The sequence below is a fragment of the Dyadobacter sp. CY327 genome (assembly GCF_021390415.1).
GTDB classification, from domain to species: Bacteria; Bacteroidota; Bacteroidia; order Cytophagales; family Spirosomataceae; genus Dyadobacter; species Dyadobacter chenhuakuii.
In genome coordinates this window covers 115,344-312,275 of record NZ_JAJUXJ010000002.1, presented here as the reverse complement: position 1 = coordinate 312,275, position 196,932 = coordinate 115,344, and the positions used below count along the sequence as shown (strand labels likewise).

The following is a 196,932-nucleotide window of genomic DNA, read 5'->3' as shown; positions in this document are numbered from 1 at the left end:
AGGATAGAAGCTTGCCGGGAATCGCTGGAAGAACTTGCGGTCTACTGCTGGAAAAAGTCGCCTCGCTCAACATCGAATGCCTTCCGCGCACATGTCTTGGCAACACCAGCAAGGAGATCCTGCAAATACTCGACGGCATTGATAACATCGGGATTTGTTTTGACTCGAATCAGCTGTTGAAAGAATCACCGAAGGATTTTGTCAAGGCTGTGAACAAGCGTATCCGTATGCTTCACATTTCTGACTGTGATAATGTAAATGAGCGGCACTGGCTGCCTGGCAAGGGGATCATTACTGGAACAAGGTGATCTCGGCGCTTGTCGAGGTCGGGTACAAAGGTTCTTTCATGTACGAGGCTGTCAAGAAGGCTGACAACGATTACAGCTATAAAGATTTAAAGCCAAATTATGAATCTTTGAAAAGAGCATGGATAAATCAAGAATACGCTCAATCCATTCCGCCAAAATCATTTCTGGTTTGCGGTGACAGCAAAATCTTGTTCGTGGATTACAGCAAATCGCGCGACAGCATTCCCGAGGTTATATGGAGCTGGGATGCGCACGAGGCGAAAGACCTGCCGGACGAGTTCAGAAACAGAAAATTCAATTCAACCGACGATTGCAAAGCCATTAACAATGGAAAGCAAATACTGATTTCTTCGTCGTCGGGCGCGATTGCAATCCTGAATGTGGCTGATAAAAAAGTGGTTTTTCATGCCGCAGTACCTAATGCACATTCCGTTGCATTGCTCCCTGGCAACAAAATAGCAGCTGCGGCATCGACGCACGCAAACGGAAACAAGATCATGCTTTTTGACATTGAAAAACTCAACGAGCCGCTCTTCACAGACAGCCTGTACTCAGCGCACGGTGTTGTCTGGGATGCTAAAAGAAAGAGTTCGTTTGCTTTGGGATTTGATGTTTTAAGGGAATATAAAATAGTAGACGGGAAAAGTCTCAGCTTGAAAGCCAGGTTACGTTCAGCAGACGCAATGCCTGTGTGTTATTCACTTTCGAAGAAATACATGAAATTTCTGCCGAGGTAAACTCACGATAATTACTAGTGGATAATCTTGGACATGACAGTAGGGACTATCTATGAGGGTCTGCCAACACCTTCTGACATATCTGTTGAGTTATAATGGTTTCACTTTAATCAATTTCCGCCTAAAGGTAGCAGGTCCAATTGCCCATACGATAAATTTCTCAAACACTATGCAGGATTGGTTTCTTCACTAAAAAACTTGCCTGTGGGACCTTCATTGTCAATTAGGGCGTATTTAGCAACGCGTTTTCCTGCTTCTTCTACTGTTTATCTGTTTAGTCTGTTTTGGTATAACCTGGACAGACCCCATGGACCTTAAATGCAGTACTCAAACGACACTACTAAATACAAAGGTCAACAGCAGAAATATTCCGATAGCGTTTTTACTCTCTGAATTAGAGGTTCGACTTGTCTAAGTTCGTTTTTATGGACATGATATATGCTGGTAAAATAAGAGCGCGGCATAGCACCAAACTCTGCATTTCGTTTAAATTAAGTGCTTGATTGTAACACACTAAATTGTCCAATGTCTCTTTTTATATCCGCAGTGGGGGCGTTGAACTTGTGTTTGTAAAATTCTTCCAGTGATTCTGTTGCTCTTGCCATGACAGTTGTTATCTGCTAACTCCGCAGAACCATTTAAACAAATTGCTGATAACCTCTCCACCTTTTGATAAAGATAGCACTTCGTTTTTAGCATAGGAGAAGAAAAATACTAATGTAAGTTCTATTAATTGATAACCCTGATATAAGTATTGTAGTGGCTGGTGATGGGGTCGGGTAGCAGGACAACTGATTTCATGAGAGACCAGTACCTGATAAACCTTTGCGCTGATTGTCTCAGTAATTAACCGCTGAATATCTGGGATATTGTTTCCTTTCTCAACGGTTTCGAGTAATAGCCCTGTACGAGCGGGTGGTTTTCTGCCTTCTCTTTGTCTTCCGGGTCGATGGATGAAGAAAGGATAAATATGTTGTATTGTGCCTGGAGACCGGGGAAGAACGAACTGAATTCATCTAGAAATTCCCAGCCATTCATCACCGGCATGTTGATATCAAGGAAGAGGGCCGTGCGTAGGTCTTCTGCTCTATTGCTAAAGTCTTCCTTGATCCATTTAAGTGCTTTTTCGGGCTCAGTAAAGAGTTGAATGCGGGCATTGGGTGCGATAGAAGCAATGGCATATTTGCAGATAAGGTTGTTGCCGCGATCGTCATCGACGACAATAAATAGAGAGGGTAATGTCATAAAGTAGGGGTTCTGAAAGCGTTAGAACTAAATTCAACCTTAAATTCGGTGCCTTGATTAACTGCACTGTTAACGGCAATTTTCCCCCCGAGCATTTCAACCTGGGTCTTGACCATAAACAATCCCATCCCTTTTCCTTCCACATGGTAGTGGAAGCGCTTGTAAAGACCAAAGAGTTGCGCACCTTTGCCGGTAAGGTCAATTCCCATACCATTGTCCCGAAGGGAAAGGCCAACCTGATCCTGGTCCAGGCTGCTTTTTATCGTGATCAATGGGTCAATGTCCTTCCGGCGGTATTTAATACTGTTCATGATCAGGTTTGAAAGGATGCTGTGTAAATAACTTTTCAGGGTGAACAATTCGCCTACAGTGCTAAAATCGGTTTCTATCCGCACATTTTCTTTTTCAATGATGTTTTGAATACTCGAGCTGATTTCATCTATCACTTCCTGCAAAGAAACCCGCTCCCTTTTTTCGCTTACTCCCCGTTTAACTTGTAAAATCGAGTTAAGGTCTGAAACGACATCGTCGAGACGTTTGACATTCACCAATATCTCGTTCACAAACTGGTCCTTTACTTCTATTGGGTAGGTATCTTGGTTTACCAGCTCGGCTAAGCCTATAATATTTGCTACCGGGGCTCGCAGGTTGTGTGATACAATGTAGGAGAACTGTTCAAGGCCCTTATTGGATGCGATGAGCTCATCCGTATATTTTTGAAGATTTTTGTTAAGTTCCTTAAGTTCCAGTTCCGAATGCTTGCGTTCACTAATATCCCTGAAATACACCGATAATCCATTGGCGGATGGGTATGCTGTTACTTCGAACCACGCCTGGTCCCTTTCGTAAAAGGATTCAAAATGCTGGATCGCATTTTGCTTGACAGCTTTATGGTAGTTATGATGGAAGTCGGTGCCGACAATGTCGGAAAATACATCCCATACAACCCGGCCTAATATTGTATCCTTGGGACAGTTTAGCATGTTCTCTGCTTCCTTATTCCAGTAGGTTACAATCCAGTTCTTATCCAGTGCATAAAACCCGTCCCCTATACTTTCCAGGATGATATTCTTTTCCTCAAGCGCTTTAAGCACTTCTTGTTCAGCCTGTTTTTCCCTGGTAATATCATTGGCAAAACATGACAGGCCGACAAGCATATTGTTTTCTCTTATCGGATGAATGGAAAATCTAAAATGATTGCACGGGCCGTTAAAATGAATTTCCTTTTCAAATTTCAAGATTTCCCCGCCTAACGCCCTGGCATTGATTTGCTCCCAGTCTGACTCAGAGCCCGGATCAAACTTGCCCAGAGATTCCAGGATGCTGTAGCCGGGACGTAAGACTATGCCATACCTTTCTTTCATCATATTTTTAAGCGCATCGTTGTAGGTGATGAAGTTCAGGTCTGTGTCGAGTGAATAGATTAATGCATCCGTATTGTTGATGATCGCGTTCAGGTTCGACTCTGAGCGCTGGAGTAGCTCTTGTGCCAGCTTGCGATCGGTAATATCCCTCATGGTCAGGCTGAGCCCCGTGATTTCACCATTTTCATACACTGGGACGAACATAACGCTTAGCCATTTCCTCTCCGCGTCGATAATCTCATATATATGATCATACTGCCGCGTCTTGCCGGATAGTATACTGGTGATCACCTTTTTGTAATCAGCGGTTTTGTCCTTGCTTACGGCATCAAATAAGCTGCCGCCGACTTTAATTTTCCCTCCTGTGCTTATCTTATAGAAATTGCTGGCCCTGCTATTGAAGTACTTGACTACCGCCTGGGTATCGGCCAGGATAAAACCTTCCATGGAATTTTCAAAGATTGCCCGCAGGTTGGACTCCGAATTTCGCAGGGCTTGCTGAGTTTTTTTTATTTCCGTCACATCGTGCATCACGCCGTATAAACTGACGGGCTGCCGCTGGCTATCTAGCTCAATATGGGTTTGTGCATGCAGGTGCCTGACCTGCCCGTCCCTTCTGAGGATCCGGTAGTAGTAGTCCGCCACCTGCAGGGAGTCCAGTGAATCCTGGTTCTTTTTGAGTACGTATTCAACATCATCAGGATGTACGAAGGATATCCAGGAAGCCGTACTTTGGATATTGTCTGTTAGGGACAAACCATAGATCCGGCATGCTTCATCGGAGAACATACTAATTTGTGTCTCCATATCTAGTTCCCAGCTGCCCAGATGGGCAACGGCCTGGGCTTGGTTCAGGCGTCTTTCCCTGTGTTTGCGTTGCTGGTCGGCCAGGACCGATTCGGTTACGTCCCTGAAATTGTCAACAATCCCGTTGATAGCCGGATCATGCAACATGTTGGTTACTGTAGCGTCAATCCAGCGCCAGGCGCCATCTTTGTGCAGCATCCGCCCCGTATGCCCCTGGATGGGTACCCCCGGGCTGGCAAGTACTTTTATCATGACCTTCGAGAGTTCTTCCACGTCGTCAGGATGTGCCAAAGTAAAAAGGTCCATGTCAAGGACCTCCTGTGGGGTGTATCCCAATACATTTTTAGCGGCCGGCGAAACGTAGGTTGGCCTGGCCTGCGCATCGAGCACGACGACGGCGTCCGTGCTGTTTTCGACCAGCGCTCGGAAACGCTTTTCGCTGTTGGTTAACTGTTCGAGCATGTCCTGCTGCTCTTTTATAAGCTTGTATTTTCCAAGGCTCTGCTGTATTGCCAACGGCAGGCGGCCGGGCTGGTCCTTGATAATGTAATCGTCCACCCCCAGCAGCAGAAGCTCTTCCGCCATTTCATCAGACACTGCATTGGAAACGATGATAAATGGGATTTTCATCCCGCTCTGCCGTAGACATTCGACTGCCTCTGAGCTATGTATGCCAGCCAGAGTATATTCGGAGAGGATAATATCTGGCGCAGAACCCGATAATGCCGCTATATACTGATGCCTGTTGCAGACAACACAAAACTCGGCATTTATCCTTGCTTTGTCTAAGGCTTGTTTCGCCACAAGTGCCCCGGCCTCTGAACCTTCCAGGTACAGTATTTTCAGATTGCCCTTCACTTTTGTTGTATTTATGTATGCAAAATCTGTCAGGATCTTTGTTCTTCTATGGGATTAAATATCCACTATCCCCTGAATCTAAAACAATTTCGCTAGTAAATACATATATATTTTGATACATAAGTAGAATGTAGGCTACTGGGAGCCATACTTTTTAAAGGATAAGTTCACAAACCTGCGTTTCGGCAATAGCATTAACCGCAGGGCCCGCATCAATTACACCCAAGTGCGGTTACTAAGCTTTAGATTAAGTAAAAGTGCTTTTTATCGCGCATAGGGCCTGCTTGAAATTAACTATCCATTAGAGGTGTTTTAACGTGTGAAGACACGGAGGTATTTTTTTCGTGCCAAAAATCATGGCATATCCGCTACCGGGAAGATAAATCAGTGGTCATGAAATAAGCAGCATCAAAAACGAAAGCCGCCGGAGCCACTTTCAGCCTGAGTTATTGAAGAGCCCCAGCTTCTGAGCTTTCACAATGTTAATGGACACTTGACGAGGCTCGGTTTGTCTCAGTGAGCCAGCTGTGTGATTCGGAGTGTTGCAATTCACCCATCCTTCCATAAATCATTTAGACTGTTCAAGCTGGTGCTTACACTCATTCGGCATTAATGTTAATGGTTTATACTACTTACCAGTATTGTTTGGCAAATGGGCAGCTGCGATGTTATGTCTGATAAGTATTCGCAATTCTATCTTAATACTACTGATAATCAGCTCGTTGTGGAGGCGCCCGTCGAAACCACTCTCCGGGTTGAATCTTCGATTTGGTTATCATTACGCCCGGTTAGCGCAATGATGCGCACCTGTTTTCCCTAGACCTACTTGCGGATGTGCCCGCATACTTGAAAACCATCCCTCACTGGCATATTGATATCCAGCAAGTTCACATGAGGCCGAATATTTCCGTTAACTTAATCCAATCACTTCCACTGTTACAAACCTAGACCTAAAACCCTATGGCGACCTGTACTTGGGCATTTGGCATGTGTACGTCCAAAGTATCCGTCCCAGGTCTTTTTAAGTTCGTGTCCGGCGGGGGCAATGCAGTTCGAGCCTAACTGCCGGATAATGATCGACCTGACTGTTTCAATTATAGGTATCATTGCTTCTTACTGGTCATTTAATTGCAAACCCATTCTCACTTTTTGAGGAAAGTAGCAAGAATTGTAATGTAAGCAACACCATGATGCCCGGCCAAAGTTGTAACGGCTCAGAGTCCGTTAGCCAATCAGTTACATACATGTCCAAAGCCAACCGAAAAAATAACGAGTAGCAGTGTAATAGAAAATGCGGTTTGGTACGGTCCTGATTATTAATGTAAAGCAGATCGCTGCTCAGAAAGTCGTTGGCCACCCTGAGAGCGACCGGCCTGGGCGGGGCAACCGAAACGCACAAAGCCGCCAAGACCCGCATCATCGCAGAACAGACCGTTACCGGAATTATTTCCGACGAAAGTAACGCCGCAATCTCGGGTTTGAACGTGCTGGAAAAAGGAACGACAAATGGTGTCGTGTCTAACGAAAATGGAAAGTATTTGCTCACTGTGAAAGATGCGAACAGTATCCTCGTATTTTCATATATAGGGTACATTACCAAAGAGGTGAAAGCGGGTTCAATCTCCGTTGGATGTGAAGCTGGATGTTTCTGCCCAGGACCTGAAAGATGTCGTGGTGGTCGGTTATGGTACGCAAAAACGGTCTGAGCTGACAATGCGGTTGTGCAGCCAACTGGTGTAGAGATTAAAAATCCAGTGCGGCATCGCTATCCGATTCGCTTGCAGGACGGATGGCCGGGTTTAAATCATAAGTTTTTAGCAAATTGTCCCAAACAATTGTCTGCTAATTATTGCTTTACGATTTGAAACACTTTAATTTTAATTAAGATTTGCAGTTAAAAAATCTTGGTGAGCAATTCGGTGAGCAGAGTTTATATTTGTTTCTAAGATGTTGATTTTAAGGTAGTTGTAGGATGGTTTCGAATCCCTCTCTCATAGATTCCCACCACTAATCCCGCTTCATCTTAGCTTCATCAAGCTCAGCCTCTAATTTGCTATTCTCCTCCATAAGAACCAGATTCTCCTTTTGCAGCGCACTCATTTTCGCTTTCACAGAAACCAACGTCGTATCGCCCGCCTTACTCTTCACAATCTCATTAAACAGATCCACATAACTAGTGATGATACTTTGATAGAATGGTTGTCGATAGTTGCTTTGCAGATCATTTGTCCATTTGAAAAGCGGCGCCAGGGTTTCTGCTTTGACATCGGCGGCTTTTTGGATTTGGATGACGAGGGTGTCTGCGTCGTTGGTGTGATGTATTAGCTTTTCGACTTGCTCGTTCGTTACGGCAGTGAGGTCGCTTTGTTTTTTGGGTATTTCAATTATTGAGAAATAGAGCAAAAAAGCGACGAGTAGGATCATTAGAATATAACACAGCGAGAAGCGGAGGATTGTGGCATTTCGCTGTGCAGCATTGATTGGCTTCATAAAGGGTCGGTTAAGGCAAGCCCAGCAGGACTTGTTTGATCATTTGATTTTGAGATTTTAGCTCTGCATTTTGTTCTTCCAATTTGGAAACCAGCGTGCTGACGCGTTTTACTTCACCTGCCTGTTCTTTGCGTTTGCTCAACAAATGCTTATTCAGCAGAACTCTCACCTGGTAATTCCGGATAAGTTTGGAAGCAAGCAGGGCGGGGGAGGTTTGGCCCGCATATTCCTTTTTCATTGAAGCAAATTGCCTTTCCAGCACGGCGTCGCTGCTGGCAATGGCGATCTGGTCATTGGAAGCGAGTGCAGCAATGTGTTGTTTATATAAACTGTCCAAAACAACAACTTCCTTTCTGAACTCACTTTCCTTGTCCTGGCTGATCAACTTTGTTTGGTTGCTCTTCCGAAACTTGGGCGTGGCATAATAAAAGGCGATGCTCCCGAGGAGCAGTAAAGTCACGTTGATCAGTATATACCATTGCGATCGGTTCATATCTTTTTTGGTTAGGCAATGTCCCATTTTCCGGCGTCGACATAGGGGAGTGCCAGCAGGTTTTGAAGGACAAAATCAATGAAATCTAGATAGCCTTTTACATTATCGAGCAATAGGCTGCAATCATTATGATTGTAAGGGCTTGTTAATACGGAATCGATCATGGAGTCCATCACCGACTTGGTTACTTCCGCATAATGCGTGTTGAATTTGGTTGTCCCGGCAACATTATTCCGCAGATATTGGTAAAACCGACTGGCGCTGCTTTCTGACAGACAGTCAATGGCGGTACGCATGGTGCGAGCGTAGCGGACCAGTTCCTGAATGAAATGTACAGGGGGCAGATCTTTTGAAATGAGCCGGTAATGGTCGATAATTTCAAGGCCGGCGAAAACCAGTTTTTCGGAGATCTGGTAAATGTCCCTGGCAACGGGCGACTGGTTTTGCATGCCATTAATTTTCCTCTGGACTAATATTGCGGTCTGGTGAATGCTGTTGATCTGTTTGCCGCATGTTTCGTAATACCAAAGCAGATTTTCCCCGAAAACACCAGCCGAGGGAGGAATGTAATCGTAGTCGGGAGAAAACATCTGCCCTTCGAACCGGATCCGGAAAATTGGCATGCTATGGGCATCCGAAAGCTTTTCATGAACAGAAAGCAGTTCCAGCATGGGTTTTAGCGTCACAAATGGCTTCCGAAGCGGCTGCTCTTCCATATCATATTCCCCCGTTTCTGTCAGCCCCGACAATGAAATGCGCAGGACAACATAAAAAATACCAACATTGCCGAGCCGGTTCTTGTAATCCATCAACGAGAGGCTTACGCTGTCAGGGTCCGTTCCCGCGTCCCAATCCACGCGTATGCCGCCTGGTGTAACGGCACGGCAGGAGATCATTTGGATGGTGTCGCCCAGGACCCGGAGCTGAATGCCTGCGCCAGAATTATCGGCGGATGGCAGCAGGCCGTAATTATGTGTATTTAGAAAGATAGCAGTAGCATCACGCAAAGCGTCGCGGATCGCGTGGTCGTGTGCGACGAGATGCCGCTGGGTGATTTTCATACCATCCCGCCAGTTCAGAAACGGATAAGTAATTTCTGGAAGTGTCATGACCGGATTGGATTAGTGCTGATGGCGTAAATAATATCATTTCCCTTTACTTCATTCTCAAAAAGGGTTTTCTCTGTGTCCAGAATGATCTTTTTCCTTTGAGGAGAATATTTGAACAACATCCATTCAAGCGGGAGCTGGCTATCGGACAGGAACTGGATTGGTTTCTTGCGATATTCCCGGTGTTTGTTATGAAAAGATATGAAGTAATGGAAAAGCTGTCCTAATGTTGTGTTTCCCGGATATTCCACCTCATATCCTTCAAACGGCTCGTTTTTTCCTGGTACCGGCGTAAAATTCATCATTACACGGACCGTTTCAACAGGCACCAACCTGGGCACAGGCTCGTTTACGGGGTAAGTCCAGGTCTTGTATCGCAACGCCGGGATCTTCATCCAGAGCTCATAGGAAACGAAAATCAGCGCAGGTAGGAGGAAAGCAGGAGAAGCGGAGAGCAGAAGATATTGAAAAGGATTGTCGTGGTTCAGCAGGCTATAAGTAATCATATATCCTGCAATGCCAACAAAATACAGTGAAAGACCGCCGATGAAAACATCCAGCAGGGAATCGTTGCTCCACCACAACAGAGTCATTGGCGCCAATACTAGACACAGGATACCCATTAGAAAGGACATGGCGAGCAATACAATAAAACCTGTGATAATCGAGTCTGTTTTTGAATTGACAAACCCTAAAACAGCAAAAAGGAGAAATACCCAGATCAGCCAGATCGCCCATCTTAAAACGGACATTGCGCTGCCTTTTTCATACATTAAAATACCAGTAAATGCCAGCCCTGATAACAGTGCCAGCAGTGCCGGTAATATCTTGTAAAACAACTCCATAGATGTTAAAAGTCACAAAATTGTTGAATAGCCCAGAACACCCGTTACCCTGGTTTTATTAATGGTAAAAAACCCTTTTTCTGCGATCAGTAACATGTCCCACGAAATTTCGGCTGGCAACAACAAGCCGCATAGAAATGTCAAAATTCGGTAATGTTTTCCAGCCGGTTCATGGCTTCGGAAATGGTGCAGGTCGGTGTCGGCAAGCGGGCCAATCCGGATGCTGATGTGATCTGGATCATAATACTTTCCATGCAGGATCCAGTCCACCCCCAATGTGCCTTTTCCCAGCGGTTGCAAAAAGTCAAGGTCAGTGCTGTGGCTGGATTTCGATTCTTTTTTATCAAATGCCACTTGCTGTCCAAGCACTTTTTCAAAATACATCTGGCAAGCCGGCATGTTACCGACGATCAGATGTGCGTGAATGGTCAGCTCCAAAATGGCTTCCTTCTGCTCAGGAGATAATTGCAGATCCAGATCCGGCCACAGATAATCGAAAAGCGTATCGTGGTAATAAGCAAATGGATTTACCACGGAATGGTGCTCATGCATTTCCATGGCTACCCGCTGCCTGCCAAATTCAATATCGAATGGCGAAAAGAATGTTCTGGCTTGATTTATGCCTGATTCGTAATAATCAATGTCTTCCAGCACAACTTCCGTGGAACGTTCGCTCCGGCTGATCGTTGGCTGAAATATCATCCCCGGTGGCAGCATATCGGAAATGCCCTCCCGTGCCATACGCACTTTGGCATAAGGCGTTTGAAAATCGGAATCCCGGTGCTCGTCCGTTATGCCTGTAACATCCCTGAACCCGGAGCGGTTGAAGGCGCCGATGGGTGTTAGTAGTATATTTTCAGATGGATGAATAGCGACTTCTGCGATTTCCCGTACAACGGTTTCTGCACGTAAGTCGGTCTTTAATGTGAGCAACGTTTCGGCCACTTCATATATCTCCATCACATTTTCCAGTTAAATCCGTGAACAGAAATATATAAGGGGACCATTCCGACCGACTTTTGTAGCAGGCTGTTTTTAACCAATCTGGCTTGCCTCATCCAATATTCATCATTCTGATCTTCTTTGTCAGGAAATATCAATATATCCAGCGCCAGGCGAAGGCCTTCTTTCTGCCCTTCACCGATGCCCAGTCCTTTTTTTACTTCAACTTTTAATGCTGTATCACCCAAAAAATTCATTGCAATGGTGCGGTAATCTTCAATCGTTACCGCCCGTCCGCGCGTGAGCAATGTTTCTTTCAGAGCCTTTTGCATTTGAACATCGTCCATAGGAGCGCGGCCGCCATTGGTGGGAAGCATCAAGTACGCCGCTTCGGCTTTGAACTGGTTTGTCGGAGCAGCATTCAATTTTGTCAGTGCGCGTAGTCCATTGGCTTTTTCTCCATCGGAAGTCCAAAAATACACGTCCAGTATGGTCCCTGTTGACCGCGTTTTTACCATTAAGTAAACCTGGGGTAATGCGAAATCAAATGTGTCCAAATGCTCCCTTAACTTGCTTACATGCTGATTGATCTTATCCAGGTGATTGGAAACAATGGAAATATCGAGGGCATTGAACGCAGCGAGGTCGTCGCGCATTTTTGCCGTAACATCGTTCAGGCTTTGGAATGCATCGCGCTTATCAAAACGGGCCACGGCACGGTTGCGCAGCGCGTATACATTTTGGCCGCTGGCAAACTTATTTCTTTCAGTTGGCAAAAGTATCTCCCCGTCACCATTGACCACTTTTTCAATCGCCATAAAACCATCATCATCTTTCAAACCATATACATTAAAAAGCGGCTGTAGTCGGCCTCGCTGGTGGATCAGCTTACGGTTCAAAACCGGGATGCAGTTTGTGAAGACTTCCATTTTATCCAGTGCGGCGGGCGTAATGGAAGCTGGGCAGTGCATTTTTATCCAGAGCAATTTGTTCGAAAAGAGCGTTTTAGCATTGGCTTCGGGAATCATTCCAACCCATTTTTTGGGGTAGTTTTCAAGCTGAAATCCTGCTTTCAACCCCGTAATGGTCATAAAGTGCGCATTGTATGATTCTCGCACGCTCTCTTCAGTGGGTTTGAAAAAATCGCTTTTGCTTTCCGCATTCTCCCCGGCCATAATCCCATCCGCTGATCCGTAATGTTGGACGGGATCAGTAAAGGTACCTGATGCACTGTTTGAAAACTTGATCAGCGGAATGTAAGGAAGGTTTTTGGATTGATCAGCGACAGCGCCCCAGTTGAAAAATAATGTCAGTTGCTCGGGCGCTTCTTCTTCCGGTAGTTCAATGCCGACCCAACATATCTGCTGCTCAATGGGCTTGTCTGGAATTGGGAATGCAGTTTCTCGCTGAAAAGTAGCGCCGATCTTGTCGATCCGCGCGCCGGTTGCAATGAAACGGACATTTGCGCCCGAAAGACGGAAAGATCCGGCCGGGCTCATAGTGACTGCCGAATTTCCCTGGGTTGCAAACTGATCCGAAGGAATGACCTCAACGGGTCCGGAAGTGGTTTTTATCAATAATACAGCGTGTGCAGGAACAATGCCCGTGATCGTCTCAGGTAACACAGCCTCTGCCATGCGCTTCACGGTATGGGACTGCGAAGACTCTATCTCCTGCCAGATCTTCTCTGTTTCTGTGGCAAAGGCACCAAATAGCAGATCCACCAGCGGATCAAACGAACCATTTTTCAGGTCGATTTCATCCACGCCCCATTGCCGGGCCGCTTCCTTATGCAAGCGGGTTTTTATCGACTCTTTGGTTTCTAAAATCGGCATAATGTTGGATTTCGACATATGTTGTTCAGACCACAGTGATGGGGCCGAAGAACATTAAGAATAGTTCGTCAAAGTTTTCGCCGGACTGGATCACAGTTCCTTTCACCCGTATATTGAGACGGTTTCTGATTCTGGTAACCTTGTTTTCCCTGCTCAATTCCTGCAATTCATCCCTTTGCACATCCACGTCGTGAATTTTGATACGGGTCTCGTATTTATGGACAGAAACCCTGATATCGTCCCGCACCTGATCCAGCCAGATATTCAGGTTATCGGTTTGTTCAAAATCTTTTTCCCACAGCAAACACTGGAATCCGTTATCATAGCGCCATTCCCCACGCTGGGTCAGGAGCAGGAGATAAATGTATTCCCGCACCGAAGCCTTGACCGTCACTTGCGGCAGCGGCTTTTTTTTGAGCAGCTCGCCAAAATCGACAGGAATACGGTAGTGTTTAGCCATTGTCCTAATTTATCATCACCATAGCCGCTTTCAGACTAGCCTGCACGCCGCCTTCAAGGGCGAGTTGTGCATTGCCTTTAATGCTGGTTTGCGACTTGCCTTCAACATTCACAGTAGCACCTGTAATCTGCATTTTGGCCTTGGCTTCAATGCTTCCTTTGTTGGTCTCAACCGTCCAGTCCTGCTGGGCATTCATACTGATCTTCTCGGCTTTTAATTCAATTTCTTTGGCTTCGATCTTGATTTTTCCATCGCTTTTGATTTCGATATGGGGTTCATTGTCCATAGAAAGAAGCACTTCATTTCTGGACTCCGGATTATAAATACGTATCTGCTCCCTTCCGCTCGAATCATCGATCAGAATGGAATTGCCGCTTCTGGTGATAATGCCTTTGAAATTGTTCTCTGACTGAAACAGCTCGCTTCCAGGCAAAGCCCTTCCGGTGAACATCGAGCCACGCACGAAAGGCATATCAGGGTTACCCATTTCAAAATCGACAAAAACTACTTCATCCACCTCAGGAATAAAATAGACGCCACGTTCATCACCGCTCATGAGGTTTGCGACCCTGGCCCAAGGCGTCGACTCACCATTTTTTTGCCAGTAAAACTGCACTTTCACCCGGCCCATTTGTTCAGGGTCGTTGGTGTCAACCACCTTTGCAGGCTGTGTTTCGGCTTTGGGTTGGAAAACCGGGTAGGCTACGGGCGGGTAATCAATGTCTTGCGGGATCGCTTCGAAAGTGTTCTGGTAGAAGCCCCGGGAATCGACGTAATGTCTGATGTTTGTAATGATGAATGACCCATAATCGTCGGTGCGGATGATTTTACCATTTTCCTTAATGTCATCTTTAACTTTAATCGGGCTTCCGATATTGATTTCCAGGCTGGTCGAGGAGCCTTTGAGAATTGCCAGGCTGTTGGACAATTTGCCCTTATTGTTTTTAATAGATTTCCGGATTGTTGATTCATCATCGTGACCGGAAAACACAATATCGGTGACCTCTTCGCTAAACATGCTCTCTGACTTAGATAATGCGAGCTGAGCAAAATCCTGCAAGTCTACCTGCTCGTCTTTCGAGGAAACCTCAAATTTTTCATCTTTTAAATAGCTGTAAGACTGCCCTTTGAAGGTTAGTGGAGTCAGTTTTAATTCATATTCCATTTGCGTGAGGTTCACGCGGTATTCAAGATTTGCAACATTCGTTTTACTGCGTGCGGATTTTCCGAACAGCAATTCCTCTCCATCATAGTAAAACCACTCACCATAAGTTTCGGCCAGGCGTTGCAAGAATTGATAATTGTCTTCCTGATATTGCGTGATATAGGGAATTGTTTGGCCAAATTCAGGTGAGATTTTAGCTTTCAGCAACCCCTTAAACGGATTTACTATCTCCTCCACAATATCTGCCAGGGTCTTTTCCGAGAAAGCCCTGGTATTGCTCCCTGTTTTGAACAAGACAGTTGGGCAAACACCGTAAATGACAAGTGTGTTGTCGATGGCATCATTCATCTGGATTTGCACACCCTTAACAATTCCAATAAATGTGTGCTTGGTCTTTTCTTTCAGATTGTTGGACGTGTCTGCTTCGCCCTGCATAATGGTCGCTGTCACTTTTTCACCGGCCCATTTCTGGGTAAGTTCTTTCAGGCTTACCTGGCTTTCAATGCTTTTGCCCAGCAAGTCATTGATATCCTCGAAAGTAACGTGGATTTCTAAACTATGCAGGGAATCAAAAGGTTGAGACAGGCTCAAAAAGCTAAACTTCTTGAGCGTCAGCCCGCCAAGGTTTACATCTATCCGGTTTATCATTGACATGTTGTTTTCTGGAATAGATTAGTTCACCAGTTTTAATGAAGGGCCAGCTGGATCAACTTCTGGTGGTTTTTCGCGTGATTTTTGACCAAAGGTGTCTATAAGCCTTCGTTTCCAAATGCGATATTGCTCTCTCAACTTCGGTGCTGACCATTGTTCAAATACTCCAGTAGGTGAGAAAACATATACGTTTTCGAATTTTCTCTCAAATAGCGCTGCATTGGAATGTTGAATCATATCGACACCCATTGCTGTATTGATGTACTCCATTACTTTGTAATGATGAATGCCATTTACAGATAGTCCACCATCTGTTTCAACAATTAAACCCATGTTGCGGCGCTCATCACCAAGACGGATTACATCATAAAGGTCATAATCGCCAAACAAATATTTCCCGTCCAAAGTAATGCATCCGTATCGGGGCGAAGTTTTGTCAAGATCAAGCCCGAATCCATAGCTAGGTTTGTTAAGCGGCATTTGCCTGAGGGTCAAAAAATACTTCGAAGCATACTTCATCCACTGTTTCTTAGCGCTTTCAGGATTTGCATACGCGTTTGGATGCAGTTCATAACTAACAACCAGCCCCGCAGTTTGTTTATTATTGCTATTGCGACTGGCTGTTTTGAATTTGCAAATCATAGGTTTTGGCGTGCAATCATTTCGACCTATAAATTGCAGCGAATGAACATTCGTCTGTCTCAACAAAATCCACGATTTTGTATGTATAGCAGCTTGTTGAAACAGATGAATGTCTTCTTCGCGCATTTAATTTAAAGTTGTATTTTCTATTGCTCAGACTGTATATTCTGCAACAGTGGCTTTTCCGATAGCCAGTAGCTAAGGGCGCTACGAACTTCCGAGCAATGACGCGAGTTTTTAAGTGTCATTGCAGCCTTTACGCTCGTTGCTGCCGTCACGATTCCTATTGCAGTAGCGCCTCCTATTCCTGGTGCGGGAATATTCATCAAAGCAGCAATGGCGACACCTGCATAAAAACCTTTCTCTGCATTTTCAGTAATTGCGTTAACGCAGTTATTAATAGCCACTTCTGACTCGGATCTGGTCAACCCACTGTTCTGAACAAACGTAACCAATTCCTGGCGCGCCTTTTCTTTGAACTCACTCATATTACTTTAATTGAAGTCAAGAATATTATAAACCTATCACCACTTCTTCTCAAAAGCCACCCCATCAACAGTCAGTTTCTTACAAGAAATCGTAATGTTCTCAGTCATAGTCCCCGCAGTACCAGCGTCCATGGATTCGCTGTAACCTACAACTGCTCCATCTTCAAATTCTACGGTTTTAAAATCTTTGTCGATATCGGAAGGATCTTTGAAAACCACTTTCCCCTTGCTGCGCTTGGTTGGGTGGATAGCAAGTTTCCAAAATTCAGATTCTTTCACACCTTCTACAACAAGGGAAACATTTCCTGCGAAAACCTCAGAAGTAGTTTTTCCGGTAACATAGTCAGCACTTTGCGATACTGAATAAGAGCAATGGTGTAGTTTGCGGGCGGTGCCGCCGTCAATGGATACTGTTGCTTCGAAAGCCATGGTTGAAAAGAATTTTAAGGTAGAAAATAGTTGCAAAATGATTATTTACTTGATCTCAGTATTCCACTCATCACCGCCATCCATGCCGGACAAGCTTACCAAAAAGCTCCTGGCCGAAAAATGCGGGGTGATGGAAATGTCGAGGATAATGTTCTTAATGTCGTTCGGATCGCGGCGGATGTCTTTGACCGTGTAATCTTTGATCAATTTTTTGGATCCGGTAATGCTGTTCAGGAATTTGGAGATCTGCTTGCGGAGATTATCGTCTGTATCATAAGTCCAGTTCTGGAACGCGTAACGGTCCAGAAAGTCGACTAGCACCTTATTAATCCAGTCAAAAACACGGACAACAGAATACGTTTGCAGTCCTACGTTATCGCCGTTGAACATGGTCCGGTCCGAGAATGCCTGCACTTTTCCGTATGCCGACAGCATCGGGATCAGGCCCATTCGGTTCATATCCCCGGCCTGGTTCCTGTCAATGTTGAAACGGGTCCCTTCTGCGCCCATCAGCATGCCATACGTGGCGCCCGCAACCGGTTGTGACATGAGTACCGAGTGCATTCTGCCGGCCAGCGCCGTCGAGGGTGGAATGTGCAATGCTTCTTCCTCGCCCAGGTCATTGTAAGCTTTTCTTCCTACCAGCCAATTGCAGGCCATCAGCAAGTTAGCCTTGTGATTGCTGGCGTCGGCCAGTTTGGTTTTTTCAAAAGAAGAAATGGCCTCTTTTACGTCCACAAAATCTTCATAATCAGTGATCATCATTACTTTATGCTTGCTGGCAACGCGCGCAAATGAATCGATAACCGTATTTTTACCCATATAGCCCGGAATAACCATCAGCGAATAATTATCGCTCAGATCGTACACCTGATAATTATTATGCAGCTCTTCGTCAATAGTTTGCAACACTTCCCCATCCTTAATATCCGCCACCTGGTCCATGGAAGCATTCACTATGGTAAGCTTTGGAATAGAACGTTGCTCCGTATTGAGCATGAATGTGGAAAGTCCCTGGTAGGCAACTTCGAGGTCCCGTGAAGCTTCGAGAATGGAGGACTGATTTTTCTTGAGTAACGACTCATTTAACTCTTGTCCCGCCCTGGCTTTGGACTGCATTTCATCCACAGAAGCACTTTCGCTGATCAGCTCGGCCCATAGTTCGAGGCGTTGCAGCAGATCTTTGCGTTCCTGCTCGGTGTCCTCATCGGAAAGATAATTGGCTTTTGCTCCTGCCTTTTGGGGGTTAAGATCGCGGACTCCCTCGACGGTGGTTTCAATGAATTTGAATCCGCCCAACGATTTCAGCAGTTCCAGACTATCATTCAGTGACAGCTGTTGAGAGGCAGTTTGCGCAGCTGACGGCTCTTTAAATGCAGCTTCTGATCCTAATGATTGGGTTTCTTCCTGTTGTTTTGCCATGTCGGTATGACTGGTTAAAGTAGGTTTTTAAGATAGATAACAGGGATTACAAGCTTTCTTTCAGCTCGCCGATCAATGTCTGCAATGCACTCAGATACGTGGCGCGGGTGGCGGGATCGCTCAATGCTTTCTGTAACTGGCGGTTGTTTTTCAGGTTCTTGTAAAAACGGTCGTAATTATATTCCTTACCTGAAAGCTCTTTCAAAAACGGACTTTGTTCCAGCATTCCCTCTGGCGAGAAATCCTTCATCTTGGTGAAAGACATGGTTTCAAAAACCGGCGCACCATTCTCATCCTCGAATTCTGCTTCCACTTCGGGTTTGAAATGTTCAAATACGGCTTCCATCGTTTCCAGTCCGGTTACCTTTTCCTTTTCAGGGTTACTATTGAAAGCCGAAACATATAACGTCCTGGAAGGAGGCAGGGCCTCTATTTTTTCATAACCTTTGTTAGCGTCGGGATCCACATTTCCGCCGGGGCGAATGAAGTCAAATTGGCCAGCCATAAGCTTATTGTTTTAAATTTTTTTTTTAAAAATTCCTAAATCAGTAAAATAACGTCTATTTGTATACGTAGAAGAAATTAGTGCTCCCAGACGTGAGCATTGTCTTGGTCCAGGCTCAATTTAACCTCGCTTCCTTTTCCTATTTCTCCCGAGATAATCATTTGGGAAAGCGGTTGTCGGAGCCGGTTGCTGATGACCGCGCGAACCGGCCGAGCGCCAAACTGCGGATTGTAACCTTCCAGAGCCAATGTTTTTTCCGCTTCTTCGGTGATGTTCAATGTTATGCCCAATTTATCCAGGCTCTTGCGCAGCGGACGCAGCTGAAAATTGAAAATCTTGCGAATCGTGTCTTCGGTGATCGGCCTGAAAGGAGTGAGTCCGGTAAGCCGCCCGAGGAATTCGGGACGAAAGTAACCTTCCATATTCTGGATCAGGTCAGTCTGTGACGGCACACGTCCTTCGTTAAATTCCTTTACTATAAACTGAGACCCAATGTTGGAAGTGAATAGCAGGATCGCATTCGTAAAGTCGCCTTCCCGGTCCAAAGTGTCGTGCAACCGTCCTTCATCCAGAATTTGAAGAAAGATGTCATACACTTTCGGATGTGCTTTTTCCACTTCGTCAAAAAGTAAAACAGCAAAAGGCTGTTGCCGGATACGGGTAACCAGTAAACCGCCTTCTTCGTAGCCTACATATCCGGGAGGCGAGCCTTTCAGCAGCGAAACCGTGTGTTCCTCTGCATACTCCGACATATCGAAGCGGATCAATGCTTTTTCATCATTAAACAACAACTCAGAAACCGCTTTTGCCAGCTCCGTCTTGCCTGTTCCTGTCGGTCCCAGTAAGAAGAATGAGGCAGGTTTTCCCGTTTCGCCTACACCGGAACGACTTTGTCTGATTGCATTGGAAATGATCTCGATGGCAGTGTCCTGTCCCACAACCCGCTTTCTTAAATGATCTTCCAGCTGCATAAGCTTCTCTTGCTCGTTCACCTGGATTTTACCCAGCGGAATTCCCGTTTTATAAGCGACTACGGCGGCAATATCCGTTTTATCAACCAATTCTTTATGCTGCTGTCCTTGCAATGCTACTTTTTCGAGCAGTAATGTGAGTGTATCAATGGCCGTTTGCGGCTCTTCAATGCTTTTGATGTCATTAAGTTCCTCGATTTGCCCCAGCAACACTGGACTTAGCCGGTCATGCAGTTGTTGTTCAAACCACCGCAGCTCTTCCAGGAACAAAGCCGGTTCGGCTTCAGTGTATTCGCCTTTCAGCCTTTCAAACTCCTTGTTCAGATACTCAATTTCTCCCGGTGTGGTTTCGGTCATCAGCTTGCGGGCGGCCATGGTGCGGTCAATGAGGTCCAATGCCGCATCGGGCAGGCGACGGTCTTTGATATATCGCCTGGATAAAGTCACTGCTTCTTTTACTGCATCTTTATCCAGATTTAGACCATGGTGTTTTTCAAATTGCGGAACAACCTTTTCAATCATTCTGCGGGCCCGCACATCGTCCGGCTCGTCAACTTTTACAATTTCGAAACGTCTGCTGAAAGCCTCGTCCCGTTCCATGTATTTGCGGTATTCGTCCAGCGTTGTCGCGCCGATCACCGTCAGTTCGCCTCTGGCGAGTTCTGGTTTAAGGAGGTTTGCCAGTCCCGGAACGCCGGCCTGGGGATCCATCAAAACGTGTATTTCATCGATAAAGAGCAATGCTCTTTCGTATTGTTTTATTTCTGCAATGATATTTTTCAAACGGTCTTCCACTTCCCCTTTGTAGGACGCGCCGGCAATCAACGATCCCATATCCAGCTGAAAAAGGTGGGAATTAAGCAAATGACCAGGAACATTTCCGTTGATTATCAAATGGGTTAATCCTTCTACCAATGCCGTTTTGCCCACGCCCGGTTCGCCTACAATGATCACATTTGGTTTTGTTCTTCTTCCCAATGTTTCCACCATCATGCGGGTTTCCTTTTCCCGGCCTACGATCGGGTCCAGTTTGCCTGCTTTTGCCATCGCGATCTTGTCTATACAAAACTTAGCGATCGCCTTGGCTTGCGGGTTCGACGGCGGCGCAATGGTGGCTGCCTGCGCAGATCCGGTAGGTAACAATCCTGCATCATTGCCCGAATCCATAGACTGAACATCTTCCAGCGTCTTGGTCAGCAGGAAGGATTCGGTTAGCGGGAAGGCTTTCAGTTCATTCTTGTTAAAAGCAACCTCCGGGCGGGTAAGCGCGATGAGAACGGCAAAGGGCGAAACTTCCTGTTCACCCAGTTTAAGCCGGATCACATCCGCGACTTCCATGGTTTTCATCACCTTCTCGTCGCCAGCCGGTTCGTCAACGGCGCGCGCCGATTTCGGATATTTTTCAATCTTGTATTCGGCCCAGTCACGGATAAACTGAATGTCTGTTCCCCAAGCCACAAGTGTGCTGCCTATGCCTACATCGTTGTGCAAAAGACCGACCAATAAATGCGACGGCGAGAATGTTGCATGCCGGTATTCCCTGGCAGTTGCCTGAGCAACCTGCAATGCGCGAATCAATTCGTCAGTGAGATTTGAAGTCAGCATGAAAACCGGCTTAGAAGGTGTAATAAATTACCGATGCAATGTTATTAAAGATATAGGCCGGGCGAAATACGTCATTTGACGTATTTTTTAGCACTACCACTTTTTGCTACTTGCATTGGTCTTGAAACCGGCTTTTGAACTTCATGAATCCATCTGCAAAGCGCATTACGATTGGCCGTAAACCAGGCAACACCATTGTCCTGAACACCCATGATGTAAGCGGCACACATGCTTCGCTCACACTTGTGACGCCCGTAACAAATACATGGGAGATTCAGGATCTTGGGTCTGCAAACGGGACTTTTGTGGATGGAATGCGCGTGTACAGAAAGGAAATTACACCCGCTAATCAGATCAAGCTAGGTCAGACTCTGCTGTCGTGGGAGCTTATACTGGATCCCCGACCGCTGGCTCCGGTTGTACCAGTCATGCAGACAGCCAAAGTCCTGGAAGTTGAAGAGCCCTCAGCAGCGCAGGAGGAAATACGGGAAATTGCCTGGAACCTTAAAAATGTGAGTGATGACTTCCGGGAAAAGCGGAACCGGATCGCGGAAATTCAGGCGCAGGAATCCATTAATTCCAGGATTCAGGGTTTGGGTTTTCCGATGGGCGCAGTGATTGGTTCGCTTGCCCAGGCACTGCCACCGGATTATAAAATATTCGGGTACGCAGGTGGCGTCATTTCGCTTGGGTTTGCAGTGAGCGCTCTGATCAGTTCTAAGAAATTAAGTAAGGAAAAAAAGAAATATACGGGACTTGATGACTGGTACAAGATCCATTATGTGTGCCCGCATTGCCACACATTTATCCAGCAACCTTTTGAACTGCTTGAAAAAACGAAGAATTGCAGGGCGTGCAAAAAGCCGCTGATTCCCTAATATCATACGGATATCTTATGAACAATCTAGATTTTGAAAAAACCCAGATCTGGGCGAAAAACCTGGCTGCCAACCCTGTTCCTCCTGCGGCCTCCATTCCAAAACCATCATTGAATTTTCAGAAACAGGCTTTCAGTATCAAGAAACCTGTGCTCCGGCCTTTGACAAAAGAAGAAAAAATCACGCTGGCAGCGGGCGGCGCACTGGCAATAGGCCTGGGAGCGATTGTCATCACGAGTTTGTCGGACGAAGATGTGGATGTGTCTCCCGTTGCTCCGTCCATTGCAAATCTGAATGCACCAAAACTGGATCTGGGCTCGCCGGAGCCTGTTGCAAAACCGCAAACTCCGGAACCTGTACATCATACGCCACCGCCACCAAAACCGCCGTCCAGGCCACATGAACCAGCCAAAGAACATTTCAAAACCGATGGCCTTCATGCGTTGATCGACATTCCCGAGACGCCCGAAGTTGCCATAACGCCCAAGGACGAGCAGACTTTCATAGATGCATTTAATGCTGCCAGAAAGGAAGTAGGACCTGCCGGACTTTTCGCCTGGCGGGACACTTATTACAGTACATTCACCGACAAGGAGTGGGAGTCTGTTGCGGAGGACAAAAAAGCGTTATGGCTTGACGGCGCCCAGCCCATCATTGATCCGCATGTCGAAAACATAGTGCCTGTGGCAGAGCCGGTTGCCGAGCAGGAGCAGCAGCATGTGATCGTGGCCGAAAGAGGGGCGGTTACCTGGACAGGAATCGATAAAGACGAAGACGGACAGGCTGAAATCCTGATGGCACGTATCAATGGTCAGTCTCCTATGGTGCTCATGGATACCGATGGCGATGGGCTGCTGGACACGCGATATGATTATGAAGCGTCCAGCGGGCGAACCTATGCGTCCGTCATAGAGCCGATTTCAATGAGCGCAGCTGAGATAGCACAGCTTGAAATTGTGCCTGTCGGGCCGGATATGGGCTTTTTTAATCAATCCACAAGTGGCGATTCCTCTGATGCATTACCGGTTTCTATTGTTGAATTCGGTGATAGCTATGTGGTCAGCCTGGACAGTAATCGTGACAACACAGTTGATGCAATAAGTTACTTGACAGACCATCACGGGCCGATCGTCGGGCTGGATCATGATAACGACGGGCAGATCGAGACGGGTTATATCTACGATTCGGAAAGCGGAACGATTAGTTTCCAGGAAACTGCGCCGATGGAGGAAATGACGGTTGGGCCACCCGAGTATCAAATGTTTTCCGAAGCATCAGGACAGGATGGACTCGATATGCCGGAGCTTTCTGATAATGAAGAGCTGTCGATGAATGAAGACAATGACACTACCGACGATTTTGATTCCTATTTTAAGAATGACCAGGGTCAGTCGGACGAATATCAAAATGCTTGAATAAAAGTTTTACCGTGGCAATACAATGGAAATAGCATGCAGAAAATGCGGCGCCGTGCTATCCGTAGCCAGCACCGCTATACCAATTGTCAAATGTACAAACTGTGGTTATCCCAACCCTGTGATTGCGGGCGCGCAACCGCCACCTGCGAGGCCGCAAATGCCAGCCCCGGTTGCACCATCGCAACAAATGGGTGCACCATCGCAGCCAATAGCCGCGCCGCCACCGCCTTCCATGTCCCAGCCGCAGAGGCCAGTGGCAAGCAGGCCACAAGCCAGCGCGCCGGAATTGGGATGGCTGGTCGTCCACGACGAAAATGCGGATCAGCAAACGCATCCGTTACGGATTGGGAAACAGGTTATCGGCAGGAAAAGCGTGAGCAGGCCCTGTGATATTATGATTGAGACGGATGATCCTTATATGGGCCGTAACCATTGCATTCTTGAAGTAAAACCCAGCAGAACCGGCAGTTACGAGTTTTTTTTGTCGGATGTAAAGATGACCAATGGTATGCCCGAACAAATGAGCACCAACGGAACATTCGTGAATGCACAACCTGCTCCGCTGAGGCCGAAGGATATGGTATATCTCAAAGATGGGGATACCATTCAAATGGGCAAAACCAAAGTGGTGATCAAAACACTGATCACCGTGGCCAGCGCGCAGGATGCATCCCGAATCGTACAGGATATGGACTATGCACCGACCGTGATCATTAAATAGCACAGATAAGTCAGGATTTTAAGCCTCTTACGGAATGAAAATATCGATTCATCAGCCAGCCGGTTTTAATGAAACAGGCGGACGCTCCAACAATGAGGATAGCATTTATCCCATTCCCGGAACCGCCACCGTTTCGGATCGGCTTTTTATGGTTTGTGATGGTGTTGGGGGCGAACATAAGGGAGAGGTGGCAAGCTTCCTGGCTTGTAAGCATATCAGTAAATGCTTTTCCCATATTGGAGAAGCAGAAGCTTCCAAAGCATTTGTTCAGAAAGCGATCGATTCAGCAAGGGAAGCATTTATTGAAACTGAAAAAAGCGATCCCGAAACGACGGGAATGGCCACAACCCTCACATTGCTTTATTTTGATGACAGGGGTGCCGTGCTGGCGCATCTGGGTGATAGCAGGATTTACCAGATCCGAAACGGGAAGGTTATTTTTCAGACCAAAGACCATAAATGGGTGAATGAGCTCGTGGAAAGCGGCGTGATCACAGAAGAGCAGGCCATGCAGCATCCGCAGCGAAATGTGATTACCAAAGTGATAACCGCTTCCCGCCCGGATGAAGCGGACTATACGAGAATAACCGATCTCAGGGCAGATGACTTTTTTTTCCTTTGTTCGGATGGTGTGCTTGAACAGCTTTACGATGACCTTTTGGAATATCATTTACGGGACAACGCCGACAACCATCCTGAACCGATTGAAATACTGGAAGCAATAAAAAATGAATGTGCGCACAAGACCAATGATAATTTTTCTGCCTACCTCATTAAAATAGAATCAGTTGAGCAACAGGCAACCACGGAAGAGAGGGTGAAAGAAAAAGTGGTGCATATGGTGATGCCCGAGCCGGTAATTACGCAGTCAACGGCCCGGAAACCACGCGGTGTCTTGTTTGGCCTGATCACATTTGCAGTCATTTTTTGCAGTGGATTGATATTTCATTTTGTCAGGTCGGAAAAGCAGACTGAAAAAGCACTTTCGGAATCAAAAGTAAGTGTAAATGAGCGGGATACGGTTCGGCTGGAAGTGCCTGTACAAACGATGGACGAGCCGGAGATTGCCGATTAAGTTTAATAAGAAGTGAATTAAGTATCGATCAATATGGATGCTACCGATTTCAATGACCGCTTCGACTACGATCCCGACAACGATTTGCTCGGTGAGGGTGGTTTTGGGAAAATTTTCAAAGCCTGGGATAACGTGCGGAATGAGTTCATTGCCCTCAAAATGTCGAAGGTCGTGCCGGGTATGGAGGAATTTAGTCTGCTGAGTGAATATGAAAGGGTTAAGCAACTGGAACATCCCAACATTGCCAGATATATGGACTGCCGCCGGATCAAATTGCCGGGCATAGGGACGCATGATATTGCATTGATGAAATATTATGAGCACGGAAATCTTGCACAACTATTAAAAAATCACACCCTTACCACAGGCCAGAAAAACAAGCTCATTGAGGGATTGCTGGATGGCATTTCCTACCTGCATAAGCTCAAACCCCTGATCATTCACAGCGACCTGAAACCGTCGAACATTCTGGTCGTCGAAAGACGCGGGTTTTTTATTCCGTTAATCACCGATTTTGGGATCAGCCGCAGGGCAACCGTGGATGATAAATCCTACGTTACCAATCTCACCGGTGCCGGCACATACGCATATGCGGCCCCGGAGCAATGGGAGGCGAAAGAACTGAGGCCCAATGCAGACTTATGGAGCTTCGGGATTCTGGCCATTTATGTCTGGTTCAATGGTAAAAAACTCCCCTTCCGTTCCGACGACATCAGCATCGCCACAGAATCCGGAAGAATTGAGTACATGAAAAGGGTAATGGCCCTGGACTTTATCCCTGATCTGAAAGGGCTGCCGGAAATATATCAGAAGATGATCGATGCGTGCCTGGTTATCAGTCCGCAAAACAGGGTGAAAACCGTGGACCAGCTTTACACGATTCTCCGCGGCGGCGAGCCTGTTGTAGTGGATGAGCAAACGAAGGTTATGCCCAAGCCGGAAGCGGTTAAAACCAAGCCGGTGGTCATTGACGAAAAAACCAAAATTCTTTCACAAATCCCCGAACTTGTAATAGAAGTAAAAAAAGAGGAGCCAAAACCGCTGCCGGAACCCATCCCGGAAAAAAAGAAGAGCTATGTCATGCCTATTGCACTTGCTTCTGCGGCGGTTATTGGCGGGCTTTCGTGGATGCTTATTACGGCAGATCCAAAACCGGCAGCCGTGAAATCAACACCATCCGCACCGGTTGTTGCAGCCAAGCCTGTTGTTAAAGAAGCGCCTGCGCGAGCTGTCGTTAAGCCCGCTGAAAAGCCCAGGAAAAAACTCCCTGTTAAGAACGCCGCCGCTGTAGCAGCCAAGCCTAAAACAGACAGTAAGGCCATATACCATGTGGTAGAAGAAAGTCCGAGATTTCCCGGAGGAACATTGGCTATGGAAAGCTGGGTTTCCAGTAATATGCAAATGCCCGAAGCGGCGTCACGCTCCTTTATTTCCGGTGCTGTACGTGTTTCGTTTGTGGTAAATGCCGATGGGACCCGGGAAGACATACAGGTGGTGAGAGGCCTGGGTTATGGTTGTGACGAGGAGGCGGTCCGGCTCGTAAAAGCGATGCCCCGCTGGATCCCGGGCAGAACAGCCGGAAGAAGCGTAAGGGTGAGGACAATTGCCGCTGTAACGTTTGATTAATACGTCCTTCCAATCACTTTGGCAACAGCCTCGCGGCTTCCCTTTACCTGCAATTTCTGGTAAATGTGTTCCAGGTGTTTGCGGATAGTTTTATCAGAAACAAAGAGTTTTTCACTGATCTGGCGCACATTAAGCCCTCGGACAATCCATTCCAGTATTTCATTCTCCCTTAGAGTTAGTTCCGCCGATTTTGAAACCGACTGGATTTGAATGTCGTTGGATCCTTGTCTAAGCAAGTCCAGCGTTTTGGCAGCCATCAACGGCGACATAGGGGCGCCTCCTTCCAGCACTTCGGATATGGCATTGATGATCTTGTGGGGTTTTTCATCTTTCAGGAGATAGCCGGAGGCACCTGCTTTGATGGCTTCGAAAAGTTTGGCATCATCATCAAACATGGTCAGTATCAGAATCTTTACCGAAGGATATTTCTCTTTCAGAAGGCGGGTGGTAGCGATCCCGTCCATTTCGGCCATTTCAATGTCCATCAGGAAAACTTCCGGTAGGGCGACGCTGGCTAATTTCTTAAAAAGGTCTTTCCCGTTTATTGCCTTAAGTATGAGTTCAATGTCTTCGCTAAGAGACAATTTTTCCCATAAGTCAGAGGCAATGGTGGGATTGTCTTCCACTAGTCCAATACTAATTTTAGGCATAGAATGGGAGGTTAACTTTGTAGAGAAAGATAAAGATGCCGTCATGCGGCAATCGCCTTTTCACAAAGTAACGAATCAGAAATCGCGCAAAAAATACGTCAAATGACGTATTTTGTTTATCAAAGCGGGAACTCTACCAGCACTTTTGTGCCTTCACCGGAAGATTCCAGTTCCAGCTTTCCATTCAGTTCTTCCGCCCTTTTTTTGATATTTTCCAAACCATATCCCGGACAGATTTCCTCTCGGCAAAAACCCTTGCCATTATCATTAATTAGCACGGTAAAGCTCGTTTCATCAATGGCGAGACACACCGAAACGCTGGTTGCGTTGGCATACTTCATGGCATTATTCACGGACTCCTGAACGATCCTGAAAATGGACGAAGCAACCGGAGGGGAAAGCAGCACTTCGCTGTCTCCGTAAGCTACAACGTTCAGCTTGGGATATTCCGATTCGCAGGAAATGCGGGTAAGCAGTCCGCGTACGCGCTCTGTCAACTGGCCATACGGAATCTCAGGCTGATTGAGAACCCAGATCGTCTCTCTCAATTGCTGAAAGGTTTCGCTGGTAAAATCCCGGAGGTCTGCCAGCTGCGTCTGGTTCGCCTGGTTATTGAAAGCCATAATGTCGAGCCGTGAGATAATGTGAGTCAGCTGCGATCCGATCCCGTCATGTAAGTCACGCGCGATGCGTTCGCGCTGATTTTTTAATTGAGAATGCAGCAGCGCGCTTTCCTGCGAGAGGAATTTGACGGCTCTTTTCCTGGTGTTCCTCTCAGGGTCGCCGAGCTTTTCGTTAGCCGAAGAGCTGGTTTTGGAGACGGTAAGCACGGGATAATCATTGAATGAGGAAACGTTAGTCATGAGTAGGGGTGGAATAATTACGGTTATCAAATTTCTTTTAACTAATTAATAGCTACAATACTGATCATTCAGTAATTTGGAAAAAAACCCTCACTAGATGCGATGAACTCTACTCAGCCAAGCGCTTTTGATTTAACTACGATCAGGAAGATATGGAAATCTGACATACTCAAATCGGAAGCCAAGGAAATTGAAGAATACCTTCGGGAAAATTCCCTTTTAATTGAAACACTGAATTCAAATAACACCTCGGTGGCCATCATTGACATTCAGTCAATGCGCTATCTGTGCTGCCTGGGTGATGCTGTGCAAGTTATTGGATGGAGCAACGACATTCTGATGCAGGAAGGAGTGCAGTTTTTTCTCTCCAAAATTTTCCCTTCCGACTATAAAGGATTTGAAATAATGTCGGCTATGACAACTGACTATGTGTGTAAATTGGATGATCATAAAGTTATTTCATTTAAATCACTTTTTGATTTCAGAATGGTTCGGCCGGATGGAAGTTTCACGAGGATAATGCATCACGGAGTTGCGTTGAAGCGCGATTCCTCGGGTAATATATCTTTTCTACTCGCATTGATCTCGGATATTACACATTTAAAGCGTGATGGAAGGCAGCACGTGCACCTCACAAATGGCTCCGAAAGTTTAATTTATGAGGTAAACAACGAAACAGGTTTTTGCAGAAAACTGGAAAGCCTAAGTGATCGTGAACTGGAAATTGCCCGGCTAACAGGGAAAAAATTAACAAGCGAAGACATTGCAAAAAAGCTGTTTATTAGTACCCATACCGTAAATACACACAGACAAAATATGCTCAAAAAGCTGGACATGGCCGACACAATGGAATTGATTAATTTTTTGACCGTGTATCACCTCATCTAGCGCCTGATTCAAGCTGTTCTAAATGTGTTGTTCATACCATTCGTCGGAATCTTTCGACTGCACGTCATCGGCGTTTTCAGCAATCTCGTCGTTTGAGTACAATTCATCTATTTGCTGATCAAGCAGCTGGTTCTCTGCAACCGCCAAATCATTAGTATTCTCGACTTCCTCATCCTCATGAACATACGCAGGATCAAGAAATTCACGGTAAAACATTTCATTTCTGTAAACCAGCGGCTGATCATCTGAGAAGCGTTCGTAATGAAGCGAAACCGTTTCCCAATCTTCATTTAATACAGCCGTGGTAAGCTCCGGGAACCGGGACAACGATCCGGTATTGTATACATAATCGAAAAGAATCTGCTTCTGCCTCCCTGTCAGGCTTTCCCAATCCACGTTTTCCGGGACGGAACCGGCATGCGCGGCAGCGAAGTTCTCGATCTGGTCAATCGTGCGCTGTTCGTATTCGGGCACCAGCACATTTTCAAATAAATTTCGCTGTTGTTGTTCTGTAATAAAGATCCCTCCTCGCTCTGCAACCCAGCTTGCAGCTTCTGGGCCCGTTTTTTCGGCGGCGTCAATGAATGCATAGGCAGTCTCAGGATCGATGCCGGCATTGGTAAGGTCTGTATAAATTTCCTGAGGCGTGCGATGCCCCATATCGTAGCCAGGTCCGATGGTAACGCCTGACCTGCCTCCTGGAAAGTGGGGAACCAGGCTTTGCCCCTGGTGGCCTATTTCCTGGTGATAAGTAAAGGTATATTTTGTCATATGAAATAGTATTTTGTACTGCTGCGATACGACTTTGGGACTTGAATATTGTTTAAAAATACGATTTTGTTTTTCAATATCTGCTTAGAAATTTTAAACTTATTTTACGGTTGCTGCCTCCAAAATATACGTCAATTGACGTATTGATTGCCAGTTTTGACCAACCTATTTTTGGCTTGTTAAAAGTGCAAAGTTCCCTTCTACCTAAACTTTACGCAGCCATGCACAATCGTTTACCACGGCATATCATCCTGTTATTGTCAATATTAATCTGTGGTAACTCCATTGCGCAAACACCCGTACGCAAACCTGACAAGATCTTTAAAATTGATCAAACCAGCCTGGAAGTGCTGATCGAGGAGGTAAACAAAACCGACATTGCCTATAAAAAATTAAACGACCCGAAAGGGCCTTTGTACGCCATTCCAAAGAAGGAAGTTTGGAAAATAGTTTGGAATAATGGGGATGTAGAAGAAGTTAACCCACCCGTTACTGCGACTGCAAAGGCAAGAAAACCCACCGATCTGATCGTTACCAAAAAGAAGGAAGCGGATGAAAAGTTCTGGGATAAAAGCGGCCTGTACGCAGGACCCAAAGTCGGTGTAGGGCTATCCTTCATGCCCAAATCAGGCGGGCTAATAGAGGGGACAGAACCGGCATATAGTGGCGGTATTGCCATTGGTTTACACAAAAAAGCATTGGGAGTTCAAATTCAGGCACTATACACACAAGTAGGATATGGCGTGTCGGTGCCGATTGGAACAGCGGGTGAAGTAACCAGTATCAAAGGCACCCAATCGCAGCTCCTTTTACCATTGACCATTATGACATCGCAAAAGGCGCGCCCCCTCAGGATTGGTGTTTCAGTGGGTGCATTCGGACTGATGCAGATAGGCAACGGTGGTTTGAAAGTCAGCGATGCAAATGGCAGCTCAACTGTCAAGAATTGTGACACTTGCTCGGATAAGGGATTAGGATTTGGCCTGACCGGCGGGATCGGTGTTACGATATCGGAAGGTCCGCGCCACGCTGTTTTTATTAATGCAGACTGGTATTACAATCTCGGAGAAAACAAAGATTATAAACCTGGGGAAACCAGTGTTAATACGCATTTAGGTTTGTTAAGCGCAGGCGTGCTGTTCCATTTTCCCGGCGGGCACTGATCAAAGATCTGATATGAAAATTAATTCTGGAACGATCGTTCTATTTTTGGCTCTGCTTATTGGTCCCCATGCATTATTTGCTCAGGAGCGCTTCTACTTTCGAAACGGTAACACTTTCCCGCACAGAATCGTAGAAGCAAATGATAAGGAGATTAAGTTTCTGGAGCCAAAAGGAGACGCTACGATCAGGCGTGGTATTGACCGGGAGAATGTGGTGGTTGCTTTCAATGCGCACGGCTTGTTTATTGTTATAAAAGATCTCAGCCCTGATCCGGAGGTTTCCAGGAAGTCGCTCGAAAAGTTTTATAATGCCACCGGCCCCTCAACCGATTTGCTCATCAAGTCGACGCCGATTGAGGTGATCCCGGCAACAATCAGGATGGAGAATGATGCGATCAATTATCTTACAGAAGACAACAAACCTGCATCCATCAATAAAAATGACCTGGTAGCTATCATTTACCGGGACGGCAGGCACCTCTTGCTGAAAGATCCTGAGGAAGCCGAAAATTTACTCAGTGCAGCCGCTGATAAGGTGCTTAGATACAGTAAGCCTGCGGCCAAACGGAACAATGCGCCACCCGCAAAAGTGGTTACCGCTCCGCAGCCGGTAGCTGAAAAAGCCAAGCAGCCCGTGTTGTCGGAACAGGAATATAAGGAGTACAGACAAAAGTCAATTACCAAAGTGGAGCAGTTCAGCGACTACTTGCAGGTGATCGTGGACAGGAGCTTTTCAATGAATGAAAGGGATCTGGCGATTAAAAACGCATTGCAGCTTTTCCTGCCAGAAACACAAATCGAGGTGTCATCTAAAAATAGGAAAGGAGTGACCAAGCTGCCATTGGAAATGTATCTCAAACGGTTGAAAATGCTTCCCTATGGCAATGTGCAGATCAAGTGGAGCCAGATTGAGTATGTAAGCGAGCTGAAACAAGAGCAGGATGGCAATTACTATGGGACCATTGTCGGAAACCAGACGTTCACGGGCTACGGAGAAAAAAACCAGAATATCCTTTACAGCGACATCACAAAAAAGAGCGTTCGCGTGAAGCTCGAAGCATATCAAAAAGAGATTGACGGGCAAAGCAAAACCAATTGGACGGTGCTGCTCGGGAATATTGGCGTTGTGGCTGACGAATAGTAATTCTATTATTTCAATGAAAAAGGTTTTGCTGCTGTTGTTGCTATTTATAGTGGTTTGGGAGATGAAGGCGTCGCCTCAAGCCCTGCGTATTATTGGCCAGGCCAGTGATGTGCGCTCCGGGGCAAGCGTGTCGGGTGTATCCTTTTACATTGAGAAAGATAACCGGCGCACATTGCTGTCGTCCACAGATGAGCAAGGACATTTCAAGCTCGATCTGCTTTCGGACGCGGCAAAGATCACGATAGAAAAAAAGGGTTATCGGCTGATCAGCACAGGTATAACAACCTATAAGAACGCGGGAAAAAGGATTGATTTTTTTGTGAAAATACCATTAATACCACTGGATGCACAGGCAAACGATACGCCCTACATGCAGAGCCAGCAAACGCAGTACACGGTTGAAAATGAGCAAAAGAAGAAGACTACCATCGTGCGAAAATTTTTTGTGTCCGACGCCGTAAATGGCTCTGCGGTTAGGAATGGAACATTGTGTTTCGAGTTTACAAGAAATGCCAGGAAGGAATGCAAAGAACTTCATGAGGAGATGACTATGTCCTTTGGCGAATCCGACATTGTGGGATTTACGGTTTCTGCCGAAGGATACCAGGAATATACGGGTAACCTTATCCTCGATAAGATGGATGAAAAACCAGGCAAATACGACATTAAGCTTACGCCGGAAATCACCATGCTTTCCCTGAACGTCAGCGGAAACCCATCGGTGGCATCGTGTAAACTCACAGCGGATTCGGGCGGTGAGATCGTACTGCCTGCTTTGGATAAAATGGCCTATGCTGCCTTGGTGCGGGCGGGAAACTATCGCCTTACGGTATTTGACAGGAAAATGGCACTGATACATTCTGAGAAAGTTTTCGTGACAAAAGGACTGAATTTCATGGGCTTAGTCGTGGGGAATAAGCCAATCCCTGTTCGGGAAATGCCGGTAGCAAAAGCAGAAACCGGACCTGTAAAAGCAGAAGGGCTGGATTCTCTGGAAACGCTTACGATATATTTTAATCAAAGCGATTATACATTCAAACCGGATGAAAAGGCAAAGCTCGATGCACTCGCAGAATGGCTGAAAAAAAATAATGACAAGAAAGTGCGGGTGGTGGGACATACCGATAATGTCGGCAGCACTAAGCTAAACATTACGCTTTCGGAGTTCCGGGCCAAAGTAATCCGGCATTACCTGTTGTCCAGGAAGGTGAGTGAGAAGCAAATTTTGTGGGCAGGGGTGGGAGGGAAATATCCAGCCAGAAAAAATGATACGGAAGAAAACAAACGATTGAATAGGAGAGTGGAAGTTTCCATGCTCCCATAACCCAAGACCAGCATCATTAAATGATACAGCTTATGCGATTGATTTTTACCACCTGTTTTTGTTTCGCCATCCAAGCTCTGATATTCGCTCAGACCCCTGAGCTTACACCGGCCGATATCAAAGAGATCCGGGCAGAGGCCAGAAAAGTCGTAGAAGTGCAGCTTAACGATCTGCTGAACACCGTTGCCTTGGACAACATTACGGAGAGTAACAAACAGCTTTTGATATACGACAGCTATCTGCCCAGTCAGAACCAGGTTTTTTATGGGGATAAGGCCATGGTGGAAGATGATGTAAATCCGGACAACACGGTCAAGAAATCGGGTCCGGACCTGCCGATCCGTAAGTATCTTGACGATCTTAAATTGTACTATAACAAAAGCCCTAAATACAGTATCAAAATTTCGGAGGTTTCGGTAGGGCAGGTGCAGCAAAAAGAATACCCCTATGTTCAGGTAACTTTTAAAACACACTTCACCAACACACACCGGCAAAAAACAACCAAATATGAAAACGTATATAGAGTAGCGGAGCTGCGGGCAGACAAGCCGGACAAACAATGGATCGTACTGATAACCCGCATCGGTTATTATCAGCCCTCTGCAAATACAACAGCGGCCGTACCGGCTGCGACAGCCCCTGCGCCCGTTGTTGCCTCAGCACCTATCGCAGTAAAAAAGCCGGAGGAAATAAAGAAACCGGAGGAAACCAAGAAACCGGAGGAAACCGCAAAGCCCGAGGAACCTAAAAGGACAGTTTCTGCTGTCCCGGACAAGACACCGGTTACGGCAGTTGCAAACAAAGAACCGGACACTACACCCAAAAAAGAAGCACCGGCAAAAAGCACGTTAAAGGAAGAGATTCCCGTAGCAGAATTGAAAAAACCGGAGGTTTCGGAGAAGAAAGAAGCGCCAAAAGCAGCGCCTAAAAAGGAAGCTCCGGCGACTGTAAAACCGGCCGAAAAATCTCCCGAAATGGTTCCTGCTACGCCCAAGGACAGGCGAACCGCGACTTTGAATGCAGAGCTGGTTTCTTTGCAGAAAAAAGCCGCGCAATATAGAACGAAAAGTACGCTGATCAGGGCAGGTGCAGGCATTGCAGTAGTTGCATCCATAGCAACCGGCGTCATCTTGTATGGTGCTTACAATGATTATAAGTCCGAGATAGACAAAAATAACGCCGCTTTTGATAAGTGGTATGATACCGAGGTCGGGGGCGTTAGAAATGGCGACAGATTTAATTCTCGTGCAAGCTATCACGCCAAACCCAACAGCCTTATTTCTTTTGCCAGTCCGGGGGTTTTTGTGGCGGGTGCCGGCATCATTGCAGGTGGCGTGCTCTGGTTTGTCGGCAGCAAAAGTGCCAAGGAAGCCAGGCGTTACAATAAATTACTCGAACAAAAAAGAAAGCAGATCGTCGTCTCCCCTCAGTGGAATGGTGCCCAACGATATGCCGGGGTTCATTTGAAATACCAGTTCTGATTGACTTTCTAAACCCGACGGAAAATGATTTCCAAAATAGCATTCATAATCATGGCATTCGTAGCGGTTGCCTGCTCCATGCAGGAGCCCGGAGCCCCGCAGGCCGATTTCGAAACGTTAATCGCAGACTGCCAAGCACCGTGTAGTGTCGAATTCAAGGATTTGTCAACTAATAAAGGTGTTTACAATTGGAAGTACGACTGGTCTTTCAAGGATAGCACAAGTTTTTCCTTGGAGCAGAATCCCGTCCTTAATTTTTCCAAAGCAGGTAAATACCAGGTTGTTCTGACGATCAGTAATGCAAAATATGGCAGCGACACCGCAGAGAAGACAATTACGATTACGGCACCCATTGCTCCGGAAGCAGAATTTCTTGTTACCGGCAACAATTGTCAGGCACCGTGCGAGGTTGGTTTCACCAATCTTTCTAAGAATGCAAAAACTTTCAAGTGGGAGTTCGGCGATAGCAGCGCTGTGAAGACAGAACAATCTCCCAAGCACACATTCAACAAAGCAGGCACATTTAAAGTCATATTAACCGCTTTCATTGAAACGGTAAGTGACACCGCTGCGAAAGTCGTGACCATTATCACAGCATCCAAAGTACTCGAAGCCGATTTCGATATTGTTGCAAAAGATACAACCCGCCCCGATTCAGCTGTTTACTCATTCGTCAACAAATCCAAGAATGCAACCAGCTATTTGTGGGATTTCGGAGATAAGAGCCAGGTCAAGGCCGACTCACCGACACACGCATTTCCACGCACCGCCAAAGATGTTACGTATAACATCTCTCTTTCCGCCATTTCGGGAAGTGAAATGAAGAAAAAAACAAGAGCCCTCATCATCAAAAAGAAATAGCAAGCCGAACCTATGAGAAGAATTTTAATTCAGTTGTTGTTACTGGCAATCGTTTTCGGCTGTCATCAGGAGCTGCCCCCACAGCCGGTTGCTAAGTTTACTTTTACTCCGGCAACCTGCGTTGCGCCGTGTACGGTCACATTTACAAGCAAATCGGAAAATGCAAATAGCCTTGAATGGGACTTTAACGATCGTTCAGAAATTCAAAGTGGTGGAACCGTTACACATGAATTTGTTGATGGAAAAAATTACTATGTTAAGCTTATCGCAAAAAATTCGGATGGAGGAAGTCATGGTGAAACACAGACGGTAGTGATAGAGGCAAAGCCAGCTGCGCTCCCCGTTGCAGACTTTGACATGACCCCTAAAAATGGAGGTGTGGCACCACTTAAAGTTAGTTTTGATAATCAGTCTAAGAATGCAGCAACCTATAAATGGCGATTTGGCGATAAGTATGCCTCACCAGCAGATCCGGATTCCAGCACTACTCAAAATCCTACCCATACCTATTCTGTTCCAGGTACTTACACAGTAACATTGACTGCATATAATGTGGAAGGCAAGCCTCACCAAAAAACAAAAACGTTCGAAGTAAAAGTGGAAGGCCCGACGGCGAGTTTTACTGTGGACAAAAAGGAGTGCGAGGCGCCATGCGAAGTGAGTTTTACGAATACTTCGACGGGGGGTAATGAATATTCCTGGGATTTCGGTGGGGAAGGACAAAGCTCGGAAAAGTCTCCAAAATTCACTTTTTCAAAACCAGGTACTTACAAGGTATCACTGACTGTGAAAGGAGAAGGAGGAGAAAAAACCACACAAGAAAGCGTGACAATCAAGCCTAAGTCGCTAAGCGTAAGTGCAATCCAAATTAAGAGTGAATATAATATTTCATCAGATATTATATCCGACGCGAGCGGCAACATTTATGTGTGCGGGTCGACAATAGGCACGACGGTTTTTGGTAATGGCATCACTGGTTCAGCCGGATATATCAGTTCGCGAAATACAGATTTTTATGTTGCGAAATATAGCCCATCAGGTGAATGCCTTTGGGGTAATGTATATGGAAGTGCAGGTGATGATCATGCTAATGGGCTTGCTTTGGACAATGCAAATAATGTTTATGTCACAGGTCATATTGGAGGCACGCCTCGCATTAGTGGTTTCAATTTTCGAGGAGATCGCGATGGGTTTGTCATGAAACTAAACTCGAACGGAATTTCAGGCTGGTTTAAAAACTTTGGAGGTCCGGGGAATGATCAAGGGAGAAGCATTGGTTTTTACCAAACGGCTCAAGGGCCCCGCGTTTACATGGCGGGTATAGTGACAGGTTCGTCCTCAAAGAGTGATATATTCTTCGGTAATGAAACATATTCCGCGAATGGTCAGGACATTTGTTTGGTGCTTTATGACACCGAAGATGGTGAGGTCGGGCGACCTTCTATTGGTGGCGGGGTTGGGTTGCAATCTGTCGCGTCAATGGCAATTGACGATGAGGGAAGTGCATATCTTGTAGGCTCTTTTGAAGGATCTCTATCAATATATGGTACTCGAAATAGTTGGGGCAAATCTGATATGTTCGTAGCAAAATGGGACGCTTCATGGAGCTCTTGGAGTGCGTCAAGCAACTTCGGTTTTGAAACTGATGATTTTGGCTATGATATAGCCCTGGATAAAAGCAAAAATATCTATATAATAGGAATTGAAAGTTCTAATTCAACTCAGGCGCCCATTCTATCTGTCCGTGCGTGTCGAATCAGTTCCAGTCTGTCATTTGAAACGTTATGGTATAAATTTGGCACAGGTAAAAGTTATGCAGGAGGTATTGATGTAACTGGTGAAGGTGATGTAATTTTTACTGGATCATATAGCGACAGCTACAATTACCCCGGAGCAGCCGAGGCATTTGAAGCAAATGGTTCGACTGATGCTATTATTTGTGAAGTCAAGAAGGAAAATGGCGAATTAACAGGAAAATTTCAGGTCAGCGTGGGTGGTAAAAGTGAGGACCGTGCAACAAGTGTTTGCGTTGCTCCGGACGGAACTGTATATAGTACTGGCTGGTTCCAGGGAACTGCTTCGTTCACCGGGGTCGAACTGGTTAATTATGGTATAATGCCGAACACTTACATCGCCAAATACAAATACTAATCTCATATTATGGGAAAACCAGCTGCAAGAATTGGCGATATGCATGTCTGCCCAATGGTGACCGGGCTCGTGCCCCACGTAGGCGGCCCAGTTGTCGGCCCCGGCGTTCCAACGGTTCTGATCGGTGGAATGCCGGCGGCGGTTTCGGGTGATATGTGTGTGTGTACCGGTCCGCCGGATACGATTGTGCTTGGTTCGACCGGTGTTTTTATTGGTGGAAAACCTGCGGCAAGAATGGGTGATATGTGCGCGCATGGCGGGGCTATTGTGGTGGGTTTGCCTACGGTTTTGATTGGGGAGACGTTTGTTGGAAGTGGTTTGGCGGGGGTGCCACCCGCTGCTTTGTCTGCAGCGATAAAGAGTATGTCGGATGAATCTAAAAAAGCAATATCTCGGGCAATAACTAGAAAGCAGGCAGCAATGAATGGCTCTGTGTTCATCCACGATGAGGGAAAGTGCCCATGCTGCAATAAAAAACATTAACTCCTATGTTAATTCGAAATACACAACTTCTTATGCTTGGAATTTCTGCCTCAGAACAATTTCAATCGGACGTTGAAAGGGAAATCAAATTGAAGTATCCTGAATTGATTTTGATGCTGTCAGATACGCAGATAAATTTGAATATAGAAAAGATTTTAGCTCTCGGAATGGAAAACATGGTATATGAGAGAATAAACCTTTTTAAGCTAGTCGAATGCCTGATATTTAGAAGTACATCCAGCCCAGACCAGCAGAGCTTAGATCTGCTAGAAAATTTGCATGATTCCGAATCTATTAGGGTAGAGAACTTTTACATATCCTTGCTTTGTGAAAGGTCTTCTTTGAAAGTAATTCACCTTTAATATCGTTATCATTATGTTGAAGGGATCTATTTCATGTGTAGCAGACGGACCTGATTCACATAAAGTAAAAAAGGAGCGGGAGAGGGTTAAGGTTCGCGTCTCTATATTTTTCGATGGAACACTAAATAATATGTCAAACGTATCGTACTCAAAGTCTAAAAAAAGTCCTTATTCTGAAGACATTATTTTGAAGGATATTCAAGAAAAATTTAATGATCCCGACCAGTATTCGAGCAAATATTCGAGTCCCAGTTCTTACGAGAATGATTATTCAAATATAGCACTTTTGGTCCGTGTGGTTGACACTAGCAAGTTTGAATACCATCACTGTTTTGAGCCAATATATAGAGAAGGGATTGGAACTGAGAATTCTGAGGAAGATTCAATGTTGGGATATGCATTGGGACAGAGCACCACTGGCGTCCGCGCAAAAGTTGAAAAATCAATAGTCGAAATAATGGAAGTGGTAAAAAACCGGACAGATTTAGCTAGTAAAAAGGTAATTATTGATGAGTTCAGATTCGATGTGTTCGGTTTTAGCCGTGGAGCGGCGGCTGCTAGGCATTTTATAAATCAAATTCTTAATACAACTTATTTTGTAACTGGTGGTCTCGCGATGATCATTAAGCCTTTGAAGGAGCGACTAAATGAGCAAGGATTCGATATTCAACAAGTGAAGGTTCATTTTGCTGGGCTTTTTGACACAGTGTCTTCGGTCGGAATTTCTGGAACGGCGCTGCGATTGAGCAACGTAAAGGATTTAAGTCTTAATGCCATAGGACAAGCAACGTCCGTATTGCATCTTGTGGCAGCTGACGAGCATCGTAAAAATTTTGCATCAACTAACATTAAAAGTGCGCCAACAGGAAAAGAGTTACACCTTCCTGGCGTGCATAGTGATATTGGTGGCGGGTACAGTAGTCCCAGCTTTGAGCATATTAAAATATATGATACAGATGATTTTTTCATTTCTGAGGGAGACTTGGAGATTATTGAGGCGGATATAGAGCAGTTGATATCGGAGGGTTGGTTTGACTATTCCGATCTTTTGCATAAAGATGGAAGAAGATGTCTGCTAAACTTTGAAAAAATTAGGGAGGCAGTTAACTGGCATGGAGAAGTTTTTGTCAAGCGCGCTGGACGAGAGTATAAAGGAATTAGTAATTATTATAGCCGGATCCCCTTGCATTTAATGAAGCTGGAAGCGGAAAGAAATGGAATGCATTTTGTTAAGGAAAAAATCAATAATGCTCCTGAAATGCGACTTATTTCTGATGACCCCACTCTTTCTCAGACGTATAATTTGTTAGAAAAGTATCTCGATAATCCTTCCAATCAAGAGATATGGAGAAGCGCTCCCGTACTACTTGAATTAAGAAGAAATTATTTGCATTTTTCTGCCTGCTGTAAAAAGATGCTTAACAGCTATGCCCCAGATGGACCGGAGTACGAGGGAAACATAAGAAAAAGAAGAGTTCATGAAGGTTGATATCAAACTTATCTACATTTTATTCCAAATACTACTTTTTGGATGTGTTCCAAATCAAAGAGATACAGGTATGAAAACATACACTTGGCTGGTAACAAGTTGTGCTCCGGAGGATTTTCCGGTTGAAGTCATGGACGGTTTTTTTTTGTTGCCGGATGGACGCAAAATGCAAATCCAGATAAGAAGCGTTGTGAAAAATGGGTGGGGCAAAATCGGCGCCTTAATACTCTCAGATGAAGACAAACAAGCCTTGCCTTTGAAAATGTATATCAAGTGGTTTTCACTTAGAGAAAGGAAATTTTATCAGGGAATGTTCGATCTTGAATCAAATGATTTGGAACAAGCTATTGCGGAGAAAAAAATAAGTCCCGTTGATGGTACAGAAGGTGCGTTTAAATACTTTGTCGTCGGGACAGCGCCTGAGGGTGGAGTAAGTCTGTGGTTAACAGGAAGCGGAGTTTGCAAAGAAATAGGTTTTTTTCGAGCTGACGAAATTCAAGTAGATACTACAAGATTTATAGGTGCCTCCCGTTCACTTGAATTCTATGCAGATGCGCTTTTAAACAATGCTTTTACTGAGGCCGATAATAAGAACGTACGATTAGGCAATTATCCGTTGGGCAAGTGGTCGAGGGAGTATCGAAAAATATTTGACTGGGGATTTTCCTTCGTTTCCTCTCCTAAAGGCCAGTCGGCTCTTATATCACTTTTCAATGGAGAGGTAATATTTTTGCCTAACACTCTGGAAATTGAAAAGTTTCAAAATCACCCTATACCTGAACGGATAGAGATCAATTGGCTCGATAAAGATGGTGAAGAAAATATATTAGATATCCATTTTGATGAAAGCGAGATTTTGACTGTATTTGAACATTTTGCAGGCTATAAATCAGGTATTAAGGTTCAGATCGAATTCAACTCAATTGATGCAAATACAAGAATTTTCGTAAAAAATAATGAATATGTTGCTGAGTTAAAGAAATGTGTTATTCAAAACTTTTAGGTAGTCCTTGACGAAGCATTGTAGGACTATGATAATTTTAAACGGTTGGGTTTATATTGTAAGTATTTGAAATGAACGATTAAGCTTGAATTCTATCTGCAAGAAATAGTGACGAGTTAATTGCGAAAGACTACTACTCATGCCTTAAATGCAAAAGTAAGCGATATTTTAGAATCAAAGCTAGACGGAGAGAATTAATAGTTTAGAGGAAAATGAATTTGGAATCTGGCCTGTATCGGAAAATCTCAATTAGTTGTTTAAAGTTTGAGCGTTGCGAAAGGGTGGTATTATTCAAAGGTCAACCTAATGGTATCTGTAAAATGGAAATTAACCTGTATACTACCTTTTGCAGATTTTAACTTGCATCCTTTCTCTGTTAGCAATAAGGGAACACCATCAAGGTGCATTAAGTATTCAAATGACTATGCGGAAACACTGACTTTCAAGAGTGGATACGCACAAATAAAAATGCATCATAAGCGAGTTCTTTAGAAAATAATGTTCACAACTCTCCTGCTAGACGCTGCTCGAATGGAAAATTCCATGGATCGGGCGCGGGAACTTAACCCGTTTCACACCTCGCTTTACCCGGGCAAGGGTGCTCAAGATGAGACTCTTCTTTCTGTGGCACCATTTTTATTTAAATATCCTTACACAGCTGATTTTGAAGAGTTCCTGTTGAGTGACGGTTGGGGTCATTCTTGGGGTCTGTGGGTGCAAAGCAATACTGAATTTGAAGAATTGTATCAACACTTCATGCGATTCTTGATAGTGCAGACCGAAGAAGGCCAGGAGCTATACTTCCGGTTTTATGATCCACGGGTTCTCCGCATTTTCCTGCCTACCTGCGATCAGGATCAGCTAGCAGAATTCTTTGGGCCGGTCAGCCAGTTCATTATGGAAGATGAAGATCCGGCTTTTTGCGTCCTTTTTTCACTCTGGCAAGGGCAATTGTTTGTGGATCGCCAGGACGCTTCTTTATTGAAATATATTCTCAATGATGAGGTGAGCGGCTAAACCGTGCTCGCTCTTCTAACGATTGCAATAGTAAGTGTAGATGTTGTCGCCTGCAAACAGGTTGGATCTTGTCGGCAAACCTTCGGTGTTATACTCGCTGAAGGCGGTTGTTTCGTTTACCTGCGTTTCATCTAACAAACCTGCGCGATATATCGCCTTGGTGTAACTCGTGATATTATGAAGGATGACACCTTCCGGCGCCAGGTAGGACGGATGGCCCAGATGTACACGCGTGAGCAAATTGATATTTTTCTGATTGTCGTATTTCCATTCCTCTACGCAACTTGTTTCTGAGGGCAAAGCCGGATCACGGAACGTTTTTCTGATCAGCTGCCCCTCTTGGTCATATTCCAGTTTTTGCTTTGCATTGTCTGTAAATTCGATCTCTGAAATTCGGTTATCCGCAATGATATATTTGGTGACCCGGTATGTTTTGGTAAAATTCTGGTGTTTAAGGGTGTACACTTCCCCCGAATTATCGCTGCTTGGGATAACGGATAAGAGCAAGCCGGTTTCAGAATAATTATAAACAGTGCCGTCAACTATGACTTTTGAAACATTGTAATTTGTATGATATTCATACTGTAAGGCCAACTTACTGATCGTACTTCCCCCGGCCGGGTTATTTCTGTCCTTAACAGTTGTTCGCAATATTTCGGTGGACGAGAGCAGCCCGTCACTGTTGTATTTATAAGAAAATATTCCGGAGCTGATCTCCACAACTGACTGGCTGTTGTTTCTCACGGCGAGGCTATAATTTTGTCGGGTTAATTGGCCGTCTGCATAAGTGTAATCATTGACGATACGGGAGACCGGCGCGCCCGACATTTCGTTTTCTATTTCCGTGCTTCGAAGGGGGAAATCATTTGCGTCATAAGTGAAAAGAGCTTCGTACTTTCCGGTGATCGGGTGCTGCCTTGTGTGTTTGGCAAGTCTGCATTTAGCGTAGATTTGTACGGTTTTCTTTTTCATGCTGGTCAAATTTCCATTTCTGGTGACGAGGATGACGTTATATGCGCCTGCGCGCTTATAAGTGTGCTTTGGAGAAAGATCCGTGGACAAACTTCCATCTCCGAAGTTCCATAAATACGTGACTCCACTAGCGGATTTGTTTGTAAATGTGACGTCGCAATTATAGGTACAGTTCTCTTCTGAAATATCAAATTCTGCGGTAGGCTGCACCGACTGTGGTGCGGTTACCTTTAACGTTTTTATTAATGTGTCGTTTGGGAGTCCGCTGGCTTTTGCAACTAACGTGATTGCGTAGCTACGTGGTTCAGAAAAGGTGCGGGATAATTTCTCATCACGCTGACGTGTTTCAAAGGGCGTATTATCCCCGAAAAACCATGTGTATGAGGTGGAATTAATGGATTTATTGGTAATAGACACCGTGCATGGGGCTGGGCATTCAAGGGCTGGATCAAGATCAAAAATGGCTTTGGGAAGTGGCCTGTCTGGCGCGTCGACTTTTATACTTTTAGAAATCCCATTGGATCCGCCACCATTTTTAGCAATAAGTCTCACATTGAAATTGCCACCAATCTTGAAATTATGCGTGATTTCGGCATCACCGCTGGTCACAATGGTAGAGGAGTCCCCAAAATCCCATTCATAGGCACTGGCATTCCGCGAAGTATTTTTAAAAGTCACAGGCACGCCAGCCTTCATCGTACCCGTTGGCACTTCGAAATCTGCTTCCGGGAACTCGATTTCTTTGTGACAAGAGAAAACAAGTGTTAAAAAAACCAATGAAATAAGTGCCTTTACCATTTGAGTAATTTTTTCCTTACGCACAAAGTGTCTTCGAAAACCAGACTTTTGCTAATAAAGATAAAATTGCCTGCATGGAGCAGCAATACGTCATTTGACGTATTTTAGGTAGTGGATATTCCCATAAAATTTCGGAAATGCCTTTTGAGGCGTAGTTCGGCAGAGAAATAGAGTGGCTACTGATCACTGCCAACAATGATCAGTAGCCTGCCAACTAGTAAGAACCCAGATAGCTCGATCCTGACTGACCGGTTAATGCAGCTCCCTTGATGACTTCTTTGGTTTTCCAGTTGATCACGTGCAACTTGCCCGCTTCGCCGGTTGGTGTCAGTGGAACATATACGAAATCTCCGCTCACCGCAATATTCTGATACTGGCCAAAATCCAACCCAGCTTCGTATTCGTTGCTGATTTTGGTTGCCGTTTTGGCATTCAGGTCAATTAACGCGATGTAACCGCCTTCTCCGGCAATGTTATATAAAACAATGCCGATTCCGTCCTTGATGTATCTCCAAGCCTGGATACGCGTGTCTTTAAGGCTCAAAGCAGCATCCAGGTCAAAATGATAGCCATTATCATAATCACTGTTGCTTTTATTAATGCGTAAAATGTCTTTTCCGCCCGTTGCTGTGGCCTGATAAATATTGCCATCATTGCCTACATACTGCGTCATGGTGCGGTAGGAGTGGTTGTTGGTTTTAGAAAGGGTGGAATAGATCAGTTTTGGGTTTTGCAAAGAAGGATAATCCACCACCAGCGTCGTTGTTCCAAGTGTGCGGTTAGCAGCATCGTTGGCCCATACCGGCTCCCCGGCAGTGTTGTAAGACAATTTTTTCGGGTCAATTTTGCTTACGTTACAGCCGATGAATATCTTGGTTTTGTCATCATTCAAAACGGGAACATCAATGCGTCCCACTGCGTAGCCCTGTGCTTCTAGCTCAGCCGGGAAAGGGAAATCGAATTCGGTGGAGTTGGGTACTCTGGCTTCTTTCAGGTCAATGACAGCGATCCTTACTTTTCCCCGGGTGTATTTGAAAACGTGGTTTGGCGCAGCGCCTTCCGTTACGGTCTTGCTTCCGGTTAAATGTACGCCGATTCCGATATCCTCAGCCGCTTTTGTCCAGCGGGGAGAAGTGCCTACGATATCCGACAAGTCCAGTTCGTTGCCTGTATCCTGATAATCTTTGGCGCCCTTTACCAAATATTTGTTGAATACACCGCCATCTTCACCCGTATACTGAATGTTATAGAGCTCCGTTCCATCCTCAGAAGCTTGCACGCGGGCTGTGCGCGCAGAGCGGAGGCCAAAGCCGTTTTTGTATATATCAACTGAAAAGTTTGGGTCGATAGCCTGCGCATGCGTGATGGCGTAAGCCATTGTGCCGCCGTTGCCTGCCGTTCCCTCAGCATCAGGGATCGATGCAGTCAATGAGATAAATTCCCTTTCGCTCACAGGCGTTTGGCCACCACCGTCAGGATCGGTCACATCATCTTTGCAACCGGCAAACGTCATTGCCAAACCTAGGATCACCGCGCTTATCAGATTTTTTTTCATCTTAAATTAATTATTATAAAAATTTACTAATTGTGTAATTCAACTTAACTGAGATACTCCTGCCAGGCTTTTGCACACCGAAGTTGTCATACATCTCTGCATTCAGCATGTTTTTGAAATCGAAGCTGGCGACCATCTTACCATTCGGGAACCGGTAGCTGGCTCCGAAATCGTGATAGAACTGGGTAGGCGTGGTAAACCATTCAGATTCCATCCAAACGGTCCCGAAAGCGCCGACAAAGCCTGTATTGTAATAAAAATTGAGAATCGAATTTTTCTGGAACTTGTCATTAAGCCGGTACTGAACGCTGCCGTTCATGGTAAAAAACGGCTCGTTGGGAAGCTGCAAGTTGTACAGATCGTGCGGATTGCCCTTTTGGTCAAATTTCTGTTTGAATAAAGTGTTGAATTTAGAGAAGTTGAAGAGTGCATTCAGGCGGTTGTCATATACATAAATCACCTCTCCTTCAAAGCCCCTGGATTGCGTGCGTCCCAGGTTGATATATTTAGTAACCTGAATATCCGCATCGCTTTCTCGTCCCGGCACAATCGCATTTTCGACGGCCTGCTGGGTAATTTTATCAAAGCCATTCCGCCAGAATGCGCTCGCATAGAGCGTCAGTTTGTGTTTGCCGGCCTGGATAGGGCCATGGCGGAAACCCAGATTGTAATTCACATTCTTTTCAGGGATCAGACCCGGGTTTTCCAGAATGTTGTTTTCGGGATCGCCGTAAAGCTGGTTTTCGGTGGCTGTAACGTAGGCGTTTTGAGTTGAGCCGATGATGTACATTTTGGAAAATACATTGTAGGAAACCGTAGCGCCATATCCTTTGTTGTGGTTCACCGTTTTGTTGCGCACCCTGTTGATGACGTTTGCGCCGTCTTGTTCGATCAGTTCAGGCCGCGTTTGAATCGTCCGGTTGGAGGTGTATTTTCCCAGCAGGTTTGTTTTGAGCTTGTCGTTGAAGAACTGCGCTTCATAGTTTAAGGCAAGAATGTTGTTGACTACACTGCTTATGGTCACCATTTCTTTCCGCTCCGGATTCAGCAGGTCATTGTCATCCCTGTCGGTGGTTTCCAGCTTGTGATTAAGGGAAATTCTGTGACCCGGAAAAACAGTGTATCCCAGATTAGAGCGCATATTGGTGATCTGCCGGTTTACTTCCACAATGCTCTTGGCACCTTGCTGGCCCATTCCCGGAGTGGGCGGCACGGGCACAACTTCCCCGTTCCGGATGAGCATTCTGGGTTTTCCGTCCCAGTTGTAAACCTGGCCAACTGTATCCTGAACATATGTGCTCCTGTAACTGCGGACCGCATTTACATTCAGCGCCAATCCTTTGGCCAGGAAATTGTTCTTATTATAATTCAGGCTGACCACATGCGCCTGATACTCACCAAACCTGCCCACATAAGGCCTTGCCATGGTGGTGCCGTGCGGGATTTCGCTGTAAGTGTCTGAAATATTGTAACCTATGAAAAACTGGTCCGCCCATTTCACATTCGTAAATCCGACTTCAAACCTGCCGCCGATTGACTTATAAGCATTATTGAATCTTTTGGCCCTGTAATACCGCTCCAATGTTCGGTCGGGATGCACAAATTTTGAAAACTTGCCCCAGGTGGTGTAGCTGTTGTCGGTGTAGGTGTAAAAGCCTGATGCCCTGGTGGTAAAACCTGTTTGCTTGTTACGGTAGATTCCGGAAAGATCAGCCTGAAATGTGTTGAAAGATCCGTAGGCAACCGCAGCTGTAATGTTGTTTTGGGAAGCGTCTTTTTTCAAAACCACATTGATGGCCCCGCCCACGTAATCGCCTGTCAAATGCGAGGGCAACACACCCTTGTAAACCTCAATGCGTTCGATCATTGCAGGTGGAATGTTGTTCAGATTGAAGGAGGACCCATAAGTTGAAATCTCAATGCCATCCAGGAAAATCCCAACCGCACTGCCGGACATGCCATTCAGGTTATACTCCACGCGTGATCCGATTCCACCGTTTTGACGAACGCGGACGCCTACGGCCCGGTCCAGCAGTTCATTGGTGGTTAAGTTGCGGAGCGAAGCTTCTTTTGTTTCAATGATTGCGACTGCAAATCCCTGCGTTTCAAGCTGTTTCTTTTCCGTTTTCTGAACAATCTGCACTTCGTTGAGATCCTGGGCGGTTTTAGCTACAACCGCGTTAAACTCGTGCGTGGGTTTGTGAACGTGGATCCTGGAAGTTTTGGATTTGATTTCGACAGACGTAATCATAATTTCCTGATGGCCGTAAGGCACATCTTTCAATGTGTAGGTGCCATCGGTTTCAGAGAAAGTGGCGATGCTGGTCCCGTTAACCCTTATGGTTACAAAGCTGACCACCGAACCCTTGTCGTCGCTGATTTTTCCTTTGACTACTGCCGTTTTCAGGGCAGATGTCTGTGCAAAAGTATGAAGATGAAAAAGGCTAACAATTGCTGTAATGAGTAGAGAAGGCTTCAATAACATTCGATGATTTTTCTTAATTAATTGCCCTTACAGTTGCCACTGCCGGGTTTTCAGAAATAGGTGTGAAGCAAGTCTTATTTAGACTAAGTCTAGTGAGTGCAAATATAGGCCCCGATATTTTGAATAGCAAGACAAAAAAGACAAATGTTACCTGGGGTAACAACAATTACTCATCAATGTAAAACGCGTTAATCCAACAGGGCGCTTCTCAACTTCCATCATCCGTAGAATTTTATCTGTTAGCACCGACATTTTAATGTTGAAAAAGATAGAAATGCAGTGTTTTTGACTATTGAATAGTGATAATATCTAAAAATATGGCAATGTGTAGAGATTAAATGCTTCTTACATAGCTTTGCGTAGATATTTAATCCTTTGCCGGATACAAAATATCGCGAATCGTTCTTTACCATAACAACTGGAAACAGGTTTTCGACGAAGGTCGGATTAATAGGGAATCGTGTGGAATTCACGAGCTGTCGCGCAACTGTGAGTAACCGCCTTAGAGGGCAGGTTACAAGTCAGGTTACTGCCTGTTACCAATGTTAAGCAAAGCGCTTGTAACAATTTTTATTTAAACAAACGACAAAATGCTAACACAAAACCTTGGCTACCCGCGGATTGGTGGACAAAGACAACTCAAAAAAGCCTGTGAACAATTCTGGGCAGGTAAGATCGATCTGACTGAGCTTTACAATGTGGCTCAAAAGATCAAAGAAGAGAACTGGCAGACTCAGCTGGAAGCGGGCATCGACCTGATCCCATGCAATGATTTCAGTTTCTATGACCAGACATTGGATACAAGCCTCTTACTGGGCGTCGTTCCGCAGCGTTATGAAGCAGTGCGCTCGCAGGCAACGGACAATGAAGAGCTGGATTTGTATTTTGCGATGGCGCGCGGATACCAAAAGAATGGTCTGGATATCACAGCCATGGAAATGACCAAATGGCTGGACACGAACTACCATTACATTGTGCCCGAATTCAAAGCCGATCAGCAATTCCGCATCAACAACGAAAATATTTTCAACGAATATAACCAAGCCAAAGCGCTGCTGGGAGCAAAAGCCAAGCCGGTGATCATCGGGCCGGTAAGCTATCTTTTGTTGGGTAAAGAAAAAGAGTCAGGATTCGAGCGCATTGAGCTTATCAGCAGCCTGGTTCCGGTTTACATTGAGATCATTAACCGTCTGGGCCAATCGGGTGCAACATGGATTCAGCTCGACGAGCCTTGCCTGGCACTTGATCTTACCAAAAAGGAAAAGGAAGCATTTGAATTTGCCTACAAAACCTTCGCACAGCAGGTTAGCGGCGTGAAAATCTTGGTGGCTACCTATTTTGAAGCATTACTGGATAATACGACCCTGGCCGTTGGCCTGCCGGTTGATGCATTGCATGTGGATCTGGTAAGGGCTCCGGAGCAGTTGGACGAAGTGCTTTCGCTTATTCCGGACCGCTTGATTTTATCCGTGGGCGTAGTGGACGGCCGTAACGTCTGGAAAAATGACTATGAAAAATCTTTGCATCTGATCAATCTGGCCGTCGGTAAGTTAGGAGCAGATCGTGTTATCATTGCACCGTCCTGCTCACTGCTGCACAGCCCGATCGATCTGGAACTGGAAACGGCCATTGATCCGGAAATCAAAAACTGGATGGCTTTCGCCAGGCAAAAACTGGTTGAGATTAATGCGCTAAGCCAGATTGCTGATGGGAATACTGAACTGTTAGCAGAAAATAAGGCAGCGATCGCAAGCAGAAGATCGTCACAAAAAGTGCATAAGCAAGCCGTGAAGGACCGGGTGGCCGCTATCACGGATGCAGATGCAACGCGCAGCACGGCTTTTCCGGTGCGCCAGCAAATCCAGCGCGAGCGCTTCAACCTGCCTGCATTCCCGACAACGACCATTGGCTCATTCCCACAAACAGACGATATCCGCCAGCTGCGCGCCAGGTTCAAAAAAGGCGATCTGACGCTCGAAGCATATGAAAATGCAATTGAACAGGCTACGATAGAAGCAATCCGCTGGCAGGAAGAAATCGGGTTAGATGTGCTGGTGCACGGTGAATTTGAGCGCAACGACATGGTCGAATACTTCGGCGAGCAGCTTGATGGGTTTTTATTTACAAAAAATGGTTGGGTTCAAAGCTATGGAAGCCGGTGTGTAAAGCCGCCGGTTATCTATGGCGACATCAGCCGTCCTGCTGATATGACGGTGCGGTGGAGCACATTTGCCGCTGCCCAAACCGACAAACCCATGAAAGGCATGTTGACCGGCCCGGTTACCATTTTGCAATGGTCGTTTGTACGCGATGACCAACCGCGTGAGCAGACCAGCAACCAAATTGCGCTGGCGATTCACGATGAAGTGCTGGCACTGGAAAAAGCCGGAATCGGCATTATCCAGATCGACGAGGCAGCCATCCGCGAGGGTTTGCCGCTCCGCAAAGCCAAGCGCCCGCATTATCTGGCATGGGCTGTGCGTGGCTTCCGCATCACCGCCAGCGGCGTTCAGGACCGGACGCAGATCCATACGCACATGTGTTACAGTGAATTTAATGATATCATCGAACACATTGCCGCGATGGATGCCGATGTGATCACCATTGAAACATCCCGCTCGCAGATGGAGTTGTTGCAGGCATTCGCGCATTTCGAATATCCAAACGAAATCGGGCCGGGCGTTTACGACATTCATTCTCCGCGCGTGCCAACCACAGAGGAAATGAGCTCGCTGTTGGCCAAAGCGGCAGATCTGTTGCCCGCACAAAATCTTTGGGTTAACCCGGATTGCGGTTTAAAAACCCGTAAATGGCCTGAAACAAAAGCTGCTCTGGAAAATATGGTAGCTGCTGCCAGACAGGCGCGGGAGCAAATTGCAACAGAAGTGTAAATCAAAATCAGGAAGTGCGGGCATTCCATTACGGGCATTCCATCATATATTTGAACAAAAAAATTAAAAAGCAGCAAGGAGCCGTATTCAAACTACCATTTATGTTTTTAGAAAAGATCAAATCCAGACAGTCCGGTGTAATGCTTTACGGCATCACTCCTCCAAAGGCAGGCACAACCCCTGAGCGGGTTGCAGAAATCGCAGATAAAACAATTGCCCGCCTTTCGTCCCTGGATATCGATGCACTCGTCGTATATGACGTACAAGATGAATCTGCCAGGACGAATCAGGAAAGGCCGTTCCCATTTATCAACGCGATGGATCCCCTTGATTTTGCCTCTGAACATCTGGGTAGTTTGAATGTCCCTAAAATCATTTACCGGCCCGCAGGTAAATTTACCCCCGCCGAGCTTACCGATTGGCTGGAAAAATTGCATCAACAGACGTTTTATCCCGTTTTTGTAGGCGTTCCTGCGCCGGATTTTCAGGTGAAGACCAGTCTTTCGGAAGCCTACAAAATTTGGGAAAAGCACAAGGTTACATCCGTTATCGGGGCAGTGACCATTCCGGAAAGACATCATGTATTAAAGGATGAGGATGTAAGGATACTCGACAAAATGAGCAGCGGCGTTTCTTATTTCATATCCCAATGTGTTTTTGATCTGGATTATGCAAAGCAGCTTATCGCGGACCTTTCGGCCAGCTGCAAAAGCAAGCAGACAGACCCGCCAACGATCATCTTTACAATCACAGCCTGCGGATCTGCCAAAACGCTCGATTTTATGGAGTGGCTGGGCATTCACTTGCCTGCCCAGGTAAAGGAAGATCTCCGTCAGGCAGACGATATGCTTGAAAGGTCCGTGGAAATATGCCTTGAAATCGCCTCAGAGCTTACCACGTTTTGCATGGAACATGCAATTCCCTTTGGCTTCAATATAGAAAGTGTTGCAATCCGTAAAGCGGAGATCGAAGCTTCTATTGATATGGCATCTGCAATAAATCAATTGCTTAGGGATGCAGGATTAAGGAATTGAAAACGGTAAACACTTTTGCCGTTTTCATTCACCTGCTAAGAAGTTTTCGGTAGAGTAACCGTGCCCCACCATAAGCTGCATACGTCTCTTATGCTGGAAAATGATTGGAAAGCTTTTCCCGTTTTTACAAGATAGGCACTGGCAAGCCCCGCGTAACTTTCGCTTATGTCTCTGGGATGATCCGAATGGCTCAGGATAATGACAGGCACGGGGGGAAGGTTGCGGCTGGCAATGAAATTCCGGATTTGGGCCAAAAGGCTCAGGCCCTGATCGCGGTTAGGCAGGTATAAATCCAGCAGTATCATCTCAACGGGCGGATTCAAAGCTGCATATTCGTTTTCCAGAAAATCGATGGTGCTGTCCTGGCTGCTTCGGTGAATCACTTTGATATCGGGCATGCCTGTCTTTAAGGCAGCCCGCATCATTTGCCAGTGATCCTGGTTATCCTCAATGACCAAAATGGTTTTGTTACTGAAATTTTTACCCACCACTTGTCCTTCAAATTCGGGATAACTGTCCAGAAAACAAATGCTGACGGACTGGGCTATTTCAATATATCCCTGAAATACAACCGGTTTTACAATGTAAGCATTCACTCCCTGATCGTAGCAATGCCTGATCAGCTCCGCATTGGAGCTGGTGGAGACGATGATCACCGGGATGTGCCTGCATAATGGGTCGCTCTTTATCCTTTTCAAAGCTTCCAGCCCCGTGAGCCGCGGCATATTCATGTCCATTAATATCAATGCGGGCTGTTCGGGCAAGTTGTTGGCAAGTGCATCCAGCAGCAACTGGCCGTCAACGAACTCTTGTACTTCTATGTCTTGGATTACGTTTTCCAGCGCTTCCCGAAGAAGCATCCGGTCATCGGAGTCATCGTCGACAATATATACGGTTTTCTTAGCCAGCATCATCTTAATACGTTATCGATCTCCTGCAATCCCCTTGGCAGAAGATATCGTCAGGACCCTCAATTTGCCTTTTAGAGGTGTAATTTGGGCCAAATTACGCACTAATATGGCAACAACAAACCAAAACCGGTCTGACAGGGCTTTCCCAATACAGACCGGTCTCATTACATGCCACTTGCGAAAACAAAGAAACGATCCGCCTGCGGCCGGTTATTTTCAAATCACCTGCTTTTGCCGAAGAACTTTTGCTTGGGACTATCTTTTTTGATGAAGCCTTTTACCGCCTCGGCCAGCTCGATCGGATAGTCAGATTCTATGATCGAGGCGCCATCTTTTGCAATGGAAATGTAAGCGGCTTTGCGCTCCTCGGCGGTTTTAAGTTTGTCGTAGGAAGAGGCTGCTGAAATCATCGCCATCGCGCCAGCTTTGTTGAGCAAACTGTAAAGCTCCTGGTTGTCGGGCTTGACGGTTGGGCCAATGTAGGCGATCAGTTGGGTGAAGGGGATGCCAGCTTTCTGATAACTTTCAAATTCCGCTTTGGTTTTGATAAAGGCTGAAAATGTACTGTTAGGGTTGTTTTTCAGATAAAACGCAGCCTCTTCGGGCTTATGGACGGTCATCATGACGAATGCATCAGCTTTGTGTTTGCGGATCAGTGCAGCAGTCATTTCCAGGGGCACATCCTTGTGGTCCAGGTTCAGGATTGTTTTTCCGCGGCCCCATTCAATCACTTCACTTAATGTCGGGATCGGAAAATCGGTCACATTACCTTCGGCATCTTTCAGTCTGAATTGTTTGAGCTCGGCGTAAGTGTAATCTGAGAGTTTGCCTTTCCCCGTCGTAGTCCGGTCCAGGGTGGCGTCGTGCATGAGCACCATGACGCTGTCTTTGGTAAGCCGCGGATCGATCTCAAAAAATGCAGGCGTATGTTTTAATGTATTTTCAAAAGTCGCAATCGAATTTTCGGGAAAACCTTTCACCATTCCGCCGCGATGGCCCGCAATAAGCAGCACATCATTTCCGGTGTATTTAAAAAACGCGTGCAGGTCTTTGGCACTTTTCAATTTAAGCACATTCATTTGATCCTGACCATTCACCGCACTTATGGCTCCGAGAAGAAGCAAGCCGGTTACAGCGGAAAATAAAGAAGACTTTTTCATAAAAATGGGTTTGGTAAATTATCGGGTAAAACAACGTCGTGAATGTAATGCCGTTTCCTGAGTTCCTATATTAAATTTTGGTAACCTATCCTTTCAGGCACGGTAAATGGTTATCCGCAGAAGGGTTTTGGAACCGATTGGCAAAGTTTTAATACAGAAATCCGTATTAAGAATTGATTTATTCATTACAAAACTTCATTAACATGTCTGAAACAACCAAAGCATCGCTTCAAAATCCACTCACAAAATACCCCAAGCCACCCTTTAACAAACAGCCCCAGCAAGTGCCGGGCCTGGCTTCCAAAATGGACCCCAAGCCTGACCACGGCGAAAAAAGCTATAAAGGATCCGGACGCCTCGCGGGCAGAAAGGCCCTGATCACAGGAGGCGATTCGGGGATCGGGCGTGCAGCAGCGATCGCTTACGCGCGTGAAGGAGCCGACGTGGCCATTAATTATCTGCCACAGGAGCAATCTGATGCAGACGAAGTGATCGCACTCATTGAAGCCGAGGGCAGGAAAGGATATGCCATTCCGGGTGATATCACCCAAGAATCCTTTTGCAAGGAGCTTGTAGCGCAGGCGGTTCAAAAACTGGGGGGCCTTGATATCCTGGTAAATAATGCCGGCCATCAGCAGGCTGTGGATTCTTTGCTGGACATTACATCAGAAGGGTTTGATGCGACGATCAAAACGAACATTTATGCGCCATTCTGGATTACGAAGGCTGCATTGCCGCATCTGGCAGAAGGTTCCGTGATAATTGCTACTTCATCTGTGCAGGCTTATGATCCGTCTGAAAATCTGTTTGATTATGCCCAGACCAAGGCAGCCAATGTGGCTTATGTAAAGTCGCTGGCCAAGCAGCTCGGGCCTAAGGGAATCCGGGTAAATGGTGTTGCGCCGGGACCCGTATGGACTCCGTTGCAGGTGAGCGGCGGGCAGCCACAGGATAAGATCGTGGAATTTGGGGAAGCTACACCCCTGGGAAGACCAGGCCAGCCAGCCGAGCTCGCATCCATTTTCGTACAGCTCGCAGATTCAGAAGCCAGCTATGCAACCGGACAAATTTACGGAGCCGCAGGTGGTGGCGGGCATCCATAATGCGTAGCTTTGCGCAGAGTGTAGAAAAACCGCAATAAAAAACGAATGGAAACGAATAAGGACTTTAAGTCGATTGAGAATATTGAATTGGTTTTTCTAAAACCGGAAGATTACGAAGAGATCAAAGAAATGATGATAGAAACCTATTCCAGTATGCCTAACGCATACTGGAAAGAACATCACATTAAAACGTTGATCACCATTTTCCACGAAGGCCAGGTAGGCATCAGGGTAGATAACGAGCTGGCCGGATGTGCATTATCGATCATTGTAGACTATGATAAAGTTGACTCTAAACATACGTATAGGGAAATAACAGGAAATTATAGTTTCAAGACGCATACCAATAAAGGCGATGTTTTGTACGGGATCGATGTGTTCATCCGCCCCAAGTATCGTGGCCTGCGGCTGGGAAGGCGCTTGTATGATTACAGGAAAGAACTTTGCGAGAAATTAAACCTGAAAGGGATCGTATTCGGCGGCCGTATCCCAAACTACCACCAATATTCCGACACAGTCTCTCCCAAAGAATACATTGAAAAGGTAAGAAACAAGGACATTCACGATCCTGTTTTGAATTTCCAGCTGTCCAACGACTTTCACCCGGCCAGGATATTACAAGGATATCTGGAAGGCGACAAGGATTCCAATGAGTACGCCGTGCTGCTCGAATGGGATAATGTCTATTATGAAAAAAGCTCCGACCAGGCTGCATTTACAAAGTCGATTATCCGGTTAGGATTGATACAATGGCAAATGCGCTTGTATAGCGACTTTGATGAGCTGATGCAGCAGGTTGAATATTTCGTGGATGCAGTATCGGGTTACCGATGTGATTTTGCGCTGTTCCCTGAGTTCTTCAATGCGCCTTTGATGTCTGATTACAATCACCTTTCAGAACCGGACGCAATCAGGAAGCTGGCCGAATACACCGAGAAAATCGTTTCCCGGTTCTCTGAGCTGGCCATTTCCTATAACATCAACATCATAACCGGAAGCATGCCGGAAGTCGTTGACAACAGCCTTTATAATGTGGGTTATTTATGCAAAAGGGATGGCGGCATCGAGCGCTTCGAAAAGTTGCATGTCACCCCGGATGAAGCCAAGGTATGGGGAATGCAAGGTGGAAACACTATCAAAACATTCAATACCGACTGTGGAAAGATCGGGATCCTGATTTGCTATGACGTCGAATTCCCGGAATTGAGCCGCATCCTGGCTGATGAAGGAATGAACATTTTGTTTGTGCCATTCCTGACCGATACCCAAAACGGATATTCCAGGGTAAGAAACTGTGCGCAGGCCAGGGCCATCGAAAATGAGTGCTATGTCGCTATTGCAGGCAGCGTGGGCAACTTGCCCAAAGTCCATAACATGGACATTCAATATGCCCAATCCATGGTCTTTACGCCCTGCGATTTTTCTTTTCCTACCAACGGCATCAAAGCCGAAGCAACGCCCAATACCGAAATGATCCTTATCGCCGATGTCGATATCGATATGTTGAGGGAATTAAATCAATTCGGAAGTGTGCGGAATTTGAAGGACAGAAGATCAGATATTTATACGCTCGTTCGGAACCACGAAAGCCAGAAAAATAGTCTGGCCGCAGGAAATCCCACAGAACACATTTGACGCTATTGTAATTAATTGCCGCATGAAAACTGAGAAACAGAAAATGCTCGATGGCGAGCTCTACGTCGCTTTGGACCCGGAACTGACCCAGGAGCGCACCCGGACACGCTTGTTGCTGCTGGAATTGAATGCCGGTCGGGAAGATGAGCCGGAGAAAAGGGCTGCTATTTTAAAGCAATTAATTCCGAACGCCGGCGCTAATCTGTGGCTGCAACCGCCGTTTTATTGCGACTATGGAAGCAACATTATCGTTGGAGACAGTGTTTTCTTCAACTTCAATTGTGTCGTGCTCGATGTTACTTACGTGCGCATTGGAAGCCGTACGCTGTTTGGGCCTAATGTTCAGATTTACACCGCGACGCATCCCATTGATCATGTTACCAGGGCATCCGGGGTCGAATCGGCCAAGCCTATTACGATTGGAGAGGATGTATGGATAGGGGGCAGCGCTGTTATCAATCCTGGTGTAACGATTGGCGACCGCACCATTATCGGTGCCGGCAGCGTGGTGACCAAGGACATTCCCGCCGACGTATTTGCGGCCGGTAATCCCTGCCGCGTTATCCGGTCGCTTGCCGTAAACGACTCCCGGGACACGGATTAGAATGGCGACTTCCTGAATGATACAGCCCCGTTTTGATCCTTTGTATAAACCGCATAACAGTTGTCATTATACTGAGGATCAAAACCAGGGTTAGTTGCGGCGAGGGCTTTGGGAAATGGTTTGGATGCATCAAAAAAGTAGACCGTAGTCGTGCCATATTTCGTGTAAGGCATCATATCGCCATATTTTTGCATTTCATCAAAGACGGGCCCTTCTACCGATGCAGCATAAATCCTGATAATAGGACCCTGGTTGTTTTCATTCCGGAATGTGGCCACTTCCTTAAAATTCCCTTTGAGATCATCCACAGTCGGCTGTGAGGTCGAATCGTAGATAATGTAACCGATCACAGCAATGATCAATATGAGAAAAATGTATTTTTTGTTTTGAATCATGATCGGTTGCTAGATAATAAAAGCCTGCAAATTACGAGAAACGGTTGCGCGCGTCGTAGGCAAGGCCAAGTCCTACACTGGAAAGCTTGTTTTCCTCAGACCATTCCGCTGCCGGAAAAAGCTGCCTGAAATGTTGCTGGATCAGCGGGATTTCGGTTGAGCCGCCCGTCATAATGACAAGCCCGATACTTTCCGGTGTAACCCCGGCAGCTTGCAGGCATTCCCTGGCCGACTGCACAATGCGCTCCGTTTTTGTAATGATAGCAGCGTCAAAATCCTTTCTGGCAACGTCAATGCGCAAGTCCTGATCAATAAAACTCAGCGTAGCAGCAAAGCTTTCACTGCTGGCCAGGCCAATCTTAATCTTTTCCGTTTCAGCCAGTACGGCGTGTCCCGTTTCTTGTTCGAGCACATTGATGAGCCTTCCGTAACGCACCGGATCGTGTGTCTCGCGCAGCAGCTGTTTAGCCTGAAATAAAATTCTGTTGGTATATAAAAAATTCACTTTGCTCCATTCAGACAGGTCAAAGTAATGATAGGAAGGCACTTCGAGATTCTTGGTGCCATACTTAGAGCGGAAACCCAGCTCGGGCATCATTTCGGCCAGGCTTAGGTCGCGGTCAAAATCATTTCCGCCAAGGCGCACGCCTGTGTTGGCCAGAATGTCCTCGTTTCTGTCATGCTTGGTGGCATTTTTCCGGGAAAGCCTGATAATGGTAAAATCCGATGTTCCACCGCCCAGATCGACCACCATAGCCAGTTTTTCTCCGCTAACCCTGGCTTCATGGGCAAATGCAGCCGCGATGGGCTCAAACTGGAACCCTACATGCTCAAAACCCAGGTTTTTAGCGATCTGTTTCAGCTCATTCTCTGCCCGCTGATCGGCAGCAGCATCATTATCGACGAAATGAACCGGCCGGCCCATCACCACATGCCGCAGTTCCGTTCCGCAATCAGCTTCGGCTTTGCGCTTCATCTGGTCGAGGAACGCAGCAATAATCTGATCAAATTTCATCAGTTCGCCGTTGACCATCGTGCCCTGGCGCATGGCTGAACTGCCCAGAACGCGTTTGAGGCTGCGCATTAACCTGCCCGGCTGGCGGGTTAGGAATCGCTCGGTTGCTTCCCGGCCGAAGTACGCGTGATTGTCTTTTCTGGCAAAAAACATGGCGCTGGGAATGGTCTGGTTATCATTTTCAACCGGAACCAGAAAAACATCGTTTTGATTTGCCACTGCCAGGCTGGAATTGGAAGTGCCGAAATCAATACCGCAAAAAACAGAAGTAGTCATCATTTGAAAAATTGGGCGCGCAATTTCCCATTATTTACCCGGCAATCCAAACGAAAACTCAGCTTTATGCAGGCTTTGATTAGTCGCCGAGCATCTTACGAAGATATCTGGCAGCCTTGGTAAGTGATCCCAGCTTATCAGATAATGTGCCGATCAATGCGCCGTCGGCTTGCTCGATGTCGTTCATGTTAATGCCCGATTCGAGTTGTTTTGGATAAATCAGCAGCAGGCTTTGCTCCTGAAAATAATTGGAGAAATAACCGGGAAGTTTTTCCAATTGTGAAAGATAGGACGCAGACCCTTTTCTTGCCGAGACGATCACAAAGAAGTCGTCTATTTTCAGCTCCCGCGAAAAAATCAGGAAGTCGTCCCAGGCGCTAAAAAGGCTAAATTCCACCTCGACGGTCGTCGTCTTGCGGGCCAGAACGCTTTTAATTGCCTTAATAGTTTGTCCTGAGGCATAGAAATGAATCGGCATCGCATTGATCTTTGCCAGCGTAAGCAGCTTACCAAGCCAATGTAAAAATCCAGGCTCATTACTGCCTGCAGGCGGCACAGCAACCACAATCCGCGTGAGTGTATTAAAAGGCTGGGCCGGCTTGTAAATATAGATCGTTTCAAAAACCCGCTTGACAATGTTTTCGACCTTGGGCCCAAGGAATGTTTTGTGATCCGTATTCTGATGTAGGCCAATGACCACATCCGTAATGTTCTGTTCCTTAATAGAGTAGGTGATCCCATTACTGATGTTGGCATCATATCGGGTCAGCGGAACGAGCATGTTTTCCGAAGAGCTGGCATGCTGAACTGCTTTATTGAGAATTCTCTTGCCGTGGGACGCCGAATCGTTTTTCTGATCTTCATCCGTAACAATGTGCAAGCCATAGAGTGGGATCGCAATGCGATTTGCTTTCAGCATAATCCCAAAATCAACCAGGTCGGCGATCATATCGGGATAGGAAAGCGAAACCAGGATTTTTTCGTTGCTTACAGCGTCGGCTTCTCCGGGGCTTTCTTCATCCTGCGTGAGCGCGAGCCTTTTCGAAGCTCTTTCTACTACAAATGAACTGACCGCGCAGCTAACCAGAATAAGCACAATGGTGCCGTTCAGCACATCTTCGTCCAAAAGCCTGATGGGTTCGCCCAGTGCTGTTTCCCCGATGATAATGTTGTAACCTACCAAAATAATCGCCAGCGTAGCAGCCGCATGCGAGGCACTCAGGCCAAAGATCATCAGCCCTTCATCCGCAGACAGCCGGAACACTTTCTGTGTGATCCATGCTGCCAGATATTTACTCGACAATGCAATCAACAGGATAACCCCCGCCACTCTTAATGCACCCCAGCCGTGTGTTAATACGCCGATATTGACAAGCATTCCCACGCTGATCAGAAAAAAGGGAATGAACAGCGCATTGCCCACAAAGTCGATGCGGTTCATCAGCGGGGAGGAATGCGGGACAAATTTATTTAAAACCAAACCTGAAAAGAATGCCCCGATTATGGCCTCTACACCAGCGATCTCAGCTAAGAAAGAGGCCAGAAACACCATTGCCAGCACGAATATGTACTGCGAAATGCTATCGTCGAAACGCTTGAAAAACCAGCGGCAGATTATTGGGAAAACAAACAGCACCACCGCCACAAAAACAACGAAAGAAAAGCCGAGCCGAAACCAGAATGCCGGTGAAACATCGCCCTTCGAAGATCCTGCAACCCCCGCCAGGATAAGGAGCGCGAGAATGTCGGTGATCATTGTCCCGCCCACCGTCATATTAATGGCCCGGTTTCGGGCTACACCGTATTTGCTGGCAATGGGGTAGGAAACCAATGTGTGCGTGGAAAACATGCTGGCCAGCAGCAGCGAGGACAATAACCCGTAACCCAAAATATAATAACTGGCCAGCGTACCGCTGATCAGCGGCAATAAAAATGTGGTTAACCCAAATACAATGATCTTGTTACGGTTCTTTTTGAATTCGGCCAGATCAATTTCCAGGCCGGCGAGGAACATAATGTAAAGCAGACCAACCGTTCCAAAAAGCACAATGCTGCTATCCCGGCTGAGCAGGTTCAATCCATACGGCCCGACGATCATTCCTGAAATAATCAGCCCGATAATGTGAGGGACTTTGATCCGGTTGAAAAGGATAGGTGCAAATAGGATAATAAAGAGCACCACCGAAAAAATAATAACGGGGTTTTTAAGGGGTAAGGAGAGATCCAGTAAGAGCAACGAATTCATACGCACAAGTTTAGGGTTATTTCTGCCGTTCGGCAGTCAGGGTGTAGCGGATTTTGCAATCGGTGCGCTCCACTTCCCGCGTCCCTTCCATTTTGCCTTCTTTAAGTTCCAGCATAATCCGCATCACCGACTCGGAGCCGGGCTGACCATTGGTCGCTTCAAGCCGGGTTTGCATGAAAGAACCGTTGTAAATCCTGGACAGTTCGTTTCCCGTGAAAGTATTTACAACGATCCCCTTGTTCTGATAGGCGATTTCCCAGGTTTCTGTTTTCGAATCCCCGATGGCCGATCCGCTGCAATTCGTTTCCGTACAGCGCATTTTGACGATCCATTTGCCCGTAACGGGTTGCGCCTGTAACGAGTCCGTGACGGCGGTCGAATCTTCCAGCTGCTTTTTCTTTTTTTCCTGCAACTCCTTTTCCAGCAGCGTCAGTCGCTGTTCCCATTGCATTAATGTCTGCTCCTTTTCTGCGACCTGCTGTTCCCTTTTGGTCAGCTGCGCTTCCTTTTCTTTATATCCGCAGCCCTGCAATGCAGCAGCGAAAAACAGAAAAACTAATGTCCATCTCATCATGCACGTCCTATTTTAGAGCCTGTAAGGTGGGTAATTAAAGTCAGGATTTCAAACTGTTTAAACCAAAATTACCGATTTATTGACAGGCTCCGTGCCTTTGCCAAGCGCATCAATGCTGCTGAGCGTGACCTGGGCAATTTCCGAAAGGGCTTCATCCGTAAAAAAGCCCTGGTGCGCAGTTACCAAGACATTGGGAAAGCTCATCAGGCGTTGAATAGTGTCATCCTCAATTATACTCTCCGAAAGATCTTTGAAAAACAACTTTTCCTCCTGCTCGTAAACGTCAATGCCAAAGTGCGCCACGTGTTTGCTTTTCAATGCATCAATCACATCCGGCGTATTAATCAATCCGCCGCGGCTGGTGTTGATCAGCATAACACCTTGCTTCATTTGCTGCAATGTCCGGGCGTTAATCAGGTGATGCGTATGCTCGTTGAGCGGGCAATGTAGTGAAATGATGTCCGAATTGCTTAGTACAGTTTCCAGATCCTGATACTCAATGCCCTGCGCCTGCAAATCGGCATTCATCGCAATGTCATAAGCAATTACCCGGCATCCGAAACCTTTCATGATTTTGCAAAATGCAGCGCCTATTTTCCCGGTTCCGATTACGCCGACTGTCTTGCCATATACATTAAAACCCATCAGACCATTCAAGGAAAAATTCTGCTCCCTTACCCGGTTATAGGCCTTATGCGTTTTCCGGTTAAGCGTCAGCAGCATCGCAACTGTATGTTCGGCAACGGCCTGGGGTGAATATTCGGGCACGCGGCAAACCCTTATGCCCTGCTGGCGGGCTGCTTCCAGGTCAACATTATTAAAGCCCGCACAGCGGAGTGCGATGATCTTAACGCCTTTCGCTGCCAGGACCGCTATGACATCTGCATTCACCTTATCGTTTACAAAAACACAAACGGCGGTTTGCCCTTGAACTGCTTCTACAATGTGAGGGCCAAGATGGGTTTCCAGATATTCCAGCTCAAATCCGTAACGTTCATTGTGCAGATCGAAAAAGGTGCGGTCGTAAGGTTTTGCGGAAAAGAATAAGATTTTCATAAATGCGGTGATTGGTAAAAGGGAAATTCTGCAAGCTCCCCCGCAAGGAACGGCTTTCCAATGACATTTATCATTTAAGGCGGCAATCCGCATCAACTTTTCTTCGGGAATGCTCGCCTAGTTTTGGCCAATTATTATCCAACTGCGCAAACCATGCACCATACATTTCATATTCCGGTCTTAGGCCTCGGATATTCTGTTGATACCCCAATCAAAGTTGCCCATTTCGGTATTTCGTCGGTGATGTCCATTGTCGATGATGTGATGATTGAGCGAATGAGAAAGCATCATACCATAGCCAGCGGCGAGGTTTTTGTTCCGATCCATCCCGCTGAGGACGATTTCCGGGCCCGTCGCATTACGGCTTATCTGAACCTGGTCCATCGCATCGTTGACAAAAACTTTGAAGACCTTAAAATGCAGTCTTTTGAAGATGGGGCCGCACTGAACAAATATTTCCAGCTTCTACCCGAGCATTCAGCGCTTAAAAAACAATATGTGGAAATGTGCCAGACACCTTCCGCGCAGGAAAAGCAGCTTATGCAGGCAACATTGAAATCGCAGCTTACCAAGGGCGCTATCGACGTAAACATTATGTCGAAGGTGGATAAGCTTAACAAGGATGTTTATGGAGAAAACCTGGCAGATGATTTTTCAGACGCTTCGGCGGCATTGCGCGGATTTGCCCAAAGCACATTATCCTCGTCGCTGGTACTTTCGGCTGGTATGAATCCGCGGCTTTATAATTATCTGGAAAGCTTCGCCGATTTCTACCCTGAGGAGAACGGACATTTTAAAAAGCACATCATTTTAAAAGTAAGCGACTTCCGGTCCGCATTTATTCAGGCTAAATATCTGGCAAAAAAAGGGATCTGGGTTTCCGAGTTCAGGATCGAATCGGGCCTTAACTGCGGAGGCCACGCTTTTGCAACGGATGGATTTTTACTGGGGCCGATTTTGGAAGAGTTTAAAACAAAAAAGGATGAAATGCTTTCAGAGCTTTTTGCTTTGTACCAGGCTGCGCTGATGACAAAAAACATGGATATTACTACAATTCCTGCATTGCGTATCACGGTTCAGGGCGGCATAGGCACTGCGCAGGAAGATGAATTTTTATTGAAACATTATCAAGTGGACGCAACAGGGTGGGGAAGCCCGTTCCTGCTCGTGCCCGAGGTTACCAATGTAGACGAGCAGACGCTGCAAGAACTGACCCATGCCGACGAAAGTGATTACTATGTTTCCAATTCATCCCCGCTGGGCGTTTTATTCAATAATTTCAAAAGGAGCAGCGCCGAAAAGCAACGTTTGGAAAGGATCGCAAAAGGAAGACCAGGAAGTCCATGCAAGAAAAAATATCTGGTCTCCAATACGGAATTCACCGCAGAACCGATCTGTACAGCTTCCCGCCAATATCAGAATTTGAAAATAAAACAGATTCAATCCCTGGGTTTAACCGCGACTGAACGCGAGGAACAAATCAATGCTGTTACAGAAAAACTCTGCCTCTGCGAAGGCCTGAGCACTTCCACATTGATCAAACACAAGCTGCTGACACCAAGAGAAAATCACGCCGTCTCTATTTGCCCGGGACCCAATCTTGCCTGGTTTTCAAAAGTTTACAGTCTCCAAGAAATGGTCGATCACATCTATGGAATGGCTGATCTCCTGACCGACGTACCCCGCCCAAACATGTTTATCAACGAGATCGCCTTATATGTAGCACATTATCAGAAGGATATGGCATTGAACATATCGCGGATGGACACCAAAAAGCAAAAATATCTCGAAAAGTTCAGAGCCCAGTTGCTGCAAGGGATTGACTATTACAAAACATTAGTCCCACAGCTCGCCCATGAAACGGAGTCGTATAGGGAAACAATGATGCAGCAATTACAAGCATTCGAGCAAAAATTGCACGAAGTGAAACAAGCCTACATTTATGCATAATAATCCCGGAGGGATAAAAGGTTAGAAGAAAAACGACCGGCACCGAATAAGAATCCCGGAGGGATGTAGCAACATGCACGCTGTTACATCCCTCCGGGATTTCGACGATGACTTGGATGATGTCTTTGCTACCAATATTGTATCCCTCTGGGATTTGCTGTTGCTTGCGACGATGTCTTTGCTACCGATATTTCATCCCTCCGGGATTGTCATCGTCACCCTAATTCTAGCGAACGTTTAGTTTCGCATTCGGACTAGCTTTTCGTATTCGAAAACGGTGATCAGGCTTCCTTTCATGTCGATCAGGCGTTCCTCTTTGAAATCGGACAGCGTGCGGATCACGGTTTCGGTTGCGGTGCCGACCATGGATGCGATGTCTTCACGCGTGATGGACATGGAAAATGGCTTGGCTTTATCCTCCTGGTAGCGCTGTACCAATGTTACCAGTGCCTGCGCTACTCTTTTTCTGACAGAGTTATACGCTAAATGCAGCAGGCGCTCCTCGCGGTCCTTGATTTCGTTGGAAAGCATGCGGATGAATTTGGAGGACACTTCGCGGTTTCCCTGCAACAGATTGAAAAAATCATCTTTCGGGATCATCGAAACCTCCGCTTCTTCCAGTGCAATGGCACTTTCCTGGTAAGGCTCGCCTTGTAAGAGGTCGATGTAGCCAAAAAAATCGCCTTCCTTATATAGTTCTGTAATGTATTCCTTTCCGCTTCCGTTTGATTTATAGGCTTTTACTTTTCCTTTTTGTAAGAAAAACACATTGGAAGGAAAGCTCCCTTCGGTGTAGACGGTTTCTTTTTTACGCAATGTTTTTACTTTCTTGTCCTCTGCCAGCTTGGCGATCAGATCAAAAGATTTGGCTTCTTCAATAAACTGGTCCAAACCCTTTGCCGAGCGCTCGAATTGCCTTTTGAACCTTTCGCTTTTTTTTAGCCGCATTTCCACAATGTTGAGCAGCTCAACGTCGTCATAGGGCTTCGTCAGGTAATCGTCGGCGCCCATGGTCATGCCTTTGCGGTAGTCCTCTTTCTCTGCTTTTGCAGTTAGGAAAATGAATGGAATGTTGGCCGTGTGCTCGTCCTTGCTCAACAAGTGCAGGACGCCGTAACCGTCCAGCTCGGGCATCATTATGTCACAAATGATCAGGTCGGGATTGAATTCGTTGGTGAGGCGGACGCCTTCCTTGCCATGCGAGGCGGTCATTACTTTATAGCTGGCCAGTTCCAGGATTTCAGCCGTATTTTCCCGCATCTCGGGGTTGTCCTCTATCAGCAGTATCTTTTTAAGTTCCACAGTCAGGTGTTGGGTTAGTGCTTAATCAATTTTGGCCTGTGCAGGCACTACATTGGGCAGTTTTACAAAGAATGTTGTCCCTTTTCCGGCTTCACTTGAAAAAGTAACCTGGCCGCCCATCAAGCTCACATAATTATTGACAATGTTCAGGCCCAGGCCGGTTCCCTGTGTTGCGCCTGCATTATGTGCACGGAAAAACCGGTCGAAAATGTTGGGCTGGTCCTTTACAGGAATGCCAATTCCTTCATCGTGTACTTCAATATCGACCTGAACGTCGTTTGAATTAATTTTCAGTAAGATAATTTTACCGGGATCGGAATATTTGATGCCATTTGAAAGGAGGTTGAAAAGGATGTTGCGCAGCAACTGCTTGTCGAGCCAAACCTCCGTATTGCCATTATATTCAAACCGGATCTGCTGTCTTTCCTTGCAAAGACCGTGGATCTCGTCTATCAGGTTTCTACAATAGGCATCCAGGTCTACCTGAACGGGAATGCTGTGTACGCGGCCTTCTTCCAGCTTGCCGATGGACAAGAAATCGTTCAGGATCTCGGTCAGGTTGGTTACAGCCGATTTGATCCGTTTCACGTGCTTCTGACGCTTTTTTTCCTCTTCGCTAGTGCCGTAACGGCCTATGAGCGAGGCGGATGACAGAATAGTAGCCAGTGGCGTCCGGAATTCGTGAGATGCAATGGTGACGAACTGGCTTTTCATATTATTGAGCTCCTTTTCTTTTTTCAGGGCCCGTATCACCTCTTCTTGTGATTCCTCCACTTTTTTCACGGCTTCTGCCAGTTCTCTTGTGCGTTGTTCCACCCTTTCTTCCAGCTCTGCATTCAGTTTTTGTATTTCAAGATTAGCCTCCCTGATGCGGTTTTCCTGCTTTTTTCGCTCTGTTATATCAATTACAAAACTCACAACAAACTCTCCATCACTTGTTTTAAAGGGGCTGAGGCTAACTTCCACGGGAAATTCGCTGCCGTCGGATCTTCTGGCAAACAAGTCCATCAAATGTCCCATCCCGCGCGCGCGCGGCGCTTCCAGGTAATGGTCGCGGTAATGCACATGGTTGCCGGCATATCTCTGCGGGATCAGCGCTTCTATTTTCTTACCGATCAGATCAGGGTCCGTATAGCCGAAAAGTTCTTTGGCTTTGGGGTTTAGCATTACAATTGCTCCTGATTTATCCACTACTACAATCCCCTCTGTGGCATGCTTAAAGAGGGCATCTAGCATTTCAATATGCCGTGTCATCACTTTCGTATGAATTAATATATCACTATCAAACATCAGAAAGGTACACTACAATGGTGAAAGGGACAAGATTTTAACTGGATCAGACGGTTTGGCTGAATAACTGCGCCTCGGGTTGGGATTCCCATAAACGCGCATCGAAAGCCATGCAGATGTTACGGATGAACGGCTTTCCTTTCTCGGTAACATGGAGGCTGAAGGGTTGTAATTCAACAAGTTCATCAAATTCCATTTCGTCCAGGCGCTCAATCGATTGGAACACTTCTTCACAATATTCATTGGTTTTGGACCATGAGGTTTCAAACTGTGTCATTAACCTTAAAATATGCCGGCGCAGGATCAGATCTTCGCGTGTCAGCTCGTGACCGCGGGCTATGGGGAGCATGTCAACCGCGATGCGCTGGTAATAATCTTCCACCTTTTTTTCGTTCTGTACATAACCCGTCCAGCTGTCGCTGATCGCAGAAGCGCCCAGTCCGATCAGCAGTTGGGTATGGGTGTCGGTGTAGCCCATGAAGTTGCGGTGCAGGCGTTGTTCCTGCTGTGCTTTGTAAAGCGTATCGCCCGGCAAAGCAAAATGGTCCATGCCAATGTCCTGGTAACCAGCCAGCTCCAGCGCACCTCTGCCCGTTTCATAGATGGCCATTTTTTTATCGGCATCAGGCAGGTCTTTTTCTGTAAAATTTCTTTGTCCGGGTTTAATCCAGGGGACGTGTGCGTAGCTGTAAAAGGCAATGCGGTCTGGTTTGAGCTGGATCACGCGCTGCATGGTTTCCATCATGTAACATGCTTTTTGGAATGGTAACCCATATACAATGTCATAATTCACGGATGTGTAGCCGATTTCCCTGGCCTTTAACGTCAGGTGCTTTACCTGCTCATAAGTCTGCACGCGGTTGATAATGGCCAGCACGATCGGGTTAAAATCCTGAACGCCAATGCTGATCCGCCGGAAACCCACTTCAAAAAGTGTTTGCAGGTGCTCGTCGGTCGTATTACCAGGGTGCGCTTCGAATCCGAATTGCGCCTGGGGATGGACAATGGAGTCTTTTAACAAACCAAGAATGAGCATTTTCAGGTTTTCGGGACTAAAAAATGTTGGGGTTCCGCCGCCCAGGTGAATTTCCCGGATTACAGGTTTGGTTTCGCCGAAACCTGATAGGTACATCTGCCACTCTTTGAGCACAGCCCGAATGTATTTCAGTTCGACGAGATGATTGACGGTAATGCGTGTATTGCAGCCGCAGTAAGTGCACAAACTTTCGCAGAACGGCAGGTGAACGTAAAGGCTTATGCCTTCTTTCTCGTTAGAAACTTCAAAAGCATTCATGACCAGTTCCTTCCATTTTTGCTGGGTAGGAGGCGTTTTATGCCAGTATGGAACGGTTGGATAGCTCGTGTAACGTGGTCCGGGTGTATTGTATTTGAACAGCAGGTCCTTATCCATGGTAATCGTATTTTGATTGGTTACTATGAATCAAAACTAGGCTTATGGCGTGCCGAAAAACATGACTTTAATCAGGATTAAAACTAACCTTTGTCTGATCCGGGGCCGTGCATCATTATTTGCCGTGACATTCCGTGATGGGGTTGGCCGTAGGCTGGGCTGCGTGGGGATATTCAAATAAGGTGCTGCGATAAAGCAGCCATATTCCGGCAATAGCTATAAAAACAGGTGTTGCCTGATGAAATCTGCTCCGGACGGCGGGCGTTACCCAATTTTTAAAGAATCCGACAGCCATCATCGCCGGCCATGTTCCCATACCGAAAACAAACATGAAAATGCTCGCCGCGCCGCTGCTTCCTGTTGCTAATGAGCTCATTAATGCCAGATAGACGAGCCCGCATGGAAGCAGCCCGTTCAGCGAGCCGAGCAAAAACCACCCGTGCAGCTTGCGGCTGTGCAGCAATGCGGCCATTCGTTTTTTAATGAGATTAACAGGCCTGCGCAAAAATCCCGGTGCGATCAGCAATCCTGCAAATGCTTTTGGCCAAAGCACATAAGCAAGCATAAATAGCCCCGCCAGCACAGAAACGTATTTGAGATAGCCCATCAATGCCAGCGCACTGCCAAAAATGCCGGTGGCCGCTCCCAGCATGGCATAGGAGCAAGCCCTGCCGAAATTATAGACAAACAAACCCGAAGTGCGCTGCCAGGCGTTGCCTTTTTGCACGGGAAGCGCCAGCGCAATAGGCCCGCACATGCCCATGCAATGGAAACTGCTAAGCAGTCCCATCGTCAGGGCAAGATATGGGAGGGCATGGTTCAATGTTTTGTTATTGGTGATTGATTACGATGACATCCTCAGTCCAGTATGTCTGTTCTTTATTTTTCCAATCGATTTGCAGGTGATAGGTGCCTTCGGGAATGTTGCCGACAGGAATAATCTGCGTGTGCTCGTGAGGGGCGATCTTGAATTTCCGGTCATTTTTATCATTTGACGGGCAGTATAACTTGATCTCACCTGTCAAATCGGCTTGCTGCACATTACCGGGAAAAACAATGCTGATATTCTTGGCGGTCACTTCCCATTTCACGGGCTCAGTAAGCGCAGCGGACCGTTCTTTTTTGTCGATCTTATCCTGAAAACCAACTTCTTCTTCGTAATAATGCTCGGTTACCAGATCGATTTTCTGGCCGATGCTCATACTGACCAGCAACAATATCATGGCTACAAAGCCCAGATACAGCGCTGTTATGCCGACTCCCCAGTTGATTTTCATGATCGTTATTTTAATTAATTTTCTGGTGCTATGAATGTTGTTTCAAATGCTTCGAGCTTTTCATTGCCTTGATATACAGACAGTTTTAATGCTGTTTTGCGACTTTTCAATTCATTGCCCGGCACAATAATAAACACAGTGCCTTCAACCATTCCGGCAGGTTCAAGTGACAGATCAGGTGCTTTCGAGCCAGATTTTCCGGTGGTGGATGCCCCGGCGAAAATCAGCTTACCCTGAATGCCTTCCAGCCTGATCTCCGGCGCAATCGCATGGTTGGTTTTGTTGAAAATCTTGAAAGTATAAAGGTTTGTAATAGTCTTATCCTTGTTTTCAATGTACTGGCTGCCTGGCGCGCGCAGCAGCATGGTTTGGGTATCGGTTCGCGACACAACCATAAATCCCAGCACCGACCATAGTAGAACCAGCATCACCATTGCACTCACGACACGAGGCGTAATGAGTTTATTGGTTTTGCTGACAATTGCATTTTCGGAAGTGTAGCGGATCAGTCCTTTTTCAAATCCTACTTTTTCCATAATGTTGTCGCAGGCATCAATGCAGGCTGTGCAGTTCACACATTCCATTTGCAGGCCGTTTCTGATGTCAATGCCCGTCGGGCATACGGCCACGCATTGATGGCAGTTGACGCAATCACCTTCGGTGCGTTCCTGGTTTTTATGGATTTTTCCGCGAGGCTCGCCACGCTCATAATCATAGGCAACATTAATGGTGTTACGGTCCATTAGAACGCCCTGCAAGCGGCCATAGGGACACACCACCGTGCAAGCCTGGTCGCGCAGCCATGCAAAATTGAAGTAGAAAATGGCTGTGAAAGCAATGATCCCGCCAAAAAGGGGCAGGTGGTCTGCAATGGGTTCACGGATAATTTTAGAAAGCTCATCCACACCCAGCACATACGACAGCAGCAGGTTAGCAATCAGGAATGACACGATCATAAAGGCCATGTATTTAGCCGTTTTTTTCAGGATCTTGTCTGTGTTCCAGGGCGCTTTGTTGAGCAGTTTCTGCTTGGTTGCATTGCCTTCAATGGCGTATTCGATCTTGCGAAAAACCATTTCCATAAACACTGTTTGCGGACATGCCCAGCCGCACCATAACCGTCCGAAAACGGTTGTAAAAAGCACAATGAAAACCATAAACGACAGCATTGTAAGGCCGAAAAGCCAGTAATCCTGCGGGCCTATGAAGATGCCGAAAATGATGAATTTGCGTTCCAGCACATTGAACAGCAGCAAAGGCTGGCCATTGAATTTGATAAATGGTGTCGCAAATAAAAGCGTCAGTATCAGCACTGTGAACCAAACCCTTCGCGTATGCCATTTGCCGGTTGGTTTTTGGGGGTAAAACCAATTTCGTTTTCCATCCTCATTTACCGCATTGAAATGGTCGCGGAATGATTCGTCGGAATCGTTGATGACATGCTGGGTCGTATTCATGTTCGTAGTGTGAAAATTGACTTTACTTAGTTTTCTGCGACCTGATTACTGCTTACGAGCTCACCCTGAGGCTCTTTCGGGCTGGCAGGTTTGGTGCCTTGCAAAGAATGTACATAGCTGGCCACTTTTTGAATGTCGGTAGGTGAGAGCTGTTTTTCCCAGGAGATCATCCCTTTTTCAGGAACGCCGTATTTGATGACTTTGAAAAGATTTTTGATCCCGGCCCCATGCAGCCAGTACGCATCTGTCAGGTTGGGGCCCACACTTCCTCCGCCGTCCGCTCCGTGGCAAGCCGTGCATTTTTCCTGGAAAATAGCTTTTCCCTGTCCGATTGCCGCTTCTTCGCCGATCAGCGTCACCGTATTTTCATCCATGGATGCGCCTACTTTTGCCATATAAGCCTTTTTATCAATTTCCGCTTGCGCCACCTCTTTTTCGAGTTCGGCAAGCTGGTAATCGCCTATGCCGCTGAAATAATAAGCCCCGTAACCAACCCCGATCACAACAGTGGCCAGGAAAAGCGATTGCAGCCACGGCGGCATGCGGTTGTCGAGCTCCTGGATGCCATCATAATCATGGCCCTGGATGATCAGCTGATGTTCCTGGCTGGGCAGAATGCTCATGCCCGCGAATTTTTTCCACCAGGAAATAACCGGAGCATCTTGCGTTTCCGCCTTGGCTGGCGCCGAGATTTTACGAAGTAATGTTACAGTGTTGACCAAAGCGATCACCACCAGCAGCGCTGCAAAAAACAGGATGGCCAGCAGCACGAGCAGGATAAGCTCGTTGCCGCTGATCGCACGGATAGGTTCTGCCGTTTCCTGGGCAAAGGCCGAGCCGCCCATCGTGAAAAAGAAAAGTAAGGAAAGCAATGCCTTTTTGATCACACCATCATTCAATGGCATACTTTCCATTTTTTGCAGCGATTTTTTATCAATCCCAATCACAAAAACGATCAGCGACACGAAGAAGACAAAAAATATAATAAGCGAGATCAGCGGGTAAATGCCTATGCCGGCAATGGTTTCAAGATATGTTCGGAATTTCATAATTCAATCATTTTTTAATATCAGTTCCTAATCTTTGCAGGTAAGCAATGAGTGCAATGATCTCCTTATCCTCATTAGCCTTAATGCCGCTTTGTTTTAGCCGGGCCTGGATTTCTTTGGCTTGTTTGCTCAGATCGGTGTTGGCCATTTTATCATAACCTTCTTCATAAGGCACGCCCAATGTCTGCATGGCACGGATCTTGGCAGCTGTTGTGCTCGTATCCAGATCATCTTCCAGCAGCCAGCCATATCTTGGCATAATGGAGCCGGGCGACATCGTGGTAGGATCTTCCATGTGGTTGTAGTGCCATGAATCGGGATATTTTCCGCCTAGTCGGTGCAGATCCGGGCCTGTTCGTTTTGAGCCCCACTGGTGCGGGTAATCGTAAACAAATTCGCCCGATTTGGAATATTCTCCATAGCGTTCGATCTCGGAGCGGAACGGACGGATCATCTGCGTGTGGCATACGTAGCAGCCTTCGCGGACATAAATATCGCGTCCCTGCAATTCCAGCGGCGTGTAAGGTTTCACTGATGCAATGGTAGGCACATTAGATTTTATCATGAAGGTTGGGATCATTTCGATCATCCCGCCAATGGCTACGGCGATCAGCGCAAAAACAGTCAGCGCCAGCGGTTTGCGTTCAAACAACCTGCGGTGCCAGTATTCGCTTTTCTCAGCATGCCAGATCGCGCTCAAAGGCATTGCTTTTGCCGTTTCGGTGGCGATGAGCTTGCCTTTCAGCGCCGTCATCCACAAGTTATAGATCATCACAATGAAGCCAACAATATATAATGTGCCGCCTACGCTGCGCAGAAAATACAGCGGTTTGAGCTGTGTTACGGTTTCCAGGAAGTTGGGGTATTTTAAAAGTCCTTCCTGCGTGAATTCCTTCCACATAGAACTTTGCACCCAGCCAGCCCAGTACATGGGAATGGTGTAAAACAAGATGCCGAGCGTTCCGATCCAGAAGTGGAAGTTGGCAGCCTTCTGAGAATATAACGGACGTCCGTATATGCGTGGGAATAGCCAGTATAAAATTCCGAAAGTCAGAAAGCCGTTCCAGCCCAGCGCGCCTACGTGAACGTGTGCAACGATCCAGTCGGTATAATGTGCAATCGCGTTTACATTTTTGAAAGAAAGCATCGGGCCTTCGAATGTGGCCATACCATAAGCGGTGATGGCTACAACCATAAATTTCAATACAACGTCTTCACGGACTTTATCCCAGGCACCGCGCAAGGTCATTAACCCGTTGATCATACCGCCCCAGGAAGGCGCAAGGAGCATGACCGAAAACACGGTCCCCAGCGTTTGTGCCCATTCGGGTAGAGAAGTGTAAAGCAAGTGGTGCGGCCCGGCCCAGATATACAGGAATATCAGCGCCCAGAAATGGACGATCGAAAGCCGGTAGGAATAGATAGGACGGTTAGCCGCTTTGGGAAGAAAATAATACATCAGTCCCAGATAAGGAGTCGTAAGAAAGAACGCCACGGCATTATGTCCATACCACCATTGTACGAGTGCATCCTGCACACCTGCGTACACTGAATAGCTTTTGAATAAAGAAATCGGTAGCGCCATACTGTTGACCACGTGCAGCATGGCAACGGTCACAAATGAAGCAATGTAAAACCAGATCGCAGCGTAAATGTGCTCCGTACGGCGCTTAATGGTGGTCATTACCAGGTTAATGAGCGCTGCGACCCATACAACGGCAATGGCAATGTCAAGCGGCCATTCCAGCTCTGCGTATTCTTTGGAGCTGGTAAGGCCCATAGGCAATGTGATGGCCGCCGCCAGAATGATGAACTGCCACGCCCAGAAATGCATCCGGCTCAGCAATGGGCTCCACATCGGCGTTCTCAGCACACGCGGTGCAGAATAATACAAGCCGGTAAAAAAACCATTGCCGACAAATGCAAAAATAACCGCATTGGTATGCAGCGGCCGGATACGGCTGAAAGTAAGATATGGCAGATCCATATTCAGATCAGGAAAAACCAGCTGTAATGCAGCCAGCAGCCCGACGAGCATACCGATAAGACCGAAAAGTATTGTTGCAATCGCGAAATCCCGCACAATGCGGTTATCGTATTGGAACTCATCCAGTTCAACGGTTGCCAGAGCAGGATGGGGAACGTTTGACATAACTCAGGTAAAATTTAGTGAATATCTTTGGTGTTGTTTTTGGATGCATCGCTGCTGGTATCATCGAAAAGTATACGGACCGAAGGCGTATAGTCATCATCGTAATGCCCTTTGCGCACCGACCAGATGAAGGCACCTAAGAATCCCAGGGCGATGGAAAGACTGGCGATAATCATGACGAACATTGCACTCATTTTGAAAGAATCTTTTGCTGTTTGTATGGTTCAAAACTACCGGATCGCCCCGAGCAGAAAGATGATGACAGCATGGTCCACAACTGACCTTCGTCAGTTTTTCAGAATACGTTCCGCGGCCAGGTTGCTGGCGATGGTGGTGAAGCCCACAATGGAAATCAAACTTACGGGCATCAGAATGGCGGCAAGCACGGGCGAGAGTTGCCCGCCTATGGCAAAGAAAAGTCCTCCGATGTTGTATATCAGCGATATACCAAAGCTGGCCTTAATGATATGCTGGCCTCGGCGCGCCAGGTTGATGAAAGCGGGTAAGCGCGAAAGCTGTGTGCCGTCAATGATCATGTCGCAGGATGGTGTGAAATTGTTAATGTCGTCGGAAACGGCTACGCCCACATTACTTTGCTGCAAAGCGCCGGCATCATTCAGCCCGTCGCCCACCATGAGCACATTCTGATACATTTTTTGCTGCAATGCTGCGATGAATGCCAGCTTGTCTTCGGGTTTTTGTTTGAAATACAAATGGGCAGGGCTTCCGAAAATATGCGCCAGGTAATCCTGATCCGTGGGTTTGTCGCCCGAGAGCAGATATGTGTTAAAGCCGTGATCGTGCAGCTTATCTATGGTTTGGGACAGATTCTCCCGGTATTTTATTTTAACCAAAAAATAACCCTTGCAAACGCCATCAATGCTGACATAAACCCTGGAAAAGCGATGGTCATTTTCGATCATTTGCTCTCCGACCCACGCCGCCGAGCCCAGCTTAATGGTGTGGTCTCCGAATGATCCTTTAATGCCTGAGCCGCTGACCTCTATATAATGTAAGAGCTTTTGCGTTTCTGTATGGACACTGGCCAGATTTTTCACAACCAATCTGCTCAGCGGATGGGAGGATTGCGTGGCTATTTTTTTCACCATAGCCATTTGCTGGCCGCTCATCTGCGTACCGATATATGTCACTTCCGCGTCATCGGAGCGGGTTATGGTGCCTGTTTTATCAAATACGACGGTGTCGATCTTCGAGAGGCGTTCGATGGCATCCGCATTTTTGGGATAGCATTGGTTTTTACCAAAGAGCGCCATCAGGTTGCCGTTTGTAAAGGTGGAGGAGAATAGCAACCCGCAGGGGCATGCTACCAAAAGGCAAGTTGTAAATGCACGGAAGGCCGTTTCAGGGTTTTTGAAAATAAAATACCAGCCAGCAAAAGTGACCGTGGCAATGATGAGCACGATCACAGAAAAATACCTGTTGATCCGGGCGGCCAGCATTTGATTCTGATCCTCTTTCTGTTTCGTAAAACTCTCATTGTTCCAAAGCTGCGTGAGGTAACTTTGCGAAACTTTCCGCATGATTTCGAGCTCAATAGCAGGTCCGGTTTGCTTGCCGCCTGCGTAAATCGTATCGCCTTTTTTCCGCCTAACCGGCTCGGCTTCGCCGGATACAAAACTGTAATCGATCAACGCCTCCGGGCTTAGCAAAACGGAATCGGCCGGGATAAGCTCTGCGTTTCTGACCAGTATAATGTCTCCGGCATTCAGGTCAGTGACAGGCGTTCGGACCTCAGCTTTGCCGGTCAATATGGAAACGGCAACAGGGAAATAGGATCTGTAATCGCGATCGAAGGAAATGCCGGCGTAGGTTTTGTCCTGAAAAAAGCGGCCGGTAAGCATAAAGAATACTGCGCCGGTGAGGGAATCAAAATAGCCCGGGCCGGTGCCGGATACGATCTGGTAAAGGCTGAGACTGAAAATAGAAACCAGCGCAATAACGATCGGGGCATCAATGTTCAGGTATTTTCCTTTGAGAGCTGCCCAGGCCGATTTGAAAAAATCACTGCCGCAGTAAAGCAGCACAGGAATGGCCAAAGCCAGGTTCAGCCAGCCAAATGTAGCCCGGAGGCTTTCATCAAATGCATCTTTGCCCAAATGAAAATATTCGGGAAAGCTGAGCATCATTACATTACCAAAGCAAAAGCCGGCAACGCCGATCTTGTACAGCCTTTTGCGGTTCCACTTCTTAACTTGCTCACCTGCAATGTCGTTGAGGCTGATGTAAGGTTCATAGCCGATGCTCGATATCAATGTGGCCAGCTCGCTAAGCTTTACATTCCCGGCTTCAAAGGTAATCCTGAGTTTCTTTTCAGGGAAATTTACGACCGAGCTTCGGATACCCGGATTGAATTTGTAAAGCTGTTCCAACAGCCAGATACACGAGCTGCAATGCATTTTTGGAATGTACCAGCTTACCTGCGAAAGGTGGCCGTCGGTAAATTCCAGCATTTTGGCATGAACATCGGGCAGGTCCAGGTAGTCGAATTTTCCTTTGAAAAAGGATTTGTCGGGTGAAATTCCGGCCGAGCCGTCGATGTTATAATAATCGCACAATTCGGTGACTTTTAAGAGGTCGTAGACATGATAGCAGCCCTCGCAGCAAAACGAATGCTGATCGGCGTTGATCGTTTCCTCACGGCAGGTTTCGCCGCAATGGTAACAGGTGTTTTCGGTCGTTTTTGCTGCTGCCGGTCCGATTGTAATGGTTTCTTGCTCCATGCTATTGACTTCTTAATGCTTCTTCAAAATTGAAGAAAGATTATGTCGCCAAATTTGACGGAAGTTGGCAGGTAAAATGACTTTGGTCAGGTTTGTAAAAAAATTAGCAAGCCCTATTTTTCCGAATTTGTACGGCTGGCATTATATTGGTAGGTCACAGCACCAATCGACTTGAACTTTGTAAATATGGGATCAACAAGTTACGCCTACGATCTGCCGGGAACCGTTTCGGCTGTTTTTTTTACCAAACAACATGCTGAAAGTGCGTACCAGGCCCTGCTGAAGATGGGACATACGGAAGATGACATTTCTATACTGATGTCTGATGAGACATTGAACAAGCATGCCAATCCTACGAATGAGAAAGCGGGTTATGGTGCCGACGAGCAGATTGCGCTGGAAGATGAGGAGTCCAAGACGGGAGCAAAACATTTGCTTGCAGATGCGATTATTTCAATTACTTCTATGATCTCTCTGCCGGAGCTGGGCATTTCCATTTCCCGAAGGCTGATCGGAAAAGTGGCAGAGAAACCGGAAACCAAAACCATAAGCGGAGTGATCGCAACGCATATCCCCGAAGAACATTGCGATACTTACGAAACGGGCGTCAGGGAGGGCGGGATTATCATTAGTGTGGATCCCAAAAACCGCGCAGAACGGGACGCCATTGTCAGGGAATTCCGAAACAATGACGGCCATGATATTCTGGGGGACGATGGCTATACGGAGTTGGATTAAGCTTCAAAAACATTCTGTATAGATGACAAGGGCACGGTGCTGCCAGTAAAATTCCGTAGCTTTTATTATTTGTTTTTGACTTCTTCGGGATCGCTTTTATTGCCCGCCTTGACAAATTCCGCTGCGGTGGCTTCATTAAAACCGTTCATGACCAAAAGATCGGGAAATTGCTTTCCAACCTGACTCACGGCGCTATCTGTTACGGCCGATTGCCACACATAAATCGAGCGAAGTGCTTTCATGCCCGCAACTGCTTTCAATCCGGCATCTCCTACCTTGGTATCGACAACATTGATATAGCCCAGATAGGGAAGGGGTTTCAACATTGCGATGCCCTTATCTGTAATGGCGGTGTGTTCTACATGCAGCTTGCTGAGGTTGGGGAACTTTGCAATTTGCTCAAATGCAGCGTCGGTTATGGCCGTGCCGCCCAGTTTGAGCCAGGTAATTTGCTGGGCAACGGGCTTTAAGAGCTCCATTTGCTTATCATTGAAACCGGGCAGATTCACTGCACTGATTTCAAGCAGGTTTTGATCCTGAGATAATGTGTTGACAATAAGCCCTGTTTTTCTTAAATCCTCAATAACCCGATCATCCGCCTTTGGCACTTTCAGGCTAAGCACGCCGGGTTCGGAGATCTTGTCGGAGCCGGCCGGAGCGCCCTTTGTCAGCGAAGCCAGTGCAGGTTTAACGGCTTCCGAAACCGTCAGCTGGGAAACTTTCTTATCAGCCGGAGCACCCTGATCGATCCACCACGAAAGCAGCGCGATCTGGTCTGTTGTTAATTGCGGCTTGCCTTTTGGCGGCATATGCTCGTCATCATTTTCGGGCAAAAGGCATCTTTTGATCATATCGCTTTCTGCACTTTTTCCAGCAATGAATGCAGGGCCATTTTCGCCGCCTTTTGCCAATAACCCCAGTTGGTCCATGCGCAGGTCGCCTTTGCTTTTACTGGCGCTGTGGCATTGCGTGCATTTGGTTTGCAGGATAGGCTGCACAATGTCGGTATAAACTACGGCCTGCTGCACATCTGCAAGGGGCTTAATTTCAGTTGGTTCTGCTTTTAAAGGCGGGAGGCCGGCCAGGCTGCGGAAAGGTTCGGGTGTGTACTGCGTTAGGTAACCCTCGCCATGCGTAAGCGAGCCGCCGTCGTGGCCGGCGCTTAATGTAAGCGCGGTGGCGACCAGGACGGCGGGGAGGTAAATCAGCTTACCTGCCGGCAAGGCCTTTTGCAGTTTATCAGATTTGACAAGCCAGGCTGCCCAGGCGAAAACGGCTACGCCAATTCCCTTCCACATGTGATTATCAAGCAGGTTAACATCATATCCACCGCTTAATGAGAGCAGGTAACCCGCCCCGCAGGCAAATGTTGCGCTGATGGCAGACCATAGCAGAATAAAAACAACGACGTTTTCGCTTACAGCAATTTTCCCCCAGCGCCTTCCCAGTTCGAGCAAGGCTGCTATCAACAAAAAGCCAATAGGGAAATGCACGATAGCCGGGTGAAACCTGCCAATGAATGTTGCCCAGGACGAGTCCTGCAATAGAATAGAATACATGTTGAAGGGTTTAGTACTAGGCAATAATTTCTTTTACAACCTTTCCTTCTGTGTCGGTAAGCCGGAAATTGCGCCCCTGGAAAGGATAAGTGAATTTTTCATGGTCAAAGCCCATTAAATGCAGGATAGTTGCCTGTAAATCATGCACATGTGTTCTGCCTTTGGTGCCATAGTAACCCAGCTCGTCGGTTTCTCCGTGTGAAAATCCTTGTTTAACGCCGCCTCCGGCCATCCACATTGTGAATGCATCCAGATGGTGGTCGCGGCCCATGAATGGCATCACCAATCCGTTACGGTTCTCCTGCATGGGCGTCCTTCCAAATTCTGCACCCCAGATCACGAGCGTTTCTTCCAGTAACCCGCGCATTTTCAAATCCTTGATCAATGCTGCAACGGGCTGATCAGATTCGCGGCATTTCTGTCGAAGCCCGCCTTCCACATTATGGTCTTTGGATGTGCCGTGGCCGTCCCAGCCCCAGTCAAAAAGCTGCACAAACCGCACGTCGTTTTCAACCAGTTTACGCGCCAGCAGGCAATTCATCGCAAATGTGCCTTCCCCCGGCTTAACGCCGTACATATCCAGGATAAATTGTGGCTCCTTGGAAACGTCCATCACCTCTGGAACGGACATTTGCATGCGGAAAGCCATTTCGTACTGACTGATGCGCGTCAGGATTTCGGGATCCTTTACGTCCTCATAAGTTTGTTTATTGATCTCATTAATGGCTTCAATGGTCTGCTTGCGCATATCGCGGTTCATGCCGCTAGGATCACCCACATATAAAACCGGATCGCCGCCCGTTCTGCATTGCACGCCTTGGTAAACCGACGGCAGGAACCCGCTGCCGAAAACGCTTTTACCGGCATCGGGCTGCTGTCCGCCGGAAGCAAGCACGATAAATCCCGGTAGATTCTGATTTTCCGAACCCAATCCATAAACCGACCAGGCGCCCAGACTAGGCCTGCCCAGCCGCGGGCTTCCCGTATGCATAAGCAATTGTGCAGGCGCGTGGTTAAACTGATCCGTATGCATGGCTTTCAGAAAGGTGATCTCATCCGCAACCGTTTGCAGGTAAGGCACATAATCCGACATCCACGCACCGGATTGCCCATATTGGGCGAAATGTCCCTGAGGTCCCAGCATTTTGGGCACGCCTTGTATAAATGCGAATTTTTTGCCCTCCAAAAATTCCGCCGGGCAGTCCCTGCCGTGATATTTCAGCAATTCAGGCTTGTAATCGAACAGTTCGAGCTGCGACGGCGCGCCGGCCATGTGAATGTAAATGACGCGCTTGGCTTTGGGCGCAAACTGCGGAATCCGCGATTTGGCAACTTCACCGCCCGCATTGTCGGCAGCCGTCGAAGGCCCGCAGGAATCCAGCATTGTCCCGAGTCCCAGGGCACCCAGCCCAAAACCCACCGACTGCAAAAAGTGCCGCCGGGTCTGATGAAGCAATGCTGTATGTTGGAGTTCTTTTTTGAGGTTATCCATGATTTCGATCTTTGGTAATCCCCGGGATAAATCCCGGGGTAAAATATCTGGCGCCCCTGATGGGGGCTTCTTTTGCTTGTTGATCCGTTTTTTTAACCCGGGATGAATCCCGGACATGGGCTTTTGCTTGTTGACCCATTTTTAACCCGGGATGAATCCCGAGTCTTGAATATCGTTCGCCCCTGACGGGGCTTTTGGTGCTTAACTATCTTGTTCCAGCCAATGCGTGGTTTTTATCAAAAAGAGCCATCGGCTCGAACATTCTCTTGCCCAGGGTTTCAACCCTGGGCTTTGATGAAAAGTGCTTAGCTGACTCGTTCCAGCCAATGCCTTGTTATTTATCAAAAAGAGCCATCGGCTCGAACATCCCTGGCCCAGGGTTTCAACCCTGGACTTAGAAGAAAAGCTATTCCTTTGTAATGACATTATCCAGGTTCAGCATCACATTGGCTGAGATGGTGAGCGCGGCCAATTCGGGGGTGCGCTCTTTTCCGTAGGCCAGGATGCTGTCTGCTTCTACTGGTTTTTTCTTGTAGGCGTCCAGGGCCTGTTTGTACACTTTTACGAGCACATTCAGGTTTTTTTGTTCAATGTTCTGGAATGTGAGCATGCGGTAACCTTCTTTTAATTGCTGTTCAGGCGTTTTCCCACGCTGCTGCATCCGGGTTGCCAGCTTTTCGGCTGCTTCCAGATAAACCGGATCATTCAATGTAACCAGTGCCTGCAAAGGTGTATTGGTCAAAATCCTCCTCGACTGACAGAATTCCCGGCTCGGCGCATCGAATGTGACCATCGAAGGGTAGGGGGCCGTCCGCTTCCAGTAAGTGTAAACACCCCGGCGGTAACGATCTTCTCCTTCGCTCAAAACCCACTTTTCACCACTGTAAGGCGATTGCCAGATCTTATCCGGCTGGGGTGGCATGACACCCGGGCCATACATTTTATCCGAGATCAAACCGCTGCATGCCAGCGCCTGGTCGCGAACCTGCTCGGCGCTAAGCCTAACGCGCGGGCCACGCGATATCCAGATGTTGTACGGGTCTTTTTCGAGTTTGTTCTCGTCCGTTTTGGAGCTCTGGCGGTAAGTGGATGACATTACAATCGTTTTCAGCATCTTTTTAATGCTCCATTTGTCTTCCTCCATAAACTTGACAGCCAGCCAATCCAGCAGCTCGGGATGTGTAGGCTCGGCCCCCTGGGAACCGAAGTCTTCCACTGTTTCCACAATTCCTTTTCCAAACAACTGCTCCCAGAACCGGTTTACGATCACGCGGGAGGTCAATGCGTTATCGCGGCTTACGATCCATTTGGCCAGGCCTACGCGGTCTCTTTGTGCGTCTTTGGGCATAGGGGCCAGGAGCTTGGGCACGTCAGGTTTTACTTCTGCGCCTTTTACCATCCAGTTCCCTCTTACAAAGACATTTGTTTTTCGTGCAAAATCACCCTTTCCTTCCCAGATTACAGGCATACTCTCGGTTTGGCGCGTCAGCACGGTGGCATAGTCGGCTACAATGTTGTTGTATTCAGGTTTATCGGAGCCGGGTAGGGCTTTCTGGAACGACATCCAGGTGATCCGAACCCATTCGTCAGGATTCTCAGGGCTTTTCAGGGATAAATAAATGTCATGCTTGCCGGCCGTTTTTGTCAGCGGCGCAATGATCACCGAGTCCCTGGCGGGCACCGTGATCTGTGAGATTACGGGTCCGTCCAGCTTGTCCAGATGCAGGGAAAGAACGGCGTTCTGGGCTTTGGTTGACACGTTCATAACCACATTGTCGGCCTCGGAAAGATCCACTTGGGCAATCCTTGCATTCCCGTTGTTTTTTACACCATAATAGGAAATCAGCAGGACCGTGGACTGGTCACCTTTCACGAAATTATGTGCATTGATTTTTGGCTCCATCACTTTCATAAACTGCGTAACCTGAGGCAGCTGCTCCGGTTTATTTTGCCTGATCCAGCTTTTGACACGCTCCACGCGGACAGAATCTTCGCCTTTATAAAAACGCATCTTAGGCCATTCGTCCCACACATCTTCGTCGCGGGTATTATTGAAAAACGCCATGTATTTGTAATAATCCTCATGCGGAATGGGGTCATAAGGGTGGCTGTGACATTGTATACAGGCAAATGTGGTTCCCTGCCACACCTCCCAAGTTGTGTTCACGCGGTCGATCTGGGCGGCGGTCCGGAACTCTTCATCGTCGGTGCCGCCTTCATTGTTCGTCATAGTGTTGCGGTGATAGCCCGTTGCGATCATGTTCTCTTCCAGCGGAAAGCCGTCTTTGTCTTTTTGTAACAGATCACCCGCCAGCTGCTCAATGGTGAACTGGTCAAATGGCTTGTCCTTATTAAAAGATTTGACCACATAATCGCGGTAACGCCACATGGTCCTGCCGCCATCACTTTCATAGCCTTTTGTATCCGCATAGCGCGCCAGATCCATCCACATAGACGTCCAGCGCTCTCCATATGCTGGTGATTTGAGCAGTCGATCGACCACTTTCCCGTAGGCGTTTTCAGATTTATCATTGATAAAATCAGCGACTTGCTTCTCAGTAGGCGGCAGCCCTGTCAGGTCCAGACTGACACGGCGGATCAAAGTTGCCCGGTCGGCTTCGGCAGACACATGGAGTCCCTTATCCTTTAATTTATCCAGAACAAAATGGTCAATTTCGTTCGTAGCCCACTTTTTCTCTTCATTATCAAACAAGCCAAACAGGTTACTGAAACCATTCAGCGAAGGCACATCGGGTTTTTTAATTTTTTTATAAGACCAATGTGTTTCCCACCTGGCTCCCTGGTTGATCCATTTTTTCAGAATATCAATTTCTTCTTCCTTTAATGGCGTGCCGTTTTTGGGCATTTTTTCATCGGGATCATCGCTTAATATACGGCGTATCATTTCACTGGCGTCCGCGTCGCCGCGCACCACGGGGATCTTGCCCGATTTGCCCGGTTCGAGCATTTCGTGTTCAAACAGGAAGCTTACGTCGCCCGCTTTTTTCACGCCCCCGTGGCAGCCCATGCAATGTTTATTTAAAATAGGCTTCACCTCGGTGTTGTAGTCCACCGAGGAAGGGCCTAGCGAGCCTGAAAGCCAGAAAAAGGAAGATACGGCAATGATGAGAATCCCCGCGCCGATAAATATTCTGTTACTCAGCATCCTTCAATCTTTTTGTTAAAAAAAATCAATTGCCTATGACTACTGTCAGGTCGCGTTCTGCTTCCCATTTGGGTTGCCCAGCAACTCTTTCGCAGGCAGAGGTAAAACATAGTCTTTTGCCTTAGTTACCCGGTTGACATGGTATTTTTTGGGCAAAATGTTTTATTTAATTACCAAGATAATCAATTGGACCGCCGAATTTACTCTTCCGGCGGAGTTCCGGATGCATAACTTGCTCAAAACAAATCCCTGCATGCGTTCGTGTATGATCGCATTGCGCAAGTTATGATGTAAGATATCTTTATGAGGGCAGCTTTGGTAAAGTCTGGATGTTAAGTGAGTTGGTAAACAACCTCAGTTTTCATCCGCCTCTAAGATCTGTTTGAGCTTCAAAACATTGTCAATTCCCAACTTTTGGAAAATAGCGCTTTTGAATGTGCTGATGGTGGAGATATGCAGTCCGGTTTTCTTGGCTATGAAGCTGGTGGAAAGGCCCTGGATCAGATATCGGGCAATTTCGTTTTGCCGGGGCATGAGCAGGTCGCGCTTTTTGGAAGTTTTATAGTTGTCTATCAAATAGCCGAAAACGAGTTTAACTTCATCATCAATGAATCATCCTGAAAAAATCAGATTTGCTGCGCTTGACAAAAGCCTGTTCTTTCCGACCCTGAAGAAACGGGTTGATCAATATTTTGAGCAAAACCACAAGTCGCGTTATGCTAATAAAACAATGGTTGTCAAAACTGTTGTGCTGCTGGCGTGTACATCCTTCCTTTTATTGCGCCTATTGCAGTCAACCCTCCGGTTTGGGTCGCGATGCTGCTATGGCTTGTCATGGGCATGGGCATTTCCGGAATCGGCATGAGTGTCATGCATGATGCGAACCATGGCGCTTTTTCCAAGAACGCAGCAATTAACAAGTGGATGAGTTACACCACTAATCTTGCAGGAGCGGGCGTGCTGAACTGGAAATTGCAACATAATATTCTGCACCATACATACACCAATGTTCATAATGTCGACGAAACAACAGTTAATTTCTCACCGAGGAACAAGCTGCTGAGCTGGTATATCTGCGGGCTGAACTTTCAGATCGAACACCATTTGTTTCCAAAAGTTTGCCATGTGCATTATCCAAAACTTGCACCCATCGTTAAACAAACGGCCAGCGAATTTGGACTCACTTATCTCGAAAACAAGTCCTTTTTTACAGCCGTAAGCTCACACATTGAAAGCTTGAAGCGCTTCGGCGCGCCTAAGTTTGATGAGGCGATCGTTTAAAGCAAGTATTGGAAAACAAAGCCAAACCTGTCTACATCTTTACAATTTTCCGGTCGGCACCATTCACCCGGATCACGTAAATGCCGGGCGTCCAGTTGCTAATATCCAATTCGAAAGTCAGCGTGTCTGGTTTATACGACTGCATTTTTCGACCGGCAGAATCAATAATTTTAACCTCCCATATTCTACTTTCAGACTCGATGCGCATCGACGAAGCAGTAGGATTTGGAAATATACGGATCGTTTCCCGGCTTGTAATCTCGGAAGTGACAATGCTGCTGAATGCGTAAGTGCCATCGCGGTCCGTCATTTTTAGGCGGTAGTAATAGCGTCCGGCCGATAAATTCGGGTCCTGGAACTGGTAATCCGTGTTTTTGGCCGCATCGCCCTGCGCATTCACGCGGCCGGCTTCGCGGAAATTTTTAGCATCCGCACTTCTTTGTATTTCAAAATAAGCACTGTTCGATTCCTGGGAAGTCTGCCATTTGAGATTGGTAAGGTTCCCTTCTGCATTTGCGCTCAGACTGATCAATGTTACGGGCAGCGGGCTGCCGGCACTTGTAGTTAACGCATTGGGATACAGCGGAACGGACAGGCTGTTGGTGGCTTTTCCGGCCAGCACTTTCTTAGTATAGCCGCCCAGCGCCATAAACCAGTCGGGCGTAAGGTCATAACCGTCCGCGTCCAGTGAAAGGAACCAAGTCGCGCCTCCCTTGGGTGTGTGGTCCGAAAATTTTTCCATTTTAAAGAAGGAAGTTGCTTCATCCACTTCGTCAAACATGGCCAGATAAACCATGCTGGCGCCTTCATTGATTACATTCTGCGACTGCTGCCATAGGAAACTGCCGCCATTGCGGGGAATAGAATTCTTCACGGCTCCGGCGGGATTATTGCGGAAAGTTTGCAGATTGAACCACGAGAATCCAGGGAATATCACGGGCATATAATCAATGCTCTTAGGCGCCAGATAGGCCATGTCCGGCCGTATTGTGTTGTTAGCGAATTCATTGGCACCACTTTCGCTGCTGTATCTTCCCACCGACCACGGACTGATCACATCCAGCTTGTCATACACAGCAAGCCAGGCCGCCGAATGCTCTCGCCAGTTGTTATTGAGCCCGCCCATGATATTTGCGCGGTATTTTGGGTCGTCGGTCGGGTCGGTCGGGTCGCCTTCTTTGAACCATTTCACGAGTTTTTCCGAGCGTTCGGCGGTTGCTTCGGGGTTGGACGCCAGGCCTATCCCCCATAATGCAACGAGCGGTCTGCCCTTATGCCAGAGATAGTTGCTTTCGGAGGTTACGCCCATTTCATCCACCAGTCGTTTCCAGTCTGCTATAACCTGCTCTGTAGAAGTAGCGTCACCTCCGGACAAATCGTACATGATCGCATAAACGCGTCCGTATTTGTTGCTGGCAGTCTGCACATTTTCCAGCACTTTGTCAAAATGCCTGTGTACGCGCGTATCACTCGTGCGGAAGTAGTCCAGGAAGCGCTGCTGAAACACGCCATCGATCTCATGTTCCTGCATCCATTTGAAATGCTCGTCGACCGTATTGTAGTTATAGCTTGTAAACAGCTTGGCCGGAGAGCCGTTGGCATAAACCATATTTGTTGCTACCAGCTCATTTTGCGGATAATCACCCATGTATGGCCACATATCCACCGTAGCATTTGCATGCTCCGGCGCTCCGCCAAACCAGTGCAGCCACCAGTTATGCGTTGGCGATCCGTCGGTAGGCACACCAAACCAGCCCTGATAGCCAAACATTACCTTACCATTCAGCGTATTGTCTGCCGGGTCAGCGGTGGTTGCCGAAGCAGGTTCGTAAAACTCGATTTCATCGATCTTTGCCGTGATGCTGCCTGTTAAGGGTTGGTTAATGCGGAAATAATTAATGGCAGCCAGGTTCGGATTTCCCTGCTTCGCGGCGTCGGCCAGGTGCAAAATAATGTGGTTCCAGCCATTCTGGATCTTCTGGGCAGCGAGGTTCCAGCGGTATGCGTCGCCGGACGCCTGCCCTGAAGAGGAGAAGACAATGTCGCCGGCCCCGCTGAGCGGGCTTACATCCGAGACGTAGAGCCAGAATTTAACAATCCCGCCGGTTTCGCTTACGGCCGTATTGAATGGTGAATCATGGAAAATAAACCAGTCCGGGCCCGATCCGGTGCGGGTGAGAGAGCCACTTCCCAGGATTTTGTTCGCATTGTCGACCGTGACGGAATTGGTGCCCGACCACCCGGCCTGGTTGTCGGCAGCGCTGAAAATCTTTGCACCGATCAGCTCACTGCCTTCGTAGCCCTTAGTAAAACGAATGTTATCGATCTTGATGACGACAGACTCTCCGGCATTGATAAATTTGTAATACCTGAAAAAATTAATTGCCGATAGATCCGGATTGCCCGATTTCCCTGCCGCGCTTAACCGCAGCACGACATTGTTCCAGCCATTTCGCAGGTTTACGCCGCCCGTTCCCCAGCTGTATTCGTCCGTGTCGGGATTGCCTGAGCTGGTGATCTCGAACTGTCCTTCGGAGGGGCTGAATTTGGTAATGTCAGACACGAAAAGTGAGAATTGCAGATAAGCAATGTTCAGGTCGCTGGCTGCGATGCCGGTGTTGATAGGCGTTGCAAAATTTTTCCTGAAACGTTCGGTGTTGCCGCCTTCGGATTTAACGGAAAAGTTGCCTTGAACAGGGGCATCATTATCCAGGCTGAGCGCATTGCCGCCACCGCCCCAGCCGGTGAGCGCCTCGCAATCATCCACAGGCGTAACCTGCGCATAGCCGGGAATAACATAAAGGCTCAGCAGTAACAGCAGTAAATAGTGCTTTTTCATAGTAAGGATTTATAAGTGAAAAATCCAAATCTAGATCCCGACCTATAATTTTTGCTTAACTATGAATTAATAAAGAATTAATTGGAGAATTTTTTTCGAAAAAATCAATGACAAAAAGCGAATCTTAGATGCTTAGCGAGACGTTATTATAAGCGAAAAGGGCCAATCCCGAAGAACTGACCCGTTTTCTTAACGTTGAGTATATACATCCAATTATAAGCATTGTTTATAAACAGGATGTTTCGTCCTAAGCAGACGTCAATCTTTTCTTATTATAACAATATCCAATTTATTTTGCGGTAAAGGAGCAGTTACAAAACAAGAGAAATCAGGTTTGGATCAGTTGGGAACGAACTTCGTAACCATGTTATTTTTTGGTTCGAGGGTCCTCAGATAGGCATACATCGCCCTCAAATCTTTTTCTTCAATGCCCGAATACATTGCCCAGGGCATCACGGTGTTCATATCTTTCGGGCCTACTTTGGGGGTTACGTAATTCGAGTCCTTGTAAATTTTGAAGCGCTTCACAAAGGCTTCCTCACTCCACGAACCGATCCCGGTTTTAACGTCTGGTGAGATATTTTGAGAAGTGACGGTTCCGGATGGCAGTTTAAATTCCTGTCCTCCTCCAAATTCACTGCCTGGCACAATGTTGCCTTTTTCCCGCTTGCTATGGCAATCCACGCAGGATGCGGATGTTACCAGATATTCGCCTGTTGCCAGAATATTATCTTCGGAAGGCCGTTTGCCCGGCGCTGCTTTTGCTGGCATTGTATTGATTAAAATTGAAACCGGAAAGTCGGGCTCGGAGGCCGGAATGTCCTTTTTTACGGGGCTCAACGTCCGCAAATATGCGATAATGCTATGTACATCTTCGGGGTCCATTTTGCCATAAGCGTGGTAAGGCATAACCGGAAACAATGCTTTCCCATCTTTATTAACGCCCGTTGTAATTGCACGGAAAAGTTCGCCGTCAGTCCAGTTTCCTATGCCGTAGGGTGTGATGTTTTTCGAAATAAATTTGCCGGGGAAACCCAGTTTCTGGTCGAAGATCTCGCCGCCGCTACCCATATCCACACCTGTAATCGGACCAGCAAACAGGTTCCAATCGCGGGTGCTATGGCAGTCCATGCAGACAGTGACATGATTGGCGAGATACTTGCCGCGTTCCACTCTGGCAGGCGTTCTTTCAACTGTAAGTTCCGGCGCATCGCCGACATTGGGAAGTGCTAATGTAACATAGGAAGCAGCCGCAACAGCCACTACAACAAAAAGAAGAATGATGATTCCGATAACTTTGAAAAGTTTTTTCATAGGGTCCGATTAGGGTTTTACAAATTGCAAAAGTAAAAAAACCGGGCACTTTACTACCGGCTAAGCGGTTCACCCTGAGTTCTTTTTGGCGGAACTTATTAAACGGTCGGCGTGTGGGGGATGGGAGAGGTGGACAGGCCACGGATGCACGAATGGACACTAATCGCATTCGTGCCCATTCGTGCATCCGTGGCACTACAAAGAAGTTAATTACTTGATAATCTGATCAATAAGTAGCTGATAATGTGCTTGTTGGCCGGAGGTGGAAAGCCAGTCGCGGACAATGAATTTGAAAAACAGCATCGGCGGCTCATGATGGTCAATAGCAGCCTGAAAATAAACCAGGGCCTCGCTCACATTGCCAATGGAAGCATTTACAATGCCCATATCATAATTGGAAACCACCTGTGTTTTGCTCAGCGAGGTCATTTGGGTGAGGATATCGCGGGCACTTTCCGTTTCATTAGACAATCCGAACAACACACCGCATGCACTGAGCGTAATGCCATTATAATTGATTTCCAAAGCCGTTTCCAGCGCTTCCTGTGCTTCAGGATAGTTTCTGAGCGTGATCAGGTTGAGGCCAATGATCAGGTGGCCGCCCCAGAATGAAGGTTCCAGAGCCACCAGCTTCTGTCCCTGTTCAACGGCTTTTTCGAAATTTCCTGCAATCCAATAAACATACGCTGCGTAAAAATTATTGATCAGTGAAAAGGGTTCGAGGGATAATGCCAGCGCCGTTTTTTCCAGCGCCTCCTCATAACGATCGCTCAGTGCGAGATAGAGCGCGTACTGCCCGATAAGGTCGGCTGCGTTCCAGTTCAGTTCCAATGCTTTGGCAAAAGAGGCGGATGCGCTTTTGAAATCCCACTCATGCAGCATTTGCATCCTCGCTATGGCAAGATAACTTTCCGCAATGCCGTCGTCGAGTGCAAGGGCCTGCTCGGCTGCATGCTTCATCAGCGGCAGCGCCTTAGCCGCAGGAAGGTGCCGGTAAAACCACATATTAAGATAACACGACGCAATGCCGGAGTAAGCGATCGAGTAGGTGGGGTCCAGTTCAATGGCTGACTCAAAATAGCCGATGGCTTTCTGATATGTGTCCGGCCCGGCAAACTTGTTGTGGTAAAAACGGCCGCGCAGATAGAGCTGGTAAGCCGCTTTATTGTTGGTGTATCGTTTGAATGTGCTAATGGGTTCATCACCCAGAAGCTGGACTTTGATTGCATTCATGATGGCCAGTGTGATTTCGTCCTGAACCTCGAAAATGTCGTCCAAGTCACGGTCATAATGCTCAGACCAAATGCTGGCCCCGTCTGCAGCACGGATAAGCTGCACATTGATCAGCAATTTTTCGCCCGAATTCCGGATGCTTCCTTCCAGAATGTGCTCCACGTTGAGCTGCTCGCCAATGTGTTTCAGATCCTGGTTCTGGCCCTTAAAAATGAAAGACGAAGTCCTTCCCGCAACCTGTAAGCCCGGAACGCGGCTTAATACATTGATGATCTCTTCGGTAACCCCGTCGCTGAAATACTCCTCTTCGGGATCGTAGCTCAGGTTTGCAAACGGTAATACGGCAATGGTTGGTTTCATGGCTTGATAAGTTTGAATATTCAGTATTTTACTTGCAACTATCTTATGCAACATTGTGTCTGAAAGAAAAACGGCAAAACCCAATGGCTGCACTATGAAAAATCTTTTACGTCTATGCCTGCTTGTTATCATCGTCGCCTCGTGCATCACAGATAGCAATGATCCTTCCGAGCGATTTCCTTTCGACGGCACAGGTTACCGGCCCATGTACAGCTCCGCCGAAGATGCGGCCAGGGTAGAGGTTGTCGCAGCACAGCCTTTGTCAAAACCAGGGAAGATATATGTGCTCGACGATTATCTGTTCATTAATGAATCCGGCCATGGCATTCACGTTGTCGATAATTCGGATCCTAAAAAACCGAAAAACATCTCCTTCATTTCCATTGCCGGAAATTACGACATGGCAGCGAAAGGGACGTTTCTATATGCGGATAATCTAACAAATCTGGTCGTTTTCGACATTAGCAATCCAAAATCACCCAAGCTTACCAAGACAATTCCCAACGCTGTTCCGGGGACTGACTATCCGCCTGTCAGCAATGCATATTTTGAATGCGTAGAAAGTAAAAAAGGCATTGTGACAGGTTGGGAAAAAGTGCCGATGGCAAAGCGGCCTAATTGCTTCCGGTAAGCAACATTGAAATATCCGAATATTCAAGTGAAAGGCAGAAAACGAAAGTTAACCATGAAAAAAATTGCTCCATTTATATTTGCAGGACTCGCTATTCTTGGATTAGTGCTGATCCTGACCGGCTGCGAGGATGGCGGGAACGATTCAGCATTGAACCCGCAAACAGGCTCCGGCGGTTCGATGGCGCGGTTTGCGATAACAGGCAATACGTTGTACATCGTTACTAAGCAATCGCTCGAAGTGTATGACATTGAAAACGGAGCGAATCCGGTCAAAGCGGTAAAAAAGGATATGGGCGTTGGGATAGAAACCATATTTCCCTACCGCGACAACCTTTATATAGGAGCCATGGACGGCATGTATATTTTCAACAACACCGATCCGCGGAACCCAGTATTAGAGAGCAAATTTCAGCATATCCAATCATGCGATCCGGTGGTGGTGCAGGGAAAATACGCGTATGTAACATTGCGCAGCGGTGTTACTTGCCGGGCACAAAATTCAGTCAGCTCGCTTGACGTCGTGGATGTGAGTGACCCGGCCGCGCCGAAAATGGTCCACACACAGCGAATGACCTCGCCTTACGGCCTGGGTGTCTCGGGAAACAGATTGTTTGTGTGCGAGGGAAGCGTCGGGCTTACCGTGCTGGATATCACCGATCCTACCAAGCCTGTTTTTAAAGAGACAATGGGAGATCTGCCCGCTTACGATGTCATTGTCAGGGATAAACATCTGATTGTTACTGGCGAAAAAGGCCTTTTTCAATACAAGCACGACAACGCGGACAATATTGAATTTTTAAGTAAAATCCCTGTTCTATGAGGTTATTTCTAGCTGTTTTTGTGGGTTGCTGCTTGTCAGGACTCGCTTCTTTTGGTCAGATAGATGCTGAAACGGCCCAAAAGCATGTGATCGTAAAATTTGCGCCCTTATCACTTGTTGATTTTGATAATGCAGTTCAATTCGGCGTCGAAGTTCCGTTGGGCACCACAGGGATGTCTTTGCAGCAGGATTTGGGCTATGGCCCTGCCGCTATGAACACGTGGTACAGCCAGGGAGTTGACCGGCCCAATAAGGAAATCTTCAAAAGCAGGACACAGCTGCGTTACTATTACCTGACAAGACGCCGCATGAAACCCTACATAGCTGGTGAATTGCTATTGAAAAAAGTGATTTACAGGGATAATAAATGGGTTGGAATGGAATGTGAACAACCGTGGGGCAATTGTGATTATCTTGAAAATACGCTTATCAAAACCAGGCGCATGGTGCATGCCGGTCATGCCAAAGCCGGCATGCAGTTCTATTTCAGCAGCCGGATAGCGCTTGATCTTTTCGCAGGATTAGGCTTCCGCAACATCCGCGTGCGAACCATCACCGACATCCCCGCCAACACCAGAATCCCCCGCTCCGACCGCTGGTTCGAATACGACACACCCAACGAAAGTGAGTTCCTGCCCAGCCTGGCCATGGGCTTTCATTTCGGGATCATTCTGGGGAAGTTTGAGGATTAATTAAACGCATTTCGCTTTAATAAATGACTTTATCTCTTCCCAATCCTTGGTATATGGGGTAAATCCGACAATGTCAACATCATCCTCTGCGTCCTCAAAGTAAGCAATGCTACGCCAAAGAAAATAATACTGAGACTCGCCATACTTCGAGGCGAACCATTTTAACATATCTTGCCAGCCATAATTTTCGAGCAGCACATATATATCAAAAAAATCCTTTTTCTTTCCTCTGCCGCAAACCGTATGCATTTTCATGGCAGCAATGTCTTCAAAATGAAAATAATTTACGTCGTCTTCTGATAAAAAGGGATTCAGCAGTGTTGACGGCTCATTTACGAAGTCACATTTAACATTGTTGATATAACTGAATAGCATTCGCTCTGTGCGATTAATCATCTCAAATTTCAAACAGGGAGTTGATGAAAGAGTCAGTTCGAGATCGCGTGTATCGAAAACTTCGGGCGAAAAAATGTCCAGATCAATGGAATGCCGGTGACCCAGTTGCAATGAAAGTGACGTGCCACCTGCAAGTGCAAAACGGTTTTTAATTAAATCAATTGAGAATATTTTCTTTAAGATTTCGTAGGTCTCGAAATCAACGGTAGAATAATGAAGCATTCAGATCGGATTTAGGAATATTAAAATAGAGGCTACAAAAATTGATTGTTTTCGGATCAAGTTCCCGACTCTTTTTCAATGCTTCTATGATCTGTTCGCGATTATAAATCTGGGTTAGCATGTAAAAATCTTCCAAAAATCCCCTGGTAACAACCCGCTCTACCACATATTTTCGGTTTTTTTCGATATCGATCGCCTCAATCGGTGCGTCCCAAAACAGATATTTACTGAAAGGAAAACCACCTTTCGATATTTTTTCCTGTAACGATTTGGTGTCGATTAATTGGAAGTAATTAAACATCGTATCCTGTGTTAGCTAAAACAAATTTACTAATCCGTAAACGCAATGCAACCTCTTTACATTTCACATTAACCATCAAATTAAATCTTAACCTGCAATGTCACATAATAACCTCTTCCGTCTGAGGGGAGGATGCCGGGGCCGGGGTAGCCGGTGGCGCGGCGGGTGAAGTACATTTCATTGGTGAGGTTGTTGATGCTGGTTTCTAGTTTCAGGCGCTTCCACTCGTAGGAGAGGCTGAGATCCATGATCTTGTATGCTGGAATAATGCCTACCACGGACGAAACGCCTCCGTCAACGGCATTGGTCGCTTCCGAAAACTGGTCGGTCAGATGTGTTAGCTGGAAGGAACCTTTCAGCTTTTTGTATCCAACTCTCAGACCGGTTTTTAAATTTACTTTTGGAACAAATTCAACTTCATTGCCCTGAACACCAGGAATTTCGCTGTTTTTATATTTCGATTTTATGAAAGCAATGTTGGCAAAGAGCACAGTGCTCCAATCCTTTTCTTCCGGGTTTGCTAGTTTGAAAAAATCAGCTTCTGCATACGATTCAACACCCGTAATAATGGCCTGGCCCACATTGCTGCGCAGCCTCAGAACCCGGTTGCTTTCGTCGTAAAACTGCACTTCTCCGATCCGGTTGTTATAGTTGAGGTAAAAAAGGCTGACGTCGTAATTGAAAAATGCAGTCTGGTGGCTTCGGAAACCGAGGTCGATGCTGTAACCTTTTTCGTCTTTCATGTTCGGATCGATCACGGAGGAAGGATTTGAAATGCGCATGTCGCTGAATGTGATCGAGCGGTAGTTTTGCGAAATATTTCCGTAAACCTCCACATTTGAATGTGGCTTATAGCTGACACCGACACCTGCCAGCACAAACTGACGCCCGTTTTTACGATTTTCCTCCGTGCGCGTAATGTTGATAATGTTGCCCGCCAGATCGCGTGAGATGTTGCCATAAAAGCCATCTGCGGTTGTTTTTATATACTCAAATCTTACGCCCGGGGTAATGGAGAGCCGGTCGGAAAGATAAAAAATGTTCTCTGCAAATAGCGATACGTTTCTGTTTGGAAAGCGGTAATCGTAAGTAATGAAGCGCTCTGGCTCGACGAAATTGAAATCAGCATCCTTAGCACTGGTCCCTACGCCCTGCAAACTGTGATTATAGCCATGATAGAAACGCCCGCCCACGAGCAGTACAGACAGTTTTTTGGCTACAAAATACCTTTTCAGATAACGCGCCTCAGCGCCCCAGTTCGTAAAATTACCCTTGATCAAATCGCGCTCGCTATTGTCATCAATCGTCGCAACACGGTTTGGCCTGAAACCCAGTGAATAGCGGTGTGCCGAAAGTCCGAAGAGCCTTACATTGAAATCACTGGTTTCACTTAATTTCTGGTCAAAATGCAGGGCGAGCATGTTCCAGCCAACCTGGAACCAGTTTCTTTCACGGTTGGTCTGCCTTGGATCTTGCAGAAACATCGCATCAGAAAGGCCGCCCGGCTGCTTTGCAAGATAATCCATGTGCGTGACATCAATACCAATGCTCGTTTTATCCGAAATTTTATAGTCGATATCTGCGTATGCTGTTTTATTCTTAAAATGCGAATTCTCCCGCCAGCCGTCGCCTTTTTTGTATTGAAAAAAAGTGTAGTAACTCAGCTTTCCGACCGTGCCGCTGGCGCTGGTGAATGTGTTATAGAAGCCAAAAGACCCGACGCTTTGCCGGGCAGTAATTTCCAGTTTTTTGTCTGCTACGGGCTTGCGCATCACAAAATTGATCAGCCCGCCGAATTGTGTGCCATATTGCAGCGATGCCGCTCCACGGACAATTTGAATGCGGCCCACGGCCTCAATAGGAGGGGTGTAGTAAGTTTCAGGATAACCTAATGCGTCCGCGCTGATGTCGTGGCCATTCTGGCGAACATTGAAATTGGAGGTCCGGTTGGGATCCAGGCCGCGACCACCAATGCTCAGCTGTAATCCGCCGCCGTCATTTTCCCAGATATTAAGACCTGCAACCCGTGAATAAACTTGCCGCGCATTGTTTGTAGAAAGGTTGGCAACGAGCTGATCGGGCGTAATGACTTCGGATTTTTTGCCTTCATAAATGCCCATATTTTCAACCCCGCGAAGGCGCGAGAAACCGAAATCCGTTGCTTTTTCGGTGACGGTCAGTTCCTTTAAATTCTGGTCGCTGGAAATGCCGGAAGTGGCGGCAGCACTGTCCGGTTTTGGCGTTTTTTTGTCGGAAGTGCGCGATTGCGCATGGGCGACACATGAAAGGGCCAGTAAAAAAATGATAATGTTAAAGCCCTTTGATCTCATCATTGAAAGGAATAATCCAGGATTTGTGTTGGAAAGAATCTGTTTGTTTGGCCAGGTCCACCGCCGGATCGATCATCGGCTTGCCTAATCTGCCATTAAGCGCCACATAGGAATCCACATAGACCTGTGGCGTTTGGAAACCCGCCGCGGCGTAATGGTCGCGGAGCATGTGTGCGTATTGCAGGATCATATCGGGCTGGGTGGACATCATTTTTTCCTGCAAACGCGTCAGGAAGTCGTTATTATTGACGATTTGTTTCTTGCCTGAGGCGTCTATAACCGTGAATTGCGTGTAACCGGCTTTTTCCATCAGCATAACCCGCCAGGAAAACCGGTAACCTTCCTCCGTCCAGAAAAGCTCATCGGAATACATCAGATAGCGGAACGGAAAGGTGATTTGGAATATAAAAAACAGTGCAAAAACGGTCAGTAATAAGGGTTTGGCAATGCCTAAAACAATGTACGAGCGCTTTGGCCTGATAAATCGGATCGGCAGATTTAAAGCAAAACTAATAGCGTCGATGATTTTCTGGTGCATTTCTCCCGGAAAAAAAACGAACGCAGTCACGATCATAATGTATGGAAACATGCCGATCGGAAACAGAATGGCCGTTAATAAATGAAAAATGATCACGGAAATGAATGCATAGGGACGCGTTTTTTTGTTCCAAAGCAAAAATCCAATACTCAGATCATAAACGCAGCCAGCCCAGCTGAACAGGTAGGGCGTCCATTTGTAATTAAATAAACCACCGATCACGGGCAGATCATTCTGCGCAGGAAGCCAGATTTTCAATGGTAATGCGTGTAAAAGCCAGTCGCTGTTGAGCTTTGCCAGTCCTGCGTAAAAATAAATGATGCACACCAGTAGCCGGATGCTGTCTATGCACCAGCTGGGCAGCTGGTCGGCCAGTAACTTTTTGTTTCGGTAAGCGTCAAAAGAGAATGATGCGTGTGCAGGCAGGAAAATCAGCATAAAACTTACCATACTCACAAAATAGTAGTGGTTCAGGTAAGTGCTTTTGTCCATCAGCTCAATGTAAGTGAAAGATAGGAAGAGCATAATGGCCGATAACCTGTAAAACAGCCCGGCAGCAACCAGCAGGGAAGCCACGGCGCAAACCCCGAACAAAACATAAGTCCATTCTCCCAACGGCCGGATGAATTCGAAGCCGAAAAAGGGAAAATGGAATTTTGGTAAAATATACAAGTCGCTGATCCAGCCTTTTGCCCAAAAACGGCAAATGCTCAAAAAGAGCATAATGCCGAAAATGACCCGGAATAAGGCCAGCGTTGCAGCCGGAGAATATCGGTTGAAATATGCCCGCATGACTGATGCGTTTAGTCGCCGTCGTTATCGGTGTAGGTGATGGTAATGCTCATGGCCGAGGTCATGTCCACTTTCAGCATACGAACTGCCTTTTGCATTTCGGTATAAGTGTCCTTCATTACCTGATTATTGGTTTTTACCTCTTCGTATAAGTTCGGTTTCAAAGCATTGAGCTTGGATTTGCTTGCATCAAATTGTGCATTAAGCAGCTCGGTAAGGGGTTTGCCTGTGCCGCTGTCTTTGGCACCTAATGCATCCAGATAAGTTTTTAAAGACGGCCCGGTTCCGTCCGCTTTTACACTTTTTCCATTGAAAAAATCGACATAAGCCTGGTGCGCTGTTTTGGCTAGTGCCAGGGAAATATCTTTTTTATAGAATGCTTCCACTTTTTCAGGCGCGGCAATGCCATTGAGCATGGCTCCCGAAGGAATTCCAAACTTCCCGGAACGAATATAACGCTCGTAATGAAGTACATAACCATTGACCAGCAAGGAAGTTGAAGAGCCGATATCGAGTCCTGTTTTGGTAACGAATGTTTCTTTATACGCACCTTTCCATTCACTGGTAACTTTATCTAGAATGCTGTCCATGCGATCGGTAACGCGCTTGATGTAAGCGAGTTTAGCGGCGGCACCTGGCGCTGTTGTGTATTGGGCAACAATGGCTGCGTCGGTTGCACCGATGCCGTTGATCAGATAATCAAGCGCAGGAAATCCCTGGCGGGGGTAGGAATCCGGTGTTTCCAGGCTGGCAGCCGGATTTGCGATGTTTGCGACGATGCCTTGTTCGCTGGCTGGGTAAATGTTAAAGAAATTACGGATCGTATGCTTTTCTCCCGGTCCGAAATCAAACAGCTCGACCTTTTGCCATTCTGTGTAGGCGTCGGCCCAGGCTGCGCGGAAATCTGTAAGCGTGGAGGCGTCCGGTTTGGCGATGAATGCATTGGACTTGGTTACCATGGCATCAAACTTACCCTGGAAATTGTCGTATGAAGGAATGATAATGTTGTCGGCAAGATGCGTCAGCATGGCTTTGCGGTCCTTCCCATCCTCAACTGGTTCCGGCTCGGTTTTTTCCTTTGAATCGGAACAGCCCAGGAAGAACACGGTCAGCAAAATGGGCAGATATTTTTTCATTGTCATGAGTAGTCAGGTTTTAAACAACAAATGGTGGATCGACAGCAAAGCCGTCAATCCACCCTGAAACAGGTCAAGACCTGAATTTTATAACTTGAACTTTGCCGTTATCGCATCCGAAGCAGCATTGATCTTGTCGTTAGTAAGGTCCCAAAATCCATTCGGAGAGCCCATCAAGCCTAGCAACAATGCGTCAGAAAAAGCAGCGTCCGCACCATTGATCTTGCAGTAACGAAGGGAGTAAATGAAACCAAGTCCTTCGCCGATGGCATGTGCACGGGCAGCGTCCGTTGTTCCGCTTTTCCATTTGCCCAGGTAACCCAGTGCAGCAGAAGCGATCGCTTTTTCCATTTCCGTTCTGATAAATGTTGCCTGCGTTTTCACCTCGGCGTTATCCATGTTCACGATTGCCGCACGTCCTTTCACAAACGCGGGATGGATTTTAGCATAACTTGCTTTATTGTATTCCCAAATATACGAACCGATAAAAGACTCATTGGAAGTTCTTGCAGCGTCTGTTGCTCCGGCCAGATATACCGGGTTCAAAGTAAGCAGTCCATATGCCTCGTCCCAGTTATGCTCCAAAGCAGTATATTTTTTACCCGAAACCAATGAAATATTGTCGACCTCCAAACCTTTGTCCAACAGCACATTACCAATGTAATCCATTTGCAAAGCACCGATCAGGCCTTTTTGAATGATTTGTCCGTGCTCAATTCCTTTTGAATCAACAAGATATGTTCCAAGTTTCCCTGCAACACCTTTCGCCGCAGGCACCTTTACCGATTTGCTTGCTGCTTCCAGTGCGGCAAAACTGGTTTCCAGGTGCGCACGCGCAGCATCTGCTTCTGCGGCAGTTTTTGAAGAAGCTGTAACATCGCGCAACTGCACACCCGAAGCATTCAGGTCCGCGCCTTTAATATTAATGGTTGATGTGCTGATATCCGTGAACGGGTTACCTGTATTCGCATACATATTTTTCATCACAGCCGCAGTTACCTGTGTGCTGTCCCGCACTGCCGAGCCCAGGTAATAATTTAGCGCCTGGAACATTTTGTAACGTGCATTCCCGGACGTCAGATCGACGGTAGTATCGCCTTTGGTGTCAACAAACAGGCTTTTGTAAGGTGTTGTAGGGGTGATTTTTGCGTAATCGATCTTGGTGCGAAGCTCCGGGCCCGGGCTTGGATCGACAGGTCTTTCTTCATCGTCTGAACAGGAGGATAACCCCGCGACCAGCATGGACGCAAACAATACATTGCGTAAGTTGAAATGTTGTAGCATTCTTTTCAAATAGTTGTTTTGTCAGGAAATGTGAGAGGTTGCTTATTTAGACTAATCATAAGCGGGGGCAAACATATGCATTATTTAGAATCAGAACAAATTACTTAAAGGAGATTATAGATTAAGTCTGCTATGGATCAACGAAAAAAGACACTTACCGCTGACTTCAAGTTCGTTAGCCTGAAATCCGGGTAAGTGTCTTAATCAAATTTTAATGTCCGTAGTGAGTCAGTGCTAACTCAACTTCCGCTTTCTGCTTTCTTTTTGCTGTTGAATTTCTTCTCGGCGGTTTTGGCTTTTTCAAAATCCAGCACCACGCCGTTGATACAATAACGAAGTCCGGTAGGAGGCGGGCCATCCTCGAAAACGTGTCCCAAATGCGATTTGCATTTGCCGCACATTACCTCCGTGCGACGCATGCCGTGGGAGTTGTCTGCCGCTTCCAAAATGGAGGTTTTGCTGATCGGTTCAAAGAAGCTCGGCCAGCCGCATCCGCTTTCGTATTTGGCATTACTTTTAAAAAGTGCATTGCCGCAAACGGCGCAATAGAATGTGCCTACCTCTTTGGAATGTTCGTATTCACTGGTAAATGGTCGCTCGGTTCCTTTCAGGCGCGCTACTTCGTAAACTTCCGGCGAAAGGACCTTTTTCCACTCTTCGTTGCTTTTATTAACCGCAACGGAATCCTTCCTGGAATATGCGGGTGTTTTTTTCTGCTCTTTCTGTGCCGGGGAAGATTGTCCGTAACAGCTTTGCAGCATTAATGCGAACATGCCTGCAAGCAGGAATGCGATTGGCTTCTTCATGCTGTTTATCATTTTGATGTTTTCTTAATATACGATATGCCGGCGCAAATAGTTGGACGCGGGACTATTTTAACTAACAATATCGGGCAAGAAAAGATTTAAATAAACGCCGACAGATCCCGCACGCCAAGCTTTCTGGAAGTCGTAAACCCTTCTCCGAAAGTCACACCGATCGCGTGGCCCATTTCCCGGGCGCGGGCGATTACAAATTCGAGGAAATCAGGGGAGGAAATGTAGCTCTGCGGCTCGTCGCTGTTGTAGGAAGGCACGAAAAACTGGCTTTCGAATGCACGGATCGCTTCTACTTTTTTGTCATGGACATGGGTTATGTCAACGATAAAATCGGGCGTAATGTAGCGGTCCTGTACGGTGTGGAAAACCTGCCTGGGCCGCCATGCTTCCTGCTCATTGCCTTGTTCATCAAACGTCTTCACCATCCGCAAACCGGAGTAAAAGCAACTGTCCGAAACGAGCTGTCCGGCACGGCCGTGATCCGGATGCCTGTCCGTAACCGCATTCGTAATAACGATATCCGGCTGATATTTACGGATGTATGGGATGATTGCTTTCTGATGTGCTTCGTTATTAGCAAAAAATCCATCGGCTAAACCTACATTATCACGTACAGCAATGTTCATGATAGCCGCTGCATTTTTAGCTTCCTGAATCCTGCCTTCGGGCGTCCCGCGCGTGCCGAGCTCGCCGCGTGTGAGGTCTACAATCCCGACTTTTTTTCCCAATGCAATCTGCGACAGCAATGTTCCGGCACAACAAAGTTCGACATCGTCAGGGTGAGCTGTGATGGCAAGGATATCTAGTTTCATAATATGGATGTTATTTGATGCGAAGTTTCTGCCCGATTCTCAAAGTAGAGCGGGTAGAAATGCGGTTTTTTCTGGCAACGGATGAAATGCTGACACCATACCGACCTGCTATGGAAGACAATGTCTCACCCGAGCGCACTTTATGCAAAATAGAGCGGGTGTAGGCTACGGGAGCATCGCCCGATGCAAACTCGCTTTTGTTCGATTTACCCCTTAAATGGCTCCATACATTGCTCGTCAGCAAGAAATGGTCAGACTTGATGGCTTTGTTTTCCCAGTCAAAGATATTTCTCGGGTCGAATGGATTCCCTTCGTAGCGGTTTTCGTAATGTAAATGAGATCCCGTACTGCGGCCGGTATTTCCTCCCAAGCCGATCACTTCGCCAGCCTTTACGATTTGCCCCGATTCAACAAGTTGTTTGGATAAATGCCCGTAAAGCGTTTCGAGACCATTATAATGTCTTACAACAACAAAACGACCGTATCCGCTGCCGTCGAAGGCAACAATGCGGACCATTCCGTCATAGGTCGAGCGCACTGTATCGCCCGTTTCCAGGTCCAGATCGCTTCCGTTATGCCATCTTCCCCAGCGGTAGCCGAAGTTGGAAGTAGGCTTGGTGTCGATCATGGGTGTGGCCCACATTCTGTTTACTGCGGGATCGTATAATGTAATGTCAACGGGTTCGTCGAATTCCAGCGGGCTGAGTCCGTAGGGGTTAATGGTGCGTGCATCCCAGATTACGTAATATTCAGCGGATTTTACCCATTCATCTGCAACTAGCAGGGAATCAACAACCTCTACGACTTCGGTTTCGCCCTCGTCCAGGGTGGCTGTGTCCTCGCTTACCACGGGGTTGAGCGGTTTTACCGGCTCGAACTGGCTTTGGAATCTGAGATTGGAGGTTTCTACCTGGTATTCGTCTTCGGGCTGCGGTGTGCTTATCCTAGTAGGTCCTTCGTTGGCATTGTTTCCGGACTGATTGATTTTGGGATTTCTTTTGAATTTTCCTCGCTCTTGCGCTTGCGTGTTCCAGGAGATCAAACACACGGTCATTAGCAAACTTACAATAAGCTTTACTTTCATAGGTATAAAAAAATCAGATCAGACTACATTGCTTGCTAAAACATGACAATGCAGCCTGATTCAAATTAGGGGTTGGGCAAATTATTTATGCTGTTTCCTCAATGATGGTTTCTACTTCAAGTTCCATTAGAAATCTCTCGGCGTCCAACGCGGCCATACATCCGGTTCCGGCAGCAGTGATGGCTTGTCTGTAAACATTATCCTGCGCATCACCACAAGCGAATACACCTTTAATGTTGGTGCAAGCACTTCCTTTTATAGTCTGAATGTAGCCGGTTTCGTCCATGTTCAGATATCCTTTGAAAATATCCGTGTTAGGCTTATGTCCGATCGCTACAAAGAAACCGGTTGCCTGCAATAGTTGCTCCTCGCCCGTTTTATTATTTTTTACCAAAACAGATTCAAGTCCTTCTTCTCCGTTCAGCTTTACCGTTTCCGTATTCCAGAGAATTTCAATGTTCGGCAACATTTCTACGCGTTTCTGCATGATCTTGGAAGCACGCATTTCATCGCGACGAACCAGCAGATACACTTTACGGGCCAATTTGGCAAGGTAACTTGCTTCCTCAGCCGCTGTATCACCAGCGCCCACGACTACCACATCCTGTCCTCGGAAAAAGAAACCATCACAAACCGCACAGGCAGAAACGCCGCGGCCGTTCAGGCGCTCTTCGTCAGGAAGCCCCAGCCATTTGGCAGAAGCACCGGTTGAAACAATCACTGAATCGGCTTCGATCTCGTGCTTGTTGTCAATAGTCACTTTGAGCGGATGTGTTGTAAAATCAACTGCCGTAGCCAATCCGTAACGGATATCTGTTCCGAAGCGTTTGGCTTGTTTTTCGAAATTGACCATCATTTCAGGACCGGTAATCCCATCCGGATAGCCTGGATAGTTATCAACTTCCGTGGTAATGGTCAGCTGGCCGCCTGGTTGCGCGCCTTGGTAAAGTACAGGATTCAACCCTGCTCTGGATGCATATATAGCGGCTGTATATCCGGCAGGACCGGAGCCAATGATTAAGCAGGATACTTTCTCGGGTGTCATATTTTATGGATACTAAATGTTAACGACGAATGTTTACGAACTAAGTTGTACTCGTCTATTACAACATTGGCAGATCGACAAAAGTGCAAAATTTCGATTCTTTATGCAAATTCAATTAGAGGATCCTCCACTCGATTCTGCGGTTCTTCTGGCGGTTTTCCTGGGAGTCATTTGCGGCAACAGGCTGCGTCTCCCCATAACCTTTGAATGTGATCCGGTCGGCAACAACCCCCGACTGTTGCAGATATTGTTGCACGGATTGCGCCCTTCGCCTTGATAATTCCATATTTTCCGTGTCGGAACCTACATCGTCGGTATGACCGGAAATTTCAATTTTTACAGTTTTGTTTTTATTCAAAAAGTCAACCATTTTCCCAAGCTCGACTTTCGATTTTTCATCGAGGCTGTATTCACCTGTTTTGAAAAATATATTATTAAGCACTTCTGCCCGGTCTTTTTCGATGGCCTCCAAAGGAATGTCCAGGTCAACAAAGGATGTGGAATCATTCACTGTAAATGACAGGCTTTTAAAAAGATAACCTTGTTTGGATACATAAAAAGCATATTCACCTCCGCTGTTGAGCACGGCCAGGAAAGAACCCGTTTTGCCATCCGACGAGAATTCGCCGACTTTTTGTTGTGTTTTCAGATCAAAAAGGTCGATAGCAGAAGCCAGCGGCGTGTTTGTCTTTTTATCAAACACCTTTCCCTTCGCATAGCGTGTAGGCACGATCATATCCTTCACCTCTTGGGGCAAATTGAATGTATAAAGCAGCGAGCGGCCTTTTCCTTCCGAACCGTCGTCTGTATAATAAGCTTTCTGCCCGTCCGAAGCTATAAAAAGTCCCACCTGATCGGCTATGGTGTTAATAGGATAACCAATGTTCCTGGATTGCGACCATAGAGTGTCCGTGCGCTGTGAGATAAAGATGTCAAAACCGCCCATGCCGGGAAAGCCGTTTGAGGCATAAAAAAGCGTTCTGCCGTTGGCGTGAATGAATGGTGCATTTTCTTCATCGGGCGTATTAATGTGTGACCCAAGGTTTTTTGGCGCCGCCCATTTGCCTTTATCATCAAGTTTGGTAACCCAGATATCGCGCTTGCCCTGTCCGCCCTTACGGTCCGAAGCAAAGTACAACAGGTGGCCGTCGGCCGATAAAGATGGCTGCGATTCCCAGTCGCGTGTATTGATTTCCTGACCCAGATTTAGCGGCGCACTCCAATCCTTGCCTTCTTTGCGTGAAATATATAGATCGCAGCTTCCATAACCATCCGGCCGGTTGCAGGCCGTGAAAACCAATGTTCGTCCGTCCGCCGACACAGTGCAAGTGCCTTCGTTATTGGTTGTGTTAATGGACTTGGAAATTTCCTCCGGCACGTCCCAGCGGTCCGCCGCGCGGTTACCATTGATACGATGCGTGGTATAAATGTTCTCGTCGCGGTTCTCGGTCAGGCCGGTGAAAATCAACGTTTCATCATCCGCCGTCATAACAGGGAAATACTGCGTGTTCAGGAAGTTGACCGTGTCGCCCAGGGACTGTTTCTGAATGCTTAAAGGATTTTTGATCGCCTCCCGGGCAAATTTGGAAGATGCTATTGATTTTTCCGCAAGCCGGGCGAGGCTCGACTTCGCGGGAAACAATGGCAATGCTCTCTCGTAGTAGACCTGCGCGGAATCATAGTGCTGCGCTTCAAAATGATGGCGTCCAAACCATTGCAGTGCTGCCGCCGTCTGCGGCGCCGTTGGTCTGAGCTGAATGGCTTTTGCGTAGTATTTTTTGGTGAGATCCGGGTTGCGTTGCAGCTCGTAGATCTGCGCAAGCCTCAGGTTGGTGTCATAACTGTTGGGTTCCTGTTCCAGGACTTTTTCAAAAAGCGCAATGGCATCGGGCAGCTTTCTTGCCTGCCAGGCTTGCTGCGCTTTTTCATAAGTTTCCCGGGCTTTGCGGGACAATGTTGCATCCTGTGCATGCGTGTAATTTGAAATAAACAGACAGGAGAAGAGCAAAAATATAGCGGCGCGGTGCATTAAGGAATGTTCATATACTTGTGGGTTTGTAACGACATTTTCCATTTGGGATTGTCTTTGATATAGTCAATTATCAAAGGCAGCATCACCTCATGCTTACTCCATTCGGGTTGTAAGAGCAGCGTGCATTCGTCGGAGACGAGTGCAGCATGTGACTCCGCAAATTCAAAATCACTTTTGTTGTAAATGATCGCTTTGAGCTCGTTGGCGTTTTTATAAATGTCGGGATGCGGTGTTTTAAATTTTTTGGGAGAAAAGCACACCCAATCCCAATGTCCTGTGAACGGATATACGCCGGATGTTTCGATGTTGGTTTTAAAACCTGCGTCTTGCAGCTGGCCCGTCAGCTCGTCGAGGTTATACATTAAAGGTTCGCCGCCCGTTATCACAGCCAGACGGCCGGGATACTGCAGCGCGCCGTCGACAATGTTGTTAATGTTATATTTCGGATGCAGGTCCGCATTCCATGATTCTTTCACGTCGCACCAGTGACAGCCCACTTCGCAGCCGCCGAGGCGGATAAAGTAAGCAGCCCGACCGCTATGCTGGCCTTCACCCTGCAAGGTGTAAAAGGCCTCCATAACCGGAAGCTGGTGGGTAACGATGGGCAATGTTTCAGTCAGCACAATTCAAAAAAGGGAGATGTTCAAAAAAATGTAACAACCAATCCGGTCGAAAAATGCCCAAAGGTACGAAATTCAAAGTGCTAATAGTCTATCAAACCAGATCAATTAGTCGCATATTTGCAGTATGAATGCAATGCCAATCCACCAGCAAGAAGTTATTTGTGCGCTCGCAACTCCCTCAGGCGTAGGCGCTATTGCCGTGGTCCGCGTCTCCGGACTTGGGTCCATTTCCATGGTAAAATCCATTTTTAAGGGAAAAAACCTGGAAGAAGCCGAAACCCACACCGTACATTTCGGAACAATCCAGGCAGCCGGTGAAATCATCGACGAAGTCCTGGTAACCGTTTTCAAAACGCCCAGATCTTTTACCAAAGAAGATTCGATAGAGATTTCCTGTCACGGCTCGGACTATATTATCAGGCAGATATTAAAGCTGCTCATCACAAAAGGCGCAAGGATCGCCAAGCCCGGCGAGTTCACACAGCGCGCATTTTTAAATGGCCAATTTGACCTAGTCCAAGCCGAAGCCGTAGCCGATCTCATCGCCGCAGATTCCCAGGCCAGCCACAAAACTGCGCTGAACCAGCTAAGAGGCGGCTTTTCCAAAAAACTAGCCTCGTTACGCACCGAACTCATCCATTTCGCATCCTTAATCGAGCTCGAACTTGATTTCGGCGAAGAGGATGTTGAATTCGCTCAACGCGACGATCTCCGAAGACTGATCGAAGCATTACTAAGCACTATTGCGCCGCTGATCGAATCCTTTGACTTTGGCAATGCATTAAAAGAAGGTGTTCCTGTTGCCATCATCGGCTCACCGAATGTTGGCAAATCCACCTTGCTGAATGCGCTGCTAAACGAAGAAAAAGCAATCGTCACCAGCATTGCAGGCACAACCCGCGACGTAATCGAAGACACCATCGTCCTCGAAGGCCTGAAATTCCGCTTCATCGACACCGCCGGCATCCGGGAAACGACCGACCTTGTGGAATCCATCGGCATTGAAAGATCGAAAAATGCAATGGAGAAGGCAGACATTGTGATTTTTCTGTTTGATAGCTTGGAGACATTGCAGGAAAACCAGCAACTGGCAGCATTGTTGCCCGCTGGAAAACAGGTTTTATATGTGTTGAACAAGATTGATATTGGAGAAATAGCGGCTGAAAGTTTAGGCGCGCTGCAAGAGAATGTTATTTCAATTTCTGCAAAATCCCAAACCGGATTATCTCAGCTGACCAATAAATTGGTTTCAATGGTTTACGGGCAATCGGCCAGCGATACTGTTGTAACGAATTTGCGTCACTACGAGCATTTGGTGAAAACACATGATGCTTTAAGTGATGTTTTGAATGGGTTGGAAACGGGGGTTACGGGGGATTTTTTGGCGCAGGATATTCGGTTGTCGCTGTTTCATCTTGGGGAGATTACTGGGACTATTGTTACGGATGACCTATTAGAAAACATCTTTTCCCGCTTCTGTATTGGCAAGTAGGTAGGCTAAATAAAGTAAGCAATCTTCTATCAAACAACAAGATATGGACGAGCAGGATATTCGTTGGAAACAACGCTTTGAGAATTATAAAAAGGCACTTGCAAAGTTAGGTGAAGCTGTTCATCTGGATACGCAACGTGCGTTAAGTGAACTTGAAAGGCAAGGCGTTATACAGGCGTTTGAATTTACGCATGAATTGGCCTGGAAGGTGATGCAGGATTTTTTTATTTATCAGGGCAACTCGGAGATAAAAGGTTCGAGGGATGCAACACGCCAGGCATTTAGTGTTGATCTGATCATGGACGGCGATAACTGGATGGAAATGATCAAGAATAGAAATCTTACCAGCCATACTTATAACGAAGAAATATCCGAACAGATTTATAAAAACATTGTCCGTGATTTTTATCCTCTGTTCTTAGCATTTCAAGAAAAAATGGAATCCATAATAGCCAAAAAAGAATAATGTACGGCCTGTCAGAAAAAACAATTATCGCAGTTCAAAATGTTTTTCGAAAGTATCCGAACGTAGAAAAAGCAATCCTCTACGGATCGCGCGTAAAAGGAAACTTCCGCAACGGCTCCGACATTGATTTAGTGCTAGTAGGAGACAAACTCACTTTGTCAGATCAATTCAGAATTGAAACAGAACTGGATGATTTACTGCTTCCTTACAGGATAGATTTGGCACTTTACCATCAAATTGAAAATGAGGATCTTGTCGGTCACATTGATAGAATGGGGATGGTTTTTTTTGAAAATGTGACCGTCAAGGGAGCTTAAATTTGATTCCGCCGGTTCGGTGATTCAGCCCGGTACAACAATGACCGCCGGATGGCTCGCAAATACTTCCATGACCAGATCAAAATAAGTCTTTCCTTCCGAGGTTTCCAGCGCTTTTAATTTTTCTGAAAACAGCGCTTTGTTGAAAGGTGAGCCGGGGCGTAGTTTTTCCAGGTAATACCGCCTGGTTTCTTCATAGCCCAAAGAAAGCCGACTAGTTTCCATATCCAGCCAGATGAGCTCTAATGCTGTGGCGCCCTTGGCAGCTCCAAATCCTCCGTATAGAAGATCGTCCAGGGCATCCAGGCTTTCTGCAATTTGCCATTCTTCATCGGCCATAAAAAGCCGGTTGATCTCCGTATAAAAGGATGCAATCCCCTGAATTGAGCTGCCCTGAATTGTTAATTGCATTTTTATCTGTTATTGATAAGGCGAACATTGCAAATTTGTAGCGTAGGGCGCAGTTTACAATGTGCCTTGATTGTATTTTGTTATGAGAACGATGAGCATTACCGAATCAACAATATCTGGTTCAATAATTTGTTAACAAAAACCGGCAGCAAGGACGCTGCTGGTCTTTTCCACTTTACAAATGAGCAAGTACATTTCAACAATCGGACTTTTAGTTCTTTCTAATGTCTTCATGACACTAGCCTGGTATGGGCACCTCAAATTCTTCAATAAGGACGGTGGTCATAGCTCCACACCATTGTGGACGATCATACTTCTGAGCTGGGGCCTGGCATTTTTTGAATACTGCTTTCAGGTTCCGGCGAATCGCATCGGCTCTTCCGAAACCGGAGGCCCGTTTACATTGGTGCAGCTGAAAATTATTCAGGAGGTGATTACCCTGATCGTTTTTATGATATTCTCGGTAACGTTTTTTAAAAATACGCGATTCACCTACAACCACCTGATCGGCTTCGCATTACTGGTTGGAGCGGTCTATTTTATTTTCAAGGCGTGAGAGGTTTTCATAGCATGGCTAATCAGCAGCGTTAGAGAGGTTAAGCCACGCAGGAAAATTCTCCAACATTGAAACTTAATTTCTTTACCGATCGTTCGGTATAATATAGAGTAGACAATGGCACATTCAAAAGTTAAGGCTGATATTGTTGTTGAAAAGCTGATGCAAGTATTCCGGTCGATAGGCTTTGATGGGGCGAGCTTGGCCGAGTTGGCTTCTGCAACGGGGCTGAAAAAAGCAAGCTTATACCATCGGTTTCCGGACGGCAAGGTGGGTATGGCGAATGCTGTGCTTGATTATGGGTCCGAGTGGACGGATGAACATATATTCAGCGTCCTTCATGCATCCGAACCGGCCACGGAACGTCTGAATGCTGTGTTGGATGCTATTTCACGGCTTTATGATGGTGGTCAGTCGGCGTGCATTCTCAGGGCAATGTCACAGGGAACCGCCGTAGATATTTTTAAGGATCGGGTGGCTGGTATGATGCAGCAATGGATAGATGCATTTGCGCACCTTGCGTCGAACCTGGGGCATGACTCCAATGCTGCTGAAAAGCTAGGCAAGTCAGCCCTCATTAAAATACAGGGCTCGCTCATTGTAGCTCAGACTTTACAGCAACCAGCGTATTTCCAGGAAGCACTTAATGACATTAGAAGAGATTTTATCAGATAGCGTTAGGGCCGACAAGTTAGACTGCCATTTGATATCCCTTCCTCCGGTAATATCGTCAGCAGTTTTAAAATAAAATTACTTTAAACTTTTACTACAATGGAAACAACAGATGTCTTTGAATATACCCCATTCGTGAATGAAGAATGTGGCGACACGATGTGGAATGAAGAAAATTTGAACCCACCAAAAAGCGGCGCTAAAAAGGATGTTTCTGTGGAAAATATAAAAACAGAAAACAAAGATATTCAGCGTCCCTCTGAGGATAAATCCATTAAGTGACTTTGATAGGATTGGGGTTAAATTAAAACAAATCAGATATGGCAAGGAACTATGCATCAGTGGCTTTCACTCCGGAAGTGAAAGCCCTGCAGGAACGCTACGGAAGCCGTCAGGCTTATGCGCACATGGAACAAAAAGCGACCGGGACCCGGCTTTTCGACAGCGAGAGCAACTTTATTCAGGAAAGGGACAGTTTCTACATAGCGAGCATTGGCGAAAATGGGTTTCCTTACATCCAGCACCGTGGAGGCACGAAAGGATTTCTTCACACAATTGATCCGCAAACACTAGCCTATGCCGACTTACGTGGTAACAGGCAGTTCATTACAGTAGGCAATACTGCCACTAATCCCAAAGTTTCCCTGATATTAATGGATTACGCACGGCGGGCGCGATTGAAGGTATATGCCGAAGTCGAAACCGTAGCTATTAACGACCGCCCCGATCTGGCCGACCTGGTTATTCCGGAAGGCTATGAAAACATTGCCGAGCGGATTGTGCTGCTGCATATCATAGCCTTTGATTGGAACTGTCCAAAGTATATTACTCCCCGTTATGCTATGGAAGAAATTAATCAGATGGTAGCGCCGATGCAGGAACGTATCAAGGAACTGGAATCGGAAGTCCTGCGGCTGAATAAGGAAAATGAGCTAGCTACTGCAAAGAATATTCCCGACACCCAAAATTGACTATCAAAATAAAAACCTAAATTGGCTGGATCGCAAACCGAACCTGAATGGGTTAGGGGAACCAAAAAACGAGTTTCCGGATATGTGTTTGTCTCCGCGGAATCTTTGGGATATGAAGCGTTTTTATGAGCGATATTACGAGGCTGATACAAAACTGCTACAGGCCGTAGCAGTTTTGCCATGGGGACATAATTTGCTGTTGATTAACAAGGTAAAGGATAATTCTCATATCGAATTCTATGCTAGCGAAACCCTCGCAAAAGGTTGGTCAAGAGACTTATTGCTTAACGCCATCAAAATGGACAGTTACGGGCAGGCACAAAAGCAGATAAAGACGCACAATTTTAACCAGACGCTTCCTGAGGCGCATGCGGACTATGGCAATGAAGTCTTCAAAAGCACGTATAATCTCGGATTTTGGGGGTAACAGAGCCTGTTAAGGAGTTGGAACTAGAAAACAGGCTGATTTTCAAAATAAGGGCGTTTATACTGGAATTGGGCAGAGGGTTCAGTTTCATCGGCAACCAATACCGGCTGGAATACAATGACAAGGAATATTTTGTAGACATGCTTTTCTTTCACCGCGGCCTGCGCTCCCTGGTGGCCATCGAATTAAAAATTGGCAGTTTCAAAGCCGAATATGTGGGCAAACTGAATCTTTACCTCTCCTTGCTCGATCGTCTCGAAAAAAGCGAGGATGAAAACCCTTCCGTTGGTATTATTCTCTGTGCTGACAAAGATCACCTGGATGTTGAAATAGCTTTGCAAGACATTAATAAGCCCATTGGCGTGGCTGAGTATCAGCTTTTGCTACCGCAGGCTGAATTGCAGAAGTTGGTTTTGAATGAGTTGAATGTGGACATTGAACCCACACGATTTACCGATCGGTAACTTTAACCGTTAGTTCATTCCTCCGCCACCCATTCAAATTTTCCCCTATATTTGCCTTGCGAACTTTATTAAAATTTTTTATGCTTCTTTTGTTAAAACTTGGGTTTGAACATTGCTCTTGGAGAGGCATACGGGTGAAAGTCCCGAGACCTGTCATTGCACCGCCTTTGATGAAGTTCGCAGTGACCTCTCCATATCTTTTCATCACAACCCATTTAGGAAATGCGAACTTCAAATGGTCCAGGTATCGACTCGAACCAAAACCCAGTCAACCCAACGATTCATGCACGTCACGCATCGAATGCCGGTGCTCCGCTGACGCAGTCACAAGCCGAATTTTGGTATCTTCTAGAATGTCAGGGGTTTTCAGAGCTGGCGCGATCTCTCAAAATGATCCACGACCTCGCGCTTTATCATTCGGATGTTCCGTTTGATAAGACTGAAAAGTCTGCTCTTTTTGACATGAAAGTACTTTGGGAAGGGCTCGAAGAAATGGGTAAGACCGCGTAGGAATGCGGGGACTGTTGGTGACAGTCCTTTTTTGTTGCTTCGTCGACATTTCAATGCTTTCTGTCGACGGTTAGAACAAAAAGGCCATTGACCGGATTATCATCCCAAAATGGTTCATAATCACAATAGCAAAATGCCGGGCAAGACGATCATTAGCAGCGACTGGTACGCTGACGAACAGCTTATTATCACACAAATCAGCGGTGATATAGACAAACAGGATGTCATACACTGGGAGCAAACCTTACATGCGGCGCTGGATCGGGTGGGGGATTCGGGTCTTTTCAAGATCTTCATAAACCTGCACGGCTTTAATGCGGTGAACGTGGATGTGCACAAACATTTTCGCAACATTGTTCCACTTACGCTCGCATGCTATGGCTGGAAAGTCGGCTACGTGGCAATGTTTCCGGATGAAGCTGAAAAAATAGTCATCACCAGGAACAGGAATATCCAATGCGTCGCAGCAGCACATTGCCACCAGGATGCTACAAAAATGGAGAAATACGAATTGCTGTTCAGCAGCAACAACGAACACTTTTTCACTGACGCGGAAGCCGCAAATGCATGGATAAGAGGCTTTAATAAACCTTCATAGAATCACTTTCCTAAGCCCCTCTAATCCAACTCATACAAGCGCCGCTCGCTTCTTAATTTTTCTTGCAGCTCTGCGATGGCTTGCTTTTTACTTTGCTTGATCCGGTCGAGTAATGGTTTTGGGCCGCCGTCGGGGTTGTGACGGGATCCCCAGGCGAGGAATTCTACCATGATCGGTACGAGCTCGATTCCTTTGTCGGTGATCAGGTAAAGGAATTTGGACGCGTTTTTGGGTGAGGTTACTTTGGAAACTATTCCTTCTTCCAATAGCAGGTTCAACTTTTCGGTAAGTACGGCCGAAGATATTTTCTCAGCCGATGCCCGGAATTCCAGGAAAGAATTTTTGCCGTTGAACATGATGTCCCTCAGGATTAGGAGCATCCATTTATCACCAAAGATTTCCACCGAATAATTGATGGGGCAGCTTGATCTTCTCTCTGTGCTTTTCATAATATTATCATCAAAAGTAGTTTGTTTTTAAAACTGCTTTTATCTAAATTTGCAGTTCGTAAAACAGACTACAAATTTAGCAAAATTTAATTATGGACTTCACAAGTAAAAACGTCATTATCACTGGCGGAACAACAGGAATCGGACTGGCAACAGCAAAAGCATTCATCAGCGCAGGTGCAAACGTGTGGATCACGGGAAGAAGTGCCGGTAATCTGCAAAAAGCCAGCGCAGAAATACAGAGCCCAAAACTGGCCACTGTTGTAGCGGATACATCGAATCTCGACGGCATTTCGGTTTTGGAACGAACATTTGCGGAGACCGGCAGCAAGCTGGATGTCCTCTTCCTGAATGCGGGAATCGGAACATTCGAGCCGATTGCAGAGGTTAGCGAAGCGAATTTCGATGCACAGTTCAACACGAATGTGAAAGGGCATTTTTTTACATTACAAAAATTACTTCCCCATCTGGCTGACGGAGCGTCGGTATTGTTCACATCTTCGTCGGCAGCATCTGCTGCAAATATTGGAAGCAGCGTATATGCTGCCACCAAGGGGGCGCTAAACAAAATTGCCCAAACCGCGGCTAATGAACTGGCAGGGAGGAAAATACGCGTAAATATCGTTAGTCCGGGACCTATTGCAACCCCGGGGCTAACCAGCGTTGTGCCGGAAGAAGCACAGGGTTTTTTGGCTGGTGCTACCGCATTGCAAAGGCTCGGCACGCCTAATGAGATCGCCCGCACAGTGCTGTTTCTGGCTTCTGATGCAGCAAGTTTCATTACGGGAACGGAAATCAACGTGGATGGCGGTTATCATAGCTATGCATTGAAATAAGTTGGCTATATCTTTCATTATGAGTTAAAAAAGCGGCTATCAGCCGCTTTTTTAAGTTCCTGATAACTTCCTCACCATTCAGTGATTCAAAGACAAACGCCAGTTTTATTTTTAATTAGTATAAATAATTTTACTTTTGCGGAAATTAAACGTTCGCTTGATGAAAGTAAGATTACACTCCATACTATTCTTTTTCGCCTCTGTTTGTTCTTTTCACCTCGCTTACGCCCAATCTGATTCGGGAGTGATCCGGGGGACCGTGATGGATAATAATAACCAGCCTATCCCGTTCGCTTCCGTCGTTGTGAAAGGGACTAACATTGGCACCACTGCAAATGGTGACGGAAGTTACCGGCTTGGAAATTTGCCCAAAGGAAACGTTTCGATCAGGGCTTCTTTTATCGGATATACGATTCAGGATAAAGATATTACACTTGACCCGGGCTCGGACCAAAGCCTCGATTTTGAGCTAAAAGAAAGTTCTTCCCTGCTTGATGAAGTCATTGTATCCGCAGGACGCAGGGTGGAGTCGCTGGCAGAAACGCCGTCATCTGTAACGGTTGTGAACGCAAAGGAGATAGGAGCACTTTCTACCATAAGCCCCAACATTGCCAACATTCTGGCATTTTCGGTTCCGGGTTTAGGAGCTTCTACCAATCAGACTGGTAACTCGGGACAAACATTGCGCGGTCGTAACCTGCTGGTGCTTATCGATGGCATACCGCAATCAACTCCTCTCAGGGCCGGAGGAAGGGATATCCGCTCCATTGACCCTTCGGTGATCGAGCGGGTAGAAGTGATTAAAGGCGCCACGGCAATTTACGGAAACGGTGCTGATGGCGGGCTGATGAACTACATTACGAAAACGCCAAAAACAGACCGGAAAATCGGTGGATACAGCCAGTTGAGCCTTACCGGAAACACCCGTGGAGACAGCACGCTGGGATTCCGGGCTTCACAGCAATTGTACGGACGGGTGGCCAAGTTCGATTACGTCGTAAGCGGAATGTACGAAAAAACCGGCGTTTACCGGGATCCGAAAGGATTAGTGATATCTCCTGATTATGGACTCGGCGAAACCAAAATATACAATGCATTTGCGAAGGTTGGTTACAATTTTAATGCTTCCCAGCGCATTGAGGCGATGTATAATTATTACAGCTCCAATCAGCATTCGGCTTATGTTGCCAAAGCCGGTGTTTACGGAGAGTCTCCCGCGATCGGCGTGTGGGGAACGCGGAAAGGAATTGACGAGGGAACCCGCTACAACCACAATGCCAATATTCAGTATACCAACAAAAATATAATTGGCCGGACTTCTCTGACTGCCAATGTGTATTTGCAGGATTTCTGGACGGTTTATTCCAATTCAGAATCATTTTTTGGCAGCGGACAATCTGCCATCATTTCCACGAAAAAAGGTTTCAGGCTTAACCTGAACACGCCTTTCACCGTTTCGTCCAAACTGTCGGGAGACGTCACTTATGGTGTGGATATATTGAATGATAAAACTGAGCAAAATCTGGTTGACGGCCGCTCCTGGGTGCCGCGCATTAATATGAACAACCTGGCGCCCTACGCCCAGCTCACGACGCAATGGTTTGATTACCTGAACTTGAAAACAGGCTTGCGTGCTGAAAACATCAAAATGGACATTGCCGATTACGCCACGCTGGCCACAGGTCCCAATGGTGCCGGAAGCATTAATGTAACAGGTGGAAAGCTGGATTACAATGCGTTTGTATTTAATGCAGGGCTTCGGTATTCAAAGTATAAGCGCTTCAACCCATTCGTGAGCTATTCACAATCGTTCTCGATTTTTGATCTGGGAAGAATATTAAGGGCTGCGAACGAAAATACGGTGGCCGGTCTGCAAACGGAGCCGATCATAGTGAACAATTACGAAGTCGGTTTCAGCAGTGCACTGGGGCCATTGAATGTGTCTGCTGCCTATTATTACAGCACATCGAAACTGGGGTCCAATTTATTGCTGGTAGATGGTAAATACGTAGCGGAACGATTGCCCGAGCGCGTTTGGGGTTACGAATTCCAGTTGGATTATCAGGTGACCAACAACTTCGTTCTGGGAGGTAACTACGCCTTCGTGGAGGGCAAAGGGGATAAGGACGGCGACGGCAATTTCAACGGCCCGACTGATAAATATCTGAACTCGAACCGCATTACACCCGTGAAAATTGCGGCTTACGCCAGGTACAACAAAGCCCGTTTCAATGCAGATCTGAACTGGTTGTATGTAGGTAAGCGGGACCGCTTTGCTCCCAACGAAAAAGGCGTTTATCCAATAGGCGAGGGGCCTATCGAATCTTATAATACATTTAATTTGTCTTTGGGATACAAAATTACGGAAAACCTGAAAGCTGATTTGGGTATTGAAAACTTGCTTAATACCGTTTATTACCCGGCTATTGCCCAGTTTTACGGCACAGCCATTGATTACCGGCGAGGAAACGGACGCAGATTTAACCTTACAGTAGGATACCGGTTTTAGCGAATATGAAATTTAAAAAAGTGGTCAGCTTTTTACACCTTTGGCTCGGACTTTTGTCCGGGCTTTTTGTGTTTTTGATTGCTGTCAGCGGCTGCCTCTATGTTTTTGCCGACGAGCTCAAACCCATCGTTTACCGGGAGCGTCTTTTTATTACCCCGGAAAATAAGGAAAAGCTCCCTTTGACCCAACTGCTGAGCATTGCCCAAAATACGCTCGGGAAGGACAAAGTCATCACGCGGATCGAAATGGCCAACGCGCCCGACCGGTCGGTGACATTCCGGTCACAAAAGAATAACCACGAAGGATTGACGCACTGGGACTATTTTGAATATTATTACCGGGTATATATCAACCCTTATTCAGGGAAAGTTATTTATGTGGAAGACTCAAAAAACGAATTTTTTCAGCTCGTACTGGCATTGCACATGCGAATGTTATTTGGTGAAAAAGTAGGGCATTACGTGGTCGGATATTCGGTGTTGAGCTTTGTAATTATATTGATTTCCGGCTTTATTCTCTGGTTTCCCAAGAAATGGACAGTCAAAAGCATCAAGAACCATTTCACTGTTAAATGGAGCGCAAAATGGAAAAGACTAAATTACGACCTGCACCAGATCCTTGGACTTTATGCATTCATTATTCTGTTACTAACGTCCCTGACAGGCCTCGTCTGGGCATTTGACTGGATGCAGGATTCTGTGCGTTTCGTAGCGAATGGCGGGAAAAATATAGAAAAGCCCGCCCTTCTGGTTTCAGATACATTGCAGCCGCAAGCTGTTTCCGGGTTGGATAAGGCATTCACAGTGACCGCCGCTGGCTACCCGGATGCATATGCTTATCTGGTATTATTACCTGCCAAAGCCACGTCTACGATTAATACACTGGTCTATAAAAAAGACTGGAACCGCTTCGACCGCCTGCTGATCGTATATGACCGTTATTCTGGCAGAATGCTTTCCAACACCTCCTTTCAGGATCTGAATAACGGCGACAAGGCCTATCAGCTAAATTTCGACTTGCACACCGGCGCATACATGGGTTTGTTTGGTAAAATCCTCTCATTTCTCGCCGCCCTGGCCTGCGCCACATTGCCCGTCACCGGCTTTTACATCTGGTGGAACAAAAAGAAAAAGAAGAAGTCACCACCGCAAGTACAATTGGCGGATCGGCCGTAGCAGGGCAAACACCTGAAAACCCACCGCTTTTTTCTCTCCCTACTCTTAAAATGCCTCACTCCATCATGTGTCCTTTCAAGTGCATGATGTAACTTTGATGCTACTCTGTAATGCTTATCCTTTTTGATTATCAAATGAAACAAATTCTTATCATCGTTCTGCTTTGCTTTTCTTGCCTGACTTGCCCTGCTCAACTTTTAGACCGTATCAAAAACAGAGTGGAGCAAAAGGCTGTCGACCAGATTGACCAGTCGATTGATAAGGCTTTGCAAAAAAAGAAAAATAAGGATAATACCACTGCTCCGGACACTGCAGCTTCACCTGCCTCAGTGCCCGCCAGCCAGCCAGCGGACGCGGCATCACCGGCTGTGAAAGCAGATGCGTCCCGGCCTGCTGCCGCTGCCGTACAAACAACTCAGGATATCACAGCCTATTCCCGCTTTGATTTTGTGCCCGGTGATAAGATCATTATGTATGAGGATTTTACCCAGGATGCAGTAGGGGACTTTCCTGCAAATTGGAATACGCGGTCGGGCGCGGACCTGGTCAACATTGCAGGCCGTGAGGGCAAATGGCTTCGACTAAATCAGGACGGGGTTTTTTATCCTGAAAACCTCACCAGCAATTTGCCCGATAACTTCACGCTGCAATTGGACCTGATCGCAAACAAGGACGTCGCCAATATCGGCGAATTCATGATCAGCCTGATGCAGACCAGCGACACGGATCAAAAGTTTGCATGGGGCGAGTCGAATCAAGTCTCGGCGCCCAGTTTTAAGATTATTTTTCAACCCAATTCCTCTGAAAAAGGCAGCCTTGACTATTCAACGAATCTGATCGGCAATCAGCATAAGTATGGTGTGCCCGAATTCAATACGGTGAAAAATGCGACAAAGGTTTCTATTTGGAGGCAAAAGCAGCGCATCCGCGTTTACCTGGACAGTACAAAGGTGTTGGACCTGCCGCGAGCCCTCAACGCTGCTGAGCCATTGAATTCATTGGTTTTTGCGGCAGATAATCCTGATTTCAACCAAAAAGGCGGCGCATTTTTCCTGGGAAATATTCAGTTGGCTGTCGGTGCTGCTGATACGCGTAACAAATTGCTGAGTGAAGGTAAATTCGTCACCCGCGGCATCCGCTTTGCTGTCAATAGCGACCAAGTTCTTCCGCAATCTTACGGCAGTCTGAAAGAAATCGCACAGGTTTTACAGGAAAACGCCTCGCTCCGTGTCCGCATTATAGGCCACACAGATTCGGATGGCGATGAAAACACCAATGAGAGCCTTTCCAAAAAACGAGCAGATGCTGTTAAAGAGGCGCTTGTCAAAAATTTCAGTATCGATGTTTCAAGACTGGAAACCGATGGAAAAGGAAAAGCCCAGCCTGTCGACTCCAACGACACAGCTGTCGGGAAGGCCAACAATCGCCGGGTTGAGTTTATAATGCTGTAAATCTTGTTGGCTGCTCGCAAACTGGGTGGGTACGGGTTGCTGGCGCAGCTGCGCATCAGCCTACTTTCCGGGCGGTCAGCCTGTATTGCTCGGGGCTTTGGCCCATGTTTTTTTTGAATACCCTTGAAAAATAGAAGGGGTCGTCGTAGCCCAGGTGCAAAGCAATTTCTTTGATCTTTGCTTCATTGGCATAGATCAGCTGACAGGCTTTCTGCATTTTCAAATGAATAAAATAATCCACCGGCGCCATGCCTGTGCCCTTGCGAAAGAGCATTGAAAAATGAGAGCAGGAGAGCTGGTGCTTGTTTGCCATATCTTCTACCGACAGTTTTTTATCCAGATGCAGGCGCATATGGGTGATCGTGTCCGTGATCATGTCCGCCTTTTCGGTATGCTCGGCAGCGAGGTGTTTTTCGGGAAAGAGGAACATGGCCATAAAATATTGCAGGCACATGGTGGCATTGGCCAGGTTTTCCAGGCTGTAACCCATTTCCAGGCTCTGATAGATCCGGTGCCAGGTGTCGGGCACTTTTTCATTGAAGATCAGGTTAACAGGTCCTTTTTGAGGCAGGATCTGTAAGGTTTCGTTAAAATGATCAATGGCGCTGCCGGTAAAATGTATCCAGTAAATCGTCCACGGGTCCTCGTGGTCGGCCCAGTAACGTATATATTGATCAGTCGCCGGCAGCATAATGTATTGATTGGCCGTGACCTCAAATTTCTTGTCGGCGATCACATAATGTCCCTTTCCCTGAACGCAGTAGATCAGGATATTATCCTCGCAGCCTTTGCGCCGCTCGCGGTAATGAAAAAGGGCTTTGGGAAAATAGCCGATATGCGTAATGTACAGGTGAAAAAGGGCAGGGTTCTTGTGGACCACATCGCGCAGAATTCCCGGTGGCAGGCTGATCAGCTTTTCCCCGTCAAATCCATCCCGCCTTCTGAAACTGCTGCTCATAACTTCTGTTGATTTGTAATCGTATTTTCCATTATACATGAAGACAAAGTGCGATAATAGGCAATTTTATATCATTATTAAAAACAAATCGGGATTGGATTGTAATTAATGATGGAAAACCAAATTACGCGATCATAGCATTGTCCATGAAAATAAACGGATGCTCTATATGTAACACCTGAATGCTCAACTACTTTTGGCACATCAAACGGCGACCTAAATGCGCTGCAAATTTTTGATCCTATGCATTTACATTCTATAAATTATGTTGCTATTAGCCGATAAAGTCGTTTTTTTAACGGGAGGGACCGAAGGGATAGGGTTTGAATGTGCCAAAGCATACCAGCAGGCAGGCGCCCGCTTATGCATCATCAGCAACGATTCAGAAAGCTTTCACCGTGCAAAAATGCAGTTGGAAAGCATTGCAACCGTGTTTTTCCTGGCAGATGTTGCCAATGCTGCACAGGTGCAGAAAGCCATCGCGCACTGCCTTGCAGTGTTTGGTAAAATAGATGTTATTCACAATAATGCAGGCATTTCGAGTCCTTCCAAAGCATTGCATGAGACTACTGAGCAGGAGTGGAAAAAGCTGTTTGAGGTGAATGTAGGCGGCATTCATCATACCACATTACATGGCATCGAAGCCCTGAAAAAATCCGGTGGGAGCATCCTGAATACGGGGAGCCTTGTGGGAGAAATAGGGCAGGAGATCCATGCGGCATACACGGCTACGAAGGGCGCGGTAAATGCGCTTACAAAGTCCATGGCGCTGGACTATGCACCTTTCGGTATCCGCGTCAATGCAGTTGCGCCTGCGGGTGTCATCACGCCACTTTTGCGGAGTTGGAGCCAGCAGCAGCCCGATCCTGATTTGGCAGAGGAATATCTCAACAACATTCACGCGCTGGGCTATTGTCCTGAGGGCGACGTGATTGCAGACGCCTGCCTGTTCCTGATCTCGGATATGGCCAGGTTTATCACAGGTTGCATTCTGCCCGTAAGCGGCGGTGCCGAACTGGGTTATAAGAAGCTTTCCAGCAAACAGAACCATTTTCATGATCTATAAAATAGCAGTAAAAGACGCCCGTTACCCGCTCGACGGCAGCGCAGGAAGCGACGCCATTCACCGCGATCCTATATATTCCTATGCCGTTACCGAGCTTGTCGACGACAGCGGCGTTACAGGGACTGGCTTTGCATTCACATTAGGCGAAGGCAACCAGCTTGTTTGCCAGGCCGCGCAGTATTATGCGCAGAAGCTGGTTGGGAAGGACATTGAAGAATTAATGGCCGACTTCGGCGTTTTGTTCAGGCAATTGTCTGACGATCAGCAGTTTCGATGGCTTGGGCCGCATAAAGGCGTCGTGCACCTGGCGCTGGCTTCTGTTACCAATGCTTGTTACGATCTTTGGGCAAAAAGACGCGGTGTGCCGCTATGGAAACTGCTCACCAGTCTTTCGCCCGAAGCCATCGTAAACACGCTGGACTTTTCGTATCTGGAAGACGAGCTCAACAGGGAGCAGGCAATCAGCCTTTTAACAATGGAGCAGGCAAGCAAAGCAGACCGGGAAAGCATTCTGAAAACAGGATATCCCGGTTACGACACTTCGATTGGCTGGTTCAACTATTCCGATGAAAGGGTGCGTGAAAACTGCAAAAAGGCCTTAGCCGATGGTTTTACAGCCATGAAGCTGAAAGTAGGATCCGCCGATCCCGCGCGCGACATCCGGCGCGCCCACATTGTACGTGAAGTTGCCGGAGATTATGTGAAAGTGATGCTGGACGCCAACCAGCAATGGAACCTGCCCGACGCGATCGCGATTTCCAAGGACCTGGCAACAATGAATCCTTACTGGATCGAGGAACCCACGCACCCCGACGACATTCTGGCGCACCGGACGCTGGCGAAGGAAATTGCGCCTGTGAAGCTTGCCCTGGGCGAGCACGTTCCTAATAAGGTGATTTTTAAAAACTATCTGCAAGCGCAAGCAGCCGCATTTGTCCAGGTGGATGCCGTGCGCGTCGGAGGTGTCAGCGAGTTTCTGACGATCAGTTTGTTATGTAAGAAATTTGGCATTCCTGTCGTGCCGCATGTGGGTGATATGGGGCAGCTGCACCAGCATTTGGTGTTGTATAATCACATTGCGATGGGACATGAAGCATTATTTTTGGAGCATATTCCGCATTTGCAAAAACACTTTGTGCATCCCGCCCGCATTCAAAACGGCGTTTATGAAACACCGCAGGAACCTGGCAGCAGCTGCGACCTGATCGCTTTGCGTAACTAGTCCATTTATTTCCGATGATCCACTCCCTCGATATCACAATCAGCGCGCTGTACATTACGGCGATATTTGTCATTGGTCTGTGGGCTGGATTAAAACATAACAAATCGAAAAACGGCTCTGGTGAAGCCGGGGCGTATTTCCTCGCAGGCAAAACTTTGCGCTGGCCCACGATAGGCCTTGCATTGTTTGCTACCAACATTTCCTGCGTTCACCTGGTAAGCCTCGCGCAAAGCGGTTTCGACACCGGGCTTCTCAACGGGAATTTCGAGTGGATGGCCGCTTTCATCCTGATCCTGCTCGCACTCTTTTTCGCTCCGTTCTACATCCGGTCCGGCGTTTCCACGTTGCCCGATTTTTTGGAGAAACGCTACGACCGCGCAAGCCGCGACTGGCTGGCTGTGATATCGGTGGTGTCGGCAGTAATAGTGCACATTTCCTTTTCCTTACTGGCCGGCGGCATTGTTTTGCAGACATTGTTTGGCGTGGATATGTACACGAGCATCATCGTCATTTCCATCATTACGGCCATTTACACCATTGTAGGCGGGTTAACCGCCGTTGTCATCACCGAGTCGATCCAGACGATTGTGCTGCTTTTCGGCGCGGTGATCATCAGCATTGCCTCATATAACAAAATGGGCGGTTGGGAGCCGATGATGGACGTTCTCAAAACGACCGGCCAGCTTGAAAAGCTCTCCATGATGCGTCCTCATGGCGATAGCAGCGGAATGCCGTGGTATGCCGTGTTCTTAGGTTATCCCGTGCTCGGGATCTGGTATTGGTGTGCCGACCAGACAATTGTCCAGCGGGTATTGGGTGCAAAAGATGAGAACCATGCGCGCATAGGGCCGCTGTTTTGTGGTTTTATCAAAATCCTGCCCGTTTTCATTTTCGTGCTTCCCGGACTTTTCGCCTATACATTATCTCAGTCGGGCGGGCTGGATATTTCAGCTTTGCAAACTGTTTCAGATGGCAAAACGGTAGTTAATAGCAAAGGAATCTACACATTAATGATCACCCAGCTTTTGCCCAAAGGACTGGTTGGAATATTGGTCGCTGCATTACTTTCGGGGCTGATGAGCCAGATTTCCGGTGCGCTTAATTCCATATCTACATTGGTCAGCTATGATTTATACCAACGGCGCAAACCGGGAGCATCGGACCAGCAACTGATCCGTGTTGGCAAAATCGCTGCGGGCATTGCACTGGTCGTCTCGCTGGCCACATTGCCGCTGCTGAACAGTTATGAAAGTATATTCAATGGCCTCAACGACATTATCGCACACATTGCACCGCCGATCACCTGCGTGTTTTTATTAGGGATCTTCTGGAAAAAGGCTTCTGCGGAATCTGCGAAATTCACCTTGTGGATCGGATCCGCGGTTGGTGTCATTGTTTTTAGTGTCAATAAATTATATCCCGAAACGCTGGTCGGACAAGTGCCGTTTATGATGATGGCGTTTTACCTGTTTTGTTTTTGCGTTTTAGTCCAGGTTGTCTTCTCTGTTTTCTTCCCGGTCCGCCACACGGCTGCAAGCCTGCAACTTTTCTGGAAATCGCCCCTCGAATCGCTCCAGACACCCGGCTGGCCAGGCCTGGGCAATTACAAAGTGCTATCCGTCCTGCTTGCCGGGATCATGTGCTTTCTCTTCTGGTTTTTCAGGTAAGTAGTTGCATTTTAAAATAATTGGATTTTAATAATTGTTGTTGTTCACATTTTAGCCGAATGTGTTTTAAGCCTCTTTATACACAAAATTCAAGCATTACCAGCGTATTCTAATAATCGTATTATCCATGTTTTTATCAGGTTAATCCATTTCAATGTGATTTTTGCCTATCTAATTTTACCCCATCAAATAGTATAAATTAATGAAAGAATATGGAAAAATCTACTTCAAACCGATGGCAGCTTCCTGGGCTGCTTCTGGCGTTTTTGCTGTGTGCCGTCAGTGTTTTTTCAGCATCGGCCCAGACCGTCGACATTACCGGAACAGTCACTTCCGCAGGCGATAACACAGGCTTGCCGGGCGTATCCATTACCGTAAAAGGGACAACCTCGGGCACGGTAACCGATCTGAATGGCAAGTATGTGGTAAATGTAGCGGATCAAAATGCCGTGCTTGTGTTTTCCTTTATAGGTTATGAAGCTGTGGAGCAGCCGGTTGGAAGCCGCAATGTCATCGATGTGGTGATGAAAGAAGATCTGAAACAGCTCAGTGAAGTGGTTGTGGTCGGATATGGAACACAGAAGAAAGTGAACCTCACGGGCGCAGTGGCAACAGTGAGCGGCGATGAAATGATCAAACGGAACGTGACCAATCCAACGGCCATGCTGCAAGGCACGATGCCCGGGGTGCAGGTCACGCAGGGCAGGGGAGAACCTGGTAATGAAGGCGTTTCGGTGCGTATCCGGGGCTCGGGAACTTTCAGCGCTGCCGGTTCGGAACCGCTCGTGCTTATCGACGGTGTACAAGGCAATATGTCCGACCTCAATCCCAATAACATTGAAAGTGTGTCGGTTCTGAAAGATGCTGCATCGGCGTCCATTTACGGTGCGCGCGCCGCAAACGGGGTGATCCTGGTCACAACCAAAAAAGGAAGTGAAGGCAAACTGAGCGTGCAGTACAGCGGAAATTACAGCATTAACAAGCCCACCAAGCTGTTTGACCTGATCACAAACTCAGCGGAATATATGGAGTTGTATAATGAAGCACGCATGAATTCCGGGCTAACCTCGGGATTGTACTCTCAGCAGCAGATCGACGATTACCGCAATGCAACGGACCGCAACCTGTATCCTAACACAGACTGGCTGGGCCTCATTTTTCAAACCGCCCCCACCCACATGCACAACCTGACCTTCGACGGCGGGCGCGGCGGAACGCATTTCAACGCTTCTATCGGTTATGTAAACCAAAAAGGCGTGATGAAAGGATTTGATTTTGAAAAATACAATGCGCGGCTGAACATTGCCTCGCAGATCAACAAGAAGATCAAATTCGGTGCGAACATTGCCCTGAAATCCGGCAACACGCAATCGCCCGTTTTCGGATCGGAAGATATGTTTTTGTCGGCCATGTCACAGGCTCCTACTTACGGACCGAAACTGGCGGACGGCAGCGGGCGCTTTACTTACAAGGCTTATGATTTGGAATACAATAACAAAAACCCGATTGCGCTCCTCGACGGGCACATTAACCGTGACAAACTGGATTACTCGGCCAATACGCAGGGCTGGTTTGAGGTGAATTTGTTAAAAGGCCTAACGTGGTACGCGAAGGGCGCAGTTAATGCGGATTTTTACAAAACGAAATCTTTCAAACCGCCCTTGCAGCTTTATAATTTCCGTACAAACGAATTCATGGCCACATTGGATCTCGGTGGCGGACTGGAAGTGAAGGATGAGCAGAATGTGTATACCAATTTGTTCTCCTACCTCGATTACGAGCACACCTTCGGACAAAATCATGCATTCAAAGCGCAGGTAGGTTACAGTACTGAGAAAAGTTCTTTCCAGGATCTTGAAGGGATCAGAAGAAACTTCCCGACGGATGTTTTGCGCGAGATCAATGCGGGTAGTCCGTCTATCCAGTATGCCAATGGTTCGCAAAATCAATGGGCGATCCGGTCGTTTTTCGGAAGACTGAATTACAATTTCAAGGAGCGTTACCTGCTGGAAGCCAACATGCGCTATGACGGAACCTCGCGGCTTGCGGCCGATTCGCGCTGGGGCGTTTTCCCTTCATTCTCTGCGGGCTGGCGGGTGACGGAAGAGGATTTTATCAAAAATCTGAACCTCAACTGGCTTAACAGCATGAAGTTTCGCGGATCGTGGGGCCAGCTTGGCAACCAGAACATTGGAAATTATCCTTACCAGGCGATCCTGAGCTTTACCGGAAATTATTCCTTTGATGATTCCAATCTGTCTTCGGGTGTGGCGCAGACCAACCTTTCCAATGCGGCCATCAAATGGGAAACCACAACCATCGCCGACTTCGGCCTTGACATGACAGTCTTCCGCGGCCTGAACCTGAGTGCAGACTGGTATCGCAAAACCACAACGGATATTTTGAGAAGTTCGCAAGTGACTGGCGTGGTGGGTCTTGGCGCTCCTACGATAAATAACGGGACTATGGAGAACACAGGTGTTGAACTTGGGATTTCATACAATCACCAGGTTAACAGCGGCGTGTTTTCTGGATTGAATTACAATTTGGGTGTGAATCTGGAACATTACAAAAACAAGCTTGTGAAGTTTGGGCAGCGTGAAATTGACGGCTATCGGATCCGTGAAGAAGGAAAGGAATACAACACTTATTACATGCTTCAGATGGATGGCATTTTCCAGTCGGCCGATGAAATTGCTGCCGCGCCCAAACAATACAATGATGCAACTGTGCCGGGAGATATCCGCTTCCGCGATGCAAATGGTGATGGCAAGATCAACGACGACGATCGCGTAGTCATGACGGGTAATTATCCGGGGTTAAATTATTCATTCAATGGATCAGTCAACTTTAAAGGTTTTGACTTGTCTGTTCTGTTTCAGGGCGTTAACAATGTTAAATTTTTTGTAGACAATTGGGGAACGGTTCCTTTTGTACAAGGTTCACCGCCTACAACGGACTGGCGTAACCGCTGGACGCCTGAAAATCCTTCTGCCACAATGCCACGCATTTACTGGGGCTGGGGCGCACCCGACCGAATCCGCAGATCGTCTTCCTACTTCCTGCAGGATGCTTCCTACCTGCGTTTGAAAAACCTCACATTCGGTTATACACTGCCGCAAACATTGGTGAAAAAGATCGGCATTGATAACCTGCGGGTGTTTTTCTCGGGTGACAACCTGCTGACGGCTACCAAATATCCGGGCCTTGACCCAGAGCGCGGCGGCAGTGGAAGCTTTGTGCAATATCCTCAAAACAAGATTTTATCATTCGGATTAAATATCAGATTATAATGAAAAGTCAGAAACTAAAACTGTTCGTACTGCTGACTCTGGCGTTTAGTGCGTGCAATGATTCACTGGACCTCAATCCCCTCGACCAGATTTCAGCATCCACATTCTGGAAAACAAAGGGTGATTTTGACAAAGCATTGACGGCCAATTACGCTTCCATGCAGGCCGATCCCTGGGCGGTTGAGCTGCCCGTCTGGAACTGCCTGACGGACGATGGCTTTGCGCAGCATAATTCAGGAAGTGCAAAAGAAATCACTTCCGGCAGCATCAGTCCTTCCACAGGTGGTTATGTTTCAGGGGTTTATAGCGAAAGTTACAAGGCCATTGCCCGCGTAAATATTTTCCTGGCTCAATTGAAAGCGTACACCAATGCCGACATAACCGACACCAACCGAAAGCTCTACGAGGCCGAATCGCGGTTTTTGCGAGCATTTTATTATTTCCAGCTTTACCATTTGTATGGCGATGTGCCGCTGGTTCTGGAACCGCTTACATTGGAAACGCAGAACCAGCCCAAAGTGCCGGCTGCGCAAATCCTGGTGCAGATCCTCGCTGACCTGGACTTCGCCATCGCAAACCTCAATGCAAATGCTTATCCGCAAAACGGTGGCCACGCTGCCGTAACTTCCGCGCAGGCATTCAAAGCGCGTGTGCTCATTTTTGCTGCATATGGAGAGAACGGAACGCCTGATCCGGCCTTGTTGGCACAGGTGAAAACGCTGACCAGCGCAGTGATTCCGAAATACAGCCTGAGCCCAAAGTTCGAAGATATATTCCGTGACGCCGGTCAGAAAAACAACCCGGAAATCATTTATTCGACCAACTTTCTGGCCCCTAACAACACCCGTCCCTGGGATATGTATTATGGTGACTGGCTGGTAGCGAGCCCGTTACAGAACTTCGTGGATGCATTTGAATGCACCGATGGGCTGCCCTACGGCGTGTCGCCGCTGACAGATAAAAAGGAGCCTTTCAAAAACCGGGACTCACGCCTGGCTAAGACCGTCTTCGTTGACCATCCCGATTTTGGCGGAGGCCGGGTTCATATCCCGTCCAACAGCCGGCCGTCGGGTTATGGCGTAATGAAATTCCTGGCGCCTGAGAACATTCCGTTCGGATTTTCGACATTAAGCCAGCAAAATGCAGTAGTGCTGCGCCTGGCGGAGGTTTTACTGATGTATGCCGAAGCACAAAATGAAATAGCAGGCCCGGATGCAACCGTTTACAAAGCCATCAACGACATTCGCCTGCGTTCCCAAATGCCAGCCTTACCAGCCGGTTTGACCAAAGCCCAGATGCGCGAAAAAATCCGTCAAGAACGCCGCATCGAGCTGGGTTTCGAAGGTCTCCGCTATTACGATTTAAAGCGGTGGCACATCGCAGAGCAGGTTTTGAACAATGTAAAAGACAGCTTCGTGCCTTACAAGTTTGAAAAGAAATTCTACAAATGGCCAATCCCACAGCCGGAGATTGATAAGAGCGGCGGATTGCTGGTGCAGAATGGGGATTACTTGTAGGAGGCTATTGACAGGGGGCGTTACTCTCCCAGGTGAACGCCCCTTCGGCTCCGCTCAGGGTGACAGGGGGGATTAATACTAATTATAAAATCAAACAACATTAACATGACTTTTAAGCTCATACTTACCTCCATACTAACTATCTCAATAACAACATCTTCCTTCGCTCAGGTTAAACCTCTTCGTCTTTGGTTTAATAAGCCGGCGGCTCAGTGGGAAGAGACTATTCCTGTGGGGAACGGGCGGTTGGGGATGATGAGTGATGGGGGAGTGTTGCGGGAGAATGTTGTGCTCAATGACATTACGCTCTGGTCGGGAGGGCCGCAGGATGCCAATAATTACGAGGCGCACAAAAGTCTTCCCGAGATCCGCAGGCTGCTTTTGGAAGGTAAAAATGATGAGGCGCAGCAATTGGTAAACCGGAATTTTGTAGCGAAAGGTGCGGGTTCCGGGCATGGTGATGGGGCCAATGTGCCATTTGGCTGCTACCAGGTCTTGGGTAACCTGCGGATGCAGTTTGCCTACAAGGGCGCCGATTCTTCGAACATGCAGTATCAGAATTACAAAAGGGAATTAGCCCTGAATGATGCGGTTGCGAGCCTCGTTTACCAGGTGAAGGGTGTGACTTACCGCCGGGAATACTTTACAAGTTTTGGTGACGATGTGGGCCTTATCAGGATTTCTGCCGACAAACCGGGCCAACTGAATTTGCGCCTGGGACTTGATCGTCCCGAGCGGTTTCAGACTGTGGTTAAAAACAATGTGCTGGAAATGTCCGGGCAGTTGAACAATGGAACGGACGGGAATGGGATGAAATACCTGACTAAGATCAAGCCGCAGGTAAAGGGTGGAAAACTGACCGTTTCGGGTAAAGAAATCGTTATTACGGATGCCGATGAGATCATTCTCTACTTCTCTGCAATGACCGATTTCAAAACCATGAACTTCGAATCCGAGACGCAGAGGCTTATTGATGTCGCAGTGAAAAAATCTTACACTGTTCAGAAACGGGCTCACATTGCAAATTATCAGAAACTTTATAACAGAGCGACCTTGCATCTGGGCGGATCAAGGGGCGACGATTTACCAACGGATCAGCGGCTTTCTGCCTTCCAGAAAAACCCTGCTTTGGACAATGAACTGCCCGTTCTGTTTTTTCAATATGGACGTTACCTGAGTATCAGCAGCACACGGGTAGGACTATTGCCGCCAAATTTGCAGGGACTTTGGGCCAATCAAATCCAGACACCCTGGAATGGTGACTATCACCTGGATGTGAACATTCAGATGAACCAGTGGCCCGTGGAGGTTGTAAATCTTTCGGAGCTGAACCTGCCGCTGGCCGATCTGGTGAAAGGGATGGTGAAGCCGGGTGAAAAAACCGCGAAAGCTTACTACAATGCAGACGGCTGGGTAGCGCACGTGATCACCAATGTCTGGGGTTTTACAGAGCCGGGTGAGGAGGCGTCGTGGGGCGCGAGCAATGCGGGTTCGGGTTGGATCTGCAACAACCTCTGGGAACATTATGCTTTTACCAAAGACAAAAATTATCTCAAAGAAATCTATCCGATATTGAAAGGCGCCGCGGAGTTTTACAACAGCGCATTGGTAAAAGATCCGAAAACGGGGTGGCTTGTGACTGCGCCGTCCATCTCGCCGGAAAACTCATTTTATCTGCCCAACGGTAAAACGGCTGCCATTTGCATGGGCCCGACTATTGATAACCAAATGACGCGCGAGCTTTTCACCAATGTAATTACAGCCTGCGAGGAACTGGGCGTTGATGCAGCATTAAAAACGTCTTTGGAAAATAAACTAAAAAACCTGCCTCCTCCCGGTGTGGTAGGAAGCGATGGCAGGCTGATGGAATGGCTGGAAGAATACAAAGAAGTGGAGCCCAAGCACCGGCACGTCGCGCATTTGTATGGACTCTTCCCGGCTCCGCTCATCACGCCATCGAAAACGCCTGGTCTTGCCGCTGCGGCTGCCAAAACGCTGGAAGCCCGCGGAGACGATAGTCCGGGCTGGTCGAAAGCATATAAACTGCTTTTCTGGGCCAGATTGCACGATGGTAACCGCGCTAATAAATTATTACAAGAACTGCTCGTGCCCACATTGGACACCAATATGAACTACGGTGCTGGCGGAGGCGTCTACCCTAACTTGCTCGTTGCAGGGCCGCCGTTCCAGATTGACGGCAACTTCGGAGGCACGGCCGGGATCGCTGAAATGCTGATTCAGAGCCACGACGGTTATATCGACATTTTGCCCGCCATTCCCGACGCCTGGAAAGGTTCGGGAGAAGTGAAGGGTTTGAAAGCGAGAGGCAATTTTACAGTCGATTTCAAATGGATGGATGGTAAAGTGACGGATTACCGGATCGTTTCCCAATCGCCCCAGAAGGTGACTGTGAAGGTCAACGGAGAGAAAAAAGAAATAACATCAACGCGCTGACTTAATGGAAATAAGCAGCGGATGCGGTTTGTGAAGGATTGAAATTTATTATTGATTTCTGTTCAGTACGCTGATGATAAGCTTTTTAACCGTCTCCATCTCTTCCGGCTTACTGGCGGCAGCAAAAAGTGTAAGGCTCGCAAGTGCCTCATTACTAATCAATAATTTCCCGTCGCTTGTTGTCAGCAATCCGTTCACTTCTAACAAAAGCAAGAAACAAGCGGCGGCAATTCGTTTGTTGCCGTCAATAAATGAATGATTCTTGATGACTAAATAAAGGAGGACAGCGGCTTTTTCCTCGATAGAGGGATAAAAATCAAAGTCACCGAAGCCCTTGCCGATCTGTGCAATAGAACTTTGGAAAGTTTCATCTTTTTCCTTTCCGAAGATGGCGGATTGGAAATCGCCTTTCATGATATTTATAATCTTTTGATAGTCTGATAATTCAGGATATGTTGCGCTGCGGACATTAATGCCTCTTTGATCCAACTGATCATGGTCGTAATCATCCAGCAATTCTAAACCGGTTGCAAATTGTTCCAGCCAGCTATTTTGTGCATCTCCGATTTTACTCTCAATAGCCCTGCTTAGGATCCGGATGCCGTCCTTTAATGTTTGTACCTGCTGGTTTTTCTGTGCAAGCCGTTTCTCGTTAATCGCGAATCCCTCAATCAGGTAATTTTTTAGACGCTGGGTAGCCCAAATCCTGAATTGCGTAGCCTTGCCGGAATTTACCCTGTAACCGACAGACAAGATCATATCCAGGTTGAAAATGTCTACTTGTCTGACTACATGGCGTTTGCCTTCCTTTTGAACTATTTCCATTTTGGAAATAGTTAACTCCCTTGTTAGCTCTCCTTCATGCAAAATATTCCGGATATGCTTATTGATGGCTGGAACCTCGGTGCCAAACAATGCAGCAATCTGCTTCTGACTTAACCAGATATTTTCCGCCTGGAGTGTCACTTCTATCTGGCTGTTGCGGTCCGCACCTACGTATATCTCTATCTGATTTTCCATTCCGACTTCATTTATTCCAAAGATTAGAAAAATCGAACTATGAGAAACGCAAGATCCAACGAACGGTAGGCGGGATTATATCGAAAGCATTTCATACTAGGGCAATGGTCGCCTCTACTCACCCCAAACCGTCACCACAACCCCGCGTGGGCCGCCGTGGTCTCTGTGTTCGCAGAGATAGATGCCTTGCCAGGTTCCGAGGGCTAGGCGACCGTTTTTGATGGGGATCATGACGGAGCTGCCTAGTATGGAGGCTTTCAGGTGGGCTGGCATGTCGTCGGAACCTTCGTAGTCGTGCTCGTAATCGGGGTCGTTTTCTTTGACGGTTTTATTAAAATACATTTCGAAATCCTTTCGCACGGTGGGGTCGGCGTTTTCGTTGATCGTGAGCGAGGCGGAGGTGTGCTGGATGAAAACCTGGCACATGCCTGTGGTGAGCTGCGAAATTTGTGGCATCGCATTGATGATGTCGCCGGTGATGAGGTGAAAGCCCCGGCGTTTTTCACGGAATGTTAGACTTTGCTGAAATATTTTCATCCGGTAAATGTATTACTCTGCGTTCAAATTTGATGATACTTTTGCATCTTCAAGCGAATGATGAGTTAATCAAAACAATTGATGAAAAAAGCGCTGATCCTTATCCTTACTACGGGAATGACCATCGGTTCCATTTACGCACTGATCCACTATATTGGAATGCAAAGTTTTTCATTTGCGTGGATCCTTAATTTCTTACTGATGGCGAGTGTGCTAACATTTACGGAAACGATTAAAAGCCCTTTGACTTCTCCCTATTTTGATACAAAACCCTGGGAACGGAAAGGGGAAATCTACGAGTCTTTCGGGATCAACTTTTATAGAAAAATACTGGTATTGACGGGTTGGGAGAAATTGAATAAAAAAGCCAATCCAATAGCCAAGAATATCAACGATTTAACGCATTTATATTATAAGACAAAACAGTCTGAACTGGGTCATATAATTATTTTATTCGTCGTTTTCAGTTTCAATATTTTTGTGGCATTTCAGTATGGCATTGTCAAATCGTTGTGGTTATTTATTCTCAATATCCTGCTGAATCTATATCCTGTGTTACTTCAACGATACAACCGGCCGCGAATAGCACGAGCCATAAGTTTAAGCAAATTTTAGTCGATGAGCATTATACCCATTTCCGTCCTCACCATAGTGAAATCCAGGCAGGAGGCGCTTCGCAACCTCGTTCTGGGCCTTGACAATGCTGAATCTTATCCGGCCGAGCTGATCATAGTCAATATGAATGAGCCAGCAAGTGAGCTGGTTTCTGATAATTTCCCGATCCGCTCCGTTCGGTTTGATGATGCCGAAAGGCTGCCTCTTGCTGCGGCGCGGAACTTTGCGGCGAAACAAGCGGCGCATCCTGTCATGATTTTTCTGGATGTCGACTGCATTCCTTCGCCGGATTTGGTAGAAAAATATTTCAATGCGTGCCAAGCCGGTGCACATTTGTGGATAGGGCCGGTCCGGTATCTTCGTCAGGGAGCCACAGCGGAAAATGGTTTTCTTTCAAAAATGTGGGAATTAAGCACGCCGGATCCCGTTAGGGCCGATTTGCGGGAGGTGAATCATGCGCTTTTCTGGTCGCTTAACTTTGCTTGCAGCCAGGAAACGTATGAGCGCATCGGTGGTTTTGATACCCGATTTACCGGTTATGGTGCAGAAGATACCGATTTCGGTTTTGCAGCCCGTAAGCAAGGCGTGGAGCTGAGTGTTGCAGATGCCGTGGCATTTCATCAATATCATCCCAGCTACAACCCGCCGCTCAATCATTTTGAAGACATTCTTATCAATGCCAGGACATTTTTTAACAAATGGCAGATCTGGCCTATGGAAGGCTGGCTGCGAAAATTTGAAAATGCAGGGTTGATCAAATGGGAAGATGATGAGATCACGATTTTGCGCAGACCGACAGAAACCGAGGTTAATCAAGCGTTGAAGTCAGGATAATCCGGCGTTGAATCAAGCCAATCTTTCAGGAAAATTAGCGTCCCAAAGTTCATGCAGCCGCAGCGCAACATCAGCCAGCGCTGAGTCTTTGATCACGCCTTTCCAGCAGTCATCAGGCAGGTTCTCCGCCTTCTGAATGATTGTCTTCCAGTCGGTATGATCCAGCTCTTCTGGCTGGACAAGCACAGCCATTCCATTTTGGTCCAGTAATCCAGCTTTGCGCAATTGTTCCTGAAACGGACGGTCCTCAGGTATGCAGACGAACTTTTTCCCCAGATCGGCCATTTCCATGACCGTGTTATGCCCGGCATTGCCTATTACAACACGGCATTGGGCCAATACAGATGCGGGATCATTAATTTGCCCGTGAAAAATTACATTGTGTGCAGCAATGTGTTCATGATCAGCAACATTACCAATCACCAGGATAGATCTTTCCGAACATTGCGCTGCCAAAGCATTGATCACCTTTCCATTAATAGAGGTCCCTCCGGAGCCTACTAGGACGCCAATTGCCGGATTTTCAGTTTTCTCCGCATATTTTTCTTTCCCTGAATATTTTGAAAATCCCCCCGAAAAGAAGGTTTTTTGATTTACCCAATCCTGCGGTGAAGGGTTCATCAACTCTTCCGGCGATGGTGCGATCAGCAGCTGGGCACTTTCATATGCATGTAAATGCGCCAGATCATCGCGGTCCCCGTTTTGACGGATCACTACCGTTGGTATCCCGCATAGAGTTGCCAGTAAGGTAACTTCCACAGACACATCGACCATCAGTATCACCGGAAATAATGCATGCAGCGCCGCCGAGATTACGGCGGCGCGTTTGGCAACTTTTTCAACATTGACAGGTGCATAATGCAGAAAACCCAAATGCATGCGCGAAGCAAAAGGGTCTTCCGGACCTGGAACATCATGCGGCAGGTGTATACATTGAATTGTAGCCGGAATAATGGCTGCAAAACGCGTGAGATCACTTCCCAGAAATGTCACCCGTGCATCTTTAAGCTGTGATGCAATCGACAACGCGCGCATAAAATGTCCCGAGCCGTGGTGGTGAATATAGAAGGCGAAATTAGCGGACATTGGTCTTCATCTTCGTGACTGCAGTTTCAAGCGCTATCGATTCGAACAATGTTTCGTAGGCATCCACCATTCTTTCCACATCAAACAGATCTTCGGCGCGCTGCCTGCAAGCCGGGCGGTCCAGCTGCTCTGCTGCCAGGATGCAATCCGCCAGTTCCTGAACATTATCCCCGCTGCATAATCTGCCCGTTTGCTCGTCAAGTAATTTTGGTAAGGCCCCTTTTGCAATGCCTGCAACCGGTGTTCCGCAAGCAAGCGACTCAGCAACCACCAGTCCGAACGGTTCATCCCAGCACGGCGTGATCAGTGATACGGTTGCGTTTCCGATCAGCTCATTGAGCTGTTGATGATTGCAAGACCCGAGTAATTCTATCGAATCGTCCAGACGTGGCATGATCTCAGTTTCGTAATAATGCTGATCGCTGATGGCCCCGGCAACTTTCATTTTCCTGCCGGCAAGCTTGGCCGCATCTATGGCCAGGTGCAAGCCCTTATCCGGATGTATCCGCCCAAACCACATAATATACCCGCGATCATTTTCAGGATAAAATGCCCAGGTTGTCAAATCTATGCCATTGTGAATGATGTCGCATTCAGGTGCGTACGCTTTCCAATTCTCAGCATTGGTCTCAGAAACAGACACATATTTGACCCGGCCGTAATTCTGTTCGCGGCGGATCGCGTTTTTCAGCTCAAAGATCGGAGGCGTATGCAGCACAGTTACCATCGGCGCTTTAACCAGCACCGACATCATAATAGGAACATAGTTCAAGCTGTTGTTAAAAATTACGTCCAGCTCATCTTTGTCTATCTCCTGCATCATTTCAACATAGGCGTGATGTGTAGAAATATATTCAGTGCTTAGCTGGCGGGAGGTAAACTGCGAGGATGTAATCGGACGGTAATCCTCCTCGCAAAGGATCGGCCTGACATTCAGAATAGGATCCGAGCCGGCGCATGCGTACAATAATACGTCGTGACCGCGCGCGAGCAATCTCTGGCAAATATCATAGGTAAACGCTTCCAGCCCTCCCATGAAGGGTTTAGTGATCGGATATTTGAGGTGTGCAATGATCCCTATTTTCATGTCTGTTATGGTAAAGTTTGTTGATGAAGATTTTTGATAAAGTGCATTTTTGATACTAGTACAGCGGAGGCTGCGTTGTACCGTCATAGAAAACCGTGCCGGTGCAGGAGACATTGCTTTTGCGGCTGGTATGGATTTAAGGACTGCACCAGCGTTATCAAACTTGAAGCATTGTGATCTTTACACCAAAAGAAACACTGACCGAGGAAGAAGTGAAGAACGGATTGAACACCGTTCTCAAAGAAGGGATGACCACCGAAGCCATGGTAACCCTTGCCGGGGGGACATTTATGGTAGCCTTCGCCATTTTGCTTGGCGCCAGCAATTTTCAGATCGGGTTACTTGCGTCCTTGCCTACATTCACCAATATTTTCCAGCTGGTGTCCGTGTTTCTGATCCGCAGATATAACAACCGGAGGGCCGTTTCGGTTATTTGCTGCATTCTGGCCCGTATCCCGATGGTTTTATTGGGTGCGATGCCATTTTTTCTGGGAGCAGATGCACCGGTCAGCCTGTTGCTCTTTTTCTTGTTCTTCTATTATCTGTTTGGCTCCATTGCCGGTCCAAGCTGGAATGCGTGGATGAAAGACCTGGTGCCGGGTGATATGCTGGGCACTTTTTTCTCGAAGCGAAGCCGCTATGCGCAGACGCTCAATGTTGTACTCAGCATCATTCTGGCCATTTCGATCGATTACCTGCGCCGGCATGCGCCGCAGTACGAGCTGTATGTGTATGCAACCATGTTTATGATGGCGGGGATTGCCGGTCTGGCGGCAGTGGCATTGCTGGCCAGGGTGCCCGAGCCACGGTCGTATTTACCCAACGAGAATATCCTGAAAATGTTCATTAAGCCGCTGCGGGACAATAACTTTCAGCGATTACTTGTCTTCAACTCACTCTGGCTTTTTGCCGTTAACATTGCCACACCGTTTTTTACAGTTTATATGCTGAAAACGCTTGGGCTTACCCTGGCGTACATTATTCCACTCACCATTTTAAGCCAGTTGTCGAGTATTTTGACGATTGGATACTGGGGCAAATTCGCAGACCGGTACAGTAACAAAACGATCATCTCCATATGCGCGCCGCTGTATGTGGCATGCGTGATTGCGTGGTGTTTTGTAGGGATTTATACCAATTTGATATCCAACCTTGCCCTGCTGGCCGTGATCCATATCGTCAGCGGATCGAGCAATGCCGGCACCAACCTTGCGTTGACGAACATAGGCTTGAAGCTCGCTCCGTCCCGTGAAGCGATTGTTTATTTATCCGTCAAAAATATCGTAACGTCCGTTTTCTCATCCCTGGCACCGTTGATAGGTGGTTATCTGGCTGATTATTATACATTAAGACAACTGCGCGTCATTGCCGAGTGGAGCGGGCCAACGTTGCAAAAATCGTTTCGGTTGCTGTTGCTGCATGAATGGAATTTCCTTTTCCTGATAGGCGCGGCGCTGACCGTGGTGGCATTGCAATTCCTGCCGCGTGTGCGTGAGGCAGGGGAGGTGCATAAGAGCGTGGTGAAAAGGATCATGCGTACGAGCCTGAAAAGTAACCTGCGGGATTATTTTGTGATTGATGTGCTGATCAACTGGCATTCTTCCTTGAATAATATGCTTAAAATCAATCGTGTAGGCTCCGATGACGCACGAAGAGACGAATAAAGCGAAGCCGGTTGTCATCAAATTTCATGGTAATGTCTTTGGAAAAGTAACTCCGTGGTTATATTTGCCCCATCATACGATGCGAGTTGCGCTGCTTTACATATGGCTCTTTGTAACGATCCTACCGACTTTCAGTCAGTGGGGAACGATCGCTTATTACCATATCAACAAGGATTATATAGCGCGCGTCCTTTGCGAAAACCGCGATAGGCCACAGCTGCATTGCGACGGACAGTGCTATCTGGCCAAAAAACTAAAAGCCCAGGAAGAGAAAAAAGACCAGCAAACCAGTGAGCAGGTGCGTAATCTGCCTACGCTGCATCTATTTTCATCCCCGCTGGTCGCGTTTGAATTTCTGGCATCTCCATTTCTGATTCATTCCCAAGCCGCTTTCCAGTATCAGCTGGCAGCTTATCTGGCTCCGCTTACCATCGTTTCTCCACCACCCTGCGCTTAGTTGTCGTTTTTGTCAATTTTTGGGCTAAAATGAAAGGGTAACATGGTTTATCCCCGGCGCGCGACTGCGTTGCCCTGCTCCTTTATTCAAATTCAACAGCTAACCTGACAGCATCCATTCTGCTTTTTAAAAGTGGATGAGTTTATCCTTGTATATCCGAATGAAATTTCAATATCTGTTTCTATTGCTGGCCATGTTCAGCAATGTTACCCGTTCCTACGCTCAAAGCGAGCAAGGAACACTTCACGGGCGTATCGTCAACGCCGAAGACAAGCCTGTCTCAGGCGCGTCCATCGCATTTCAAAACACAACATTAGGCACGATTACAGATGAAAAAGGCCAATTCAGCCTCACCGGCATTACACCAGGCTCTTACATTCTGACCGTTTCCAATGTCGGTTATACTGCATACACCCAAAGTATGCGCATTTCGAAAGGGAGAAACGCGTTTCTTAATCTTCAACTGTCCGAAAGCAACCAGGAGCTGAAAGAGGTCATTGTTAGTGCCGCCAAAAACAGTTACCAGGTTTCATCGTCCAATAGTTCCACGCGCCTGGACGTGCCTTTGCTGGAAACGCCTCAATCGGTGCAGGTCGTTTCTTCCGCCGTTCTGCGCGACCGGCAGGCATTTACCCTCAACGAGATCGCGGGTACATTCACGGGCATGAAAGCCAATAATGGCAATGGTTCATTTCAAATACGCGGCTTCACAGCTTACTCTCCGAATGATGCCAGTTTTTTGCTTTTTAACGGCATCCGGGGCAACCTGTATTTGTGGAGCCAGCAGCCGCTGCTTTACAACATTGAATCCGTAGAGTTGCTGCGCGGGCCTTCGGGAGCTTTGTTCAGTGAGGGTTCTCCGGGTGGTGTTGTCAATTTTATTACAAAAAAACCATTGTCGGAAAAGCGCGCAAGTGTGGACCTTTCGCTGGGCAGCTGGGGATTCGGAAGAGCTTCCGCCGACTTTACGGGGCCGGTTTCGGGTAACAAAAAACTGCTGTACCGCGCTATAATCGGTTATGATCGCTCCGAAAGTTTCAGGGATTACCAAAAGAAGCAAAACCTGCTCATCGCCCCGTCGCTGACCTACCTTGCCAGTGACCGGACTTCGCTTAACCTTGAACTCAATTATACTTACTCCAAAGCCGTTCAGCAGTATGACAATGGAAGTTATGTTTACTCCCGCCCGGATGGAACCTTTGATTTCAACCATTATCCCAACAACCTGACAATCCAGAGCCCGACCGATTATGGGAAAACGCACAATGCATCGGCTACGCTGAGTTTCAACCATCAAATCAGCCAGAATCTTAAACTCACCGTTGTGGAACGAGCAGTGCGGAATGTACTGGATTATACAGACCATATTCCGGTAGGAAGGATCCGTAATGATTCCATCAGCCGGGGATTTCAGGATTGGGAAACGGACAGGTTCAGCCTGCAAACCACTGCTTTTGCAACCTATACCACCAACACAGGACCGCTGGGGCACCAGATTATCGCAGGCTCGGATTACAATCGCTACGGCTGGACGCAAAACGACTATCAGTACAAGCCTTCGACCCGCATTTCTATCCTGCACCCGGATTATGCGGGCAGTATTCCCGATGCCTCCGTTCCGGCCGACGAATCGGATGATAACAAGCGCATTACCAACCTGATAGGAGCTTACATTCAGGATCAGATCAGTGTGGGCGACAAATTGAAAGTGTTGCTCTCGCTTCGTTACGACAACTACAATGGTAAGGAAACGCCATTGTCGGATCGTGACAACAAGCAGGGCGACGAGCTGAAAACCTCAGGCTGGATCCCGCGGGTGGCCCTGGTATATCTGCCGGTAAAGAACGTATCTATTTACGGAACCTATCTCAAATCGTTCAATCCGCAAACCTCCAACAATGTGCTCTCAGGCGGACCATTCCCGACCCGGCAGGCGACGCAATATGAAGTAGGTTCCAAAGCGGACCTGATAGGCAACCGGTTGTCGGCTACATTATCCCTTTACCAGATCAATTATGCCAATATCCTGACGGCGGCCCCCACGGAAGAAAACTCGCACCGGCAAGCTGCCATTGATGGCACGCGCAGCCGAGGCGGAGAATTTTCAGTTGTCGGAAACCTGAACAGATTGAGCCTGATCGCCGGATATGCTTTCAATGAGCACGAGCTGATAAGCACGACGAGCTATGGTAAAAAAGGGGACCGTTTTGCCAATGCGCCTAAGCATCAGATCAACTTCTGGGGCAAATATGCGCTTCCATCCCAGGCGCTCAAAGGGCTGGGAATTGCTGCGGGCGTGCGTTATGTGAGTGATCAGGTGGGCTTGCTAAGCAATCAGAACTTCGTTTTTCCGTCCTACACGATGCTGGATGCTGCCATTTCGTATTCGCGCAACCGATATCAGGTTCAGGTTAATGCTTATAATCTGACTAACAAGCATTACTTCACAGGAAGCAGGTCGGGCGTAACATTGGCAGGCCTGGGCGATCCCTTTAATGTACGGGTCGGCATTAGTTATCAGCTCTGGTAAGTCGAAGGGTTTATGAAAAAGACAAAATTCACACGGGGCCTGTTCAAGCTGCATAGCTGGCTTGGGCTGGTAACGGGCGTATTCCTGGTTTTGTTGGGGTTAAGTGGTTCCGTTCTTGTTTTCAAAACTGAGCTCGACCATCTGGCCAACCGTAACCTGCTTCGCGTATCTCCGGCGGCGACCCACGTGCCGGAAGACGCGCTAATGCAATGCTATAAAACGATCACCGCCCGTTATCCAAACCTGGACGGCATTGCCTGGCTTAATCCCGACGCAGGGCCGGGTGATGCTTATGATTTCAGGATTTATTTCAATGATGCTCGCTTGCTAACTTATGACCTGGCATTGATCTCGTTCAATCCTTACACTCGCGCTATTCTCAGGGAAGGGCCTGCTAGCCAGTTTGTGCCGAGTTTTATTGAATGGTTGTTCCAATTCCATTTCAGCTTCCAGCTGGGCATCCCAGGCGCGGCGCTCACGGCTATTTTTGGTATCACAATGTTGTTGTCCGTGCTGACCGGCGCTATTGTTTATAGGAAAAATATCTGGCGCGTCCTGTCTTTTCAAATTTCCATCAACCGGAAAAACTGGCGCACGATCAGTTCCGATTTGCACCGGATTGTGGGGGTATGGTCAATGTTGTTCAATGCTATTATTTTCTTCACCGGCTTTTGGATGAACCTCTTCGCTTTTGAACCCAAAACCTGGGAGAAAGAACTCCTGCCAGGCAAACGGAACAATGCAATGACGGTTTCGGCCGACGAAATGCTCCGTGCTGCCAGGAAGGCGCTGCCGGATCTGGACCCAACCTATGTGTATCTGCCTACGCAACCTGAACGAAAATTTGAAGTCAGAGGCTATGAGCAGGGACAATGGAAACTCTGGGGTGCTTTGAATTCAGTGAGGATTGATCAATACACAGGTAAGGTTTTTAAGATCAATACATTAGCAGATAAATCTGTCGGCGAACGCATTGAAGCAACGTTTCATCCTTTGCATGTTGGCAACTTTGGCGGGCTGCCCGTCAGGATATTTTATGTGATCATCGGGCTGACGCCCGGGTTGCTGGCCGTGACGGGTTTCCTGCTTTGGTGGCGGCGGGCAGGGAAGTCTGAGCCGGACCGTTCAGCGATTTCCCGCTAAGGTGAGCGCCTCATGCACAACTTCGCTGGGATAATCGTTCAGTTCCAGAATCCGGATGGCATTGGTTGTCACCAGTTTGCCCGGTTTCAGCTTGTAGTCGAAAATGACGGCATCCTGGTGAATGACTTCCGTAAAGTGATAAAGGTCAAAAGTGTCCGCCAGAAAGTTGGAAAGCTCCCGGTCGTGCGTTGAGGCGAGCGCCAGATTGCTGCCTTGTGTGAGGTAACTGAGCACCGATTTGCCGATAGCAATGCGCTCAACCGAATTGGTGCCCTTAAAAAGTTCGTCCAGCAGAAACAGGTTGGAATGGCCCGACCTGCTTTCTTCCAACAGATTTTTAATGGTAAGCACCTCTTCGAAATAATAACTTTTGTCCCCCAGCAAATCATCCGAGATGCGGATAGACGAATGTATTTTCATGGCAGTCATAGCAAATGCATGGGCAAAGCATGTATTAATGGTTTGTCCAAGCAGCGCATTAATGCCCACGGTCCGGATGAAAGTGGTCTTTCCCGACATATTGGAACCTGTCAGCAATGCAGATTTAGTTTGTAATGTTAAGTCATTGGCCACGCCGTCAAATATCAGCGGGTGGTATACACCCCTGATTTGCAGGTGCTTTAACTGTAAATGAAAGTCAGGCTGACAAGCGTAGGGGACACTTTCTCTGAGTGCGAGTGTTGACAGGGCAATGTCGGTTTCCGCAACGAACCGGAAAACATCCTCGATGTGCTGTCTTTTGGAATCCAGAATTTTCAAGATTGTAAAGAGCAGCACAGGCTCAACCAGAAGCAGTGCTTTAAATAATTCAAAAACATAATCAACAAACATGCCGATCTCACCTTGCAGCTTGGCCTCGATCTTGAAAATGGACATGGGCAACCCCAATTGATCCAGCATACTGACCTGCGCTTGCAATGCATTGTTTTGCGCTGTGAATTCCGGGTTTTTCAAGATGCTGCGGGCTGTTTGGGTCAATATCAAAAGCTGTGGAATGGAGCTTCCGTATTGGTATAGATTGTTCTTGTTCCAATAGTGGATACCCAGATTCACAGGCAGCAGGACGATCAGGAAAATCAGGATCTGCGGTAAGAAGAAAGCCATTATAACAGAAAGCACGCTGACCGCAGAAAGTAGTTTGATAAGCCAGTACCAGCCTGGCCTGGGTGTGTACTTGCCGTGGAAAAGCGACGTGATATAGTAAGCGTCGTTTTTATTAAGTTTTGAAATCTCTGTGGTGGTTGCGGCCCTTAATGCAGGATCGGCTTGAAAAATAGAGATAACGTTTTCCAAGCGCTCCTTGCGGGCGTCACCCAGGGGAATTACCCGCATGAAGTAATACAAATACTGCTGACCGACGCAGGAAACAGTCCTGTCGATAAACTTAAAAACGTCTTCAAGGTCCAGATCCTGAAATGTTCTGTCGGAAATTACCTGGAAAACCCCATCCCGTTTATCATTAACAAAATACTTTTCGATCTGACCAAAATTGAAAAATCCCTTTTTTATTTGGGCAATATGGTCCTTATCCGATGAGGTTTTCGAAGACATTTCTATAAGATAAATTATAAGGGCAAAAAGCAGCCAGCCCCAAAGCCAACCGAACCCAGGATCAATTTATCATTTTAGAAAAGAAGTATTTTGAAAGTGTTATGAGCGGTATCATTCCAGCCAGGCCCATCTTTTTGCCCAGTCTGTCAGGAATGCTTTTCGGTGTTTTGAGATGGTTTTTGCGCCTTGCTGCTGGTCTATGAAAAGATTGGGGTCCGGGAGGTCGCCGTACCAGTTTTTGCCGAGCTTGTAGTCGTGCGGTTCGGTTTTTCCGGGCCAGGGTGCGGTGCTGACGTATTTTCCGGTATTACCATTGAGCTCTGCAATGCTGCTGATGGTGGTATATTCGCCCACCTCGACTTGCTTGGGAGAGTAGCGAACGGCGTATTTACCGTCGCCAATGTAATAACCAGGCCATTGCTGACCGCTGATGCTGAGCGTGAACACAGCCGAGTCGGCGGGAACATTAATGTTTGGTCCTTGAAACCGCCACTCAATGACGCCGTAAGTGGCTACGGTGTCGGCAGTGGTGGTGTTGCGATCGAAAATGGTTCTCGAACTCCTTGTGATCGGCGTGAAAGAGCCGCCCCAGCTTTCGCCTGTCGGCTGATCCGGATTGCCGTGCATGACATAGGCCAGCGAAGGTGTGTCGCCCATTTTAATGTTGCCTTTGTAATACTTAATAAAATCCTTTCCCATTGCTCCGCGGCCTTTGATGTAATTCGGATAATAGGCTTCTGCCGTTATGTCTGCGGACGATCCGGCATCCATAAACCAGCCGCGGTAAGTGGCGTTGCATTCGATCATCCAAACATCCGGGTGGTTGGCGGCGATGTAGTCATAGGCATTCACGCCCCATTTTTTATTCGGGCCGCCGATCCAGTACACCCGTATGTTTTTCGCGATCTCCGGCGCATCATGCAATGCTTGTGCAACATCTTCGATACCACCCCATACCAGCACCCAAAGCGGCTGGTCGGAAGACTTTTTAGCACAAGAAATGAGCCATTCTGAACCCTCCGTTTTTTCGGCGAAACCCTTATAAGGCGCCCACGCTGTTGCTCCCTGTTTGCACACATTGCGCAATGTAGCGGGCTCGGGAAAGGCCTTTTGATGCTTTTTTAGTTTGGGAAGATCCTTTTCATACAAATCAATCATATCCAGGATGTCCTTTTTGCGACCGGTCTGGAACGAAGTGGAAACCAATCCTTCAATTTGAAAACGGTCTGCATACATCAGCAGATGGATCATCGATTGGAAATCATCCGGATCGGTCCCGCCGATATCGGTGCTGATGAAAATGCGGGGTTTTTGCTGCGCATGGGCCGAAAAAAAGCTCATAACCAAACAAATGGTCATGAGCAATGGGATATAAATACGGATGTTTTCCCTTCTTAAAAACAGTAATTTCATCGTTATTCCGATCAGTCAGCACCGAACATCCGGCACACTTCATTTTACTATTACAAAGGTAAAAAGAAAGTAATCGAAAAAAATAGAAATTAAATGATAGTTATCACGGATGGAGTTTAATAGTAAAAGTAGTGTGCATATAGCTGCTTACATCTATCTAAAAATGCCTGTGATTATTTCTTCAAAACTTTCGCGCGGTCAACGGATCCGTCGGCGAAAATTACTTTAACTATGTACAGCCCGGCCGGAAAATGGTTGATATTGAATTCTGATACCGCATTCGACGAATCATTGTTTTTCTGGTCCATTATCAATTTTCCGGAAACATCCATGAATTGCACGCGTGCGATCTTATCCAGATCTTTCGAAAGAACGGAAAGGCGGTCAATGGTTGGGTTTGGATAAAGGGCTGTTCTGTTGGCAGACTGGAAATTAATACTCCTGATCCGGCTGAATGCAAAGGTCCCGTCCTTATCGATCATTTTCAGTCTGTACAAGTTGTTGCCGGTCTTTGGCGCATTATCCGAGAAAGAGTAGGAGAGTAGCTTGGTGCTTTCACCATTGGAAATTACACTTCCTACTGCAATCCACTGTTTGCCGTTTTGGCTGCGTTGTATTTCAAAACGATCACTGTTTGTCTCCGCTGTTGTTGCCCAGTTTAACGTAACCGAGGACTGCTCGCCTTTATTTACATCGAAGCTTAAAAGCGTCACGGGAAGGGAAACTTCTACATTCGAGACAACATTACCGTTCAACGATATTTTTCCAGCGGTCGAAAGCGCTCTTCCCGAAAGAGTTGCACCCGCTCCCAGTGAGATGGCGCCTTCATTAACAACGGTGCCGATAAAATCAATGTCTGCTGCCAGGTTGAAAGCACCGTTGACTACCCAGTATACGTTCTTGGGCAATGTTCCGCCGGTTAAAACGATATTTGCAGGTGCGTCCACCGAAAGTGCTCCTCCTATCTTGATGATAAAAACAGCATCTGGATCATTGTTTCCGTTTAAAATAAGGCTGCCTGAAAAAGAAGTGGCCTCTGTGCTGCAATGCACGCCTGGGGCAAGCAGCGTCACGCCGTCCAGTGTGGCGGCTAGCGGAAATCCGCATGGATTAAGTGTTCCACTGGTCAGCACGCTATAAGCCGTAGCAACATCTGCGGCAGCCGCAACACCCTGGGTATCGCCAAAGTGGCTCTGCCCGACCAGCGTAACTGCATTGCCGGTCACAGCGCCTGTCCCGTTTCCGATGTCGCCGGTAACCAATGTTGTTCCTGTATTAGCAAACTCCCCAGCGGATGTATAAAGTGCAAATGTCTCAGCCCCGCCGAAAGTAGGCACGGTTTGAGCCATGCTTAAATGGCAAAGTGCAGAAAGCGAAACGGTAAGAATGTTGAAGAAGAAAGATGTTTTCATATATGCTTGAATAAATTGTGAAAGTATTTTCACCGCACAAATATGACCTTAACCCCTTCAAGTAATGTTATAGCATGTGTAGTATTAGTTATAACATTCACACGTTTTCCAAATTCCCGCTTCTTTTACCTTTTAATTGTTTATAAAAAGACGGCGTAAGACCCGTGATCTGCTTAAACTGATTGGACAAATAGGCTACGCTGCTGTAATTCATTTTGTAAGATATCTGCGTCAGGTTCAGCTCGTCGTAAAGGATCAGTTCTTTTACCCTTTCAATTTTGTGAATGATGATAAATTGCTGGATCGTAATGCCCTTTACCTCGGAAAATACATTGGCCAGATAGGTGTAATCATAACCCAATTGCTGGCTGATGTAGTCTGAATGATTGATTTTGGGAAATTCATCAGAATGGTGGATCATCTGAATAATGAGATTTTTAATTTTCTCAATCAGAATACTTTTTTTATCATCCATCAATTCCAGCCCGGATTTGAGCAGGTTGTTTTTTAGCATTTCACGCTGCTGCGGATATATTTCACCTGCAATTTCCACCATGCCCAAGTCAATGAGCGAGTAGGCTATCTCCAACTTGCGCAGTTCCTCCTCAACCATCATTTTGCACCGCAAGCTGACCATATACTTAATGTAGAGTTTCATTCAAATTGCGATCTATGGTTTGTTGATGGTCGCCAGCGTTCGCACGACCCGGCAAGAAAAGTAACCATAATAAATCAACATCCGACGAAATGAAATTTAATTTATACAATGAATTCTACGTATAGACTGACGGCCATATTATAAAGGAGTCAGTTGTGTGATGTTGCGACCATGCACGAAGGAATACTCTGGTCTGCCGGACCCAAACAACATCATGTACATATGGCATTATTTTTCAATAAAATGCCGGTTTATTTATAAAACACATCAAAATACAGTCAATACTAATCAAATCCTGAAATGTATTTGGTATTATATTGTGTTAAAATTGTATTGTAGAAACCGATTGAAACTTGTAGTATCATCACGAACTAATATTCCCCTATGAAACATTAATCCTGGTTTTCATTACTCACCTTTAAGCTAAACTCAATTTTATGAACCCATTTAGACAAAATCCCCTCCCGGGACTTTGCAGGCTTCTTTGTGCCGTCACGGTAGCAGGGATAATGCATTCTCCGGGCATTTTACAAGCTGCACCCGCACCCGTAGCGGCAGCAAACAGTCCGCACAGGCGCATTGATAAAACCCTGACCGGGAAGGTTATTGATGAAAAAAATACGCCGTTGCCTGGCGTAAGCGTCATTATCAAAGGGACCAGCCGGGGAACGACCACTGGCACCGACGGAAGCTTTACACTGGTGGTTGAAGATGCGGCTCAGACGCTGACCTTTTCTTTCATAGGATACACATCGCAAGATGTAGCCATTGGCAATCAATCTGCATTTAACATTACATTACTGCCTAGCAGCGAGGAGCTTACAGAAGTTGTGGTGGTAGGATATGGCACGCAATCTTCGGCGGCGGTAACGGGCGCGGTGAGCAACATTCAGGCCAAAGACCTCATCCGTACGCCATCGGTTGGTACTTCTGATGCGCTGGTGGGCCGCGTTCAGGGGATTACTGCCCGAAAAGCAGATGCCCGTCCGGGTGCTGCGACCACTATCCAGATCCGGAACCTGGGAACCCCGCTTTTTGTCATCGACGGAATTCCCTCCGATGCGACCAACTTCAATAACCTGGGTCAGAACGATATTGAAAGTGTTTCGATCCTTAAAGATGCTTCTGCCGCAGTATATGGACTCCGTGCAGCGAACGGGGTTGTTTTGGTTACGACAAAAAGAGGAAAAGCAGGGGATGGTCCCGCCCGGATCAACATTTCGGGTTACTATGGTTTGCAGAATTTTACGCGTTACCCCAAGCCGGCGAGCGCTTACCAGCACATGCGGGGGCTTGTGGAATCGGACGTGAACCAGGGTCGTACGCCTTCTATTACGCCTGAGGAACTTGCCAAATGGAAAGCAGGGAATGAAAAGGGTTATCAGAGTTTTGATTATTACAAAATGGTAATGCGTCCTAACGTGCCGCAATATTCATTGAATGCCAATGTATCCGGCGGCACGGAAAAGATCAGCTACTTCCTTTCTGTGGGTCATTTGAGCCAGGATGCCCTTATCAAAGATTACAGTTTTAAGCGTACCAACGTGCAGGCGAATGTGGAGTCGAGCATTACCAAGAGGCTGAAAGTCGGCGCGCAGATCAGTGCCCGTATCGAAGACCGTTTTCAGGTGGGTGTGCCTGGGCTGGACGATTATTTCAACCCTTTCCTGAGCATATTTACCATGTGGCCAACCGAACGCCCTTATGCCAATGATAATCCGAAATACATCAACCAGACTCACAATGTAAATGTGAACCCCGCTACCTATAAGCGGGATATTACGGGTTATATTGACGAGATCACACGCGTGGTGAAGGGCAACTTTTATGCAGAATACGATTTTGCATTCGGCCTGAAAGTGAAGGGAACGTATTCATATCAATACCACAATTTCGATTTTGATGGTTTTGAATACACTTACGATGCTTATAAATATGATGAGGCCACCGACAAATACAATGTCGTAGCGGGTGGGGGAAACCAGAATCCATGGCGTGAGCGTCGCAAACGCAACATTGTGGACCGCTTCGCACAGTTGCAGCTGAATTATAGCAAAACCTTCGGCGATCACGAGCTTTCCGCTGTTGCAGCCTACGAGCAATCGGACAATGTGAACACTTACCTGGTTGTGCACACCGTTCCGCCAAACAATTACATTCCATTGATGTCTTTTGCGAATCAGGATTTGCTGATCGATGAGTGGAGTACGGAAGCGCGCGCAGGATACATTGGCCGTGTGAATTATAATTTTAAACAAAAATATTTGCTTGAAGCGGTGGGCCGTTACGATGGCTCTTTCCTATATGCACCCGGAAAAAGGTTCGGTTTCTTTCCCGGCGTTTCCGCGGGATGGCGGATCTCAGAGGAGAATTTCTTCAAGGGAAAGCTTGAAAACGTGTTCAGCAGCCTGAAAATCCGCGCTTCTTATGGTCGCACGGGGAGTGACAGGAACGCCACTGTTGTCAATGAGCCGTTCATCGTATCGCCATTCAGTTATTTGCCCGGCTATAACTTCCTGCAGGGAAGCGCCATTTTCAATGGACAATACAACATTGGCGTAAGGCCGCGCGGGTTGCCCATTACGACGCTTTCCTGGATCACCAACATTTCTACCAACCTCGGAATTGACTTCGGTCTGCTGGGCGGGAAATTGAATGGTCAGGTTGATATTTTCCAAAGAAAAAGAGACGGACTTCCTGCTGCCCGTTATGACGTGCTGCTGCCATCAGAAGTAGGCTATACATTGCCCAACGAAAACCTGAACAGCGATACGCACCGGGGAATTGAAGGGGTGCTTACCTACAAAAGCGCAGTAGGTCAAATTGATTACACAGTTAGTGCCAACGCAACATTATCCCGCCGCCGTGACCTCGATTTCTACAAACCGCGTTTCGGGAACTCCTACCATGAATACCGCGACTCGTACGTAGACCGCTGGGGCAACATTAACTGGGGTTACCAGGTTGAAGGACAGTTTCAGTCTCAGGAACAAATTGAGAGTCACCTGATTGACAATGACGGACAAGGCAACCGCACACATCTTCCAGGGGATTTTATTTACAAAGACGTCAATGGTGACGGGATCATTAACACCCTGGACGAGCGCCCGATCGGTTATGCAGAAGGCGCCAATCCTTACCTGAGCTTTGCGCTTAATGGCAGCGTTTCCTACAAGGGTTTTTCGTTGTTTGCCGATTTTGCCGGAGCCTCGTTACAAAGTTTTCAGCGTGCTTTTGAATTAAAAATCCCTTACCAAAACAACGGGACATCGCCGCATTTTATGCTCGAAGACCGCTGGCACCGCGAAGATCCTTTCGATCCCAACAGCAAATGGATCCCCGGAACTTACCCTGCGATCAGAAAGGACAATTCCAGCCATGTGAATTTCCGTAAAAGTGATTTCTGGATCACCAATGTGCGCTATATACGCCTCAGAAACATTGAGTTGGGTTATAGTTTTGATCAAAAAGTTTTCAAAAAACTGGGAAGCAGCGGCCTTCGCATTTATGTGAATGCCAGCAATCTGTTCTCGATCGATAATGTCAAGAAATATGAGATCGATCCTGAGATTTCGTCCGGTAATGCGCTCGTGTATCCGCAGCAGCGATTGTTTAATGCCGGTTTTAGTATCAATTTCTAATTCAAATCCGCTATGCAACGATTTTCAAAATATATCCTCGCTTTCTTCGTCCTGATCATGTCGGGATGTGCAGAGGAATGGCTGGACAGAAAGCCGCAAAACATTATCCTGGAAGACCAGATATGGAACGATCCCAAGCTGATAACCGGCCTGCTGGCCAACTATTACGACCGTTTGCCTTACCACACGGATCTTAACCACAGTTCCACAACGGATGCTACTATTCCCAATAAGGAAGGCTGGCAGGATTTTGCAGCATATGATGAGGCCATGTGGTCCAACAATGATGACGCACGGAACAACATTGTCACTTACGCATTCGAGCGATGGAGGCTTTGGGATTACGTGTTGGTAAGGGACATTAATCTTGCCCTTGAAAACATTGAAAAATTTGGCACTTCGCTCACGGATGAGCAGAAAATCCAGTTTTCAGCCGAACTTCGTTTCCTGAGAGCACAAGTTTATTTTGACCTGGTGAAAAGAATGGGCGGTGTGCCGCTGGTTACCAAGCAGTTGATATACGACTACAATGGTGATCCTTCATATCTGCAACAGCCGCGCGCCAAAGAAGAGGAAGTGTACGACTTTATTGCTTCCGAACTCGATGCGATCAAGGACCAGCTGGGCAATGGCGGCAGCAACACGCGTGCCAATAAATACACGGCTATGGCATTGAAAAGCCGCGCCATGCTCTACGCCGGTTCGATTGCAAAATACAATAACCTGATGGCTTCACCCATTTCCACGCCGGGCGGGGAAGTAGGGATCCCGGCGTCACGTGCGGCCGATTATTATGCTAAATCACTGGCTGCTTCGGAGGAGATCATCAACAGCGGCGTATATTCGCTTTACAAAACAAACCCAAACCTGGGTGAGAACTTTTACGATGCGGTAACCAAGAAATCCGCCAACCCCGAGATCATTCTTGCACAGGATTTTTTGGTAAGCAAAGACAAGCGACATGGTTTCACATATGACAACATTGCCCGCAATGTGCGCGAAGACAACCTGTCTTCTTCGTCGATAACGCCTTCGCTGAACCTTGTTGAAGACTTTGAATATCTGGACGGCACGTCCGGCGAGCTGAAAACACGTAACGCAGGGAATACAGATTACATTTACTACAATAATGTAGCAGAAGTGTTTGCCAACAAAGACGCCCGCTTGTACGGCACGGTGGTTTATCCCGGAACATCTTTCCGCGGCACGCCTGTGCAGATCCAGGCCGGGGTAAAAGTTTGGAGCGCCGCAACGAACAGCTTTCAAAATGTAGAATCTAACACATTAGGCTCAACTTATGAAGATGGTGGCTTGCTAACCGGTTCATCGGGCCCGCAACGCTCTCAGACGGAGGTTACCAACTCTGGTTTTTATCTGAGAAAATATGTGGATCAAACCGCCATGTCCAGCACACGCGGCATTCGCAGCGACATGTGGTGGGTACGTTATCGCCTGGGTGAAATTTACCTGAACGCAGCAGAGGCGGCTCTGGAAACAGGCAAAACAGCCAATGCATTGAAATATGTAAACCTTGTTCGCGAACGTGCGGGATTTGGTGCAAACAGTCTTAAAGCCCTTACCATAGCCCGTTTGCAAAATGAAAGGCGCGTCGAGCTGGCTTTCGAAGACCATCGCGTATGGGACTTGAAAAGATGGCGCATTGCGCATGAGCTTTGGAACGGGAACGCTTCCAATCCCGATGCCGTCATGTATGCCTTATATCCCTACCGCATTGTGCGCCCAGGGCATGCAACGCACGGAAAATACGTGTTCGACAAACTTGTTGCGCCCCGTTTCCGCGCGCCACGATTCTTCCAGATGGGCAATTACTACTCGTCCATTGAACAGATCGTGATCGATAATAACCCCAAAATTGTCAGGAACCCATTTCATTGATCCATTATATGAAAGCGAATCACATTCATTTTAAATTCCTGGCCGTGCTGGCGCTCTCGGCGCTGCTTAGTGCCTGCGAAAAAGACAACCGCGTGGAGCCAAAATCCGTGCTTACGGGCCGGGTTGTGTACGAAGGTCAGCCGATAGGGCTGCGCTCCAATGGTGTGCAGCTGGAACTCTGGCAACGGGGATATCAATTATTTACCAAAATCCCTGTGCATGTGAGGCAGGACGGTACGTTCTCGGCCTCTTTATTTGATGGTAATTACAAACTCGTCCGGCTGCGCGGCAATGGCCCGTGGGTGGACAACACGGATACCATTGACGTTGCCCTGAACGGGAGCGCAGAGCTGGATGTTCCGGTGCAGCCTTACTTTGTTTTTCAAAATGAAAATTATGCAAAAGGCGAGGGAAGGGTTTCCGTAACATTCAACCTGAAACAAATCAACAACTCCCGGACATTGGAAAGGGTGAATTTGTATATCGGCACCACCAGCATCGTAGATCCAAACAACAACGCCGGAAACGCCCAGGAAGTCGCCGCCAACATCAAAGATATCTCCAAGCCCATAACACTAACCGCAACTCTCTCGCCCGCCCTAGCGGGAAGGGAGTATGTATATGCAAGAGTAGGCGTGAAGACGTCCGGAGTAGGAGAGATGCTGTTCGGCATGCCGCAGAAGGTGATGTTGAAGTAACGCGCTACTACCCCTGTCATGCTGAGCGGAGTCGAAGCACGCTGCTCCTTGGTAACGTGCTTCGACTCCGCTCAGCATGACAAGGTTAGTAGCTCAGCATGACAGGGCCATAGTGTTATCAAAACGCCTCCTCGATCAGCTCCCGATTGATCAGTGCGCCGGCCATAGAGCCGGCGGATACTGCCAGGGCTACGGACCGGGCCATGTGTGAATTGTCTCCGGCTGCATAGATGCCCGGGACGCTTGTTTGCTGATACGTTTCCAGCTTCAAAAGGCCGGTTTCCGTTAATGCGCAGCCCAGTTGTTCGGGAATTGCGGAATGCTGTTTGAATGCGGGGCGTGAATAAATTGCGGTGATGGGCTCCTCGGATTGGTCTTTGAAAACGATTTTTTCGAGGAGTCCATTTTTATGGATTAGCGACGCAATGGGTTTGTCGACGATGCGGATGTTGCGGGTGGAAATTTTTTCAGTTTGCTCAGGCGTAAGTTCGGAAGCGCCATTTGTGAAAATGGTGAGATCTTTGGTCCAGTTCGAGATCAGTTTGGCGTATTCAAAACCTGCATCGCCATTGGCCAGGATGCCGGTTTTTTCGTTTTTTACCTCATAACCATGGCAGTAGGGGCAATGTATGACCGATATTCCCCAGCATTCGGCATAACCTGCAATGTCTGGCATCTGATCTTTTAATCCTGTGGCGAAAATCAGTTTTTTGGCAGTGAATGTGTCGCCGTTTTCAGTTGCTATCTCAAATCCATTTTCTGTTTTGCGGCCGGTTTCGGCCAGCCCATCGTGAAATTGCACGGTCGGGTAATTTGCAACTTGTTCTTTGCCCAATAGCGCGATGTCTTCTGGCGTCCGCCCGTCTTGTGTCAGGAAGTTGTGTGAATGTGGCGTTTGGACATTGCAGGGTTTGCCGCTGTCGATAACCAATGTCTTTCTTAATGACCTGCCCAGGCTCATTGCCGCCGACAGTCCGGCGTAGCTTCCGCCAATAATAATTACTTCAAAATCAGTATTTTCCATGATGCTAAATGCTGTAAAGATGTAATGCTCAGCCGCTTTTATCGACCGTGCGATGATAACGTAAAGATAGGAAATGCTGTCTTATATGCAACGTTGTTGCAAGTTTAAATTCTCTTATAAAGCAAAAAACCGGAGACCAATCAAGATCCCCGGCTTTTTGCTTCTGCATTCAACTAAATCATGGCTAATAAAGTATTATAAAAAACTCATTTCCAACCGCCGCCTAAGCTCCGGTAAAGATCTACCCGGGCAATGAGAGACTGGCTGCGGATGAATGCGAGGTTCAGTTCAGCTTGTAAAGCATTGCCCTGTGCAGTGATCACTTCCAGATAATTGGCCATATCACTTTTGTACAGTAATTGCGCATTGGTAATGGCTGCTTGTAAAATAGTTACCTGATTATTGGCGATCGCTTCCTGCTCTTTTAATTTTTGGGTTTGAACCAAAGAATTAGAAACCTCGCCCACCGCATTCAGCACCGACTGACGGAACTGGATCACCGACTGTTCGCGCTGTATTTTGGCAACTTCCAGATTGGTTTTCAACTCTCGTCTTGCCAGAATAGGACGCGCAATGGTCCCTGCCGCCAGGCCAAACAATGACCCCGGAATGTTGAACCAGTTGCTGGATTTGAACGATTCGATCCCGCCGGCTGCCGTAATGATGAGCGATGGATACATACTTGCCTGTGCAACACCCAATTGCGCATTGGCCACCAAAACGGACATTTCAGCAGCCCTGACATCAGGACGGCGGCTCAAAACACCTGCCGGCACACCGGTTGCCAGGCTGTCGGTGGCATTGAAATCGGAGAGTTGCACGTTGCGCGCAATGCTGTTGGGCATTTGTCCGGTCAGTATTTGCAAGGCATTTTCCTGAATCGCAATGTCCTGTTCCAGTTGTGGAAGAAGCAAGGCGATGGACTCGCGCTGGGCTTCGGATTGTTGGATAGAAAGCGAGGTAACCTCTCCTGCATCTTTCAAAAGACGGGTCAGGCGCAAAGTATTATCGCTCAATTCCAGGTTGCTTTTGGCAATTGCCAGTTGTTTGTCCAGCATTAAAAGATTGAAGAAACCCTTGGCAATGTCCGCAACAAGCTTGGTTTGAACGGCTTTTGTTGCTTCATAGGTTTGCAGATACTGGCCTAATGTAGCCTGCTGCTGCCTGCGGATCTTTCCCCAGATGTCTGCTTCCCAGCTCAGGTTCACTGCGCCGAGATAGTTTTCAATGTGCTTCGATTTTAGAAAATTACTTGCACTAAGGCCGGTCAAACTGTTGCTGGAAGGACGGTTGTAGGTGCCTGTAATCTGTAAATCCAGTGTTGGGATCTGTAAAAATTTCGCCTGTTTAACCTGCTGCTCGGCCACGTCAATGCGTTTCAAAGCCAGTTGCAGGTCGTAGTTATAGGACAATCCGCGCTGGATAAGCCCTTGCAATGTAGTGTCAGGGAAGAATTTTCTCCATTCCATGTCCGCAATGGTCGCCGTGTCGGCAAAAGTGACATTGCGATACTGGGTAGGCAGGGCGACTTCCGGGCGCTGATAGTCTTTGCTCACTTTGCAGGAGGCGATCAGCACCGTTGCCAGCAGGGAAAGCGGGATATATAATTGTTTAAATTTCGGTTTCATCATTGTGGTTCTTTGTTGTGGTAGTCGGTTTTGTATTTCAAAAAGGCAGATCAATGTGCTGCACTTTCACTGCGCAGTTCTTTGGGCTTACCGACAAATTTCTCCTGTAAATATTGAAAAATGACATACAGAACCGGGATCACAAAAATCCCGAATATCACGCCCGTCAACATCCCGCCGACCGCGCCTGTTCCGATAGAACGGTTACCCAAAGCTGAACCCCCGGTTGCTCTCATCAAGGGGATCAGTCCGACGATAAAGGCAAATGATGTCATCAAGATAGGCCTTAACCGCAACCGCGAAGCTTCCATCGCCGACTCAACGATCGTCATGCCCGCTTTACGGCGTTGCACAGCATATTCAATGATCAGGATGGCATTTTTGGCGAGCAAACCGATGAGCATGATCAAGCCGACCTGTACATAAATGTTGTTTTCAATGCCCGATAAATTAATGAAAAGCATTACTCCGAAAACACCCAGCGGAATCGTGAAAATCACCGCAAAAGGCAGGATATAGCTCTCATACTGAGCCGCTAACAAGAAATAAACAAACACGAGGCTCAAAACAAAGATCAAAAGGATCTGTGAACCTGCATTGATTTCTTCCCTTGTCATACCCGTCCATTCGGTGCGGTAATTGTTTGGTAAAACCTCCGCTGCTGTTTCCTGCACGGCGCGGATGGCATCACCCGTGCTATACCCGGGTTTTGGTGTTCCGTTGATCGCCACGGCATTGTACAGGTTGTTCCGCGTAACTGTTTCCGGTCCAAAAACGCGTTTTAATGTCACGAGCTGATTGGCAGGCACCATTTCACCCTCCGTATTTTTAACATGGATATTGTTCAAAGAGGCAGGATTGGCCCGATAGGAGGCATCTGCCTGCGCCATCACGCGGTAATATTTACCGAAACGGTTGAAATCCGAGACAAAGCTGCTGCCATAATAGATTTGCAATGTTTGCAACAGCTCATTCACAGGCACATTCAGCTGCTTCGCTTTGGCATTATCAACTTCCAGCATATACTGCGGATTTGCAGTCGCAAATGTGGTGAAGGCATATGCAATCTCTTTTTTCTGCATCAGGGCCGCCAGAAACTTATTGGTTGTAGCGCTTAGCTTTTCCAGCGAACCATTGCCGCGGTCTTGCAGCATAAATTCAAAACCACTCACATTACCAAAACCATCCACGGTCGGGAATGTAAAGAAAAACGCGTTGGCATCATTCACAGCCCTTACTTTCTGCGACATCATAGCCACGATCTGATCAAAATTCTTCACGTCGCCGCGTTCCGCCTGGGGTTTCATCTTAATAAAACCAACACCATATGGCGATGCATTGGAATTGGAGATAATGTTCATCCCTTCCACAATGTAACGGTTCTCTGCAATCGGCGAGCCTTTTACAATGCTATCAACCTGTGCCATTGCACGTTGCGTACGGTCCAGCGAGCTTCCCGGAGGCGTGTTAAGCGCATATAAGAGAAAGCCCTGGTCCTCTGTCGGAATAAAACCCGTTGGGGTTGTTTGCGTTAACCAAAGTGTTGAGCCTGTGATAACCAGCAAGCCTACGATGGTGATCCATTTACGTTTTACCAGGAATTGCAGGCTACGGATATATTTGTCCGTCATCGTCTGGAAACCTGTATTGAAAGCAGAGAAAAACCTGGCAGAAAAGCCTTTTTGAACTAAATGTCCATTTTGTGACTGATTCGCATGCGGATTTTTTAAGAACAACGCACATAATGCAGGGCTTAATGTCAAGGCGTTAAGTGCTGATATTAGGATGGCTATGGCCAGCGTGAAGGCAAACTGCCGGTAAAAAACCCCCGCCGGACCTTGCATAAAACCAACCGGAACAAAAACCGCCGCCATAACCAATGTGATGGAAATGATAGCGCCCGAGATCTCGTTCATCGATTCTTTTGTGGCAGGGCGGGCATCCATATGCGTGAGCTCCATCTTGGAATGGACGGCCTCGACGACGACAATGGCATCATCGACCACAATCCCGATGGCAAGAACCAATGCAAACAGCGTCAGGAAGTTAATGGTAAAACCAAAAATCTGCATGAAGAAAAATGTCCCTACAATGGCCACAGGCACCGCAATGGCCGGGATCAATGTCGAACGGAAATCTTGCAGGAATATATATACGACGATGAAAACCAGGATAAATGCCTCGATCAATGTCGTCCGCACCTGACCGATGGACTCATCCAAAAAGTCTTTGGAGTTGTACATAATGGTCGTTTTCATACCCTTAGGAAGCGTTTTTTCGAAATCAGCCAGCAATGCTTCGGCCTGGATCAGGATCTCGTTTGCGTTTGTTCCCGCAGTCTGGAAAACGGCTACGCCGGATGAAGGATCGCCATTTAACTTGCCATTGGATGAATAGGTGTAAGAACCAAACTCAACCCGGGCCAGGTCTTTCAACCGGATTACCGAACCGTCGCTGTTGGCTTTGATAATAATGTTCTCGTATTCAGTGTTCTGCGTTAGCTTTCCTTTGTATTTTAATACATATTCGAAAACCTCCTTGGTACTCTCACCCAAACGGCCCGGCGCCGCTTCAAGGCTTTGCTCACGAATGGCATTCGTAACTTCCTGGGGCGATAATTTGTAGGCAGCAAGGCGGTCGGGTTTCAGCCAAATCCGCATGGAATAATCCCTCGTTCCAAATGGCTGGGCCTGTCCGACACCGGGTATACGTTGCAGCTGAGGCACCAGATTTATCTTGATATAATTTAATAAGAACGTCTCGTCATAAGTGCTGTCTTCACTGGACAAAGCCACAAACATAATGATGCTGTTCTGCTGCTTCTGCGTCGAAATTCCCGCCTGGACTACTTCCTGGGGAATTTGGCTTACCGCTTTGGATACGCGGTTCTGCACGTTCACGGCCGCAATATCAGGATCTGTGCCTTGTTTGAAATACACATTCAGCGCCATCGTGCCATCATTATTGGACGACGATGTCATATAGGTCATATTTTCAACACCATTCACGGCTTCTTCAATCGGTGTCGCCACCGCACGGGCAACGACTTCGGCGTTCGCGCCGGGGTAAACTGCCGTTACTTGTACAGTTGGCGGGGCAATGTCGGGGAATTTGGTAATAGGCAATGTCGTCAGCGCGATACCTCCTAATAGTAATATAAGGATGGAGATAACCGTCGAAAGGACAGGCCTTTCTATAAATTTCTGAAACATAAGTATGCTGTTGTGCTCCGGAGTGTCAGAGCATGGTTGAGTGAATTTTGTTTTGCACACGGATAGCGGTCCATAGCAATCGGTTCGCTATGGCGCTATTCGTCGGGTGGGACCACTTTTTTGTTAAATCAGGTTATATAGGATTGGCTAGCAGCAGGCTGTCCATCGACATATTTTGAGGAGCAATGGCCATTCCGTCCCTGAGCCTGTCCAAACCGTTGTACACGATCTTTTCGCCTGGTTTCAAACCTTTGGAAATCAGATAGTAACGACCGCTTCTGTCCGAAACCGTTACCGGTCGGCCTTCCACTTTATTGCTATCCAGAAGCGTGTAAACAAACACTTTGTCTTGCAACTCAAATGTGGCTTCCTGCGGAATCAGGACAGATCTGGTAAGCTCTCTGGGAATCCGCACACGTCCGGTGTTACCTGAACGCAAGAGCCCGTTAACGTTCGGGAATGTTGCCCTGAAGTTAATAGCGCCCATGGTTTTGTCAAACTGGCCCTCCACAACTTCAACTTTTCCTTTCTGCGGATACACGCTATTATCGGCCAGAAGCAGCTCAACAGCAGGGATTTGCTTGATTTTCTGCTCTACGGTGTTGCCGGGAAACTGGTTTTTGAATTCAAGGAAATCGAGCTCACTCATCGAAAAGTAAACGTGAATGTCCTTCGTTTCGGACAGCACCGTAAGCGCTTCCATGGTTCCTTTGCCCACAAGGCTTCCGGTTTTAAAAGGAATCGTGCCGATATAGCCATCGGCAGGTGCTTTGATAGACGTGTACCCAATGTTGATTTTGGCAGCATCCACGGCGGCTTGCGCCTGGGCAACATTGCCCCTGGCGGCTTCGTAAGCTGCTTTTGCGGATTTTAACTGCACATCAGAAATCACATTGTTGGCTACGAGCGGCGTAAGTTTATCCACGTTAATAGCTGCACTTTCCAAAGCAGCTTTTGCAGACTGCAGGCTTGCGTTGGCGGTGTTCAGCTGCTCGGTATACGGGCGTGCATCAATGTGGAAGAGCGTCTGACCCTTTCGTACATACGCACCTTCGTCGACCGAGATTTTATCAAGGTAACCGTCCACTTGCGGGCGGATCTCGATATCCCGGCTTCCTTCTATGGATGCGGTGAATTCCCTGTAAGCTGTAACCTGCTGGTCACTTACGGTGAGTACGGGCAGCGACTGAGCTGGCATTTCGGCCGGTGCGTTGGCTGTGGAAGAGCCGCAGCTGTAAAATGCGCCGGCCATTGTAGTTAAGAATAGAATTGAGGCAAGCTTCCTTGTTTTGGTTAATTGGTCCTTTTTCACGGCTATGAAGGTTGTTTTTTGTGGTGGAAATAGACTTTTTTTAGAGATAGTGTGGTTATTATAACTAACGGTGTTAGCTTATTTTCAAAAAAATTATAAATTTTTTATGAATGCTTCCACCGTGTCATCCATTACTTTTTTGTTCATTGTAGAATCGTCGATATCGGAGCAGCGCATCATTACGATTGAAATCAAACCATGAAGTACCGACCAGAACGCATAAATTTTAAAGCAGGTTTCATCATCGCTCGATTTTTTTTCCTTTACAATTCCCTCAATGGCCTGCCCGATATAATCACGGAAACAGTTTAACTGAGGCTTCACTTTTCCGATCCCGGAGCAGGGCATACCCAGTCCGTACATCAGTTGATAATATTCAGGATTCTTGAATGCGAAGCTCCAATAGGCCTCGGCGTGTGCTTTGAGTAGTTGCTTTGGGTCCTGGTATTTCTTCTTGTTCTTTTCGAGCGTTCTTTCCAGCAACCGAAAACCATCCATAGAAAGTTCAAAAAGGATGGCTTCTTTATTTTCGAAGTGATCGTAAATGACAGGAACGCTGTACTCAATGGCATCGGCGATTTTCCGGATCGACAGGGACTGCCAACCTTCATCCTTTACCAGCTGCAAGGCAACGGACAAGATATTGGTCCGCATGTTTTCTTTCTGCCTTATTCTTCGTTCGACGATGCCCATTTTTTCAAAAAATACCTAACGGTGTTAGCAAAGGTAGGGGTGTTGTTTGAGTTTGTCAAGCATTAATCCCATTTGTTTTCCTCAATGTCGCTTTTCAGAATATCATTAATGGAAACTTTTGCGTCCAGCAGCACATAAATGCTCGTTCCATGCTCGCGTGCGTAGGGGTTTTCTACTTTTCCAATGCGGCGGATTGTCTTGAAAAGCGGTTTTTCCTTGTTTCGTTCCGGATCGTCATCGTCTGCATTCTGAACCAGGATCAAATGTTTAATTTCTTCATCCAGAGGCACCCAGTTGATGTAATCCGCATTCATGGTCACTGCCTGGATATTTTTGAATTTGGAATAATAGTTAATCGCACCTGCCTGTCCGTAATTATCGCAAAGCACAACGGTGTGGTTTTTGTCACTGATTTTCGCGTATTCCGCATCCACTTTTTGTGCAAGTTCCTTCCAGCCAAGCATATCTGCAAAATCCTGGGGCAGTTCATGGTCTTTTCCATCTTCCCAGCGAAGCAAGCCGAGTTTTTGATACGGCTTAGAGTTTTTCGCAATTTCAGACGGACTTTTAGTGGGAAATGCCACCTGAAAAATTGGAATGAATAAGGCCAAGCTGATCAAAATGGACACCGGCCGGAGCCATATCAGGCGATTTTGACATAAATATTCAAGGTAAACCGCTCCGAACGCGATGAAGATCGGATAGAGCCCGATGGCATAATATCCCTTGGCCCTCAGATAGGTAAACAATGCGAGCGTAAACACAAGCGACCAGAAAAATGCCTGGTATTTTCTGAATGCAGGATAGGCAAAAAAAGAAACAAATGCAGCCAGGATAACGAAGATCGACCCTAAAAAATAAAGGAGTTGCTCTTTGAGAAAATCAATCCTGTTCACATTCACAAGCTGCGATTTGGCGAGCAGTTTCATGTGATGAATGACCGGGAAATTGTTCTGATACTGCCAGAGCAGATTTGGCAAAATTATAACCAGCGTAATGAGTGCTGCAATGTATAACGACTTGTTTCTGAATATTTTAAGGTTTCCTGTAATTAACAGCGCAGGAGCCAGGCCGGCGACCAGGAACACAATGTTATATTTGTTCAGAAAACTAAAACCAAGCACAATGCCGGCTATGTAAAGCCATTTATTTTTTTCTGTTTTAAGATAATGGAGAATGCAAAAATAGAGCAGTGTCCAACCCAGAATGTCGGCGGAATTGGGCTGATAGAGCATATTCATGCGCAATAGCACCGAAAAAGTGATGGCTGTTGCACCTAAAAGCAATGCATACAAACCACCGCCCAGCGACTCAATGGCCTTCCAAACCGTAACCAATGTTAATACACCAAAAAGCGCCGGGAAAAATCTCACCCAGAATTCACCATTTCCCAGCAGCAGGATAATATAAGAGATCCAGGAAGTGAATGGCGGCACCGATAAATATCCCCAGGCCAAATGTTTACCCTGATCGAGATGCAAATATTCATCCCGGTGCAGATCATATTCCGGCGCAATGATCACGTAGTGCAGGATAAATTTTACAAGTATAAAAAGGCAGAGAAACAGCGTTTTCCTATTCATTTCAAGAGGTTGAAGGCGGATTTTCTTATTTTCGTTTTGAAGTAACTAAGTTGGCAATTCGCTTTTCATTTCCGGCCTGGAAATTGGGATTTTTTTTCATCTTTAGTTTGGAAAATGGAAATGATATGCAAAGCCTGCGTAATGCTTCTGCTTAGCAGGTAGTTATTAGTTATTGAGTTACAGCTTTGAGCCGAATAAAACACGTATTCGGCTCAAAATTTGCTTATATTTGAGCCGAATAGGTAATTTAATCGGCTCATGGCATATAATTGGGAACTTTCGGACTGGCCTGACTTTGCATTTTCAAGCTATGATGTAGAGGCTATACTCTATAATTTTGCCATGGAAACTGGTGAGATCACTGGTATTCTCAGATCTCTGCCAGCGGATATTCAGCAGGAATCGCTCTTAGAACTCATGCTTTCCGAGGCTATCAAAACATCGGAGATCGAAGGAGAGTTTTTGAGTCGGCTCGACGTAATGTCGTCGATAAGGAATAATCTTGGCCTCAACGAAACGCATGAGCAAGTCCGCGATCCAAAGGCACGTGGCATAGGCGCACTCATGGTGGATGTACGTAAAACATTCTCCGAACCGCTTACTGATAAAGCATTATTCCACTGGCATAAGCTCCTTTTTACATCAGAAACCCGCATTCAGGTGGGGCGTTGGCGAACGGGCGCTGAGCCTATGCAAGTGATTTCTGGCAGCATAGGGAAAGAAGAAGTGCATTTTGAAGCGCCGCCATCAGCTATTATTCCGGCAGAAATGGAGCGTTTTCTTGTTTGGTTTAACGAAACAGCGCCGGGCGGAAACCGTGTCATTAGCAGCGCACCGGTTCGGGCTGCCATTGCGCATTTGTATTTTGAAACCATTCATCCTTTTGAAGATGGGAATGGTCGGATCGGCCGTGCAATTGCCGAAAAAACATTATCCCAAACGTTAGGGCGCCCCATTATGATGAGCTTGTCGCGGACCATAGAAGCCGACAGAAAGGGTTATTATGCCGCTCTGAAAAAGGCGCAACGGAGCAATCACATTACAGAATGGATCAACTATTTTGTAAACATTACATTGCAAGCGCAGCGCGAAAGCCGTGAACTGATTGATTTTACATTAAAGAAAACACAGTTTTTTGACCAGCATAAAGAGCGTCTCAATGAACGCCAGCTGAGAGTGGTTCAACGCATGCTCGAAGCAGGTCCAGCCGGTTTTGATGGAGGAATGTCAGCAAAAAAATACATGAGCATTGCCAAAACCTCAAAAGCCACAGCCACCCGTGATTTGCAAACATTGCTCGAAATGAACGTGTTACAAGCCGAGGGCGGCGGCAGGAGTGTCCGTTACAACCTCACGATTGGCTAAAAGATTATATAAAGAACTGCCAGCATCAGCAACCTGAGCGATAATCACAACAAACAAAGAACACTATGGCATGGAATCCGGAGACTTATAATAAATTTAAAGATGAGCGGTTTACACCGTTTTTGGATCTGGTAACATTGATTAAAGTGCAGCCTGATATGGATGTGATCGATCTGGGTTGCGGCACGGGAGAACTTACCAGGAAGCTGGCCGACCTGCTTTCCGGGGCCAGGGTTTTGGGCATTGATTCTTCTGCTGAGATGCTTGATGGTGCGAAAGCGTTTGCTAATGCTCAGGTTCGGTTTGAAAAATTGTCGATCGAAGAAGGAGTTGGCCTGGATGCGAAGTGGGATCTTGTGTTTTCCAATGCAGCCATTCAATGGGCTGAAAATCACGAAATTCTTTTTGAGAAAATTATCTCAAACATTAAGCCCGGCGGTCAGCTGGTGGTTCAGATGCCTGCCCAGCATCATAATGTGACAAATCAGATGCTCCTGCGGCTGTCTGAGGAACCGCCATTTCATACAGAGCTGGCCGGATTTCAAAAACTTTCACCTGTGCTGAATATCGAGGACTATGCGCGGATTTTGTTTGAAAACGGAGGAAGTGAGATTACGGTTTAAAAGGATCATTATATCAGCTGTATTTTAGGTCGGCAGCATGACTGGCCTCGTTGTCGGTAACCATTTCGTTTAATTCGTCAAGGATTTGTTTCATCTCCCGATCCGAAACGCCGCTATGACGAAGCTGTAAGATGCCAGCCAGCTGTGCATTAAGCCTTTTTAATTGCCAGTATTTGGAATGATTGGGCCCAATAGGAGGGTAAAATGTGTTTTCATCAGGATCCTTTACAAGTACGATGAGCTCGAAAGCCACCCGTGAATGATTTTGTACAGCATTGGCAAAAACCTTTACACACCTCCCGGTTTTCAAGGTAATTTCACGTTCGAAGTCCATTGAGTAGTGATGCTTTTTAAGGGCGATAGTCTGACACAAGGAGTAAGGAAGCGTATCAAACGTTGCACACAAAAGCAATTTTATTCTCAGGATCAGGCATACAGGCAGCTAACTGGCTGGAACAGATAGCCATGTTGCTTTTGCAAAAAAACTCTATTATCAGTCAACTATTCTGCCGACGCTGTCAGCGACAATTTGAGATCTGACATGAGTTTGAACATGGCATTATTGATCCCGTCAAGGTCGGCTTTCGCATTTTTCAGGTTATTTTCCGCTTCCGTGCGTTTTTTCTTGCTTTGCTCGGTTTTGACGGCCACTTCCTTCTCCATCACGGCATCATTGTCCTTTACTCCCAGCCTGACGGGGCTGTGCGTGGTAGAAATGCCGTCCAGCTTGTCAATCCGGACATTGTACTGCTGGTCTTTGCATTCAATGGTGAGGTCAAAACGGACATATTCATAAGTGATGCTGGACACTGGCGCATAGCTGGTTAAAATGAGCTTACCAAGCTGCGGGTCTTCAAATGTGACTGCGTTTTCGTAGTTGCCGAAGGTCTTACTGATCCAGTTCTGGGCTTCTTTAAATATTTCCGATTTCGATTTCTTGGGCTGTCCGGAATCAGAATAGAACACGTTTTTCTGCTCGTCGAGCGGGAGTAAGCCAGATTGGGAAAAGCCTTTTTGGCCAATAAAAAGAAGTAGGATCAGAAGTAATTTTTTCAAAATGATTGCGGATGTTTTGGGTGATAAAGGTAATAACAAAAGTTTTGGCAGCATGATCGGCGGCCGGTTCCCCCGGAATTAATATATTCGGGCTGCCACTTATCCTGAACCCATATGAGAAAGTATTTATTGTTCCTGGTTATATTTTTGACATGCCTTGCCTCGGCTCCCCGACGGATTTCCTGGGTCGCCATCGGCGATTCGATCACTTATCTGAATGATCACCAAGACGAAACCGGCAACCGGATTACCAAAGGATATATGACGTTAATTAGCGAAAAATTTCCGCGCGTCGGCTACATTAATAAAGGTTACAACGGCTGGACGTCGATCAACATTGCGGATAAAATTGAAACGCTGGAATTGCCTGAAGCGGAAGTTTACAGTGTTTTTTTAGGGACAAATGACTGGTGGCAGGGCAAGGATCTTGGCACTATTTCTGATTATGAACAAAAAACGGGGACTAAGACCGTATATGGCGCATTTCGCGTGATTGTCGATAAATTAAAGCAGTTGAATAAAAAGGCCAAGATCATTCTGATAACGCCCATGCAAAGGGGGGATTTTGTCTATATCAACAACCAGAAAAATAACGCATTCGGCTCCTATAAGCCTAAAAACGGGCAGAGCCTGGAGGAATTTGCTAACGCCATTTCGGCCATTGGCAAACTTGAAAAAATTCCAGTTGTGGATCTGTATCATGACAGCGGCATGACGGTTGAGAATATGGTCAATTTTAAAAAGCTCAAAGACCCAGCCACCGGCGATTACAAAAACTTCACCTACCCAGACTACACCACCATCCCTTTCAACCCCGAAAAAGACGACTATCCCTATCCGCCCGAATCCATAAACATGACCTACGACGGCCTGCACCCGTCCGACAAAGGCTACAAGATCATTGCGGAGATGGTTGAAAAGAAGTGGAAGGGTTTGCGGTGAATAGTAGAAGGCAAATTGACGACAATTGGGTATATTTGAGTTAAGAAAACACTCAGGATTATGCTTACTGTTATAGAAGGCACCTATGAAAATGGACAGGTTATCCTTGATCATAAGCCAAAAATTGAGAATAAAACCAAAGTCGTAGTCATATTCGAGGAAACTGAAATGCCTGCTGAAACTTTGATAAGACGCCCTTTTGGTATTTCAAAAGGGAACATCACACTAAGTCCCGACTTTAATGATCCTCTGGACGACTTAAAAGATTATATGTAAATGAAAGTTTTGCTGGATACACATGCTATGTTATGGTTTATCGAAGGTGATCGCCAAATCTCACACAAAGCCAGACAAATTATAGAAGATACGAATAATGAGGTTCTGATAAGTTCGATAAGTCTTTTCGAGATTTCGATTAAGCTCAAATTGAGCAAACTGACCCTACGTAAATCGCTGACGGATATATTTCAAGACATTAAAAATGCGGGAATTGTAACTGTCTCAATTCAAAATAGGCATCTTCAGGAGTACCAGAGCCTCGAACTTAATCCAGAACACCGTGATCCCTTTGATCGTCTGATCATTGCAACTGCAATCTCGGAAAAAGCCGCGATTGTGAGTATCGATCAGCATTTTGCCTATTATCAGAATCTGGTGGAGATTCTTTGGTAGGGTTGAAAAATCGGAGGAAACGGAACAACTGTGCTGATTTTGACTGTTACCTTACAAGAGCGCAATTTTTCCACTTCAAATGGGCATTGGGAAAAAAATCAGTTACCTTTGCGCCATAATTCGATACCATGATCTACTTTTTTGCAGACGAACAGAACACTGTTTTTGCGGTCCAGATAGAGCGAACGCTAACAGAATCAGATACTTCCAAATTAAGCTGGCTTTTTGGCGGCGCGGAACTCCGGGATGAAACCGTCATCACGGAGTTTTTTGTTGGTCCCCGTGCGGCGATGATTACGCCGTGGAGCACCAATGCCGTTGAGATTACCCAGAATATGGACATCCAGGGCATCATACGCATTGAGGAATTTAAAAAAGTGTCAGCCGATTTTACGGATTTCGATCCGATGCTTTCGCAGAAGTACAGCGAGCTGAACCAGGACATCTATACAATCAGCATTCAACCGGAATCTATCCTGGAAGTGGCTGATATTGCTGCTTATAACAAGCAGGAAGGCCTTTCGTTGAGTGATGAGGAGGTTGATTATTTAAATAAATTAGCTGAAAAACTGAACCGCGAATTAACGGATTCAGAAGTTTTTGGCTTTTCTCAGGTCAACTCGGAGCATTGCCGTCACAAGATATTTAACGGAACGTTTGTGATCGACGGGGAGGAGCAGCCGGTTTCATTGTTCAAGCTGATCCGTAAGACTTCGGAAGCAAACCCGAATTCGATCGTTTCTGCTTATAAGGATAATGTTGCGTTTGTGAAGGGGCCGGTTGTGCAGCAATTTGCGCCAAAAAGACCGGATGTTCCTGAATATTACGAAATTAAAGATTTTGAATCCGTTCTTTCACTGAAAGCGGAAACGCATAATTTCCCTACAACCGTTGAACCATTCAATGGTGCCGCAACGGGTTCTGGTGGAGAAATCCGTGATCGACTTGCAGGCGGACAAGGCTCTTTGCCTCTGGCAGGCACGGCGGTTTATATGACGGCTTTGTCTCGATTAGAGGAAAACCGGCCTTGGGAAAAAGGCGTTGAAGAACGCGAATGGCTTTACCAGACGCCTATGGATATCCTGATCAAGGCTTCTAATGGGGCAACTGATTTTGGAAATAAATTCGGGCAGCCGCTGATCGTAGGATCCGTGCTAACATTTGAGCATGAGGAGCTGGGCAGGAAGTTGGGTTATGATAAAGTGATCATGCAGGCAGGTGGCGTTGGTTATGGCATTGCAGATCAGGCCAAAAAATCCAAACCCGAAACTGGCGATCAGATCGTGGTGATGGGTGGCGAAAATTACCGGATCGGCATGGGCGGTGCGGCGGTTTCTTCTGCCGACACGGGCGCGTTTGGTTCGGGTATCGAGCTGAATGCGATTCAGCGTTCCAATCCGGAAATGCAGAAGCGGGTCGCCAATGCGGTTCGCGGGATGGTGGAAAGCGGTAATAATTCAATTGTTTCTATCCACGATCACGGCGCCGGCGGACATTTGAATTGCCTTTCCGAGCTTGTTGAAGAAACAGGCGGGCACATTAACCTGGATAAATTGCCTGTGGGCGATCCGACGCTTTCTGCCAAAGAGATCATTGGTAATGAGTCCCAGGAGCGTATGGGGCTGGTAATCAGTAAGGAAAATCTTGAAACATTGAAACGCATTGCCGACCGTGAACGCGCACCACTTTATCAGGTGGGTGAAGTGACCGGTACGCATCGTTTTACATTCGAGTCTGAGAAAACCGGTGCGAAGCCGATGGACCTGGAAATGGAAGATATGTTTGGCAGTTCGCCTAAAACGGTGATGGCTGATAAAACCATTGAAAGAAACTACGAGCCTGTCACTTACGAAATTGGCAAGCTGCATGAATATTTGGAGCAAATGCTGCAACTGGAAGCAGTAGCAAGCAAAGACTGGCTGACGAACAAGGTGGACCGTTGCGTAGGCGGGCATGTGGCCAAGCAGCAGTGCGCGGGACCTTTGCAGTTGCCGTTGAATAATGTCGGCGTTATGGCGCTGGATTTTCAGGGAAAAGATGGAATCGCAACATCAATCGGTCACGCACCGCTTTCAGCACTGATTGATCCTGCTGCGGGAAGCCGTAATGCGATTGCGGAGGCACTTTCCAACATTGTTTGGGCACCATTGAAAGATAATCTGACGAGCGTTTCGCTTTCTGCAAACTGGATGTGGGCTTGCAAAAATGAAGGTGAGGATGCGCGTTTGTACAAGGCTGTGAAAGCTTGCTCGGAATTTGCGATCAGTCTGGGAATCAACATTCCAACGGGCAAGGATTCGCTTTCTATGAAGCAGAAATACAAAAATGACGAAGTGATTGCGCCGGGAACGGTCATTATCTCAGCGGCCGGACATTGTGATGACATTACTGCTGTTGTTGAGCCGGTTTTGAAAAAGACAGGCGGGTCGATTTATTATATCAATCTTTCGGGAGATACATACAAGCTGGGCGGGTCGTCATTTGCTCAGATATTAAATAAAATTGGTGATCAAACGCCTGACATTCAGGATGCAGATAATTTCAAAACTGCATTTAATGCCATTCAGCAATTGATCAAAGAAGGTAAAATCCAGGCTGGTCATGACATCGGCAGCGGCGGCTTGATCACAACATTGCTTGAAATGTGCTTTGCAGACCGTGATCTGGGCGCTTCCATTGATCTTTCAGCACTTGGGGATCAGGATATTATTGAAAAGCTGTTTGCTGAAAATATTGGCATCGTTTTCCAGGCCGACGAGTCTGCCGAATCGTTACTGGAAGCGCAGGGCGTTAATTTCCATAAGATCGGGGCGGTTAATATGGCTTCCACACTGACGGTGAAAGATGCTGCTGGCAAGTGGGATTTTGATATTGAGACATTGCGTGATGTTTGGTTTAAAACTTCCTATTTATTAGACAGGAAACAAACCAAACCGGAGCTTGCGAAGGAGCGTTTTGATCATTATAAAAATCATTTGCTGCGCTACAAATTCCCTGCTCATTTTGATGGTAAAAAGCCCGTTATTGATGAGTCCAAGCCGAGACCGAAAGCAGCGGTGCTTCGTGAAAAAGGAAGTAATTCGGAAAGAGAATTGGCGAATGCGATGTATCTGGCTGGCTTTGATGTGAAAGATGTGCATATGACGGATCTGATTTCCGGTCGCGAAACTTTGGAAGACATTCAGTTCATAGGCGCAGTAGGAGGGTTTTCCAATTCGGATGTTCTGGGTTCTGCGAAAGGTTGGGCCGGGGCATTTCTTTACAATGAAAAAGCCAAGATCGCTCTGGAAAAATTCTTTGCACGTGAGGATACGTTGTCTGTCGGGGTTTGCAACGGCTGCCAGCTTTTTGTTGAGCTTGGGCTGATCAACGAAAACCACGAGAAGAAACCCAAAATGCTGCACAATGCGAGCGGTAAGCACGAAAGTATTTTTACCTCGCTGACGATTCAGCCTAACAAATCCGTCATGCTTTCCACACTGGCAGGCAGCACATTAGGCGTTTGGGTTTCCCACGGAGAAGGCCGCTTTGACTTCCCGTATTTAGAAGATCAATACAAGATTGTTGCCAAATATGCCTATGAAACTTACCCAGCCAATCCAAACGGCTCGGGTTTCAACACTGCGATGCTATGCGACGAAACAGGCCGCCACTTGGTAATGATGCCGCATATCGAAAGATCACTTTTCCAATGGCACTGGGCCAATTATCCGGAAGGAAGGAAAGATGAGGTGAGTCCTTGGTTGGAGGCGTTTGTGAACGCCCGGAAGTGGGTTGAGGGGGTTCTCCGGGATTGAAATCCCGGGTTATGTATTTGTTGTGCCTGACGGCACTTTTTCTTGGTGGATGTTAGTGCCGTCAGGCACGGTTCATATTTATGGGTCAGGATTTATCCTGGCCTTTGTTTTTTCTCCGGGATTGAAATCCCGGGTTATGTATTTGTTGTGCCTGACGGCACTTTTTCTTGGTTGATGTTAGTGCCATCAGGCACGGTTCATATTTCGGGTCAGGATTTATCCTGGCCTTTGTTTGGCACTTTCCTTATCGGAAGTTAGTGCCGTCAGGCACATTTCATAGTTATGGGTCAGGATTTATCCTGGCCTTTGCGCAGTTTCAAGGCCTTGCCTAAACCTTTCGATATACCAAAGCCTCCTTAGGAAAAGTGATTATGTTTTCTGTGTAAATTGATGCTTAGTTTGCCTGCCGGATATCTAATTCGACATACATGGCAAACACCTACTCTCAGATGTACATTCAAGCTGTATTTGCAGTAAAATACCGCCGGGCAGTTCTTGATAAGGAATGGAGGGCGGAGTTAATGGGCGTCATTGGCAATTTGATCAATGAAACTGGTTGCAAAACAATAATAGTTAACGGCGTTGAAGATCATGTACATTGTTTCTTTGCCTTGAAGCCTTCCATTTCTGTTTCAGAAGTGATGAAGAATGTCAAGGCAAAATCCTCAAAATGGATTAATGACAACCGATTGCTCGCAGAAAGATTTGAGTGGCAGAGAGGTTTCGGGACGTTCTCATACAGTCAGTCACATATCGACAGTGTTACCAAATACATTCAAAATCAAGAACAGCACCATAGCAAGGCGACATTCCAGAACGAGTATATTGAAATGCTAATGAGATACGGAATAGATTACGATGAGCAATATGTCTTTAAAGAATTGATCTAATCATACTAACTTTCCGGTTCAGCCTCCATCACTTCCTCACATAAACCTCCAATATTTCCTGATCAATGCCTAAGCTGTCAATCTTCTCGATGCCAGTTTGGATAAGCGTATCGCCTTTTAAACGTAGTTTGAAGTGGAAATCGCGGTTTTCCCAGTCGCGGTAGTTGCAGTATTGAAGATGTTCTGAGTATTCTTCGCCTTTTAATGTGTAGGTGCCGCCGCCGGCGTCGAAAACGGCCGTATCGCCTTTGCCCTGATTGATATCGTGTTTCATAAAGGTGAAATGCGATGCTGTAAACATTTTGATCATTTCCTGGTTCTTAATCGGAAACGTGACAAGCGTGTCGTTCTTGGTGATCACTTTGCTGGAAGAAAGTGCCCATGTGCCAACAATAGAGGGAGAAGTTGTTTCAAGATCATTCTTTTTTTCGCCGCAGGCAGCGCAAATTGTCAGAAAAGCAAGGGTGTAAAATTTTGATTTCATTAAGGTTACAGAAATTAGAGTTGGATTTGGTTTTCAAGTTAATGGATTATTTCTTTAACTTTAAATACACTAAACTCAACATTTTATGAAAGGCTTAAAAAACTTGACAATGGTGCTGGCGATCTTGCTTTGCGGCTCCTTCACCATGTTGCATCACGGCTGGGCGGATTACGACCAAACCAAGCCACAGGATTTTGAAACAAAAATTGAAGAATCGATTTACGAAAACCCGCATGTGCTCGCGAAGGTCAAGTACAACAAGGAAATGAACACCGTATTTCTGGCGCCCACAAGCCGCATGACGGATCGGGGACTCACAGGTGATATGATCAAAAAGGGCACATCTGTGAGGCTTGTCGCTTATCCCCATAAGACCGAAAAAGGTGAAATGCGCGCTGAGAGGATCTTCGTGGATGGTAAAAAATTCGAACTTCGCTGATAGTGCTGGATTTTCTCGACTGGCTGGAAAAAACTTCGTGGGCAGTAGGCATCCGTCAATCATTGTGGCTGTATCCGATATTGGAAATCGTTCATATCTTGGGCATAGTGATGTTGGTAGGGCCCGCCTTTATGTTTGATCTAAGGCTATTAGGGTTATCAAAAAACATTCCCCTCGCCAGTTTGGCTGAACATTTACTGCCGTGGTCGCGCAGATCGCTGCTGTTGATAATCCCATCCGGCGCATTGCTGTTCATCACGAACGCCAATGCGCTGGGTGTTGACCCTACTTTCTGGACGAAAATGAGCCTTATTGCCATTGGGGCAATTAATGTGTTCGTTTTTCACCGTTTTGTTTTCAGATCCGGATCAACAAATCCCGACGCTTACTTTTCATTTCAGACTAAAATTACTGCCTGTGTTTCTATCGCAGTGTGGATTGCGACCATTGCCTGCGGCCGGTTGCTAGCTTATTAAATAGTCTCTTTGACAAAACTAATTCAGCATCGCAGCCTTTTCGTCTCGGCGATATAACGGAATTTGCATCTTATCAACATTGATTAGAATGTATTCCTGCCGATATTTACGATGTGGCCTACCAATTGATGAAACAAAAGACATTTTCTGTTTACACCCTCGCTATAAATCCCGATGAGCGTATCATCCGGCTTGTCAAGACGCTCAAAAGGCGCCTGAAAACGCATTTAGGCCGTAGTTACGGGAGCGTAAATTCCTTGGCGCATATGACATTGATAGTGTTTGTGGCCAGTGAAGATGATTATCACAGGATTCTTGCTGAATTTAAAAGAGTGCTGGCAGGACTGGCGCTATTGGAAATCGAACTCTCTGGCTTTGGTGATTTTTCTGACCGACCTGAATGCACCTTTTACATAAAGCCGGGCGATGAATCCGTACAGCAAATCGCCCGATACTGTAAACTTATTGGAGCGAACTTTAACAAGCTTTTGAGGCAAAGGTGTACAGATCGTTGGGATACGATAGGCCGGAAAAAGCCGCATATGACCATTGCACGTGAACTCACCCTCGGAGAAATAAAAGCCTCTTACGAATTCTTCTCAGAGACATTTATCGAGCAGTTTACATGTAACTCGTTCGTAATGCGCAAATACAACGAAGAAAAACGCCAATACGAAATTATGGACACCATCCCCCTGCTCGGCCACGAATATATGGTGGGGCAGCAGATGCGGTTGTTTTAGATCGGTATTCATTTTTCATAAACCGATAAGATTGATAAGCGTTTTTCGCCATCATTATTCCTGTTTCATTATATTTGGCTAAATGCATGGCGCTTATGTCAAAAAAGGTCGATCATTTGAAAGCCGATACAATTTCATATTCAAGGAAGATTAGCGTTATTCATGGACGGCATGCTCCGGAGGAAGCGCTTCTTGTTGGTTATGGAGCAATAATCGAAAGATTGGAATTGAAAATCCCCATGCCTACGAGGATTGCATTGATCAGTGACAAGCATAGGCAATCCTCGAATGATGATTGGCTAATTTTGACCCCTAGACACCGTCCGGCAGATAATCTATATAATCACTTGGTGTTTGCGTTAAAATATGAAGGTGTAAACCTGCTTTTTTTTAAGAAATTGTTTGAAAGTATTAACATTGAAAGTGTTACATCAACTATTAGCATAGAACCTAAGGGCCAATATAGCCGGAGAATTTGGTTTTTGTTCGAGTGGCTTATGCAAAGGAAATTGGAAATTCCGGATCTAAGTGATGGAAACTATGTGCCTCTAATTGATGAAGGAATACAATATGCAGTTTCTCCTGCTGTAAATGTTTCGCGACAGCGGATACGAAATAATCTTCCTGGAACAGTTGGCTTTTGTCCATTGATTTTTCGAACCAGGAAGTTAGACGATCTCATCCAGGCCAACCTCTCAGACACTACTCATTCCATATTAAGCGAAGTTCACAAAGACCTGATTCTCCGTGCATCAGCATTTTTACTACTGAAAGATTCCAAAGCTTCATTTTCGATTGAGGGCGAAAATCCTACTCCTAATCGTGCTATGCGATGGGGGAGGGCCATCGGCCAAGCTGGGGATATTCAGCTGGGAGCGGACGAATTGCTGCGTTTACAGCAAATTGTCATTGAAAACAGTCGTTTTATTAAGATGGGATTTCGTACTGAAGGTGGTTTCGTGGGAATACATGACAGAATCACCGGTTCACCTATTCCCGACCATATTTCGGCCAAACCTGAGGACCTAAACAGTTTACTAGAGAGCTTATTTGAAACTGCTTATTTGTTAGAGCGTCATACCTTTCATCCGGTATTAGCTGCTGCCAGCATTTCGTTCGGCTTTGTATTTATTCATCCGTTTGTAGATGGTAATGGGAGAATTCACAGATATCTGATTCATCATTTGCTTGCAAAAACGAAATTCAGTCCGCAGGGATTTGTTTTTCCAATCTCAGCAGCAATTTTAGAGAGAATGGATGACTACCGAAGGTCGCTTGAACAATATTCTTATCCTATACTGGACTTCATCGAATGGACGCCTACAAAGGATAATAATGTAAACGTTTTAAATGAGACCAGTGACTACTATCGATATTTTGATGCTACAAAACAGGCTGAATTTTTATTCGAATGTGTTAATCAGACTGTCCAAAAAATTATCCCGGCGGAGGTAAGATATTTACAGAAATACGATTTGATGAAAGAGTGGCTGGACCAAGAGTTTGAGATGCCAGACAAAACAGTTGCTTTACTTATTCGTTTTTTGGAGCAAAACAGTGGAAGGCTGTCAAACCGAGCATTGGACCGGGAGTTTTCGCAGCTGTCAAGTGACGAAATAGAAGCCATTGAAGAACAATTTTATGAAATTATGCTTAAATCACCTTTATCGCAATATTCCCTAGCCATCATGCCCAGCGCGGCGATTTCGCTTGATGTTGCTGAGATGAAGCAGCAGTTGAAAAGTGCTTTTGGTAAAAGTTATGGCAGTGTCAATGCGGAGGCGCATATTTCTTTGGATGGGTTTGAGGCCGATGAAAACGATTATCCGTATATCCTGGCCGAATATCGCCGTATCGTTGCTGAGTTGAACCCTTTTGAAATCCACTTTTCAGGATTTGATGATTTTGACAAGGGTAATTATTCTGCGTTTTACATTAAGCCAACAATTGATTCCTCCAATGCGATCAGGCAGCGTAGCGAGGCTGTGATGAAAGCATTTGATAAAAAGCTTAAAAAGCAATACACCCGGAAATGGGCCGATGAGTCGAAAAATCCGCATATGTCGGTTGGCCGCAGGCTTACGCGGGAGTGGGTTGAGCTGGCATATGCCACATTGCCGACGTATGAAGCAAGTTTCTGGTGCGACTCGTTTGTTATTCGAAAATACAATGAAAAACGTCGCCAGTATGATGTGGTTGATGTGCTTCCTTTGATTGGATCTCCTGAACCACTTGCGCAGCTGGATCTTTTTCAACCTTGATTTACAACATAAAAATGCCGGTAATTATCTAATCAATGTGCATAATGGGTATATTAGTCGCTGGTGACATTATGGATGTTGGATAAATTCTTTTGCTGGGATGTTTCAGAAGGCTGTTAGCTGGGTACTTTTTATATGTTTTGCCGCATTTTTTCAGGGTGCATTTGGTCAGTCGGTTCCGGTTCCCGGGAAACCATGGCTTTCAGAATACAATGTATATAAGGAGTACAAAGGGGTATATGTTGTCAAGAAGATCACCATTCCCTGCCGGGCTTACGAGACTTTTCTGGTTGATAACAATGGCAAAAAGCTGACGCCCGCTTACCGGGATATTGGTGAGTTTTCAGGCGATCTGGCAGAGTTTGTGCCGATGGAACTGGATGATGAAAAGCTTGGCCGTCACGGTTTTATCAATAGGATAGGCGAGGTGGTGATCCAGCCAGTTTATGTTTCAACAGATAAATTTTACGAAGGAAAAACCTGGGTAATTTATCGCGCCGGAAAGCAATACGGTCTTTCCTATATTGATTCCACGGGAAAGGAAATTTACAAAGTCCCCATCCAGTTTTTCAGAAAAGACTTTTTAGTCTCTGCCGCTAAGGTGGATATGATTTGCAACCAGGACACGCGGGAAGACATTCTCTGGTGGAAAGGCCGCAACTATTTCATCCTGAACTGGAATTTCAGTCCATTCATTGAGAAGGAGGTGAAGAGCTCGAAGTACATCTATCATTTTCTATATGAAGGGAAATACGGGATCATTGATAACAAAATGATCCTGCGCGTGCCCGTTTCGCTGGACGACATTGATCCGGAATATAAGTTTTCGGGACAGGGGATGGAGCGGGTAAAGTATGGGGATAAGTTTGGTTATATCAATGTCTTCACCGGTGAACTTATCACCGATTTTTTATACACGGACACACGCAAGCCGACTTCCGGGCTATTTTGGGTTAAGAAAAATAACAAATGGGGCTGTATCGACAAAACGGGTAAAACGCGCATTCCGTTCCTATATGACGAGGCAACAGGCTTCACAAGCGAAGACCGCTCGGCCGTAGCGATCAACGGAAAATTTGGTCATATTGACAAGAAGGGAAAAATCCGGACGCCGCTCAAATACGATTTCGCATCCTACTATAACCGCGGCATTTCTATGGTCCGCATCAATGATAAATACGGTTATATCGACATCAACGATCGCTACATAATCGAGCCCATTTACGACGAAGCACTTCCATTTGATAAAGAAACAACCGTAGTAGAACGCTTGTGGCTGCGCTTCGAACTCTCCATGAATGGCGAAGAAAAATTCATAGGCTTCTCCTACAAGCTAAATGCCATTTTTATCCTGATCGGCCTGGTGCTGTTTGTTTACATTAACAGCTTCATTTTCAAACGCGTGCAGCAAGCAAGGGTAAGGAAAAAGAATTGATAAACATACCGTAAGATTAAAATGTTCTGTTAACCCACCTTCAGCCAGCCTGTAATGCTCATCCGAGGCCTGTTTGTTAAGAGTACTTCGTGTTCCAGTTCGCTGCTTTTGAAGAAGACACTTTTGCCGTTTGTCGGAAAAATATCTTGTTTATGATCGGTGTTGTGAATGCGGAGCTGGCCGCCGTCGGCCGAAGTCCAGTTGGTGTTCAGGTACATGATCATTGAATACTGGCGGCTGGGATTATTCCGGAACTGGTCAAGATGCTTTTTGTAAAAACTTCCTGACGGATAAAACGTATAATGAAATTCGTATCCGGTGATGCCTGTGTAACATGTGCGGTTCAAATGTTCCACAAAGCGGTCTATCAAATCAAAAAAATCGTTTTCATGCGGATCATTATGTTTGCGGTCTAGCCAGTAAATGCTATCGCTGCGGTATAATGTGTTGTGGACGACTTCGGTGTCGTTACCGGTTCCGGCGGAGAGAAGCTGATTGGTTTCCAGCAGCGACGTGAGGTTGGATTTGAGATTGGACGCGAGTGAAGTGCTCAGAAAGTCCGTGGCTATGCCTACTTTGTTGTCGATGTAGCTGTCGATCAGTTCATTAAAGATGGTTTGCAAACGATGTTGATAACCGATCCGGTGATTTCCGGATCTAGTGAAGATAGCATTTTTCGCTTACATTACCGCCTAAGGTCACTGCCCATATAACACCTGGCAACGCTCGCAGAAGTAACTTCTTCTTTTCGTTTTGCCCAAATATTCCTTGTGAAATGGAATAAGGCAGCGGGGACATATTTTTTTGGTGTGTGCAAGCCAGTGTTTTTTTAGGGTAAATTCTTTTTTCCAATGCAGAAAATCGAAACTGTAATGGCTGGTTTCCCTGACCAATTCTTCGAGTTTTGCTTTTGACAGCGCGCCAATGTTGCTGAGCGGGTGCACTTGAATGCGGAACAGCACTTCGTTTTTGATAATGTTGCCGCTTCCGGAGAAAATGTTCTGGTCCAAAAGTGCGTCGCAAGCCAGCATTTTCGGCTTGTCTTGCAGTTTGTTGATTGCTTTCTCGGGGCTCCATTGATCCGACATGATATCGCTGCTCCAATCATAGATCGCATCGGCAGGCTGTTCCAGGATTGCCACGGAGCAGGCGTAGAAATTCAGTTCGGCGTCGTCGAAAACAAGCGTGAGACGTGGTGGCGTTTTCTTGCGCTCGTTGATAAGGTAGGAACCAAACAGCATGAAATGGATTCGTAAGGTAAAGTCCTCGAAGCACACCAGGAAATGCTTTCCCCACGATCGGAAAGCGAGCACTTTCTGGTCGGTTAGCCGGTCCTTGTCAATCTTGGAATTGCCTTCTGCAAGTCTGACAACCGGATTTTCCAGATGCAGCGCATCGATTGCTTCTCGTAAAATAACAATGGACGGTCCCTCGGGCATGGTATAGTTGGTTGATGAATAACTGGCTTGGCCTTCTCAAAAATTAATGCCAGTCGCAATGCTGTTTGCAGGCACACTTATTGAGTAAGTCGACATGCACCTTTACTTTTAACCAAAACCAACAAATAGCAATGGGAAAAGGCAAAGATCTTTTTGGATATTATAACGATTTGGCCAAGACGAAAGGTCCGCAAAGCGAGGAGAGCACTTATGCAGGCGTGTTGTTCCAGGCGCTTCTGATGGTAGGAGAGCGTCGCGTTTTCGAACTCCTGGAAGAAGCCGATGCAACTGGCAAAAAATTACAATTGCAAGCCTCCGCAGTTCCGGCGGGAAAAGACGATTGTCCCGACTGCATTGTGCTGGTTGACAAGGACTGAGCCAATTGGGTTAGGTCCTTGCGCTGCGTATAACTTGGCACGGTTGCTATTAAAGCGGGCCGCTGGTATGATTTTTAGTTTGAAAAAAGGGTTTTAATGTTCCTGCACAGCTAGAATTCATATGACCAAAAGTAAATTCTTTTCAACACTCGTTATAATATTGCTGCTTTCACTCCGGATTGCAGCGCAAGACACCACAAAAAAGACTACACGCACAGTTGCTATTCCCGATACGCTTTTATTTAGAATTGAAAAAGCACAGGCGGTCATTACCCAAATTAATGGCGCCAATAAAAAGGGCTACGACAGCGGTTTAATCAAAGAAGAACTGGTAGGCGTTAAGCGCAATGTTGACCAGATCCAGGCAGCAGTAAGCGTCGAGAATGCCATTCCAAGCAGTAAAGATTTACAGAATTACAAACTGATGCTCACCGATGTGCAGCAGCGCACAGGTCAGTGGCGCAAGACGCTGAGCAAGCATAATAATGACTTACAACTGCTTTCCGAACAAGTTATTGAATTTAGCCGCGATTCACTGCTGGACATCAAAGCTGGTGACAGCACCCAAAAGAAGCTTTACTCCGGGCAAATCGCCGATTTAAAACTGAAATTGCAGGATGCAGGCAAAACTACGACTGCAAACCTAGACACAGTGAGCAGCTTGCTGGCCGAGGTCTCTGAGGTTTTCTTTCGCGCAAACGACCTGGAAACAACTATTAATGATTATATCAAAGAGTCCGGACGAAACTTGCTGGGGAAGGAGTCGAGTTACATTTGGAAAGCGCCGCCCGGGAATATGAACCGGAGCGCGAATGACATCATTAAAGTTTCATATACAGGCCAAAATAAGATCCTGCGCTATTTTTTGCAGTCGACCTGGGATAATCGCGTGCTTCTATTTCTGTTTTGTATAGGATTTTTTGTCTGGATTTTCGTCAATTTCCGGCTGGCTGCCTCTGCTGCGATCAGCAGGGAAATCGGTCAGCTCGATTTTAAATACATCAATCCAAAGCCAGTTCTTGCCACGTTTATCATCCTTTTCAATATTACGCCGCTGTTTGAGCCGCGGTCGCCATCGATTTACATTGAGCTGAACCAGTTTTTGCTGCTGATAACGATGAGCATCTTCTTTATGAAGAGGCTTTCCGGCAAACAGTTGGTATGGTGGTTTTCAGTGCTTATTATTTATGTGCTAACCATCAGCAGCAACATGATTGTAGGCGAATCCCTCTTATCACGCCTGGCTCTAATGTTACTGAATGTTGGCTCTATCGCATTCGGAGTATGGTTTTTCAGGAAGTTGCGGGAGGTGAAAATGGAGGAAAAATTCATCAAGCCAGTCTTGATCATCTACATTGTTTTAAACATTCTGGCAGTAATCCTCAATGCGCTGGGACGCATATCACTCGCGAAAACGTTCAACATTACAGCCATCAGCGGGCTTATTCAGGTATTAAGCCTTGGCATTTTTGTGCACATTGTTTTGGAAGCCCTGGACTTGCATATGAAGGTAAGTGTTGCTTCAAAGAGGCTTTTTTCGCGTGTTAATATTGAGAAGAGCCGCGTTACTTTCACTAAGCTGATGTCGTTCGTTTCCGTGCTTCTATGGATCCTGGTTTTTTGCATCAACCTCAGTATCATTGAACCCATATTTGGTTTTCTGCTGGATATCCTTGAAAAAGAGCGCACGTTTGGTTCGGTGACATTTACCCTGGAAAATGTGCTGTTCTTTTCGGTAATCATCTGGCTGGCTAATAAGTTACAAAAACACATTGATCTGCTGTTTTCGGGGCCGGATGTTAATTTTACGGCAGATTCTGTCCATAAGGGCTCCAAACTGGCGCTCGTCCGGCTGGTTATCATTGTGGTTGGTTTCCTGGTTGCGATTACCGTTTCCGGCGTTCCGCTCAGCAAGATTACCGTGTTGTTAGGAGCATTGGGTGTGGGTATCGGACTGGGTATGCAGAACATTGTCAACAACTTTGTGTCCGGGATTATCCTGATTTTTGAAAAACCCTTTACGATCGGTGACTACATTGAACTGGCCGACAAAAAAGGGAAAGTGCTTGATATCGGGATCCGGTCGAGCCGGATGCTTACGCCTCAGGGTTCAAAAGTGATTATTCCAAATGGCGATCTGCTTTCAGGCAGGCTGGTCAATTATACGACCAGCAATGCGCGTTTGAAAGCGGAAATTACTTTTAAAATCAGCACGGATGCAGATCTGGAACAAGTCAAAAAGATAATCAACGACATTGTCGACAAGGCAGAGGGCGTCGTCAAAAAAGCGCCCCGGCAAGTGTTGTTCAATGCCATTACAGGTGACAGCATCGAGCTAAAAATCCTGGTTTGGCTGAATAGCGTTTACTCAGAAACCACTTACAAAAGCTATGTTTTAGAGCAGATCTTGATCCGCTTTAAGGCGAATGACATCAAGGTTATATAATAGCATATTTCAAAAGGCACATTAACCCGCATTTTTAGGTTGATGTGCCTTTTTTATTATTTTATATAAAAATTACGGGACAACGTTTTGCTGTTTAATCGTTTAAACATACATTTGACGGCATTAACCTGCCAAAAATGAAGAAAATATCCCTTAAAGACATAGCTCAAAAAGCGGGCGTATCTACTGCCCTGGTTTCCTATGTCCTTAATGGCAAAGAAAAGGAAACCCGAGTAGGTGAGGCAATTGCCAAAAAAGTGAGAGAGATTGCCAAAGAGCTCAATTACCAGCCTAATCATCTCGCCAAAAGCCTCAGAAGTGGCAAAACCCACACCATAGGGCTAATTATCGCCGATATTTCCAATCCATTTTTTGCCAACATTGCCAGGGTCGTCGAAGACGAAGCCAAGCGTAATGGTTATACCGTGATCATTGGCAGCTGTGATGAAAATGCTGAAAAATCGTGGGACTTGCTCAATGTCCTCATTAACAGGCAGGTCGACGGTTTTATCATCGTTTCCTGCGAAGGCTCGGAAAATCAGATCCGGTATCTTAAAGAACGCAACCTTCCATTTGTGCTGCTGGACAGGCACTTTCCTGACATTGAGACAGATTTTGTCGCGACCAACAATTACAAAGCTTCCTATGATGCGGGAATCCATTTGATAGAGTCGGGTTACGAACGGATTGGCTTAATTGCTTATCAATCAGAGATGTATCATATGGTCGAAAGGATCAGGGGATACAAACATGCGCTGAATGATAACAATATTGCTTTCGATGCTAACTGGTTAAAGGAGGTTACATTCGAAAACATGGAGCAGGAAGTCAAAACTGCTATTGACGCGTATCTGGCGGCGGATTATAAAATAGAAGCGCTGATTTTTGCAACTTATGGCCTGGCGATCAACGGATTAAAATATATCAATGAGCTGCGCCTGAAAGTGCCATCGGATCTGGCAATCGTTAGTTTTGGCCAGGCAGAGGTTTTTGATCTTTATTATTGCCCAATTACTTACCTGCGTCAGCCATTGGAATTATTGGGCAAAACATCCGTAGAATATCTCCTGAAAAAAATGAAGAATCCCGAAGAAGGAATGAAGCAAACTTTGATGGAAGCCAAGCTGATTGCAAGAGATTCCTCCATGGCCAAATCCACATGGATGGCTGAATAAATAATAAAATCACAAGTTATGAATGATCGTACATTTTCCTGGGAATTGTTTAACAAAGCGCCTTTGGTGGGCATTATTCGCAATATTTCACCCGATGATGTCCAGAAGATCCTTCCTATTTATAAGGAGGCCGGACTGACGACCATTGAAATTACCATGAACACACCCGGTGCCGCCGAGATGATCAGGTTGGCTCTGGAAACGGAAGGTGAAGGGCTGAATATTGGTGCAGGGACCGTGTGTACAAAAGATGATCTGGAAATGGCGTTGGAAGCTGGCGCGCAGTTTATAGTAACGCCGATCATCAATAAAAAAGTAATCAAATCGTGCGTAAAAAAGAAGGTGCCTATTTTCCCGGGTGCATTCACGCCGACAGAGATTTACAACGCCTGGACATTAGGCGCGACGATGGTGAAAATTTATCCTGCAACTTCACTTGGCCCTGAATATATCAAGGATCTCAAAGCGCCGATGAACCAGCTGAAACTACTGCCGACCGGTGGCGTAAGTCTCGAAAATATGAGCGCCTTCCTGAAAGCCGGTGCCAATGGTCTGGGGGTAGGAGGGCAGTTGTTTGATAAAAAACTGATTCAGGAACAAGACTGGGAAGGCCTGAAAGCGCATTTCCGTCAATTCCACAGCAAACTCGCTTTGTAATTCAATGTAAAAGGCCGCTTGCAAACTTGCAAGCGGCCTTTTACATTAATGCATTGCATGTCAATTATTTAAGGCCGCGGCCCGTTTTGTGCTGCAACTCATCGATTCTCTTGGACGCTTCTGCTTTGCTTAATGTTTCGTCAAATTCTTCGCCAGCTTCGTCGGAAAGCGTTTTGAGATAGGATTGTTGCGCACCCGTCATCGGTTCGTCGCCGGTTGTCCACTCGTTAGGATCTTTTACAGTATTGGATCCTTTTATCTGGTCATTTTCGTCAGACCCGTTTTTATTTATATCAGCCATGATTATATCGGTTTTTTAAGCTGATATAAAAAAACTGAGCCAGGCATTTAAGTTAGGCGCAGAATAGCTTTTGATGATGAAGATTCGAATTGTAGATTTGGGGTATGGAAAACATTCTGATTACAGGCGGCACAGGAAATCTTGGTAAAACGGTTGTAGAAACATTAGCAGAAAGTGGCTATCACTTGCATCTCGCAGTCAGAAAAGATGTCGGGGATAGCGCTGAAAATGTGTCGTTTTATCCAACAGATTTAGCTGATAGTAAGCAGGCTGATGCATTTGTGCAGAACATTTTAGATACAAATGCAAAGATAAAAGCAGGGGTTTTCCTCGCTGGCGGTTTCCAGCCCGGCAATCTTGCTGAAACTTCCATGGATGATATTACTAAGATGGTGAACCTTAATTTCGCGACGGCTTTTAATGTTGCCCATCAGCTCATTGCCCATTTCAAAACAGTAGGTGGCGGCAAGCTTATTTTTGTCGGGTCGAAAGCGGCCATGGATTTCAAAAACGCAGGCAGCAATTTCGCCTACTCATTATCCAAACAGCTGCTCTACTACTTCTCGGATCTCATCAATCAAAGTGAAGCAAATGCCGGGATCACTTCGCACATACTTCTCCCTGGAACCATTGACACAGTAACAAACCGCGAAGCCATGCCCAACGCGGATTTTTCCGAATGGACAGATCCGGCCGCTATTGCGCTCACTATCCAGGACATTCTATCAGGAAAGGAGTCAAATGCAGAGATATAATTCTGATTTTTAGGATCAATATCCGGCTCGCAATGCTGAACCGTTGGTGCTGATTGTGAACCGCTTATGTAAAGTGAGTTAGCTGGGAAAGTAGTTTGAGGGGTTGTTTGTTTTGTTTTATAGATGCAGAAACAAAAGGAACAGCACCAGCTAAAACACTTTCCAGACTATGCAAAACCGCCCTCTATCCCGGGATTTCTATTCCTTCGCTATCTTTTTCGTAGCAAGTTACCTTGTTGCCAGCCTGATCCAGGCCGTTATAAGCTTATTACTCGGCAGCAGGTTTATAACTTTTCAATCGTTTCATTCGTGGCTTGCCGTATTGCAGTCTGTTTTTGCTATCTCATCTTTTGCGCTGCTTAAATATTACTGGTCTAAGGGTTACAAAGTTGTTTTTGCCACAGCGTTGGTAAGCACTTTGGTCTTATTCGTGCAGATGACAATGATTTATTTTTTGCTGATGCACCGCGATCTGAAATCGTTTTACATGAATTTGACTGTTGCAGGACTGGTTTTGAACGTGCTTTACGGAACAAGTTTGGTATTTTCCAATGCAGGGCAACGACCATGGTTAAAACGGGGCGGCTGGCTGGCTATTCTGACGGGGATCCCTTTGTGTGTGATTGCTTTGTGGTCCATAAGGTCCCAGGATATTGAATTGCGATTGTTGCTGGACAAGACTTACAGGGTTATCGCTTTTTTCGGCATCTTGGTTCCGGTTACATTTTTGCTGGATTTATTAATGGAGAGCAAAAGCTTGAACAACGAGCGTGAAAGAAAGCCGGTAATTTTAAGGGAAGCTCTGAAAGTGGCGGCGATCATTAGCATTTTGTTCTTTGGAATGAGTTTCGTCGGTGAAAGTTATCGTTCCGGGACGGGCCGGGCTTATGTCCCGTCAATGCAAGTGCTGAAACAAACGGCAGAATTCGGGCCGAGACATTATGTTGACCATAAGGGTGATACATTGCGCTATCGACTGGTCCCGCCGGTTGCCTATGACTCAACAAAAAAATATCCACTTGTTGTGTGTCTGCACCACGGAGGGGCGCATGGCAAAGACAATGTACGCCAGCTCTCCGCTGATCCCGCACCATTTCTGCTAAGCGACTCGATCAGATGGAGATACCCGGCTTTTATTCTCATACCACATTGTCCCGAAGGCGCAGGTTTTGGTGGCATTTCAGAATTTCCTGACATTGATACACTTGTTTTTGAGACCATCACAACATTAGAAAAAGAATACTCCATTGATACAACCCGGCGCTATGTAATGGGTATTTCCGGAGGCGGTTATGGCTCGTGGCATTTCATCAGCACGCGTCCCGACATGTTTGCAGCGGCCATTCCAATTTGCGGGGCCGGTAATCCGGAATTAGCAAACCGCCTGACGAAAAAGCCGATCTGGGCGTTTCATGGCGCCAAAGACCCCCTTGTTTCGGTTGATGCCACACGGGATATGATCCATGCGATTGAAAAAGCAGGGGGCAAACCCAAATACACGGAATTCGGAAATTCAGGGCATGATATCTGGCGTTACGTACAGGCCGAACCTGGGTTGATGACCTGGCTGTTTGCACAAAAACAATAGGCTTACTAATGGCGGCAAGGTCGCTGAGGAAATCAGCGACCTTCGTATTTGCTGCATTTATGTCAATGACCCTGTTGCGGGTAATTGATCATCCAGTTGATCCCGAATTTGTCCCGGAAACTACCGAAGTAATCGCCCCAGAAAGTATCTTCCAGAGCCATTTCAATTTCACCGCCCTCAGAAAGTCCCGCAAAAAGACGGTCTGCTTCCTCACGGCCATCGGTAAAAACGGAAATATAGGCATAGTTGCCTAACTCTAATTTATGTCCCATGGAAGGAACTATGTCGGAGGCCATCAGCACATCGTCTTTGCCAATAGGAAGCGAAATGTGCATGATATAGCCTCTTTCATTTTCAGGAAGCTGCTCGGCTCCGGGCATGTCCGACATGCGTTGAACCATCAGAAATTCACCTCCGAAAACCGATTTGTAAAAGTTAAATGCCTCCTCGGCTTTGCCGTCGAAGTTAAGATAGGTGTTTAGTTTTGGCATGACGAAAAAATTGAAGGTTGATAGAAATTCGTATTAACAAAACAAAATTAGTGCGTTGCCAGAAACTGCATCGTCCGTAATAAGGACAATCGCAGGGGGAGGTTGGGACAATTGTGGAAGAAAACTTATATTAGGGTAACCAAGCCTTTTAGCTATGACTTATAAAACCTCCTGGGATACGCTCGCCAAAATCGTGACCGCCGCTGTGACTGCATTGTATATTGGAATTTTCTTGCAGGTCTTCCTGGGCGATGGCGAGATTTCGCAAGGCTCGACCTACGTGATCGGCGTCATACTCATACTTAGTTACGGCCTGGCCTTTGCATTCCGGCCGGTGGATTACAGGGTCACACCCAACGAGCTAATCATCCGGAGATCATTCGATAAAGTGGTGATAGAGCGCAGCAACATTGCGAAAGTGGAAGCGCTGGATAGCGACAGGTTGCGATGGAGCCTTCGTACGTTCGGCGTGGGTGGGCTTTTTGGCTATTTCGGCAAATATTATCATCATAAAATCGGAAACATGACCTGGTATGCAACCAGAAGAAACAATGCTGTTCTGATCAAGACAGTGAAAGGAAAAAATATCATTATTACCCCAGACCAGGTCGATGCTTTTGTGGACGAATTCCAGATAGCAGGTAACGTATTGTCTTAGACGGTAATGATTAATATATTTGTTCTTCAAGTATTGAAAGAATATGGGAGAAGGACAGACAGTTCACCTCGCCGATGATGACGAGGATGATAGAATGCTGATTAAGGACGCTTTACAGGAAGCCAATCCCAATCTGACGGTGATCGAAGCGGAAAACGGCAAGGAATTGATTGAGAATGTTAAGGAGTCCGGCGACCTCTCGGAAACCGTTGTGCTCCTGGATATGAATATGCCCAAAATGAATGGCATTGAGGCAATTCAGGAAATAAGGGCAGAGCCGGGATTGAGCGAGCTGCCCGCCGTAATGATGTCCACTTCCAGCAATCCCGAGCTCAAAAAGAAAGCGCTCGCCGCAGGAGCAAATGATTTTATCGTAAAGCCCAACACATTCAAAGCATTGCTGGATGTGGCAAAAAGTATCCTGTCCCGATTTCTGGGGAAAAAATAACTTATACTTAGCGCAACTTATTTGATTTCACCTTGGAACTCTTCGCTCTTCTAATTAACTTTGTTATGCAAAGTACTTTTATTTTTAATCCAAATGACTATTGGGATGAAATGGTTTGTGAAAGAAGATTCTGTCGTACGTGAGATTTGGGGAAATGCAGATACGATCCTTTTTATTTTCGCCGGAGCTTCGGCTGAGTTCGCAGTTAATAAATCCGTGGACTGGCTTTATTTCACAGGAAAACTTCCGGCCGATCCGCTGGCGCGGCTGTTTTCGACGGTTACTTACTCCCGCCGGATTGTGTTTTCCGAATATCACGCAGCATTGCAAGCGATTGACCAAATCACGGCCATTCACCAAAAAGTTGAAAAGGAGCGGGGCGCACAGATCCCGGATTGGGCCTACCGCGATGTGCTCTTTATGCTCATCGACTATTCAATACGCTCATTCGAACTTTTAGAAAGAAAGCTGACACAGGTTGAAAAGGCTGAGGTTTTTGAAGTCTTCTACCAGGTCGGTTCGAGAATGGGTATCGGCGGCTTGCCGACCGATTATGACGCATGGCTCATCATGAGAAATCAGCAGCTGGATGAAAACTTCGTTAAAAGCGCATTTTCCATTGATTTATATAAACAATACAAAAAACATCTTGGCCTGCCGCGTTATGTCATGCTCAAAGAAGTGCAGGTCCGGCTTGTACCGCAGCACATAAACCAACTGCTTTCTCTGGGAAGCTGGTCTGTCCTGAAAATGGTCCTTCCGGCCTACAAAATTGCCCGCAGTTTTCGCCTGCACCAGTTTGTCAAAGATTTGATCCTGCCCGCAAAATATAAAATGGAAATAGCAGGACTGGACGCCCGCTGAGATAGAAATCGCTTATAATAAATCGTTAGCCCTACATTACACAGGGTTAGCTGCAGCATTAAGCAAGTTCAAATTCTTGATCGCCTCTCCCATGGTGTTGTTGAAATAGGCATAAACCGTCTTCCCTTCCGCTATCCAATCCTGAACCTGCTCGCCCGATTCGTATAAAAAATCATCTTCATAAGTGCCCCGGTAGTTGCCCTGCGGGCCGTGAAAGCGCAGATACTTAAAAGTCGAGTCCGATTCTGGAATGCCTGGTGCTGAGCCGGGTTTGTCATGCATGACGATTTCACAACCAAATTGTTCTATCAGCTCAAAAAGCGCATCCTCATACCATGACTCATGTCGAAACTCCAAGGCAAGATTCCAATGTTTGTCAGGATCGGCAGCAGCAATTGCAACCAGCAGACTTTCTAATTGCGGCAGCATGATCGCTTTCAGGCTAGGAGGGAACTGCACCAGCAGCGCACCTTTTTTGTCACCAATGTTGTCGATCACCTCAACAAACTTCCTTACATCATCCGGGTTAAAAACAAGCCCCTTGTTGTGCGAAATCTCACGCCAGAGTTTGAAGGTAAATTTGAAGTCATCCGGCACTTGTAACGCCCAATTCCTGACTGTTGATGCCAGCGGAACCTTATAGAAGGAACTATTGATTTCAATGCTGTTAAACATGGAGGCATAGTAAGTAAGGCGGCTCTTATCTTTGAATTCTTCCGGGTAAAACTGCTTGTTAGGCACCGGCAGCATTAAGCCACTGGTGCCTGCGTAAAATGGGAAATTGGGCATATCTGTCATATTTATGCCAAACGTATTAGAAATTCATTCCTGCAGTGACCTGTATTGTTCTCGTCTTCAAGTTATCAAAACCCGGGGATTCATAAAAAAAGACCTTGGTTGCATACGTGCCGAAGCCCTCCTGGATCCGCACCGAAATAGGAATAGTCACGTTCCAAAGGTCCACTTCCAACCCTGCACCTGCGGTGAGGGCGAGGCTTTGGAATGCCGGGACCTGGAAGATCTATATAAATTTATAGGACAAAATGTCGATATTTAATAAAAATTGATTGATCTGAAATTTAAAAAACAAAATTGACATGAAAAACAAATTCATCTTAAAGGGTTTTGTAATGTTTACCTGCATGCTGATTGTCTTTGCAGGCCATGCGCAGGACAAACCGAAAGCGAGTCCGGCCAAGACGGCAACCGGAAAAGCAGGCGGCGCCAACATTACCATCAGCTATTCTGCGCCTTCGGCGAAAGGCCGGAAAGTGTTTGGAGAACTCGTTCCGTTCGACAAAGTATGGCGTGCCGGTGCAAATGAGGCCACGATATTTGAGACCGACAAAGACATTATGATTGAAGGCCAGAAACTCCCGGCCGGTAAATACAGCCTTTACGCGCTTCCGGGAGACAGTGAATGGTCCTTTATTTTCAACTCACAAACCGGCCAGTGGGGCATCAAACGCGGCGGCGAAACATCCAAAGACGCTTCCAAAGACGTCCTGACCGTAAAGGCCAAGCCAGCCAAGAGCGCTTCCATGGCTGAAACATTAGCCTACGAAGTAACCCCAACCGGCTTCCTCCTCCGCTGGGAAAACACCGAAGTCCCTGTGACGATCAAGTAATCCTACTGAATAGCAAAATCCCCGCAAACCGCAAGTTTGCGGGGATTTTTGGTTTAAAAGCATTATATCACAGGACACAAGCGCGATCAATACAATGCTAGGTTATGAAACTTTGTGTATTTTAGAGCTATGAAAACAAAGTCAAAAGATTCGGCGGCACAAGCTATAAGCGTTGGTGATCCATATCTTACAAAGCGGTTGTTGGTCAGTAGAGCACAAAGTGCGGGCAGGGCGGCGGCAAAGGAAGCGATGGAGCTGATGGGTTATGTTGTGACCGTCAAAGATGGCTGGGTCGGGAAACTATATCCGGATGGTTCCTTTCAAAAAATGAAGCAACTGGACGGCTAGCTTTAACACGGAATAATATCATACACACTTGGAACACACTATATCTAATCAATCGCAGCTAAGGCTTCGTGTTTTTGCAGGTCCTAACGGTTCAGGAAAGAGCACTGTAATTAAGTCGATCGGAACAACCTTGATCAACGGCAAACCGCTCTATTTAGGCATTTATGTTAATGCAGACGATATCGCGGTTGCGATAAAAAACGGTCAATTCGATTTTTCCACTTACGAAATTGAATGTTCAAAGGAAGAGATTCTTCTTTTCGCCGCTACATCCGGTTTGCTGACAGCCAGCTTCAACGAAGACCAGATTGCAAAGTCATTTCATATAGAAACTAACAGACTGTACTTGCTCGCGGCTCAGTATGCAGAGCGTCTGGCGCAGATTATAGCCAGATTGTTAAGGGAAAAACTATTATTGGCAAGAAAACGGTTTTCGTTCGAAACAGTCTTTTCGCACGAATCTAACTTGGATATAATGCGGGCGGCAGCCGAACAAGGCTATAAGGTCTACTTATATTTCGTTTCAACTGAAGATCCGGAAATCAACAAATACCGGGTGGCGCTTCGGGTGAGAAAGAACGGCCACAATGTCCCTTCTGACCGGATCGAGAGCCGATATTACAGATCTCTTCAATTGGTGAAACAAGCCTCCGAACTAGCCTATCAGGCGTTTTTCTTCGACAATTCCATTGATAATGAACCCTACAAGCTCGTGGGACATTTCAAGCGCGTCGGCGCAGAAAAAATTTGGTATCCCACCAATATAAATGATACATCCAACTGGTTCCGGAAATATTGCATTTAACCTAATCGTAAGAGCGTAAATTCGCGCGGATCAGCAAGTGCTATCCCTGAGGGAAGTGGGGAAAATGGGGGGCAGATAGATGCTTGTGGTGGGTTGATTCGGATGGCATGAGATTTGGACTGATGTTTAATGAGGCCCGGTTGGTGCCGGGACTGCAAAGACAAATCGTCAACGGATTTGTAAATCATTAAACATTTTTAAATTATGAAAAAATTATTATTCGCTGCCGCACTGCTTATCTCAGTACAGTCAGCATTTGCCCAAAAATTTAGCATTGGACCAAAAGCCGGTCTGAACATCAGCAACTATACTGGCGGTGACATTGAATCGGATGCATTGGTTGGATATCACCTGGGTGGGATTATTAACTATGGTTTCGGCAAAGTATTTTCATTGCAGCCAGAGGTTTTATTCTCTACACAAGGAGCAAAAGTTGACAACGCGGGAAATAAATCTGACTTTAAAATTAGCTATGTTACCGTGCCTGTAATGTTTAAATTTAAGACAAATGGCGGGTTTTATGTGGAATTTGGCCCACAAGCGGGTTTCAGGACATCTACCGACATTCCGGATCAGACGATCAATAATTTCGCTAAAAACCTTGATCTGGCAGCAGCGGGTGGTATTGGCTACCATTCACCGATCGGACTGGGTGTAGGCGTTCGTTATATTGCAGGACTTTCCAAGGTTGGTAATTTCTCCGGCCAGAACATTGATCCTGACTTTAAGAACAGCGTAATCCAGGCCAGCATCTTCTGGGCTATTCCGTTGGTGAAATAAGGCATCTTACCTTCTGAAAAGAATTTGACAGGGAATGGGTTTTGACTCATTCCCTTTTTTTGCGCCGTGTTTTTAACCGCTCTAAATTAGCATCAGCGCTGGTTGAAGTGAATTGGTTCTGATATTTTTGATTTTTGAACGATTCAAAAACACCCTTGCGCTCACTATGCAAATGATCCGTTACACTGTTCACAATGAAACAGTTCTGTACAATCTGAATGATTACATCAACCTTCTCCTGGAAGCGAAGGTATTGCACCCCGCTATGCCACAGCTCCGAAAGAGCCCGAAGTCCGGAAAAACGCCGATGCAGATCGTTTTGGAAAAATTAGAGAAGTTCGAACCCATGTATTACATGCGCTACAACCACGATTTTTATGTGAATTGGGTGCTGTTTGAATATTTCTTCCGGCCATTAAAACCGTTGCTGGTTAATGTTGCAGACTGGCGAGATGATGATAGTATTTTTAAACAAACACAACTTTTCATCAACGAATCAACGCTCAAATCCCAAAAGAAAAGCGGTGCTCAGGCCGCTTCCTACTTCCAGAAAGTTACCTTGAAGCTGGCCGCCAGCAACTGATATCTCTTTCAACGCTTCCGAATTTAAACCTTCCTGTATACCGCCAAAGCTTCGCTGAATAGTGATCTTAGGTTGGCATAACCGTACAAATGCTGTTCACTATCGGACATCGTTTGCAAAAGTTTTATGTATAACTATTTAACTTACAGTTGCTTATTGCGAGTGGCGCTAGCTGGCAGTGTTTTTGACCAGTAACATTGGTCCTAGGAAGACTAATTCCCCTGTTTTTCTCCGCCCGGTATCAGAACCTTAAAGCAAAAAACGATGATTGTAACCTACGTAAAAATCGCCTGGCGGAACCTGTTGAAGAACAGCTTTTATTCGCTTATTAACTGCATTGGTTTGTCGGTAGGGCTTGCAGTCGGGATTTTGATTTTGCTTTGGGTGCAGGATGAGCTTACTTATGACAGTTTTAATACACAGTCGGAAAGCATTTATAAGCTTGAAAACCGCGTGGGCACCGGCGCCAGCCAGCAAATTTGGACCGGGACGGTTGCACCTATCTCTGAATTTGCCAAAAGAGAAGTTCCCGGGATCAGGGATGCCGTAAGGATGACTTATAATGGTGCGTATACATTGTTCAGATACCAGGATAAAGTCTTCAATGAAGAAAACACTTTCTTCGCTGACCCGACCCTATTCACGATATTCGATTTCTGCCTCATTCAGGGAAACCAACGCAAGCCTTTTCTTGATAACCATTCAGTAATCCTGACTGAAACCACTGCCAAGCGCTATTTTGGGAATACAAATGTTGTAGGCAAATCAATAGCTTCCGATACGACCCAATTTACAGTAACGGGCGTGGTGGCGGATTTTCCAGAAAATTCAAGCATTAAGGGGGACATGATCTTTCCCATTTCGCTCAGATTTAAAGACCGTTATTCGGCGGTCACAGACGGCAAAACGCAGGATAACGATTTTCATGAATTTGATTACACCACCTACTTTTTGATTCAGCCGGGAAAAGATGTCAAAAATATCGCGAACACCCTCCGCAACATTCACTTGCGCAACAAGCCCGACGATACAGACCTTACCTATCTTTTACAGGCATTGCCCAATGTTCATTTATATAAGTCCGACGGCAGCGAGCAGGGCATTGAAACGGTAAGGATGTTCCTGATCGTGGCATCACTTATTCTGATCATTGCCTGCATCAATTACGTCAATCTTTCCACGGCCCGCTCCCTGCTGCGTTCCCGCGAGGTGAGCATGCGAAAGATTATCGGCGCGGCGCGTACGCAGCTTTTTGTGCAGTTCCTGATAGAAACAATTCTGCTGTTTTCGCTATCGACATTGGTGGCCATTATGTTAATGTATGTCCTGATGCCGTTTTTCAACCAGATCTCCGGCAAAAAACTGGTGCTCGATTTCGCCAGACCGCATATCTGGCAGGTTTTAGGCGTAACCATCACAGGCACGCTGATCGCTTCCAGCATTTATCCAGCATTGCTATTATCTTCTTTCGAGCCGCTTAAATCACTGAAAGGCAATGTCTCTGCCGGACTTAGCGAATCAATGTTCCGCAAAACGCTGGTAGTGATACAGTTTACCGTTTCCGTTGTGCTCATTGCAGGCACATTGATCATCAGCAAGCAGCTTAAATATATC

Annotated in this window: 168 protein-coding genes, 1 pseudogene and 1 riboswitch (1 of these 170 cut by a window edge); of the genes and pseudogenes, 86 read left to right on the top strand and 83 right to left on the bottom strand. The window is 46.6% G+C overall.

The features are described 5' to 3' along the window. Positions 1-308, top strand: a 308-nt coding sequence (locus LZG74_RS10895; protein ID WP_233796606.1) for a TIM barrel protein, incomplete at its 5' end; no start/stop codon positions are given. A 38-nt stretch (positions 309-346) separates the two neighbouring features. After that, complete coding sequence (locus tag LZG74_RS10890; RefSeq protein ID WP_233796605.1) at positions 347-1,045, top strand: DUF6528 family protein; 699 nt, start codon at positions 347-349, stop codon at positions 1,043-1,045. A gap of 846 nt (positions 1,046-1,891) precedes the next feature. On the opposite strand, the gene LZG74_RS10885 is transcribed toward LZG74_RS10890, so the two are convergent. Continuing rightward, positions 1,892-2,290 (bottom strand): response regulator, encoded by a 399-nt coding sequence (locus LZG74_RS10885; RefSeq protein ID WP_233796604.1) that lies wholly within the window; start codon positions 2,288-2,290, stop codon positions 1,892-1,894. Continuing rightward, a complete protein-coding gene (locus tag LZG74_RS10880) occupies positions 2,287-5,265 on the bottom strand; it encodes a PAS domain S-box protein (protein WP_409014464.1) in 2,979 nt (992 codons plus the stop codon). Before LZG74_RS10880 ends, LZG74_RS10885 begins: the two co-directional genes overlap by 4 nt. A gap of 1,403 nt (positions 5,266-6,668) precedes the next feature. Here LZG74_RS10880 and LZG74_RS10875 point away from each other — a divergent pair. Further along, on the top strand, positions 6,669-7,025 hold the full coding sequence (locus LZG74_RS10875) for a carboxypeptidase-like regulatory domain-containing protein (RefSeq protein WP_233796602.1): 357 nt from the start codon (positions 6,669-6,671) through the stop codon (positions 7,023-7,025). Positions 7,026-7,326: 301 nt separating this feature from the next. On the opposite strand, the gene LZG74_RS10870 is transcribed toward LZG74_RS10875, so the two are convergent. From LZG74_RS10870 to LZG74_RS10805, 14 genes are all read right to left on the bottom strand, one after another. Then, positions 7,327-7,809, bottom strand: coding sequence for a hypothetical protein (locus LZG74_RS10870; RefSeq protein WP_233796601.1), 483 nt, complete (start codon positions 7,807-7,809; stop codon positions 7,327-7,329). 10 nt (positions 7,810-7,819) lie between these two features. Continuing rightward, positions 7,820-8,302, bottom strand: coding sequence for a hypothetical protein (locus tag LZG74_RS10865; protein WP_233796600.1), 483 nt, complete (start codon positions 8,300-8,302; stop codon positions 7,820-7,822). An 11-nt stretch (positions 8,303-8,313) separates the two neighbouring features. Then, entirely contained in the window at positions 8,314-9,411 is a 1,098-nt protein-coding gene (locus LZG74_RS10860) for a hypothetical protein (RefSeq protein WP_233796599.1), read from the bottom strand. Further along, positions 9,408-10,256 carry a TssN family type VI secretion system protein gene (locus tag LZG74_RS10855; RefSeq protein ID WP_233796598.1) on the bottom strand — a complete coding sequence of 283 codons (849 nt, stop codon included), beginning with the start codon at positions 10,254-10,256 and terminating at the stop codon, positions 9,408-9,410. The genes LZG74_RS10860 and LZG74_RS10855 overlap by 4 nt, the downstream gene beginning before the upstream one ends. Before the next feature lie 12 nt (positions 10,257-10,268). After that, positions 10,269-11,216 carry a hypothetical protein gene (locus LZG74_RS10850; RefSeq protein WP_233796597.1) on the bottom strand — a complete coding sequence of 316 codons (948 nt, stop codon included), beginning with the start codon at positions 11,214-11,216 and terminating at the stop codon, positions 10,269-10,271. Continuing rightward, positions 11,216-13,033 (bottom strand): hypothetical protein, encoded by a 1,818-nt coding sequence (locus LZG74_RS10845; protein WP_233796596.1) that lies wholly within the window; start codon positions 13,031-13,033, stop codon positions 11,216-11,218. The genes LZG74_RS10850 and LZG74_RS10845 overlap by 1 nt, the downstream gene beginning before the upstream one ends. Positions 13,034-13,058: 25 nt before the next feature. Further along, the gene (locus LZG74_RS10840) at positions 13,059-13,493 is read right to left on the bottom strand and encodes a GPW/gp25 family protein (RefSeq protein ID WP_233796595.1); all 435 of its coding nucleotides are present in this window, start codon (positions 13,491-13,493) and stop codon (positions 13,059-13,061) included. A 4-nt stretch (positions 13,494-13,497) separates the two neighbouring features. After that, on the bottom strand, positions 13,498-15,306 hold the full coding sequence (locus tag LZG74_RS10835; protein WP_233796594.1) for a type VI secretion system Vgr family protein: 1,809 nt from the start codon (positions 15,304-15,306) through the stop codon (positions 13,498-13,500). A gap of 24 nt (positions 15,307-15,330) precedes the next feature. Then, positions 15,331-16,077: a hypothetical protein gene (locus tag LZG74_RS10830; protein ID WP_233796593.1), complete on the bottom strand. Its 747-nt coding sequence runs from the start codon at positions 16,075-16,077 to the stop codon at positions 15,331-15,333. Between the two features lie 20 nt (positions 16,078-16,097). Next, positions 16,098-16,439, bottom strand: coding sequence for a hypothetical protein (locus LZG74_RS10825; RefSeq protein ID WP_233796592.1), 342 nt, complete (start codon positions 16,437-16,439; stop codon positions 16,098-16,100). Positions 16,440-16,475: 36 nt separating this feature from the next. Continuing rightward, a complete protein-coding gene (gene tssD / locus LZG74_RS10820) occupies positions 16,476-16,868 on the bottom strand; it encodes a type VI secretion system tube protein TssD (protein WP_026629667.1) in 393 nt (130 codons plus the stop codon). A gap of 45 nt (positions 16,869-16,913) precedes the next feature. Beyond that, positions 16,914-18,290, bottom strand: coding sequence for a DUF5458 family protein (locus tag LZG74_RS10815; RefSeq protein WP_233796591.1), 1,377 nt, complete (start codon positions 18,288-18,290; stop codon positions 16,914-16,916). Positions 18,291-18,336: 46 nt separating this feature from the next. After that, the gene (locus LZG74_RS10810) at positions 18,337-18,795 is read right to left on the bottom strand and encodes a type VI secretion system contractile sheath small subunit (protein WP_082213002.1); all 459 of its coding nucleotides are present in this window, start codon (positions 18,793-18,795) and stop codon (positions 18,337-18,339) included. Positions 18,796-18,872: 77 nt separating this feature from the next. Then, a complete protein-coding gene (locus LZG74_RS10805) occupies positions 18,873-21,371 on the bottom strand; it encodes an ATP-dependent Clp protease ATP-binding subunit (RefSeq protein ID WP_233796590.1) in 2,499 nt (832 codons plus the stop codon). A gap of 143 nt (positions 21,372-21,514) precedes the next feature. On the opposite strand from LZG74_RS10805, the gene LZG74_RS10800 reads away from it, so the two are divergent. Genes LZG74_RS10800 through LZG74_RS10780 form a run of 5 tightly spaced genes read left to right on the top strand, consistent with a single transcriptional unit; the run spans position 21,515 to position 27,089 of the window. Next, positions 21,515-22,249 carry an FHA domain-containing protein gene (locus LZG74_RS10800; RefSeq protein WP_233796589.1) on the top strand — a complete coding sequence of 245 codons (735 nt, stop codon included), beginning with the start codon at positions 21,515-21,517 and terminating at the stop codon, positions 22,247-22,249. 17 nt (positions 22,250-22,266) lie between these two features. Continuing rightward, positions 22,267-23,664 (top strand): hypothetical protein, encoded by a 1,398-nt coding sequence (locus tag LZG74_RS10795; RefSeq protein WP_233796588.1) that lies wholly within the window; start codon positions 22,267-22,269, stop codon positions 23,662-23,664. 25 nt (positions 23,665-23,689) lie between these two features. Further along, positions 23,690-24,388 (top strand): FHA domain-containing protein, encoded by a 699-nt coding sequence (locus tag LZG74_RS10790; protein ID WP_233796587.1) that lies wholly within the window; start codon positions 23,690-23,692, stop codon positions 24,386-24,388. Positions 24,389-24,422: 34 nt separating this feature from the next. After that, positions 24,423-25,463 (top strand): PP2C family serine/threonine-protein phosphatase, encoded by a 1,041-nt coding sequence (locus tag LZG74_RS10785; protein WP_233796586.1) that lies wholly within the window; start codon positions 24,423-24,425, stop codon positions 25,461-25,463. 33 nt (positions 25,464-25,496) lie between these two features. Further along, positions 25,497-27,089, top strand: a complete 1,593-nt coding sequence (locus tag LZG74_RS10780; protein WP_233796585.1) for a TonB family protein — start codon at positions 25,497-25,499, stop codon at positions 27,087-27,089. Here LZG74_RS10780 and LZG74_RS10775 read toward each other — a convergent pair. Further along, positions 27,086-27,739: a response regulator transcription factor gene (locus LZG74_RS10775; RefSeq protein WP_233796584.1), complete on the bottom strand. Its 654-nt coding sequence runs from the start codon at positions 27,737-27,739 to the stop codon at positions 27,086-27,088. The two genes, LZG74_RS10780 and LZG74_RS10775, sit on opposite strands and share 4 nt — an antisense overlap. A gap of 119 nt (positions 27,740-27,858) precedes the next feature. Then, on the bottom strand, positions 27,859-28,602 hold the full coding sequence (locus tag LZG74_RS10770) for a sensor histidine kinase (RefSeq protein WP_233796583.1): 744 nt from the start codon (positions 28,600-28,602) through the stop codon (positions 27,859-27,861). 102 nt (positions 28,603-28,704) lie between these two features. Here LZG74_RS10770 and LZG74_RS10765 point away from each other — a divergent pair, with 102 nt between their 5' ends. Beyond that, complete coding sequence (locus tag LZG74_RS10765) at positions 28,705-29,490, top strand: helix-turn-helix transcriptional regulator (protein WP_233796582.1); 786 nt, start codon at positions 28,705-28,707, stop codon at positions 29,488-29,490. An 18-nt stretch (positions 29,491-29,508) separates the two neighbouring features. Here LZG74_RS10765 and LZG74_RS10760 read toward each other — a convergent pair whose 3' ends face one another. Continuing rightward, positions 29,509-30,261, bottom strand: coding sequence for a pesticin C-terminus-like muramidase (locus LZG74_RS10760; protein WP_233796581.1), 753 nt, complete (start codon positions 30,259-30,261; stop codon positions 29,509-29,511). Positions 30,262-30,482: 221 nt separating this feature from the next. Between LZG74_RS10760 and LZG74_RS10755 the strand changes: the two genes are divergently transcribed. The 10 genes and pseudogenes from LZG74_RS10755 to LZG74_RS10710 all read left to right on the top strand — a co-directional run bounded on the left by LZG74_RS10755 (position 30,483) and on the right by LZG74_RS10710 (position 42,739). Further along, positions 30,483-31,424 carry a hypothetical protein gene (locus tag LZG74_RS10755; RefSeq protein WP_233796580.1) on the top strand — a complete coding sequence of 314 codons (942 nt, stop codon included), beginning with the start codon at positions 30,483-30,485 and terminating at the stop codon, positions 31,422-31,424. Positions 31,425-31,437: 13 nt separating this feature from the next. Next, the gene (locus LZG74_RS10750; RefSeq protein ID WP_233796579.1) at positions 31,438-32,565 is read left to right on the top strand and encodes a hypothetical protein; all 1,128 of its coding nucleotides are present in this window, start codon (positions 31,438-31,440) and stop codon (positions 32,563-32,565) included. A gap of 16 nt (positions 32,566-32,581) precedes the next feature. Next, positions 32,582-33,892, top strand: a complete 1,311-nt coding sequence (locus LZG74_RS10745; protein ID WP_233796578.1) for an OmpA family protein — start codon at positions 32,582-32,584, stop codon at positions 33,890-33,892. Between the two features lie 32 nt (positions 33,893-33,924). Further along, entirely contained in the window at positions 33,925-35,373 is a 1,449-nt protein-coding gene (locus LZG74_RS10740) for a hypothetical protein (protein WP_233796577.1), read from the top strand. A gap of 24 nt (positions 35,374-35,397) precedes the next feature. Further along, positions 35,398-36,234: a PKD domain-containing protein gene (locus LZG74_RS10735; RefSeq protein ID WP_233796576.1), complete on the top strand. Its 837-nt coding sequence runs from the start codon at positions 35,398-35,400 to the stop codon at positions 36,232-36,234. A 12-nt stretch (positions 36,235-36,246) separates the two neighbouring features. Next, positions 36,247-38,385, top strand: coding sequence for a PKD domain-containing protein (locus LZG74_RS10730; protein ID WP_233796575.1), 2,139 nt, complete (start codon positions 36,247-36,249; stop codon positions 38,383-38,385). Positions 38,386-38,394: 9 nt separating this feature from the next. Continuing rightward, a pseudogene (locus tag LZG74_RS10725) lies at positions 38,395-38,682 on the top strand (PAAR domain-containing protein); the annotation flags it as partial. Positions 38,683-39,243: 561 nt separating this feature from the next. Further along, a complete protein-coding gene (locus tag LZG74_RS10720; protein ID WP_233796574.1) occupies positions 39,244-40,719 on the top strand; it encodes a DUF2235 domain-containing protein in 1,476 nt (491 codons plus the stop codon). Next, positions 40,709-41,722 (top strand): DUF2931 family protein, encoded by a 1,014-nt coding sequence (locus LZG74_RS10715; protein ID WP_233796573.1) that lies wholly within the window; start codon positions 40,709-40,711, stop codon positions 41,720-41,722. The genes LZG74_RS10720 and LZG74_RS10715 overlap by 11 nt, the downstream gene beginning before the upstream one ends. A 498-nt stretch (positions 41,723-42,220) precedes the next feature. After that, entirely contained in the window at positions 42,221-42,739 is a 519-nt protein-coding gene (locus LZG74_RS10710; RefSeq protein ID WP_255699166.1) for a DUF4123 domain-containing protein, read from the top strand. Between the two features lie 15 nt (positions 42,740-42,754). Here the strand turns inward: LZG74_RS10710 and LZG74_RS10705 are convergent, their stop codons facing one another. From LZG74_RS10705 to LZG74_RS10695, 3 genes are all read right to left on the bottom strand, one after another. Further along, a complete protein-coding gene (locus LZG74_RS10705) occupies positions 42,755-44,509 on the bottom strand; it encodes a PKD domain-containing protein (protein WP_233796571.1) in 1,755 nt (584 codons plus the stop codon). Positions 44,510-44,723: 214 nt separating this feature from the next. After that, positions 44,724-46,064 carry a hypothetical protein gene (locus tag LZG74_RS10700; RefSeq protein WP_233796570.1) on the bottom strand — a complete coding sequence of 447 codons (1,341 nt, stop codon included), beginning with the start codon at positions 46,062-46,064 and terminating at the stop codon, positions 44,724-44,726. A 13-nt stretch (positions 46,065-46,077) separates the two neighbouring features. Next, on the bottom strand, positions 46,078-48,549 hold the full coding sequence (locus tag LZG74_RS10695; protein ID WP_233796569.1) for a TonB-dependent receptor plug domain-containing protein: 2,472 nt from the start codon (positions 48,547-48,549) through the stop codon (positions 46,078-46,080). A gap of 409 nt (positions 48,550-48,958) precedes the next feature. Continuing rightward, a riboswitch (cobalamin riboswitch) is annotated at positions 48,959-49,101 on the top strand. A gap of 38 nt (positions 49,102-49,139) precedes the next feature. On the opposite strand from LZG74_RS10695, the gene metE reads away from it, so the two are divergent. Further along, positions 49,140-51,440 (top strand): 5-methyltetrahydropteroyltriglutamate--homocysteine S-methyltransferase, encoded by a 2,301-nt coding sequence (gene metE / locus LZG74_RS10690; RefSeq protein ID WP_233796568.1) that lies wholly within the window; start codon positions 49,140-49,142, stop codon positions 51,438-51,440. 101 nt (positions 51,441-51,541) lie between these two features. Continuing rightward, entirely contained in the window at positions 51,542-52,474 is a 933-nt protein-coding gene (locus tag LZG74_RS10685; RefSeq protein ID WP_233796567.1) for a methylenetetrahydrofolate reductase, read from the top strand. 35 nt (positions 52,475-52,509) lie between these two features. Here LZG74_RS10685 and LZG74_RS10680 read toward each other — a convergent pair whose 3' ends face one another. Together LZG74_RS10680 and LZG74_RS10675 are read right to left on the bottom strand one after the other, a co-directional pair. Further along, a complete protein-coding gene (locus tag LZG74_RS10680; protein ID WP_233796566.1) occupies positions 52,510-53,388 on the bottom strand; it encodes a response regulator in 879 nt (292 codons plus the stop codon). A gap of 218 nt (positions 53,389-53,606) precedes the next feature. Then, a complete protein-coding gene (locus tag LZG74_RS10675; RefSeq protein ID WP_233796565.1) occupies positions 53,607-54,545 on the bottom strand; it encodes a glycerophosphodiester phosphodiesterase family protein in 939 nt (312 codons plus the stop codon). Positions 54,546-54,748: 203 nt separating this feature from the next. On the opposite strand from LZG74_RS10675, the gene LZG74_RS10670 reads away from it, so the two are divergent. The 3 genes from LZG74_RS10670 to LZG74_RS10660 are packed head-to-tail and all read left to right on the top strand — an operon-like array spanning position 54,749 to position 57,887. After that, positions 54,749-55,648, top strand: coding sequence for an SDR family oxidoreductase (locus LZG74_RS10670; RefSeq protein ID WP_233796564.1), 900 nt, complete (start codon positions 54,749-54,751; stop codon positions 55,646-55,648). 45 nt (positions 55,649-55,693) lie between these two features. Then, a complete protein-coding gene (locus tag LZG74_RS10665) occupies positions 55,694-57,283 on the top strand; it encodes a carbon-nitrogen hydrolase family protein (RefSeq protein WP_233796563.1) in 1,590 nt (529 codons plus the stop codon). Between the two features lie 22 nt (positions 57,284-57,305). Then, the gene (locus LZG74_RS10660) at positions 57,306-57,887 is read left to right on the top strand and encodes a sugar O-acetyltransferase (RefSeq protein ID WP_233796562.1); all 582 of its coding nucleotides are present in this window, start codon (positions 57,306-57,308) and stop codon (positions 57,885-57,887) included. Here LZG74_RS10660 and LZG74_RS10655 read toward each other — a convergent pair. The 5 genes from LZG74_RS10655 to LZG74_RS10635 all read right to left on the bottom strand — a co-directional run bounded on the left by LZG74_RS10655 (position 57,884) and on the right by LZG74_RS10635 (position 63,448). Continuing rightward, positions 57,884-58,282, bottom strand: coding sequence for a hypothetical protein (locus LZG74_RS10655; protein WP_233796561.1), 399 nt, complete (start codon positions 58,280-58,282; stop codon positions 57,884-57,886). The genes LZG74_RS10660 and LZG74_RS10655 overlap by 4 nt on opposite strands. A gap of 31 nt (positions 58,283-58,313) precedes the next feature. Further along, entirely contained in the window at positions 58,314-59,573 is a 1,260-nt protein-coding gene (locus LZG74_RS10650; protein WP_233796611.1) for an Hsp70 family protein, read from the bottom strand. A 79-nt stretch (positions 59,574-59,652) separates the two neighbouring features. Then, the gene (locus LZG74_RS10645; RefSeq protein ID WP_233796560.1) at positions 59,653-61,818 is read right to left on the bottom strand and encodes a cation:proton antiporter; all 2,166 of its coding nucleotides are present in this window, start codon (positions 61,816-61,818) and stop codon (positions 59,653-59,655) included. Between the two features lie 16 nt (positions 61,819-61,834). Next, positions 61,835-62,392: a hypothetical protein gene (locus LZG74_RS10640; protein ID WP_233796559.1), complete on the bottom strand. Its 558-nt coding sequence runs from the start codon at positions 62,390-62,392 to the stop codon at positions 61,835-61,837. 57 nt (positions 62,393-62,449) lie between these two features. Beyond that, positions 62,450-63,448 (bottom strand): 2-hydroxyacid dehydrogenase, encoded by a 999-nt coding sequence (locus LZG74_RS10635; RefSeq protein WP_233796558.1) that lies wholly within the window; start codon positions 63,446-63,448, stop codon positions 62,450-62,452. Between the two features lie 153 nt (positions 63,449-63,601). On the opposite strand from LZG74_RS10635, the gene LZG74_RS10630 reads away from it, so the two are divergent. Next, on the top strand, positions 63,602-65,398 hold the full coding sequence (locus LZG74_RS10630) for a hypothetical protein (protein WP_233796557.1): 1,797 nt from the start codon (positions 63,602-63,604) through the stop codon (positions 65,396-65,398). 237 nt (positions 65,399-65,635) lie between these two features. Here LZG74_RS10630 and LZG74_RS10625 read toward each other — a convergent pair whose 3' ends face one another. The 10 genes from LZG74_RS10625 to LZG74_RS10580 form a co-directional block, all read right to left on the bottom strand. Further along, a complete protein-coding gene (locus tag LZG74_RS10625; RefSeq protein ID WP_310589308.1) occupies positions 65,636-66,700 on the bottom strand; it encodes a response regulator in 1,065 nt (354 codons plus the stop codon). 21 nt (positions 66,701-66,721) lie between these two features. Beyond that, a complete protein-coding gene (locus LZG74_RS10620; protein WP_233796556.1) occupies positions 66,722-67,954 on the bottom strand; it encodes a PAS domain-containing sensor histidine kinase in 1,233 nt (410 codons plus the stop codon). Positions 67,955-68,036: 82 nt separating this feature from the next. Further along, the gene (hemN, locus tag LZG74_RS10615) at positions 68,037-69,401 is read right to left on the bottom strand and encodes an oxygen-independent coproporphyrinogen III oxidase (protein ID WP_233796555.1); all 1,365 of its coding nucleotides are present in this window, start codon (positions 69,399-69,401) and stop codon (positions 68,037-68,039) included. 115 nt (positions 69,402-69,516) lie between these two features. Next, positions 69,517-70,224, bottom strand: a complete 708-nt coding sequence (locus tag LZG74_RS10610) for a sulfite exporter TauE/SafE family protein (protein ID WP_233796554.1) — start codon at positions 70,222-70,224, stop codon at positions 69,517-69,519. 7 nt (positions 70,225-70,231) lie between these two features. After that, the gene (locus tag LZG74_RS10605; RefSeq protein ID WP_233796553.1) at positions 70,232-70,678 is read right to left on the bottom strand and encodes a FixH family protein; all 447 of its coding nucleotides are present in this window, start codon (positions 70,676-70,678) and stop codon (positions 70,232-70,234) included. Between the two features lie 14 nt (positions 70,679-70,692). Then, entirely contained in the window at positions 70,693-72,135 is a 1,443-nt protein-coding gene (gene ccoG, locus LZG74_RS10600; protein WP_233796552.1) for a cytochrome c oxidase accessory protein CcoG, read from the bottom strand. A 26-nt stretch (positions 72,136-72,161) separates the two neighbouring features. Beyond that, on the bottom strand, positions 72,162-73,184 hold the full coding sequence (locus LZG74_RS10595) for a c-type cytochrome (RefSeq protein ID WP_233796551.1): 1,023 nt from the start codon (positions 73,182-73,184) through the stop codon (positions 72,162-72,164). Positions 73,185-73,191: 7 nt separating this feature from the next. Continuing rightward, on the bottom strand, positions 73,192-75,336 hold the full coding sequence (ccoN, locus tag LZG74_RS10590; RefSeq protein WP_233796550.1) for a cytochrome-c oxidase, cbb3-type subunit I: 2,145 nt from the start codon (positions 75,334-75,336) through the stop codon (positions 73,192-73,194). A gap of 14 nt (positions 75,337-75,350) precedes the next feature. Next, a complete protein-coding gene (ccoS, locus tag LZG74_RS10585; protein ID WP_026629706.1) occupies positions 75,351-75,530 on the bottom strand; it encodes a cbb3-type cytochrome oxidase assembly protein CcoS in 180 nt (59 codons plus the stop codon). Between the two features lie 93 nt (positions 75,531-75,623). After that, positions 75,624-78,077 carry a heavy metal translocating P-type ATPase metal-binding domain-containing protein gene (locus LZG74_RS10580; protein ID WP_233796549.1) on the bottom strand — a complete coding sequence of 818 codons (2,454 nt, stop codon included), beginning with the start codon at positions 78,075-78,077 and terminating at the stop codon, positions 75,624-75,626. 186 nt (positions 78,078-78,263) lie between these two features. On the opposite strand from LZG74_RS10580, the gene LZG74_RS10575 reads away from it, so the two are divergent. Then, positions 78,264-78,815: a hypothetical protein gene (locus LZG74_RS10575; protein WP_233796548.1), complete on the top strand. Its 552-nt coding sequence runs from the start codon at positions 78,264-78,266 to the stop codon at positions 78,813-78,815. A 65-nt stretch (positions 78,816-78,880) separates the two neighbouring features. Here the strand turns inward: LZG74_RS10575 and LZG74_RS10570 are convergent, their stop codons facing one another. The 4 genes from LZG74_RS10570 to LZG74_RS10555 all read right to left on the bottom strand — a co-directional run bounded on the left by LZG74_RS10570 (position 78,881) and on the right by LZG74_RS10555 (position 85,608). Further along, positions 78,881-80,374 (bottom strand): c-type cytochrome domain-containing protein, encoded by a 1,494-nt coding sequence (locus tag LZG74_RS10570; protein WP_233796547.1) that lies wholly within the window; start codon positions 80,372-80,374, stop codon positions 78,881-78,883. A gap of 16 nt (positions 80,375-80,390) precedes the next feature. Further along, positions 80,391-81,866, bottom strand: a complete 1,476-nt coding sequence (locus LZG74_RS10565) for a DUF1501 domain-containing protein (protein WP_233796546.1) — start codon at positions 81,864-81,866, stop codon at positions 80,391-80,393. A gap of 406 nt (positions 81,867-82,272) precedes the next feature. Continuing rightward, positions 82,273-85,032, bottom strand: a complete 2,760-nt coding sequence (locus LZG74_RS10560) for a DUF1553 domain-containing protein (RefSeq protein WP_233796545.1) — start codon at positions 85,030-85,032, stop codon at positions 82,273-82,275. 354 nt (positions 85,033-85,386) lie between these two features. Then, complete coding sequence (locus tag LZG74_RS10555) at positions 85,387-85,608, bottom strand: LuxR C-terminal-related transcriptional regulator (protein ID WP_233796544.1); 222 nt, start codon at positions 85,606-85,608, stop codon at positions 85,387-85,389. A 183-nt stretch (positions 85,609-85,791) separates the two neighbouring features. On the opposite strand from LZG74_RS10555, the gene LZG74_RS10550 reads away from it, so the two are divergent. Continuing rightward, on the top strand, positions 85,792-86,313 hold the full coding sequence (locus LZG74_RS10550; protein ID WP_310589306.1) for a fatty acid desaturase: 522 nt from the start codon (positions 85,792-85,794) through the stop codon (positions 86,311-86,313). 31 nt (positions 86,314-86,344) lie between these two features. Here LZG74_RS10550 and LZG74_RS10545 read toward each other — a convergent pair whose 3' ends face one another. From LZG74_RS10545 to LZG74_RS10535, 3 genes are all read right to left on the bottom strand, one after another. Beyond that, complete coding sequence (locus LZG74_RS10545) at positions 86,345-89,152, bottom strand: T9SS type A sorting domain-containing protein (protein ID WP_233796543.1); 2,808 nt, start codon at positions 89,150-89,152, stop codon at positions 86,345-86,347. A gap of 339 nt (positions 89,153-89,491) precedes the next feature. Continuing rightward, positions 89,492-90,466 carry a c-type cytochrome gene (locus LZG74_RS10540; RefSeq protein WP_233796542.1) on the bottom strand — a complete coding sequence of 325 codons (975 nt, stop codon included), beginning with the start codon at positions 90,464-90,466 and terminating at the stop codon, positions 89,492-89,494. Between the two features lie 210 nt (positions 90,467-90,676). After that, the gene (locus tag LZG74_RS10535) at positions 90,677-92,059 is read right to left on the bottom strand and encodes an AraC family transcriptional regulator (RefSeq protein WP_233796541.1); all 1,383 of its coding nucleotides are present in this window, start codon (positions 92,057-92,059) and stop codon (positions 90,677-90,679) included. A 94-nt stretch (positions 92,060-92,153) separates the two neighbouring features. Here LZG74_RS10535 and LZG74_RS10530 point away from each other — a divergent pair, with 94 nt between their 5' ends. From LZG74_RS10530 to LZG74_RS10520, 3 genes are read left to right on the top strand one after another with little or no spacing between them, the layout of a single operon-like run. Beyond that, positions 92,154-92,690: a hypothetical protein gene (locus LZG74_RS10530; protein WP_233796540.1), complete on the top strand. Its 537-nt coding sequence runs from the start codon at positions 92,154-92,156 to the stop codon at positions 92,688-92,690. 54 nt (positions 92,691-92,744) lie between these two features. Then, positions 92,745-93,512 (top strand): LVIVD repeat-containing protein, encoded by a 768-nt coding sequence (locus LZG74_RS10525; protein ID WP_233796539.1) that lies wholly within the window; start codon positions 92,745-92,747, stop codon positions 93,510-93,512. Further along, positions 93,509-94,204, top strand: coding sequence for a hypothetical protein (locus LZG74_RS10520; protein WP_233796538.1), 696 nt, complete (start codon positions 93,509-93,511; stop codon positions 94,202-94,204). The genes LZG74_RS10525 and LZG74_RS10520 overlap by 4 nt, the downstream gene beginning before the upstream one ends. Here the strand turns inward: LZG74_RS10520 and LZG74_RS10515 are convergent, their stop codons facing one another. From LZG74_RS10515 to LZG74_RS10460, 12 genes are all read right to left on the bottom strand, one after another. Next, complete coding sequence (locus LZG74_RS10515) at positions 94,205-94,822, bottom strand: nucleotidyl transferase AbiEii/AbiGii toxin family protein (protein WP_233796537.1); 618 nt, start codon at positions 94,820-94,822, stop codon at positions 94,205-94,207. Continuing rightward, a complete protein-coding gene (locus LZG74_RS10510; protein WP_233796536.1) occupies positions 94,800-95,123 on the bottom strand; it encodes a DUF6922 domain-containing protein in 324 nt (107 codons plus the stop codon). The genes LZG74_RS10515 and LZG74_RS10510 overlap by 23 nt, the downstream gene beginning before the upstream one ends. Positions 95,124-95,203: 80 nt before the next feature. Next, on the bottom strand, positions 95,204-97,456 hold the full coding sequence (locus LZG74_RS10505; protein ID WP_233796535.1) for a TonB-dependent receptor domain-containing protein: 2,253 nt from the start codon (positions 97,454-97,456) through the stop codon (positions 95,204-95,206). Beyond that, the gene (locus LZG74_RS10500) at positions 97,434-98,783 is read right to left on the bottom strand and encodes an HTTM domain-containing protein (RefSeq protein WP_233796534.1); all 1,350 of its coding nucleotides are present in this window, start codon (positions 98,781-98,783) and stop codon (positions 97,434-97,436) included. The genes LZG74_RS10505 and LZG74_RS10500 overlap by 23 nt, the downstream gene beginning before the upstream one ends. Positions 98,784-98,794: 11 nt before the next feature. Then, the gene (locus LZG74_RS10495; RefSeq protein ID WP_233796533.1) at positions 98,795-99,925 is read right to left on the bottom strand and encodes an imelysin family protein; all 1,131 of its coding nucleotides are present in this window, start codon (positions 99,923-99,925) and stop codon (positions 98,795-98,797) included. A gap of 81 nt (positions 99,926-100,006) precedes the next feature. Then, on the bottom strand, positions 100,007-101,203 hold the full coding sequence (locus LZG74_RS10490) for a DUF4856 domain-containing protein (RefSeq protein WP_233796532.1): 1,197 nt from the start codon (positions 101,201-101,203) through the stop codon (positions 100,007-100,009). 239 nt (positions 101,204-101,442) lie between these two features. Continuing rightward, positions 101,443-102,009: a peptide-methionine (R)-S-oxide reductase MsrB gene (gene msrB, locus LZG74_RS10485; protein WP_233796531.1), complete on the bottom strand. Its 567-nt coding sequence runs from the start codon at positions 102,007-102,009 to the stop codon at positions 101,443-101,445. A 98-nt stretch (positions 102,010-102,107) separates the two neighbouring features. Next, on the bottom strand, positions 102,108-102,833 hold the full coding sequence (gene bshB1, locus LZG74_RS10480) for a bacillithiol biosynthesis deacetylase BshB1 (RefSeq protein WP_233796530.1): 726 nt from the start codon (positions 102,831-102,833) through the stop codon (positions 102,108-102,110). Positions 102,834-102,843: 10 nt separating this feature from the next. Further along, positions 102,844-103,917 (bottom strand): M23 family metallopeptidase, encoded by a 1,074-nt coding sequence (locus LZG74_RS10475; protein WP_233796529.1) that lies wholly within the window; start codon positions 103,915-103,917, stop codon positions 102,844-102,846. 85 nt (positions 103,918-104,002) lie between these two features. Further along, entirely contained in the window at positions 104,003-104,962 is a 960-nt protein-coding gene (gene trxB, locus LZG74_RS10470) for a thioredoxin-disulfide reductase (protein ID WP_233796528.1), read from the bottom strand. Between the two features lie 115 nt (positions 104,963-105,077). Next, a complete protein-coding gene (locus LZG74_RS10465; protein WP_233796527.1) occupies positions 105,078-107,036 on the bottom strand; it encodes an OmpA family protein in 1,959 nt (652 codons plus the stop codon). Beyond that, positions 106,991-107,572, bottom strand: coding sequence for a 7-carboxy-7-deazaguanine synthase QueE (locus LZG74_RS10460; protein WP_233796609.1), 582 nt, complete (start codon positions 107,570-107,572; stop codon positions 106,991-106,993). Before LZG74_RS10460 ends, LZG74_RS10465 begins: the two co-directional genes overlap by 46 nt. A gap of 169 nt (positions 107,573-107,741) precedes the next feature. Here LZG74_RS10460 and mnmE point away from each other — a divergent pair, with 169 nt between their 5' ends. Genes mnmE through LZG74_RS10445 form a run of 3 tightly spaced genes read left to right on the top strand, consistent with a single transcriptional unit; the run spans position 107,742 to position 109,892 of the window. After that, positions 107,742-109,109 carry a tRNA uridine-5-carboxymethylaminomethyl(34) synthesis GTPase MnmE gene (mnmE, locus tag LZG74_RS10455; protein WP_233796526.1) on the top strand — a complete coding sequence of 456 codons (1,368 nt, stop codon included), beginning with the start codon at positions 107,742-107,744 and terminating at the stop codon, positions 109,107-109,109. Positions 109,110-109,152: 43 nt separating this feature from the next. Then, complete coding sequence (locus LZG74_RS10450) at positions 109,153-109,575, top strand: nucleotidyltransferase substrate binding protein (RefSeq protein WP_233796525.1); 423 nt, start codon at positions 109,153-109,155, stop codon at positions 109,573-109,575. Continuing rightward, positions 109,575-109,892, top strand: a complete 318-nt coding sequence (locus LZG74_RS10445; RefSeq protein ID WP_233796524.1) for a nucleotidyltransferase domain-containing protein — start codon at positions 109,575-109,577, stop codon at positions 109,890-109,892. Before LZG74_RS10450 ends, LZG74_RS10445 begins: the two co-directional genes overlap by 1 nt. A 24-nt stretch (positions 109,893-109,916) precedes the next feature. Here the strand turns inward: LZG74_RS10445 and LZG74_RS10440 are convergent, their stop codons facing one another. Beyond that, complete coding sequence (locus LZG74_RS10440) at positions 109,917-110,303, bottom strand: ribonuclease inhibitor (protein WP_233796523.1); 387 nt, start codon at positions 110,301-110,303, stop codon at positions 109,917-109,919. Positions 110,304-110,484: 181 nt separating this feature from the next. Here LZG74_RS10440 and LZG74_RS10435 point away from each other — a divergent pair, with 181 nt between their 5' ends. The 7 genes from LZG74_RS10435 to LZG74_RS10405 all read left to right on the top strand — a co-directional run bounded on the left by LZG74_RS10435 (position 110,485) and on the right by LZG74_RS10405 (position 114,501). Continuing rightward, positions 110,485-110,859, top strand: a complete 375-nt coding sequence (locus LZG74_RS10435) for a DMT family protein (RefSeq protein ID WP_233796522.1) — start codon at positions 110,485-110,487, stop codon at positions 110,857-110,859. Positions 110,860-110,976: 117 nt separating this feature from the next. Beyond that, the gene (locus LZG74_RS10430; RefSeq protein ID WP_233796521.1) at positions 110,977-111,534 is read left to right on the top strand and encodes a TetR/AcrR family transcriptional regulator; all 558 of its coding nucleotides are present in this window, start codon (positions 110,977-110,979) and stop codon (positions 111,532-111,534) included. Positions 111,535-111,630: 96 nt separating this feature from the next. Further along, positions 111,631-111,813 carry a hypothetical protein gene (locus LZG74_RS10425; RefSeq protein ID WP_233796520.1) on the top strand — a complete coding sequence of 61 codons (183 nt, stop codon included), beginning with the start codon at positions 111,631-111,633 and terminating at the stop codon, positions 111,811-111,813. 38 nt (positions 111,814-111,851) lie between these two features. Continuing rightward, positions 111,852-112,502: a pyridoxamine 5'-phosphate oxidase family protein gene (locus LZG74_RS10420; protein ID WP_233796519.1), complete on the top strand. Its 651-nt coding sequence runs from the start codon at positions 111,852-111,854 to the stop codon at positions 112,500-112,502. A gap of 112 nt (positions 112,503-112,614) precedes the next feature. Further along, on the top strand, positions 112,615-112,929 hold the full coding sequence (locus LZG74_RS10415; protein ID WP_233796518.1) for a DUF1016 N-terminal domain-containing protein: 315 nt from the start codon (positions 112,615-112,617) through the stop codon (positions 112,927-112,929). Continuing rightward, positions 112,920-113,393 carry a PDDEXK nuclease domain-containing protein gene (locus tag LZG74_RS10410; protein WP_233796517.1) on the top strand — a complete coding sequence of 158 codons (474 nt, stop codon included), beginning with the start codon at positions 112,920-112,922 and terminating at the stop codon, positions 113,391-113,393. The genes LZG74_RS10415 and LZG74_RS10410 overlap by 10 nt, the downstream gene beginning before the upstream one ends. 619 nt (positions 113,394-114,012) lie before the next feature. After that, complete coding sequence (locus tag LZG74_RS10405) at positions 114,013-114,501, top strand: hypothetical protein (RefSeq protein WP_233796516.1); 489 nt, start codon at positions 114,013-114,015, stop codon at positions 114,499-114,501. A gap of 20 nt (positions 114,502-114,521) precedes the next feature. Here LZG74_RS10405 and LZG74_RS10400 read toward each other — a convergent pair whose 3' ends face one another. Continuing rightward, on the bottom strand, positions 114,522-114,950 hold the full coding sequence (locus LZG74_RS10400; RefSeq protein WP_233796515.1) for a helix-turn-helix domain-containing protein: 429 nt from the start codon (positions 114,948-114,950) through the stop codon (positions 114,522-114,524). A 92-nt stretch (positions 114,951-115,042) separates the two neighbouring features. Between LZG74_RS10400 and LZG74_RS10395 the strand changes: the two genes are divergently transcribed. The 4 genes from LZG74_RS10395 (at position 115,043) to LZG74_RS10380 (ending at position 120,921) form a co-directional block, all read left to right on the top strand. Continuing rightward, entirely contained in the window at positions 115,043-115,786 is a 744-nt protein-coding gene (locus LZG74_RS10395; protein ID WP_233796514.1) for an SDR family oxidoreductase, read from the top strand. Between the two features lie 160 nt (positions 115,787-115,946). After that, positions 115,947-118,295, top strand: coding sequence for a TonB-dependent receptor domain-containing protein (locus tag LZG74_RS10390; RefSeq protein ID WP_233796513.1), 2,349 nt, complete (start codon positions 115,947-115,949; stop codon positions 118,293-118,295). A 5-nt stretch (positions 118,296-118,300) separates the two neighbouring features. Then, complete coding sequence (locus LZG74_RS10385; RefSeq protein WP_233796512.1) at positions 118,301-119,470, top strand: PepSY domain-containing protein; 1,170 nt, start codon at positions 118,301-118,303, stop codon at positions 119,468-119,470. A gap of 134 nt (positions 119,471-119,604) precedes the next feature. Next, positions 119,605-120,921 carry an OmpA family protein gene (locus tag LZG74_RS10380; RefSeq protein ID WP_233796511.1) on the top strand — a complete coding sequence of 439 codons (1,317 nt, stop codon included), beginning with the start codon at positions 119,605-119,607 and terminating at the stop codon, positions 120,919-120,921. A gap of 55 nt (positions 120,922-120,976) precedes the next feature. Here LZG74_RS10380 and LZG74_RS10375 read toward each other — a convergent pair whose 3' ends face one another. Next, on the bottom strand, positions 120,977-121,879 hold the full coding sequence (locus LZG74_RS10375; RefSeq protein WP_233796510.1) for an AraC family transcriptional regulator: 903 nt from the start codon (positions 121,877-121,879) through the stop codon (positions 120,977-120,979). 265 nt (positions 121,880-122,144) lie between these two features. Here LZG74_RS10375 and LZG74_RS10370 point away from each other — a divergent pair, with 265 nt between their 5' ends. The 6 genes from LZG74_RS10370 to LZG74_RS10345 all read left to right on the top strand — a co-directional run bounded on the left by LZG74_RS10370 (position 122,145) and on the right by LZG74_RS10345 (position 133,098). Continuing rightward, positions 122,145-122,945, top strand: coding sequence for an SDR family NAD(P)-dependent oxidoreductase (locus tag LZG74_RS10370; protein WP_233796509.1), 801 nt, complete (start codon positions 122,145-122,147; stop codon positions 122,943-122,945). Then, on the top strand, positions 122,935-124,167 hold the full coding sequence (locus tag LZG74_RS10365) for an enolase C-terminal domain-like protein (protein ID WP_233796508.1): 1,233 nt from the start codon (positions 122,935-122,937) through the stop codon (positions 124,165-124,167). The genes LZG74_RS10370 and LZG74_RS10365 overlap by 11 nt, the downstream gene beginning before the upstream one ends. A 14-nt stretch (positions 124,168-124,181) precedes the next feature. Further along, positions 124,182-125,834, top strand: coding sequence for a sodium:solute symporter (locus tag LZG74_RS10360; RefSeq protein WP_233796507.1), 1,653 nt, complete (start codon positions 124,182-124,184; stop codon positions 125,832-125,834). A gap of 212 nt (positions 125,835-126,046) precedes the next feature. After that, entirely contained in the window at positions 126,047-129,127 is a 3,081-nt protein-coding gene (locus tag LZG74_RS10355) for a TonB-dependent receptor (RefSeq protein WP_233796506.1), read from the top strand. Next, a complete protein-coding gene (locus LZG74_RS10350; RefSeq protein WP_233796505.1) occupies positions 129,127-130,644 on the top strand; it encodes a RagB/SusD family nutrient uptake outer membrane protein in 1,518 nt (505 codons plus the stop codon). The genes LZG74_RS10355 and LZG74_RS10350 overlap by 1 nt, the downstream gene beginning before the upstream one ends. A 105-nt stretch (positions 130,645-130,749) precedes the next feature. Continuing rightward, positions 130,750-133,098, top strand: a complete 2,349-nt coding sequence (locus LZG74_RS10345) for a glycosyl hydrolase family 95 catalytic domain-containing protein (RefSeq protein ID WP_233796504.1) — start codon at positions 130,750-130,752, stop codon at positions 133,096-133,098. A gap of 48 nt (positions 133,099-133,146) precedes the next feature. On the opposite strand, the gene rhuM is transcribed toward LZG74_RS10345, so the two are convergent. Both rhuM and LZG74_RS10335 read right to left on the bottom strand, forming a co-directional pair. Next, entirely contained in the window at positions 133,147-134,118 is a 972-nt protein-coding gene (rhuM, locus tag LZG74_RS10340) for a virulence protein RhuM/Fic/DOC family protein (protein WP_233796503.1), read from the bottom strand. Between the two features lie 114 nt (positions 134,119-134,232). Beyond that, on the bottom strand, positions 134,233-134,655 hold the full coding sequence (locus tag LZG74_RS10335; RefSeq protein ID WP_233796502.1) for a secondary thiamine-phosphate synthase enzyme YjbQ: 423 nt from the start codon (positions 134,653-134,655) through the stop codon (positions 134,233-134,235). Positions 134,656-134,736: 81 nt separating this feature from the next. Here LZG74_RS10335 and LZG74_RS10330 point away from each other — a divergent pair, with 81 nt between their 5' ends. Continuing rightward, a complete protein-coding gene (locus tag LZG74_RS10330) occupies positions 134,737-135,270 on the top strand; it encodes a hypothetical protein (RefSeq protein WP_233796501.1) in 534 nt (177 codons plus the stop codon). Between the two features lie 3 nt (positions 135,271-135,273). Then, positions 135,274-136,104 carry a glycosyltransferase family 2 protein gene (locus tag LZG74_RS10325; protein WP_233796500.1) on the top strand — a complete coding sequence of 277 codons (831 nt, stop codon included), beginning with the start codon at positions 135,274-135,276 and terminating at the stop codon, positions 136,102-136,104. A gap of 12 nt (positions 136,105-136,116) precedes the next feature. Here the strand turns inward: LZG74_RS10325 and LZG74_RS10320 are convergent, their stop codons facing one another. Both LZG74_RS10320 and LZG74_RS10315 read right to left on the bottom strand, forming a co-directional pair. Further along, the gene (locus LZG74_RS10320) at positions 136,117-137,190 is read right to left on the bottom strand and encodes a glycosyltransferase (RefSeq protein ID WP_233796499.1); all 1,074 of its coding nucleotides are present in this window, start codon (positions 137,188-137,190) and stop codon (positions 136,117-136,119) included. Next, complete coding sequence (locus LZG74_RS10315) at positions 137,180-138,277, bottom strand: glycosyltransferase family 4 protein (protein ID WP_233796498.1); 1,098 nt, start codon at positions 138,275-138,277, stop codon at positions 137,180-137,182. The genes LZG74_RS10320 and LZG74_RS10315 overlap by 11 nt, the downstream gene beginning before the upstream one ends. Before the next feature lie 173 nt (positions 138,278-138,450). Here LZG74_RS10315 and LZG74_RS10310 point away from each other — a divergent pair, with 173 nt between their 5' ends. The 4 genes from LZG74_RS10310 to LZG74_RS10295 all read left to right on the top strand — a co-directional run bounded on the left by LZG74_RS10310 (position 138,451) and on the right by LZG74_RS10295 (position 144,071). Continuing rightward, positions 138,451-139,941, top strand: coding sequence for an MFS transporter (locus LZG74_RS10310; protein WP_233796497.1), 1,491 nt, complete (start codon positions 138,451-138,453; stop codon positions 139,939-139,941). Continuing rightward, positions 139,919-140,398: a hypothetical protein gene (locus LZG74_RS10305; RefSeq protein ID WP_310589304.1), complete on the top strand. Its 480-nt coding sequence runs from the start codon at positions 139,919-139,921 to the stop codon at positions 140,396-140,398. The genes LZG74_RS10310 and LZG74_RS10305 overlap by 23 nt, the downstream gene beginning before the upstream one ends. A 160-nt stretch (positions 140,399-140,558) precedes the next feature. Continuing rightward, positions 140,559-142,928 (top strand): TonB-dependent receptor, encoded by a 2,370-nt coding sequence (locus LZG74_RS10300; RefSeq protein WP_233796496.1) that lies wholly within the window; start codon positions 140,559-140,561, stop codon positions 142,926-142,928. Positions 142,929-142,940: 12 nt separating this feature from the next. Next, positions 142,941-144,071 (top strand): PepSY domain-containing protein, encoded by a 1,131-nt coding sequence (locus LZG74_RS10295; RefSeq protein ID WP_233796495.1) that lies wholly within the window; start codon positions 142,941-142,943, stop codon positions 144,069-144,071. On the opposite strand, the gene LZG74_RS10290 is transcribed toward LZG74_RS10295, so the two are convergent. From LZG74_RS10290 to LZG74_RS10275, 4 genes are all read right to left on the bottom strand, one after another. Then, complete coding sequence (locus LZG74_RS10290; protein WP_233796494.1) at positions 144,054-145,622, bottom strand: MutS-related protein; 1,569 nt, start codon at positions 145,620-145,622, stop codon at positions 144,054-144,056. The genes LZG74_RS10295 and LZG74_RS10290 overlap by 18 nt on opposite strands. A 111-nt stretch (positions 145,623-145,733) precedes the next feature. Then, entirely contained in the window at positions 145,734-147,035 is a 1,302-nt protein-coding gene (locus LZG74_RS10285; RefSeq protein WP_233796493.1) for a nucleoside hydrolase-like domain-containing protein, read from the bottom strand. A 173-nt stretch (positions 147,036-147,208) separates the two neighbouring features. Next, positions 147,209-148,447 (bottom strand): ice-binding family protein, encoded by a 1,239-nt coding sequence (locus LZG74_RS10280; protein WP_233796492.1) that lies wholly within the window; start codon positions 148,445-148,447, stop codon positions 147,209-147,211. A gap of 97 nt (positions 148,448-148,544) precedes the next feature. Further along, a complete protein-coding gene (locus LZG74_RS10275) occupies positions 148,545-149,105 on the bottom strand; it encodes an AraC family transcriptional regulator (RefSeq protein ID WP_233796491.1) in 561 nt (186 codons plus the stop codon). A gap of 437 nt (positions 149,106-149,542) precedes the next feature. Here LZG74_RS10275 and LZG74_RS10270 point away from each other — a divergent pair, with 437 nt between their 5' ends. From LZG74_RS10270 to LZG74_RS10260, 3 genes are read left to right on the top strand one after another with little or no spacing between them, the layout of a single operon-like run. After that, the gene (locus LZG74_RS10270) at positions 149,543-152,746 is read left to right on the top strand and encodes a TonB-dependent receptor (RefSeq protein WP_233796490.1); all 3,204 of its coding nucleotides are present in this window, start codon (positions 149,543-149,545) and stop codon (positions 152,744-152,746) included. Between the two features lie 12 nt (positions 152,747-152,758). Beyond that, complete coding sequence (locus tag LZG74_RS10265) at positions 152,759-154,642, top strand: RagB/SusD family nutrient uptake outer membrane protein (protein WP_233796489.1); 1,884 nt, start codon at positions 152,759-152,761, stop codon at positions 154,640-154,642. A gap of 8 nt (positions 154,643-154,650) precedes the next feature. Beyond that, positions 154,651-155,340 carry a DUF3823 domain-containing protein gene (locus LZG74_RS10260; protein ID WP_233796488.1) on the top strand — a complete coding sequence of 230 codons (690 nt, stop codon included), beginning with the start codon at positions 154,651-154,653 and terminating at the stop codon, positions 155,338-155,340. A 118-nt stretch (positions 155,341-155,458) separates the two neighbouring features. Here LZG74_RS10260 and LZG74_RS10255 read toward each other — a convergent pair whose 3' ends face one another. The 6 genes from LZG74_RS10255 to LZG74_RS10230 all read right to left on the bottom strand — a co-directional run bounded on the left by LZG74_RS10255 (position 155,459) and on the right by LZG74_RS10230 (position 164,792). Continuing rightward, positions 155,459-156,364: an NAD(P)/FAD-dependent oxidoreductase gene (locus LZG74_RS10255; protein WP_233796487.1), complete on the bottom strand. Its 906-nt coding sequence runs from the start codon at positions 156,362-156,364 to the stop codon at positions 155,459-155,461. Positions 156,365-156,570: 206 nt separating this feature from the next. Beyond that, a complete protein-coding gene (locus LZG74_RS10250; protein WP_233796486.1) occupies positions 156,571-157,995 on the bottom strand; it encodes an efflux transporter outer membrane subunit in 1,425 nt (474 codons plus the stop codon). 47 nt (positions 157,996-158,042) lie between these two features. Continuing rightward, positions 158,043-161,204 (bottom strand): efflux RND transporter permease subunit, encoded by a 3,162-nt coding sequence (locus LZG74_RS10245; protein ID WP_233796485.1) that lies wholly within the window; start codon positions 161,202-161,204, stop codon positions 158,043-158,045. Between the two features lie 133 nt (positions 161,205-161,337). Further along, positions 161,338-162,516 (bottom strand): efflux RND transporter periplasmic adaptor subunit, encoded by a 1,179-nt coding sequence (locus LZG74_RS10240; RefSeq protein WP_233796484.1) that lies wholly within the window; start codon positions 162,514-162,516, stop codon positions 161,338-161,340. A 93-nt stretch (positions 162,517-162,609) separates the two neighbouring features. Beyond that, the gene (locus tag LZG74_RS10235; RefSeq protein WP_233796483.1) at positions 162,610-163,170 is read right to left on the bottom strand and encodes a TetR/AcrR family transcriptional regulator; all 561 of its coding nucleotides are present in this window, start codon (positions 163,168-163,170) and stop codon (positions 162,610-162,612) included. Between the two features lie 101 nt (positions 163,171-163,271). After that, positions 163,272-164,792, bottom strand: a complete 1,521-nt coding sequence (locus LZG74_RS10230; RefSeq protein WP_233796482.1) for a glycosyltransferase family 39 protein — start codon at positions 164,790-164,792, stop codon at positions 163,272-163,274. A gap of 258 nt (positions 164,793-165,050) precedes the next feature. On the opposite strand from LZG74_RS10230, the gene LZG74_RS10225 reads away from it, so the two are divergent. Together LZG74_RS10225 and LZG74_RS10220 are read left to right on the top strand one after the other, a co-directional pair. Then, positions 165,051-166,157 carry a Fic family protein gene (locus LZG74_RS10225; protein WP_233796481.1) on the top strand — a complete coding sequence of 369 codons (1,107 nt, stop codon included), beginning with the start codon at positions 165,051-165,053 and terminating at the stop codon, positions 166,155-166,157. 65 nt (positions 166,158-166,222) lie between these two features. Then, positions 166,223-166,780 (top strand): trans-aconitate 2-methyltransferase, encoded by a 558-nt coding sequence (locus LZG74_RS10220; RefSeq protein WP_233796480.1) that lies wholly within the window; start codon positions 166,223-166,225, stop codon positions 166,778-166,780. A gap of 13 nt (positions 166,781-166,793) precedes the next feature. Here the strand turns inward: LZG74_RS10220 and LZG74_RS10215 are convergent, their stop codons facing one another. Together LZG74_RS10215 and LZG74_RS10210 are read right to left on the bottom strand one after the other, a co-directional pair. Next, entirely contained in the window at positions 166,794-167,114 is a 321-nt protein-coding gene (locus tag LZG74_RS10215) for a hypothetical protein (RefSeq protein ID WP_233796479.1), read from the bottom strand. Between the two features lie 167 nt (positions 167,115-167,281). Then, positions 167,282-167,836, bottom strand: a complete 555-nt coding sequence (locus tag LZG74_RS10210) for a DUF4468 domain-containing protein (protein ID WP_233796478.1) — start codon at positions 167,834-167,836, stop codon at positions 167,282-167,284. A 114-nt stretch (positions 167,837-167,950) separates the two neighbouring features. Here LZG74_RS10210 and LZG74_RS10205 point away from each other — a divergent pair, with 114 nt between their 5' ends. The 5 genes from LZG74_RS10205 (at position 167,951) to tnpA (ending at position 174,137) form a co-directional block, all read left to right on the top strand. Further along, the gene (locus LZG74_RS10205) at positions 167,951-168,778 is read left to right on the top strand and encodes an SGNH/GDSL hydrolase family protein (protein WP_233796477.1); all 828 of its coding nucleotides are present in this window, start codon (positions 167,951-167,953) and stop codon (positions 168,776-168,778) included. 60 nt (positions 168,779-168,838) lie between these two features. Next, a complete protein-coding gene (locus LZG74_RS10200; RefSeq protein ID WP_233796476.1) occupies positions 168,839-169,054 on the top strand; it encodes an antitoxin AF2212-like protein in 216 nt (71 codons plus the stop codon). Continuing rightward, a complete protein-coding gene (locus LZG74_RS10195; protein ID WP_233796475.1) occupies positions 169,055-169,450 on the top strand; it encodes a type II toxin-antitoxin system VapC family toxin in 396 nt (131 codons plus the stop codon). Positions 169,451-169,578: 128 nt separating this feature from the next. Beyond that, positions 169,579-173,247: a phosphoribosylformylglycinamidine synthase gene (purL, locus tag LZG74_RS10190; RefSeq protein ID WP_233796474.1), complete on the top strand. Its 3,669-nt coding sequence runs from the start codon at positions 169,579-169,581 to the stop codon at positions 173,245-173,247. Positions 173,248-173,675: 428 nt separating this feature from the next. Beyond that, entirely contained in the window at positions 173,676-174,137 is a 462-nt protein-coding gene (gene tnpA / locus LZG74_RS10185; protein WP_233796473.1) for an IS200/IS605 family transposase, read from the top strand. Between the two features lie 28 nt (positions 174,138-174,165). On the opposite strand, the gene LZG74_RS10180 is transcribed toward tnpA, so the two are convergent. Next, positions 174,166-174,621 carry a hypothetical protein gene (locus LZG74_RS10180; protein WP_233796472.1) on the bottom strand — a complete coding sequence of 152 codons (456 nt, stop codon included), beginning with the start codon at positions 174,619-174,621 and terminating at the stop codon, positions 174,166-174,168. 85 nt (positions 174,622-174,706) lie between these two features. On the opposite strand from LZG74_RS10180, the gene LZG74_RS10175 reads away from it, so the two are divergent. The 5 genes from LZG74_RS10175 (at position 174,707) to LZG74_RS10155 (ending at position 179,975) form a co-directional block, all read left to right on the top strand. Continuing rightward, entirely contained in the window at positions 174,707-175,060 is a 354-nt protein-coding gene (locus LZG74_RS10175; protein ID WP_233796471.1) for a DUF6152 family protein, read from the top strand. Positions 175,061-175,062: 2 nt separating this feature from the next. Beyond that, positions 175,063-175,536 (top strand): DUF6644 family protein, encoded by a 474-nt coding sequence (locus tag LZG74_RS10170; protein ID WP_233796470.1) that lies wholly within the window; start codon positions 175,063-175,065, stop codon positions 175,534-175,536. A gap of 128 nt (positions 175,537-175,664) precedes the next feature. After that, entirely contained in the window at positions 175,665-176,279 is a 615-nt protein-coding gene (locus LZG74_RS10165) for a 2'-5' RNA ligase family protein (protein ID WP_233796469.1), read from the top strand. Positions 176,280-176,374: 95 nt separating this feature from the next. Further along, positions 176,375-178,540 (top strand): 2'-5' RNA ligase family protein, encoded by a 2,166-nt coding sequence (locus tag LZG74_RS10160; RefSeq protein ID WP_233796468.1) that lies wholly within the window; start codon positions 176,375-176,377, stop codon positions 178,538-178,540. Between the two features lie 100 nt (positions 178,541-178,640). After that, positions 178,641-179,975 (top strand): WG repeat-containing protein, encoded by a 1,335-nt coding sequence (locus tag LZG74_RS10155; RefSeq protein WP_233796467.1) that lies wholly within the window; start codon positions 178,641-178,643, stop codon positions 179,973-179,975. Positions 179,976-180,004: 29 nt separating this feature from the next. On the opposite strand, the gene LZG74_RS10150 is transcribed toward LZG74_RS10155, so the two are convergent. Continuing rightward, complete coding sequence (locus tag LZG74_RS10150; protein WP_233796466.1) at positions 180,005-180,598, bottom strand: 2OG-Fe(II) oxygenase; 594 nt, start codon at positions 180,596-180,598, stop codon at positions 180,005-180,007. A gap of 75 nt (positions 180,599-180,673) precedes the next feature. Further along, a complete protein-coding gene (locus LZG74_RS10145) occupies positions 180,674-181,414 on the bottom strand; it encodes a DNA-formamidopyrimidine glycosylase family protein (RefSeq protein ID WP_233796465.1) in 741 nt (246 codons plus the stop codon). A gap of 131 nt (positions 181,415-181,545) precedes the next feature. Between LZG74_RS10145 and LZG74_RS10140 the strand changes: the two genes are divergently transcribed. The 4 genes from LZG74_RS10140 (at position 181,546) to LZG74_RS10125 (ending at position 186,069) form a co-directional block, all read left to right on the top strand. Next, a complete protein-coding gene (locus tag LZG74_RS10140; RefSeq protein ID WP_233796464.1) occupies positions 181,546-181,791 on the top strand; it encodes a hypothetical protein in 246 nt (81 codons plus the stop codon). A 121-nt stretch (positions 181,792-181,912) separates the two neighbouring features. Beyond that, positions 181,913-184,237: a mechanosensitive ion channel family protein gene (locus tag LZG74_RS10135; protein WP_233796463.1), complete on the top strand. Its 2,325-nt coding sequence runs from the start codon at positions 181,913-181,915 to the stop codon at positions 184,235-184,237. A 137-nt stretch (positions 184,238-184,374) separates the two neighbouring features. After that, entirely contained in the window at positions 184,375-185,412 is a 1,038-nt protein-coding gene (locus LZG74_RS10130) for a LacI family DNA-binding transcriptional regulator (protein WP_233796462.1), read from the top strand. A gap of 18 nt (positions 185,413-185,430) precedes the next feature. Further along, complete coding sequence (locus tag LZG74_RS10125; RefSeq protein WP_233796461.1) at positions 185,431-186,069, top strand: bifunctional 4-hydroxy-2-oxoglutarate aldolase/2-dehydro-3-deoxy-phosphogluconate aldolase; 639 nt, start codon at positions 185,431-185,433, stop codon at positions 186,067-186,069. A gap of 64 nt (positions 186,070-186,133) precedes the next feature. On the opposite strand, the gene LZG74_RS10120 is transcribed toward LZG74_RS10125, so the two are convergent. Next, a complete protein-coding gene (locus LZG74_RS10120; protein WP_233796460.1) occupies positions 186,134-186,370 on the bottom strand; it encodes a DUF3072 domain-containing protein in 237 nt (78 codons plus the stop codon). A gap of 104 nt (positions 186,371-186,474) precedes the next feature. On the opposite strand from LZG74_RS10120, the gene LZG74_RS10115 reads away from it, so the two are divergent. Beyond that, the gene (locus LZG74_RS10115) at positions 186,475-187,125 is read left to right on the top strand and encodes an SDR family NAD(P)-dependent oxidoreductase (protein ID WP_233796459.1); all 651 of its coding nucleotides are present in this window, start codon (positions 186,475-186,477) and stop codon (positions 187,123-187,125) included. Positions 187,126-187,294: 169 nt separating this feature from the next. After that, on the top strand, positions 187,295-188,713 hold the full coding sequence (locus LZG74_RS10110) for a dienelactone hydrolase family protein (protein WP_233796458.1): 1,419 nt from the start codon (positions 187,295-187,297) through the stop codon (positions 188,711-188,713). A gap of 62 nt (positions 188,714-188,775) precedes the next feature. On the opposite strand, the gene LZG74_RS10105 is transcribed toward LZG74_RS10110, so the two are convergent. Next, positions 188,776-189,204 carry a VOC family protein gene (locus LZG74_RS10105; RefSeq protein ID WP_233796457.1) on the bottom strand — a complete coding sequence of 143 codons (429 nt, stop codon included), beginning with the start codon at positions 189,202-189,204 and terminating at the stop codon, positions 188,776-188,778. 154 nt (positions 189,205-189,358) lie between these two features. Here LZG74_RS10105 and LZG74_RS10100 point away from each other — a divergent pair, with 154 nt between their 5' ends. The 3 genes from LZG74_RS10100 (at position 189,359) to LZG74_RS10090 (ending at position 191,174) form a co-directional block, all read left to right on the top strand. Next, positions 189,359-189,862, top strand: coding sequence for a PH domain-containing protein (locus tag LZG74_RS10100; RefSeq protein WP_233796456.1), 504 nt, complete (start codon positions 189,359-189,361; stop codon positions 189,860-189,862). Between the two features lie 43 nt (positions 189,863-189,905). Continuing rightward, positions 189,906-190,310 carry a response regulator gene (locus LZG74_RS10095; RefSeq protein WP_233796455.1) on the top strand — a complete coding sequence of 135 codons (405 nt, stop codon included), beginning with the start codon at positions 189,906-189,908 and terminating at the stop codon, positions 190,308-190,310. Positions 190,311-190,415: 105 nt separating this feature from the next. After that, entirely contained in the window at positions 190,416-191,174 is a 759-nt protein-coding gene (locus LZG74_RS10090) for an oxygenase MpaB family protein (protein ID WP_233796454.1), read from the top strand. Positions 191,175-191,210: 36 nt separating this feature from the next. Here LZG74_RS10090 and LZG74_RS10085 read toward each other — a convergent pair whose 3' ends face one another. After that, a complete protein-coding gene (locus LZG74_RS10085) occupies positions 191,211-191,963 on the bottom strand; it encodes a DUF72 domain-containing protein (protein WP_233796453.1) in 753 nt (250 codons plus the stop codon). Between the two features lie 308 nt (positions 191,964-192,271). On the opposite strand from LZG74_RS10085, the gene LZG74_RS10080 reads away from it, so the two are divergent. The 6 genes from LZG74_RS10080 to LZG74_RS10055 all read left to right on the top strand — a co-directional run. Then, the gene (locus LZG74_RS10080) at positions 192,272-192,802 is read left to right on the top strand and encodes a DUF2911 domain-containing protein (protein ID WP_233796452.1); all 531 of its coding nucleotides are present in this window, start codon (positions 192,272-192,274) and stop codon (positions 192,800-192,802) included. A 129-nt stretch (positions 192,803-192,931) separates the two neighbouring features. Next, positions 192,932-193,150 (top strand): hypothetical protein, encoded by a 219-nt coding sequence (locus tag LZG74_RS10075; RefSeq protein ID WP_233796451.1) that lies wholly within the window; start codon positions 192,932-192,934, stop codon positions 193,148-193,150. Between the two features lie 28 nt (positions 193,151-193,178). Then, complete coding sequence (locus LZG74_RS10070) at positions 193,179-193,955, top strand: hypothetical protein (protein WP_233796450.1); 777 nt, start codon at positions 193,179-193,181, stop codon at positions 193,953-193,955. 204 nt (positions 193,956-194,159) lie between these two features. Further along, positions 194,160-194,735 carry a porin family protein gene (locus LZG74_RS10065; RefSeq protein ID WP_233796449.1) on the top strand — a complete coding sequence of 192 codons (576 nt, stop codon included), beginning with the start codon at positions 194,160-194,162 and terminating at the stop codon, positions 194,733-194,735. A 172-nt stretch (positions 194,736-194,907) separates the two neighbouring features. Continuing rightward, entirely contained in the window at positions 194,908-195,318 is a 411-nt protein-coding gene (locus LZG74_RS10060; protein WP_157486631.1) for a hypothetical protein, read from the top strand. Between the two features lie 264 nt (positions 195,319-195,582). Then, positions 195,583-196,932, top strand: the 5' portion of a protein-coding gene (locus LZG74_RS10055; protein ID WP_233796448.1) for an ABC transporter permease. It continues 1,014 nt past the right edge of the window; the window shows 1,350 of its 2,364 coding nt (coding positions 1-1,350); the start codon lies at positions 195,583-195,585; its stop codon lies beyond the right edge, outside the window.

Bases quoted from the DNA above. Each gene is read 5' to 3' on its own strand.
- LZG74_RS10645 (WP_233796560.1), bottom strand. From the start codon at position 61,818: ATGAATTCGTTGCTCTTACTGGATCTCTCCTTACCCCTTAAAAACCCC.
- LZG74_RS10655 (WP_233796561.1), bottom strand. From the start codon at position 58,282: ATGATTCAAAACAAAAAATACATTTTTCTCATATTGATCATTGCTGTG.
- LZG74_RS10295 (WP_233796495.1), top strand. From the start codon at position 142,941: ATGAAAAAGACAAAATTCACACGGGGCCTGTTCAAGCTGCATAGCTGG.
- LZG74_RS10865 (WP_233796600.1), bottom strand. From the start codon at position 8,302: ATGAACCGATCGCAATGGTATATACTGATCAACGTGACTTTACTGCTC.
- tnpA (WP_233796473.1), top strand. From the start codon at position 173,676: ATGGCAAACACCTACTCTCAGATGTACATTCAAGCTGTATTTGCAGTA.
- rhuM (WP_233796503.1), bottom strand. From the start codon at position 134,118: ATGGAAAATCAGATAGAGATATACGTAGGTGCGGACCGCAACAGCCAG.
- LZG74_RS10685 (WP_233796567.1), top strand. From the start codon at position 51,542: ATGTTTTTAGAAAAGATCAAATCCAGACAGTCCGGTGTAATGCTTTAC.
- LZG74_RS10395 (WP_233796514.1), top strand. From the start codon at position 115,043: ATGGACTTCACAAGTAAAAACGTCATTATCACTGGCGGAACAACAGGA.
- LZG74_RS10640 (WP_233796559.1), bottom strand. From the start codon at position 62,392: ATGATGAGATGGACATTAGTTTTTCTGTTTTTCGCTGCTGCATTGCAG.
- LZG74_RS10515 (WP_233796537.1), bottom strand. From the start codon at position 94,822: ATGCTTCATTATTCTACCGTTGATTTCGAGACCTACGAAATCTTAAAG.
- LZG74_RS10370 (WP_233796509.1), top strand. From the start codon at position 122,145: ATGTTGCTATTAGCCGATAAAGTCGTTTTTTTAACGGGAGGGACCGAA.
- LZG74_RS10300 (WP_233796496.1), top strand. From the start codon at position 140,559: ATGAAATTTCAATATCTGTTTCTATTGCTGGCCATGTTCAGCAATGTT.
- bshB1 (WP_233796530.1), bottom strand. From the start codon at position 102,833: ATGAAACTAGATATCCTTGCCATCACAGCTCACCCTGACGATGTCGAA.
- LZG74_RS10540 (WP_233796542.1), bottom strand. From the start codon at position 90,466: ATGAAAAAACTTTTCAAAGTTATCGGAATCATCATTCTTCTTTTTGTT.
- LZG74_RS10335 (WP_233796502.1), bottom strand. From the start codon at position 134,655: ATGAAAATATTTCAGCAAAGTCTAACATTCCGTGAAAAACGCCGGGGC.
- LZG74_RS10175 (WP_233796471.1), top strand. From the start codon at position 174,707: ATGAAAGGCTTAAAAAACTTGACAATGGTGCTGGCGATCTTGCTTTGC.
- LZG74_RS10280 (WP_233796492.1), bottom strand. From the start codon at position 148,447: ATGAAAACATCTTTCTTCTTCAACATTCTTACCGTTTCGCTTTCTGCA.
- LZG74_RS10680 (WP_233796566.1), bottom strand. From the start codon at position 53,388: ATGATGCTGGCTAAGAAAACCGTATATATTGTCGACGATGACTCCGAT.
- LZG74_RS10250 (WP_233796486.1), bottom strand. From the start codon at position 157,995: ATGATGAAACCGAAATTTAAACAATTATATATCCCGCTTTCCCTGCTG.
- metE (WP_233796568.1), top strand. From the start codon at position 49,140: ATGCTAACACAAAACCTTGGCTACCCGCGGATTGGTGGACAAAGACAA.
- LZG74_RS10345 (WP_233796504.1), top strand. From the start codon at position 130,750: ATGACTTTTAAGCTCATACTTACCTCCATACTAACTATCTCAATAACA.
- LZG74_RS10575 (WP_233796548.1), top strand. From the start codon at position 78,264: ATGGGATCAACAAGTTACGCCTACGATCTGCCGGGAACCGTTTCGGCT.
- LZG74_RS10320 (WP_233796499.1), bottom strand. From the start codon at position 137,190: ATGTCCGCTAATTTCGCCTTCTATATTCACCACCACGGCTCGGGACAT.
- LZG74_RS10125 (WP_233796461.1), top strand. From the start codon at position 185,431: ATGAATGATCGTACATTTTCCTGGGAATTGTTTAACAAAGCGCCTTTG.
- LZG74_RS10315 (WP_233796498.1), bottom strand. From the start codon at position 138,277: ATGAAAATAGGGATCATTGCACACCTCAAATATCCGATCACTAAACCC.
- msrB (WP_233796531.1), bottom strand. From the start codon at position 102,009: ATGAAGAAGCCAATCGCATTCCTGCTTGCAGGCATGTTCGCATTAATG.
- LZG74_RS10430 (WP_233796521.1), top strand. From the start codon at position 110,977: ATGGCACATTCAAAAGTTAAGGCTGATATTGTTGTTGAAAAGCTGATG.
- LZG74_RS10415 (WP_233796518.1), top strand. From the start codon at position 112,615: ATGAAGCGTTTTTATGAGCGATATTACGAGGCTGATACAAAACTGCTA.
- LZG74_RS10750 (WP_233796579.1), top strand. From the start codon at position 31,438: ATGAAAATTAATTCTGGAACGATCGTTCTATTTTTGGCTCTGCTTATT.
- LZG74_RS10265 (WP_233796489.1), top strand. From the start codon at position 152,759: ATGCAACGATTTTCAAAATATATCCTCGCTTTCTTCGTCCTGATCATG.
- LZG74_RS10400 (WP_233796515.1), bottom strand. From the start codon at position 114,950: ATGAAAAGCACAGAGAGAAGATCAAGCTGCCCCATCAATTATTCGGTG.
- LZG74_RS10740 (WP_233796577.1), top strand. From the start codon at position 33,925: ATGCGATTGATTTTTACCACCTGTTTTTGTTTCGCCATCCAAGCTCTG.
- LZG74_RS10505 (WP_233796535.1), bottom strand. From the start codon at position 97,456: ATGATGAGATCAAAGGGCTTTAACATTATCATTTTTTTACTGGCCCTT.
- LZG74_RS10665 (WP_233796563.1), top strand. From the start codon at position 55,694: ATGGAAACGAATAAGGACTTTAAGTCGATTGAGAATATTGAATTGGTT.
- LZG74_RS10390 (WP_233796513.1), top strand. From the start codon at position 115,947: ATGAAAGTAAGATTACACTCCATACTATTCTTTTTCGCCTCTGTTTGT.
- LZG74_RS10800 (WP_233796589.1), top strand. From the start codon at position 21,515: ATGAATCCATCTGCAAAGCGCATTACGATTGGCCGTAAACCAGGCAAC.
- LZG74_RS10225 (WP_233796481.1), top strand. From the start codon at position 165,051: ATGGCATATAATTGGGAACTTTCGGACTGGCCTGACTTTGCATTTTCA.
- LZG74_RS10520 (WP_233796538.1), top strand. From the start codon at position 93,509: ATGAGGTTATTTCTAGCTGTTTTTGTGGGTTGCTGCTTGTCAGGACTC.
- LZG74_RS10635 (WP_233796558.1), bottom strand. From the start codon at position 63,448: ATGAAAATCTTATTCTTTTCCGCAAAACCTTACGACCGCACCTTTTTC.
- LZG74_RS10330 (WP_233796501.1), top strand. From the start codon at position 134,737: ATGAAAAAAGCGCTGATCCTTATCCTTACTACGGGAATGACCATCGGT.
- tssD (WP_026629667.1), bottom strand. From the start codon at position 16,868: ATGGCTTTCGAAGCAACAGTATCCATTGACGGCGGCACCGCCCGCAAA.
- purL (WP_233796474.1), top strand. From the start codon at position 169,579: ATGATCTACTTTTTTGCAGACGAACAGAACACTGTTTTTGCGGTCCAG.
- LZG74_RS10595 (WP_233796551.1), bottom strand. From the start codon at position 73,184: ATGAAATTCCGAACATATCTTGAAACCATTGCCGGCATAGGCATTTAC.
- LZG74_RS10510 (WP_233796536.1), bottom strand. From the start codon at position 95,123: ATGTTTAATTACTTCCAATTAATCGACACCAAATCGTTACAGGAAAAA.
- LZG74_RS10670 (WP_233796564.1), top strand. From the start codon at position 54,749: ATGTCTGAAACAACCAAAGCATCGCTTCAAAATCCACTCACAAAATAC.
- LZG74_RS10700 (WP_233796570.1), bottom strand. From the start codon at position 46,064: ATGAAAAAAAATCTGATAAGCGCGGTGATCCTAGGTTTGGCAATGACG.
- LZG74_RS10090 (WP_233796454.1), top strand. From the start codon at position 190,416: ATGAAATGGTTTGTGAAAGAAGATTCTGTCGTACGTGAGATTTGGGGA.
- LZG74_RS10830 (WP_233796593.1), bottom strand. From the start codon at position 16,077: ATGCGCGAAGAAGACATTCATCTGTTTCAACAAGCTGCTATACATACA.
- LZG74_RS10710 (WP_255699166.1), top strand. From the start codon at position 42,221: ATGTTCACAACTCTCCTGCTAGACGCTGCTCGAATGGAAAATTCCATG.
- LZG74_RS10580 (WP_233796549.1), bottom strand. From the start codon at position 78,077: ATGGAGCAAGAAACCATTACAATCGGACCGGCAGCAGCAAAAACGACC.
- LZG74_RS10385 (WP_233796512.1), top strand. From the start codon at position 118,301: ATGAAATTTAAAAAAGTGGTCAGCTTTTTACACCTTTGGCTCGGACTT.
- LZG74_RS10715 (WP_233796573.1), top strand. From the start codon at position 40,709: ATGAAGGTTGATATCAAACTTATCTACATTTTATTCCAAATACTACTT.
- LZG74_RS10180 (WP_233796472.1), bottom strand. From the start codon at position 174,621: ATGAAATCAAAATTTTACACCCTTGCTTTTCTGACAATTTGCGCTGCC.
- LZG74_RS10360 (WP_233796507.1), top strand. From the start codon at position 124,182: ATGATCCACTCCCTCGATATCACAATCAGCGCGCTGTACATTACGGCG.
- LZG74_RS10260 (WP_233796488.1), top strand. From the start codon at position 154,651: ATGAAAGCGAATCACATTCATTTTAAATTCCTGGCCGTGCTGGCGCTC.
- ccoN (WP_233796550.1), bottom strand. From the start codon at position 75,336: ATGTCAAACGTTCCCCATCCTGCTCTGGCAACCGTTGAACTGGATGAG.
- LZG74_RS10885 (WP_233796604.1), bottom strand. From the start codon at position 2,290: ATGACATTACCCTCTCTATTTATTGTCGTCGATGACGATCGCGGCAAC.
- LZG74_RS10765 (WP_233796582.1), top strand. From the start codon at position 28,705: ATGAACTCTACTCAGCCAAGCGCTTTTGATTTAACTACGATCAGGAAG.
- LZG74_RS10705 (WP_233796571.1), bottom strand. From the start codon at position 44,509: ATGGTAAAGGCACTTATTTCATTGGTTTTTTTAACACTTGTTTTCTCT.
- mnmE (WP_233796526.1), top strand. From the start codon at position 107,742: ATGAATGCAATGCCAATCCACCAGCAAGAAGTTATTTGTGCGCTCGCA.
- LZG74_RS10105 (WP_233796457.1), bottom strand. From the start codon at position 189,204: ATGCCAAAACTAAACACCTATCTTAACTTCGACGGCAAAGCCGAGGAG.
- LZG74_RS10825 (WP_233796592.1), bottom strand. From the start codon at position 16,439: ATGAGTGAGTTCAAAGAAAAGGCGCGCCAGGAATTGGTTACGTTTGTT.
- LZG74_RS10130 (WP_233796462.1), top strand. From the start codon at position 184,375: ATGAAGAAAATATCCCTTAAAGACATAGCTCAAAAAGCGGGCGTATCT.
- LZG74_RS10620 (WP_233796556.1), bottom strand. From the start codon at position 67,954: ATGACACGGCATATTGAAATGCTAGATGCCCTCTTTAAGCATGCCACA.
- LZG74_RS10860 (WP_233796599.1), bottom strand. From the start codon at position 9,411: ATGACACTTCCAGAAATTACTTATCCGTTTCTGAACTGGCGGGATGGT.
- LZG74_RS10440 (WP_233796523.1), bottom strand. From the start codon at position 110,303: ATGCAATTAACAATTCAGGGCAGCTCAATTCAGGGGATTGCATCCTTT.
- LZG74_RS10675 (WP_233796565.1), bottom strand. From the start codon at position 54,545: ATGAAAAAGTCTTCTTTATTTTCCGCTGTAACCGGCTTGCTTCTTCTC.
- LZG74_RS10840 (WP_233796595.1), bottom strand. From the start codon at position 13,493: ATGGCTAAACACTACCGTATTCCTGTCGATTTTGGCGAGCTGCTCAAA.
- LZG74_RS10775 (WP_233796584.1), bottom strand. From the start codon at position 27,739: ATGCCTAAAATTAGTATTGGACTAGTGGAAGACAATCCCACCATTGCC.
- LZG74_RS10650 (WP_233796611.1), bottom strand. From the start codon at position 59,573: ATGACTACTTCTGTTTTTTGCGGTATTGATTTCGGCACTTCCAATTCC.
- LZG74_RS10245 (WP_233796485.1), bottom strand. From the start codon at position 161,204: ATGTTTCAGAAATTTATAGAAAGGCCTGTCCTTTCGACGGTTATCTCC.
- LZG74_RS10120 (WP_233796460.1), bottom strand. From the start codon at position 186,370: ATGGCTGATATAAATAAAAACGGGTCTGACGAAAATGACCAGATAAAA.
- LZG74_RS10560 (WP_233796545.1), bottom strand. From the start codon at position 85,032: ATGCTGAGTAACAGAATATTTATCGGCGCGGGGATTCTCATCATTGCC.
- LZG74_RS10530 (WP_233796540.1), top strand. From the start codon at position 92,154: ATGAAAAATCTTTTACGTCTATGCCTGCTTGTTATCATCGTCGCCTCG.
- LZG74_RS10460 (WP_233796609.1), bottom strand. From the start codon at position 107,572: ATGGAGGCCTTTTACACCTTGCAGGGTGAAGGCCAGCATAGCGGTCGG.
- LZG74_RS10200 (WP_233796476.1), top strand. From the start codon at position 168,839: ATGCTTACTGTTATAGAAGGCACCTATGAAAATGGACAGGTTATCCTT.
- LZG74_RS10565 (WP_233796546.1), bottom strand. From the start codon at position 81,866: ATGGATAACCTCAAAAAAGAACTCCAACATACAGCATTGCTTCATCAG.
- LZG74_RS10420 (WP_233796519.1), top strand. From the start codon at position 111,852: ATGGCAAGGAACTATGCATCAGTGGCTTTCACTCCGGAAGTGAAAGCC.
- LZG74_RS10780 (WP_233796585.1), top strand. From the start codon at position 25,497: ATGGATGCTACCGATTTCAATGACCGCTTCGACTACGATCCCGACAAC.
- LZG74_RS10435 (WP_233796522.1), top strand. From the start codon at position 110,485: ATGAGCAAGTACATTTCAACAATCGGACTTTTAGTTCTTTCTAATGTC.
- LZG74_RS10815 (WP_233796591.1), bottom strand. From the start codon at position 18,290: ATGGCAAAACAACAGGAAGAAACCCAATCATTAGGATCAGAAGCTGCA.
- LZG74_RS10375 (WP_233796510.1), bottom strand. From the start codon at position 121,879: ATGAGCAGCAGTTTCAGAAGGCGGGATGGATTTGACGGGGAAAAGCTG.
- LZG74_RS10890 (WP_233796605.1), top strand. From the start codon at position 347: ATGTACGAGGCTGTCAAGAAGGCTGACAACGATTACAGCTATAAAGAT.
- LZG74_RS10495 (WP_233796533.1), bottom strand. From the start codon at position 99,925: ATGACAATGAAAAAATATCTGCCCATTTTGCTGACCGTGTTCTTCCTG.
- LZG74_RS10080 (WP_233796452.1), top strand. From the start codon at position 192,272: ATGAAAAACAAATTCATCTTAAAGGGTTTTGTAATGTTTACCTGCATG.
- trxB (WP_233796528.1), bottom strand. From the start codon at position 104,962: ATGACACCCGAGAAAGTATCCTGCTTAATCATTGGCTCCGGTCCTGCC.
- LZG74_RS10305 (WP_310589304.1), top strand. From the start codon at position 139,919: ATGACGCACGAAGAGACGAATAAAGCGAAGCCGGTTGTCATCAAATTT.
- LZG74_RS10500 (WP_233796534.1), bottom strand. From the start codon at position 98,783: ATGCGGGCATATTTCAACCGATATTCTCCGGCTGCAACGCTGGCCTTA.
- LZG74_RS10795 (WP_233796588.1), top strand. From the start codon at position 22,267: ATGAACAATCTAGATTTTGAAAAAACCCAGATCTGGGCGAAAAACCTG.
- LZG74_RS10255 (WP_233796487.1), bottom strand. From the start codon at position 156,364: ATGGAAAATACTGATTTTGAAGTAATTATTATTGGCGGAAGCTACGCC.
- LZG74_RS10835 (WP_233796594.1), bottom strand. From the start codon at position 15,306: ATGATAAACCGGATAGATGTAAACCTTGGCGGGCTGACGCTCAAGAAG.
- LZG74_RS10205 (WP_233796477.1), top strand. From the start codon at position 167,951: ATGAGAAAGTATTTATTGTTCCTGGTTATATTTTTGACATGCCTTGCC.
- LZG74_RS10100 (WP_233796456.1), top strand. From the start codon at position 189,359: ATGACTTATAAAACCTCCTGGGATACGCTCGCCAAAATCGTGACCGCC.
- LZG74_RS10745 (WP_233796578.1), top strand. From the start codon at position 32,582: ATGAAAAAGGTTTTGCTGCTGTTGTTGCTATTTATAGTGGTTTGGGAG.
- LZG74_RS10630 (WP_233796557.1), top strand. From the start codon at position 63,602: ATGCACCATACATTTCATATTCCGGTCTTAGGCCTCGGATATTCTGTT.
- LZG74_RS10355 (WP_233796506.1), top strand. From the start codon at position 126,047: ATGGAAAAATCTACTTCAAACCGATGGCAGCTTCCTGGGCTGCTTCTG.
- LZG74_RS10720 (WP_233796574.1), top strand. From the start codon at position 39,244: ATGTTGAAGGGATCTATTTCATGTGTAGCAGACGGACCTGATTCACAT.
- LZG74_RS10270 (WP_233796490.1), top strand. From the start codon at position 149,543: ATGAACCCATTTAGACAAAATCCCCTCCCGGGACTTTGCAGGCTTCTT.
- LZG74_RS10065 (WP_233796449.1), top strand. From the start codon at position 194,160: ATGAAAAAATTATTATTCGCTGCCGCACTGCTTATCTCAGTACAGTCA.
- LZG74_RS10770 (WP_233796583.1), bottom strand. From the start codon at position 28,602: ATGACTAACGTTTCCTCATTCAATGATTATCCCGTGCTTACCGTCTCC.
- LZG74_RS10115 (WP_233796459.1), top strand. From the start codon at position 186,475: ATGGAAAACATTCTGATTACAGGCGGCACAGGAAATCTTGGTAAAACG.
- LZG74_RS10140 (WP_233796464.1), top strand. From the start codon at position 181,546: ATGGGAAAAGGCAAAGATCTTTTTGGATATTATAACGATTTGGCCAAG.
- LZG74_RS10405 (WP_233796516.1), top strand. From the start codon at position 114,013: ATGGTTCATAATCACAATAGCAAAATGCCGGGCAAGACGATCATTAGC.
- LZG74_RS10490 (WP_233796532.1), bottom strand. From the start codon at position 101,203: ATGCTACAACATTTCAACTTACGCAATGTATTGTTTGCGTCCATGCTG.
- LZG74_RS10790 (WP_233796587.1), top strand. From the start codon at position 23,690: ATGGAAATAGCATGCAGAAAATGCGGCGCCGTGCTATCCGTAGCCAGC.
- LZG74_RS10095 (WP_233796455.1), top strand. From the start codon at position 189,906: ATGGGAGAAGGACAGACAGTTCACCTCGCCGATGATGACGAGGATGAT.
- hemN (WP_233796555.1), bottom strand. From the start codon at position 69,401: ATGGATAAGGACCTGCTGTTCAAATACAATACACCCGGACCACGTTAC.
- LZG74_RS10275 (WP_233796491.1), bottom strand. From the start codon at position 149,105: ATGAAACTCTACATTAAGTATATGGTCAGCTTGCGGTGCAAAATGATG.
- LZG74_RS10235 (WP_233796483.1), bottom strand. From the start codon at position 163,170: ATGCGGACCAATATCTTGTCCGTTGCCTTGCAGCTGGTAAAGGATGAA.
- LZG74_RS10155 (WP_233796467.1), top strand. From the start codon at position 178,641: ATGTTTCAGAAGGCTGTTAGCTGGGTACTTTTTATATGTTTTGCCGCA.
- LZG74_RS10060 (WP_157486631.1), top strand. From the start codon at position 194,908: ATGATCCGTTACACTGTTCACAATGAAACAGTTCTGTACAATCTGAAT.
- LZG74_RS10135 (WP_233796463.1), top strand. From the start codon at position 181,913: ATGACCAAAAGTAAATTCTTTTCAACACTCGTTATAATATTGCTGCTT.
- LZG74_RS10810 (WP_082213002.1), bottom strand. From the start codon at position 18,795: ATGGCTGGCCAATTTGACTTCATTCGCCCCGGCGGAAATGTGGATCCC.
- ccoG (WP_233796552.1), bottom strand. From the start codon at position 72,135: ATGAATACGACCCAGCATGTCATCAACGATTCCGACGAATCATTCCGC.
- LZG74_RS10605 (WP_233796553.1), bottom strand. From the start codon at position 70,678: ATGAAAATCAACTGGGGAGTCGGCATAACAGCGCTGTATCTGGGCTTT.
- LZG74_RS10785 (WP_233796586.1), top strand. From the start codon at position 24,423: ATGAAAATATCGATTCATCAGCCAGCCGGTTTTAATGAAACAGGCGGA.
- LZG74_RS10570 (WP_233796547.1), bottom strand. From the start codon at position 80,374: ATGTATTCTATTCTATTGCAGGACTCGTCCTGGGCAACATTCATTGGC.
- LZG74_RS10845 (WP_233796596.1), bottom strand. From the start codon at position 13,033: ATGCCGATTTTAGAAACCAAAGAGTCGATAAAAACCCGCTTGCATAAG.
- LZG74_RS10450 (WP_233796525.1), top strand. From the start codon at position 109,153: ATGGACGAGCAGGATATTCGTTGGAAACAACGCTTTGAGAATTATAAA.
- LZG74_RS10730 (WP_233796575.1), top strand. From the start codon at position 36,247: ATGAGAAGAATTTTAATTCAGTTGTTGTTACTGGCAATCGTTTTCGGC.
- LZG74_RS10215 (WP_233796479.1), bottom strand. From the start codon at position 167,114: ATGGACTTCGAACGTGAAATTACCTTGAAAACCGGGAGGTGTGTAAAG.
- LZG74_RS10350 (WP_233796505.1), top strand. From the start codon at position 129,127: ATGAAAAGTCAGAAACTAAAACTGTTCGTACTGCTGACTCTGGCGTTT.
- LZG74_RS10165 (WP_233796469.1), top strand. From the start codon at position 175,665: ATGAAACAAAAGACATTTTCTGTTTACACCCTCGCTATAAATCCCGAT.
- LZG74_RS10325 (WP_233796500.1), top strand. From the start codon at position 135,274: ATGAGCATTATACCCATTTCCGTCCTCACCATAGTGAAATCCAGGCAG.
- LZG74_RS10380 (WP_233796511.1), top strand. From the start codon at position 119,605: ATGAAACAAATTCTTATCATCGTTCTGCTTTGCTTTTCTTGCCTGACT.
- LZG74_RS10290 (WP_233796494.1), bottom strand. From the start codon at position 145,622: ATGTCTTCGAAAACCTCATCGGATAAGGACCATATTGCCCAAATAAAA.
- LZG74_RS10855 (WP_233796598.1), bottom strand. From the start codon at position 10,256: ATGGAGTTGTTTTACAAGATATTACCGGCACTGCTGGCACTGTTATCA.
- LZG74_RS10160 (WP_233796468.1), top strand. From the start codon at position 176,375: ATGTCAAAAAAGGTCGATCATTTGAAAGCCGATACAATTTCATATTCA.
- LZG74_RS10085 (WP_233796453.1), bottom strand. From the start codon at position 191,963: ATGCCCAATTTCCCATTTTACGCAGGCACCAGTGGCTTAATGCTGCCG.
- LZG74_RS10230 (WP_233796482.1), bottom strand. From the start codon at position 164,792: ATGAATAGGAAAACGCTGTTTCTCTGCCTTTTTATACTTGTAAAATTT.
- LZG74_RS10475 (WP_233796529.1), bottom strand. From the start codon at position 103,917: ATGAAAGTAAAGCTTATTGTAAGTTTGCTAATGACCGTGTGTTTGATC.
- LZG74_RS10760 (WP_233796581.1), bottom strand. From the start codon at position 30,261: ATGACAAAATATACCTTTACTTATCACCAGGAAATAGGCCACCAGGGG.
- LZG74_RS10110 (WP_233796458.1), top strand. From the start codon at position 187,295: ATGCAAAACCGCCCTCTATCCCGGGATTTCTATTCCTTCGCTATCTTT.
- LZG74_RS10805 (WP_233796590.1), bottom strand. From the start codon at position 21,371: ATGCTGACTTCAAATCTCACTGACGAATTGATTCGCGCATTGCAGGTT.
- LZG74_RS10220 (WP_233796480.1), top strand. From the start codon at position 166,223: ATGGCATGGAATCCGGAGACTTATAATAAATTTAAAGATGAGCGGTTT.
- LZG74_RS10545 (WP_233796543.1), bottom strand. From the start codon at position 89,152: ATGAAAAAGCACTATTTACTGCTGTTACTGCTGAGCCTTTATGTTATT.
- LZG74_RS10695 (WP_233796569.1), bottom strand. From the start codon at position 48,549: ATGTTATTGAAGCCTTCTCTACTCATTACAGCAATTGTTAGCCTTTTT.
- ccoS (WP_026629706.1), bottom strand. From the start codon at position 75,530: ATGAGTGCAATGTTCGTCATGATTATCGCCAGTCTTTCCATCGCCCTG.
- LZG74_RS10465 (WP_233796527.1), bottom strand. From the start codon at position 107,036: ATGGAAAATGTCGTTACAAACCCACAAGTATATGAACATTCCTTAATG.
- LZG74_RS10365 (WP_233796508.1), top strand. From the start codon at position 122,935: ATGATCTATAAAATAGCAGTAAAAGACGCCCGTTACCCGCTCGACGGC.
- LZG74_RS10285 (WP_233796493.1), bottom strand. From the start codon at position 147,035: ATGAAATTACTGTTTTTAAGAAGGGAAAACATCCGTATTTATATCCCA.
- LZG74_RS10445 (WP_233796524.1), top strand. From the start codon at position 109,575: ATGTACGGCCTGTCAGAAAAAACAATTATCGCAGTTCAAAATGTTTTT.
- LZG74_RS10145 (WP_233796465.1), bottom strand. From the start codon at position 181,414: ATGCCCGAGGGACCGTCCATTGTTATTTTACGAGAAGCAATCGATGCG.
- LZG74_RS10870 (WP_233796601.1), bottom strand. From the start codon at position 7,809: ATGAAGCCAATCAATGCTGCACAGCGAAATGCCACAATCCTCCGCTTC.
- LZG74_RS10075 (WP_233796451.1), top strand. From the start codon at position 192,932: ATGAAAACAAAGTCAAAAGATTCGGCGGCACAAGCTATAAGCGTTGGT.
- LZG74_RS10755 (WP_233796580.1), top strand. From the start codon at position 30,483: ATGCACAATCGTTTACCACGGCATATCATCCTGTTATTGTCAATATTA.
- LZG74_RS10425 (WP_233796520.1), top strand. From the start codon at position 111,631: ATGGAAACAACAGATGTCTTTGAATATACCCCATTCGTGAATGAAGAA.
- LZG74_RS10535 (WP_233796541.1), bottom strand. From the start codon at position 92,059: ATGAAACCAACCATTGCCGTATTACCGTTTGCAAACCTGAGCTACGAT.
- LZG74_RS10735 (WP_233796576.1), top strand. From the start codon at position 35,398: ATGATTTCCAAAATAGCATTCATAATCATGGCATTCGTAGCGGTTGCC.
- LZG74_RS10195 (WP_233796475.1), top strand. From the start codon at position 169,055: ATGAAAGTTTTGCTGGATACACATGCTATGTTATGGTTTATCGAAGGT.
- LZG74_RS10660 (WP_233796562.1), top strand. From the start codon at position 57,306: ATGAAAACTGAGAAACAGAAAATGCTCGATGGCGAGCTCTACGTCGCT.
- LZG74_RS10525 (WP_233796539.1), top strand. From the start codon at position 92,745: ATGAAAAAAATTGCTCCATTTATATTTGCAGGACTCGCTATTCTTGGA.
- LZG74_RS10850 (WP_233796597.1), bottom strand. From the start codon at position 11,216: ATGGAGATATATGAAGTGGCCGAAACGTTGCTCACATTAAAGACCGAC.